Raw genomic sequence first — 230,686 nt, 5'->3', positions numbered from 1 at the left:
CCGCTTCGGGCTGTGCATCCGCCCTGGTGGTCTCGATAGGTGCCGTCATTGCGCTGGAGACCCCTCTCGGCCGGCGGTGGCCGGCCCATGACCGCCGCTGTAGCGGCTTCTTCATAACCTGAATCGTGCGACGGTGCGCGGCCGTACGGACCCTGCTCGTGAGTGGGGCGCGAAGGGCATGGAGCACCTGCTGTGTGGAGTCTTCAGCCACTTCGCGATCACCCGCCAGACCTGACGGGGAATGTTTGCTCAACCGTGATGCGGTCAGTGAGCTTCCGTTATCCGGACAGCTTGATCGAGTGAGCGGACCACTCGGCCGCTAATCCACCAGAACGGACATGACGCCCAACAGCCGCCATTGAGTGGCGATTGGGGTTACCGCGGCGGGCACCTTGTCCGGCGGAGGGCCGTTTGTCCGCCCCTGGGGCCGGGCCCGGGCGGGCCTAGTAGGCGCGCGGGGCGGGGCCGGGCGCCTGCGGGTAGCCGTAACCGGGAGCGACGGCCGCGCCCCGGCCGGCCGGGGCGTGCGGCTCGCGGTCGTAGAACGGACGGGAGTTGACGCGCAGCCACATCGCGACCGGGTCGTACTCGTCGGCCATCGCGACGGTGGACACCGGAAGTCCCTCCGGGACCGTGCCGATGGACTGCTGCATCATCGCCCGCACGGCGTCGACGGACGGGCCGCTCGTGTCGTACAGATCGAGACCGATGGCGAGGTACGCGACGCCGAGTGCGGGCTGCACCCAGGCACGGCGCAGCGAGCGGATCGCGGGGGTGTGGTGGGCGTGCTGCGTGAGCTGCGCGTAGAACTGCGGGATCTCGATGGCGGGCTCGCTGATCCGCAGCGGACCGGCGGGCATCCGGTCCAGGCCGGTGGCGATCCTGCGCAGGTCCAGCCAGGGAATGCCGACTCCGCCGCCCGGAGCGTGCGGATTCAGCCAGATGCCCCAGCGGTCGGGGAACAGGGCGCGGGCGATGTCGCGGCCGCTGACGACCTCGTGGTCGCGGTTCCAGCCGCTGGCGGAGAGCTCCTGGGCCGAAGTGACGCAGGGGGCGTAGCCGAGGCCCTCGATCTCCATGTTGCCGTACTGGGCGTCGGGCGAGCCGGCCCGGCCGTGCCAGAGCAGCATCCAGATCCGGTCGGCCGCCAGTGCCTGGAGGAGTGCCTCGTAAGCGTCGTAGCGCCCGGGCGTCACTTGGCGCAGCATGTGCTCGACCTGCCCGGCCGCCGCGCTGCCTGCCGCACTCACCCTGGGTCCCGCCCCTCTTCGATCCAACGTCTCGGCTGCCGCTCCCGGGCTCTCGGGGACGGCTCGGTGCCGAGGCACCAGCCATCAAACCAGCTTATGCGGCGGCCCTGACACCGACTTGACTCCGCGGGACCGGGCGCTCGTCCCGCGGCGCCGTGGCCCGTGCCGTACCGCTACTCGGCGGCGCGCTGATAGAAGGGCCGCACCCGTGCCCGCATCCAGTCGGCCACCGGGTCCTGAGCGACGTCGAGCAGCACGAGGTTGACCGGCCACGGCACCTCGACGCGCCCCAGGGCCCGTCCCAGGGCGTCCATCGGGGCGTTGCGTCCGGCACCGTCCCAGGTGGAGAACTCGACGCCGACGAAGAGGACGGGGTCACCGCCCTCGATGCTGGCGAGGGCCCGGCGGGCGCTGAGCACGACGCCGCTCTCCTCGAACTCGCCGGCCGCGGCGGAGAGGAAGTCGACGGGCTCCTCCTGCCAGTCCGGCTCGTACAGCCGGACCCGGCCGCCGCTGGCCGGCCCGTCCAGTACGGTGCGCCCGGCCCGGCAGAGCTCGGCGACGGCGGGTGGCGGCAGTGGCATGCCGACCGCGCCGCCCGGGTTCACCGCGATGCCGAGCTGCGGGGGCAGGCCCCGGGCGAACTCGCGTGCGGGGGCCACGGCGAACGACATGTGCGCGCCGACACAGGTGAGGAACTGGTGTTCGGAGCTGAACACGGGGACGTACGGGGCGCCCTCGACGTCCAGCGTCGGCAGATCCAGATCGGTGGCCTCCGGCGAGCCGCCGTTGGGCAGGGGCACCCAGAGGTGGCTGCGGCCGAGCACCTCCACCAGCCGGCCGCCCGCATCCGGGCTGCCGAGCGAGGCGCTCAGTACTTCTTCGAGCTCGTTGGCCGGCCATCCGCCCTGCGGATGGGGCCCGGCCGGTGCCGGAATGTCCACTGCTTCCCTCTCTCACCCCATGTCGTGCAGCAAGAGGTTAACGCCGCAGCCCCGGATACCCGCCAGTCGCACACGGGCTGTCCAGCCATCGGACAGGTCGTTTTCAGGCCTCACCCTGTGCGTCTGCGAATGTGATCCGCGCCAGCAGGCCCGCCGCTTCCCGGTCCAGCAGCACCGCCGAGGCGCAGCCGAGCGGCAGCAGGCCCGACTCGGTGTCCCGCAGCAGCCGCCCCACGGCCTTGCGGTGCCGGGCGAACGCGTACCCGGAGACTCCGCGTCCGCGCTCGCGCTGCCCCTGCCTCGCCGTCCGCGGGGTGACGTCGAGGAGGACGAGGTGCAGGGTGCGGCCGCGGCGCCGGGCGTCGCGGGCCAGCCAGCCGCGCACCCAGGCCTGGGTGCCGCAGTCGTGGACGACGACGGAGGCGCCGGACCGCAGCACCCGCCACAGCCCCCAGTAGTGGGCGACACGTACGAGCGGGCGGTAGAGGGCGTACGGGAGTAAGCGGGGCAGCCGGGCCGCCCAGCGGTCCCTGGTGTTCTGGGAGTCGATGGCGTGCGCCGAGACGGCCCGGGCGATGAGCGTCGACTTGCCGCTGCCCGGCAGCCCGGAGACCACCACCACATCTCCGGCCGCGAAGTGCAGGCCGCGCGGGCTGCGCCCGTCCCGCTGCCGCAGATCCCGTACGACGGGCGCGTGCGGGCCCACGATCTCCCTGGCCGGCGCCCCCGGCTGCGCGGGCAGTGCGCCGTGCGCGACCCCCGCGGTCGTCGCGTACCGCTGCAACGTCATCGCCCTCCCCCTGTCGGCTGACCCACACCTGCCCAAGAAGTGTAAAGAAAAGGTAATGCGGCACAACCGTCCGACCCGCCGGATCCCGCAGGAGACCGGCATCGGTACCGGCCCCCCACTCTCCCGCAATGCGTGCGATGATGACCCCGTCAACTGCATAAAGGCCGCTCGAATCCGCGCGGGAGAGTCCCGGCCCCCGTGCCGGGCGCCGAAGGAGCAAGATCCTCCCTTGAATCTCTCAGGCCCCGTACCGCGTGGATGAGGCAGATCTGAAAAGCGAGTCGCCCAGCGGCTCCACCCAAGGTGCAAGCCGAACCCCTGTGGGGTCTCTCGGCGAACCTCTCAGGTTCCGATGACAGATGGGGAGGGATCGTCCTCGTCGTCATGCCCTGGGAGCCTTTATCCATGAGCACCGCCCCCCGTCTCACCGCCCTCGATGCCCTGCACCGTTCGCTGGGCGCGACCATGACCGACTTCGCGGGCTGGGACATGCCGCTGCGGTACGCCAGTGAGCGCGACGAGCACAACGCCGTCCGCACGAAGGCCGGGCTCTTCGACCTCTCCCACATGGGCGAGATCACCGTCACCGGTCCCGAGGCCGTGGCGCTGCTGAACTTCGCGCTCGTCGGCAACATCGGCACCGTCTCCGTGGGCCGCGCCCGCTACACGATGATCTGCGCCGAGGACGGCGGCATCCTGGACGACCTGATCGTCTACCGGCTCGGTGAGACGGAGTACATGGTCGTCGCCAACGCCGGCAACGCCCAGATCGTGCTGGACGCGCTGACCGCGCGCGCCGAGGGCTTCGACGCCGAGGTCCGCGACGACCGCGACGCGTACGCGCTGCTCGCCGTCCAGGGCCCCGAGTCCCCCGCCATCCTGGCCGCCGTCACCGACGCCGATCTGGACGGTCTGAAGTACTACGCCGGGCTGCCGGGCACGGTCGCCGGGGTTCCCGCGCTCATCGCCCGTACCGGCTACACCGGCGAGGACGGCTTCGAGCTGTTCGTCGCGCCCGGGCACGCCGAGCAGCTGTGGAAGGCGCTCACCGAGGCCGGCGCCTCGCGTGGCCTGATCCCGTGCGGGCTCTCCTGCCGCGACACGCTGCGCCTGGAGGCCGGCATGCCGCTCTACGGACACGAGCTGACCACGGCGCTGACGCCGTTCGACGCCGGTCTGGGCCGGGTCGTGAAGTTCGAGAAGGAGGGCGACTTCGTCGGGCGCAAGGCCCTGGAGGCCGCCGCCCAGCGCGCCGAGACCGCCCCGCCCCGCAAGCTCGTCGGCCTGGTCGCCGAGGGCCGCCGGGTGCCGCGGGCCGGTTTCTCGGTCGTTGCGGACGGCCAGGTCATCGGCGAGGTCACCTCGGGTGCGCCCTCGCCCACGCTCGGCAAGCCGATCGCCATGGCGTACGTCGACGCCGCGCACGCCACGCCCGGCACCGAGGGCGTCGGCGTGGACATCCGGGGCAGCCACGAGCCGTACGAGGTCGTGGCGCTGCCGTTCTACAAGCGCCAGAAGTAGAACCACAGGGCGCGACGGGCGCTGCGTACGTGACGCAGTCCTGTCTCACACCGTAAGACCATCGTTCATCAGCACTCCCCCGCGTACAGGAGAATTCAGGTCATGAGCAACCCCCAGCAGCTGCGGTACAGCAAGGAGCACGAGTGGCTGTCGGCCGTCGAGGACGGTGTGGCCACGATCGGCATCACGGAGTACGCGGCCAACGCGCTCGGTGACGTCGTCTACGCCCAGCTTCCCGAGGTCGGTGACACGGTGACCGCGGGCGAGACCTGCGGCGAGCTGGAGTCGACCAAGTCGGTCAGCGACCTGTACTCGCCGGTGACCGGCGAGGTCACGGCCGCGAACCAGGACGTCGTGGACGACCCGTCCCTGGTGAACTCCGCTCCGTTCGAAGGCGGCTGGCTGTTCAAGGTACGCGTCACGGATGAGCCCGCCGATCTGCTCTCCGCCGACGAGTACACCGCGTTCTCCGGCAACTGAGACCCCAAGGGACCACCTGATGTCGCTTCTGAACTCCTCCCTCCACGAGCTGGACCCGGACGTCGCCGCCGCTGTCGACGCCGAGCTCCACCGTCAGCAGTCCACCCTCGAGATGATCGCCTCGGAGAACTTCGCTCCGGTCGCGGTCATGGAGGCCCAGGGCTCCGTCCTGACCAACAAGTACGCCGAGGGCTACCCCGGCCGCCGCTACTACGGCGGCTGTGAGCACGTCGACGTGGTCGAGCAGATCGCGATCGACCGCATCAAGGCGCTCTTCGGCGCCGAGGCCGCGAACGTGCAGCCGCACTCCGGTGCGCAGGCCAACGCCGCCGCGATGTTCGCGCTGCTGAAGCCGGGCGACACGATCATGGGCCTGAACCTGGCCCACGGCGGTCACCTGACCCACGGCATGAAGATCAACTTCTCCGGCAAGCTCTACAACGTGGTCCCGTACCACGTCGACGACACGGGCGTCGTGGACATGGCCGAGGTCGAGCGCCTCGCCAAGGAGTCCAAGCCGAAGCTGATCGTGGCCGGCTGGTCCGCCTACCCCCGCCAGCTCGACTTCGCCGCCTTCCGCCGCATCGCGGACGAGGTCGGCGCGTACCTGATGGTCGACATGGCGCACTTCGCCGGTCTGGTCGCCGCGGGCCTGCACCCCAACCCGGTGCCGCACGCCCACGTCGTCACCACCACCACGCACAAGACCCTCGGCGGTCCGCGCGGTGGTGTGATCCTCTCCACCCAGGAGCTCGCCAAGAAGATCAACTCGGCGGTCTTCCCGGGCCAGCAGGGCGGTCCGCTGGAGCACGTGATCGCGGCCAAGGCCGTCTCGTTCAAGGTGGCGGCGACCGAGGAGTTCAAGGAGCGCCAGCAGCGCACCCTGGACGGCGCCCGCATCCTGGCCGAGCGCCTGGTGCAGCCGGACGTCACCGAGGTCGGTGTCTCCGTCCTGTCCGGCGGTACGGACGTGCACCTGGTCCTCGTCGACCTGCGCAACTCCGAGCTGGACGGCCAGCAGGCCGAGGACCGGCTCCACGAGCTGGGCATCACGGTCAACCGCAACGCCATCCCCAACGACCCGCGGCCGCCCATGGTCACCTCGGGTCTGCGGATCGGCACGCCGGCGCTCGCCACCCGCGGTTTCCGGACGGAGGACTTCACCGAGGTCGCCGAGATCATCGCCTCGGCGCTGAAGCCGTCCTACGACGCGGACGACCTGAAGGCCCGCGTCGTCGCGCTCGCCGAGAAGTTCCCGCTGTACCCCGGTGTGAAGTAGCCGAACCGGCACATTTGCACTTCGGGGCGGGGCACCGCGCACACTGAACAGTGAGCGCGGTGCCCCATCCCTTGTCCTCGCTCTTCGGGCCCACCCCGCCCGTACCGCACCACCCGGCAGACAACGGCGTCTACCAACCCTTAGGAGTCACCCCGTGGCCATCTCGGTCTTCGACCTGTTCTCGATCGGCATCGGCCCGTCCAGCTCCCATACGGTCGGCCCCATGCGCGCGGCCCGTATGTTCGCACGCCGGCTGAAGAACGAGGGCCTGCTGGCCCACACCGCCTCGATACGCGCCGAACTCTTCGGCTCGCTCGGCGCCACCGGCCACGGCCACGGCACCCCCAAGGCCGTGCTGCTCGGCCTGGAGGGCGAGTCCCCCCGTACCGTCGACGTCGAGACGGCCGACGACCGGGTCGAGGCGATCCGCACCACCGGCCGGATCAACCTCCTCGGCATGCACGAGATCGCCTTCGACGCCGACAAGCAGCTGGTCCTGCACCGCCGCAAGAGGCTTCCGTACCACGCCAACGGCATGACCGTCTTCGCGTACGACCACGAGGGCGCCCCGCTCCTGGAGAAGACGTACTACTCGGTCGGCGGCGGCTTCGTCGTGGACGAGGACGCGGTGGGCGAGGACCGGATCGTCCCCGACGACACGGCGCTCAGGCACCCCTTCCGCACCGGCGACGAGCTGCTGCGCCTCGCCCGGGACACGGGTCTGTCGATCTCCTCCCTGATGCTGGAGAACGAGCGCGCCTGGCGCACCGAGGACGAGATCCGCGCCGGGCTGCTCGACATCTGGCGCGCCATGCAGGCGTGCGTCTCCCGCGGCATGTCCCGCGAGGGCATCCTGCCGGGCGGCCTCAAGGTCCGGCGCCGCGCCGCGAACACCGCCCGCCAGCTGCGCGCCGAGGGCGACCCGCAGACCCACGCGATGGAGTGGATCACCCTCTACGCGATGGCGGTCAACGAGGAGAACGCCGCGGGCGGACGGGTGGTCACCGCCCCGACGAACGGCGCGGCCGGCATCATCCCGGCGGTGCTGCACTACTACATGAACTTCGCGGCCGGCGGCGCCACCGAGGCGGAGAAGGACGACAGCATCGTCCGCTTCCTCCTGGCGGCCGGCGCCATCGGCATGCTGTTCAAGGAGAACGCCTCCATCTCCGGCGCCGAGGTCGGCTGCCAGGGCGAGGTCGGCTCCGCCTGCTCGATGGCCGCGGGCGCCCTCGCCGAGGTCCTGGGCGGCACTCCGGAACAGGTCGAGAACGCCGCGGAGATCGGCATGGAGCACAACCTCGGCCTGACCTGCGACCCGGTCGGCGGCCTCGTCCAGATCCCGTGCATCGAGCGCAACGGCATGGCGGCGGTGAAGGCCGTCACCGCGGCGAAGATGGCGCTGCGCGGCGACGGCAGCCACAAGGTCTCCCTCGACAAGGTCATCAAGACCATGAAGGAGACGGGTGCCGACATGAGCGTCAAGTACAAGGAGACCGCCCGTGGCGGCCTCGCGGTGAACATCATCGAGTGCTAGGAGGATGGGCCCTGACCAGTGCTTTTCCATCTCAGCGCTGGTCGGGGCCATCCCTGTTTACGCGGCGGAAGGCCCCTGGCACCTCCCTGGGACAGGGGTGGAGGTCCATGGTCGGCCAGGCCCGCTTCGACCACGCCGTCTCCGCGTGAACATCATCCCGCCCGGCGAAGCCGTCGCCCGCCACGCGAGCAGGCTCCCGGCCGCGGCCGGACCGCACGGCCACAAGCACGCCCCGGACGCCATCGTGGCCATCAAGGTCTGACGGGGCAGGCGGGGCGGGGGCCGGCACGATGCCCCGGCTCCCGCCCCGTCTGTGTGGACTACGACCAGCGGCGGAGTGCCGCCCGCGCGGGCAGCGTCATCGCGAGCAGGGTCAGGCCGCCGGCGGCTGCGGCAAAGGATCCGTACAGGAGCGGTGGTACGTAGGGTGCCTCACCGGTCATGCCGTGCATCATCGGGATCAGTGTGGCCGCGGCGATCGCCGTGCCGAGGGCGACGCCCACCGTGGAGACCAGCAGGCTCTCCCAGCGGAGCATCTGCAGGACCTGGCGCCGGGTGGAGCCGATGAGGCGCAGGGTGCCCAGTTCGCGGCGGCGGTCCAGGACCGTCATCACGAGCGTGTTGACGGCGGCGACGGCGGCGAAGCCGCCGAGGACCGCGGCCATCATGTAGTTGGACCAGGCGCCCAGCTTCGCGTCGAGACCCTGCTCGGTGGCGTAGCCGGAGGCGTCGGTGACCGCGCCCAGGGCGGTGAGCGACTTCGCCGAGCCGCCGCGTACCAGCAGCGTGCTGTCGAAGGCCGAGGTGACGTGCCCGGCCAGGGACGGCCGGTCCATGGTCACCGTGGCCAGGCCGAGACCGCGGCCGTAGACCGCGACGATCTCGGGGGCGGTCTTCGTGCCGTCCGGGAGGTAGAGCGGGAGCCGGTCGCCGACACCGGCGTCCGCCGAGTCCGCCAGGGTCCTGTCGATGGCGATGCGGCCCTTGCCGAGCCGGTCGAGGCTGCCTTCTCGTACGTCCAGGTCCTGCACCTTCGCGAGCTCGGCGCCGGAACCGGTGACGCCCTGGACCGCCGCGCCCTGCAGCGCCTTGAACTCCCCGGAGCCGACCGGCACCAGCACCTGGGTGTTCAGCAGTCCGACGGCCGTCTCCACACCCGGCGCGCGGGCGGCCAGGGCCGCCGCGTCGACCGGGAGCCCGGCGGGGTCCGTGACCACGTGGTCCGCGGTGATGCCCGCCCGCAACTGCTTGTCGGCGGCGTGGTTCTCGCTCGTGTGCATGAAGACGAGGGTCGAGGAGAAGGCCGTGGCCAGCACGATCGGAGTGATCGCGGAGGCGAGCCGGCGGGCGTTGGTACGGGAGTTGGCGGCCGCGAGTCCGGCGGCCGGGCCGGCGCCGCGCAGCGGGAGGCCGAAGAGGCCCGCGCACACACGCGCCACGAGAGGGCCGAGCAGCCCGACGGAGAGCATGAAGAGCATGACGACGCCGAGCGCGGCGCCGGCCGCGTCGTCCCCCGTGGAGTTGGCGGAGACGCCGGTGAGAATCGCGCCTCCGACGAGGGCGCCGAGACCCAGTACGGTCCGGACCACACCGGGCCGCAGCCGTTCCACGGACGCTTCGGACAACGCCTGTCCCGGCTTGATCTTCGCGGGCCTGCGGCCGGCCGCCCAGCCCGCGCCGAGCGCGGTGAGCAGACCGGTGCCGACGGCGGCGAGGATCGGGAGCCCGGACACGTGCACCTGCACGGCCTGCGGGATCGCACCGCGGTCCTGCAACTGCCCGAACCACCAGTGGGCGAGCCCGATGCCGGGCAGGCAGCCGATGATCCCGGCGAGCGGCGCGACGAGCAGCGCCTCGGCCGCGACCGCGCGGCGGATCTGGCGCGGGGTGGCGCCGATGGCGCGCAGCAGCGCGAACTCACGGGCGCGCTGGGACACGGACAGGGTCACGGTTCCCGCGGCGGTGAAGACGGCGACGATGGTGGCGATGCCGCCGAAGGAGGCGCCGATCCCGACGAGCGTGTCCTTGGCGTAGCCGAGGCCCGGGTCCTCGATGGCGCCGCGGTCGTCGCCGACGTGCACCTGGGCGCCGGATCCGGCCAGGGCCTTGCTCACGGAGCCCGCGAGCGTGTCGGCATCGGTGCCCTGCTGCGCCAGGACGGCGATGGCGTCCGCCTTGCCGGGGTGGCCGGCGAGCGTGGGTGCCTGCGCGTCGGCGAACCAGGCGAGGGCGCCCGCTGTGCCGGTGTTCCGGGCGGTGTCCCCTGGCCCGGCCTCGGCGAGGCCGGCGACGCGGAAGTCCTGCTGCCCGGCGGCGGTCCGCAGGGCGACGGTGTCGCCGACGGCTGCCTTCGCGGCGCGGGCGGCGGCGGTGTCGAGGACGACCTCGCCGGTCCGGGGCGCGGTCCCGGAGGTGAGCGCGGTGCCGGTGAAGGCGTGCGCGCCCCAGCCGTGCGCGGTGAGCGCGCCGCCCCCGGCCCGCACCGGGAAGGTGTGGTCCGCGACGGCCGTGGCCACGCCCGGCGCGGCGGCGGCCCTGTCGGCCAGCGCGGCGTCGACCCGTGCGGTGTCCGGCAGCGGGACCGCTTCTTCCTCGCGGTCCTCGCCGCTGCCCGTCACGACGTACTCGTACTGGTCGGCCGCCGCGACGACCGGCGCCTGCGCGTACCGTTCCGCGGGCACCGACGCGCGCAGGCCGGTCTCGAGGAGGATGCCGCAGGCCGTGACGATCAGCGCGGACATCATCAGCGCGACGAAGGTCCCGGCGAACGACGCGGGCTTGAAGCGGACGGCTGCCCGGGCGAGCCCGTTGGGGACGATCCTCATGCCCATGCCCCCACCGTCGTGTCCGGGCGGGAGGTACGGGCGGTGAGCGCCGTCATCCGGGCCGCGATCCGCTCCGGCGTACCCCGGTCGAGGCGGTCGGCGAAGGAGCCGTCGGCGAGGAACAGTACGCGGTCGGCCCAGGCGGCCGCGGCCGGGTCGTGGGTGACCATGACGACGGTGGCACCGAGGGTGTCCACGGCGTGCCGGAGCAGGCCGAGGACCTCGGTGGCCGTGCCGGTGTCGAGGGCTCCGGTGGGCTCGTCGGCGAAGACCACGTCGGGGCCGGTGATCAGGGCGCGGGCGATGGCCACGCGCTGTTGCTGGCCGCCGGAGAGCTCGCCGGGGCGGCGCTTCGCCTTGTCGGCGAGCCCGACCTGGGTGAGCATCGCGGCCGCTCTGCCGCGGTCCTGGCGCCGACCGGCCAGACGCATGGGCAGCAGCACGTTCTGCTCCACGGTGAGGGAGGGCAGCAGGTTGAATGCCTGGAAGACGAAGCCCAGGCGGCTGCGGCGCAGTTCGGTGAGCTCGTTCTCGCCCATGCCCGTGATCTCCGTACCGCCCAGGCGCACGGAGCCCGCCGACGGCCGGTCCAGGCCCGCGGCGCACTGCAGGAACGTGGACTTGCCGGACCCGGACGGGCCCATGACCGCGGTGAAGGTGCCGCGCGGGAGGGCGAGGTCGACGCCCGCCAGTGCGTGCACGGTGCCCGCGCCGCGGCCGTACTGCCGCCGGACATCGCGCAGTTCGACGGCGAGACCTGGAGTGCCCGGGGCGTCCGGGCGTTCGTCCGTCTGCTGCTGCTTGCCGCTGCGTAGCCTCATGCTCTGCCCTTCGCGATGCTCGTGCTGACGGGATGGAGCGTGCGGGAACGGACGGGCGGCGGGCGTCATACCCGGGAGCCAATGTGTGGGTGCTACCGCGGTAGGGGGCGGAGGAGGACGGGGCGGATCCGATGTGCGCGACCGGCCGAGGAGGGCCCGACCCCCGATGTGTCGAAACATTTCGAATGATTGACCGCAACTATCGGAGGGACTAGCCTGCCGCGTGGTCCGGCGGGCGCATGGATGGGGATGCCGTCCGCGTACATGGACGCTTTGCGCTTGATCGCGCTTCCCCGGCGCAATCCCGTTTCCCCACCGCACAGAGGGAACACATCCATGAACCGAAGATCGTCACTGATCAGCCTGCTCACCGCGGGAGCGCTCTTCGCCTCCCTGACCGCCACCTCGCCGGCGCTCGGGGCCGGCGAGGGCGCAGGGGCGGACCACGCTCCCGGGCCCCGGGAGCGGAACGCGCACTGGGTGGCCGCGTGGACGTCGATGCCGCAACTGACGGAGCCGTCCAACATGCCGCCGGCGCCGTTCACCCAGGACGACGCCGTCCTGACGGACACGACGTTGCGACAGACCGTCCACGTCTCGGCGGGCGGCGACCACATCCGGCTGCGGTTCTCCAACGCGTTCGGCGGCGCGGTGCTGCCGATCACCAAGGTGTCCGTGGCGCTGCCGCTGGACGGCCGGGCGGGCACCGGCGCCATCCGGGAGGGAACCACGCGCAGGGTGACCTTCGGGGGCGGCTCCTCGGTGGCCGTCCCGGCCGGCGCGCAGGCCGTCTCCGATCCGCTGGACTTCCGGCTGGCACCCGGTTCCAACCTGACGGCCACGGTCTACCTGGCCACCGGTCAGGCGTCCACCGCCCTCACCTCGCACCCCGGTTCCCGTACGACCTCCTACCTCCGGTCCGGGGACCACGTCCAGGATCCGGATCTGCCCGGGGCCACCACCACGGACCACTGGTACCTCCTCAGCGGCGTCGAGGTCTGGTCCAGGAGCGACACGTCGGCGACGGCCGTGCTCGGCGACTCGCTGACCGACGGCCGGGGTTCCACCACCAACGGGAACGACCGCTGGCCCGACGTGCTCCAGGAGCGGCTGGCAGCCGGTGCGGGCCCGGTGCGGACCTCGGTCGTCAATCAGGCGGCCGGCGGGAACCGCCTGCTCAACGACGGCCTGGGCCCGAACGGACTGGCCCGGCTGGACCGCGACGTACTGTCCCAGAGCGGCGTCGACCGACTGATCGTCTTCGAGGGCGTCAACGACCTCGGGACGGCGCCCGCCACCCCCGCCGCCCAGAAGCAGGCGGCGGACGACGTCATCGCGGCGTACGACCAGATCATCACCCGGGCCCACGCCCTGGGGATCCGGGTGTACGGGGCGACGCTGACGCCCTTCGGCGGCAACACCGGCTACGACGACGCGGAGGGCTACCGCGAGGGCGCCCGCCAGGCGGTCAACGCCTGGATCCGTACCGGCGGCCGCTTCGACGCGGTCATCGACTTCGACCGTGCCGCGCGCGATCCGCACAACCCCCGTGCGCTGCACCCCTCGTTGGACGTCGGCGACCATCTCCATCTGAACCCCGCGGGCTACCGGGCCCTGGCAGGCGCCGTCCCCGCCCGTCTGTTCCGCCCCTCTCCGCTCCCGGCGGGCTTCGGCTACAACTGACCGGCACACAAAGGCGGCCCGCGCACCCGTGAAGGGTGCGCGGGCCGTCCGTTTCCGGAAACCGGGCGGCATGCTTCCGGCCGAGTGATCAGCCGAAGCCGAGCACCACCCGGTGACGCCGAACGAAACCCCAGAAGTGCGCCAACTTCCCATAAGTGACCAGGTGTTCAGGAAGAACGCACATTTTCGGTCACCAGCGGCTTCCCTCCTCCGCATACTGGGAGTTCACTGGTCGTGACGAGTGGTGACGCGATCGCCGTGCACGTCAGACGGTGCGCGCTGCCCCGGGCCCGCGGGGCCCACTGCTGCGGCCCGGCCCTGCGGAGGAAAGAGGACAGCGATGACAGCCGCCCCTCCCGTGACGCCTCCCCGGCGGGATCCGGCCGTCCGGCCCGGCCATGGCGCACGAAGAGCGCCACGGGTCGACCGTCGCGACCGTCCGCCCCGCCGGACCTGATCGCTCCTGCGGCGACCGCCGCAGCATGCGGATCCCGGCGTAGCGCTCGTTTCCGACGCCGGTGCGGACAGCTGTCCCCCGATGACACGGCTTTGTCGAAGCGCCGATCGACAACCTCGCGTTCACCGTCTGCCGCTCCGGCCTGTGCGTGCGCGGACCTCTCGCGCATCCCCCTTCCCTGTTCGTACCTTTCAGACGAGGTGCACCATGAGAAAATTGGCGCTTCCAGAATTCCACATGCCGTTCGAGAGCGCGGGATGTCATCCGGGAGTCGAGCAGACCCGAAAAGCCGCCTGGGAATGGGCGGAGGCCAGCGATCTCGTCCTGTCGCCGGTCGCCCGTAAGAAGATGATCCGGACCCGCCCCGAACTCTGGATATCCCTGATATTTCCCGAGGCGTCACAGAAGCACCTCGACCTCTTCTGTCAGTGGCTGTTCTGGGCCTTCCTCGTCGACGACGAGTTCGACGACGGCCCGGCCGGCCGCGACCCGCGGGTGTGTGCGCGCGCGATCGCCCGCCTCGTGGACGTGCTCGACGGCGCACGGGCACCGGTCGGCGCCATGGAACACGCCCTGGACGAACTGCTGGTCCGCACCTGCACGGACCGGCCGGTGCACTGGGTCCGGCAGTTCCGCCGCGACACGGCCGCCTGGCTGTGGACGTACTACGCGGAGGCGGTCGACCGGGCCGCCGGGCACGTCCCGAGCACGGCCGACTTCGTCAAGCACCGTCGCGATTCGGTGGCCATGCAGCCCTTTCTCGATCTGCACGAGATCACGGCGGGAATCGACCTGCCGGAATCCGCCCGGAGCCTCCCCGCCTATATCGCGCTGCGCAATGCGGTGGCCGACCATTCGGGGCTCTGCAACGACATCTGCTCCTTCGAGAAGGAGGCCCTGCTCGGATACGAGCACAACACGGTCCGGCTGATTCAACGGGACCGCGGCGGCACGCTCCAGGAGGCCGTCGACGAAGCCGGGATTCTACTGTCCCGCATTGCCGACCGGGTCCAGCGGGCGGAGAAGGAACTGGTCGAGGAGATGGAGGCGGCGGGAATCGAGGGTCTGCCGCGCGTCGCCCTGGAGCGCTGCGTCCGGGACTACCGGGGGCTCGTCCGGGGCGACTTCGACTACCACGCACGGGCGGAGCGCTACACCCGCCCCGACCTCATGGAGATCGACGAACAGGCCTCCATATCCCGGAACTTCGCCGCCTGACGGGACGCACACCACGGACCCACCCGTTCACCACAGCGAGTTCCGGCCAATTGTCGCCGATGCGGCGCGCGGCTTTCCGGCCGCTTCCCAGCGGCCGGAAAGCCGCGCGGCCCGAACCGGCCACCGTGCGCCGGCGCAACCTCCGGAACCGGCCGCCGGGGACACGGTCACCGAGTGCCGATCCAGTGGGGGTCCGGTACGACGATCAGCATCGCCGACACCGGCACGACCGCCCCCAGCGCGGCCGCTTCACCCCGGGCGGAACGGTGGGCGCCCGCCGGATCCGCGTCCCCGGCCAGTCGCCGTCACGCCGGCGGCGCCAGGGCGCTCACCACGGCCACCGGCACCAGCTCGGCCGGCAGGGTGCGCGCCCGTATGCCGAGGTGAGAACGGCGTCCGCCGGAAGCCGGCGCAGTGGCGCTGCACGCGCCGGGCATGCCCAGCTCGCCGGTGCCGTGCCCCATGGCGGTGGCGCCCAGCAGCGCGGCCGCCGCAGCGGCCACGGCCAGGAGGCCGGTCAGCGTCACCGCGAGCACGGCGGACGGCCGCGGGCACACGGGACGGGATCATCACCCCCCTGACTGACAACCACACAAATCGCCTACCGCTGTCCATGTGAACGGCGGCCGTTCACCCGGAAGGAGGTATTGGGGAATGCGCGAACGTTTCTGCGTCGCCACGTGGCGGACCCTCGGGTTAGGTTCACCGACTGTCACCTCACCGACCGTCCCCCACCGACTGTCACGCGGGCCCGGGTACGTCCTCGGGGCCCGGCGCTGCGAGGAGAGGCATCAGATGACCGAGACGCCGGCCCCCACGGCAACCCCCGTGCCGGCCCTGCTGCCCGAGCCGTGCGGCCGGGTGTACCGCCGGGACGGATGCACGGTGGTGGCGCTGCGCGACGAGATCGACATCGCGACCGCCGCACTCATCGCACCGGCCCTGGACGACGCGACGGCGGACGGCTCGCCCCGGCTGGTGGTCGACCTGTCGGAGGTGAGCTTCCTCGACTGCTCGGGGCTGTCGCTGCTGTGCCGGGCCCGTCGGCGTGCGCTGGACCGCGAGGGGCGGTTCTGGCTCGTCTGCGCCTGCCCGCGGATCCTGCGCCTGCTGCGGGCCGGCCGGCTGCACGACGTGTTCGGCCCGGTGGCGACCCCGGACGAGGTCTTCCGTACGGCGGAAACCGTGGCACCGGCCGTTTCCCGAGCGCGCCCGGAGTGCCGTTCCGCGGCCCCCGGCCTGTCGGCCGGGGGTCCTCCGGGCGTCAGTTCTGCGCGGCCCAGAACTCGTCGAACGTGAGGAGCCCGTCCCCGTTCGCGTCGTGCGAGTTGATCACGGCCTGGGCGACCGTCTCGGTGACGTAGGGGTCACCCAGCTGAGCCATGACGCTCTTGTACTCGACCGCCGAGATCAGCCCGTCCCCGTTCAGGTCGTACCGCTCGAACGCCTTGCGCGCCGACTCGATGTCCGCCACTTTTCCGCCCCTTCGTATGACTGTCTGACGGAGGCCAGATTAACGGGCGCGACGGATGGCCCCGGCGGCGGCCGGTCGTCGATCATGGAGGGGCCGCCCACCGCCCGGTGGGCGGTGGCCCAGCGGGGAGTACACGGCGCGATGAGTGAGGCACTGGCACGGATCCTGGACGCCGCGGCGCACGGGCGGTTCCCGCCGCCGGACGGGTCCACGACCGTGGTGCGGCAGCCGAACGCCCGGGATGCCGGGGTGCTGGCCTTCACGGCGCACTCGGTGGTCTTCACCGACGAGGACCCGGCGTGGGTGCGCGAGACGCTCGCCGCCACCGCGGGCGACGCACTCGCCGCGACGATGAATCCGGGTTTCCTGGGTGCCCTGATGGCCCGGACCGGCCGGCACATGAACACGATCGACCTCCTCACGGTCGCACCCGCGCTGCCGGGCACCCCGGACCTGGAGCTGCGGGAGATCCGCGACCCGGAACACCCCCGGGTCGCACGGGCGATGAAGTTCCGCGACGAGGTGCGGGTCTGGGGGACCGAGGGCGGCGTACTGATCCTCGGCCGAGGGGTCGCCGGGCGGTGGGAGACCGCCATCGAGGTGGCCGAGGAAGCACGTGGGCGGCGGCTCGGCGAGCGGCTGGCACGCGCGGCCCGGCAGCTGGTGCCGGACACGGTGGTGTGGGCGCAGCAGTCGCCGGGGAACGCCCGCAGTGTGCGGACGTTCCAGGCGGCGGGCTACCGGCCGGTGGGGTCGGAGGCCCTGCTGGTCGCGGGCCAGGGTCTTTCGCCCGGATCAGGCCGGGCTCGCAGGGTCCGGCCCGATCCGAACGAAGGGCCCTCGGTCACCGGCCGCGGGGAGACGGCCGGACGCCCTCAGCGGAAGACGCCGGTGTGGCCGAGCGAGTAGCGCCCCGGCTGTGGGTAGACGGCGAGGCCGTGCGGTCCGCTGCCCACCGGAATCCGGGCCAGCTGCTTGCCGGTGGTGGTGTCGATCGCGTACACCTCGGCGTCGTAACGCCCGGACAGCCACAGGACCTTGCCGTCCGCCGAGACCCCGCCCATGTCCGGGCTGCCGCCGTTCGGCAGGTGCCACTTCTTGGCCAGCTTCTTCTGTGCGAAGTCGAACACGGAGACCGAGCCTTCGCCGCGGTTGGAGATGTACATCTCCTTCGCGTCGCGGCTGACGTAGAGCCCGTGGCAGCCCTTGCCGGTGGGCAGCAGCTCGGGCGTGGTGAACTTCTTCCCGTCCAGCACCCACATGCCGTTGGCCATCATGTCCGCGATGTAGAAGGTGCTGCCGTCGGGGGACAGTTTGACGTCCTGCGGCATCGCGCCCTTGAACGGCAGTTTCTGCTGGCCCACGATCTCCATCTTCGCCGTGTCGACCTTGAGGAGTTCGCCGGAGAACTCGCAGGAGACGATGAAGTACCGGCCGTCGGCGGAGAAGTCGGCGTGGTTGACGCCCGCGCAGCTCACCGGGACGGTCTTGGCCGTCTTCATGGTGTGCGCGTCGCGGAAGACCAGTTCGCGGTCCATCGAGGCCATCACGATGGAGTACTTGCCGTTCGGCGTGAAGTAGAGGTTGTACGGGTCGGAGACGTCGACCGTCTTCCCCGCCTTCCCGGTCGCCGGGTCGATGGCGGTGAGGCTGTCCCCGACGTCGTTGTTGACCCAGAGGGTCTTGAGGTCCCAGGACGGGACGACGTGCTGAGGCTGGCGGCCGACCGGGATCGTCTCGATGACCTTGTACGTGGCGGGGTCGATGACGGACACGGTGTCGGAGTTGGTGTTGGGCACGTACACCCGGGACGGGAAGTCCTTGACGACCGGCGACAGCTTTCCCGGGGCGTCGGCCGCGTACACGTTCCTGGCGTCGAGCACCGGAGGCATGCCGGGCAGTCCCGGCGGGGCGGGCGGGGTGACGCGCTTCGGCCGGGCGGGCGGGGCGGCGGCCTCGGTGGGGGCGTCGGACGCCCCCTTGTCGGCGGGGGCGGTGCCGCAGCCGGTGAGGACGGCGAGCAGGAGACCGCCGCACAGCGCCGCGGTGCGTGAGATGGAGAGGGACATCAGGTCAGCAGCTCCGTGGTCGTCACCGCACGCAGTCGGCGGCGGTCGAGTTCGGTGAGGAGGAGGGGCAGGGCGGCGACCGTGTCCGCATAGCCGAAGTGCATGCTCACCACCGATCCGTTGCGGATCTCCCCGGCCACCTTGCGGGTGACGGCCGCGGCGCCGGGCGAGGTGAAGTCGAGGGAGTCCACGTCGTACGAGAGGACGTGCGGGTATCCGGCCCGGACGGCGAGCCGCTGGACGAGCGGGGTGGCGTACTGGGTGCGCGAGGGACGGAACCAGGTGCCGATGGAGCCGGTGAGCCGGCGCAGCCGCTGGGCGCAGTCGCTGATCTCCGCGTACGCCTGCGTCTCGTCCATCGAGGAGATGTCGAGGTGGCGCTGGGTGTGGTTGCCGAGGTCGTGGCCGCCGTCGAGGATCCGGCGGGCCATCTCGGGGTGCTCGTCCAGCCAGCTGCCCACGGCGAGGACGGTGACCCTCGCCCCGGCGCGTTCGGCCTCGCCGAGGACGGTGCGGGCGACGGCGGGATCGCCCTGGCCGTGGAAGGTGAGGGCGACGCGGGCCCGGTCGCGGGGACCGTGGTCGATCTGTACGGGCTGCCCCGGGATGCGGTGCGGGGTGGGCGCGGGGGCGTGTGCGCCGGTGGTGGCGGCCCGCCTCTGCGGTTCCGGGCGGGTGGGCGCTGTCGCCGGTGGACCGGCGGAGTCCGGGTCCGCACAGCCGGTGGCGAGGGCGGCCGCGAGGGCGGCGCCGGCTCCGGCGCGCAGGGCGCTGCGGCGGTGCACCGGTCGGTCGGGGGCATTCATGCGCAGAACATTAAGTGTGCTGTGTCAGGAAAATAACAAATGACCCACCAAGGCCGCCGAAGGTCACACGGATGCGCACGACCACGCCCGACCGATCGATGAATCACTCGCGAGATCCCATATGCACGCACTGATTGCCAGGTGAGTGACCCAGAACACCTGCGATTCAGCGACGCAATACCCTACTTTGTCCATTACATCCATAATTACGACTTTGGCGATGGTGTCATCCGTCTGCCATAGTCGGGAACACGACCCTCCATTGACCCGGGCCAGGTCGTCATCAGCGGCCGTGAACACACCCCCCATTTCACGGTCCCCACACAGAAGCCCCCGCAGCGCCGCACCCCGGCCGACCGGGGGCTTCTGTGCGTCAGCGGTCGGAGATGCGCATCTCGAACCAGGTGGTCTTGCCCCGCGGCAGCAGGTCGACGCCCCACCGGTCGGAGAGCTTGTCGACCAGGAAGAGCCCGCGCCCACTGATGTCCATCTCCTGCACGGGCATCAGACACGGCAGTCCGCGCGAGGGGTCACGCACCTCGATCCTGATCCAGCCGCGCCGGCGCATCATCCGTAACCCGAAGACCCTGGCGCCGGTGTGCCGCACGGCGTTCCCGACAAGTTCGGACACCAGCAGAACGGCATGCTCCGCGGTCTGCGGGGAAAGCGACCACTGACGCAGCACCACACAGGAGGTGAGCCTGCGGGCCGTGGCCGCGGACTCCGGGCGGGAGGGCAGCCGGACTTCGTCCTCCGTCGGATTTCCGAACAACTCCAGCGCTTTGAACGCCTGTTCGTCCTCGACGGCCGGCATCCTCCGTGCCGCTGTCGCGCTGCTGCGCTGTCGCGGCTGCTCCACACCCTCCAGGCCCGCCATGGACACCATCATGGCTGCACAGCGGGCGTTCCGTGGCCGTTCCCCGGGAATCCCTGACCCGGAATCAGACATTCCGCAGAGGGCTCCAGGCATATGCCAGTGGCAGAATGCACGGTCGGACGCCCATCCTGACCTGCACGAACACCCCGTCCGAACGGGTTTGCCAGGAGCGATGGGAGGCTGAGCCTTAAGGTTGCCTTAAGGCTCAGCTAATCCGCCCACACGGATGAACGCCTGCTCTCGCGTTCCCAACTGGCGTTCGGTCAGAGGAATTTGGCCTTGCCCGGTCCCTCTTCCACAAAGCTGCGCATTCCGCGCTCCCGGTCCTCGGTGGCGAAGAGGCCGGCGAACCAGGTCCGCTCGATCGTGAGGCCGGTATCGATGTCCGTCTCCAGTCCCGCGTCGACGGCCTCCTTGGCGGCGCGCAGCGCGAGCGCCGGGCCCTTCGCCAGCTTGGCGGCCCAGGCGTGCGCCTGCTCGTACACCTCGGCTGCCGGGACCACACGGTCCACCAGCCCCATGGTCAGGGCCTCCTCCGCCTTCACGTGGCGGCCGGTGAAGATCAGGTCCTTGGCCTTGGCGGGACCCACCAACCGGGCCAGGCGCTGGGTGCCGCCCGCGCCCGGGATGAGCCCGAGCATGATCTCCGGCTGCCCCAGCTTGGCGTTGTCGCCGGCGATCCGGAAGTCCGCGCAGAGGGCCAGTTCGCAGCCGCCGCCCAGTGCGTAGCCGGTGACGGCGGCGACGACGGGCTTGGGGATCCGCGCCACCGCGGTGAAGGAGTCCTGCAGCGCCTTGGACCGTACGACCATCGCCGCGTGGTCCATCGCCTGCATCTCCTTGATGTCCGCGCCGGCCGCGAACACCTTCTCGCCGCCGTAGAGCACCACGGCACGCACGTCGTCGCGCCGGGACGCCTCTTCGGCGAGCTCGCGCAGCCGGTCCTGGGTGGCGACATCCAGGGCGTTCATCGGAGGACGGTCCAGCCGGATCGTGCCGACGCCGCCGCTTACTTCGAGGGTTACGGTCATGCAAGGCAGGTTAACCGGCGCTAACACCGGCCCGGACGGCCCGGGGCCGGTGCGGTTAGTCACAGCCGTGCAGCAGCGCGAAGGCCCGGGACCGTCGTCCCGGGCCATGGCGTGCGACTACCCGTTCAGCCCTCGATCCAGCCGTGGTTCTTGGCGAACTGAAGCATCCCCTGGCGTACCTGGAGGATGTGCGCCGCGGTGAGCCCGGGGGCCGATTCCAGCAGTACTTCCGTGACGTCCCGTACGTACTCCTCCGCGTTGAGCACATCGCACAACACGTCGTCACCGTCCGCGGCCTGCCTGCTCAGAGGCTCGGAGCGCTGCGTGAAGACCGAAGCCGGAACCGGCGCGGCCGCGATGCCGCCGCCCGCGGCCGGACGCACCGAGGACGCCTTCAGGCCCCGGTCGCCCTGCTCGATCTCGAACTCGACCATGAGGCCGGGCCGGAGCACCTCCTCGGCCATGCGAAGGTCGTTCACGTGCAGGAAGACGTCCTCGCCCCCATGGTCGGGAGCGATGAACCCGTAACCCTTCGCGCTGTCGAAACGCACCACGCGACCAATGACCATGGGAAACACCCTCTCAACGAGTCCCGGACCCCTGTCCGGGACACCCCTGTCGCAGCAGGCCGCCCGGACCTCGTACACCCACTCCGGACACACCTTGCGACTACCTGACCGCCGGCGTCCCGGATGTTGTCGCCCTTCAGGCGGCATCCGGGGTGTTCGCCGCAGCGGCACCACTGCCGGTCCTTACTCTATGCGGCCTACGGCCGGTCGGACAGGGCTGAGGGCCCCTGCTGTCCCGTCGGCGGGTCCACCTCGTCGAGGAAGGTCCGCATGACCTGACGGAAGTGCTCCGGTTCCTCGAGATGCGGCAGGTGGCTGGACTCCTCGAACACCTCCCAGCGCGCTCCCGGAATGAGGTCCTGGAACGGCTGGACCGTCGCGGGGGTGGCTTCGTCGTGACGGCCGGAGATCAGCAGGGTGGGCACCTCGACGTCGGGACAGACGTCGATGACCGACCAGTCGCGCAGCGTGCCGTTCACATGGAACTCGCTGGGGCCGTTCATCGCGTAGTAGACGGTCGGGTCGTTGTACACCTCGTAGAACGAGGCCAGGTAGTCACGGGGCCAGGGCTTGAGACGGCAGACGTGGCGCTCGTAGAACGTGCGCATGGCCGCGTGGTACTCGTCCGACTCGGTGGTTCCGGCAGCCTCGTGCCTGAGCAACGTGTCGTTGACACCGGGTGGCAGCTGGTCCCGGAGGACCTTGGCCTCCTGGAGCCAGAGCGGATAGGAGGCCGGCGAGTTGGCGATGACCAGTCCGCGCAGACCGGCCGGACGCGCCGCGGCATGGTGCGTGATGAGCATGCCGCCCCAGGACTGGCCGAACAGTACGTAGTTGTCGGCGATCCCGAGGCCCGTCAGGAGGTTGTCGAGCTCGGCGGCGAACAGGTCCACCGTCCAGAAGTCCGGTCCCCGGTCCGGCAGATGGGTCGAGCCGCCGTTCCCGATCTGGTCGTAGTGCACGACGGACCAGCCGTCGTCGGCCAGGTCGGAAAGGTTCTGCAGATAGTCGTGGGTGGATCCCGGCCCTCCGTGCACGACGACGAGCGTGGGCCGGTCCGAGCGAAGGTCGCCCGTCACCCGGTACCACGTCTCGTGCTCGCCGAACGGCAGGGTTCCCTTGGCGCTGGGTGCCACGGTCACGTCACTTCGCCTCGCTTCGATTCGATGGGGTCCGGTCCGTCTTGCGCCGGTCCGGTCATTCGGCCGCTCCGCCGCCGTCCGCCGTTCCGTGCGATGCCAGCCATTCGTCGATGACCTGCGCGGTCTGTTCGGCACGGTCCTCGACGAGGGTGAAGTGGTTGGCGCGGACGGTACGCAGGGTGTGGGCGTCCTCCCAGGGCTCGGCGCGGCCGTTGAGCAGGTCGGGGGACGCGTCGTCCCCGTCCGGGACGAAGGACTGGGTGCACTGGACGAAGAGCACCGGAGCCTCGACCGGGGTGAGCGGGAGTTGCGGGACCAGTTCCACCCAGCGGCCCATCGCGGAGAGCCTGCTGCTGTCGAACCGGCCGAAAACCGCTTCCTTGTCGAACATGCCGAGTGCCAGGCCGTCGAGGGGGACGCCGTCGCTGCCGCCGTCGTGCACCTTGAACGTGTCCAGCAGGATGACGCCTGCCGGGCGCACCCCGCATTCCCGTTCCAGGTGTCCGGCCGTGGCATAGGCGAGGGTGCCTCCGGACGAGTAGCCGAGCAGCACGAACGGTTTCCCGTCGGCCGTGTCCAGCACACTCCGGGCGAGTGCCTGGACGGCCGCGTCGGAGGACGTGGGCAAGCTCTCACCTGCGAGGAATCCGGGAACAGGCAGTGCGGATATCTTGTGCCTGCCTCCGAAGTGGGACACGAGCCGCGCGTGCTGGTGGACACCGCCGGTGGCCATGGGTGTGCTGAGGCAGATGAGATGCGGCCCCTCGGCGGCGTCCGCGAGACGGACCGCGGCGGGGAGCCGGTCGATCTCGTCCACCGAGCCGAAGCCCGGCCGCACGTCGGCGGCCGCCTGGAGGAGCGCGAAGCCCTTGTCCGCGCGGCCGGAGACGACTGCGGCATGGAACAGGTCGCGGAGCGTCTCGGGCGGCCTGCCGGCCGAAGGAGCCTCGGCCCCACCGGTGACGGACGCGCTCCCCGTTCCGCCGAACTCCTCGGACGACCCCACTGGTTCACGCAGTTCTTCGGTGCCACCGGTCACAAGGGAGCCTGCCGCCAGAAGATCGGTGCGCAGCAGCCGGGCGAGCTCAGCCGGGCTCTTGCTGTCGAAGACCACCATGGGAGGCAGCCTCAGCCCGGTGTCCTTCATCAGAGCGTTTCGGAGTTCCATCGCACTCAGCGAGTCGAACCCTGCCTCCAGGAAGTCACGTTCCGCGTCGAGGGCGTCCGCGCTGCTGTGGCCGAGGAGGGCGGACGCCCGCTCCATGACGAGCGTCCTGAGGAGGGCCTCCTGCCCGGCCTCATCGGCCTGTGCGAATCGCTGCCGCAGAGCCGTCGCGTCGGCCCTGGAGACCGTGCTGCGCCGTCGGGTGGTGGGGACGAGGTCGCGGAGGAGTGCGGGGATGGTGTCGGTACGGGCGCGCAGCGCGTTGACGTCGATCGGCAGCGGGAGCAGCGCGGGCAGCCCCGACGCCAGACCCGCGTCGAACAGCGCCAGACCCTGCTCCGGCTCCAACGCCGGCAGCCCCTGACGCCTCATCCGCTCCAGATCCGCCTCACCCAACCACTCGCCCATCCCCGCACCCGCCCACAACCCGTAGGCGAGGGAGGTGGCCGGCAAACCCTCCGACCGCCGCTGCACCGCCAACGCGTCCAGGAACACATTCGCCGCCGCATAGTTCCCCTGACCCGCAGCCAGCACCGAACCACCCGCCGACGAGAACATCACGAAGAACGCAAGATCCCGCTCACGCGTCAACTCATGCACATACCAAGCACCATCCGCCTTCGCACCCAACACCCGATCCAACCGGGCCCCATCCATCGACCCCACCAAACCGTTGTCACCCGCACCCGCCGCATGCACCACACCCACCAGACCAGCACCCACACCCTCCACCAGACCCACCACCGCAGACCGGTCCGACATATCACACGCCACCACCGACACCTCCGCACCCAACCCACGCAACACACCACACAACTCATCAACCCCAGGAGCCCCCGGACCACGACGCCCCGCCAACACCAAACGACGCACCCCATACACCTCCACCAAATGCCGCGCCACCAACCCACCCAAACCACCCGTACCACCCGTCACCAACACCACACCATCCCCCACATCCACCGGCACCCCACCCCCACCAACAGACACCTCAACCAAACGCGGAACCAGGACCTCACCCCCACGCACCGCGACCTCCGGCTCACCCGACCCCAACACCACACCCGCCACATCCGCGAACGAACCACCCCCCGCATCCACATCCACATCCACCAACACGAACCGACCCGGATTCTCCGCCTCAGCCGCCCGCACCAACCCCCACACCGGCGCCTGACACACATCCACACCCACACCCACACCCGCACCGACAGCCACCGCACCCCGCGTCACCACCACCAACCGACCCGCCTCATCAGCCCTCAACCAGCCCTGAACCGCCTCCAACACCCCACCCAACACCGACCGCACACCCACCACCGGATCCACACCCACCACCGGCACCGGCACCTCAAACACCCTCGACACCGGCACATCACCACCAGCAACCCCAGCCGCCACCAACGGCCGCCACACCACCTCATGCAACCCACCACCCACACCCGACCCAACAGCCAACTGCTCCACCGACACCGGACGAAGCGTCAGCCCAGCGACGGACAGCACCGGTTCTCCGGCTGTGTCGGCCATGGCCAGGGAGACGGTGTCGGCGCCGGATCCTGTGAGGCGTACGCGCAAGGCGGTCGCCCCTGAGGCAAACAGACGAACGCCCTCCCAGAAGAAGGGGAGTGCGGGGCGATCGTCCTCCGTGGCGCCGGATCCGGAATCGGCAGGCTGGAGGCCGAGGGCATGCATGGTGGAGTCGAGAAGCGCCGGATGCAGCCCGAACCGCTTGGCATCCGCATGTACGGACTCGTCGAGTTCAACCTCGGCGAAAATGTGCTCCCCGGCGATCCAGGCAGCCTTGAGACCTTGGAAGACGGGGCCGTAGTCGTAACCACGCTCGGCCAGGGTGTCGTACATGTCGGCCGTCTCCACCGGGGTCGCGCCGGGCGGGGGCCATTCGGTGAGGTCGAAGGCCGGCACGGACTCACCCGCACCCACCACACCATCCGCATGCAACACCCACCCCGCACCCGAACCCGCACCCTCCCGACGCGAATGCACCCGCACCGAACGAGAACCCACCTCGTCCAAACCACCCACCACCACCCGCAACGCCACACCACCACGCTCCGGAACAACCAACGGCGCCCGCAACGTCAACTCCTCCACCACCCCACAACCCACCTCATCCCCAGCCCGCACCACCAACTCCACAAACGCCGCCCCCGGCAACAACACCGACCCCAACACCACATGATCCGCCAACCACCCCATCCCCTCCACCGACAACCGCCCCGTCAACACCACACCACCCGAATCCGGCAACTCCACCGACGCACCCAACACCGGATGATCAACCACCACCTGCCCCAAACCACCCGCATCCCCACCACCCACACACTCCAACCAAAACCGCTCACGCTGAAAGGCATACGTCGGCAGATCAACACGACGAGCACCCGAACCCTCGAAGAACCGCGCCCACTCCACCGAAGTGCCACTCACGTGCAGCTGCCCCAACGCCAACACAGTGGAGGCGACCTCCGGACGCCCCTTGCGCACCAACGGAACGAAGACCGCCGACTCCGCCTCCACGGACTGCTGCGCCATCCCACTCAGCACACCATCAGGACCCACCTCGACGAACGAGGTGACTCCCTCACCCTCCAGGAAGCGGACCGCGTCGGAGAAGCGCACGGCCTCCCGCACATGCCGCACCCAGTACGAGGGCGTCGCGACCTCCTGCGACAGCCCACCTGTCACGTTCGACACCACCGGAATCGACGGGACGCCGAACGACAACCCGGCGACCACCGCCCCGAAGTCGGAAAGCATCGGCTCCATCAGCGGCGAATGGAAGGCATGCGAGACCCGCAGCGTGCTCGTCCTGCGGCCCTGCGCCTCGAACGTGGCGACCAGCTCACGCACGGCAGCTTCCGCACCCGACACGACCACGGAACGCGGACCGTTCACGGCAGCCACGGCTACCCCGTCGTTCAGCAGCGGAAGCACCTCGGCCTCCGTCGCCTCCACCGCCACCATCGACCCACCAGAAGGCAACGCCTGCATCAACCGACCACGGCTCACGACCAGTTCGGCAGCGTCACTCAGCGAGAGGATGCCGGACACATGGGCGGCCGCGATCTCACCCACGGAATGCCCCACCAGGAAGTCCGGACGCACCCCCCACGACTCCACCAACCGGAACAGGGCAGTCTCCACCGCGAACAGGCCAGCCTGAGCGAACATCGTCCCGTTCAGCAGGTCCGCGTCCTCACCCCACACCACCTCACGCAACGACCGCCCCAGCCGGCCATCCAACTCCGCCAGCACCGCGTCGAAGGCCTCCGCGAACACCGGATACGCCTCATACAACTCCCGGCCCATCCCGAGTCGTTGCGCACCCTGCCCCGTGAACAGGAACGCGACCTTGCCCGCCGGCCGCACCACTCCCCGCACCACCGAAGCCGCAACCCCGCCCCCGGCCAACGCGGTCAGACCCCGCACCAGCTCCTCACGGTCAGCGACCGCGACCACCGCACGATGCTCCAGCACCGCACGCGACACCACCGACGAAAAACCCACATCCAACAACGAAGACGAGGACTCCCCCAACTCACCCAACTGCTCCAGCAGCTTCGCCGCCTGGGCGGACAACCCCGCCTCACTCCGCGCCGACAACACCACCGGCACCACCGGCAGTTCAAGGACAGCGACCCGCTCCGGCTCCTCCACCACCGGAGCCTGCTCCACGATCACATGCGCATTCGTCCCACTCAGACCGAACGACGACACACCCACCCGACGCGGACGATCCCGCACCGGCCACACCCGCGACTCCGTCAACAACTCCACCGCACCCGCCGACCAATCCACCTGCGGCGTCGGCACATCCACATGCAACGTCCTCGGCAACACACCATGCCGAATCGCCTGCACCGCCTTGATCACCCCACCCACACCCGCAGCCGCCTGCGCATGACCCAGATTCGACTTCAACGACCCCAACCACAACGGATCACCCTCCGGGCGCCCCTGCCCATACGTCGCCAACAACGCCTGCGCCTCGATCGGATCACCCAACCGGGTCCCCGTCCCATGCGCCTCCACCAGATCGACATCGGAGTAGGAGAGGCCGGCGTTCTCCAGTGCCGCACGAATCACGCGCTGCTGCGACGGACCGTTCGGAGCCGTCATGCCGTTGCTCGCGCCGTCCTGATTCACCGCACTGCCCCGCACCACGGCCAGGACCTCGTGCCCCAGCCGCCGGGCGTCAGACAACCGCTCGACCAGCAGAACACCGACACCCTCCGACCACGCCGCACCATCCGCAGCACCCGCGAACGACTTGCACCGCCCGTCCTTCGCCAACCCGCGCTGCCGGCTGAACTCCACGAACATGTCCGGCGTGGACATGACGGCCACACCGCCCGCCAGCGCCATCGAGCACTCGCCCGAACGCAGCGCCTGAGCCGCCAGGTGCAACGCCACCAGCGACGACGAGCACGCCGTATCGACCGTCAGGGAAGGCCCTTCGAGTCCCAGCGTGTAGGAGATCCGACCTGACACCAGGCTGCCTCCCGTGGTCGCGGCGGCCTCCGTTCCCTGGCCGTAGTCGTGGTACATCAGGCCCGCGAAGACTCCCGTCCTGGTCCCCTTCAGGGACCGGGGATCGATGGCCGCACGTTCGAATACCTCCCACGACGCCTCCAGCAGCAGCCGCTGCTGCGGATCCATGATCAGGGCCTCGTTCGGACTGATGCCGAAGAACGCCGGATCGAAGTCACCGGCCTCGTAGAGGAAGCCGCCCTCATTGGCGTAGGTCTTGCCCGGCACTCCCGGCTCCGGGTCGTACACGCCTTCGATGTCCCAGCCGCGGTCGAGCGGGAACCCGGAAACCGCGTCACGGCCGTCGGCGACCAGATCCCACAGGTCATCGGGGGAGGTCACTCCGCCCGGGTAACGGCACGCCATGCCCACGATGACGATCGGCTCGTCGTCGTCCAGGTCACGCACGGCAGGGCTGCTGCCGGGCAGCTCCGCCTGCCGCGCCCCGCTTCCGTCGAGCTCCCCGTCGATGTGCCCTGCCACGGCACGTGAGGTCGGGTAGTCGAAGACCAGCGTGGCGGGAAGCCGGAGCCCGGTCGTCAGGTTCAGTTCGTTGCGGAGCTCCACTGCGCTGAGCGAATCGAAGCCCAGCTCCTGGAACGGCCGGTCCGCCTCAATGGCCTGCGCCGATGCGTGCCCCAGCACCTTGGCCACGCGACCGCGGACCATCTCCAGCACCTTGCGGGCGCGCTCGTCGGCATCGAGTCCGGCCAGGCTGCGCAGGAGTTCCTGCCCGTCCCCGGCCCCCGCCACTGCGCGTGCAGCAGGTCGTCGGGTGGTGGGGACGAGGTCGCGGAGGAGTGCCGGGATCGTGTCGGTACGGGCGCGCAGCGCGTTGACGTCGATCGGCAGCGGGAGCAGCGCGGGCCGCCCCGACGCCAGACCCGCGTCGAACAGCGCCAGACCCTGCTCCGGCTCCAACGCCGGCAGCCCTTGACGCCTCATCCGCTCCAGATCCGCCTCACCCAACCACTCGCCCATCCCCGCACCCGCCCACAACCCGTAGGCGAGGGAGGTGGCCGGCAAACCCTCCGACCGCCGCTGCACCGCCAACGCGTCCAGGAACACATTCGCCGCCGCATAGTTCGCCTGACCCGCAGCCAGCACCGAACCACCCGCCGACGAAAACATCACGAAGAACGCAAGATCCCGCTCACGCGTCAACTCATGCACATACCAAGCACCATCCGCCTTCGCACCCAACACCCGATCCAACCGGGCCCCATCCATCGACCCCACCAAACCGTTGTCACCCGCACCCGCCGCATGCACCACACCCACCAGACCAGCACCCACACCCTCCACCAGACCCACCACCGCAGACCGGTCCGACATATCACACGCCACCACCGACACCTCCGCACCCAACCCACGCAACACACCACACAACTCATCAACCCCAGGAGCCCCCGGACCACGACGCCCCGCCAACACCAAACGACGCACCCCATACACCTCCACCAAATGCCGCGCCACCAACCCACCCAAACCACCCGTACCACCCGTCACCAACACCACACCGTCCCCCACATCCACCGGCACCCCACCCCCACCAACAGACACCTCAACCAGACGCGGAACCAGAACCTCGCCCCCACGCACCGCGACCTCCGGCTCACCCGACCCCAACACCACACCCGCCACATCCGCGAACGAACCACCCCCCGCATCCACATCCACCAACACGAACCGACCCGGATTCTCCGCCTCAGCCGCCCGCACCAACCCCCACACCGGCGCCTGACACACATCCACACCCACATCCCCCGCAACCGCCACCGCACCCCGCGTCACCACCACCAACCGACCCGCCTCATCAGCCCCCAACCACCCCTGAACCGCCTCCAACACCCCACCCAACACCGACCGCACACCCACCACCGGATCCACACCCACCACCGGAACCGGCACCTCAAACACCCTCGACACCGGCACATCACCACCAGCAACCCCAGCCGCCACCAACGGCCGCCACACCACCTCATGCAACCCACCACCCACACCCGACCCAACAGCCAACTGCTCCACCGACACCGGACGAGAGACGAGTGCGCCGACGCTGAGTACGGGGTGCCCGGACCCGTCGGCCACCAGGACCGACACGCTGTCCTGCCCGGCCGGCGCAATCCGTACGCGGAGGGCCGATGCCCCTGCCGCATGAAGAGCGACGTCGGTCCAGGCGAAGGGCAGAACGGTCGATTCGTCCGTCCGTGAACCGTCATCGAGGAGCGCCACGTGCATGGCGGCATCGAGCAGAGCGGGGTGCAGGCCGAAGCGCTGGGCGTCGTCGTGCGCCGAGTCGGGCAGGGCGACCTCCGCGTACAGCTCCTCCCCTGATGTCCAGGCGGCCTTGAGGCCCTGGAACACCGGCCCGTAGCCGTAGCCGCGGTGCGCAAGGAGCTCGTAGGCCCCCTCCACGCTGATCGCCGTGGCGCCCTTCGGTGGCCACGCGGTCAGGTCCGTGGCCGGGGTCTTGGCACCCGCCGCGAGGATGCCTTCGGCATGGCGCGTCCACGGGCCGTGATCGGCACCGTCGGCTCGTGAGTACACGCCGACCGAACGCCGGCCCGTGCCATCTGCTGCGCCGACCGCCACCTGGATCGCGACGCCACCCTGTTCGGGCAGCACGAGCGGCGCTTGGAGCGTCAGCTCCTCCAAGAGGTCGCAGCCGACCTCGTCACCTGCTCTGACGGCGAGCTCGACGAAGGCTGTGCCGGGCAGGAGAACGCTCCCCAACACTCCGTGATCGGCGATCCAGGTCTGGTTCGCGACGGAGAGCCTTCCGGTGAGCACCACCTCGTCGGCCTCCGCCAGAGCGACTGCCGCACCGAGAAGCGGGTGTCCGGTCGTACCCAAGCCGAAGGAGCCGGGGTCGTTGCCGCCCTGCTCCGTTTCCATCCAGTACCGCTCGCGCTGGAAGGCGTAGGTGGGCAGATCGACGCGGCGGGCACCCGAACCCTCGAAGAACCGCGCCCAGTCCACCGAAGTGCCACTCACGTGCAGCCGGCCCAACGCCATCACAGTGGAGGCGACCTCCGGACGCCCCTTGCGCACCAACGGAACGAAGACCGCCGCCTCCGCCTCCACCGACTGCTGCGCCATCCCACTCAGCACACCATCAGGACCGATCTCGACGAACGACGTCACACCCCGCGACGCAACGAACGACACCGCATCCGCGAACCGGACCGCCTCACGGACGTGCCGCACCCAGTACTCCGCCGAACCCCAACCCGACGCCAGATCCCCCGACACACCCGACACCACAGGAATCGACGGAACACCGAACGACAGCCCGGCGACCACCGCCCCGAAGTCGGAAAGCATCGGCTCCATCAACGGCGAATGGAACGCGTGCGAGACCCGCAGCACGCTCGTCCTGCGGCCCTGCCCTTCGAACGTGGCGACCAGCTCACGCACGGCCGCTTCCGCACCCGAGACCACGACCGAACGCGGACCGTTGACCGCAGCGATCCCCACCTCACCGTTCAACAACGGAAGCACCTCGGTCTCCGTCGCCTCCACCGCCACCATCGACCCACCTGAAGGCAACGCCTGCATCAACCGACCACGCGCCACCACCAACTCAGCCGCATCGGCGAGAGACAGCACACCTGAGACGTGCGCGGCCGCGATCTCACCCACCGAATGCCCCACCAGGAAGTCCGGACGCACCCCCCACGACTCCACCAACCGGAACAACGCGGTCTCCACCGCGAACAGGCCGGCCTGGGCGAACATCGTCCCGTTCAGCAGGTCCGCGTCCTCACCCCACACCACCTCACGCAACGAACGCCCCAGCCGGCCATCCAACTCCCCCACCACCGCGTCAAAGGCTTCAGCGAAGGCTGGGTAGGCCCTATACAACTCCCGGCCCATCCCGCGTCGTTGCGCACCCTGACCCGTGAACAGGAACGCGACCTTGCCCGCCGGCCGCACCACACCCCGCACCACCGAAGACGAGACACCGCCCTCAACCAATGCGGTCAGACCCCGCACCAGCTCCGCACGGTCAGCGACCGCAACCACCGCACGATGCTCCAGCACCGCACGCGACACCACCGACGAAAAACCCACATCCAACAACGCGGAAGAGGACTCCCCCAGCTGCTCCAGCAGCTTCCCGGCCTGCGCCGACAGCCCCGCCTCACTCCGCGCCGACAACACCACCGGCACCACCGGCAGCACCACCGGCAGCTCCACCACAGAGTCCGACCCCGGCTCCTCCACCACCGGAGCCTGCTCCACAATCACATGCGCATTCGTCCCACTCAGACCGAACGACGACACACCCACCCGACGCGGACGATCCCGCACCGGCCACACCCGCGACTCCGTCAACAACTCCACCGCACCCGCCGACCAATCCACCTGCGGCGTCGGCACATCCACATGCAACGTCCGCGGCAACACCCCATGCCGAATCGCCTGCACCGCCTTGATCACCCCACCCACACCCGCAGCCGCCTGCGCATGACCCAGATTCGACTTCAACGACCCCAACCACAACGGATCACCCTCCGCACGACCCTGCCCATACGTCGCCAACAACGCCTGCGCCTCGATCGGATCACCCAACCGCGTCCCGGTCCCATGCGCCTCCACCAGATCCACCTGATCCGACGAAATCTGCGCATCAGCCAACGCCGCACGAATCACCCGCTGCTGCGACGGACCATTCGGAGCCGTCAGCCCATTACTCGCACCATCCTGATTCACCGCACTGCCCCGCAGCACGGCCAGGACCGGATGGCCGTTGCTGCGAGCGTCGGAGAGCTTCTCCAGGAGCAGGACGCCGGCCCCCTCCGACCAGCTGGTGCCGTCGGTGGAGCCTGCGAACGACTTGCAGCGGCCGTCCTTGGACAAGCCACCCTGTCGGCTGAACTCGACGAAGACCTCAGGCGTCGACATGACCGCCACGCCTCCGGCCAGCGCCATCGAGCACTCGCCCGAACGCAGCGCCTGGGCCGCCAGGTGCAACGCCACCAGCGACGACGAACACGCGGTGTCCAGCGTCATCGACGGTCCCTCGAAACCGAAGACGTACGAGACGCGGCCCGACGCGATGGAACCCGTGGCGCTGTTGTGTGCGTAGTCGTGGTACATCATTCCGGCGAATACGCCGGTCTTGCTGCCCTTCAATGTGGAGGGGTCGATTCCCGCTCGCTCGAAAACCTCCCACGAGCATTCCAGCAGCAGCCTCTGCTGCGGATCCATGATCAGGGCCTCGTTCGGGCTGATACCGAAGGGAATCGGGTCGAACGTGTCTGCGGAGTGGAGGAATCCCCCCTTGTTCACGTAACTGGTGTTCGGTCGCTCTCCCTCCGGGTCGTAAAGAGAACCGACATTCCAGCCGCGGTTCTCCGGGAACTCGGATATCGCGTCCACGCCGTCGTTCACCAGCTGCCACAGAGCCTCCGGTGATTCGACACCTCCGGGGAAACGGCAGCTCATGGCAACGATGGCGATGGGCTCGCGGGCCGCGGACGACAGTTTCCTGTTGTGGGCCCGCAGACGGTCGTTCTCCTTGAGCGACGCCCGCAGCGCGGCGACCAGCTTCTCGTCAGAATTACTCATCGGGGCTCTCACATTCCCTGGGTCGCGTCGTCAAGGCCGGCACCGTCGAGTGCCATGCTGATCAGGCTCTCGGCATCCATCGAGTCGATGGATTCGGGCGAGTTCTCGTCGGTTCCCTCGGCCGGATCCACCGGCTCGTCGTGGGCACCGGCGAGCTCGAAAAGGACTTCCATCAGTCCCGCGTCCCTGAGCCTGCTCAGGGGAATTCCCTGCAGAATGCGCCGGACCCGTTCCTCTCCGACGGCCTCGTCGTCCGACTGGGAGTCGGGACGCAGTTCCTCCGCGAGGTACTGGGCGAGCGCAAGGGAGTTCGGGTAATCGAAGACCAGCGTCGCCGGCGGGCGCAGCCCTGTGGCCTGGGCCAGGCCGTTGCGGAACTCCACCGCGGCCAGCGAGTCGAACCCGAGCTCCTTGAACGCCCGGTCCGGCTCGATCGCCGAGGAACCCGCGTATCCGAGGATGGCGGCTGCGTGGGCCCGTACGAGGTCGAGCACCTGATCTGCGCGTTCTTCGTCGGTCAGGGCATCCATTCGCCGGCGGAACGCCGCCGCGCCGGACGCGGTCGCATCGGTGGCTCGTTGACCTCGGGGCCGTACCAGCCCTCGGAACAGGTCGGGCAGGTCGTCCGGCTCCGGTGCGCCCGTTCCGGTGAGATCGACCCGCATGGTGACGAGTGCCGCCCCACCTGCGGTCTCGGCCGCGTCGAAGAGCGCGGTTCCCTCGTCGGCCGACAGGGGTTGAATCCCGGTCCGTCGCATGCGCTGGGAGTCGGCGCTCCGCAGACTGTCCGCCATGCCCCCGTCCGCCCACGGCCCCCAGGCGAGGGACTGGGCGGGGAGTCCTTCCGCTCTGCGGTACGTGGCAAGCGCGTCCAGGAACGCGTTGGCCGCCGCGTAACCGCCCTGGCCCGGATTGCCGATCACCCCGGCAGCCGAGGAGAAGAGGACGAACGCGGCAAGGTCCATGTCACGCGTCAGCTCATGCAGGTTCACCGCCGCGTCCACCTTCGGACGCAACACCGCACCCACCCGCTCCGCCGTCAACGAACCGATCACCCCGTCATCCAGCACACCCGCCAGATGCACCACACCCACCAACGGCCGGTCCACCGGAACCGACCCCAACACCCGGGCCAACGACTCACGATCAGCCACATCGCACGCCTCGACCACCACCTCCGCACCCCAGCCCGCCAACTCCTCGACCAGATCCCCCACACCCTCGACCGCACCACCACGACGGCTCGTCAACACCAACCGCCGCACCCCACGCTCCACCACCAGATGACGCGCGAACACCCGACCCAACGTCCCCGTACCACCCGTCAACAACACCGTCCCCGCCGCATCGAACTCCACGACCGACCTGTCACCGCCGGACGGCACGACGCGTTGCAGCCGGCCCACATGCGCACGGCCCTCGCGCACCGCCACCTGCGACTCGCCCAGCGCCACCACCCGCGTCACTTCGGCAAGTGCGCCCAGCTCACCGTCCAGCAGCACCACACGACCCGGGTTCTCCGACTGCGCCGACCGCACCAAACCCCACACGGCCGCACCCGCTGCATCACTCACGCCTTCACCGGGCAACGCGACAGCACCCGCCGTCCGCACCACCAAGCGCGACCTACCGAACCGCTCGTCACCCAGCCACTCCTGAACCACCCCCAACGCCTCACACACCGCATCCCGCACATCAGCCGCGGAGCCGACCCCCACCCCATCGGCGCGCACCGAATCGAGCACCACCACATCCGGCACCACACCCGACGAACCCACCACCTCACTCCAAGGCCCCACCGTCAGCTCAGCCGCCTCGTCAGCGCCGGGCAACGCCACCTCCGGCCACTCCACCCCGAACAGAGAACCCCACGCGCCGGACTCGGCCGCCGCGCGCCTTTCCCCTTCCACCGAACGCAGCACGAGCGAATCGACCGACGCCACCACCCCGCCACCGGCATCGGCCACCACGACGGCCACCCGGCCCTCACCCACCACCGACACCCGAACCCGCGCCACGGTCGCGCCCACCGCGCCCAGCGACACACCCGACCACGCGAACGGCAGCGCAGCCCTCTCGCCCACCGCACCCGACAACGCCACCCCGTGCAACGCCGCATCGAAAAGCGCGGGGTGCAGGGCATAGGTGCCCGGCTCGATCCCCTCGGGGAGACCCACCTCGGCGAAGACGTGCCCATCGGTCCGCCAGGCCTCCCTCAGCCCGCGGAAGGCCGGCCCGTAGCTCAGACCCGCTTCCGCCATGCCCTCGTAGAACCCGTCCAGATCCACCGGTTCGGCACCGGCCGGCGGCCACTGCCCGGAGGCCCAGGCAACGTCCGTGGCTCCGGGTGCATCAACGGCAGCAATGAGCGAACCCGTGGCATGGCGCACCCAGGGCAGATCCGTCGCCTCGCCTCGCGAGTGCACGGTCACGGTTCGTCGGTCGGAGTCGTCGGAGGGGCCGACGACAACCTGGAGGGCGACGCCTCCATGTTCCGGGAGCACCAGCGGCGCCTCCAGCGTCAGCTCCTCCAGCCCGGCGTACCCGACCTCGTCCGCTGCTCTGAGTGCCAGTTCCACGAAGCCCGTGCCGGGGAAGAGTGCGGCGTCACCGACCGCGTGATCGGCCAGCCAGAGCTGGGTGCCGTTGGACAGGCGACCGGTCAGGATCACGCTGTCGGCGTCGGGCGAGGTGACGACCGCACTCAGCAGGGGGTGGCCGGCCGGCTCCTGCCCGATCGACTCAAGGTCGGCGCCGTGCTGCTCGCCGACGATCCAGTAGTTCTGGTGCTGGAAGGCGTAGGTGGGCAGATCGACGCGGCGGGCACCCGAACCCTCGAAGAACCGCGCCCAGTCCACCGAAGTGCCACTCACGTGCAGCTGCCCCAACGCCATCACGGTGGAGGCGACCTCCGGACGCCCCTTGCGCACCAGCGGAACGAAGACCGCCGACTCCGCCTCCACCGACTGCTGCGCCATCCCACTCAGCACACCATCAGGACCGATCTCGACGAACGACGTCACACCCCGCGACGCAACGAACGACACCGCGTCCGCGAAGCGGACCGCCTCACGCACATGCCGCACCCAGTACTCCGCCGAACCCCAACCCGACGCCAGATCCCCCGACACACCCGACACCACCGGAATCGACGGGGCGCCGAACGACAACTCGGCGACCACCGCACCGAAGTCGGAAAGCATCGGCTCCATCAGCGGCGAGTGGAAGGCGTGCGACACCCGCAGCACACTCGTACGACGCCCCTGACCGGCAAACTTCCCCACCAGATCAGCAACCGCCACCTCCGCACCCGAGACCACCACCGAACGCGGACCGTTGACCGCAGCGATCCCCACCTCACCGTTCAACAACGGAAGCACCTCAGCCTCCATCGCCTCCACCGCCACCATCGACCCACCAGAAGGCAACGCCTGCATCAACCGACCACGCGCCACCACCAACTCAGCCGCATCGGCCAGGGACAACGCCCCGGACACATGCGCGGCCGCAATCTCACCCACCGAATGCCCCACCAGGAAGTCCGGACGCACCCCCCACGACTCCACCAACCGGAACAACGCCGTCTCCACCGCGAACAACCCCGCCTGAGCGAACATCGTCCCGTTCAGCAGATCCGCATCCTCACCCCACACCACCTCACGCAACGACCGCCCCAGCCGGCCATCCAACTCCCCCACCACCGCGTCAAAGGCCTCCGCGAACACCGGATAGGCCTCATACAACTCCCGGCCCATCCCGAGTCGTTGCGCACCCTGCCCCGTGAACAGGAACGCCGTAGCACCCGCCGGCCGCGCAGCCCCCCGTACCACCGAAGGTGACAGCTCACCCCCGGCCAACGCGGTCAGACCCCGCACCAACTCCTCACGGTCAGCGACCGCAACCACCGCACGATGCTCCAGCACCGCACGCGACACCACCGACGAAAAACCCACATCCAACAACGCGGAAGAGGACTCCCCCAACTGCTCCAGCAGCTTCCCGGCCTGCGCCGACAACCCCGCCTCACTCCGCGCCGACAACACCACCGGCACCACCGGAACCTCCACCACAGATTCCGACCCCGGCTCCTCCACCACCGGAGCCTGCTCCACAATCACATGCGCATTCGTCCCACTCAGACCGAACGACGACACACCCACCCGACGCGGACGATCCCGCACCGGCCACACCCGCGACTCCGTCAACAACTCCACCGCACCCGCGTCCCAGTCCACATGCGGCGTCGGCACATCCACATGCAACGTCCTCGGCAACACCCCATGCCGAATCGCCTGCACCGCCTTGATCACCCCACCCACACCCGCAGCCGCCTGGGCGTGGCCCAGGTTCGACTTCAGCGAGCCCAACCACAACGGATCACCCTCCGCACGACCCTGCCCATACGTCGCCAACAACGCCTGCGCCTCGATCGGATCACCCAACCGGGTCCCCGTCCCGTGCGCCTCCACCAGATCCACCTGATCCGACGAAATCTGCGCATCAGCCAACGCCGCACGAATCACCCGCTGCTGCGACGGACCATTCGGAGCCGTCAGCCCATTACTCGCACCATCCTGATTCACCGCACTGCCCCGCACCACGGCCAGGACCTCGTGCCCCAGCCGCCGGGCGTCAGACAACCGCTCGACCAGCAGAACACCGACACCCTCCGACCACGCCGCACCATCCGCAGCACCCGCGAACGACTTGCACCGGCCGTCCTTCGCCAACCCCCGCTGCCGGCTGAACTCCACGAACACCTCGGGCTCCGACATGACGGCCACGCCGCCCGCCAGCGCGAGGGTGCACTCACCGGAGCGCAGCGCCTGGATCGCGAGGTGGAGGCTCACCAGCGACGACGAGCACGCGGTGTCCACTGTCATCGACGGGCCTTCGAGGCCGAGTACGTAGGAGATCCGGCCGGAGGCGATGCCGCCCGTGCTCGCGTTGTGGGCGTAGTCGTGGTACATCATCCCGGCGAACACACCGGTCCGGCTCTCCTTGAGGGAGAGCGGGTCAATGCCGGCTCGCTCGAACACCTCCCAGGATGCCTCCAACAGCAGCCGCTGCTGCGGATCCATGATCAGGGCCTCGTTCGGACTGATGCCGAAGAACGCCGGATCGAATCCAGGAGCGTCGTCGAGGAACCCGCCGCGGGCGACGTAGCTGGTGTCGGGTCGTACGCCCTCCGGGTCGTAGATCTTCCGCAGGTCCCAGCCCCGGTCGGTCGGGAAGTCGGAGATGAGGTCGGCGCCCTCGATCACGGCCTGCCAGAGGTCCTCGGGCGAACCGATGTTCCCCGGGTAGCGGCAAGCCATGCCCACGATGGCGATCGGGTCGTCGGCGTGCGTGGCGGGGTTCGGGCGCACCGTGGTGAGGGCCGCCGTCGCGGGGGCGTCGGCGCCGGACACCTCGCCCAGCAGGTGGCGGGCCAGAGCCAGGGGGGTGGGGTAGTCGAAGACGACGGTCGCGGGGAGACGGAGCGCAGTGGCTTCTGCCAGCGCGTTACGGAACTCCACCGCCCGCAGGGAGTCGAAGCCGAGGTCCTTGAACGCCTTCTCCGGCTCGACGGCCTGGAGCGAGCTGTAGCCGAGGACGGAGGCGACCTGTGCGAGGACGACCTCCAGCACGGCGGATTCGCGCTCGGGCTCGGCGAGGCGAGCGAGTCGCTGCTGAAGGCCGTTCGCCTCGGCCTGGCCGAGGGCCTTGCGCCGCGTGACCACCGGGACCAGGGTGCGGAAGAGCTCACGGCCGGCGGCGCCCTGGGCCCGTACGGCGGCGAGGTCGAGCTGCACCGGGACCACCACGGGGCGGTCCATCCGCAGGGCTGCGTCGAAGAGGGCCACGCCTCGGTCCGAGGCGATCGGGAAGACGCCGCCGACGGACGAGATGCGGGAGCGTTCGGCCCCGGACAGCTTCCCGGTCATCCCGCTGGCCTCGTCCCAGAAGCCCCAGGCGAGTGAGTGGGCGGGGAGTCCTTCCGCTCTGCGGTACGTGGCGAACGCGTCCAGGAACGCGTTGGCCGCCGCGTAACTGCCCTGGCCCGCGTTGCCGAAGGTACCGGCCACGGAGGAGAAGAGGACGAACGCGGCAAGGTCCATGTCACGCGTCAGCTCATGCAGGTTCAGCGCCGCGTCCACCTTCGGACGCAACACCGCACCCACCCGCTCCGCCGTCAACGAACCGATCACCCCGTCATCCAGCACACCCGCCAGATGCACCACACCCACCAACGGCCGGTCCACCGGAACCGACCCCAACACCCGGGCCACAGCAGCCCGGTCAGCTACATCGCACGCCTCGACCACCACCTCCGCACCCCAGCCCGCCAACTCCTCGACCAGATCCCCCACACCCTCGACCGCACCACCACGACGGCTCGTCAGCACCAATCGCCGCACCCCACGCTCCACCACCAGATGACGCGCGAACACCCGGCCCAACGTCCCCGTACCACCCGTCAGCAACACCGTCCCCGCCGCATCGAACTCCACGTGGGCGGTCTCATCGGCCTGCTGTGCCGCACGCATCAGCCGGCCCACGTGGGCACGGTCCTCACGCACGACCACCTGCGACTCGCCCATGGCGGCCACCCGCGCGGCGTGCTCGGTCACGTCATCCGAGTCAACGTCCAGCAGCACCACACGCCCCGGGTTCTCGGACTGCGCCGAGCGCACCAAACCCCACACCGCGGCACCGGCCACGTCCAGCAGGCCTTCGCCCGGCAGCGCGACCGCACCCGCCGTCCGCACCACCAGTCGAGCGTCGGCGAAGCGCTCGTCGCCCAGCCACTCCTGAACCACTTCCAGCGCCTCGCACACCGCGTCCCGCACAGCGTCCGCAGCGCCTGCGTCCACCTCGCCGGCGCGCGGCGACTCGTACACCACCACGTCCGGTACGGCGCCCGAAGTCCCCCTCACATCGGCCCAGCGCCCCACCGAGACACCGTCTACGGCTCCCGCGTCCGGCAGCGCCGCCTCGGGCCACTCCACCCCGAACAGGGACCCCGCCACGCCCGACTCCGCCACCGCGCGCCGTTCCCCGCCCACCGAACGCAGCACGAGCGAATCGACCGATGCCACGACCCCGCCACCGGCATCGGCCAGCACCACCGACACCCGGCCCTCACCCACCACCGACACCCGGACCCGCACCGTCGACGCGCCCACCGCGCCCAGCGACACACCCGACCACGCGAACGGCAGCGCAGCCCCCTCACCCACCGCACCCGACAACGCCACCCCGTGCAGCGCCGCGTCGAGGAGGGCCGGGTGGAGCCGGAAGTCGGTCGCGGGCGTGCCGGTGGGCAGGGCGGCCTCGGCGTAGATGTCGCCGTCGGCGCGCCATGCGGCGTTCAGTCCCCGGAAGACGGGGCCGTACCGCAGTCCCTCCTCCGCCATGTTGGCGTAGAAGCCGTCCAGATCCACGGGCTCCGCTCCTGCCGGCGGCCACTGCGCCGAGGCCCAGGCCGCGTCCTCGGATCCGCTCCCTCCCGGAGTCGGGGGTTCCGGCGCGAGGATGCCGGTCGCGTGCCGTGTCCACGGCTGGTCGCCGTCGTCCGTGCGGGCGTGCACGGTCACCGGGCGCCTGCCGTCGGAGCCGGCTGTGCCGACCGTGACGCGTACCGCCACACCGCCCCGCTCGGGGACGGTCAGAGGGGCCTCCAGCGTCAGTTCGTCGATGACCGGGCAGCCGGCCCGGTCACCGGCACAGCCGACGAGTTCCACGTGTCCGGTGCCGGGGAAGAACACGGAGTCGCCCACGCGGTGGTCGCCGAGCCACGGGTGTGTGCCGAGGGACAGGCGACCCGTCAGGCTGAGCGCGTCCGTGTCGGGAGCCGACACCCGTGCGCCGAGCAGCGGGTGGCCGGCCGGTTCGAGACCGGCGGTGAGCACGTCGCCGGCGCCGGTGGGTGCGGTGACCCAGTAGCGCTCGCGCTGGAAGGCGTACGTCGGGAGCTCCACCCGGGCCGTGGGCGCGGCGTCGTGGAAGAGGCTCCAGTCGACGGGGGCACCGTGTACGTAGGCCTCGGCCAGCGACAGCGCGAACCGGGCGGGGTCTCCGCTGTTTCGGCGCAGCGATCCGACGGCGGTGGCACCGGCCGGTGTCGTGGCGATCGTCTCACCGAGTGCGATGAAGAGGCCCGGGTGCGGGCTCGCCTCCACGAAGAGGGTGAACCCGTCGTCGAGCATGGCCCGGGTGGTGTCCTCGAAGCGCACGGTGCGGCGCAGGTTCTCGTACCAGTAGCCGGCGTCGAGCGCAGTCGTGTCGAGCGGGCCGCCGGTCACCGTGGAGTAGAAGGTCGTGGTGGACGGGCGGGGTTTCACCTCGGCTATCTCCGCGAGGAGGCGGTCGCGGATCTCTTCGACGAACACCGAGTGGGAGGCGTAGTCCACCGGTATCCGGCGGGCCTGCACGCCCTGGGCCTCCAGGTGGGTGTAGAGCTCGTCGAGGGCTTCCTTCTCGCCGCAGACGACGGTGGAGGCGGGGCTGTTGACCACAGCGATCTGGAGCCGGTCGCCCCAGCCGCGCATCACCGACTCGGCCTCCGCGGAGGGCAGTGCGACCGACATCATGCCGCCGCGTCCGGCGAGGTCCTGGCGGATGATCCTGCTGCGGAGTGCGACGACTCGCGCGCCGTCCTCCAGTGAGAGGGCACCGGCGACGCAGGCGGCGGCGATCTCTCCCTGCGAGTGGCCGACGACGGCGGCGGGCTCCACGCCGCACGCGCGCCAGAGGCCGGCGAGGGAGACCATGACGGCCCACAGGACCGGCTGGACGACGTCGACCTCCTCCAAGGTGGGTGCGCCCGGGCGCTGGTGGACCACGTCGAGGAGGTCCCAGTCGGTGAAGGGGGCCAGCGCGTCGGCGCACTCGCGCATCCGGTCGGCGAACACCGGGGAGGACGCGAGGAGTTCCACGGCCATGCCGACCCACTGGGAGCCCTGGCCGGGGAAGACGAACGCGACCTGGGCGGGCCCGGTGGCGGTGCCCCGCACCACGTGGGGTGCCTTGGCGTCGGCCGCGAGGGCGTCCAGGCCGGCGAGGAGGAGGGCGGATTCGCTGCCGTCCGTGCCCGCGGGGTCCCCGGTGTCGAGGACGACGGCGCGGTGTTCGAACGCGGTGCGGGTGGCGATCAGGGCGTGCCCGATGTCCCGGGGACGGGCGGTGGCGCCGGCTTCGTCCCGTACGAAGGCGGCCAGCCGCTCCGCCTGGGCTCGCAGGCCCGAGGCGCTGCGTCCCGAGACGGGGAAGGGGGTGACGGGAGTGTCGAAGGGGAGCGTCCGGCCGTCCGCGGCCGGCTCCGCGCTCTTCGCGTCGGGTGCCTCTGCCGGTTCCGGTTCCGGCTCCGGTGCCTCCTGGAGGATCACGTGGACGTTGGTGCCGCTGAGTCCGAACGCGGAGACGCCTGCGGTGCGCGGGTGGCCGTGACGTGTCCAGGGCTCGGCCTCGGTGAGCAGGCTGACGTGGCCGGCGGTCCAGTCGACGTGGGTGGAGGGCTGCTCGACGTGCAGGGTTCTGGGCAGCAGACCGTTGCGCAGGGCCATGACCATCTTGATGACGCCGCCGACGCCCGCCGCCGCCTGGGCGTGGCCGATGTTGGCCTTGAACGATCCCAGTCTCAGCGGCTGTTCGGCGGTGCGGTCCTGGCCGTACGTGGCGAGCAGGGCCTGCGCCTCGATCGGGTCGCCGAGCGTGGTGCCGGTGCCGTGCGCCTCGACGGCGTCGACGTGGGCGCCGGGTACACGTGCGTTGGCGAGGGCCTGGCGGATGACGCGCTGCTGGGACGGGCCGCTGGGGGCGGTGAGGCCGTTGGAGGCTCCGTCGGAGTTGATGGCCGAGCCGCGGATGACGGCGAGGACGGGGTGCCCGTTGCGGCGGGCGTCGGAGAGACGCTCCAGCAGGACGATGCCGGCGCCCTCGGACCAGCCGGTGCCGTCGGCGCTGTCGGAGAACGCCTTGCACCGCCCGTCGGGTGCGAGGCCGCGCTGCTTGCTGAAGGCGACGAACGGCGCAGCTGTCGACATGACCATGACTCCGCCGGCCAGGGCGAGGCCGCATTCGTCCTGGCGCAGCGCCTGGGCGGCGAGGTGGAGGGCGACGAGCGACGACGAGCAGGCGGTGTCGACAGTGAAGGAGGGTCCTTCGAGGCCGAGGGCGTACGAGATGCGGCCGGAGATGACGGAGGCGGCCCGTGCCGTGGCCATGTAGGCCTCGACCGCCTCCGGTACGCCTTCGGGGAAGTCGCCGTAGTCCTGGATGCCGGAGCCCATGTAGACGCCGACGCGGCCGCCGCGCAGGGACTCCGGGTCGATACCGGCCCGCTCGAAGGCTTCCCAGGCGACTTCGAGGCTGAGGCGCTGCTGCGGGTCGGTGGCCTCCGCCTCCATGGGGCTGATCCCGAAGAACCCGGCGTCGAAGTCGCCCGCGCCTTCGAGGAATCCGCCTTGGTGCACGTAGCTGGTTCCCGGCTGCGAGGCGTCCTCGCCCATGAGCTGGTCGAGGTCCCAGCCGCGGTCGTCCGGCATGCCCGATACGGCGTCGCGGCCCTCTGCCACCAGTTGCCACAGGTCTTCGGGGGTGGTCACCCCGCCGGGGAAGCGGCAGCCCATGCCCACGATCGCGATGGGTTCCTGCGCGGCGGCCTCGGCGTCCTGCAGGCGGCGCCGGGTGCGGTGCAGGTCGGCGGTCACCTTTTTGAGGTAGTCGAGGATCTTCTCGTCGTTGGCCATATCGGTCTCACCGGGTCCTTTGGGGTCAGATGACGGCAGCGTGCCCGTGTCAGGCGAGGCCGAGTTCCTGGTCGATGAAGGCGAGGACGTCGTCGGCGGAGGCCTCGTCGAGCGAGTCCCGCACGGCGGCCACCCCCGTTTCGCCGCTCTGGAGGGTGGTCAGTGTGTCGAGGAGTGCCTGCAGCCGTGAGGTGATGCGGCTGCTGCGGATCTCCTCGATGTCCAGCGCCCCGACCAGTTCCTCGAACCGGTCGACCTCCGCGAGGACCGGCGTGGCGGTGTCGTCGACGTCCGGGAAGAGCCGGGTGTGCAGGTGGTCGGCGAGTGCTGTGGGCGTGGCGTAGTCGAAGATCAGCGTGGCGGGCAGTTGGGCACCCGTGGCGGCGGTCAGGGCCTGGCGGAGCTCCACGGCTGCGACGGAGTCGAAGCCGAGGTCCTCGAACGCGCGTTGCGGGTCGAGTGCGGAGGCGGCGTCGTAGCCCAGCAGGGTCGCGACGCGGGTACGTACGAGGTCGAGCAGTGCGCGGCCGCGCTCGGCGGCGGAGAGGCCGGCGAGCCGTGCCATCAGAGCGTCCGTGTCCGAGGCCGCCGCGTCGGGCTCGGCGGACAGGATCCGGCGTACGTCGTCGAGGGCGTCGAGCAGGGGGCGGGGCCGGGCGAGCGTGAACGTGGGGGCGAAGCGGGACCAGTCGAACTCGGCGACGACGAGGTGGCTCTCGTCGTGCTCCAGGGCCTGCTTCAGGGCGGCCACGGCGAGGCGGGGGTCCATGGCGGGGGCGCCGATGCGTTCCATCACGGCGGCGAGTTCGGCGTCGACCATGCCGCCCTGCCAGGAGCTCCAGGCCACGGAGGTGGCGGTGAGCCCGCGTGCGCGGCGGCGGTGGGCGAGGGCGTCGAGGTGGGCGTTGGCGGCGGCGTAGGCGGCCTGCCCGGCACTGCCCCAGACGGCGGCGCCGGAGGAGAAGAGCACGAAGGCGTCGAGGGGCCGGTCGCCCAGCAGATCGTCGAGGTGCAGGGCCCCGGTGACCTTCGCGTGGCCGACGGCCGCGAACTCGTCCTCGGTCAGGTCGGTGAGCGGTGCCATGCGCTGCATGGCGCCGGCCGCGTGCACGACGGTGGTCAGCGGCAGTTCGTCGGGGACGGCGTCGAGGACCCGGGCCAGCGCGGCGCGGTCGGTGACGTCGCAGGCGGCGAGGGTCACCCGGGAGCCGGACGCCTCCAGTTCGGCTGCCAGTTCGCGCGCACCGTCGGCCGCGTCGCCGTGCCGGCTGAGGAGCAGCAGGTGCGGGACGCCGTCGGCGGCGAGCATCCGGGCCACGTGGGCTCCGAGACCCCCGGTACCGCCGGTGATCAGGGCGGTGCCGTTCGACGGGCGGGCCCGGACCGGGGTGCGGTCGCCCAGCGGGGCGCGGACCAGGCGGCGGGCGAGGATGCCGTCGGTGCGCAGGGCCACCGCGTCCTCGCCGGTCGCGCCCGAGAGCACGTCGCAGAGGCGGTGCAGGTCGGCCGGGCCCGGTTCGGCGGGGAGGTCGGCGATGCCGCCCCAGGTGTCGGGGTGGTCGAGGGCGAGGCCACCGCCGAGGCCCCACAAGGGGGCCTGCTCCGTTGCGGTCAGCTCGGTGGAGCGGGAGGTGGCGACGGCGGACTGCGTGGCGCACCAGAGCCTGGGGGCGTCCGGGATGTCCGCGAGGGCCTGTACGAGGGTGACGGTGGCCGTGAGGCCTCGGGTGAGATGGGGGTGTGCGGGTTCGGGGCGGTCGTCGAGGGCGAGCAGCGACAGGACGCCGGCGGCGGGCTGCGCGGCGAGCCTGGCGGTCAGGTCGGCTCGGCTCCGGCCGGGGACCGATTCGATGACGTGCGGGGAGGCACCGCGGTCGATGAGGGCGGCCAGGACGGCGGTGACCGTGGGGGTGTCGGCCTGTCCTTCGGCGACGGCGACGAGCCAGGGGTCGTCGAGGCCGGTGGCGTGGGCGGGCGGTGCGGTGACGGGCTGCCAGACGACGCGGTAGCGGAGGTCGTCGACCGCGGCCCGCTCCTGGTGGAGGCGCCGCCAGCGGGCCATCGCGGGCAGGACCTCGCCGAGTGCGTTCTCGGTGACCGAGAGCCGGGCGGCGAGGGCCGTGACGTCCTCCCGGTCGACGGCCTCCCAGAAGGCGGCTCCGGCCGGGTCCGCGGTCCGGTCGGTGGCGTCCTGGGGCCCGGGGTGCTCCAGCCAGTGACTGCGGCGCTGGAAGGGGTAGGTGGGAAGGGGGACGCGGTGGGCGCCCCGGCCCTCGAAGAAGGCGTTCCAGTCGACCGCGCTGCCGTGCGCGTGTGCGTGGGACAGGGCGGTGACCAGGGTGTGCTCCTCGTCGCGTGCGCGGCGCAGGACGGGGACGCACAGGGTGCCGTCGGCGGGCGGCAGGCAGTCGGCCGCCATGGGAGTGAGTGCCGCGTCCGGCCCGATCTCGATGAGTACACGGGCCCCTTCCGCGTGCAGGGCGCGTACGCCGTCGTGGAAGCGGACCGCTTCGCGGACGTGGCGGACCCAGTAGTCGGCCGAGGTCAGTTCGTCGGGACCGGCGAGCCGGCCCGTCACGTTGGAGACGACGGGCAGCCGGGGCGCGTGGTACGTCATCCGGGCGGCGACCTCCCGGAAGGCGTCGAGCATGGGTTCCATGAGCGGCGAGTGGAAGGCGTGCGACACACTCAGCCGCTTCGTCCGACGCCCCAGCCCCGCGAAGTGCTCCGCGACCGCCAGCGTCTCCTTCCCCGCACCCGACACCACCACCGCCGACGGACCGTTCACCGCCGCAAGACCCACCTCAGCACCCAGCAACGGAACCACCTCCGCCTCCGAAGCAGCCACCGCCACCATCACCCCACCCACCGGCAGCGCCTGCATCAACCGGCCACGCGCCACCACCAACTCAGCCGCATCCCCCAGCGACAGCACACCCGCCACATACGCGGCCGTCACCTCACCGATCGAGTGCCCCGCCACCACATCCGCCCGCACACCCCACGACTCCACCAACCGGAACAGAGCAGACTCCACCGCGAACAAGCCCGCCTGGGCAAACATCGTCCCGTTCAGCAGCTCCGCGTCCTCACCCCACACCACCTCACGCAGACTCACGCCCAACCGCGCATCCAACTCCCCCACCACCGCGTCGAACGCCTCCGCGAACACCGGAAACGCCCCATACAACTCCCGCCCCATCCCCAGCCGCTGCGCACCCTGACCCGTGAACAGAAACGCCGTCAGCCCCTCGGCCGAGGACGGCCCCGCCGACACCACGACATCCGCACACTCCCGACCCGCCACCACGTCCGACAACGCACGCACCGCACCCCCACGATCCGCGGACAGCACCACCGCACGGTGGTCCAGCACCGCACGCGTCGTGCCCAACGAGAAGCCGATGTCCACCAACGACTCCTCCGGATGCGCCGCCACACGGGCGAGCAGACGCTCCGCCTGTGCCTTGAGGGCGTCGGGGGACTTGGCGGAGAACGGCAGCGGGATCAGCGAGGACGTCACGGTGGGCGGGGCCGGTTGTTCGATGTCCTCGGCCGCCGGCGCCTCCTCGATGATGACGTGGGCGTTGGTCCCGCTGAGCCCGAACGCCGAGACGGCCGCGCGTCGCGGGCGTCCGAGGTCGGGCCAGGCGATGGCGTCGGTGAGCAGGGAGATGTTGCCCGTGGACCAGTCGACGTTCGGCGTCGGGCCGTCCACATGGAGGGTGCGGGGCAGGATGCCGTGGCGCATGGCCATCACCATCTTGATGATTCCGCCGACACCCGCGGCGGCCTGGGCGTGCCCGATGTTCGACTTGATCGAGCCCAGGTACAGCGGCTGGTCCGCGGGGCGGCCCCGGCCGTACGTGGCGAGCAGGGCCTGCGCCTCGATCGGATCGCCCAGGGTGGTCCCGGTCCCGTGGGCCTCCACCGCGTCGACCTGGTCGGCGGTGAGCTGGGCGGCTGCGAGGGCCTGGTGGATGAGCCGTTGCTGTGCCGGGCCGTTGGGCGCGGTGAGCCCGTTGCTGGCCCCGTCGGAGTTGACGGCGCTGCCCCGCACCACGGCGAGCACCCGGTGTCCGTTGCGTCGGGCGTCGCTGAGCCGTTCCACGACGAGCATGCCGACGCCTTCGCCCCAGCCCGTGCCGTCGGCGGCCGCCGCGAAGGATTTGCAGCGGCCGTCGGGTGCGAGTCCGCGCTCCTGGCTGAAGCCCACGAAGGAGGTGGGTGTGGCCATCACCGTGACGCCGCCGGCCAGGGCGAGGTCGCACTCGCCGGTGCGCAGCGACTTGACCGCCCAGTCGAGGGCGACGAGGGAGGAGGAGCAGGCCGTGTCGACGGTGACGGCCGGTCCCTGGAGACCGAGGGTGTAGGAGACGCGGCCGGAGGCGACGCTGGCCAGGCCGCCGGTGCCGCCGTCGGTGGCGTAGTCGTGGTAGACGACGCCGGCGAACACGCCCGTGAGGGAGCCCTTGAGGGAGAGCGGGTCCACTCCGGCGTGTTCCAGGGCCTCCCATGACGTCTCCAGCAGCAGGCGCTGCTGGGGGTCGGTCTCGCGGGCGTCCTTGGGGCTCATCCTGAAGAAGTCGGCGTCGAACAGGTCCGCCTCGTGGAGGAAGCCGCCCTCGCGGGCGTACGTGTGTCCGGGCGTGGCGGGTTCGGGGTCGTACAGTCCCTCCACGTCCCAGCCGCGGTTGACCGGAAAGGCCGTGATGCCGTCCCTGCCCTCGGCCACGAGTTCCCACAGCTGGTCGGGGGAGGTCACGCCGCCGGGGTAGCGGCAGCTCATGCCGACGATCGCCATGGGCTCGTGCTCCCTGGCCTCGGCTTCGCGCAGACGGCGCTTCACCTGCCGCAGGTCGGCCGTGGCCCGCTGGAGGTAGTCGCGAAGCTTGTCCTGGGTTGCCATCTGTACCTCAACCAATCTCGGTGCGGGTGTCGGCCGTGCCGGGCGGGACCGGTGCCGTGACCGGTGGGGTGCGCGAACGGGCGGTGCGTGTCGGTGGCGGGGCCGGGCGGAGCCCGGCCCCGCGGCTTTGTCGGTGGGGGCGCTAGAGGAGTCCGATCTCCTGGTCCAGCACGTCGAACAGTTCGTCGTCGGTGACCGAGTCGAGTGCGTCGTCGTCCTCGTGCCGGGTGCGGCCGGTGTCGTCGCCGTGGGTGTCCTGCCAGCGGCGCAGCAGTGCTTCCAGGCGGGAGGTGATGCGCGGGCGGGCACCTGCGTCGGGCTGTGCGGCGGTGAGGCTCGCGTCGAGTCGGTCGAGCATGCCCAACAGGGCTTCGGAAGCGTCCTGTTCCTCGGATCCGTCGTCGATCAGTCCGTTGAGGTGCGCCGCGACCGCGCGGGAGTCCGGGTGGTCGAAGACGAGGCTGGCGGGGAGGCCGAGGCCGGTGGCGCTGCCGAGGCGGCGGCGGAGTTCGACGGCGGCCAGTGAGTCGAAGCCGAGGTCCTGGAAGGCCCGGTCGGCACCGACCGCGTCGGGGGTGGGGTGGCCGAGCAGCGTGGCGACGTGTGAGCGGACGAGCTCCAGGAGGATGCGCCCCCGCTCCTCCTCGCCCCGGCCGGCGAGGCGCCGGCGCAGCTCGGCGGCGACGGTGAGGCCGGTGCCCGGACGGGTTCCGGGGCTGCCGGGGGTGCGGGCCAGTGTCCCGAGTACGGGGGGCAGATGACCGGCGAGGGTGCGCAGGGCGCCCTGGTCGGGGTGCAGGGCGAACAGGGCGGCGGCCGGTGTGTGCAGCGCGTCGCCGAGGAGTGCCGCGGTGCGCTCGGCGGTCAGTGGCAGGAGGCCGGGGCCGGCCTCCGCGGGGCCGGTGGCGACGGCCGTCGCGGGGAGGCCGAGGCTGTGCCGGTGCCGGGCGACGGCGTCCAGGAAGGTGTGTGCGGCAGCCTGGTGGGCTGCTCCGGCGCCGTGCACCAGGCCGTGGGTCGAGGTGAGCAGGACGAAGGCCGACAGGTCGAGTCCGGTGGTGAGTTCGTGCAGGTTCCAGGCGACGTCGGCGTGGCTGCGCAGCGCTTCGTCGAGGAGGTGCGGTGTGCGTTCGCCGATCGGCGCGCCCTCCCCGGTGGGACCCGTGTGGACGACGGCGGTGAGCGGGAGGCGTTCGGGAAGGCCGGCCAGCAGACCGGCGAGCGCTTCGCGGTCGGCGGGGTCGCAGTCGCTGATGACGAGTGCCGCGTCGGTGCCGTCCGTGAGCGTGTCCGCCGCGCCGGGAGCCACGGGTCCGCCGGCGAGGAGGACGCGGGTGACGCCGTGTTCGGCGACGAGGCGGCGGACCAGTGCGGCGCCCGTCGCGGAGACCGCGCCGGTGACGAGGACGGTGCCGCCGCCGGCCGCGGGGGCGGTCGGGTCGGTGTCCGGTGCCGCCGGGACCAGCTTCGGGACGAGTACGGTGCCGCCCCGGACGGCGAGTTCGTCGGCGCCGGTGGCGAGCGCGTCCGGCAGTGCGGTCGCGGAGGCGTCCAGTCCGTCCACGTCGGCGAGGACGAACCGCCCGGGGTGTTCGCTCTGTGCCGCCCGGACGAGACCCCACACGGCCGCGTGCCGGACGTCGGGCGCCTCGTCCCCCGCCGGGACGGCGTTCCGGGTGACGACCACCAGCCGGGTCGTTCCTCCGTCCTGCGTGTGGTGGAGGAACTCTCGCAGGTGTGCGAGGACCTCGGCGCCGTGCGTGCGGACGGCTTCCGGCACGTCGCCGGACGGGGCGGGCAGGGGCAGCAGGACGAAGTCGGGGGCGTCCCCGTCCCGGGGCCCGCGCGGGTCGAAGGCCGGGAAGGGGAGGCCGGTGCGCGGGTCGTCGAGGGGTCCGGCGGAGGCGAGGACTGCGGTCCTGGATCCGAGGTCGGCGATGTCGACGGGTGCGGGCACCCACTCCAGCCGGTACAGCGCGCCCGTAGGAGTGCCGGCGGTCAGTTCGGCCGGGGTGACCGGCTTCCAGCTGATGTCCGCGGCGGTCAGCACGGGCCGCCCCCGGCCGTCCGCGAGGTCGAACGACGCACGGTCCGGGCCGGTCGGCCGGACCCGTATCCGCAGTTCGGTGGCGCCGCTGCGGTGCACCTGTACGCCGGTCCAGGCCGCGGGGCTCAGCGGCGTGCCCTCGTCCGGCTCCGTGCCGTCGGGCAAGGCGCCGAAGCGGGCCAGCTGGACGGCCGCGTCGAGGAGGGCCGGATGCAGCACGCACTGCTCACGGGCCGTCTGCTCGTCGAGCACGGCGTCGGCGAAGAGTTCGTCCCCGCGCCGCCAGGCGGACCCGATGGTGCGGAAGGCCGGGCCGTGTCCGTGGCCGAGGGCGAACAACCGGTCGTAGAGGGTGGCCGGGTCCACCGGGGTGGCGCCGGGCGGCGGCCAGGCGGTCGTCTCGTCGGCCGGGTCGGCGGCGGGCGGGGCGAGGACACCCCGGGCGTGCCGGACCCAGGCACCTTCGCCGTCCTCCGGTCGCACGCCCTGCGTCCTGGAGTGGATGTCGACCGTACGGCGGCCGTCGTCCGCGGGCGCACCGACGGTGACCCGGAGCGCGGTGCCGGGGCCGGCGGCGAGCGGCAGCTGGGCCGTCACCGTCAGCTCGTCCAGGCGGGGGCAGCCCGTCTCCGTACCGGCGCTCAGGGCAAGGTCGGCGAAGGCCGCGGCGGGCAGGACGGGGGTCCCGAGCAGGTCGTGGTCGTCGAGCCAGGGCAGCTCGGTCCGGTTCAGCCGGCCGGTCAGGAGGGCCCCGCCGTCGGGGAGCGCCACGACCGCGCCGAGCAGCGGGTGTTCCGTCGCGCCGAGTCCGGCCGCGGTGAGGTCGGCCCCGGCCCGTTCGGGCAGCGCCCAGAACGGCTCGCGGCGGAACGCGTACGTCGGCAGGTCGATGCGGTTCGCCCCGCTCCCGGCGAAGAACCGCGTCCAGTCGACCGGGACATGGCGTACGTGGGCGAGCGCGAGGGCTCCCACCAGTTCCGCCGCCTCGTCGCGGTCACGGCGGGACAACGGCAGGAACGCGGCAGTGGTGGTGTCCGGCAGGCAGGCGGGGCCGAGGGCGGACAGTGCCGCGTCCGGGCCGATCTCCACGTAGGTGGTGACACCCGCCTCGTCCAGAGTGTGTACGGCGTCGGCGAACCGCACCGCTTCCCGCACGTGCGCGACCCAGTGCCGGGGGTCGGCGAGGTCCGCGGCCGTCACGATGCGTCCGGTCAGGGTGGAGACGAGCGGAACGGACGGTTCCCGCACCGTCATCCCGGCGGCGGCGCGCGCGAAGTCGGCCAGCATGGGTTCCATCAGCGGCGAGTGGAAGGCGTGCGACACCCGCAGCGGCTTGGCCGAGCGGCCCAGCGCCGCGAAGTGGTCCGTCACGGCCCGTACGGCACTGGCGGTGCCCGACACGACAACGGACTCGGGGCCGTTGACGGCGGCGACGGCGGCGTCCCCGGTGAGGAGCGGAGCCACCTCGTCCTCGCTCGCCCGCAGCGCGGCCATGGCACCGCCCTCCGGCAGCGCCTGCATCAGAAGGCCGCGTGCGGCGACCAGGCGTGCGGCGTCCGGCAGCGACAGGGCCCCACAGACGTGGGCGGCGACCAGTTCGCCGATGGAGTGGCCGGCGAGGAAGTCGGGGCGGACGCCCCAGGACTCCAGGAGCCGGAACTGCGCCACCTCGAAGGCGAACAGTGCGGCCTGCGTGTACCCGGTGCGGTTCAGTGCGGCTTCGTCCTCGCGGATGATGCCGGCGAGCGGCCGGTCGAGGTGGACGTCGAGCGCGGCGACGGCCTCGTCGAAGGCCTGCGCGAAGGCGGGGTGGGTGCGGTGGAGCCGCCCGCCCATGCCGAGGCGCTGGGATCCCTGGCCGGAGAAGAGGAAGGCGGTCGGGCCGCCGCCGGTGCGTCCGGTGTCCTGCCCGGCTACGAGGGAGGCGGTGGTCCCGCCGTCGGCGAGCACGGCCAGATCGCGCACGGCCTGGGCCCGGTCGGTGACCAGGAGCGCGGCGCGCTGTTCCAGGGGGGTGCGGGTGGTGGCCAGGGAGTGGGCGACGTCGAGTGCGTCCGCGTCGGGCCGGGACTCCAGGTGGGCCAGCAGCCGACCGGCCTGGCGGGCCGTGCCCTCGGGGTCGCGGGCCGACAGGAGCCACGGCACGGGGGCGCTCCGCTCAGGGGCGGGGGCGGCCATGTCCGCTGCGGCGTCGGGCGCCGGCGCCTCGATGATCACGTGGGCGTTGGTGCCGCTGATGCCGAACGAGGAGATTCCGGCGCGGCGCGGGCGGTCCAGTTCGGGCCAGGGGCGCGCCGCCGTCAGCAGGGTGACGTCACCCGTCGCCCAGTCGACCTGGGGCGAGGGCTCCTCCAGGTGGAGGGAGCTCGGCAGGACTCCGTGCCGCATCGCTTCGACCATCTTGATCACTCCGGCGATGCCGGCGGCGGCCTGCGCGTGCCCGATGTTCGACTTGATCGAACCCAGGTACAGCGGCTGGTCCGCGGGGCGGCCCCGGCCGTACGTGGCGAGCAGGGCCTGCGCCTCGATCGGGTCGCCCAGGGTGGTCCCGGTCCCGTGGGCCTCGACCGCGTCGACGTCGGCGGTGCCGAGGCCCGCGTTCGCGAGGGCCTGCCGGATGACGCGTTGCTGGGACGGGCCGTTGGGCGCCATGAGCCCGTTGCTGGCACCGTCCTGGTTGACCGCACTGCCGCGCAGGACGGCCAGGACCGGATGCCCGTTCCGGCGGGCGTCGGAGAGCCGTTCGATCACGAGCACGCCCGCGCCCTCGGACCAGGCGGCGCCGTCGGCGGCCGCGGAGAACGAGCGGCACCGGCCGTCGCGGGACAGCCCGCGCTGCCGGGCGAACTCGACGAACGTCTCGGGGGTCGACATGACGGTCACACCGCCGACCAGGGCGAGCCCGCATTCGCCCGACCGCACGGCCTGGGCGGCCAGGTGCAGCGCGACCAAGGACGACGAGCACGCGGTGTCGACGGCCAGCGAGGGCCCCTCGAAACCGAAGGTGTACGAGACGCGGCCGGGGCCGAGCGATCCGGCGGCGCTGTTGCCCGCGTAGTCGTGGTACATCGTGCCGGTGAAGACGCCGGTGGCGGTGCCCTTCAGCGAGAGCGGATCGATCGTCGCCCGCTCCATCGCCTCCCACGCCACCTCCAGCATCAGCCGGTGCTGCGGGTCGGTGGTCAGTGCGTCGTTCGGGCTCATGCCGAAGAAGCCGGGATCGAAGTCGGCGGCGTCGTGCAGGAATCCGCCATGGCGTACGTAACAGGTGCCGGGCCGGGTGGACTCGGGGTCGTAGAGCCGTTCCAGGTCCCAGCCACGGTTGCGGGGGAACTCGGTGATGGCGTCGACGCCGTCGTCGACGAGGCGCCACAGGTCTTCGGGCGAGCGCACGCCGCCGGGATAGCGGCAGGCCATGGAGACGATGACCACGGGGTCGTCGTCGGCGGTCCGAGCGGCAACCGCGGTGGGCGCGGCAGCGGTGCTGTCGCCCGCGAGCAGCGTGTCCAGGTGTCCTGCGACGGCCCGCGCGTTGGGGTGGTCGAAGACCAGGGTGGCGGGCAGCCTCAGTCCGGTGGCGGAAGCGAGCCGGTTGCGCAGCTCCATGGCCGTCAGGGAGTCGAACCCGATCTCGGTGAAGGCCCGGTCGGGTTCCACGTCGGCCGCCGACCCGTGGCCGAGTACGGCGGCCACCCCGTCCCGTACGAGGTCGAGCAGAGCCCGCAGCCGCTCCTTCGGCGCCAGGGCCGCCAGGCCGGACCGGGGCTGCCGAGCGGGTGCGGCGGAGGTGGCACGCGCCTTGCGGCGTACCAGGCCGGACAGGATCGGCGCCGGCTGCTCCGCCTCGCGCAGGGTCCTGAGGTCGAGGCGGACCGGGAGGAGCAGCGCCTCGTCCGACTGCCCGGCCTGGTCCAGCAGTGTCAGGGCGTCGCCCGGCAGGAGGGGTGCCACACCGGACCGGCTCATCCGTCGCAGGTCGGTGTCGTCCAGCCCGCTCGCCATGCCGTCGGCCCACAGACCCCACGCGAGGGACTGCCCCGGCAGGCCGAGGCCCTGCCGCAGGACGGCCAGGGCGTCCAGGAAGGCGTTACCGGCGGCGTAGTTGGCCTGCCCCGGGTTACCGAGGACGCCCGCGACGGACGAGAAGAGAACGAAGGCGGACAGGTCCAGCCCGGCCGTCAGCTCATGCAGGTTCCACGCCGCGTCGATCTTCGGCCGCAGCACGCGGGCCAGTTGGCCGGCGGTGAGCGAGCCGAGGGTGGCGTCGTCCAGCACCCCCGCGCAGTGGACGACCGCTGTCGGCGGGTGCGGGGTCAGCAGGGCGCGGACGGCCTCCCGGTCGGAGAGGTCGCACGCCGTCACGGTGACTTCGGCGCCCAGAGCCGTCAGTTCGGCGCACAGCGCGGTGGCTCCGGGTGCGTCAGGTCCGCGGCGGCCGGTGAGCACCAGACGCCGGACGCCGTGCGCGGTGACGAGATGGCGGGCGACGAGAGCGCCGAGGGTGCCCGTGCCACCGGTGACCAGTACGGTCGCGTCGTCACCACCGAACGGAGCGCGGTCCGCCGTGTCCGGCGCCGACGGGACACGGACCAGCCGGGGTGCCCACGTGCCGCCGGCCCGGACTGCCGACTCGGGTTCGCCGGATGCGGCCAGGGCGGTGATGTCCGGGGTGACGTCGGGGTCGATGTCGGAGAGCAGAATCCGTCCTGGGTTCTCCGTCTGAGCAGACCGCACAAGACCGGAGACGGCCGCAGCCGCCGGACGGGTCAGCTCCTCACCCGGCAGGGCGACCGCTCCCCGGGTGACCATGAGCAGCCTGCTGGACGCGAACCGCTCCTCCGTCAGCCACTCCTGTACGACACCGAGGGCGCGGGCGGTCAGTTCATGCGCGTCGGACACCATGTCACCGACGGGCGGCGGACACTCCCAGACCAGGACGGCGGCCTCCGGCACGGAGCCGTCGTGCCGGTCGTCCCACCGCACGGCGACGGCCTCGGGGGCGACGGGCGCGGGGGCCACCGTGAGCGGCGTCCACCGCACGGCGTACAGGGACCCGTGCGGTGCCGTTCCGGCCGTGGCCGCTACGGCCACCGGCCGGGTGACGAGGGCACCCACGGAGAACACGGGGCGCCCCTCGGCGTCCGCTCCGTCCACGGTGATGCTGTCGGGACCCGCGGGTGCGATCCTCACCCGGAGCCGGGCTGCGCCCACGGCATGGAGACGGACCCCCTTCCACGCGAAGGGAAGCCTCGCCGTTCCCTCGCCGCCGGGCGTCGCGCCCGAGCCGTCGACGAGTGAGGCGTGCAGTGCGGCGTCGAGCAGGGCGGGGTGCAGGCCGTAGTGTTCGGCGTCCGCGACCGCCGCCTCCGGCAGAGCCACCTCCGCGAAGATCTCGCCGCCACGCCGCCACGCCGCTTCGAGGCCCTGGAACACGGGCCCGTAGGCGTACCCCTGCTGGGCCAACTCCTCGTACACGTCGTTCAGTTCAAGTGGCGAGGCGCCGTCCGGGGGCCAGCTGGCGGCGTCGAAACCGGGTACGGCCGCGTCCGGGCGCAGCAAGCCGTCGGCATGCAGGGTCCATGGCGCGTCGCCCGCTGCGCCGTCCTCGTCCCGCGCATGCACGGTGACGCTCCGGGCGCCGGTACCGTCATCGGCCCCGACCAGGACCCGGATCTGAACGCCGCCGCGGGGCGGGAGCACGAGGGGCACCTGAAGGGTCAGCTCGTCCAGTACGTCGCATCCGACCTGGGCACCGGCGCAGAGGGCCAATTCCACCAGGCCCGCACCGGGAAACAGGGTGGACGTGCCCATGCGGTGGTCGGCAAGCCACGGCTGACTGTCGAGGGAAAGCCGGCCCGTCAGTACGGGCCCGTCCGCTCCGGGAAGGGTGACAGCGGCGCCGAGCAGGGGGTGGCCGGCCTGGTCCAGCCCCAGTGATCCCGCATCGGGTGCTCCCAGTTCCGCCTGCATCCAGTACCGCTCGCGCTGGAAGGCGTAGGTGGGCAGATCGACCCGGCGGGCACCCGAACCCTCGAAGAACCGCGCCCAGTCCACCGAAGTGCCACTCACGTGCAGCTGCCCCAACGCCATCACGGTGGAGGCGACCTCCGGACGCCCCTTGCGCACCAGCGGAACGAAGACCGCCGACTCCGTGTCCACGGACTGCTGCGCCATCCCACTCAGCACACCATCAGGACCGATCTCGACGAACGACGTCACACCCCGCGACGCAACGAACGACACCGCGTCCGCGAAGCGGACCGCCTCACGCACATGCCGCACCCAGTACTCCGCCGAACCCCAACCCGACGCCAGATCCCCCGACACACCCGACACCACCGGAATCGACGGAACACCGAACGACAACCCGGCCACCACCGCCCCGAACTCCGCCAACATCGGCTCCATCAACGGCGAATGGAACGCATGCGAAACCCGCAACACACTCGTCCTGCGCCCCTGACCGGCAAACTTCCCCACCAGATCAGCAACCGCCACCTCCGCACCCGAGACCACCACCGAACGCGGACCGTTGACCGCAGCTATCCCCACCTCACCGTTCAACAACGGAAGCACCTCGGTCTCCGTCGCCTCCACCGCCACCATCGACCCACCTGAAGGCAACGCCTGCATCAACCGACCACGAGCGACCACCAACTCAGCCGCATCGGCCAGGGACAACGCCCCGGACACATGCGCGGCCGCGATCTCACCCACCGAATGCCCCACCAGGAAGTCCGGACGCACCCCCCACGACTCCACCAACCGGAACAGGGCAGTCTCCACCGCGAACAGGCCGGCCTGGGCGAACATCGTCCCGTTCAGCAGCTCCGCGTCCTCACCCCACACCACCTCACGCAACGAACGCCCCAGCCGGCCATCCAACTCCCCCAGCACCGCGTCGAAGGCTTCAGCGAAGGCTGGGTAGGCCTCATACAGCTCCCGGCCCATCCCGAGTCGTTGCGCACCCTGACCCGTGAACAGGAACGCGACCTTGCCCGCCGGCCGCACCACTCCCCGCACCACCGAAGACGGGACACCGCCCCCGGCCAACGCGGTCAGACCCCGCACCAGCTCCTCACGGTCAGCGACCGCGACCACCGCACGATGCTCCAGCACCGCACGCGACACCACCGACGAAAAACCCACATCCAACAACGAGGAAGAGGACTCCCCCAGCTGCTCCAGCAGCTTCCCGGCCTGCGCCGACAGCCCCGCCTCACTCCGCGCCGACAACACCACCGGCACCACCGGCAGCTCCACCACGGAGTCCGCCTCCGGCTCCTCCACCACCGGAGCCTGCTCCACGATCACATGCGCGTTCGTCCCACTCAGACCGAACGACGACACACCCGCCCGACGCGGACGATCCCGCACCGGCCACGCCCGCGACTCCGTCAGCAACTCCACCGCTCCCGCCGACCAGTCCACCTGCGGCGTCGGCACATCCACATGCAACGTCCTCGGCAGCACACCGTGCCGAATCGCCTGCACCGCCTTGATCACCCCACCCACACCCGCAGCCGCCTGGGTGTGGCCCAGGTTCGACTTCAGCGAGCCCAACCACAACGGATCACCCTCCGCACGACCCTGCCCATACGTCGCCAACAACGCCTGCGCCTCGATCGGATCACCCAGCCGGGTCCCGGTCCCATGCGCCTCCACCATGTCCACGTCCGTGGCAGTCAGTCCCGCGCCCTCCAACGCCGCGCGGATCACCCGCTGCTGCGACGGACCGTTCGGAGCCGTCATGCTGCTGGAGGCGCCGTCCTGGTTGATCGCGCTTCCCCGGACCACCGCGAGAATCGGGTGACCGTTCCGCTGGGCGTCCGAGAGGCGCTCCAGCATGAGGACGCCGACGCCCTCCGAGCAGCCGGTGCCGTCCGCCTCGGCGGAGAAGGACTTGCAGCGGCCGTCCTTGGCCATACCGCGCTGATGGCTGAAGTAGAGGAACATGTCCGGCGTCGTCATCACCGTCACGCCACCGACCAGCGCCATCGAGCACTCGTCGGACCGCAGGGCCTGGGCGCCCAGGTGCAGGGCCACCAGTGACGACGAGCAGGCGGTGTCCACCGTGACGGACGGCCCTTCGAGGCCCAGGGTGTAGGAGACGCGCCCGGAGACGAGGCTGCCGCCGGTCGTGGCCGCGGCTTCCGTGCCCAGCGCGTAGTCGTGGTACATCAGGCCGGCGAAGACGCCGGTCCGGCTGCCCTTCAGGGAGAGGGGATCGATACCCGCGCTCTCCACCGCCTCCCAGGACGCCTCCAGCAACAACCGCTGCTGCGGATCCATCCCCAACGCCTCACGCGGCGAGATCCCGAACACCCCGGCATCGAAATCAGCCGCCTCGTACAGAAACCCACCCTCACGCGTCACCGTACGATTCGGCTTCCCCGGCTCCGGATCGTAAAGACCCTCCACATCCCACCCACGATCCACCGGAAAACCCGACACACCGTCCCGGCCCTCCACCACCAGATCCCACAACTCGGCCGGAGAACCCACCCCACCCGGATAACGACACGCCATCCCCACGATCGCAATCGGCTCGCCACTGGACTTGCGTTCGGCGGCAGCGAGCCTTTTGCGCATGTCGCGCAAGTCGGCTGTCGCCCGGCGCAGATACTCGAGAAGTTTTTCCTCGTTACTCACCGAGCATGCCCTCCTGTGTCATGACGTTCAGCGGACCGCGGACCCGAGCAAATGACGGAATGAGCGGAATGAAGAGAATGAAGCGTGGGGTCACTCGGAAAATTACGTGGCCCGCGGACCTGTTGCCCACCCCTTAGTCGTGCCCTGGGTCCCCACAATCGGGCCCCTGCTCCACCCCGGTCACCCCAGAGCCGGGGTGGGGTCACCGGACCGTCCCGGCGGGCGGCGCACGGTGGGGCAGGGGTCGGCCTACCGCTCCCACCTGCGAGGGAGGGCGCGGCCGCGGACGGCTCGGCCCGTACCCGCTGCCGGGAACACCCCTCGCACGACGCCTTCATAGGGGCGGGTAGGGGTACTGGTTCGGGCTCGCCGGGACTAGCGTCGGGCCCCGGTATCCCATTCCGGCCGGGCACGTGGGCGGCCGGCTGTCTCGCCTCCGTTCCGGCCCGGCCGGCGGTCAGGCGATCCCGGAACACCATTCACCCCTTCACGCCTGAAACCGGAGTCATCATGTGGGATGAACAGTTCGACATTCTCCTTCGGAAGCAGTTGTCCTTCCTTTCCCCGGACGAGCCGATCACGGGGGACATGAGAATGCGCGAATTCGGTCTCGATTCACTGGGCATGATCGAGCTGCTCGCGGGCCTCGAAGCCGCCTACGACGTACGCTTCCGCGACGAGGCGCTCTCCCTGGAGATATTCGAGACCCCGGACGTCCTCTGGAACGCACTGCAACGTCTGCGCTGAGGGCCGGTGACATGCGTAGCGTCCCGGCATTGCGACTGCACGAGGGCGACCGGGCCCGGTTGGAGGCTCTGACCCGGATGTCGACGGCGCCCGCCGGGCTCGTCCGGCGGGCGCGGATCGTCCTGCTCGCCGCGGGGGGTGCCTCGAACACGGAGGTGGCCGCCCAGTTGCGGGTCTCCCGTCCGACCGTCATCAAGTGGCGTTCGCGGTACGCGGATTCGGGTATCGCGGCGCTGGGTGATCTGCCCCGGCCCGGGCGTCCCGCAACGGTGGACGAGGTGGCGGTGCTCGTCGCCACGCTCGCTGACGGCGCCAGGCCTCCGACCCGGCTGCGGGCCCCGTACTGGTCGTCGCGGCTGCTCGCCGACGAGCTGGGCATCGCCCACTCCACAGTGGCGCGCGTGTGGCGCAAGTGGGGAGTGCGGCCGCATCGCCCGGAGACCTTTCAACTGCCGTCCGTGCCACCCCTGCCGCCGGGTATCCATCGCGGGGTCGTCGGTGTCTTTCGCGCGTCGTCGTGGAACGCCGTGGTCCTGCGGGCGGACGAGCGGACGGGACATCGGGCCGAGGAGCGGTTCCGTCCCCTGCTGGTCGACCGGGCCGGGCCGGGCGCAGACCGCACCTCCGCACCGGCCGCCTTTCTGCACCTCCTGGACGCGGTCGCACAGGCCCACCCCTACCCGAGGCTGCACGTGCTCCTGAACGGAACGGGTGCGGTGCGTTCCAGGGGCGTACGCGAGTGGCTGGCGAGAAATCCCCGGGTCTCCGTGCACCATGCGCCGGCCACCCGTTCCTGGGCCGATCTCACCGAGGTCATCCTGCGGCTCGCGGGTCCCGGGCACCGCTCCCTCTCATCCATTCACCGCCATCCGGGGAACACTCATGGACCAGACGTCGGCCCACGCCCTCTATGACCGATTCCTGCGCGGACTCGCGCGGTCCCCGCAGGGGGTGGCCATCCGTGTCGGCGACGCCTCGCTGACGTACCGGGAGCTGCACGACCGGGCGTTGACCTGGGCGGGCTCGCTGCTGGCCGCGCTCCCGGAGCGCCCGGCCGCGGTGGGCGTGCTCGCGGGCAAGGGCCTCGACGCCTATACGGGCATCCTGGCCTGCCTGTTCACCGGTGTGCCGATGGTTCCGCTCCAGCCTTCCTTCCCGGTGCTCCGTACCCTCCAGATGCTCGAAGCGGCGGAGGTGGGGGCGCTGATCGTCGACGCCGAGGCGGTCACGGCGCTGGAGAAGCTGCGTGCCGAAGGCGTCGCGCTTCCCGCGCTGCTGGACGGGGCCGTGAATGGTACCGACGGGGTGATCGCCCCCGATCCGGCATCACGTCTGTCGCGTCCCCGCCCGGTCGCCCCCGACGACATCGCGTACATGCTCTTCACTTCCGGTTCCACGGGCCGCCCCAAGGGTGTGCCGGTCACGCACGCCAACGGAGCCCACTACTTCGGCCTGCTCGACGCACGGTACGACTTCGGTCCGCACGATGTGTTCTCCCAGAACTTCGATCTGAACTTCGACTGCGCGATGTTCGACCTGTTCTGCGCGTGGGGCGCCGGCGCGACGCTGGTGGCCGTTCCGGCGGCTGCGTACCGGGACCTCCCCGGTTTCGTCGCCGAACGGGGCGTCACCGTCTGGTTCTCCACCCCCAGTGTGATCGGCCTGATCCGTCGCACGGGACAGCTGACGGACGAGGCGCTGCCCTCCCTGCGCTGGAGCTTCTTCGCGGGCGAGGCGGTGACGTGCCAGGACGTCACGGACTGGCAGCGCGCGGCGCCGGGTTCGGCCATCGAGAACCTCTACGGCCCCACCGAACTGACGATCACCATCACCCGGCATCGCTGGTCGCCCGGGAGGTCGCCCGGGATCGCCGTCGCCGGTGTCGTCCCGATCGGGCCGGTGCACGCGGGGCACGCGTGGATGCTCCTCGGCGCGGACGGCGAACCGGACCCGCTGGAAGGGGAGTTGTGTGTCTCCGGCCCGCAACTCACCGCCGGGTATCTGGATCCGGCCGATGATGAGGGCCGGTTCCTCGACCGGGACGGAGCCCGCTACTACCGGACGGGCGACCGGATCCGGCTGGGCGAGGACGGCCAGCTGCTCTACCTCGGCCGGCTGGATCAGCAGGTTCAGGTGCGTGGCGTACGGATCGAACTGGCGGAGATCGACGAGGCGCTGCGCCGATGCCCGGGCGTGGAGGACGCCGTCGCGGTGCCGGTGCCCTCCGAACAGGGCATCACGCTGGCGGCGTTCCACTCCGGCGAGCGCGTGCCGCCCGTCGCCCTGGCCCGCGAGCTGAGCCGCACGCTCCCCCGGGCCGTACTCCCCCAGCACTTCTTCCACATCGCGGAATTCCCGCTCAACTCCAATCGCAAGATCGACCGCCGGGAACTGCTGCACCGCGCGCTGGAACTGCTCGGCCGGCCGCGCTGAAGCCTCGGCGGGACGGGCCCCCGGGGCCCCGGGCGGCCCCTGATGAGTACGCGACACGCCGACGCGTACCTGATACGCTCAGCGTGTTACGTACCCATGGTCATGACGCAGGAAGGCATGGACGTTTGCCATGACAGAAATCAAGCCCCGGGCGGGGCTCAAGGAATGGCTCGGCCTCGTGGTGATCGTCCTGGTCACCCTGCTGATCGCCATTGACATCTCGGTACTGGGCTTCGCGATCACGCCCATCAGCGAGTCACTGAAGCCGAGCGCCACCCAGCTGTTGTGGATCATGGACATCTACAGCTTCGTGCTGGCCGGTGCACTGATCACGATGGGCTGGGTCGGCGACCGCTTCGGACGGCGGAAGCTGCTGATCATCGGCGCCCTGGTCTTCGGCGTCGCGTCCGCACTCGCCGCGACGGCGGACAGCCCCGAGATGCTCATCGCCTCGCGCGCCCTGCTGGGGCTCGGTGCCGCGACGCTGACGCCGACCTCCCTGGCCCTGATCCGCAACATGTTCCACGACTCCAAGCAGCGGAAGTCGGCCATCGCCGCCTGGAGCGGCACCCTCGCCACCGGGGCGGCCCTCGGCCCGGTCGTCGGCGGTCTGCTGCTGAACAACTTCTGGTGGGGTTCGGTCTTCATGATCAACACCCCGGTCATGGTGCTGGTGCTGATCCTGGCCCCGATCCTGCTTCCGGAGCGGCGCGACCCCTCGCGCGGCAAGCTGGACGTCCTCGGTGCGTTCCTGTCGATCGCGGGCATCATGCCGTTCATCTACGGCCTCAAGGAGCTGGCCGTCGACGGCTGGTCCGTCGAGTCCGCCGTCTGGGCCGGCGTCGGCGCCGTCCTGCTCGTCGCCTTCGTGCAGCGCCAGCGCATGACGTCCCACCCGCTCATCGACATCTCGCTGTTCCGCTACGGCGGCTTCACCGGAGCGATCCTGACCAACCTGATGGTGATGTTCTCGTTCATGGGCGTCAGCATCCTCACCAACCAGTTCCTCCAGATGGTGCTGGGCATGACTCCCTTCCGGGCGGCCCTGTGGTCCATGGCGGTGATGCCGGCGATCGGAATCGCGGTCGGCCTCGTCTCGGCCCTGTCCCGCAAGGTCAAGCCGGTCTACCTGGTCGCCAGCGGCATGCTCGTGATGGCCGTCGGATTCGGCGTGCTCAGCCGCCTCACGGTGGATTCGAGCGTCGCCGTCCTGCTGGTCGGCGTGGGGCTGATGGCAGCCGGCATGACAGCCTCGAAGACGCTCACGGCGGAGATCGTCGTCACCTCCGCGCCGAAGGAGCACGCCGGGTCGTCCACCGCCACCTCGGAGACGTTCACCGAGTTCGGCAGCGCGTTCGGCTTCGCCGTCATCGGCAGCATCGGTTCCGCCATCTACCGGCATGACATGGACGCGGTGAACCCGGCCGGTCTCGGCGGCGAGGCGCTGGACGCGGTACGCAACACGATCGGCGGTGCCGCCACCGTCGCCGCCCAGCAGCCTGCCGCGGTCGGCGCCGAACTGCTCGCCACCAGCCGCGAGGCCTTCACCCACGGTCTGCAGGTGGCAGCGCTCTCCGGGGCAGCCGCCATGGTCGTAGTGGCCGCGATCGTCGCCGTGCTGCTGCGCAAGGTACCGATCGAGACGGGCGAGCCGATCGACCCGTACGACATCGACGCACCGGCGACCGTGCCTTCCCCCAAGCGCATGCAGCCCACCGCGGGCTGAGCCGGTCCGGGGCGCCGCACGCGTGGAAGGGGGCTGGTTGCCCACCCGGCCGGGTGGGCAACCAGCCCCCTTCCACGCGTGCGGCCGGAACGCCCGTCAGGTGAGCGGCTCCTCACCGTTGCGAATGCGGATCAGCACTTCGATACCGTCCAGGACCCGCTGGAGGCCGAACGTGAAGTCGTCCTCGGGCTCGTCGAACGCGCCGGCCTCCAGCAGCTCGGCGAGAGCGGGGAACGACGCGGAGTCGGCGTACTTGGCCAGCGCGCGGCCGTAGTTGGCCATCAGGTCCGCCTCGCTGATGTCCTGGGTGACGACACCGAGCGACATCTGCACGTTGTTGCGCACATAGCCGATCATGAGCATCATCACGGAGAGCTTGTCGTCCGGCCGGAGGGTGGTACCTCCCAGGGTGCGCAGGCCGGACTCCAGCCAGCTGAGCTGGCCCGGCTCCAGGGGCGGCCCGCTGACCGAGATCTGCAGCATCCAGGGATGCCGGTGGAAGACCTCCTGGAAGGCTCGGGCCCACTGCTCCAGCCCGTCCCGCCAGTCGCCCTCGGCCGTGTCGATGCGGGGCGGGGTGCCGTAGGCCATGTCCAGCATCAGCTGCCGCAGCTCGTCCTTGCTCGACACGTGGCGGTACAGCGACATGGTGCCGAAGTCGAGGCTCTTGGCGACACGGGACATGGACAGGCCGGCCAGACCGTCGGCGTCCGCCGACTCGATCGCGGCCGTCACGATGCGCTCGACACTCAGACCGGTGCGCGCGGTGCGCTGCTCCCGGTTCCGCAGTTCCCAGAGCACCGCGATGCTGTTCGGCAGGCCGACGCCTTCCGTGCTCGTTCCTTCGCCAGTAGTCATCTCGTGCCTGCCTTCATCAGGAGCCCTTCCATGCGTACCACGCACGCATAGAGCATCGTATACGCCCCGGGTCCGCCGTACGCGGAGCCGGTGTGAGACCGAGGTGGAGAGACGGTACGACACTGAGCGCGGTGCCGTACCGTGCGGTCCGCTCCCACCCCCTGGCAGGGGACGTCAGACGCCCGCCGTCGTGGCGGACAGCTCCGACGACGGCCGGCCGAGCAGCTGCCGGCACTGCCGCAGACCACGCGCACTGTTCCAGCCCAGCCCGCCGACGAGGACCCCGTCGCGGTGGTACGCGGCGACGAACTCGCGGTCCGCGGTGGACCCGCTGATGATCTCCGTCCGTGCATCGGGAGGGCACCAGCCGACGGTCTGGATCTTCTCCCCGAACTGGTGGGTCCAGCCGAAGGGCACGGGAGTGTACGGCCGCGCTCCCCCGTCGCCGGCCAGCAGGTTGGCGACGACCGCCATGGCCTGCTGGGCGGCGTTGGTCCGCTGTTCGAGCCTGACCCGGGCCCCGGCCACCATGGGGTGGGGCCAGTTGGCGACGTCTCCCGCCGCCCACACTCCGGGGGCGGCCCGGCAGTAGGCGTCGCACAGGACCCCGTCGCCCAGGGGCAGTCCGGAATCGGCGAGCCAGTCCACGGCGGGCTCGGAGCCGATCGCGACGACGACCAGGTCGGCGTCGACGGTGGTGCCGTCGGCGAGCAGCACCCCCCTGACACCGGCGCCGTCCCGCGCCATTCCCACCACATCGGCACCGAGAACGAGCCGCACCCCGTGGTCACGATGGAGGCCTGCCACGAGCCCGCCGATCTCGGCGCCGACCTGGCGCGCGAGCGGCTGGGCGTTCGTGTCGATCAGTGTCACGTCGAGCCCGGCCCCACGCGCCGTGGCGGCGATCTCCGCACCGAGAAAGCCGGCTCCGATCACCGCGACCCTGGGACCTGTCGCGAGCGCCTCACGCAGTCGGACCGCGTCGTCCAGTGACCGCAGGACATGGACACCGCGGAGGCCGTCCCCGCAGGGAAGTCGGCGCGGCCGCAGTCCCGTCGCGATGATCGCCGCGTCGTAGGGCAGCCGCTCGCCGGTGGAGAGGGTGACGGTACGGGCGGCGGGGTCGAGGCCGGTGGCCCGGCAACCGAGCCGCAGATCGGCATCGACGGCGGCCAGCACGTCCTCCTTCCGCAACCATGTGCTCGGGGGTTCCCAGCCAGGGTTCAGCAACTCCTTGGAGAGGGGCGGCCGGTCGTAGGGCGGATGGCGCTCGTCGCCGACGAGCGTGAGCTCTCCCTCGTACCCCTTGGCGCGCAGCGTCTCCACCGCGGTCAGTCCTGCGGCCGCCGCGCCCACGACGACTATCCGGTTCAGCACACTCGCTCCTCGTCTCCGGTCCGTACTCACGTCAACAGCTGGTGCCATGACCGACGAGGTCTGCCCGGAGGGCATTACGCTTCGCCGTCGAGAATGTCGAACAGCTCGTCCGCGGTGGCCGCGCTGAGGTCGTCCGCGGGGGTGTCCTCTCCGAAGAGCGCCTGCCGCAGGTGCGTGGCGAGCTCGGCGGCGGACGGGTAGTCGAAGATCAGGGTCGGTGCCAGTCGGCAGCCGGTCACCTCGCCCAGGCGGCTCCTGAGTTCCAGTGCGGTGAGCGAGTCGAATCCGATGTCGAGGAATCCGCGCTCGGCCGGGACCGCTTCGGCGCCCGAGTGCCCCAGAACGGCGGCAGCGTGGCTCCGTACCAGGTCGAGAAGGGCCTGTTCGCGGTCCTCGGTGCTCAGCCCGGCGAGACGGGTGACCAGCGCGGCGGGATCGGCGCTCTTCGTGCGGCTCCGGACCACGGGGCCGGCCTCGGTGAGGACCAGGTCCCGCAGAAGGGAGTGCAGCGCACCGGGCTTCGCCTTCAGGGTCGGTACGTCGACGGCGAGCGGCACCAGCGCCGGCCGTCCGGAACGCAGGCCCGCGTCGAAGAGCCGCAGCGCGTCGGCGGGAGCGAGAGCGGGCAGGCCGCGTGCGGCCATGAGACGGGCATCGTCTTCGATGGCCTCGGTCAGGCCTGTGGCGACGTCCCACAACCCGTAGGCGAGGGAGGTGGCCGGCAAACCCTCCGACCGCCGCTGCACCGCCAACGCGTCCAGGAACACATTCGCCGCCGCATAGTTCCCCTGACCCGCAGCCAGCACCGAACCACCCGCCGACGAGAACATCACGAAGAACGCAAGATCCCGCTCACGCGTCAACTCATGCACATACCAAGCACCATCCGCCTTCGCACCCAACACCCGATCCAACCGGGCCCCATCCATCGACCCCACCAAACCGTTGTCACCCGCACCCGCCGCATGCACCACACCCACCAGACCAGCACCCACACCCTCCACCAGACCCACCACCGCAGACCGGTCCGACATATCACACGCCACCACCGACACCTCCGCACCCAACCCACGCAACACACCACACAACTCATCAACCCCAGGAGCCCCCGGACCACGACGCCCCGCCAACACCAAACGACGCACCCCATACACCTCCACCAAATGCCGCGCCACCAACCCACCCAAACCACCCGTACCACCCGTCACCAACACCACACCGTCCGGCACCCTCTCCACCGTCGCGCCACCGGCAGACACCTCGACCAGACGCGGGACCAGGACCTCACCCCCACGCACCGCAACCTCCGGCTCACCCGACCCCAACACCACACCCGCCACATCCGCGAACGAACCACCCCCCGCATCCACATCCACCAACACAAACCGACCCGGATTCTCCGCCTCAGCCGCCCGCACCAACCCCCACACCGGCGCCTGACACACATCCACACCCACATCCCCCGCAACCGCCACCGCACCCCGCGTCACCACCACCAACCGACCCGCCTCATCAGCCCCCAACCACCCCTGAACCGCCTCCAACACCCCACCCAACACCGACCGCACACCCACCACCGGATCCACACCCACCACCGGAACCGGCACCTCAAACACCCTCGACACCGGCACATCACCACCAGCAACCCCAGCCGCCACCAACGGCCGCCACACCACCTCATGCAACCCACCACCCACACCCGACCCAACAGCCAACTGCTCCACCGACACCGGACGGAACATGAGTCCGCCGATCGTGGCCACAGGGGCGCCGTCCTGGTCCGCCAGGCTCAGCGTGCGACTGCTGACGCCCTGAGGGGAGAGCCTCACCCGCAGCGAGCGGGCCCCGGCAGCGTGCAGGGACACGTTCGTCCAGGTGAAGGGAAGCTCGGTCGGCTCGTCGCCCGTGACGTCCTCACCGACTCCCAGCGCGTGCATGGTCGCGTCGAGCAGGGCGGGGTGGAGACCAAACCGTTCGGCGTCTCCGTGCGCCTGCTCGGGCAGCTCGACCTCGGCGAAGACGTCGTCCCCTCGCCGCCACGCGGCTTTGAGCCCCCGGAAGACGGGGCCGTAGACGTAACCCTGTTTGTGGAGCAGCTCGTAGGCGTCGTCCGTTCGTACGGCGGTCGCGCCGGGCGGGGGCCATTCGGTGAGGTCGAACGCCGGCACGGACTCACCCGCACCCACCACACCATCCGCATGCAACACCCACCCCGCACCCGAACCCGCACCCTCCCGACGCGAATGCACCCGCACCGAACGAGAACCCACCTCGTCCAAACCACCCACCACCACCCGCAACGCCACACCACCACGCTCCGGAACAACCAACGGCGCCCGCAACGTCAACTCCTCCACCACCCCACAACCCACCTCATCCCCAGCCCGCACCACCAACTCCACAAACGCCGCCCCCGGCAACAACACCGACCCCAACACCACATGATCCGCCAACCACCCCATCCCCTCCACCGACAACCGCCCCGTCAACACCACACCACCCGAATCCGGCAACTCCACCGACGCACCCAACACCGGATGATCAACCACCACCTGCCCCAAACCACCCGCATCCCCACCACCCACACACTCCAACCAAAACCGCTCACGCTGAAAGGCATACGTCGGCAGATCAACACGACGAGCACCCGAACCCTCGAAGAACCGCGCCCACTCCACCGAAGTGCCACTCACGTGCAGCTGCCCCAACGCCAACACAGTGGAGGCGACCTCCGGACGCCCCTTGCGCACCAACGGAACGAAGACCGCCGACTCCGCCTCCACCGACTGCTGCGCCATCCCACTCAGCACACCGTCCGGACCGATCTCGACGAACGACGTCACACCCCGCGACGCAACGAACGACACCGCATCCGCGAAGCGGACCGCCTCACGGACGTGCCGCACCCAGTACTCCGCCGAACCCCAACCCGACGCCAGATCCCCCGACACACCCGACACCACAGGAATCGACGGAACACCGAACGACAGCCCGGCGACCACCGCCCCGAAGTCGGAAAGCATCGGCTCCATCAACGGCGAGTGGAAGGCGTGCGACACCCGCAGCACACTCGTCCTGCGCCCCTGACCGGCAAACTTCCCCACCAGATCAGCAACCGCCGCTTCCGTACCCGAGACCACGACCGAACGCGGCCCGTTGACCGCCGCGATCCCCACCTCACCGTTCAACAACGGAAGCACCTCAGCCTCCGTCGCCTCCACCGCCACCATCGACCCACCAGAAGGCAACGCCTGCATCAACCGACCACGCGCCACCACCAACTCAGCCGCATCGGCCAGGGACAACGCCCCGGACACATGCGCAGCCGCAATCTCACCCACCGAATGCCCCACCAGGAAGTCCGGACGCACCCCCCACGACTCCACCAACCGGAACAACGCCGTCTCCACCGCGAACAACCCCGCCTGGGCAAACATCGTCCCGCTCAGCAGCTCCGCATCCTCACCCCACACCACCTCACGCAACGAACGCCCCAGCCGGCCATCCAACTCCCCCACGACCGCGTCGAAGGCCTCCGCGAACACCGGATAGGCCTCATACAACTCCCGGCCCATCCCGAGTCGTTGCGCACCCTGGCCCGTGAACAGGAACGCCGTAGCACCCGCCGGCCGCGCAGCCCCCCGTACCACCGAAGGTGACAGCTCACCCCCGGCCAACGCGGTCAGACCCCGCACCAGCTCCGCACGGTCAGCGACCGCAACCACCGCACGATGCTCCAGCACCGCACGCGACACCACCGACGAAAAACCCACATCCAACAACGCGGAAGAGGACTCCCCCAACTGCTCCAGCAGCTTCGCCGCCTGGGCGGACAACCCCGCCTCACTCCGCGCCGACAACACCACCGGCACCACCGGAACCTCCACCACAGATTCCGACCCCGGCTCCTCCACCACCGGAGCCTGCTCCACAATCACATGCGCATTCGTCCCACTCAGACCGAACGACGACACACCCACCCGACGCGGACGATCCCGCACCGGCCACACCCGCGACTCCGTCAACAACTCCACCGCACCCGCGTCCCAGTCCACATGCGGCGAACGTGTCTCGGAGTGAAGGGACTTGGGCAGCACACCGTGCCGGATCGCCTGCACCGCCTTGATCACCCCGCCCACACCCGCAGCCGCCTGGGTGTGGCCCAGGTTCGACTTCAGCGAGCCCAGCCACAACGGATCACCCTCCGGGCGCCCCTGCCCATACGTCGCCAACAACGCCTGCGCCTCGATCGGATCACCCAGCCGCGTCCCGGTCCCGTGCGCCTCCACCAGATCCACGTCCGTGGTCGTGATCCCGGCGTCCTCCAGCGCCGCGCGGATCACGCGCTGCTGCGACGGACCGTTGGGGGTGGTCATCCCGCTCGACGCGCCGTCCTGGTTGATCGCGCTTCCCCGGACCACCGCGAGAATCGGGTGACCGTTCCGCTGGGCGTCCGAGAGGCGCTCGACCATGAGGACGCCGACGCCCTCCGAGCAGCCGGTGCCGTCCGCCTCGGCGGAGAAGGACTTGCAACGGCCGTCCTTGGCCATACCCCGCTGATGGCTGAAGTAGAGGAACATGTCCGGCGTCGTCATCACCGTCACGCCACCGACCAGCGCCATCGAGCAGTCGCCTCGGCGCAGTGCCTGTCCTGCCCAGTGGAGGGCGACGAGGGACGAAGAGCATGCGGTGTCCACCGTGACGGCGGGGCCTTCGAGGCCGAGCGTGAAGGCCACGCGGCCGGTGACGAGGCTGCCGTCGCTCGTACCCGGTCCGTAGTCGTGGTACATGACACCGGCGAAGACGCCGGTCCGGCTGCCCTTCAGGGAGAGGGGATCGATGCCCGCGCTCTCCACCGCCTCCCAGGACGCCTCCAGCAACAACCGCTGCTGCGGATCCATCCCCAACGCCTCACGCGGCGAGATCCCGAACACCCCGGCATCGAAATCAGCCGCCTCGTACAGAAACCCACCCTCACGCGTCACCGTACGATTCGGCTTCCCCGGCTCCGGATCGTAAAGACCCTCCACATCCCACCCACGATCCACCGGAAAACCCGACACACCGTCCCGGCCCTCCACCACCAGATCCCACAACTCGGCCGGAGAACCCACACCACCCGGAAAACGACACGCCATCCCCACGATCGCAATCGGCTCGGTGGCGTCGCCGGTGAGGCGGTCGTTGGCCGACCGCAGGCGTTCGTTCTCGACCATGGTCGAGCGGAGGGCCGCGACCAGCTGCTCTACAGATGCTTCCATGATGTCCTCAGCCCTCGCTCGGGTTCCGGGTCGGGTCGGCGGACGCGAGCGCGGCACGCACCAGGTCGTCGACGTCCATGGTCCTGATCGCTTCGCCGGCCGGCCCGGCCTCGTCCTGCGAGGCGTGCGTTGCGGTTTCGGTGGCGGGTGCGGGTGCCGCGGGTCGGGCGGCGAGTTTCAGCAGTGCGTCCAGCAGGCCGGCCTCCCGGAGCGCGTCGACCGGGATGTCCGCGAGGGCCTGCCGGACGGAGGCGTCGGTCTCCGCGCTCGCGGGCCCGCCCGGTGAGGGGGCGGAGGCAACGGGTGTCTCCGGTGTGTTCTCGTCGATGCCCGAAGGGAGCTCGTCGAGGAGGAATTCGGCCAGCACCGTCGGACTGGGGTAGTCGAACATGAGTGTCGCCGGAAGTCGGAGGCCGGTGGCCTTCTGGAGCCGGTTACGGAGATCGATCGCGGCGAGCGAGTCGAGGCCGAGCTCGGTGAAGCCCTTGGAGACGTCGATGGTGGCCGGGACGCTGTGGCTCACTCCGGCGACCTGCTCGCGTACGACGTCCAGCACCGCGCGCCTGCGTTCGGCCGCCTTCATGCCGGACAGGCGCTGTTCCAGGGTGAGTTCGGCGACGGGCGCGCTCGCCGCGGTGACGGCGGGTGCCCGCACCTCCTTGCGTGCCGCGGGCCGTTCCGGTGCGCCGAGCACGTCCTTGAGCAGGTACGGCGGTTCGGCCGGGGCCTGGTGGTCGCGCTCCACCCGGATCGGTACGAGCACCGGCCGGTCGAGTTCCAGTGCCTCGTCGAGGAGGGCCAGGCCCTCGGCGGTCGGCAGGGCCGGCATGCCCATGATGCGCATGCGCCGCAGGTCGGCGTGGGTGACGCCGCCCCCGAGTCCGGTCCTGGTCTCCCAGAGGCCGAACGCCAGGGAGGTGGCCGGGAGTCCGGCCTCGCGGCGGTGTGCGGACAGGGCGTCCAGGAAGCGGTTGGCGGCGGCGTAGTTGGCCTGGCCGACTCCCACGACGAGTCCGGCACAGGAGGAGAAGAGGATGAACGCCTTCAGGTCCAGGCCGCGTGTCGCCTCGTGCAGGTTCCAGGCCGCGTCCACCTTGGGGCGCATCACCGTGTCGATCTGTGCGGGGGTCAGGGCGGCGAGCAGCGCGTTGTCCATGACGGCTGCTGCGTGGACCACCGCCGTCAGCGGATGCGCGGCCGGTATCGCGGTCAGCATCTCGTCCACGGCCGCACGGTCGGACGTGTCGCAGGACGCGAGGGTGACGCGGGCGCCGAGTCCGTGCAGTGCGTCGCGGAGTTCGGTGGCGCCGGGTGCGTCCTGGCCGCGTCGTCCGGCGAGCAGGAGATGGCGTACACCGTGCTGTTCCACCAGATGGCGGGCGACGACGGCACCGAGGCCGCTGGTCCCTCCGGTGATCAGTACGGTCCCCTCGGCGTCCCAGGGCAGGGGCGCGGTGGGCGCCGCCGCCGCCACCCGGGCCAGGCGGGGTACCCGTACTTCGGCGCCGCGCAGGATCGCCTCGGGTTCGCCCGATGCGGCCACCGCGGCCAGCGACTCCCGGGCCGTATCGCTGCCGTCGGAGTCGATGAGGACGAAGCGGCCGGGGTACTCCTCCTGGGCGGAGCGCAGCAGCCCCCAGACCGGTGCCTGGACCAGGTCGACACCGGTGGCGTCGCCCTCCTGGAGAGGAAGGGCGTCGCGGGTGACCACCATGAGGCGGGAGCCGGCGTACCGCTCGTCAGCGAGCCAGGACTGCAGCGTGGCGAGGACCTGACCGGTCAAGGAGCGGACGGCCGCCGGGATGTCGTCGTGGTCCGCGGAGCGCGGCAGGGGCAGGAGGACCACGTCGGGCAGCGGGGCGCCGTCGGTCAGGGCGGCCCCGAGAGCGGGAAGGTCCTGGTAGGCCGTGCCGGGCCAGGCCGCGGCCGTGCTTTCGGTGCCGGTCCCGAGCACCGCCCAGCGGTCGGTGGCCGCGGCGACGGCCGCGCCGAGGGGCAGTTGCTGGCTGACCAGTTGGAACACGGCCTCGTGTTCACCGCCGCCTCCCGCGGCGGCGGCCGCGTTGACCTTGGCCGCTGTGACGGGGCGGACCACCAGGGACTCGATGGTGGCGACCGGGGTACCCGTGGGGTCGGTGAGTTCGAGACGTACCGCGTCGGACCCTTGTGACCGGTGGGATTCGACGGCGGTGATGCGCACCCTCAGCCGCGAGGAACCGGCGGCGTGCAGGGTGACGCCGGACCAGGCGAACGGCAGTTGGGTGCCGCCGACGTCCTGGGGGCGGCGGCCGTCCATGAAGTCGGTGGCGCTCAGCGCCGCGTCGAGGATGGAGGGGTGGAGCCGGAAGTCCTTGCCGACGTCCAGGGAGTCCTCCGGCAGGGAAACTTCCGCGAACGTCTCACCGCCCCGGGACCAGATGCCGCGCAGGCCCCGGAACATGGGGCCGTAGCCGTACCCCTGGCCGGTGAGGTAGTCGTACACACCGGAGATGTCGACCTCGGTCGCCCCCGCGGGCGGCCAGTCCCCCGGGGCGGGGGCGAAGGCCCCGGCGGGCGGTGCCTGCCCGCTTCCCGGGGCGAGTACGCCGCTGGCGTGCTTGCTCCAGGGTGCGCCGGCCGGGGCGTCGTCGGCGCGGGAGTAGACGGCGAGTGAGCAGCGCCCGCCCGCGTCGGGGGCGTCGACGACGACCTGGACGGCGAGTCCGCCGTGGGGCGGGATCGGCATCAGTGCCTCGATGGTGAGTTCCTCCACCACCTCGCAGCCGACTTCCTCACCGGCCCGGATGGCCAGTTCGATGTATCCGGTGCCGGGCAGCAGCACGGTCCCGAGGACATCGTGGTCGGCGAGCCAGGAGTGGGTACGGACGGAGAGCCGCCCGGTGAGCACCACACCGCCGGCCTCCGGGGAGGCGACCACGGCACTGAGCAGCGGGTGCGCGGCGGCGGTCTGGCCGAGGCCGGTCACATCGCCGCCGACGGGGTCGGGGGCGTCGAGCCAGTACGTGGTCCGGTCAAAGGCGTACGTGGGCAGGTCGACCTTGTGGCCGCCGCGGCCGTCGAGCACGTCGGCCCAGTTGACGACGGGGCCGGCGACGTGCAGCCGGGCGAGGGCGGCGAGCAGGGTGGGGACCTCGGGCCGGCCCTTGCGCAGGACGGGCACGGTGAGGGTGTCGGGCGAGCCGGGTGCGGTGGCCTCGGTGAGTGCGGTGAGCACCGCGTCGGGTCCGAGTTCCACGAAGCGGGTGACGCCCTGGTCCGAGAGGTGAGCGATGCCGTCGGCGAATCGGACGGCTTCGCGCACATGACGGACCCAGTACTCGGGTGAGGTCAGCTGCTCCGCGGTCGCTTCGGTTCCGGTCACATGGGACACGACGCGCATCGAGGGTGCGGCGTACGTGAGTGTCTCGGCGACCTTCCGGAAGGCGTCGAGCATGGGCTCCATGAGCGGTGAGTGGAAGGCGTGCGACACGTTCAGCCGCTTCGTACGACGTCCCAGCGCGGCGAAGTGCTCCGCGACCGCGAGCGTCTCCTTCTCCGCCCCGGACACCACCACGGCCGACGGACCGTTCACCGCCGCAAGACCCACCTCGCCGCTCAGCAACGGAAGCACCTCCGCCTCGGACGCGGCCACCGCCACCATCACGCCACCGGCGGGCAGCTCCTGCATCAAACGGCCCCGTGCCACGACGAGTTCAGCGGCGTCCGTCAGCGACAGCACACCCGCGACGTGCGCGGCCGTGATCTCACCGATCGAATGCCCCGCGACCACATCGGCCCGCACGCCCCACGACTCGACCAGCCGGAACAGGGCAGTCTCGACCGCGAACAACCCGGCCTGGGCGAACATCGTCCCGTTCAGCAGGTCCGCGTCCTCACCCCACACCACCTCACGCAGTCCCACACCCAGCCGGGCATCCAGCGCGGTGGCCACCGCGTCGAACGACGCCGCGAACACCGGGAACGCCTCATACAACTCCCGGCCCATCCCCAGCCGCTGCGCACCCTGGCCCGTGAAGAGGAACGCCGTCAGGCCATCCGCGGAGGAACCCGCCGACGTGACGACCTCCGCACACTCCCGGCCCGCCGCCAGATCCGACAACGCACGCACCGCCGCCCCACGATCCGCGGACAGCACCACCGCACGGTGATCCAGCACCGCACGCGTCGTGGCCAGGGAGTGGCCGATGTCGGCCGGCGACTCCTCCGGATGCGCCTCCACATGGGCGAGGAGGCGGCCCGCCTGCGCGGTGAGCGCCGTGGCGCTCCGGGCGGAGAGCGGCAGCGGTACGACGGGCAGCGGTCCGGTGGCACCGTCCGGCTCGTCCGGCTCCGCCTGCTCGACCGCCGGCGCCTCCTCGATGATGACGTGCGCGTTGGTACCGCTGAGCCCGAACGAGGAGACGCCCGCCCGCCTGGGCCGGTCCTGCGCCGCCCAGTCGACCGGCTCGGTCAGCAGTCGTACGCCGCCGGCCTCCCAGTCCACCTGCGGCGACGGCTCGTCGACGTGCAGGGTCCGGGGCAGCAGGCCGTTGCGCAGGGCCATCACCATCTTGATGACACCGCTGACACCGGCGGCTGCCTGGGCGTGCCCGATGTTCGACTTGACCGAGCCGAGCCACAGCGGGCGGTCGGCGGGGCGGTCCTGGCCGTACGTGGCGAGCAGGGCCTGCGCCTCGATCGGGTCGCCCAGCCGGGTGCCGGTGCCGTGTCCTTCCACGGCGTCCACGTCGGCGGGGGTCAGCCCGGCGGCCGCCAGGGCCTTGCGGATGACGCGCTGCTGGGAGGGGCCGTTGGGGGCGGTCAGCCCGTTGGAGGCGCCGTCCTGGTTGATGGCGCTGCCCCGGACCACGGCGAGGACGGGGTGCCCCTTGCGGCGTGCGTCGGAAAGGCGCTCCACCAGCAGGAGACCGACTCCCTCGGCCCAGCTCGTGCCGTCGGCCGCGCCCGCGAACGCCTTGGAGCGTCCGTCGGCCGCGAGGCCGCGCTGCCGGCTGAAGTCGACGAAGATCTCCGGGGTCGGCATGACGGTGACACCGCCCGCCAGGGCGAGGTCGATCTCGCCGGTGCGCAGCGCCTGGCAGGCCATGTGGAGGCTGACCAGGGAGGAGGAGCAGGCTGTGTCGACCGTGACGGCGGGCCCTTCGAGGCCCAGTGCGTAGGCGACGCGGCCGGAGGCGATACTGCCCGCGCTGCCGTTGCCGAGGTATCCGGCCAGGTCGTCGGGAACGTCGGTGACCCGGCTGCCGTACTCGTGGTACATCACACCGGCGTACACACCGGTCTGGCTGCCGCGCAGCGTCTCCGGGTCGATGCCGGCGCGCTCGAAGGTCTCCCATGCGGACTGGAGCAGCAGCCGTTGCTGCGGGTCCATCGCCAGGGCCTCGCGCGGCATGATGCCGAAGAACTCGGGGTCGAACTCCGCCGCGTCGTAGAGGAATCCGCCTTCGCGCACGTAGGTGCGGCCGGGGAGTCCCGGTTCGGGGTCGTAGAGGGCGTCGGCGTCCCAGCCCCGGTCGGCGGGGAAGTCGCCGATGGCGTCGACGCCGCCTGCGACGAGGTCCCACAGGTCCTCGGGGGAGCGCACGCCCCCGGGGAAGCGGCAGCTGATCGCCACCACCGCGATCGGGTCGTCGTCCACCGCCGCGTGCGGGGTCGCGGCGCGCTCGGCGATGGCGGCCGTGCCGGTGAGCAGGGTGTCGAGATGTCCGGCCACCGCACGGGAGTTGGGGTAGTCGAAGACCAGCGTCGCGGGCAGTCGCAGCCCGGTGGACCCGACCAGCAGATTGCGCAGTTCCACGGCGGCGAGGGAGTCGAACCCCTGGTCGCGGAAGGCGGTGTCGGGTCCGACCGCCTCGGGGGTCGGCTGGCCGAGGACGGAGGCCACCTGGGTGCGGACCGTGTCCAGCAGGATGCGGGCGCGCTCGTCGGGGGTGGCGCCCGTCAGGCGGCGTTCCAGGGCGGAGCCGGTGGTGGTCGCCCGCACGGTGCGGCGGGCGGGAGCGCGGCCCCTGCCGCGCAGCAGTGCGGGGACCTCGTCGCTGCGGGCGGCCAGCGCCGCGGCGTCGATGGTGAGGGGGACGACGACGGCGTCCTCGACGACGAGGGCGGCGTCGAAGAGCTCCAGGCCCCGTTCGGCGGGGAGTGCCGGAAGGCCGAGGCGGCGCATCCGGTCCAGGTCGGCTTCGGTGAGGTCGCCGCCGAGCCCGGTGCTGACGTCCCACATGCCGAACGCGATCGATGTCGCGGGCAGTCCGGCCGTCGTGCGGTGGGTGGCGAGCGCGTCCAGGAAGACGTTGGCTGCCGCGTAGTCCCCCTGTCCGGCGGCGAGGACGAGGCCGCCCGCCGAGGAGAACATGACGAACGCGGTGAGATCGGTGTCCCTGGTCAGTTCGTGGAGGTGCCAGGCGCCCTCGGCCTTGGGGCGCAGAACGGCGTCGAACCTGTCGGGCGTGAGGCTGCCGACCAGGCCGCCGTCGGCGATCGCGGCGGCGTGCACGACGGCGCGCAGGGGGCGGCCGGCGTCGATCCCGGCGAGCAGTGCGGCCAGGGCGTCGCGGTCGGCCACGTCGCACGCGGCGATCCGGACCTGGGCGCCGAGACCCGTCAGTTCGGCGGCGAGTGCCGCCGCACCGGGTGTGTCCGGGCCGCGCCGGCCCGCCAGCAGGAGGTGCCGCACACCGTGGGCGGTGACGAGGTGGCGCGCGACGAGGGCGCCGAGTCCGCTGGTGCCTCCGGTGATCAGCACCGTTCCGTCGGTGTCCCACGGCGCGAGCCGTGCCGGCTCGGGGGCGGTGGCGCGGCCCAGCCTGGGCACCCACGACTCGCCGCCGCGCAGGGCGGATTCGGGTTCGCCGGACGCGACGGCTGCGGAGAGCGCGGTGTCCGTCGCCTCGGATTCGTCCTCGACGTCGAGCAGGTGGAAGCGGCCCGGGTTCTCGGCCTGCGCTGCACGTACCAGTCCCCAGACGGGGGCCTGGGCCGGGTCCACGTCCTCACCGGACCGGACGGGCACGGCGCGCCGGGTGACCACGACGAGGGGGCCGGTGCCCGCCTCGGGATCGTCGAGCCGGTCGCGTATCTCGCCGAGCACGTGGTGTGTGAGGGCGCGCGCCGCTTCCGGCACGTCCTGGCCCTCGGGCGCTGCCGGGCAGTGCAGGACGGTGTACGCGGGGGTGGCGCCGGCGTTCTCGGTGACCGGCTCCGTCCGCTGCCAGACGATCCGGTGGAGGGAGGCGGACCGGGCTCCGGAGGCTGCCGCGATCTGCTCCGGCGAGACGGGGCGGGAGACGAGCGACTCCACTGTGGCCACCGGTGCGCCGCTCTCGTCGGCGACCAGGATGGCGGACACCTCGTCGCCACGTATCCGCTGGATGTGAACGCGTAGCGAGGGGGTTCCGGCGGCGTGCAGGGTGACGCCGTTCCACGAGAAGGGCAGCAGCGTGGCCGCGTCGGCGGCCGGATCCGTCAGCAGATCGGCGTGCATGGCGGCGTCGAGGAGTGCGGGGTGCAGTCCGAAGACCGCCGCCTCGCTGCGGGCGGGACCGTCGAGGGCGACCTCGGCGAACACGTCGTCGCCGCGCCGCCATGCCGCGCGCAGGCCCTGGAAGGCGGGGCCGTAGTCGTACCCGCGTTCGCGCAGCCGCTCGTAGGCGGAATCGACGTCGACCGGGGTGGCGCCGGCCGGCGGCCACTGGGTGAGGTCGAAGGCCGGTTCGGCCGCCTCGCGGGTCAGGGTGCCGTGGGCGTGCCGGGTCCACGGCACGTCGGGGTCCGATGAGCCGCGGGAGTGGATGCTGACCGTGCGGGCGCCGGAGGGGTCCGGTGCGCCGACGACGACGCGCAGGGCCACTCCGCCGCGGGCCGGCAGTGTCAGCGGTGCTTCGAGGAGCAACTCCTCGATCCGGCCGCAGCCCACGTGGTCGCCCGCCCGGATCGCCAGCTCGACGAAACCGGTGCCCGGCAGCAGCACGCTGCCCAGCACGCCGTGGTCCGCGAGCCATGGCTGGGTGCCGGTCGCGAGCCGCCCGGTGAGGACGACCCCGCCGTCGTCCGGTGTCGCCACGGCGGCGCTGAGCAACGGGTGGTTGACCGCTTCGAGTCCGGCCGCATCGAGGTCTCCGGGGGCGGCGGCCAGGTCGAGCCAGTAGCGCTGGTGCTGGAAGGCGTAGGTGGGCAGGTCCGGGCCCTGACCGAGGCCACGGTGACCGAAGAAGACGTCCCGGTCGACGGTGACACCGCGCGCGTGGGCTCTGCCGACGGCGGCGAGGAGTTCGCGTACCTCGGGCCGGTTCCGTCGCAGTGAGGGGACGAAGGCGAACACCTCGGCGTCCTCGACACAGTCCTGGCCCATTCCGCTGAGCACGGCATCGGGTCCGATCTCGATGTACGAGGTGACGCCGCGGCCTTCGAGGAACCGGACCGCGTCCGCGAAGCGGACCGCCTCACGGACGTGCCGCACCCAGTACTCCGCCGAACCCCAACCCGACGCCAGGTCCCCGGACACACCGGACACCACAGGAATGGACGGGACGCCGAACGACAGCCCGGCCACCACCGCCCCGAACTCCGCCAGCATCGGCTCCATCAACGGCGAATGGAACGCGTGCGAGACCCGCAGCACACTCGTCCTGCGGCCCTGCCCTTCGAACGTGGCGACCAGCTCACGCACAGCCGCTTCCGTACCCGAGACAACGACCGAACGCGGCCCGTTGACCGCCGCGATCCCCACCTCACCGTTCAACAACGGAAGCACCTCAGCCTCCGTCGCCTCCACCGCCACCATCGACCCACCAGAAGGCAACGCCTGCATCAACCGACCACGCGCCACCACCAACTCAGCCGCATCGGCCAGGGACAACGCCCCGGACACATGCGCAGCCGCAATCTCACCCACCGAATGCCCCACCAAGAAGTCCGGACGCACCCCCCACGACTCCACCAACCGGAACAGAGAAGTCTCCACCGCGAACAACCCCGCTTGGGCAAACATCGTCCCGTTCAGCAGATCCGCATCCTCACCCCACACCACCTCACGCAAACTCACACCCAACCGCGCATCCAACTCCCCCACCACCACATCGAACGCCTCCGCGAACACCGGATAGGCCTCATACAACTCCCGGCCCATCCCCAGTCGTTGCGCACCCTGACCGGTGAACAGGAACGCGACCTTGCCCTCACTGACCGCGTCCCGCACCGGCCCGTCGCCGGCTGCCAGCGCCTCCAGCGCGGCTGCGAGTTCCGTACGGTCGGCGCCGAGCGCCACCGCACGGTGGTCCAGGGCGGCGCGGGTCGTCGCGAGGGCGTGGCCCGTGGCGGCGAGGGCGTCGTCGGGGACGGTCGCGAGATGGCCGAGCAGGCGCGTCGCCTGGGCGCTCAGCGCGTCCGGGGTCCTGGCCGAGAGCGGCCAGGTGAGCAGGCCGGAGGTGGGACCGGCCGGCTCCGGCGCGTCCTGCGGCGTGGCGGAGGGCGGCTCCTCGATGATCACGTGGGCGTTGGTGCCGCTGATACCGAACGACGACACCCCGGCGCGACGCGGGCGGCCGTGCGCGGGCCAGGCGGTGGGGCCGGTCAGCAGCGCGACGGCGCCGGACTCCCAGTCCACCTGGGAGGACGGCTCTTCGGCGTGCAGGGTCGCGGGCAGGGTGCCGTGACGCATCGCCTGCACCATTTTGATGATGCCCGCCACACCGGCTGCCGCCTGGGTGTGGCCCATGTTGGACTTGATGGAGCCGAGCCACAGCGGGCTGTCGTCCGACGGGCGTTCCTGGCCGTAGGTCTCCAGCAGCGCCTGGGCCTCGATCGGGTCGCCGAGAACGGTGCCGGTGCCATGGCCCTCGACGGCATCGACGTCGGCCGGGGTGAGGCCGGCGACGCTCAACGCGCGTCGGATGACGCGCTGTTGCGCGGGCCCGTTGGGCGCCGTGAGACCGTTGGAGGCACCGTCGGAGTTGACGGCGGAGCCGCGGACGAGGCCGAGGACCCGGTGACCGTTGCGTTCGGCGTCGGAGAGCCGCTCCAGCAGGAGCATGCCGACACCCTCGCCCCAGCCGGTGCCGTCGGCACCGCTGCCGAACGACTTGCACCGCCCGTCGGCGGCCAGGCCTCGCTGCCGGCTCATGTCGACGAACGTGTCGGGGGTGGACATGACGGTGACGCCGCCCGCGAGGGCGAGGCTGCAGTCGCCGCGGCGCAGCGCCTGGGCGGCCCAGTGCAGGGCGACGAGTGAGGACGAGCAGGCGGTGTCGACGGTGACGGCCGGTCCTTCGATGCCCAGGGTGTAGGCGACCCGCCCGGAGACCACGCTGGCGAGGCTGCCGTTGCCGTGGTAGCCGGCCACCTGCTCGGGCAGCGGGCCCAGCCGCAGCCCCCAGTCGTGGTACATCACACCGGCGAACACACCGGTGTCGCTGCCGCGCAGGGCGTGCGGGTCGATGCCCGCGCGTTCGACGGTCTCCCAGGCGATCTCCAGCAGCAGTCGCTGCTGGGGGTCCATGGCCTGTGCCTCACGGGGGCTGATACCGAAGAACTCGGCGTCGAATCCGGCCGCCTCGTAGAGGAATCCGCCCTGGCCGGTGAGGCTCTTGCCCGGTGTGCCGGGCACGGTGTCGTGGATGTCGGTGGCCCAGCCGCGGTCGGTGGGGAACGCCGATACGACATCGCGCCCTTCCTCGACGAGCTGCCACAGCTCCTCGGGCGAGGTAACGCCGCCGGGGTAGCGGCAGGCCATGGAGACGATGGCGATGGGGTCGTCGTCGGAGGCGGTGACAGCGGCCGGGGCGGGCGGGCCGGCCTGGTGTTCCGTGTCGCCGCCGAGCCGGGAGGCCAGATGGTCGGCGAGGGCTCCGGGCGAGGGGTAGTCGAAGACGAGGGTGGCCGTCAGGGGCAGGCCGGTGGCGGAGCCGAGCCGGTTGCGGAGTTCGACGGCCGCGAGGGAGTCGAAGCCCATCTCGTTGAACGCCCGTGTGGTGACGACGCGTTCGGGTCCGTCGTGGCCGAGGACGGCGGCCACCTGGGTGCGGACCAGGTCGAGGAGGGCCTCGCCACGCTCCGAGCGGGTCAGGCCGGCCAGGCTGCGCGCGAGGGACTGCTCGACCCTGATCCCGCCCCCGCCCACGGCGCGGCGGGGCGGACGGACCAGAGCACGAAGGAGGGCCGGTACGTCACCGGCGCGGGCGTTGAGCGTGCGCAGGTTCAGCCGTACGGGCATGACTGCCGGGTGGTCCGCGGTGGTGATCGCACGGTCCAGGAGGGCGAGGTTCTCCGCGACGGACAGGGGTTGGAGGCCCAGACGTTCGATGCGCCGCAGTGCGGCCTCGTCGAGGGTGCCGCCCATGCCGCCGGTGCCGGTCCACAGCCCCCAGGCGAGCGAGGTCGCGGGGAGTCCGAGGGCGGCACGGTGGGTGGCCAGGGCGTCGAGGAAGACGTTGGCTGCGGCGTAGTTCCCCTGTCCGGCACCGTCCAGCACGGTGGCGGTGGAGGAGAACAGGACGAACGCCGACAGGTCCATGTCGCGCGTGAGTTCGTGCAGGTGCCAGGCACCGTCGGCCTTGGGCCGCAGGACGGTGTCCAGGCGGGCGTCGTCGAGGGAGTCGACCAGTGCGTCGTCGAGCACCCCCGCCGCGTGCACCACGGCGCTCAGCGGCAGCCCCTCCGGTACGGCGGCCAGGGTCTCGGCCATCGCGTCGCGGTCGGCCGCGTCACAGGCGGCGATCACGACCTCCGCGCCGAGTGCGGTCAGCTCGGCCCGCAGCTCCTCGGCGCCGGGCGCATCCGCGCCCCGGCGGCCGGTGAGCAGCAGTCCGCGTACGCCGTGTGCGGTGACCAGGTGCCGGGCGACCGTGGCGCCGACGCCACCGGTGCCGCCGGTGATCAGGACGGTGCCGTCGGTGCGCCAGGGGGCGGAGGCGGCGGTGTCCGGTGCCTGCGTGGTGCGGGTCAGCCGGGGTACGAACAACTGCCCTTCGCGCAGGGCGATTTCGGGTTCGTCCGTGCCGTCGGTGAGGCGGAGCAGTTCGTCCGTGCCGAGGGAGCCGTCGGTGTCGAGCAGCAGGAAGCGGCCGGGGTGCTCGGCCTGGGCCGAGCGCACCAGGCCCCAGACGGGCGCCTGGGCGAGCGCGGCCGGCTCCCCCGCGACGGCGGCGACCGCGCCCCGGGTGAGCACGGTCAGCCGCGCGGTGGCGGAACGCTCGTCGGCGAGCCGGTCCCGTACGGCCGCCAGCGTGTCTCCGAGGACGGCACGGACGTCGGCGGCGACATCGGGGCCGGCCGGTGCGGGGCAGATGTGGACGGCGGTGTCGGGGTCCGGCCGGGTGGCGGCGGGGGCCGGCAGCGGGATCCACCGGACGTGGTGGAGCGCGTCGGGGTGGGCTGTGGCGGCCAGCCCGCCGGCGGCGAGGGGCCGGACGAGGAAGGAGTCGACGGAGGCCACCGGGGCTCCGGCGGCATCGGCCAGTTCGAGGGCGACCTCGTCGGTGCCGGTGGCGGTGACGCGTACCCGCAGCGTGGTCGCGCCCGCCGCGTGCAGGGTGACTCCGGTCCAGGCGAAGGGCAGCAGGATGCGCTCGTCCGGGGTGTCCGTGCCGGCCGCCGTGGCAAAGTCGGTGGCGTGCAGGACCGCGTCGAGGAGCGCGGGGTGGAGCCCGTAGGCCGAGGGCGGGTCGCCGGCCGTCGCGGGCAGTCGCACCTCGGCGAACACCTCGCCCTCCCCGCCCCTCCAGACGGCTCGCAGTCCGTGGAAGGCGGGCCCGTACGCGTAGCCCTGCGTGGCCAGGTCACCGTAGAGGCCGGTGATGTCCAGGGGCTCGGCACCGGGGGGCGGCCAGGTGCCCGCCGCGAAGTCCGCGGTCCGCGGCCCGGCGGGGTTCCGGGGGGCGAGGCTGCCGGTCGCGTGACGGGTCCACGGGGCGTCGGCGGGGGCGTCCTCGTCGCGTGAGTAGAAGGCGAGGGCACGCAGGCCGGTGGGGCCGGGAGCGTCGACGACGATCTGGAGGGCGACGCCGCCCGTGGTGGGCAGGGTCAACGGGGCCGCCATGACGAGTTCGTCGAGGCGTTCGCAGCCGGTCTCCTCACCGGCCCGGACCGCGAGGTCGACGAACGCGGTTCCGGGCAGCAGGACATGGCCGTCGATCACGTGGTCGGCGAGCCAGGGATGCGAGCGCAGCGAGACCCGTCCGGTGAGAACGGCGCCGCCGGTGTCCGCGAGGCCCACCACCGCGCCCAGCAGGGGGTGGTCGGCTGCCATCTGGCCGAGCGCCGTCGCGTCCTGGGCGGCGTCGGGGGCGCTGAGCCAGAATCGTTCGTGCTGGAAGGCATAGGTGGGCAGCTCGACGCGCCGGGCGCCGGAACCGGCGAAGAAGGCGTTCCAGTCGATGCGCGTGCCACGCGTGTGGGCGACGGCCACGGCGGCGAGCAACTGCTGCGGTTCGTCGTGCCCGCGTCGCAGGAGTGGGACGAACTCCGCGGACGAACCGGCGCTCGCGCGGCCCATGGCACAGAGCACCGGGTCGGGTCCGAGCTCGAGGAAGGTGGCGACGCCGCGCTCCGTGAGGGAGGCGACGGCGTCGTGGAAGCGTACGGGCGCGCAGACGTGCCGTACCCAGTACTCGGGATCGGTGAGTTCCCCGGCGGTGGCGAGCCCACCGGTGAGGGCGGAGACGACGGGGATCTTCGGCGCGGTGTAGGTGAGGATCCGGGTGATCTGCCGGAACTCTTCGAGCATGGGTGTCATCAGCGGCGAGTGGAACGCGTGGCTGACCCGGAGCCGCTTGGTGCGGTGGCCGTCGGCCTCCAGCCGGGCGGCGAGGGCGGTGACCGTGTCCTCGTCACCGGACAGGACGACCGCGCGGGGGCCGTTGACGGCGGCGATGCTCACCGTGTCGCGGCAGTGCGCGAGGAGCGGTTCCACCGTCTCCTCGTCGGCCTCCACCGCGATCATGGCGCCGCCCTCCGGCAGCGCCTGCATCAGCCGGCCGCGTGCGGCGACGAGGGTGGCGGCGTCGTCGAGCGAGAGCACACCGGCGACATGGGCGGCGGTCAGCTCGCCGATGGAGTGCCCGGCCACGTAGTCGGGGTGAACGCCCCAGGACTCCAGGAGCCTGAACAGGGCGACCTCGACGGCGAAGAGGGCCGCCTGCGCGTACATGGTGCGGTCCAGCAGAGCCGCCTCGGGGCTGCCCTCGTCGGCGAACAGGACGTCCCACAGGGAGCGGTCGAGCTGGAGATCGAGATAGCCGATGGCGTTGTCGAGGGCTTTGGCATAGACCGGGTAGGCGTCGTACAGCCGACGCCCCATGGCCAGGCGCTGGCTGCCCTGACCGGTGAAGAGGAACGCGGTGCCGCCGCCTTCGGTGACCGAGGCGAGGACGCCCGGGAGTTCGCGGCCGTCGGCCACGGCGCGCAGTCCGTCCAGGAGGCCCGTGAGGTCACCGGCGAGCACCACGGCGCGGTGCGGCAGCGCGGAGCGGGTGGTCGCCAGGGAGTGGGCGAGGTCGAGCGGCCGGGTGCCCGGGGTGCTCTCGACGTGGGTCAGCAGGCGCCGCGCCTGGTCGCGCAGGGCGGCCTCGGTCTTCGCGGAGAGAACCGCCGGCAGCGGCCGGCCCTCGTCGGCCGGGGCGCCGTCACCCTCGGCGTCGCTCTGCGCGCTCTCGGCCGGCGGTTCCTCGACGACGATGTGGGCGTTGGTGCCGCTGACACCGAAGGAGGAGACGGCGGCCCTGCGGGGGCGTTCGCCGGGCTCCCACGGCACGGGTTCGGTCAGCAGCCGGACCTCCCCCGCCGACCAGTCGACGTTGGGCGAGGGGGCGTCCACGTGCAGTGTCGCGGGCAGCAGCCCGTGACGCATCGCCATGATCATCTTAATCAGTCCGGCCGCGCCCGCCGCCGCCTGGGTGTGCCCGATGTTGGACTTCACCGAACCGAGCCAGGCCGGTCCCCCGGTGCGCTCCTGCCCGTAGGTGGCGAGCAGTGCCTGGGCCTCGACGGGGTCGCCGAGCGTGGTGCCGGTGCCGTGCGCCTCGATGGCGTCGACCTCGCCCGCGGTGAGTCCGGCGTCCGCGAGTGCCTGGCGGATGACCTGGCGCTGGGCGCGGCCGCTCGGTGCGGTCAGGCCGTTGGACGCCCCGTCCTGGTTGATGGCCGTGCCGCGTACGACGGCGAGGACCGGGTGGTTGTTGGCCCGGGCGTCGGAGAGGCGTTCCAGGACGAACACGCCGGCGCCCTCCGCGAACGCCGTGCCGTCCGCGGCGGCGGCGAACGCCTTGACGGTGCCGTCGGCCGCCAGACCGCGCTGCCGGCTGAACGCGGTGAACACGCCGGGGCTGCCCATGACGGCGACCCCGCCGGCCAGTGCGAGGGTGCACTCGCCGCGCCGCAGGGACTGGACGGCGAGGTGGAGGCCGACCAGCGAACCCGAGCAGGCGGTGTCGACGGTCAGCGCGGGGCCTTCCAGGCCGAGTGTGTAGGCGACCCGGCCGGAGACCACGCTGGGCGCGTTGCCGCTGAGCAGATAGCCGTCCAGACCGTCAGGTGCTTCGTGCAGGCGCATCGCGTACTCCTGCGGCTCCGCGGCGACGAAGACGCCGGTCCGGCTGGAGCGCAGGGTCTGCGCGTCGATTCCGGCCCGCTCCACGGCCTCCCACACGGTCTCCAGCACGAGACGCTGCTGCGGGTCCATGGCGAGGGCTTCACGAGGGCTGACGGAGAAGAAGTCGGCGTCGAACCCGGCCGCGCCGGAGAGGAATCCGCCGTGGCGGGCGTAGGTGGTGCCGGGGGTCGTGGGGTCGTCGTCGAAGAGACGGTCCAGGTTCCAGCCGCGATCGGTGGGGAAGTCGTCGCGGATGTGGGTTCCGTCGGCGACCAGCCGCCACAGCTCCTCGGGCGACGACACGTCACCGGGGTAACGGCAGCCGATGCCGACGACGGCGATCGGGTCGTCGGTGGCGATGCCCGGCGCGACGACCGGATCGGGCAGGTCCGGCAGGCCCAGGGCCTCGGTGCGCAGATGTGCGGCGAGGGCGGCCGGTGAGGGGTGGTCGAAGGCGACGGTAGGGGGCAGGGGGAGGCCGGTGGCCGCGATCAGCCGGGCGTGCAGGGCCACCAGCGCCACGGAGTCGAGCCCCAGCTCGCGGAAGGCGCGTGCCGGGTCCACGGTCTGTGTGGTGTCCGGCCGGGTCTGCCGCAGGACGGCCGAGGTGTTCTCGCGCACCAGGTCCAGCAGCACCCTGGTCTGCTCCGAGGTGGGGAGGGATTCCAGCTCACGCACGAGTGCGGCCTGCCGCTCCGTACCCCCGTCCGGCACACCGTCGGTGCCAGAGACGAAGTTTTCCGACTCAGTCATCTGCACTCCACACAATTGTCGCCCGTCACCGGACTGAATTCACCAAGGAACCGCACCACTGCGGGTCACGCTATGAAGGCGAAGGGCCGCGCACAGCCCCTAGAGCCCCCCTAAGAGGAACCGGAATCCGCCGGCGCGATATCCGCGCGGTCACGGTCCCGGACACCACCGGATTCCAGCGCCGTCCTGTCGAACGCCCTTTGTACGTAGGAGAGGTCGGCGATCAGTCCCGACGCGGTGACCTCCCGGGTGCGGGCCGGGCCGACGAGCCCGGCCAGCGGCAGCCTCCCGATGCCTGCCCACCGCAGCCGGCCGTCGCCGTCGATGTAGCTGCGGGCCCGGCCGTGGTTGTCCGGGTGCAGGCAGTAGGGGATGTCCAGGGCCCCCTGCCTGAAGGCGAGTTCGAATGCGTGCCCGATGTCGGTGGACAGTTCGAGTACGCCCTCGATCAGCGCTCTGGCCTCCAGGTATGTCTGCGAGTCGGACTCGGCGGGGGCAGGGGCGCCGGCCCGCGCCGCCCTCGCGGTCAGGGCCGCCGCCTCGAGTGCGGCGACGTTCTCCGCGACGGTCGGGATCCGGCGGGACTCCGCCACGGTCTTCACGATGAGCCGCTCCGACCCGGAGGTGACAGCGAGCCGTGCCGCCTCGTCGAGCAGCCGGTAGGCCCCCTCGTCCGTGGTCGGGTACACGCCCATGTAGGCGTAGATGACCACGTGCCAGTTGGGTGTCGGAAGCAATTCGCCGCAGAGCCTCCGCAGAGCCGCGACCGCTTCCCGGTCCTGGCCCGGATGGGTCTGCTGGGCATAACTGAGCGACACACTGCGTATTCCGTGCTGGCAGAAGAACAGCGCTTCGAGCAGACTGATCGCCACCAGCTGACTGGGTGGGCACAATTGGCCCAGCATGCAGCCGCCGAACGTCTCCAGATGGGGTTCCACTCCCGATTCCCGCAGCTGCGCGAAATCCTCGGTGCAGCGGACCCAGTTCCGTACGGACTCGTCCAGCGGAGTCCGTCCGTAGGGGAGGCAGTAGGAGACGGGGCCGCCCTCCGTGGCATTGATCAGCGTCCTGCGCAGCGCGGCGAAGATGTCCCCGGGAACCGCCGATCCGTGCCTGACCTGGACCGGGAACGTCTCGTCCCTGATGCCCGCGAGGACCTGCCCGGTCACGGCCCGGTCGTAGGTGACGATGGGGTATCCGTTGAGCTTCGCACCGGATCTCAGGGCCGAGTCCACGGAGGCGAGTTCACCGACCCTCGTATAGCTGTCGAGGGTGATGGTGCCGACCGTCGTGGCGTCGGCGGCGCGGGTGGCGGCCAGCCCCGCGCGCATGGTGCCGGGGTCGCTGAACCCCATGCGGGGCTGGACCACCAGGTCGCCGGTCCGGCTTCTCGCGCGGACGAAGGCTCCGAAGTCCACCGGGCGCGCGCCCTCGGCCGTCCGCCGGAGCGGGTGCGCGCCCGGTCTCACGCCACGACCTCGGTACGTTCCAGGGGACGGGCGGCCGCGGGCAGCGCGCCGACGAACCGGCTGAACTCCCGCGTGGTGGTGGAGGAGTCGTCGAAGACGGCATCGAATCCGGCGGACATCAGCTCGCCGATCGCCGCGTCGCTCTGCTGCCCCGCGACGCCGAGCTTGCCGCCGATGACCACCGGGGTCGAGGCCAGTTCACCGCAGGCGCGCAGCGCGTCGATGACGCGCAGGCCGTCCTGGTGGCCGTGCCCGTTGACGCTGCTGATCACCACCAGGTCGGGGGCCGTCTCCCGGCAGGCGTCGATGAGGACCTGGTCCGGGACGCACGGGCCGAGGTTGATGACCTCGTAGCCCAGCTCCTCGATGAGCAGCTGGAGGAAGACGAGGTTCCAGGTGTGCGAGTCGGAGGCCACGGTCGTGACGACCACGGTGCCGCGTCGGCCGCCCGCCGGGCTCACGGTGTCCGTGGCGCCGTGCATCAGGCCGGCGCTCACTCCGCCTCTCCCGCAGCGGTGCGCGCGGACGTTCCGTCCACGGCCGCGTAGGAGCGGCTGTGCTCGATCCGGGAGACGGACAGCACCGTGTCGCCCCGCACCACCACCTCCGTGGGGGCCGGGCGGCCCAGGAACATCAGCAGGCTGGCGGTCGGCCCGTAGGCACCGGCGTTGGGGATCGTCACCAGATCGCCCGGGGCGAGGGCCGGCAGGTCTATCTCGCGGCCGAGGATGTCACCGGGGGTGCACAACGGGCCCACCAGACTGGCGGATTCGACGCACTCCCCCGATTCGGTCCCGACGGCGACGGGCAGCAGCCGGCCGAGGCCCGACATGCCGCCGAAGGTGTTGATGCCCGCGTCGAGGATGACGAACTTGCGGCCGCGGCTGACCTTGACGTTGCTGACCGAGGCGACCAGCGTGCCGCTCGCCCCGACGAGGTAGCGGCCCGACTCGCAGGCGAGCTCGGGGCCCTCGGTCCGCCACTGGGGGAAGTGCGTGTCCAGCGCGGCCGCGAGTTCGCCGCGCAGCTTGGGGTACGCGCCCCGGCCACCGGGAACGGCGTAGGGCACGGTGAAGCCTCCGCCGATGTCGAGGAAGCGCAGGGGGAGGTCCAGTTCGTCCTGGAGGCGGGCGGCCAGCTCGATGGTGTGCCGGAACTCGCCGACGAGGCTCTCCTCGTCCTTGGCGTTGCTCAGCGGGAAGAAGTGCATCCCCGTGATGCGGATGCCCGCGATCGTGCGCAGTTCGGGGAGGACACCGGCCAGGGTCTCGCTGTCGAAGCCGAACTGCGAGGGGGTGCCGGTCATCCGGATGCTGCTGGTGGCGCTGGCGGTGGCGCTGTTGACGCGCAGCAGGCAGTCGGCGGTCGCACCGTTCGCCAGGGCCGCGTCGGCCACGTGGCGGACGTCGGAGACCGAGTCGGTGGAGAAGACGCGGACTCCCAGCCGGATCGCCTCGGCCAGCTCGCCCGGGGTCTTGCCGGGGCCGGTGTAGAGGCAGTCCTCGCCGCGGAACCCTGCGGCGAGGGCGGACTCCAGTTCGCCGGTGGAGCTGATCTCGGGCCGGCAGTGGCGGCCTTCGCCCTCGCGCAGGGCCCGGACCAGGTCCGGGTGCGGGTTGGCCTTGAGGGCGTAGAAGAGGGTGAACTCCTCGGGCAGGGCTTCGAGCAGCTGCTGACGTGCCGCGTCGACCTCGTCGAGGTCGTACACGTACAGAGGTGTGCCGAAGCGTTCGGCCAGTGCCTGGTATCGGCTCATCGCCCTTCCCCGTCGATCATCTCGGTCAGTGCCTGCCGGGCGTTCTTCCCGTGCAGGCTCAGCGGCAGTTCGTCCAGGACGCGGCACAGGGCGGGCACCTTGGCCGACTCCAGACGCTCGGCCAGTTCCTTGAGAACGGTGTGGGGAGCCAGATCCGTCTCGGCGAAGATGACCAGGTCGCGGGTGTCGGTGGGCGGCAGCGCCGTGGCGGTGCGCACGCCGGGTATGTCCATGGCGGCGGCCTCGATCTCCACCGTGCTCATCCGGATGCCCTTGCGCTTGAACATGTCGTCGCGGCGGCCCTCGAAGTAGAGGTAGCCGTCCTCGTCGAGCCGGCCGTAGTCGCCGGTGTGCAGCCGCAGCGCCCCGCTGTCCGGGTCGGGGCGGAAGGTGCGCGCCGAGAGTTCGGGGCGACGCCAGTAGCCGGGCATGACGTGCGGTCCCGCGGCGACGATCTCGCCGGTCTCGCCCGCCGGGAGGGGCCGGCCCTCGGCGTCGAGGATCAGGACGGTGGTGCCGGGGAGCGGCAGCCCCACCGACCCGGGGCGCTGGTGTTCCTCGTCCGGCGGCATGATGCTGACGCGCTTGCACTCGGTCTGGCCGAACTGGCGGACCACCTGCACTCCGGGGAACGCCTCGCGCAGGGCGGTGACCGCGTGGTCGGGAAGCGCCGCGCCGGTGTTGGTGAACATCCTCACGGGGGGCGGGTCCTGGGCGTCGCGCGCGGCGAGGGTGCCGATCATCGTGGCCAGCGACGGCACGATGGGGACCACGGTGGCACCGGTCTCGCGCATCCGCCGCAGCAGTACGAGGTCGGACTCGCCGCCGTCCAGGACCAGTTGGGAGCGTCCGAGGCAGGCGAGCAGCACCTTGTACAGGCCGTAGTCCCAGGAGATCGGGAAGCGGCAGAAGACGACGTCGTCGGGGCGGTAGCCCAGCACCTCCTGGATGGCGCGGGAGGCGAAGGTGACCTGCGCGTGCGGGCACACGACCGCCTTGGGGGCGGCGGTGCTGCCGGAGGTGTAGACGAGGAACGCGGTGTCGTCCGCGCTGATGCCGAGGGGCGGGGGCGCCGGGCGTCCCGCGGCCTCCTCGACGTGCGGCCAGATCGCCGTGAGGTCGTGCACGGGGAGAGCGGCGGCCCGGCCGAGGACCTCGGTGGTGGGGCCGTCGCCGATGATCAGGGAGGGTTCGGCGTCCTCGATGACGGACCGGAGGTGGTACTCCTTCATCGCGGGGTTGAGCGGTACCAGGATCACACCGAGGCGCGAGGCCCCGTAGACCATGGCCACGAGCTCGCGCCGGCTGGGGATCTGCACGAGCAGCCGGTCACCGCGTGCCGCGCCCTGCTCGCTGAGCCAGACGGCGAAGCCGTGACTGAGTTCGGCCATCCGCCGGTACGTCACCTCACCGGCGGCGTCGCGCAGACACTGCCCGTCCGGGGTGTCCGCGGCCGCGTCGTCGAGCAGGGAATGGACCGTCCCGCCGTTCCCGTGCGCCGTCGGCGCGCAGGTGGTGTTCGGATTCTCCACGGTTCCAACGTCGCTTTCGGGAGTGGGTGGCGAGCGGGCCACGCCGTCGCGCGACGGGGCCGGGCTCTTCGGGGTGGTGAGACCCCGGTGCGGCCGGGGCACGGGCCCGGAGGGGGTGGGCCCGTGCCCCGGCTTCCGGGGGGGGTGGTCGAATCCCAAACGAGAGGAGCTAGTCGGCGACGCTCAGCGCCGCGACCGGGCACACGTTGACGGACTCCAGGACTTCCTCGCGCAGCTTCTCGTCCGGGGTCTCGATCAGCAGTACGACCTTGCCGTCCTCGTCGTTCTGGTCGAAGACGGCGGGCGAGGTGATCACACAGGAACCGGCCGCGACACAACGCTCTTTGTCGACGATCACACGCATGGAAAACTCCTTTACCAGGTCACCGGCAGCTCGTGGACGCCGTCGATGAGGGCGTTGGCCTTGAAGGGCAGTTCGCCCAGGGCCGCGTCGAGACGCAGTCCGGGGATGCGCCGCAGCAGGGTCGTGAAGACGACCTCCAGCTGCATGCGGACGAGCATCTGGCCCGCGCACTGGTGGCGTCCGAAGCCGAACGCCACGTTGTGGCGTGCCTCGCGGCGGGTCAGGTCCAGGGTGTTGGGGTCCTTGAAGACCGCCGGGTCGTGATTGGAGGCGGAGAGCGAGCAGATGACGCCCTCGCCCTTGCGGATCAGCTGGCCGCCGATCTCGGCGTCCTCCAGCGCGACGCGGACGGTGCCGTGATCGGAGATGCTGGAGTAGCGCGACAGCTCGTCGACGGCCTGGCCCGACAGCTCGGGGTGCTCGCGGAGCCAGTCGGCCTGCTCGGGGTGCTGGAGGAGAACGAGGGCGCCGATGGAGATGCCGTTGACGGTGCTCTCGTGGCCGGCGGCGATCATGGCCCGTACGAGTGCGCTGATGTCGGCCGGTTCCAGCTCGTTCTTCTCCCCGTTGCGCTGGAGCAGACTGCTGATCAGGTCGTCCCCGGGGTTCTTCTGGCGCTCGGCGATGAGCTCGTAGAGGAGCACCTCGACCTCGGCATTGGCCGTGGCGTGCTCCTCGGCGCTGCCCTGGGTGACGAGGAGGGTGACCCAGCGGTGGAACAGGTCGCGCGACTCGTGCGGGACGCCGGTCAGCTCGCACATGCCGATGGACGGCACGGGCATCGACAGCATGGACACCAGGTCGACCGGGCCGCCCCGCTCCAGCATCGCGTCGATGCACTCGTCGACGATCTCCTGGGTGCGCGGCCGCATCGCCTCGACGCGCTTCACACTGAGCTCCGGCATCAGCATCATGCGGTGCGCGGTGTGCTCCGGCGGGTCCATGTGGAGCAGCGCGGGCTTGACCTTGCCGAGCAGTTCCATGGGGAAGTGGAACTGGAGCGGGTAGCCGGGGTCGGCCATGTTGGAGCTGAACCGGGGGTCGACCAGCATCTGCCGGACGTCCTCGTACCGGGTGAGGAGCCAGGCCTCACGGCCGTTGAACCTGAGCTTGACCCGGGAGACCGGCTCGGTCTCCCGCAGCACCGCGTACTCCGGTGCGGGGTCCAGGGGGCAGCCGGTGCGCTCCAGGGGGAAGGGGCGGGGCTGGGCGTGCGGACATGCGTCGACGAGATCGGACATGGTTCCTTCTCCAGAGGTCTCTGCGCTCGGTGGGTGGGGGTGGCGCACTCAGCCACGGGCCTTCTCGAGGGCGGCGCGCACGGCGGCGGCGGTGCGGGCGATGTTCTCGCTGAGCGGCAGGTCGCGCAGGTCGGCGGAGAGGACCTCCACGGACGGGGTGACGTCGACGCCCTTGGCGTCCAGCGTGCGCAGCAGTCCGGTGATGTCGAAATCGCCGTCACCGGGCAGCAGGCGGCCGCTGAGTACCTCGTTCATGACGTCGGGGGACGGGGTGCGCGGGGCGTCGCCGAATTCCACGCCCGCGATCTGCGCGCCCGTGAGCTGATCGACCGAGCCGACGCCCGTCGGGTCACGGAAGAGGTGCCACATGTCGATGAGCAGACCGGCGTTGGGGCGGTCGGCGGCGACGATGACGTCGGAGGCGACCTGGTAGGTGAAGCCGGGCATCACGGCCATCGCTTCGAGGGAGACGTTCAGCCCACGTGCGGCCGCGCGGTCGCACATCGCGCCGAAGCGCTCGGCGAGGACCTCGGTGGGCGGCATCTCCACGCCGGTCGGGTAGACGGCGCAGGACTTGACTGCGGGAATGCCGGCCAGCCCCGCCAGCTCGAAGAGACGGGTTTCCGACTCCAGGGCGGGGCCGCTCTCCTCCGGTCCGGCGTTCCAGCCGAACAGGACCTCCAGCTCGTGCAGCCGGACCCCGTACTCGGAGAGCAGGCCACGCAGCTTGTCCGCCGAGTGGTCGGCGAGGAACGCCTCCAGCTCCTCGACGCTCATTCCCATCGAGACGCAGTTGTTCTCGGCCAGCGCCGCCAGCCGTTCCTCCAGCGTGTACCGCACCGGCTCCTGCCAGACCGACCCGGTCAGGTGCAGATAGGCAAATCCCAGGTCGGTCCTGGTCAGAAGGGTCATGGTGTACCTCTCGCTCGAAAGTCCTCGGCCGGTCCTGATGGAGGCGGCAGGGGCGCGGCGCCGGCCTGGGCGCGTCCCACCGGAGGTGCGTCGGGTCCGGGGTGACCGGGCCTCGCCTCAGGCGGCCAGGCTGCGGCGGACGGGCTGGAGCGCCGTCCTCGGGTCCACGGCGACGACGTCGAAGTTCCCGGTGGTGACGGGAACGCGGCCGAAGAGGCTGTCGGGGCCTGCGACGTACAGCTTGCCGACGCCGTTGCGGCGCAGGGCGTCGACGACGGCGGGCCAACGGACCGGACGGACGAAGCCGTCCAGCAGCATGGTGCGGACCTGGTCGCCCGTGGTCAGCAGGGTGCCGTCCTGGTCGGCGACGACCGGTATCCGGGGATCGTGGAAGGTCAGCGGGGCGAAGAGCTCTTCCTCGGCCCGCCGGCGCAGAGGGGCGAAGACGCTCGCGTGCATGGGCGGCCGCATCGTGTACAGCGGCAGCCCGCCCACCGAACGCAGCCGCTTGCCGAGCCACTCCAGCACGGACTCGCGCAACGACACCATGTAGAAGTCCTCGTCGACGTGGCAGGCGATCTCGTACCACTCACCGCGCTCGTCGAGTTCGGCGAGCACCCGGTCCAGTTCGGAGCCCGGGACGCGCGTGAAGGAGTGGGTGACGACATCGCGGTGGTTCTCGGCGAACCAGGACTCCAGGAGCCTGGCCCAGCCGGCGGTCAGGCGGACCGCGTCGGCGAAGTCCAGGACGCCCGTGTGGGCCGCCGCGGTCTTGCCGCCGAAGCTGGGGCCGACGCAGAGCCCGGGCTGCGGGTCGAACCGGTCCTGCGCCCAGGCGGCGAGGGCCAGGCAGTTGACGAGGAAGGCGACCTGGGCGTATTCGCTGTAGTCACCTTCGGTGTCGCGGTAACGGTCGACGAGCGAGTAGCCGAGCGCGTCGTCGGCCTCGGCGACGAGCCGCCGGGCCACCGGGTTGATCAGCATGAACTTGGCCGAGTCCTGGAAGCGCGTGGGGCTCATGCCGGGAAAGACCAGCGCACCGCCGGTGCGGAAGTCGTGTCTCATGGTGTCCTGCCCTTCAGCACGTCGTTCCCTGAGCGATCAGCCCGTCGGGCGCTTCGTTTCCGAACCGGTCGGGATCCAGGCTGAGGTCTGCCCGCCGCCGCCAAAACCCCTAAGGTTCCCGGGTCCCAATTCCGTTGACAGCAGGCCGCACTGGACACCGGACACCTCGTCGACCAGGCGGTGTAAAGGCACTTCGCCTCCACCCGGCGAGGCCCCGTAGAGCCCCTAAGGGTCCTGGGTCCGGAGCGGCCGGGCCGGCGGGTGGGGGCCGCGAGAGGGCGACGGCTGTCGGGACAGCCCTTAGGGGGGTGCCGGACAACTTAGGGGAGGGCACGGGGATCGCACCGGGTCTTCAATGAGGGACGGTTATCCCGATTCCGGCGCCGGTGCGAGCATCCACCGCGCACCGTCGAGCCTTGGATGGGTGGGACCATGACAGTGATTCAGGACGCCCCGTCGAACAACGGTGGTGACAACGCCCCGGAGTCCCAGCCCGATCTGCGCTCACTGGTGGCGCAGGCGGCGGAGCTGAAGAGGGCGGCGCGCGAGGGGATGGGCCCGCGCTCCACGGAACAGCAGCACGCACGGGGCAAGTTGACCGCCCCCGAACGGCTGGAGCTGCTCTTCGACGCGGGGACGTTCCAGGAGGTGGAGTCGCTGCGGCGGCATCGGTCCACGGGCTTCGGCCTGGAGCACCGGCGGCCGAGCGGGGACGGGGTGATCACCGGATGGGGCCTGGTGCACGGACGTACGGTGTTCGCGTACGCGCATGACTTCAGGGTCTTCGGTGGCTCGCTGGGCGAGGCGCACGCGCAGAAGATCCACAAGGTGATGGACCTGGCGATCTCGTCCGGCGCGCCGTTGGTGGGGCTGAGCGACGGTGCCGGGGCCCGGATCCAGGAGGGCGTGACGGCGCTCGCCGGATACGGCGGGATCTTCCGCCGCAATGTGCGGGCCTCCGGGGTGATCCCCCAGATCAGCGTGATCCTCGGGCCGTGCGCGGGTGGTGCCACCTACTCGCCGGCGCTCACCGATTTCGTCTTCATGGTGCGGGACATCTCGCAGATGTACATCACCGGGCCGGATGTGGTCCAGGCCGTCACGAACGAACGCGTGACGCACGAGCAGCTCGGTGGGGCGGAGGTCCACGGGACGGTCTCCGGCGCGGCCGGCTTCGTGTACGACGACGAGGCGGAGTGCCTGGACGAAGTCAGGCACCTGCTCTCCCTGCTGCCCGCGAACAACCGCGAACTCCCGCCCGAGGCACCGACCGACGACCCCGCGGACCGGCGGTGCGAAGCGCTGTTGAGCCTGGTTCCGCATCATGCCAACCAGTCGTACGACATGCGCGCGGTGATCCGGGAGATCGTCGACGACGAGGACTTCTTCGAGGTCCACGCCCAGTGGGCCACCAACATCATCTGTGCGCTCGCCCGGCTGGACGGCCACACGGTCGGCATCGTGGCGAACCAGCCCGCGTCGCAGGCCGGAGTGCTGGACATCCACGCCTCGGAGAAGGCGGCGCGGTTCGTCCAGACCTGCGACGCGTTCAGCATCCCCCTGATCACCCTCGTCGACGTGCCCGGCTTCCTGCCGGGCACCGACCAGGAGCACCAGGGCATCATTCGGCACGGCGCGAAGCTGCTCTACGCCTACTGCGACGCGACCGTCCCCCGCGTCCAGGTCATCCTGCGCAAGGCGTACGGCGGGGCGTACATCGTGATGGACTCGCGTTCCATCGGAGCCGACCTGTCCTTCGCGTGGCCGACCAACGAGATCGCGGTGATGGGCGCGGAGGGCGCGGCGAACATCGTCTTCCGCCGGGAGATCGCCGCCGCGCCGGATCCCGCGGCGGCTCGCGAGCAGCGGATCAAGGAGTACCAGCAGGAGCTGATGCACCCGTACTACGCGGCCGAGCGCGGCCTGGTCGACGACGTGATCGATCCGGCCGAGACCCGCGCGGTGCTGGTGCGTTCCCTGGCGATGCTGCGGACCAAGGACGCGCCCGTCCCGGCCCGCAAGCACGGCAACCCCCCGACCTGAGTCCTGTGAGGAGTGACCGAACCCATGACCACTGCCCCCTGCTCCCCCGTGTCCGGAGCCGCGGACCCGGACCACGCCGGACCGGTGCTGCGCTTCCTCGGTGGTGCGCCGTCCGCCGAGGAGATCGCCGCGGTGACCGCCGCGCTGCTGAGCCTGCGCCGCGCTCCGGCGGACCGCCCGGAAGCCGGGCGGGGCGTGGCCCCCTGGCAGAACACGCCGCTGCACTACCGGCCCCCCGGAAGCTGGGCGGCGCGATGAGACGAGGGCGCCGGCCCCCGCCGGACCCGACCCGACGACCACAGCCGCAGTCACAGCCGCAGTCACAGCCGCAGTCACAGCCGCAGAAGAAGGATGTAGAGCACTGATGAGGGACGACTCACGGGAGACCGGACCCTGGATCCGGCGTTTCCATCCGGCCCCCGGGGCACGCACCCGCCTGGTCTGCTTCCCGCACGCGGGCGGATCGGCCACCTACTACTTCCCGGTGGCCCGTGCGCTGTCCCCGGCGATCGACGTTCTCGCGATCCAGTACCCGGGCCGCCAGGACCGGAGGCAGGAACCCTGCGTCGAGGACATCGAGGAACTCGCCGATCTGGTCGTGGAGGAGCTGGGCCCCTGGAAGGACCTGCCCCTGACCCTGTTCGGCCACAGCATGGGAGCCACGCTCGCGTTCGAGGTGGCCCGCCGGCTGGAGGCCGCGGGGACCTCACCGGGGACGCTGTTCGCCTCCGGCCGCCGGGCACCCTCCCGGGTGCGCGACGAGCGCGTGCATCTGGCGGACGACGACCGCCTGATCGCCGACATCACCCAGCTGAGCGGCACGGACGCCGCGGTGCTCGGCGATCCCGAGATCCTGCGCATGATCCTTCCGGCGATCCGCAGCGACTACAAGGCCGCGGAGACCTACCGCTACCGGCCGGGGCCGCCGCTCGGTCTGGACGTCGTGGCGCTCGTCGGTGACACCGATCAGCAGGTGACGGTCGACGAGGCGGCTGCGTGGCGCGAGCACACCACGGGCTCGTTCGAGCTGAAGGTGTTCCCCGGCGGCCACTTCTTCCTCGACTCCCAAGTGTCCCCGGTCCTCGACCTGATCCGCGCCCGCACGAGCGCGCTGACGGTCGGAACGTGAACGGCGGGGAGCGGCGCTCCGTCCGCCCTTCCCTCCCGGTCACACCCGGGTGATTCCCGTACGGGACGCCGACGGCCGGCATCCCTCCCCGGAACCGCTCCCGCCTGCCCCGGAATCACCTCCGGGGCAGGCGTACTTCATGTACCGGGCAATGCATTCCGGACAGAGTTGTGCTTCCCTCACCAGAATCTAGACGACCGTACTAGACTAACGTCTATCGCGGCATCGGGCAGTCCGCCCTCAAGAGCCGATGTGCGAGGCAGTCCCGGTCGGAACCCGCAAACACCCCGCCCGGACAGACACCCCCATCCCCGCCCCGTGTATACGGTCACGCCTCCTTCCCATGGTTGGCCGTCACCGACCGGCTATCGACTACGGAGGCCAGAGTGCCGGTACGACCAGAGAACGGCGTCACGTCACGCGTCACCGAGGACGGGTACCTCGAATTCCTCACCGCGGCGGACGGCGCCAGTTACCGGTGCAGCCCCGTCGCCGCAGCCATGTGGATCGCCTTGCGCCAGCACAACGGCCAACTCGGCCCGGCGGCCGAGATGCTGGCCGAACTGTGGTGCACGGACCCGGAGAACACCCGTACCGACATGGACATCTGGGTCAGCGAACTGCGGGACGCCGGCCTGGTCCGCGACGAGCCCTGAGCCGGCGGCGACGCGGGGCCCGCGCCGCCGGGCGCCGGCCCACCGCCCCTTCCCGCCCGTTGCGGCCCGCCCCGTTCAGACAGCCGGGCCCGCACCGGCCGCGGCACCCTGATGGAGTACCAGGATCGCCCTCATCGCCTCGGCCAGGTCACGCCCCGAGGGCGCGGTCTCCGGTGAGAACAGCCACAGCGACATCACACCGTTGAGCAGGGCGGCGTAGAACCGGCCGAGGGTGACCGCCATCTGCTCGTCGACCTCGCTCTCGTCCACGCCATGGAAGAGCGCCACCAGCGCCGACCAGCCGAACGGCTGGGCCCTGGAGAGACCTTCGCGCATCTGCGGCAGGTCCTCCGCATGCACGGCGACCTCCACGCTCAGCGCCCAGAGGGGTTTGCGCTCGGGGAAGATCTCGACGATGCGGTTCCAGACCAGCTCGAAGCGCTCGATCGGCGACGACGCGGATTCGAGATCGGCCCCGATCGCGGTGCCCGGACCGAACTCGTCCGCCCACTCCTGCATCGCCTGCACGTAGGCCTGAACCAGCAGGGCGTCCTTGGAACCGTAGTGGTACCCGATGGACGCCAGGGCGGTTCCGGATGCCGCCACGATGTCCCGGGCGCTCGTTCGGGCGAAGCCCTTCTCCAGCAGACAGCGCTTCGCGCCTTCCAGGAGATCTTCACGGTGACCCACAGCACCACCCTTGCCTCGAAGCCGTCCGGGCATCTTAGACCGACCCAACTGCCTTGGAACGGCTAAGCGTTGACCAGTGGATGCCGAACATGCCGCCGCTTCGCCGAGCGTGCAGCTTGTGGCCACTAGAGGATGCGTCGAGCGTGCGCCACACTCATAGGCGTGTAGCGTACGCACACGCGTTCCATATACGCCACACACGTTCCATCAAAGCGTTTTCCCAATGCGGGACAGGTCGGAGCGCAGCATGGGTTCGGGGGACACTGTGGAATTTGCCGAAAGAGAGCTGGAAGTCAGGGCGTTGCGCACCGCACTCGGTGAGTGCCGGGGCGGCGCGGCCCGCATCGTCGTCATCGAGGGAGCCGCGGGATGCGGCAAGAGTGAACTCATCGACTCCCTCGCCGAATGGGCCGCCGCGGACGACCTGATCCTGCGGGCGTTCGGTTCACCGACCGAACGGGATCTGTCCCTGGGCCTGATGCGACAGCTGACCGGAGACGCACCGCCCGGCGCGCTCCCCGAGGTCTCCGCCACACCGGACGGAGAACCTCAGGTCAGCGCGATGCGCGAGTTCCAGGCGGCGTTGGAGCGGCTGAGCAGTACGACTCCGGTCGTGATCTCCGTCGACGACGTGCAGCACGCGGACAGTGCCTCCCTGCGCTATCTCCAGCACATCGTCCGGCACAGCCGCGCCACCCGGATGCTGCTGGTGCTCACGACGCCCTTGCACCAGGACAGCCAGGACGCCTCGTTCGGTACGGAGCTGCTGCGCAGCCGCAACGTGCGGCGCATCCGGCTGCGGCGGCTCACCCCCGAGGGGTGCCGGCGCGTCGCGGCCAGCTCCCCCGGCCCCACACCGCGCGAGGCGCTCTCGGGCGAGCTGCACGCGATCAGCGGGGGCAACCCGCTGCTGCTGCGCGCCCTCCTGGAGGAGTACCGTTCCGCGCCGGCCACCACCGATGCCTTCCGCCCCGAGCAGGGCGGGCTGTTCGGACAGGCGGTCCTGACGTGCCTGCGGCACAGCGGACCGCGCATGCTCGACCTCGGAGCGGCGCTCGCCGTGCTGGGCGACGCCTACACCCCGGAACGGGCCGGCAGACTCCTGGGCGTCCCGGCGTTCACCGCCGCGCAGTCGGTCGCTTCCCTGTCCGCCTCCGGCATCCTCAGCGGTCACCGATTCCCGCACCCGCACACCCAGAGGGCGGTCCTCGATCAGGTCCCGGCCCATGTGCTGGCCGGCCTGCATCTGCGCACCGGCGAACTCCTGTACGCCGAGGGCGAATCCGTCACCCGGGTTTCCGGACACCTGCTCACCGCAGCCCAGCTGGGCGGATCGCTCACCGCCCTCCCCTGGGCCGTGGACGTGCTGCGGGAGGCCACCGAGGACCTGCTGACGCACGGCAACCCTGCCCGGGCCACCCAAGCACTCGAACTCGCCCATGAACTGAGCCGTGACGAGCAGCAGCGGGCCGACATCAAGACCCGGCTCGCGGCCGTCACCTGGCGGGTCAACCCGGGACGGGCGGAGAAGCACCTGTCCGCTCCGCTCGCAGTGCTCCGCGCCGGCCGCCTGGCCGCGGAACGCCTCGCACCGCTGGCCGAACTCCTCACCTGCCAGGGCCGGGTCGCCGAGGCGGGAGAGGTGATGTCCAGGATCCTCCGGGAGACCGTGGCGAGCAGCACCGGGGGCCAGGACCGCACCGGATTCGGCCCCCGCCCGGACGAGGACGCCGGGGCGCCCGGCTCCCGGGCCGAGATTCCGCGAGTGCCCGGGGAGGGACGGCTCGCGCCCGGCACCGAGAGCGGCACGGAGACCACGGCCGCCGAACGCTTCCTGCGTACGACGGTCCTCACCGACGACACGCTGGAACCGGTCATGCGGGCGCTGCGCTCCCTCGCCTACTTCGGTCACCCGGAGCAGGCCGCCGCCTGTTGCCGCGAGCTGATCGCCGAGGCCGAGCGGCAGAAGGCCCCCGCCTGGCAGGCCCTGTTCTCCTCGGCTCTCGCGGCGGTACTGCTGCGCCTGAGCGATCTGCACGCCGCCGAGGAGTACGCGTGCCGGGCGCTCGACTGCCTGCCGGAGCAGAGCAGCAGCGCGTTCGTCGGGAGCCCGACCGCCACCCTGATCCGTGCGCGCACCCTCATGGGGGACCATGCGGCAGTCGCGCGCCAGCTCCACCAGCCCGTCTCGGACACGCTGTTCAAGAGCACCCACGGCCTCTCCTACCTGCGCGCCCGCGGCCTCTACCTGATGGCGACGCATCAGCTTCACGCCGCCCTGGGCGACTTCCTGGAAGCGGGCCGGCTCGCCAGGAGCTGGGGCGTGGACCGGCCGGCGATGCTGCCCTGGCGCACGGACGCGGCCGACGTACTGTTCCGGCTCGGTGAGACCCAGCGGGCCAGGACGCTCGTGGAGCAGCAGTTCGCCGACCCGGACGCGCGCCGGCCCTGGGTGCGCGGAATCAGCCTGCGTCTACGCGCGGTGACCTCGGATCCGCGCCAGCGGCTCACCCTGCTCAATCAGTCGGTCGACGAGCTCGGCCGGTCCGGCGACCGGGTGGAGCTGGCCCGTTCACTCGCGGAGCTGGGCCGCGCCCTGCGGGCGGTCGCCGAGCCTGCCCGTGCGGACGCGGTGATCCGCAGGGCCTGGAACCTGGCCCGGGAGTGCGGTGCCGAGACGCTGTGCGAGGAGTTCAGCCCGGAGCTCGGCCCGGAGGACCGGATGCGCCGGCGCGGCGCCCCGGAGGAGTTCCGCTCCGATCTCGACACGAAGCTCAGCGACTCCGAGCGCCGGGTGGCCACTCTCGCGGCGAGCGGCTACACCAACCGGGAGATCTCCCTGAAGCTGCACATCACCGTCAGCACCGTCGAGCAGCACCTGACGCGCGTCTACCGCAAGCTCAACATCACGCGTCGGCAGGACCTTCCGGTCGACCTCCACCTTGCGGTCTCCACGGCCGAAGCGGTCTGATGAGCCGAAGCGGTCCGGCCGGCCGGGGCAGCCCGATCGGCCGAACCGGTCCGATCAACCGGCTTCAACGCGATGGAAGGACTGACCTCCGTGACCCCCGGAAAGCTGTTCGCGCTCAGCGACCAGCACGTCACCCATACGGAGAACCGGCGCATCACCGAGTCGATCCGGCCGGAGTCCGACGACGACTGGCTGCTCGTCGCAGGTGACGTCGGCGAGAAGTTCGAGGACATCGCCTGGGCGCTGAAACTCCTCTCGGAGCGATTCCGCCAGGTCGTCTGGGCTCCCGGCAACCACGAGCTGTGGACCCATCCCGCCGACCCGGTCACTCTGCGCGGCGCGGAACGATACGAGTCCCTGGTCGAACTGTGCCGGGAGCTGGGCGTGTTGTCCCCGGAGGACCCTTACCCGGTCTGGCACGGCGGCGAGGAACCCGTCACCGTCGCCCCGTTGTTCGTCCTGTACGACTACTCCTTCCGCGCTCCCGGGACCCACACGAAGGAGGAGTCCCTGCGCGTCGCCCACGCGGCAGGGGTGGTGTGCACCGACGAGTACCTGCTCCACCCCGACCCGTACCCGTCGCGTGACGCCTGGTGCCGGGCTCGGGTCGCCCTCACCGAGGAACGGCTCGCGGCCGTCGACCCGGGGCACCGTACGGTCCTGGTCAACCACTATCCGCTGGTGCGTGACCCCACGCGGATCCTGACGTATCCCGAGTTCGCCCAGTGGTGCGGCACGGAGCTGACCGCGGACTGGCACCTGCGCTTCCGGGCGGCCGCCGTCGTCTACGGCCACCTCCATATCCCACGGGTCACCTGGCACGACGGCGTCCGCTTCGAAGAGGTGTCGATCGGGTACCCGAGGGAGTGGCGTTCCCGGCCTCCCCGCTCGCCGCTGCGTCAGATCCTGCCGGTCCCCGCACCGGAGCACACGGCATGATCGACGCCGTACTGCCCCCGGACGTGGCCGCCGTGAGCGTGTTCGGCGATCTGTCGCCCGCGGACGGCCGCGGGCTCTTCCCGGCGGAGACGGCGGTGATCGCCCGTTCGGTACCGCACCGCCGCGCCGAGTTCACCACCGTCCGGCTGTGCGCCCGCCGCGCCCTGGACAAGCTCGGCATGCCCCCGGTACCCCTGGTGCCGGGGAAGCGGGGCGCGATCGACTGGCCGGCCGGCGTGACCGGCAGCATGACCCACTGCACCGGTTTCCGTGCGGCGGCGGTCGCCCGCACCGGGTTCGCCGCGTCACTGGGCATCGACGCGGAACCGAATCTGCCCCTGCCCGACGGCATCCTGGAGGTCGTCTCCCTGCCGCGCGAGAGGGCCGCGCTCGCCGGACTCTCCCGGCAACGCCCGGACGTGCACTGGGACCGGCTGCTGTTCAGCGCCAAGGAGTCGGTGTTCAAGACCTGGTATCCGCTGACCCGGCGCGAGCTCGACTTCACGGAGGCGGAGCTCGACTTCGACCCCGTCGCGGGCACGTTCTCGGCGCGGCTCCTGGTGCCTGGTCCCGATGTGGCCGGGCACCGTCACGGCACGTTCTCGGGGCGCTGGACCGTGGGACACGGCTTCGTCCTGACCGCGATCGTCCTGCCGGGCTGAAGCGGCCCGTCTGTCCACGGCCGGCCGGGGTGGGCGCGCGCCGGAATTGTTCCCCTGCCCCCTTCCCCTCATGTGGCGTGCCCAAACGGTGTCACGATCTGAACACAAGTAAAGGGAAAGTAAATGAAACACATTCATTGAGTAAATGATACTCGGTGAGCAACCCCCTCAGTTACGCTCATGACCGACCGAGCCCAATCGGAATGACTTAACGGAAATCCTGGACGAGGGGGACAATTTCCTGACCCAGCACTACCGGACCACTTCCCGCCGAACACCCGCGTGTTAATTTCCGCCAACCGTTCCGAAACTTTCCGTATTCCCTCTCTCCACCGCTTGGCCTTACTCTCGGATCACTCGTGAGCGAATTTACGCTCCATTTCTCTTCACGAAATCCGGATATTTTAGAGTTGAAACGCCCGAACGACCTGCGGGCGCAAGGGGGAGCAGCGAATGCCGGCAGCCAGAGGGTCCCACTCGGTCGGGGAACGCACACCACTGGACCGCGGCGCACCGTCGCAACGAATCCACGGCGGCAGGCCGCCGTTGGACCGCGAGGAGAGCCGGTCGGCCCCGGCGGGCCCTCCCTCCACCGCAGGCGGTCCCGCGGGCGTCACGGCCTTTCACACGCTGATCACCGAGATGAGCAGCCAGTGCGGGCACGAACTTCTCCTCGTCCTGCCCAGCGGCGCCCGCCCCTGCCAGGCGTTCCCGGCCGCCCGGACCATCGCCCTGGACCTGCTGGGCCGCGGAGTGCGGGCCCGGTTGATCTACCAGCACGCCATACGCGGTGACCTGGTCACGCGATCCCTGGTCCGGGAGCTGACCCAGCACGGGGCCGAGGTCAGGACCAGCGCCGAACTGATCGATCCGCTCGTCGTCTTCGACCGCGAAGCCCTCGTCCTGCCCCACTCCCCGGGCCCCTCCGGGGAGACCGGCATGACGGCGGCGGTCGCGATACGGGCCCCGGCGATGGTGGCGTTCGCCTGTGCCGCTTTCGAGAACCTGTGGAACACCGCATGCCCGCTCATTCCCGACGCTAAGGACACCCCGCACACGATCGACGCCCTCAAGAAGGCGATAGTGCGCCTTATGGCGATGGGCCACAAGGACGAAATGGTGGCTCGCCGGCTCGGCATATCGGTCCGTACCTGCCGCCGGCATATTGCGGAAATCATGGATGAACAGGGCGCCATCAGCCGCTTCCAAGCCGGTGTTGCCCTGACCCGGGCCGGCCTGATCGACGACCCTTTTCCGGTGTCCTCGACGGTCACGACGGGAAACTTTTCCGCCTCACCGAACAATCCCTGCTCCACGGATGGGCCGACGTCTTCCGCAGAGATGCCCGGAACATCACCCACGTAACGAACCGGACGGTTACGCACCTATCGAGTATCTGCCGGAATACCGCCTTACCGCCCCTTGCACAGAACGGCGTCGGCTCCCAGCACCTCACCGAGGTCCTGGGAGCCGACGCCGCGTTCGTGCCCGGTGGCGGGCCCTACTTGGTCCACTCCGACCAGTTCATGTTCCAGCCGTTGAGACCGTTGTCCGGCTGGATCGTGCTGTCGTGGGAGTTCTTGACGACCACGACGTCCCCGATGAGGGAGTTGTCGAAGAACCAGGCAGCCGGAGTGCTCGGGTCACCGGCACCGCGCGCGTCCTGCAGACCGACACAGCCGTGGCTGGTGTTGGTCGTGCCGAAGATGCCCGATCCGCCCCAGTAGTTGCCGTGGATGAACGTGCCCGACGTGGACAGGCGCATCGCGTGCGGCACGTCCTTGATGTCGTACTCGCCGCCGAAGCCGACGGTGTCACCGTTCATCCGGGTCACCCGGAGCTTCTCGCTGATGACCATCTGGCCGTTGTACGTGGTGGTGGCCGGGGCACCCGCCGAGATCGGGATGTCCTTGATCTGCTTGCCGTCGCGGACGACCTTCATCCGGTGCGACTCCGCGTCGACCGTGCTGACCTGCCGGCGTCCGACGGTGAACGAGACCGTCTTGGCCTGCTTGCCGTAGACCCCCGGACGTCCCTCGACACCGTCGAGGTTGAGCTTCACGGTCACCTTGGTGCCCGCGGCCCAGTAGTTCTCGGGACGGAAGTCCAGACGGTCGTTGCCGAACCAGTGGCCCTCGATCTCGACGGCGGGTTCGGCCGTCACCTCGATGGCCTTCTCGACCGACTCCGGGTCCGTGATGCCCCGGGTGAAGTGGATCGAGACCGGCATGCCGACGCCGACCGTGGAACCGTCCTCCGGGGTGTACTGCCCGATGAAGGTGTTCTGCGGAACCAGCGTGGTGAAGGTGGTGTCCTTCGCCGACTCACGGCCCTTCGCGTCCTTGGCGACCGCGTGGACCTGGTACTTCGTCGCCGATGCCAGGTGCCGGTCCGGCTCCCAGCTCGTACCGTCGGCCGCGATCTTCCCCGCGACCTCGGCCCCCTTCGGGTCGGAGACCTTGACCGTGGCCAGCTTCCCCTGCTCGGCCGAGATCTTCAGCGCCCCGCTCGTGGCGACGGAGTCGGCCCCGTCCTTCGGCACGATGTTCACCACGGCCTGCGAGGCCGTGGTGTCCCCGGTCCCCGCCCCGACCGCCTTGCCGCCCTTGCTCCCGCCGTCGGTGTCTCCCCCGCCGCATGCCGTCACCAGCAACAGCAGCGCACCCAGTACCAGAGCCAGCAGACCTGTGGACCCACGCCCCCGCCGCCTGCTGTCCGCCCCGGCCGATGCCCCCGATATCGGCTGCCCGTTCAATGTGGTCGTCTCCCCTCACACGGCCTGGTCCCGCCAAGGCCCCAGGGAGCCCGCAGGCTCCCACCCCCGCACGCTGCACATGCGCGCTCAGCGAAAGATAATCACACCGACTGCGGGCAGATCTCCTCCGGAATGTCACCGTTCAGTCCCAACTCGTCCCGGGACTTCGCCTGGTCGGGCGTGGTACCGCCGCCGAGGGGCCGGCACGCCGGACGGCGCGGCCGTAGCGGCCGCGCCGTCGGTGAGGGACCGGAAGGGGTACCCCCGGGTGTCAGCGGAGTGCGGAACCCGCCTTCCACCGCTTCCAGTCCATGTTCCAGCCGCCCAGACCGTTGTCCGGAGCGACCTTCTTGTCCTTGGAGTTGACGACCTCGACGACGTCCCCGATCAGCGTCCGGTCGAAGAACCAGCCGGCCGGGGTGGAGCCGCTGCCGCCCTGCACGTCACGCAGCCCGATGCAGCCGTGGCTGACGTTCGTCGAGCCGAAGATGTCGTCGTCGGACCAGTAGTTGCCGTGCAGGAAGGTGCCGGACTCGGTGAGCCGGATGGCGTGCGGGACGTCCTTGATGTCGTACTCGCCGCCGAAGCCGACGGTCCGCCCGTCCATCCGCGTCACCTCGTGCATCTCGCTGACCACCATCTTCCCGTTGTACGTGGTCGTCGTCGGGGAGCCCGCGGTGATCGGGACGGTGGAGACGAGCTGCCCGTCCCGGCGCACCTCCATCGTGTGCGCGGCCGAGTCCACCCGGGACACCTGCTCCCGGCCGATGGTGAACCGGACCGTCTTGCGCTGGCTGCCGTACACCCCCGGCGCCCCCTCCACATCGCGCAGCCCCACCTCGACGGTGACCTCGGTGCCCGGCTGCCAGTAGTCGGCCGGGCGGAAGTCCAGACGCTTGTCGCCGAACCAGTGCCCCGCGATCTCGACCGCCGGATCGGCCGTCACCCGGATGGCCCGCTGCACGGCCGCGCGACGGGTGACGGGACGGTTGAACGCGAAGGAGACGATCATGCCGGTGCCGACCGTCGACCGGTTCTCCGGTTTGAAGTACCCGATGAAGCGGTGCTCGGGGACCTGTGTGGTGAACGTGGTGTGGCGGGCCGCGCGGTGCCCCGCACCGTCCACGGCCACCACGTCGACGCTGTACTTGGCGGCGAGCCCGAGCCGGGCGGAGACGCCCTGCGGGGACCAGGAGAGCCCGTCCTCGGCGATCAGGCCCCGCACCTCCTGCTGCTGCGCGTCCTCGATCCGGGTCACCTCGACGCTCTCCAGCCGCCCGTCGGGCACCTTCACCTCGACCCGGGTGTCGGGTGCGACGTCCTCGGCCCCGTCCTGCGGGGTGATCCGGATGGCTTCCTGCGGCGAGCGGGACTTCCCGCCGATGATCGAATCCGTACCCGAGCAGCCCGTCAGGACAGCCAGTACGACCAGTACGGCGAGCAGTCCCGACCGGGCCTTCACGGTCGCCGGGCTCGCCCCTGCCTTCTTCGCTACGTGATTCACGTCCCCCCAACGACGGGGGCGGCCCGGGGGAAACGTGAGTGCGGGCCCCCTCGTGGGCAGAACAGAGGGGACGACCACACTCGGGGAGCCGCGGCCGGGACGCCGCACACCCCCGTTTCCGGTGCCGGTCCCATGAGCCGCGGGAGGCGAGCAGGTGTCGAGCGCAGCCGAGCAAGAGGCAGTGCCGAGGACGGTTACGGGGCCGTCCGGGACGGCGGCGGTGGAGCGTACGCCCGCCACCGGATCCGGCCGGGCCACCGGCCCCGCACTGCGGACACCCGCGGTGTGGCCGGGGGCGCCGACCCCCCTGGGAGCCCGCTTCAGAGTGGGCCCCGACGGGGTGGCGGGCACCAACTTCGCCCTCTGGGCCGGCGGGGCGGAGGCCGTCGAGCTCTGCCTCTTCGACGAGGACGGCACCGAGACCCGCCTCGCCCTGACCGAGCTGACCCACGAGATCTGGCACGGCTTCGTGCCCGGTGTACGCCCCGGCCGGCGCTACGGCTACCGGGTGCACGGCCGCTGGGACCCGTGGACGGGCGCCCGGTGGAACGCGGCGAAGCTGCTCCTCGATCCCTACGCACGGGCCGTCGACGGCGATTTCACCCTTCCGGCCGAGGTGTACGGCCATGTGAGGGACTGGCCCCAGCAGCATGTCGCCGACACCGTGCGCGACGAACGGGACTCCGCTCCGTACGTCCCCAAGGGAGTGGTCGTCCATGACGACGACGACTGGGCCGAGGACCGCCGCCCCAAGACGCCCTGGGCCGACTCCGTCATCTACGAACTGCACGTCCGCGGCTTCACCGCCCGCCACCCCGGCATCCCCGAAGAGCTGCGCGGCACCTACGCGGGTCTCGCGCACCCGGCGGCCATCGGCCATCTGCAGCGCCTCGGGGTGACGGCCGTGGAGCTGCTGCCGGTGCACCAGTTCGCCCACGAGGACCATCTGCTGCGGCGCGGGCTGCGCAACTACTGGGGCTACAACTCGATCGGCTACTTCGCCCCGCACGCCGCGTACTCCGCGAGCGGCACGGCGGGCGAGCAGGTCGGCGAGTTCAAACGGATGGTGCGAGCCCTGCACGACGCGGGGATCGAGGTGATCCTCGACGTCGTCTACAACCACACGGCCGAGGCGGGCGAGCTGGGCCCGATGCTGTCGCTGCGCGGCATCGACAACCGCGGCTACTACCGGCTCCAGGCCGACGCCCGCAGATACGCCGACTACACGGGCTGCGGCAACACCCTGCACGTGGTGCAGCCGAACGTGCTGCGGCTGATCACCGACTCGCTGCGGTACTGGGTCACCGAGATGGGCGTCGACGGATTCCGCTTCGACCTGGCCGCGGCGCTGGCCCGGTCGATGCACGACGTCGACATGCTGTCCCCCTTCCTCGCGGTGATCGCCCAGGACCCGGTGCTGCGCCGGGTGAAGCTGATCGCCGAACCGTGGGACGTCGGCAACGGCGGGTACCAGGTGGGGGCCTTCCCCCCGCTGTGGACCGAGTGGAACGACCGGTACCGGGACGCCGTACGGGACTTCTGGCGCGGCGCCCTCCCCGACGTACGCGATCTCGGCTACCGGCTGACCGGGTCGAGCGACCTCTACGCCTGGGGCGGCCGGCGGCCGTACGCCTCCGTCAACTTCGTCACCGCGCACGACGGGTTCACCCTGCGCGACCTGGTGAGCTACGAGCACAAGCACAACGAGGCCAACGGCGAGGGCAACCGGGACGGCACCTCGGACAACCGGTCCTGGAACTGCGGCGCCGAGGGCGAGAGCGACGACGCGGGCGTCAACGCGCTGCGCCGCCGCCAACTGCGCAACCTCCTCACCACACTGCTGCTGTCGACCGGGGTGCCGATGCTGGTCGCGGGCGACGAGATGGGCCGCACCCAGGGCGGCAACAACAACGCCTACTGCCAGGACAACGAGATCGGCTGGGTGGACTGGTCGCTGCTGGAGCAGCCGCAGTGGCGCGAGCTGACCGAGCTGACGGCCCGGGTCCTGGAGCTGCGCCACACCCATCCGGTGCTGCGGCGCCGGGCGTTCTTCTCCGGCCGGGCCCAGGCACCCGACGGGCTGCGGGACCTGGCGTGGTTCACCCGGCAGGGCGCGGAGATGACGGAGGAGGACTGGTACGCCCCCGCCGCCACGGTCGGGCTGTACCTCTCCGGCCGCGACATCCCGGGCCGTGACGCCCGGGGCGAGCAGGTGACCGACGACAGCTTCCTCGCGGTCCTGCACGCCGGGGACCGCCCCGCGGACTTCGTGCTGCCGGGACCGCCGTGGGCCGACGCGTACGAACTGGTCCTGGACACCTCGCGGGAGGACCAGTCCGCCGCACCGGGCACGGTCCACGAGGGCGGCGAGGTCTTCCGGGTGCCGGCGCGGTCGGTACTGCTGCTGCGGGTGCGGTCGTGAGGGAAGGCCTCTTCAGCCGAGGATGCCGCGTTCGTAGGCCACCGCGACCGCGGCCGCCCGGTCCTTGGCACCCAGTTTGGCGAAGACATGGGTGAGATGGGTCTTCACGGTCGCCTCGCTGATGAACAGTTCGGCGGCGATCTCGCGGTTGGACGTCCCCCTGGCGACGAGTCCGATCACCTCGCGCTCGCGCGCGGACAGCGCCTCGTGGCCGGGCGCGGCCGGGGTGCGCACCCGTGAGATCAGCCGGGAGGCGACGGCGGGCGAGAGGACGGTGCGGCCGTCGGCGGCGGCGCGGACGGCGGTGAAGAGCTCGTCGCGGGGCGCGTCCTTGAGCAGATAGCCGGTGGCGCCCGCCTCGATCGCGGGCAGGGTGTCGGAGTCGGTGTCGTACGTGGTGAGGACCAGGACCTTGGAACGGGCGCCGCGCCGGGTCAGTTCGGTGATCGCCGCGACTCCGCCGCCGCCCGGCATCCGCAGGTCCATGAGCACGACGTCGGGGTCGAGCCGGACGGCCATGTCGACGCCCTCGACACCGTCGGCCGCCTCGCCCAGCACCCGGAACTCCGCCGCCGACGCGAACATGCCGCGCAGTCCGTCCCGTACGACGGGGTGGTCGTCGACGACGATCAACGTGATGACGCGTGCGGGTTCCCGGTCCATGGGGGCCCACCGTACTGTGCCGATGGATCCTGGGACTGACGGACCATGGGGACCCGGGCACAGACCGCGGTGCCGAGGCCGGGGCCGGTCTCCACCTCGACCGTGCCCGCGATGCGTTCGGCGCGCGCCCGCATGCCGCCCAGCCCGAATCCGCCGGCGCCCCGGTACGGCGGCAGCGCGGCCGGGTCGAAGCCGCGGCCGTCGTCCCGCACGTCCAGCGATATCTCGTCGCCCATGTAGGACAGGGTGACGCCGGCCCGGGACGCCCCGGCGTGCCGGGCCGCGTTGGCCAGGGCCTCCTCCGCGATGCGCAGCAGGGTGGCGCCCACCTCGTCGTGCAGCGGCTCGGCGGTGCCGGTGACGGTGAACTCGGCCCGGACCCCGGTCCGTTCCGACCAGGTGGTCACGGTCTTCTTCAGGGCGCCGGGCAGGTCGTCGTGCTCCAGCGCGGACGGGAGGAGGTTGTGCACGGAGCGGCGCGCCTCGCCGAGGCTGTGCCGGGCCAGTGCGGCGGCCCGGGCGAGGTGCTCACCGGCGAGCGCGGGGTCGGTCCCGGCCGTGGAGGTCACGGCCTGGAGCTGGGCGATGATGCCGGTGAGTCCTTGGGCGATGGTGTCGTGGATCTCGGCGGCCAGCCGGCTCCGCTCGTCGGCCACCCCTGCCTCACGCGCCTGGACGAGGAGTTGGGCGTGCAGCCCGGCGTTCTCCGCCAGGGCCTGTTCGAGCCGGGCGTTGGCCGACTCCAGGGCGGTGATGGTGTCGGTCCGGGTACGCGCCTGCTCGGCCTCCCGGTTGCCGATCTGGGCGAAGACCATGGTGAGGCTCACGTGCACGGCCAGCACGATGGCGAAGACGACCCAGTTCATGAGGGTGACGGGCGGCAGCCCGCTGCCGGACTGCGACCCCGCCATGATGACGGCGATGGCCAGCAGCCCGGCCCGCATGCCCCGTGGCGGCAGCAGCCGGCCGGCGTCGAAGTAGCCGAGCACGGCGTAGATCGAGAAGAACGGGTTGCACCAGGTCAGCCCGAGGGCCAGCAGGGTGCGGACGACGAAGTAGGCCCGGGCCGCGCGTGATCCCTGCTCGGCCGGGCCCCGGCTCCACAGGAACTGCAGGGCGAGCGCGGCCGGGAGCAGCAGCGCGGCGGCGTACACGTCCGTGCGGGACATGAGGAGCCCGCTGGTGACGGCCGAGACCACGGTGGCCAGAGCGAGCAGCGCGTACGGTCCCTGCCGGAAGAACCGCTCCCACCACTGTTCGGCCGTGGCCTGCCTCGGATTCATGGGTGAAGTCTGCCCTGCGCCGGCTACTCCCATCGGAACGTACGGATCGCGGCCGCCGCTGCCAGGACGGTCCACAGCGCCAGCACCCCCAGGAACACCCAGCTCGGCCAGGCACCGGCGGCCGCGCGGTCCAGCACCTGGGACGCCGCGCCGAACGGGGTGGCCTCGACGATCCGGCGGAGCGTGCCGGGCATGGACTGCACCGGCACCCAGACACCTGCGGTGAACATCATCACGAAGAAGACGACCGAGCCGACGGCGGCCGCCATCTTGGTGGTGCGCGAGACGGCGCAGACCAGCGCGCCCAGCGCCAGCACGCAGGCGACGGCCATCAACAGCCCGAGCAGATAGCCGAACGGCTGTCCGGGCAGCCGAACTCCGAAGGCGATCCGGCCGACTGCCGTCACGAGCAGGGTGGAGCCGAGCGCGGCGGCGCCGTGCAGGACGATCTGCGCGCCGAGCACCGCGGAGGGCCGCACGGGGGTGGTGGACATGCGCCGCAGGATCCCGCGTTCGCGGTAGCCGGTGAGCACGGGCGGCATCGCCTGCAGACCGGCCATGATCATGGCGAGCAGTACGGCCACGGGGACGTACAGGTCGATGACGCGGCGCCCGCCGAGCGCGTCGTCGTGCTCCCGGAAGGACGGGATCAGACCGAGGATCGTCAGGAGTACGGCCGGGAAGGCGAGGATCCAGAACAGACTTCCCGGTTCGCGGAGGAAGAGCCGGGCCTCGGACCTCAGGACCGCGAGCGAGGCGCGCGAGGGGGCGGTGCGGGGCGCGGGGACGGTGTTCGCCGTGGCCATCTCAGGCTGCCTGTTCTGTCAGTCCGCGCTCGTCCGCGGGGCTCGGGTGCTCGGTCAGGTCGAGGAACGCGTCGTCGAGCGTGGCTTCGGCGACCCGGAGGCGGTGCGCGGTGATCCGGAGCCGGGCCAGCAGCGAGATGACGGCGTTGACGGTCTCGTCGGTGCCGTTGAGGGAGATCCGTCCGTTCCTGTTCTCGTACGAGGTCGCACCGGGCAGTCCGGACAGTTCGGCGTCGGGGAGCGGCTCGGAGGGCGTGAAGGAGATGGCGGTGGAGCTGCCGGCCCTGGAGATCAGTCCGGACGGGGTGTCGAGGGCGGCGAGCCTGCCCCGGTCGATCACGGCGATGCGGTCGCAGAGGCGCTGGGCCTCCTCCATGAAGTGGGTGACCAGCACCACCGTGACCCCGCTGTCCCGTACCTCTTCGATCAGCTGCCAGGTGTCACGCCGTGCACGCGGGTCCAGTCCGGTGGTCAGCTCGTCGAGGACCACCACCCGGGGGTTGCCGACGAGTGCCAGTGCGATGGACAGGCGCTGTTTCTGCCCGCCGGAGAGCTTGCCGAACCGGGTGGTGAGCGTGGTGTGCAGCCCGAGCCGTTCGGCGAGCGGGCGCCAGTCGGCGGGGTGCGGGTAGAACGCGCTGTACAGCTCCAGCGCCTCGCCCACCGTGATCTTCGGCTGGAGTTCGCTCTCCTGGAGCTGCGCGCCCAGCAGGAGGGTCACGGCGTCGTGGTCGGCGACGGGGTCGAGACCGGCGACCCGGACCGTACCGGCGTCGGGAACCCGTAGCCCCTCGACGCATTCGACGGTGGTGGTCTTGCCCGCGCCGTTGGGGCCGAGGATCCCGAAGATCTCCCCCTCGTCCACGGAGAAGCTCACTCCGTCGACCACGGGGCGGCCGGCGTAGGTCTTGCGCACCCCGTTCACTTCGATGATTGCCATGCCCATGAGCTTCGCGGGCGCGGGTCATCGGCGGCATCCGCCATCGCGCTCGAAACGGCATCCGCCGATCGGCTGATGCCGCGCTACGACCCTCCTCCGTCATGGTCCGTCGAACCTCGGCCGAGCAAGGAAAACCACATGAGCGACGTCAGTGGTGAAACGTAGGCTCGCCCCTGATGCCCAAAGAACATGCAGAGCCCAAGGACCGGTCCGCCGCGCAGTCCCTGCTGCGGCTGTGGCCGTACGTGAAGCCGGTACGGACCCGTCTGTTCGGTGCCGCCCTGATCGCGATCGTCGCCTCGTGTCTCGGCCTGGTGATCCCGCTCGTACTGAAGTGGATCGTCGACGGCCCGGTCGCCGACCGGGACCCGGGCGGTGTCTGGCTCGGTGCGCTGTTCCTGCTGGTGCTGGGGATCACCGAGGCGGTCCTGTTCGGGGTACGGCGGTGGATGGTGGCGCGTCCGCTGGCCGGTGTCGAGGCGTCGATGCGGGCCGACCTCTACCGGCATCTGCAGCGGCTGCCGGTGGCGTTCCACGACCGGTGGTCCTCGGGTCAGCTGCTGTCACGCGGCACCACGGACCTGATGCTGCTGCGGATGTTCCTGGTCTTTCCGCTGACCTTTCTGCTGGTCAACACCACCACGATCCTGATCGGTTTCGTGATCCTGCTGTTCCAGGAGTGGACGCTCGGACTGGTGCTGCTCGCCCCGGTCGTGCCGCTGGTGATCATCTGCTCCGTCTTCGAGACCACGTACTCGGTGGTGGCGCGCAGGGCCCAGGACCAGGTGGGCGATCTGACCACCGTGGTCGAGGAGAGCGTGCTCGGCATCCGCATCATCAAGGGCTTCGGGCGGCACCGAAGCCAGGCGCTCGCCTTCCGGGCGCTCTCCCAGCGGCTGCGCACCACGGAACTCGGCAAGGCGCGGCTGCTCGCGGGTATCTGGGCGCTCATCACGACGATCCCCGAACTCGCGATCGGGGCCGCGCTGGTGCTCGGCACGATCCAGGTCGCGGACGGGGGCCTGTCGGCGGGCACCCTGGTCGCCTTCCTCTCCACGGCGCTGGCGCTGCGGTGGCCGGTGGAGTCGATCGGCTTCCTGCTCGCGATGAGCCAGGAGTCGGCGACGGCCACGGAGCGGTTCTTCGAGGTCATGGACGTGGCCGAAGAGGAGGACACCTCGGTGTCCGGGAACGCTGCTCGCGATGACCGCCCCGAGGCCGGCGGCATGGTCTTCGAGGGGGTCGGGTTCCGCTACCCGGACGCGGAGGAGGATTCCGCCCCCGTCCTGAAGCGGATCGATCTGCGGATCCGGCCGGGCGAGACGATGGCCCTGGTCGGGGCCACCGGATCCGGCAAGACCACGCTCACCGCGCTCGTTCCCCGGCTGCACGACGCCACGTCGGGGCGGATCACGCTGGACGGCGAGGACATCACCGCCATGCCGCGTGAGCGGCTGCGCGAGCTGGTGTCGGTGGCGTTCGAGGAGCCGACGCTCTTCTCCGCGAGCGTCGGGGAGAACGTGCTGATGGGCGCCGTCGGCGGGGGCGAGGAGGAGTTGCGGCGGGCCCTGTCGGTCGCGCAGGCCGACTTCGTCCACGATCTGCCGCACGGCATCGACACGCAGGTCGGCGAGCAGGGCCTCAGCCTCTCGGGCGGCCAGCGCCAGCGTCTCGCGCTGGCGAGGGCCGTCGTCGGCCGGCCGCGGTTCCTGGTGCTGGACGATCCGCTCTCCGCGCTGGACGTGCACACGGAGACGCTGGTCGAGGCGGCGCTGCGGCGCGTGCTGGAGGAGACCACGGCGATCGTGGTCGCGCACCGGCCGTCCACCGTGATGCTCGCCGACCGGGTGGCGCTCCTGACGGAGGGCCGGATCAGCGCGGTCGGCACCCATCAGGAACTGCTGCGCAGCAACGCCGAGTACGCCTGGCTGATGTCCGGCGCGGGCGTCACGGGCGGCGGGGAACCCGCTGCCGTGTCCCCTTCGGGACCGATGGCCGATGACCTTCCGGGCACCCACGCCCCTGCCGAGAAGAGCAGCACGCAATGACGAGCACCACGACCGGACGTCCCACGGAGCCGGGCGACGGCGAGGAGAGCGGGGCCCCGGAATCCGTGGCCGTCGCACCCGCCGAACGCGCCGGGGACCCCTTCGACCGCGACGACCTGCCCACCCCGCGCGGCGCCACCCGCGCACTGCTCGTGTCGCTGCTGCGGCCGCTGCGGGGCCGGGTCGTGGTCGCCGCGCTGTTCCTGCTCATCCAGCAGGCCGCAGTGCAGGCGGGGCCGTTGCTGGTGGCGTACGCCATCGACAGCGGGGTGCCCGCGTTCCGGGACGAGGACTACGGGCCGCTGATCGCGGTGGCCCTCGGCTACGCGCTCTGCTCGGCCGGTGCGGGCGCGATGCAGTACGCCTTCATCAAGGCCTCCGCCCGGGTCAACCAGGACGTGCTGCTCGATCTGCGGGGCCGGATCTTCCGCCATGCGCAGGCGCTGAGCGTGGACTTCCACGAGCGGTACACCTCGGGGCGGCTGATCTCCCGTTCCACCACCGATGTGGAGTCGTTGCGGGAGCTGCTCAGCGAGGGTCTCCAGGAACTGATCGGTGTCATCCTCTCCTTCGTCTCCATCTCCCTCATGCTGCTCTGGCTCGACTTCGGCACGGGCGCCGTCGCCGTGCTGTCCTTCGTGCCGCTGTATCTGCTGGTGCGGCTCTATCAGCGCCGGGCCGCGGTGATCTTCGCGGCGCGGTCGACGGCGATCGCGGCGGTGATCGTGAAGTTCGCGGAGACGATGAACGGGATCCGGCCCGTCCAGGCGTTCCGCCGCGAGCCCGTGAACGACGAGGTCTTCCGGAGGCTGAACCACGAACACCGGCGCACGAACGGCGACGCGATGCTGGAGAACGCGCGCTATGTCGTCGGCTCCCGGCTGGTGGCCAACACCGCTGTGGCCGGAATCGTACTGTGGGGTGCCTATCGCGTGGCCTCCGGAAGCCTCGCCCTCGGCGTGCTGGCCGCCATGGTCCTGTATCTGCGACGGCTCTACGACCCGATCGACCGGCTCAGCATGTTCCTCAACTCCTACCAGTCGGCGGCGGCTTCGCTGGAGAAGATCGCGGGGCTGCTGGCCCAGACGCCCACCGTCCCCGAGGCCCTGGAGCCTCGGGAGCTGCCGGCTTCGGTGGACGAACACCCGGGCCGCGAGGTGGTCTTCGACGGGGTGCGGTTCGCCTACCGCACGGGTGGTGAGGTGCTGCCGCGCTTCGATCTGACCGTTCCGGCGGGCCAGACGGTCGCCGTGGTCGGCTCGACGGGCGCGGGCAAGTCGACGCTGGCCAAGCTGCTGGCCCGCTTCTACGACCCGACCGAGGGACGGGTCCTGCTGGACGGTACCGATCTGCGGGACCTCGCCACCCCCGAGCTGCGGCGCGGGGTGGTCATGGTGACCCAGGAGGCCTTCCTGTTCTCCGGCACGGTCGCCGAGAACATCGCGATCGGCAGCCCGGACGCGACCCGTGCGGAGATCGAGCAGGCCGCCAAGGCGATCGGCGCCCATGACTTCATCGCCGGTCTGCCCGACGGGTACGACACGGACGTACGCAAGCGGGGCGGCCGGATCTCGGCAGGTCAGCGCCAGTTGGTCGCCTTCGCCCGCGCCCTGCTCGCCAATCCGGCGGTCCTGATCCTCGACGAGGCGACGAGTTCCCTGGACATCCCGGGTGAGCGGGCGGTGCAGCGGGCGATGGACACCGTGCTGCACGGCCGCACCGCGGTGGTCATCGCCCACCGGCTCTCGACCGTGGAGATCGCGGACCGGGTCCTGGTGATGGAGCACGGCCGCATCGTGGAGGACGGCGCCCCGGCCGAACTGATCGGCGGCACCGGCCGGTTCGCCGGTCTGCACCGGGCGTGGCGGGAGAGCCTGGCCTGAGGGCGGCGCTGGGCTTGGCGGGAGAGCCTGGCCCGAGGGCGGCACGGGGCTTGGCGGGAGAGCCTGGCCCGAGGGCGGCACGGGGCGCGGAACGCGCCACAGTGCGCAGCCGTCTCGCCAGGTGGGACCTTCTCACTTGTCCATGTTTCTTTCGAACACGTCATGTTCGGGCGCAACCTCAACTCCCTCTGCGCATTCGGGCTTCCGGGCCCCTGGATGACATCGCGGCGATGATCGGCGAAACGTCCGCTTAACGAACATGACCATTCCGGCAACGGACGAATTCCGGCCAACTTGTTGACGCGGTCCTGACAGACAACGCCATCTGCTGACACTCTTCACCCCGTTCTGCGCACTGCCTGCTCTGCCCGGACGGCTCACCCAGCCGCCGGTACCCCCCTCGCAGAAGGAGTCCGCGTGAGATCCACGCTCAGCCGTCGTACCACCGCGACCGGCGCTCTGATAGCCGCAGCAGCCCTCCTCGCCGTAGGAGTCCAGACCGGCACCGCCACCGCCACACCGGGCGGCGGAGCACAGGCCGCCCCCTCGGCCTCACAGCCCAATCCCGGCGCACTGGCCAAGCAGCTCTCGCCCTCGCAGCGGGCGGAGCTGATCCGTGAAGCGAGCGCCGGCACCTCGGCCGCGGCCAAGAAGCTCGGGCTCGGCTCGCAGGAGAAGCTCGTCGTCAAGGACGTCATCCAGGACAACGACGGCACCACGCACACCCGGTACGAGCGCACCTTCGGCGGACTCCCCGTCCTCGGCGGCGACCTCGTCGTCCAGGAGTCGAAGTCCGGCGCGACGAAGAGCGTCACCAAGGCGTCCAGGACCACCTCGGCGCAGCTCAAGGCCGTCGACCTGACCGCGGACGTGGCCCCGGCCACCGCCGAGAAGCAGGCCGTCGGCCTGGCCAAGGCGGACGGTTCGTCGAAGACCGCGGCCGACAAGGCGCCCCGCAAGGTCATCTGGATGGCGTCGGGCACACCGCAGCTCGCCTACGAGACCGTCGTCGGCGGACTGCAGGAGGACGGCACCCCGAACGCCCTCCACGTCATCACCGATGCCACCTCCGGAGCGAAGCTCTACGAGTGGCAGGCCATCGAGAACGGCGTCGGCAACACGGAGTACAGCGGGCAGGTCACACTCGGCACCGCCCCGTCGTACACGCTGACCGACACCACCCGCGGCAACCACAAGACGTACAACCTGAACCACGGTACGTCCGGCACCGGCACCCTCTTCTCCGGCTCCGACGACGTCTGGGGCAACGGCCTCGCCTCGAACGCGGAGACCGCGGCGGCGGACGCGCACTACGGCGCGGCCGAGACGTGGGACTACTACAAGAACGTCCACGGCCGCAACGGCATCAAGGGCGACGGCGTCGGCGCGTACTCCCGCGTCCACTACGGCAACAACTACGTCAACGCCTTCTGGGACGACAGCTGCTTCTGCATGACGTACGGCGACGGCAGCGGCAACGCCTCCCCGCTGACCGCGCTGGACGTGGCCGCGCACGAGATGACGCACGGCGTCACCTCCAACACCGCGGACCTGAACTACAGCGGTGAGTCCGGCGGCCTCAACGAGGCGACCAGCGACATCTTCGCCACCGCCGTCGAGTTCTACGCGAACAACACCACCGACAAGGGCGACTACCTCATCGGTGAGAAGATCGACATCAACGGCGACGGCACCCCGCTGCGCTACCAGGACAAGCCGAGCAAGGACGGCGCGTCCAAGGACGCCTGGTACTCGGGCATCGGGAACGTCGACGTGCACTACTCGTCGGGCCCGGCCAACCACTTCTTCTACCTCCTCTCGGAGGGAAGCGGCGCCAAGACCATCAACGGCGTCTCCTACGACTCCCCGACCTCCGACGGTCTGCCGGTGACCGGCATCGGCCGCGACAAGGCCGCGCTGATCTGGTTCAAGGCGCTCACCACCAAGTTCACCTCCACGACCAACTACGCGGCCGCCCGCACGGGCACGCTCGCCGCGGCCGGTGAGCTCTACGGCACGACCAGCGCCGAGTACACCGCAGTCGCCAACGCCTGGGCCGGCATCAACGTCGGTACCCGTCCCGGCGGCGGCACCGACCCGGGCGGCACGGTCTTCGAGAACACCACCGCCGTCTCCATCCCGGACCGCGGTTCGGCCGTCACCAGCTCGGTCAACGTCACCGGCCGCACCGGCAACGCCCCCAGCACCCTCAAGGTCGGCGTGGACATCACCCACACCTACCGCGGTGACCTGGTCATCGACCTGGTCGCCCCGGACGGCACCGCCTACCGCCTGAAGAACTCCTCGTCGAGCGACTCGGCGGACAACGTCCAGACCACGTACACCGTCAACGCCTCCTCGGAGGCGGCGAACGGCACCTGGAAGCTGAAGGTCCAGGACGTCTACTCGGGCGACACCGGCAAGATCAACAGCTTCAAGCTGACCTTCTGAACCGGAACCGCCGCATGACCCGCGTCTGACGCACCGCCCCGCCCGGGAGGAGATCACTCCTCCCGGGCGGCTGTGCGTGCGGTCAGTTCGGGTTGTTCGCGTGGGTCAGGGTCTCCCAGGCGACGAACAGATTGTTGGACCCGGCGGGCCGCTGCTGTTCGGTGAGGGTCTGGGTGTTGGTCATCGCGATGCCCATCCGGTGGTGCAGCGCGTTGAAGCCGACCTCGGTGACCGGCCCGAGGCTGTCCTTGAGCGACCCCCCGCAGAGCGACGACGGAACGGCCGCCCCCAGCTGGTACTTGGCGTGCAGGCCGAGGGCGTGGCGCAGCCGGTCGGCGATCTCCGGGTAGAGGTCCTGTCCCTGGATCCGGCTGGTCTCGGCAATGTGCGAGATCGCGGACAGGCCGTATCCGGTGTGGGTCAGATCGCGGCAGGTCTCCTGCGAGAGACCGTCCATGAAGGTCGACTGGCCCTGCCAGTAGCGGATGATCTCGTCACGGGTGTCCAGACCGCTGCCGGGTGCGGCCTTCGGCAGCGAACCGTCCGCGGTCACATAGATGTACGCGGGGACACGTCCGCGGAACTTGCTCACGGCCTTGTCGTACGAGGTCCGGTCCTCCAGGAAGACGGAGATGCCGATCGCGGCCTCGGTCATGCTCAGTTCCCAGTTGCCGTTGCTGTTCGACCCGTTGATGACCTTCGGGAGGTAGACGGTGCGCAGCATGGTGGCGAAGCGGCCCGCGTTCGGCCAGCCGCTGTAGGTGTACTTGATGATCTCGGCCGCCCGCGGCCAGGAGGATCCTGCCCAGCCGGTCTGCAGGGGGGCGTTGCTGTTGGTGTGGTCCTTGATCACGGCCGACCAGGCGTCCATGATCTCGATCGCCTTCACCGCGTAGCGGCTGTCCTGGGTGACGTACCAGGCCAGCGAGAGCGTGTACGCGGCTATCGCGTCCTCGCGCTCGTCGGTGCAGCCGTAGTTGGGATTGGAGTACGAGCCGCACTCCACGACGGCGCGAGGTCTGGCCGTCCGGCTCAGCGAGGCGTACTTGCTCCCCATCATCTGGTCGTACGCGCCCTTCCAGGGCTGTGCGCCGGCCTGCACCCTGGCGCGCACGAAGTCGAGCTGGGGGCGGCTGACGAGCACGCCGGGATGGGTGAAGGCCGCGGGGGCGGCGGCCCGTGGCGCTGCGGGTGCCCGGTCCGGGGCGGCGCGGCCGGCCGAGGCCGGTGCCATGAAGATGCCGGTGAGCAGGGCCGCGAGGGCGGTGGCGAGGCCGAGGCCGCGCCCGATGGTTCCGGTGCGCATGTGGGGGTGCCTTCCGGTACGGAGGAGGTCGGCAACTCGACCCGGAACAAGGGGAGTTCACATTCATGAACAATGAGTCGAGTTGTGAACGCTGCAATGAGTGAGGAACCTAAAGGCTTCCCATGAGCACGTCAAGGTTTGTGTTCAGGAGGCGAAGGGCCGGTACCCCGCAGCACAAGGGCCCGGCCCCCTGGAAACCTCCCAGGGGTGCCGGGCCCTCAACAAGGCGGAACGTCAGCGCAACAGCACGCCCGCGCCCTCGCCCGTCGCCTCCGTCGGCTGGGCGACCAGACCGAGTTCGGCACCGGTGGCGAGCAGCCGGTGGGCCGGCAGCACCCGCACGGTGTAGCCGTACGGACCCGTGCGGTCGAGGGCGAGCGGGCCGTCGTACAGCCAGCGGCCCTCCAGGTCCTGGCCGCCCGCCGGTTTCAGCGGGAAGACCTGGGCGTCCGAGATCGCGTCGGCGGAGTCGACGCGGCCGGCCACCGCCTGCACCTCCACGTCGTCCGGCTCCAGCACCCCGAGGCTGATCCGGACCCGCAGCGCCAGCGTGGCACCCAGTTCGGCCGAGCCGCCGGCCGCGGTGGGCGTCACCGCCTCGACATGGTCGACGGCCACCCGCGGCCAGGCCGCCCGCACCCTGGCCTTCCAGCCGGCGAGCTCCCGTGCCGCGACGGGATCCAGCGTGCGCCGGGCCTGCGCCGCGGGGGCGTACAGCCGCTCCACGTACTCACGGACCATCCGGTCGGCCAGCACCTTGGGGCCCAGCGTGCCCAGGGTGCTGCGGACCATCTCGATCCAGCGCCCGGGGAGCCCTTCCTCCCCCTGGTCGTAGAAGCGCGGTGCGACCCGGTCCTCGATCAGCTCGTAGAGGGCGTTCGCCTCCAGGTCGTCGCGCCGGTCCTCGTCCAGCGCGGATCCGTCGGCCGTGGGGATCGCCCAGCCGAAGTCCGGCTCGAACCACTCGTCCCACCAGCCGTCGAGGACCGACAGGTTGAGGCAGCCGTTCAGCGCCGCCTTCATCCCGCTCGTACCGCAGGCCTCCAGCGGGCGCAGCGGGTTGTTCAGCCAGACGTCGCAGCCCGGATAGAGCTTCTGGGCCATCGCCATCCCGTAGTCGGGCAGGAAGACGATGCGGTGGCGCACCCTGGGGTCGTCGGCGAACCGGACCAGCTCCTGGACCAGGCGCTTCCCGCTGTCGTCGGCCGGGTGCGCCTTGCCCGCCACGACGATCTGGACCGGGCGCTCGGGGTGCAGGAGCAGCGCCCGCAGCCGGTCCCGGTCGCGCAGCATCAGGGTGAGGCGTTTGTACGAGGGCACCCGGCGGGCGAAGCCGATGGTCAGCACGCCCGGGTCCAGCACCCCGTCGATCCAGCCGAGTTCGGCGGCCTGTGCGCCACGGGTCAGCCAGGAGGCGTGCAGCCGCTTGCGCACCTCGGTGACCAGTTGTTCGCGCAGGGTGCGGCGCAGGTCCCAGAGCTGCCGGTCGGGGATCTGTGCGACGGAGTCCCAGCGGCCGGGGGTGCCCCCGGACTCGGTGCGCAGCCGGTAGACCTCGGGGGCGACCCAGGTGGGTGCGTGGACGCCGTTGGTCACCGAGGTGATGGGCACCTCGGGCGGGTCGAAGCCGGGCCAGAGTCCGGCGAACATCTCGCGGCTGACGGCGCCGTGCAGGGTGGAGACCCCGTTGGCGCGCTGGGCGAGCCGGAGCCCCATGACCGCCATGTTGAAGACGCCGGGATCGCCGCCGTCGTACGTCTCCGTGCCCAGGTGCAGGATGCGGTCGGCCGCGACGCCGGGCAGTTCGCCGTCGTCGCCGAAGTGGCGGGCGACCAGGTCGCGGTCGAAGCGGTCGATGCCGGCCGGGACCGGGGTGTGGGTGGTGAAGACGGTGCCGGCCCGGACCGACTCCACCGCGGAGTCGAAGTCGAGGCCGGTTCCGGAGAGCTCGCGGATGCGTTCGAGGCCGAGGAAGCCGGCGTGGCCCTCGTTGGTGTGGAAGACCTCGGGGTCGGGGTGGCCGGTGAGCCGGCAGTAGGTGCGCACCGCGCGTACGCCGCCGATGCCCAGCAGCATCTCCTGGAGCAGCCGGTGTTCGCTGCCGCCGCCGTAGAGGCGGTCGGTGACCTCGCGTTCGAGCGGGGCGTTGTCCTCGACGTCGGAGTCGAGCATGAGCAGGGGTACCCGGCCCACCTGGGCCTGCCAGATCTGGGCGTGCAGGGAGCGGCCGCCGGGGAGGGACAGGACGACCTGGCTGGGCCTCCCGTCGGTCTCGCGCACGAGGGTGAGCGGTAGTTCGTTCGGGTCGAGGACGGGATAGCGCTCCTGCTGCCAGCCGTCGCGCGACAGGCTCTGGCGGAAGTAGCCGTGGCGGTAGAGCAGGCCGACGCCGACGAGGGGAACGCCCAGGTCGCTGGCGGCCTTCAGATGGTCTCCGGCGAGGATGCCGAGTCCGCCGGAGTACTGCGGCAGGGCCGCCGTCACTCCGAACTCGGGTGAGAAGTAGGCGATCGCGGCGGGGAGTCCGTCGCCCCGGTCGCGTTGCTCCTGGTACCACCGGGGGCCCTCCAGGTACTCCCGGAGGTCGGCGGACACCTCGCTGAGCCGGTGCAGGAACTGCTCGTCCCGGGCCAGCTCGGCGAGGCGTCCGGCGGACACGGCGCCGAGCAGACGCACGGGGTCGCACTCCGCCGTCCGGCCGGCCACCGGGTCGACGGCCTGGAAGAGCTCTCGGGTCTCGGTGTGCCAGGACCAGCGCAGGTTGCGCGCGAGGTCGCTGAGCGGTTGAAGGGGGTCGGGGAGGACGGGACGCACGGTGAATCGACGAATGGCCTTCACGTATTCCACCTTTACAGGGGACGTACGAATCCGAGGGGACGCACCGCTGTGTGCGCCGCTCCGTCACCCTCGACGGTAGCGGTGCGCGGTGGGCGGCAGCCACGGCGCACGGCCGGGGCGGGTGGTGCGACCCCGGGTGGTCCGACCGCCCCCGCCGCCGGTCCTCCCGCGTCCGTCCCGCACCATCCGCAGATCCAGACACATCCGTCACAGGCGTTATGGCCGATTCCCTCCCCTCGTGTGGCCTTGTGGGGCTTCGCGCCACAGGGAAGGCTGCCCTGTGGCACCGGTACCGCCCCGCGTACGCCGGTTCCCCGCAATCCCGCGCACGCGCGGTCGAGCCCGGCGCATTCGGACCTTCACAGATACGCCCGAGTAGTTAACACACCACCGGATTGGCCCACCGAGATCCGTGGGAAGGCTTCTCCGGTACCGGAACGACTGCATTCGGATGAGAGCAGAAGGCGATCCGTAACCGTCCTCCGCACGACTCATCCACTGTCCACCGGCGATCCGCTCCCGGTTCGTATGCAATCGGTACGGACGACGCACGCATTCGGTCCACACCCGTGCACCGGACCGTCTACCTCATCCATTCGAGTGCCATTCGAGTGAACGCGGACAGGAGCGGCCATGCCCACACCCCATCAGTCGTCGACGGAGCAGCTAGAAAGGACCGAACCCCACCATCGCGGCGTACGTGTTCAGCCTTCCGCGCCCGGTTCGCGCCCTGTCGAGTCCGAGCTCCAGTCCCCAGGTGATTTCATGATCGGTCGCATTCCCGTCCTCGACGTCCGTCCGCTCGTCGACTGCGGCAGAAGGCCCGCCAAGGCGGTCGCCGGTGAAACCTTCCAGGTCACCGCGACCGTCTTCCGCGAGGGCCATGACGCGGTCGCGGCCGATGTCGTGCTGCGCGATCCGAGCGGGCGCCCCGGGCCGTACACGCCGATGCGCGAGCTCGCTCCGGGCACCGACCGCTGGGGCGCCGAGGTGACTCCGGACGCGGAGGGCCGCTGGACGTACACGGTCGAGGCCTGGAGCGACCCGGTGTCCACCTGGCTGCACGCGGCGAAGATCAAGATCCCGGCGGGGATCGACACCGCGCTGGTCCTGGCGGAGGGCGCCGAGCTGTACGAGCGGGCCGCCGAGGGCGTGCCCAAGCGCGACGGGCGCGAGGCGGTGCTGGCCGCGGTCGACGCCCTGCGCGACGAGTCCCGGCCTGCCGCCGCCCGGCTGGCCGCCGCACTCACCCCCGAGGCGCGCGACGCGCTGGCCGGGCACCCCCTGCGCGAGCTGGTCACCGCGTCCCGTCCGCACCCGCTCCTCGTCGAGCGCAGGCGCGCGCTGTACGGCTCCTGGTACGAGCTGTTCCCCCGCTCCGAGGGCGCCAGGGTGGAGCCGGCGAAGGCGCCCCGCAAGGGCCGTACGGCCAAGACCGCCGCGGCCCCGAAGCCGCCCCGGATCATCAGCGGCACCTTCCGCACGGCGGCCGAACGGCTTCCCGCGGTCGCCGCCATGGGGTTCGACGTGGTCTACCTCCCGCCCATCCATCCCATCGGCACCACCCACCGCAAGGGCCCCAACAACTCCCTCTCCCCCGCCCCGCACGACGTGGGTGTGCCGTGGGCGATCGGTTCCGCTGAGGGCGGTCACGACGCGGTCCATCCGGACCTCGGCACGCTGGAGGACTTCGACCACTTCGTCGAGGCGGCCCGCACCCTGCGCATGGAGATCGCGCTGGACTTCGCCCTCCAGTGCTCGCCCGACCACCCGTGGGTGGAGAAGCATCCCGAGTGGTTCCATCACCGGGCGGACGGCACCATCGCCTATGCGGAGAATCCGCCGAAGAAATACCAGGACATCTATCCGATCGCCTTCGACAAGGATCTGCGGGGCCTCGTCACGGAGACCGTACGCATCCTGCGCTTCTGGATGGATCACGGCGTACGCATCTTCCGGGTCGACAATCCGCACACCAAGCCGGTGATCTTCTGGGAAAAGGTGATCGCCGACATCAACCGCACCGACCCCGACGTGATCTTCCTGGCCGAGGCATTCACCCGCCCCGCGATGATGCACACCCTTGCCACCGTCGGATTCCAGCAGTCGTACACCTATTTCACCTGGCGCAACACCCGGCAGGAAATCACGGACTACGTGACCGAGCTGTCCGGCGAATCGGCCTCCTTCATGAGGCCCAATTTCTTCGTGAACACCCCCGACATCCTTCCCGGTTATCTCCAGGAAGGCGGCAGGCCGGCCTTCGAGGCACGGGCGGTGCTCGCGGCGACCCTCTCCCCGTCCTGGGGGGTGTACGCGGGGTACGAGCTGTGCGAGAACACCCCGGTCCGCGACGGCAGTGAGGAGTACCTCGACTCGGAGAAGTACGAGATCCGGCCCAGGGACTGGGAAGCCGCCGAGCGCGAGGGCCGGTCACTGGCCCCGCTCATCACCACACTCAACCGGATCCGGCGCCGCAACCCGGCGCTGCAGCAGCTGCGTGACGTGCACTTCCACTCGTCCGACAACGACGCCCTGATCGTGTACAGCAAGCGCTCCGGTTCGAACATCGTTCTGACGGTCGTCAACCTCGACCCGCACCACACCCAGGAGGCGACCGTCTCGTTGGACATGCCGCAACTCGGCCTAGACCGGCACGAGAGCGTGCCGGTGCGCGACGAGCTCACCGGCCATTCCTATCACTGGGGCAGGACCTTCTATGTGCGCCTTGAGCCGGGCGTCACGCCCGCGCACATCGCGGTCCTGCGACCGTCCCCGCCGACCGGAGGGTCACCCACACCATGATCGTCAACGAGCCCGTCCACGACACCTTCGAGGACACCCCGGCCAAGGACCGCGATCCCGACTGGTTCAAGCGTGCCGTCTTCTACGAAGTCCTCGTCCGGTCCTTCCAGGACTCCAACGGCGACGGCATCGGAGACCTCAAGGGCATCACCGCCAAGCTGGACTATCTGCAGTGGCTGGGCGTCGACTGCCTCTGGCTGCCGCCGTTCTTCAAGTCGCCACTGCGCGACGGCGGTTACGACGTGTCCGACTACACCGCCGTGCTGCCGGAGTTCGGTGACCTCGCCGACTTCGTCGAGTTCGTCGACGCCGCGCACCAGCGCGGCATGCGCGTGATCATCGACTTCGTCATGAATCACACCAGCGACCAGCACGACTGGTTCCAGCAGTCCCGTACCGACCCCGACGGGCCGTACGGCGACTACTACGTCTGGGCCGACGACGACAAGCAGTTCCAGGACGCCCGGATCATCTTCGTCGACACGGAGACGTCCAACTGGACCTTCGACCCGGTCCGCAAGCAGTACTACTGGCACCGGTTCTTCTCGCACCAGCCCGACCTCAACTACGAGAACCCGGCGGTGCAGGAGGAGATCATCTCCGCGCTGCGCTTCTGGCTGGACCTCGGCATCGACGGCTTCCGCGTCGACGCCGTGCCCTACCTGTACCAGCGCGAGGGCACCAACTGCGAGAACCTCCCGGAGACCCACGGCTTCCTCAAGCGGGTCCGCAAGGAGATCGACGCCAACTACCCCGACACCGTGCTGCTGGCCGAGGCCAACCAGTGGCCGGAGGACGTCGTCGACTACTTCGGCGACTACCGGGCGGGCGGCGACGAGTGCCACATGGCGTTCCACTTCCCCGTGATGCCGCGGATCTTCATGGCCGTACGGCGCGAGAGCCGCTACCCGGTCTCGGAAATCCTGGCCAAGACCCCGGAGATCCCCTCGGGCTGCCAGTGGGGCATCTTCCTGCGCAACCACGACGAGCTGACGCTCGAAATGGTCACGGACGAAGAGCGCGACTACATGTACGCGGAGTACGCCAAGGACCCGCGGATGCGGGCCAACATCGGCATCCGCCGCCGGCTGGCGCCTCTCCTGGACAACGACCGCAACCAGATCGAGCTGTTCACCGCCCTGCTGCTGTCCCTGCCGGGCTCCCCGATCCTCTACTACGGGGACGAGATCGGGATGGGCGACAACATCTGGCTGGGCGACCGGGACGCGGTCCGCACCCCGATGCAGTGGACGCCCGACCGGAACGCCGGCTTCTCCTCCAGCGATCCGGGACGGCTCTACCTCCCCACGATCATGGATCCGGTCTACGGCTACCAGGTCACGAACGTCGAGGCCTCGATGGCCTCGCCGTCCTCGCTGCTGCACTGGACGCGGCGGATGATCGAGATCCGCAAGCAGAACCCGGCGTTCGGGCTCGGCTCGTACAACGAACTGCCCTCCTCCAACCCCGCCGTGCTCGCCTTCACCCGTGAGCACGGGGACGATCTCGTGCTGTGCGTGCACAACTTCTCACGGTTCGCGCAGCCGACGGAGCTCGATCTGAGGTCCTTCAACGGGCGTCATCCGGTGGAGCTGATCGGCGGGGTGCGCTTCCCCGCCATCGGTCAGTGGCCCTACCTGCTGACTCTCGCGGGACACGGCTTCTACTGGTTCCGGCTGCGCAAGGACGCACCGCCGGCCTGAGCGGCTGCCGGGCCATCCGGCAGCCGGCCTCTGCGAACGAACGGCACCTGCGGGGCGGTTTCCGCCGCCCCGCACGGGGCACTCTTCCCCGCATATCGAGCACTTCCGTAGTGTTCTTGGATCTTCCTGGCGTTTCGATCACCCCGAGTCGAGTCCGTACGGACCATCCTGACCCGACACGTCCCGCACAGCCGGACAGCCAAAGCCGCAATCCGGGACACTCTTCGCATCCTGTGGTGTGCCCGGGGAAAGGACGCGATGCCATGTCGGAGGCTGCATCCGCTCAGGTCACCCTGGCGAACAGCACAGCCCTGCTCCCGTCTCTCGGACCGCTGCTGCACGAATGGCTGCCCCGGCAGCGGTGGTTCGCGGGCAAGGGGCGGCCCATCACCGCCTTCTCGCTCGTCTCGGCGACCGAGATACTGCCGGTCGACTCCGCCGCCGTCGATACGGGTCCTGGGCTCCTGCACCTGCTGGTGCGGGCCCATCAGCCCACGATGCCGGACCAGCCCCCGGCGGACTGCTACCAGCTGCTGCTCGGCGTACGGTCCGCGCTGCCCCCGCGCCTCGCACCCGCGCTCATCGGCCATGTGACGGACGGACCGCTGGCCGGCCGCACCGTCTACGAGGGGCTGCACGACCGGCGCCTGGCCGCGCTGCTGCTGGAGCGGCTGCGCACACCCGGCAGCCTCGGCGCGCTGCGCTTCGGCCGGGGGGCGGAGCCGATCCCCGCCGCCCTGACCCCCCGGCTGCTGGACACCGAGCAGTCCAACTCCTCGCTCGTGTACGGCGACTCCTACATCCTCAAGATCTTCCGCCGGGTCTTCCCGGGCACCAACCCCGACCTGGAGCTGCCGCTCGCGCTCTCCCGCCAGGGGTGCGGGCGCGTCCCGGCACCGGTCGCGTGGTTCGAGGCCGCCGCACCGGAACGCCTCACACTCGGCGTGCTCCAGCCGTTCCTGCGGGGCGCCGAGGACGGCTGGCAGCTCGCACTGCGCGCGCTGGCGGCGGGCGACGACTTCACGCACGAGGCCCAGGCCCTGGGCCGGGCCACCGCCGAGGTGCACACCGCGCTGGCCGCCGCGCTGCCCACACCGTCACTGCGCCGCTCCCAGACCGACGAGCTGGCCGCCGCGATGGTGCAGCGCCTGGAGGCGGCCGCCCACGCGGTGCCCGCACTGGTGCCGTACGTCCCCGGACTGCGTGCCGCCTTCGACGCCGTGACGGCCCTGGGGCAACGGGGTCACGGGTGGCCCGCCCAGCGGGTGCACGGCGATCTCCACCTCGGCCAGACGCTGCGCGGCACCGACGGATTCTGGTCACTGATCGACTTCGAGGGCGAACCGGCCCGCCCGCTCCCGGAGCGCCGCAGCCCGCAGCCACCGGTGCGCGACATCGCCGGAATGCTCCGCTCCTTCGACTACGCGGCCCGCTCGCACCGCCCGTGGAACGCCGCATGGGCGGCGCGCTGCCGGACCGCCTACTGCGACGGCTACGCCAAGGCCGCGGGCGTCGACCCGCGCGACGAGCCGGAGCTGCTGCGCGCCCACGAGACCGACAAGGCGGTGTACGAGGTGCTGTACGAGGCCCGGCACCGGCCCGACTGGCTCCCCGTCCCGATGGCCGCGATCCACCGTCTGGCGGCCGACGCCGACTGAAGCGGCACGACCGCCCGCTGCCCGCCCCACCCCACCCACACCCTCCGAGGAGGCTGTCCCTGTGACCGCCCGCAAGCCGTCCCGCAAAGCGTCCGATCCCGCTCCGACCCCCCTCGACGCCCCTCTCTCCGCGGCCCCCGCCGAGCATGCGGACGCCGCCGCCGGCCCGGCCACCGGGACCCTGGCACCGGTGGAGGCGGCCGCACCGGCCGCCGCGGCTCCCCCGGCCAAGCGGGCGAGGAAGGCTGCGGCACCGCCGCGGCCCCGCCGCGCGGGCGGGCAGGGCGTCCGCCCCGCCGGTGCGCTCGACGACGGCGACCGGGCACGCCTCCTGTCGGGCGAGCACCACGCCCCGCACGAGCTGCTCGGCGTCCACCAGGTCCGCGGCGGGGTCACCTTCCGGGTGCTGCGCCCCTTCGCCCGCTCGGTCACCGTCCTCGCCAAGGGGCTGCGGGCCCAACTGCTCGACGACGGCGACGGGTTCTTCTCCGGCCTCCTGCCGATGTCCACGGTCCCCGAGTACCGGCTCCTGGTGGCCTACGACGACAACGAGATCGAGATCCACGATCCGTACCGCTTCCTGCCCGCGCTCGGTGATCTCGATCTGCACCTGATCGGCGAGGGCCGGCACGAGGAGCTGTGGACGGCGCTCGGCGCCCGGGTGATGGAGCACCAGGGCGTCACCGGCACCCGGTTCACGCTCTGGGCGCCCAACGCCCGCGGGGTCCGGGTGTCCGGGGACTTCAACTACTGGGACGGCACCGGGTTCCCGATGCGTTCGCTCGGCTCCACCGGAGTGTGGGAACTGTTCCTGCCGGCGATCGGCGAGGGCGCGCTGTACAAGTTCGACATCTGCCGCCCGGACGGCTCGCACACGCTGCGCGCCGACCCGATGGCCCGGCACGCCGAGGTCCCGCCGTCCAACGCCTCGGTCGTCACGGCCGCGCACCACGTCTGGCAGGACCAGGAGTGGATGGCCCACCGCGGGGACGTACCCGTGCACGAGGCGCCGCTCTCGGTCTACGAGGTGCATCTGCCGTCCTGGCGCCCCGGCCTCACCTACCGTCAGCTCGCCGAGCAACTCCCCGCGTACGTACGCGATCTGGGCTTCACCCATGTCGAGCTGATGCCCGTATCCGAGCACCCCTTCGGCGGCTCCTGGGGCTATCAGGTCACCGGCTTCTACGCCCCGACGTCCCGGATGGGGTCGCCCGACGACTTCCGCTTCCTCGTCGACGCCCTGCACGGCGCCGGGATCGGCGTGATCGTCGACTGGGTGCCCGCGCACTTCCCGCGCGACGAGTGGGCGCTCGCCGAGTTCGACGGCCGGCCACTGTACGAGCACTCGGACCCGCAGCGGGCCGCGCACCCGGACTGGGGCACGCTCGAGTTCGACTACGGCCGCACCGAGGTGCGCAACTTCCTGGTATCCAACGCCACTTACTGGTGCGAGGAGTTCCACATCGACGGGCTGCGGGTCGACGCGGTCGCCTCGATGCTCTACCTCGACTACTCGCGCGAGGACGGCCAGTGGTCCCCCAACGAGCACGGCGGCCGGGAGAACCCGGACGCCGTGGCCTTCCTCCAGGAGATGAACGCGACGGTCTACCGCCGCAACCCCGGTGTCGTGACGATCGCCGAGGAGTCCACCGCCTGGGACGGCGTCACCCGTGCCACCCACCACGTGGGCCCCGGCGGCTTCGGCGGTCTCGGCTTCGGGCTGAAGTGGAACATGGGCTGGATGCACGACTCGCTGGAGTACGTGTCGAAGGAGCCGGTGCACCGCAAGTACCACCACAACGAGATGACCTTCTCGATGGTGTACGCGTACAGCGAGAACTACGTCCTGCCGATCTCGCACGACGAGGTGGTGCACGGCAAGCGGTCGCTGGTCAGCAAGATGCCCGGCGACTGGTGGCAGCAACGCGCCAACCACCGCGCCTACCTCGGCTTCATGTGGGCCCACCCCGGCAAGCAGCTCCTCTTCATGGGCCAGGAGTTCGCCCAGGGCGCGGAGTGGTCGGAGGGCCACGGCCCCGACTGGTGGCTGCTCGACCCGTCGTACGCGGCGGAGAGCGACCACCGCGGCGTACGGACCCTGGTGAGCGACCTGAACACGGTGTACGGGGCGACACCCGCGCTCTGGCAGCGCGACACCGTACCGGAGGGCTTCAGCTGGATCGAGGGCGGCGCAGCGGAGGACAACGCCTTCGCGTTCGTCCGGTACGACGCGGCCGGATCACCACTGATCGCCGTCTCCCACTTCTCCCCGGTGGTGCGGCACGACTACCGCATCGGGGTGCCGGACGGGCCGGAGGCCTGGGTGGAGGTCCTGAACACGGACGAGCTGCGGTACGGCGGCAGCGACGTACGCAACGAGGAGCCCCTGAAGCCGGAGGCGGTGGCGGCGCACGGCCGCGACACCAGCATCACGCTGACGCTGCCGCCGCTGGCGACGGTGTGGCTGCGGCCGGCCTGACGGCGGTACGGGGGCCCGCGCCACGCACCGGTGGTACGGGCCCCCGTGCGACCGGCCCGACCGCGGTACGGGCCCGCGCCGCGCACCGGTGGTACGGGGCCCGCGCCGCGCACCGGTGGTACGGGGCCCCGTGCGACCGGCGCGGTCAGACCGCCGCCGGCAGTACCTCCTCCAGCTCCTGGAGCAGGCGCCGCTTGGGGCGGGCGCCCACCATCGACTTCACCGGTTCACCGTCCTGGAAGACCATCAGGGTCGGCATGGAGAGCACCGCGTAGCGGCTCGTGATCCCCGGGTTGTGGTCCACGTCGATCTGTACCACCTTGAGCCGGCCGGCCTCCTCCGCGGCGATCGCGCTGAGCACCGGGGCCAGCTGGCGGCACGGACCGCACCAGTCGGCGGTGAACTCGACCAGGACCGGCAGACCGCCGGCCAGCACCTCGGCGTCGAACGTCGTGTCGGTGACCTCGGCGACACCTTCTGCATGGATCATCTGTCGTCCTCCCAGTTCGGTTCAGTGCAGTTCACAGCGCGGTTCGGGACCACCGGGCACACCGGCGGAGGCCTCGATCTCGGCGCGGGCCAGCTGGGCGCCCACCTCCGTGCGGACCGACTGGAGCTGACCGATGAGGGCGTCCAGCTCGCCGAGCTTGCGCCGGTAGACGGCCAGCGAGGCCGGGCAGGAGTCGCCCGCCGGATGGCCGGCGCGCAGGCAGTCGACGAAGGGGCGGGTCTCCTCCAGGTCGAACCCGAAGTCCTGAAGGGTCCGGATCTGCTGGATCAGCCGCAGGTCGCCCTCGTCGTAGGTGCGGTAGCCGTTCTCCGCGCGGCGTGCCGGCAGCAGGCCACGTGACTCGTAGTACCGCAGCGTCCGTGTCGTCGTACCGGCGCGTTCGGCCAGTTCCCCGATTCGCATGCCCCGACGGTAATCCTTGACGTCGGCGTCAAGGCAAGGACCGTCCGGCCGTGTTCGGAAAGTGGAGCGGCCATAGCCATTGACGGCCGCCCCGGGTGCAACTAAATAACTCTGAGAGCGCTCTCAACGACAACCTTCCCGGCACCGTCCCCACCGGAGGTTCCTTTGCGTACGAGCCGCACCACCCCCCACAGACGCACCACCGTCCTCGCCGCCCTCACGGCCCTGGCCCTCACCCTCGCCGGAGCGATCACCGTCGCAGGATCCGGGCCCGCCCGCGGCGACGTGCCCGCCACCCCCGGCTGGAACCTTCAGTGGAGCGACGACTTCAACGGCGCGAACCGCGCCCTGCCGTCCTCCGCGAACTGGCAGATCGACACGGGTCACGGCTACCCGGGCGGCCCCGGCAACTGGGGCACCGGGGAGATCCAGAACTACACGGCCAGCCCCGACAACGTCAGCCTCGACGGCAGCGGCAACCTCCGCATCACGCCGCTGCGCGACGGCGCGGGCAACTGGACCTCGGGCCGCATCGAGACCAAGCGGGCGGACTTCAAGGCCCCGGCCGGCGGCACCCTGCGCATCGAGGGCCGCGTACAGATGCCGAACGTCACCGGCAACGCGGCCCTCGGCTACTGGCCGGCCTTCTGGGCCCTCGGCTCCCCGTACCGGGGCAACTACTGGAACTGGCCGGGCATCGGCGAGTTCGACATCATGGAGAACGTCAACGGGATCAACTCCGTCTGGGGCGTCCTGCACTGCGGGGTCAACCCGGGCGGCCCCTGCAACGAGACCACCGGCCTCGGCAACAGCCGCACCTGCCCGGGCGCGAGCTGCCAGTCCGCGTTCCACACCTACCGCTTCGAGTGGGACCGCGCCGTCACCCCGAACGCCCTGCGCTGGTACGTCGACGACCAGCTCTTCCACAGCGTCACCCAGAACCAGCTGGACGCCACGACGTGGGCGAACATGACGGACCACGCCGGGTACTTCCTCCTGCTGAACCTCGCGATCGGCGGCGCCTTCCCGAACGCGCTCGGCGGCTCCACCCCGACCGCCGAGACCGTGCCGGGCCGGCCGATGCTGGTCGACTACGTGGGCGTCTGGACCAAGGGCGGCGGGGGCACCACCGAGCCGCCGACCGACCCGCCCACGGATCCGCCGTCCGGCTCCTCCACCCTCGCCCTGCGCAGCGCCGGAGGTCTCGGCGCCACCCAGTCCACCGCCTCGTCGGTGACGGTCGCCTCGGCCGGGGGCGCCAACTACGACGGCACCCCGCACAGCCCGCAGACCTTCACCGCCACCGGCATCACCCGGGCGTACGACGGCGGCTCGACCCAGTTCGACGTCTTCGCCGACTCGGGCACCACCATCGCGAACGGCCAGCAGGTGCGGGTGAGTTACGACCGCACGGGCGACGGGACCTGGGACCGGACGGAGACGTACCAGTACTTCGCCACCGACCCGGTCAACGGGTACGAGCACTACACCCAGGCCAAGGGACTCAAGTCGTCCACCGGGAGCCACGGCAACCTGGTCAACGGAAAGGTGCGGGTCGAGATCTGGAACGCGATCGGCAACGGCACGAGCACGGTGGGCGTCGGCAACCAGTCCGTCGTGCACATCCCGTACGGCTGAGAGCCGCCCGGACAGACGGGTGCGGCCGGTACGGGATTCCCGTACCGGCCGCACCCGCCGTGTGTCAGACCTTGGTGAGCGAGGGCTTCTCCTCGTCACCGTCCCTGGCTTCGGGGACATGCGGCTCGGTGGGGCCCTCGTCCGTGAACATGCTCTCGTCGAACGGAAGCGCTCCGGAGAGAACCCGGTCCACCCGCTCGCGGTCGATCTCCTTGGTCCAGGTGCCGACGAGCACCGTGGCCACCGCGTTGCCCGCGAAGTTCGTCAGGGCACGGGCCTCGCTCATGAAACGGTCGATGCCGACGATCAGGCCGACGCCGTCCACCAGCTCGGGGCGGTGCGACTGGAGGCCGCCCGCGAGGGTGGCCAGTCCGGCGCCGGTGACGCCGGCCGCACCCTTGGAGGCGATCACCATGAAGACCAGCAGCGAGATCTGCTCGCTGATGCTCAGCGGGTCGCCCGTCGCGTTGGCGATGAACAGCGAGGACATCGTGAGGTAGATCGCGGTGCCGTCGAGGTTGAAGGAGTAGCCGGTCGGCACGGTGATGCCGACGACGGGCTTGCTGACGCCCATGTGCTCCATCTTCGCGATGAGCCGCGGCAGGGCCGACTCGGACGAGGAGGTGGAGAGGATGAGCAGGAACTCCCGGCCCAGGTACTTCAGCAGGGAGAAGATGTTGAGCCCGGCCACCAGGCGAAGGATCGCGCCCAGGATCAGGAACACGAAGAGCGCGCAGGTGATGTAGAAGCCGATCATGATGACCGCGAGGGACTTCAGCGCGTCCACGCCGGTCTCGCCGACCACCGCGGCCATGGCGCCGAACGCACCGACCGGGGCCATCCACATGATCATGGCGAGGATGCGGAAGACCAGGCGCTGGATGTGGCCGATGCCGCGCAGGACCGGCTCGCCCGCCGAGCCCATGGCCTGGAGCGCGAAGCCCGCGAGCAGGGCGATGAGCAGGGTCTGGAGGACCTCGCCCGCGGTGAAGGCCGACACCATGGTGTCCGGGATGATGCCGAGCAGGAAGTCCGCGGTGGACTCGCTGGCGCCCGAGGCCTGCTTCTCGCCCGCGGCTCGGGCCGCCTCGGTGAGGTGGAGGCTGGAGCCGGGCTCCAGGATGTTGCCGACGACCAGGCCGATGGCAAGGGCGACGGTCGACATCACCAGGAAGTAGCCGAGGGCCAGACCGCCGACGGCGCCGACCTTGGCGGCCTTGCGTACGGAGCCGACGCCCAGCACGATCGTGCAGAAGATGATCGGCGAGATCATCATCTTGATGAGGTTGACGAAGCCGGTTCCGATCGGCTTGAGCTCGACGGCGGTGTCCGGAGCGACGAGGCCGACCAGAATGCCGAGCCCCACCGCCGCGATCACGGCGAGATACAGATATTTCGTACGGTCCCGCTTGGCGGCGGCCACTCCCACGGGGGTCTCCTCGGCTCGTCCTTGTCACTCCCCCGTCCCTGGGGGCCCCGGTGACTATCCCGCCCCTTGTGACGCCGGTCACCCTTACGTGCGTTTCGTTCATAGGTTTTCGGCCAGGCAGACTGGGGAGATGCGTTTCCCCCGTACCCGCCCGCGCAGCCTCGCGGGCCAGCTCTTCGCCATGCAGGTGGTGCTGGTCGCGGCCGTGGTGGCGGGGTGCGCCTTCTTCGCCTACGTCTCCGGCAGCTCCCAGGCCAAGGAGACCGCGACCCGGCAGGTGCGGACGGCCGCGCTGGCGATCGCGGGTGCGCCGTCGGTACGGGAGGCGATCCGCACCCCGGACCCGTCGGCGGTGCTGCAGCCGTACGCGGAGCAGGTCCGCAAGGACACCGGGATCGCGTTCGTCACCATCATGGATCCGCACAGGGTCCGCTGGACGCACCCGCACACCGAGCGGATCGGCGAGAGCTTCCTCGGCCACACCGCACGGGCCCTGCGCGGCGAGACGTTCTCGGAGACGTACACCGGCACGCTCGGCCCCTCGATACGGGTCGTCACACCGATCCGGGACGGTGACAGGATCGTCGGCCTCGTCAGTGCGGGCATCACGGTGGAGCGGGTCTCCTCGCAGGTGCGGGCCCAGCTGGGTGCGCTGGGGCTGGCGGCGGGTGCGGCACTGGCGCTCGGCGGCCTCGGCACGTACGTGATCAACGCCCGGCTGCGGCGGCACACCCACGGGATGAACGCCGCCGAACTGAGCCGGATGCACGACTACCACGAGGCCACGCTGCACGCGGTGCGCGAGGGACTGCTGATGCTCGACGGGCAGCGCAGGATCGCCCTGATCAACGACGCGGGCCGCGAACTGCTCGGCCTGGCGCCCGGCACGGTCGGCCGCCGGGTCGCCGAGCTCGATCTGCCCGCGCCGCTGACCGGGGCGCTGCTCGCCTCCGAGGAGCGGGTCGACGAGGTGCATCTGACGGCGGACCGGGTGATCGTGGTCAACACCCGTCCGGTGGTGGGCGGGGAGCGTCGCGGCACCGTCATCACCCTGCGCGATCACACCGAACTCCAGGCGCTGTCCGGCGAGCTGGACTCCGAGCGCGGGTTCACCCAGGCCCTGCGCTCGCAGGCGCACGAGGCGGCGAACCGGCTGCACACGGTGGTCTCGCTGATCGAGCTGGGCCGCGAGGAGGAGGCGGTCGGCTTCGCCACGGCGGAACTGGAGCTGGCCCAGGTGCTCACCGATCGCGTCGTCGGCGCGGTCGGCGAACCGGTGCTGGCGGCGCTGCTGCTCGGCAAGGCGGCGCAGGCGAACGAGCGCGGGGTGGAGCTGGTGCTGGCGGACGACAGTCTGATCGACGACGGGGCGCTGCCCGCGACGCTGCCGCAGCGCGATCTGGTGACCATCCTCGGCAATCTGATCGACAACGCGGTGGACGCGGCGTCGGAGGCGGTGACGGGCCCCGACACCGGTGGCGGTGTGCCCGCCCAGCGCACCGGCCCACGGCCGGCCCGCGCCCGCGTCACGGTCACCGCGCTCGCCGGCGACGGGGAGCTCCTGCTGCGGGTCGCCGACAACGGGGCGGGCGTCGGACCGGACGACGCCGCGGAGGTGTTCCGCCGCGGCTGGTCGACACACGGCGCGGGCCGCGGGCTCGGCCTGGCTCTCGTCCGGCAGGCCGCGCACCGCAACGGCGGGGCGGTGGTGCTGGAGCAGGGGCCGGACGGCGGCGCGGAGTTCACGGTACGGCTGCCGCTGGCTGCGTGCGGCAGTGCGCGGAAGGAGAGGACCCCGTGATCCAGGTACTGGTCGTCGAGGACGACCCCGTCGCCGCCGACGCCCATCAGCTGTACGTGGACCGCGTCCCGGGGTTCACGGTGGCGGCCGTGGCGCACTCCCGGGCCGAGGCGGTGCGGGCCCTGGACCGTGTCCCGGTCGACCTCCTGCTCCTGGACCTCTACCTGCCGGACGGGCACGGGCTGCAACTGCTGCGTTCGCTGCGTGCGGCCGGGCACGGGGCCGATGTGATCGCGGTGACCTCGGCCCGCGATCTGGCCGTGGTCCGCGAGGGGGTCTCGCTCGGCGTCGTGCAGTACGTACTGAAGCCCTTCACCTTCGCCACGTTGCGCGACCGGCTCGTGCGGTACGCCGAGTTCCGCGCGGCGGCCGGTGAGGCGAGCGGCCAGGACGAGGTGGACCGCGCGCTGGCCACCCTGCGCAGCCCGCAGCCCGCCCGCCTGCCCAAGGGCCTCAGCAGCCCGACCCTGGAGGCCGTGACCCGCGTGCTCCGGGCGGCCCCGGACGGGGTGACGGCGGCGGCGGCCGGGGTGGAGCTCGGGATCTCGCGCATCACCGCGCGCCGCTACCTGGAACACCTGGTGACGGCCGGGCGGGCGGTACGCAGTCCACAGTACGGACAGATCGGACGCCCGGAACTGCACTACCGGTGGCTCGCGGAGGGGCGCTGAGCGGGTACTCAGCGGCTCGGAACGGACCGCCCGGCCGTCTGGAGGTTCCTATGAGCTGTGGTCATCGTGTGAACACACCGTGGTCATACCGCCTCTGACCTCCTACGGTGGGGCCGTGCACCCCACCCCGCCTTTCAACGCCCCCGCCGCGCGCAGACTGCGCGAGGCCCTGGGGATGGCTCCCGGCCATGTCGCCTACGGCCTCGGCGCCCAGTACGGCCTCCGGATCAGTGCCGAGACGGTCGCGGCCTGGGAGCGCGGACTCGCCTGGCCCACCGAGTACGAACTCACGGCCCTGGCAGGTGTGTTGTGGTGTGCGCCGGGCGAACTCCTCACCGCCGCCCGCACGCTGCGTGAGCACCGGGTCGCCCGGGAGATGACCGCGGAGGAGCTGGCTGGGCAGCTGGGGATCTCCGCGTCCGCGTATCTCCGGATGGAGGAGGCGGGCCGGTGGCGGGGCAACGAGCGCCAGTCCGCCGCCCTCAGCGAGGCGCTGGGGCTCGGCCCCGCCGCGTTCGTGACGGTCTCCGGACGCGACGAGGAACTGGCGGAGCTGCTGCGCAGCGCGGTGAAGACCCGCTGGCAGGCGTACGTCAAACCGGTGGCGAAGCTCGCGCCCCTGGACCGTTCACAGGTCCAGGGCTCGCTGGAGCGGCTGCACGCGGACTACCAGGCGCTGATGGTGTCCACGCTCAGCTGGAGCAGTACGGGTACGGAGTCGTCGGGCGCCACCGGGGACGCCGGCCGGGCGTACCTGGTGGGGATCGTGGACCGGTTCTGGGAGACGGCTCAGGCGTAGCGCCTTCGGGCGGTGGCGGCCGCCGGGGGCCCGGCGGTCACCACGCGCCCTCCGTACCGGCTCAGAAGACCGACTCGGCCTCGTGCATGCGGGACACGGGCACGGTCTTGAGCTGGGTGACCGCGTCGGCGAGCGGCACCATCTCGATGTCGTTGCCGCGCAGGGCCGTCATCCGCCCGAAGTCACCCCGGTGCGCCGCCTCCACCGCGTGCCAGCCGAAGCGGGTGGCGAGCACCCTGTCGTACGCGGTCGGCGTGCCGCCGCGCTGGACGTGGCCGAGGATGACCGGGCGGGCCTCCTTGCCGAGCCGGGTCTCCAGCTCGACGGCCAGGCGGTTGCCGATGCCCTGGAAGCGCTCGTGGCCGTACTGGTCGATCGCGCCCTTGGCGTACGGCATGGAGCCCTCGGCCGGGTGCGCACCCTCGGCGACGCAGATGACCGCGAACTTCTTGCCGCGTGCGAAGCGTTCCTCGACCATCTTGACCAGGTCCTCGACCTGGAACTGCCGCTCGGGCAGACAGATGCCGTGCGCGCCGCCGGCCATGCCGGACTCCAGCGCGATCCAGCCCGCGTGGCGGCCCATCACCTCGACGACCATGACGCGCTGGTGGGACTCGGCCGTGGTCTTCAGCCGGTCTATGGCCTCGGTCGCGACGCCCACCGCGGTGTCGAAGCCGAAGGTGCGGTCGGTGGCCGAGATGTCGTTGTCGATGGTCTTCGGGACGCCGACGACGGGCATGCCCGCGTCGGACAGCATCCGGGCGGCCGTGAGGGTGCCCTCGCCGCCGATCGGAATCAGTGCGTCCATGCCGTAACGGCGGCTCAGCTCGGCACAGTTCTCCGCGGCTTCGCGCAGCCGGTCGCGCTCCAGGCGGGCGGAGCCGAGGATGGTGCCGCCGCGGGCGAGGATGCCGCTCACCGCGTTGAGGTCGAGGGGGCGGAAGTGCCCGTCGAGGAGGCCCTTGAAGCCGTCCTCGAAGCCGATGACCTCATCGCCGTGACCCACCACGGCACGGTGCACGACCGAGCGGATCACTGCGTTCAGGCCTGGGCAGTCGCCGCCTGCGGTGAGAACTCCGATGCGCATCGTGCTGTATCTCCTGCTCGCTGGGGCCCGTCGTATGCCGTACGGGCCGGGGGCAACGGCATGATCCCCCGTACCGTGAGTCACGACGATTGTCCCACGTGACGTCCGTACCCCGCGCTTTCGGCTGCTCCATGGGCGGCCGGACCGGCTCCGGCGGTGGTTACGACGGCTGCGACCAGGGACTTTCGCCCGGCGGGCGGCCTCTCGGCCCTCGCAGGTATCGTCAAACAGGCGATACCACTCGAACCGGACAACATACCGGACAAGAGATGACGGGAGAGCACGCGTGACGCGCAGCGTGTACGTGACCGGGATCGACCGGGGAGACGGCCGCCAGGTCGTCGATCTGGGAGTCATGGAGCTCCTGACGCGTCAGGTGGACCGGGTCGGGGTGTTCCGGCCCCTGGTCCACGACGACCCCGACCGGCTCTTCGAACTCCTGCGGGCCCGCTACCGGCTCTCCCAGGACCCGGGGACCGTCTACGGCCTCGACTACCACGAGGCCTCCGCGATCCAGGCGGAGCAGGGGACCGACGAGCTGGTCTCCCGGCTCGTCGAGCGCTTCCACCGGGTGGCGGCGGACTACGAGGTGGTCCTCGTCCTCGGCACCGACTTCGCCGCCACCCAGCTCCCCGACGAGCTGGCCCTGAACGCCCGCCTCGCCAACGAGTTCGGCGCCTCGGTGATCGCGGTGGTCGGCGGCCAGGACCAGGACGCGGAGTCCGTGCGGGCCGAGACGCGCAACGCGTACCGCGCGTACGCCGGTCTCGGCTGCGACGTGCTGGCGATGATCGTGAACCGGGTGGCCTCCGCGGACCGCGAGGTGATCGCGGAGCGGCTCTCGGCCACGCTGCCGGTGCCCTGCTCGGTGCTGCCCGACGACCCGGCCCTCTCGGCGCCGACGGTCGCGCAGATCACCGCGGCGCTGGACGGCACGGTGCTGCTCGGCGACGACGCGGGTCTTGCGCGGGACGCGCTGGACTTCGTGTTCGGCGGTGCGATGCTGCCGAACCTGCTGAAGGCACTGACGCCGGGCTGCATGGTGGTGACGCCCGGGGACCGCTCCGACCTGGTGGTCGGCTCGCTCGCCGCGCACAGCGCCGGTACGCCGCCCATCGCGGGCGTGCTGCTGACGCTGAACGAGCGGCCGGGCGAGGAGATACTCAAGCTGGCCGCGCGCCTCGCGCCCGGCACCCCGGTCGTCTCGGTGGCCGGCGGCTCCTTCCCCACGGCCGGGGAACTCTTCGCCCTGGAGGGCAAGCTGAACGCGGCGACGCCGCGCAAGGCCGAGACGGCCCTGGGACTCTTCGAGCGACATGTCGACACGGCCGCACTCCTCGACCGGATCTCGGTCGCCCGCAGCGGCCGGGTCACGCCGATGATGTTCGAGCACGAACTGCTGGAGCAGGCCCGCGCGGACCGGCGCCGGGTGGTGCTGCCCGAGGGCACCGAGGAACGGGTGCTGCGCGCCGCCGACGTACTGATGCGGCGCGACGTCTGCGACCTCACCCTGCTGGGCGATCCCGACGTGATCCGCAAGAAGGCCGCCGACCTCGGCATCGACCTGGCGAGCACCCAGCTGATCGACCCGCAGACCTCCGAGCTGCGCCAGACCTTCGCGGAGCGGTACGCGCAGCTGCGCGCCCACCGCGGGGTGACGGTCGAGCTCGCGTACGACGTCGTCTCGGACGTCAACTACTTCGGCACCCTGATGGTCCAGGAAGGGCTCGCGGACGGCATGGTCTCCGGGGCCGTGCACTCGACGGCGGCGACGATCCGCCCGGCGTTCGAGATCATCAAGACCAAACCGGACGCCTCGATCGTCTCCTCCGTCTTCTTCATGTGCCTCGCCGACAAGGTCCTGGTGTACGGCGACTGCGCGGTCAACCCGGACCCGAACGCGGAGCAGCTCGCGGACATCGCCGTGCAGTCCGCGGTCACCGCCGCCCGCTTCGGCGTGGAACCCCGGATCGCGATGCTCTCGTACTCGACGGGCACGTCGGGGTCGGGCGCCGACGTCGACAAGGTCCGCGAGGCGACGGACCGGGTGCGCGCGAGCCGGCCCGACCTGATGATCGAGGGCCCGATCCAGTACGACGCCGCGGTGGAGCCGAGCGTCGCCGCGACGAAACTGCCCGGCTCCGAGGTGGCGGGCCAGGCGACGGTCCTGATCTTCCCGGACCTGAACACCGGCAACAACACCTACAAGGCCGTGCAGCGCTCGGCGGGCGCCGTGGCCGTCGGCCCGGTCCTCCAGGGGCTGCGCAAACCCGTCAACGACCTGTCCCGGGGCGCGCTCGTCCAGGACATCGTCAATACCGTGGCCATTACGGCGATCCAGGCACAGGGCGAGGAGTGACCCGCACCATGACCACCACCGAAGGCGCCGCAGCAGGTACGGGCCCGAGCCGGGTGCTCGTCCTCAACTCCGGCTCCTCCTCCGTGAAGTACCAGCTCCTCGACATGCGCGACCACACCCGGCTCGCGTCCGGGCTGGTCGAGCGGATCGGCGAGGAGACCTCCCGGCTGGTCCACACCCCGCTGGCCGGAGGCGGCGAGCCCCGGGAGCGCACCGGCCGGATCGCCGACCACGACGCGGCGCTCAAGGCGGCCGCCGAGGAACTGTCCGCCGACGGGCTCGGGCTGGATTCCCCCGAACTGGCGGCGATCGGCCACCGGGTGGTGCACGGCGGGCTTCGGTTCACCGAGCCGACCGTGATCACGGACGAGGTGCTGAAGGAGATCGAGCGCCTGGTGCCGGTGGCGCCGCTGCACAACCCGGCGAACATCACCGGCATCCGCACGGCCCAGGCGCTGCGCCCCGACCTGCCGCAGGTGGCGGTCTTCGACACCGCGTTCCACACGACGATGCCGGAGTACGCGGCGCGGTACGCGATCGACGTGGAGACGGCGGACGCCCACCGGATCCGCCGCTACGGCTTCCACGGCACCTCGCACGCGTACGTCTCCCGCAAGGCGGCCGAGCTGCTGGGCAGCGCCCCCGAGGACGTCAACGTCATCGTGCTGCACCTGGGCAACGGCGCCTCCGCCTCAGCGGTGGCGGGCGGCCGGTGCGTGGAGACCTCGATGGGACTGACCCCCTTGGAGGGGCTGGTCATGGGTACGCGTTCCGGGGACATCGATCCGGCGGTCACCTTCCACCTCAAGCGGGTGGCGGGCATGTCGGCCGACGAGATCGATGTGCTTCTCAACAAGAAGAGCGGTCTGGTCGGCCTCTGCGGCGACAACGACATGCGGGAAATCAGGCGCCGGGTCGACGAGGGCGACGAGCGGGCGGCGCTCGCCTTCGACATCTACGTGCACCGGCTGAAGAAGTACATCGGCGCCTATTCGGCGGTGCTCGGCCGGGTGGACGCCGTGGTGTTCACGGCGGGGGTGGGTGAGAACTCGGCTCCCGTACGCGAGGCTGCCATCGCCGGCCTGGAGGAACTGGGCCTGGCGGTGGACGCGGATCTCAACGCCGTACGGTCCGGCGAACCCCGGCTGATCTCGCCGAACTACGCACGGGTCGCGGTCGCCGTGGTGCCGACGGACGAGGAGCTGGAGATCGCCGGCCAGACCTTCGCACTGGTCGACAACTGAGCACCCCCGCGCCCCTTTGTATCTTCCACCAGACGGAATATTCCGCAGCGAAACAAACCGATAGGATCCGCCTCATGCGCCGTTCCAAAATCGTCTGCACCCTCGGTCCCGCCGTCGACTCCCATGAGCAGCTCGTCGCTCTGATCGAGGCCGGCATGAGCGTGGCCCGATTCAACTTCAGTCACGGTTCCCACGCGGAGCACCAGGGTCGTTACGACCGGGTCCGCAAGGCCGCCGCCGAGACCGGGCGGGCGGTCGGCGTGCTCGCCGACCTCCAGGGCCCGAAGATCCGCCTCGCCAAGTTCGCCGAGGGCCCGGTCGAGCTGGTCCGCGGGGACGAGTTCGTCATCACCGCCGAGGACGTCCCCGGGGACAAGTCGATCTGCGGCACGACCTACAAGGGTCTGCCCGGCGACGTCGCCAAGGGCGACCCGATCCTGATCAACGACGGCAACGTCGAGCTGAAGGTCGTCTCCGTGGACGGCCCCCGCGTCCACACCATCGTCATCGAGGGCGGGGTGATCTCCGACCACAAGGGCATCAACCTGCCGGGTGCGGCGGTCAACGTCCCGGCCCTGTCCGAGAAGGACATCGACGACCTGCGCTTCGCCCTGAAGATGGGCTGCGACCTGGTCGCGCTCTCCTTCGTGCGGGACGCGAGCGACGTCAAGGACGTCCACAAGATCATGGACGAGGAGGGCCGCCGGGTCCCCGTCATCGCCAAGGTCGAGAAGCCGCAGGCCGTCGAGAACATGGAGGGCGTCGTCGCGGCGTTCGACGGTGTGATGGTCGCCCGTGGCGACCTCGCGGTCGAGTACCCGCTGGAGAAGGTCCCGATGGTGCAGAAGCGCCTGGTGGAGCTGTGCCGGCGCAACGCCAAGCCGGTGATCGTGGCGACCCAGATGATGGAGTCGATGATCACCAACTCGCGCCCGACCCGCGCCGAGGCGTCCGACGTCGCCAACGCGATCCTGGACGGCGCGGACGCGGTCATGCTCTCCGCCGAGTCCTCGGTGGGCGCGTACCCGATCGAGACGGTCAAGACGATGTCGAAGATCGTCGTCGCCGCCGAGGAGGAGCTGCTCTCCAAGGGCCTCCAGCCGCTGGTGCCGGGCAAGAAGCCCCGCACCCAGGGCGGTTCGGTGGCCCGCGCGGCCTGCGAGATCGCGGACTTCCTGAACGGTGAGGCCCTGGTCGCCTTCACCAAGTCCGGCGACACCGCCCGCCGCCTCTCCCGCTACCGCGCGGCCCAGCCCATCCTCGCCTTCACCACGGACGAGTCGACCCGCAACCAGCTGGCCCTCAGCTGGGGCGTCGAGGCCTACGTGGTCCCGCACGTGGACAACACGGACGCGATGGTGGACCTGGTCGACGCGGAGCTGCTGAAGCTGAACCGCTACAGCAACGGCGACACGATGGTCATCACGGCCGGCTCGCCTCCCGGCATCCCCGGCACGACCAACATGGTGCGCGTGCACCACGTGGGCGGCCAGGTCCGCGACTGACGGCACCCGCCCGGCACATGACTGTGGGCCGCACCCCCTCGAAGGGGGGCGCGGCCCACAGCCGTTGTGCGGCTCCCGAATGGGTCAGGGGGCGCGTCAGGTGCCGTCCTCGGTGAAGTAGTTCTGCAGCCCCGGCACCGTCAGCGTCCCGCCGAACTGGCCCGCCTGCTTCAGCTTCACGTTGGTGAAGAACGCGAACGGCACGTTCAGCGGCGGAGGGGTCTCCGGGCTGAAGGTGATCGGGATGAGGCCGAAGAGATTGCCCTTCAGCTCGTCCGTGTACATCGTCACCTCGCCGTCGCGGATGGTGGACGTGGAGCCCTTCCGCGCCTTCACGTGGCCCGTCACGCCCGGCATCGGGCCGACGGTCAGCTGGTGGAGGTCCTTGATGTCGATGGAGGAGGCGGTGAACTTCAGCACCTTCTTCGTGCTGCCGTCGCCCTTCTCCACCTCGACGATGCCCTTGTAGTCGAGCCCGGCCAGCGTCAGCAGCGAGCTCTCCAGAACCCACGGATCGTTCGGGAGGCGGGGGATGCCCTGCTCCAGATCGGCCGCGGCCAGGGCCTCGGGGTCGGCGGTCGGACACGGGAAGGAGGGCTTGGCGCCGTCCGGTATGTCCTCGTCCGCCTTCGGGTCGAGACCCTTGACGTCCTCTTCGAGCTCCTCGACCGGCTTGCCGGCCTTGTCCGCCGCGTCACGGATGGCGTCGGCGGTCTTGTCGACCGTGTCCTTCGCCGCGTCCGTAGCCTTCTCGACGGGCTTGTCGGCGTCCTTCTCGGTGGGCTCCGCGGTGGCGGACTTCGAGGGCTCCGGGGTCGCCGTGGTGGCGCTCGGGGACGGGCTCGCCGTCTCCTTGTCCGGTCCGTCGAAGAGGTCCTTGAGCGCGTCGCCGACACCCAGCGGGTCGAGCGGGTTCGTCGACTTCGTGGGGGTGGGGCTCGGACTCGCCGTCGCGGCCGGGGCGTCGGCGCTCGTCTTGGCCGTGCCCGCCGTCGCGTCGTCCGTGGCGCTCGCCGACGCCGACGGGGTGGCCGTGGGCTCCGGGGTCGCCCCGTCGCTCGTCTCCGGAGCGGGCTTGCTGCTCTCGGAGGCCGACGGGGACGGCGTCTTCGACGCCGAGGGCGACGGCTCCGCCGACTCGCTCGGCTCGTCGGAGCGGGTCACACAGGGGCCGGGGGCGAACGGGATGTCCGTGCTGTCGTCGGCCATCGCGAGCTTGGGGGTGAGCCCCATCCCGACGAAGACGGCCGTCGGCATCGCGGCGAGCGCGAACGCCTTCTTGCCGGAGGGCATGTGCAGCTTCGTCAGCAGCGACTTCCTGGGGGCGGCGTGACGCGGCCCTCTTCGCTCGTCGAGCCCGCCCTCGCCCAGGGCGTTCACCTGCCTGTCGTCACCCCGCACGATGCCTCCCGCCGTCGACCTCGACTGTCGTGTCGTACTGAGCCGGCTGCTGCTCCGGGACACCCATCCCGTGGAGTGCGCCCTCGGGGTGGGCCGGGGCGTGCGTGTCCTTCGCGAACGAGAAGGCGTCCGGCGCTTCCGCACCGAGCAGCTCCGGCTCCTCGGCCTCGCCGAGGAGGCCCTGGGCCGGTTCGGCTTCGTCCGTCTTCGGCTCGCCCGGAACCCAGGACACGGAGAGCGCGCCACCGAGCAGGGCGAACAGGAAGCCGATGAGGAAGCCGCCGATGTTGGCGACGGGTATGGAGATCAGTGCCAGCAGGATCGCCGCGACTCCGGCGAACACGCGGACGATGCTGTGGAACCACATCGTCAGGCCCAGCGTGACGAGCAGGACTCCGATGATGAGCGACCCGGCGCCCGCGGTGGTGGACATGGCCAGTGTCATGTTGCCGAGGTGCATGTTCGCGTACGGGAAGTACGCGATGGGTACACCGCCCAGCATGGTGAACAGGCCCGCCCAGAACGGCCGGTTACCCCGCCAGGTGCGGAAGTCCCGCCGGACGACGCTGAGGTAGTGCTCGTTCTGCCCTTGGGATTCGGGGCTCATGGAAAACAGCTCCCTGGAACCGGTACTGCTGTGAGAAAGAGAAGGGTGGGTGGCCGGGGTCCGCTGCGACGCGCACCCCGGCCACCCGGGCGAGTGCTTAGTAGCACTCCTTGACGCCCTTGTGGAGCTTCAGCGACAGGTCGGGAAGCTTGAACGTTCCTGCCGTGGTGGCCCACGCCTGCTGGCGGACGTCCGACAGCTTGGCCTCGTCGGCACGCTGCGAGAACCCGTACGGGTTGGCCTGGGTGCCGGGCTGGATGCCGATGCTCCCGGGCCGGTCCTTCTTCAGCGAACCGGCAGCCACACCGATGTCGATGTTCTTGAACTCGGCGTCCGCTTCGAGCTGCGACACGTCGAGGTACAGGTCCTTGGCGTAGACCTTGTCCTTGCCAGTGCCGGCGTTCAGCTGCAGCGTGATGCTGCCGAGGCCGAACGGCAGGTCGGGCGTGACGACCGACTGGCACATGTTCGTGATGGTCGCCTCGCTGAACCCGGACACTGCGACGGGAGCCGCCTGGTCCTTGCCCTTGAGGTCCTTGCCCGTCGCGACACTGCCGTACTGGACGAAGTTCTGGCCGACCAGCTCATCCGCGCTGACCTTGAACTCCTGGCCGGACACGCTGAACGACGCGGCGAGCGCGCCCTGTGCCAGACCGACACCCACCGCGGCGGTGGCTATGACGCTCGGCACCATGACGACAGCGAAACGCTTCCATCTCGTGCCACCGCGAACCTGGGAACTCATACTTTTCCTCCTTCTCGGACGTACATCTCCGGCCTGGCATCCTGCCCGACCTGGGATGGGAGAAGTGCTACGTCCTCGGGAAGGAGAGCGCCTGCGGACGGGGCTTGAACCGCGCCCGAATCACTGGCGATCACCCCCGAGCGACAACCACTGGCCACGCGTTCGCGCAACCTGTTTCGGACAGGCCCTGCCGGTCAGCAGGAACCCCCCTGTCCGGAATCGGCGCCACTGCCGCCGATCCACTCGGTGGGGACCCAACAGAGCCGCCGCACCGACTGGCAGCCGGACTGGCGTTATTGGACCGAGCGTGGCCGATCGTGGTCCATTCGCGGCCGTGACACAAGGGGGTTCGTTACTCACTAGTAACGGCCCGATAACCGACCCACGACCGGGCGGCACCGAGCGGCCACACAGGGTTGCCCCGACCTGGGCGACGAAAGCAACCATTGGTGAGCGAAGTCGGACAGACCACAAAGATCGATTTACTGCGAGTAACAGGACGTGCTTTTATCAAGATTTGGTAAAGCGGAGGGCTCTCTTATCGCCGGAACGCGAAAACGGCCGTGACCCCCACCGGGGGCCACGGCCGTGTTGTCAGATCAGAACAAGACGCGCGCGAGCGCGGTGCGCGCGGCACCGACGCGCGGATCGTCGGGGCCGATCACCTCGAAGAGCTCCAGGAGACGGACCCGCACCCGGTCCCGGTCGTCACCGAAATTGCGGCGGACCGTCTCGACGAGACGCCCGAACGCGTCCTCGACATGACCGCCGACCAGATCGAGGTCGGCCGCCGCGATCTGCGCGTCCGCGTCCCCCGGGTTCTCGGCGGCGTCCTTGCGGACCTGGTTCGGGTCCATCTTCTGGACCCGGCCGAGGAGTTCCGCCTGCGCGAGGCCCAACTTGGCCTCACTGTTGGCAGGGTCATCGGACAGGACGTTCTTGTACGCCTGGACGGCGCCGGCGAAGTCATTGGCGTCCAGCGCCTGCGCGGCCGCCTCCAGCAGCGCGTCGTACGGTCCTGCGGGCGCCTCGGGAGCCTGCGCCGCCTCCGGGCCCGCGGCGTCCCGGTCGACCGCGATGCCGGTGAGGCCGAACCGCTCCTCGCCGACCTGGATCAGCTGGTCCAGGGTCTCCCGGATCTGGGACTCGGGGGCCGCGCCCTGGAAGAGGGGCAGCGCCTGTCCGGCGACGACGGCGAAGACCGCCGGGATGCCCTGGATCCCGAACTGCTGCATCAGCATCTGGTTGGCGTCGACATCGACCTTGGCCAGGACGAACCGGCCGTTGTACTCGTGGGCCAGGCGCTCCAGGAGCGGGCCCAGCTGCTTGCACGGCTCGCACCACTCGGCCCAGAAGTCGATGACGACCGGGACCTCGGCGGAGCGCTGGAGGACGTCGCTCTCGAAGCCCGCCTCATCGACATCGATCACGAGGGAGGACGGGGGCACGGCTGCGGGGCCACCCTGCCGGGCGGACTCGGCACGGGCCTGCTCCGCCTTCACCTTGGCCTCACCGGCCGCCTTCACCGCGGCGAGGTCGACGACGCCGCTCATGGACATGTTCCTAGGCTGCATGAGTACATCCTCCCCCCTCGGCACACCGTTCCGGAAAGCGATACGGGAACCGCGTCCGCCCGCTGCCCCCGCCGGTGTGCGAGGTGCACGGACAGACACGGTCCGAGGACCCCTGAAAGGCCCGGTTCGGCACCCGGTCCCCACCCGGCGCCTGTGGCTGTAGCTCGTTCACAGCGCCACGACGGCAGGACCGTCGTTCTTACGCTACGACCCGTAGCGTAACTGGCCCCCACCCTCGATGCACAAGAGTGTTCGGTGATCTGTCTCACGGGGCACGGGGTCGGCCGGATCTAGCTACTGGCGGGTATGGTCGCGGGATGCTGAGCCGCAGCCACCCCAAACCCTCACGAACGGGACGCCCGCGCAGTGCCGCGGCCGACGAGGCGATCCTCGAAGCCACCAGAGCCTCGCTGGTCGACCTCGGCTGGTCGAAGCTGACGATGGGCGATGTGGCGACGCGCGCGGGGGTCGCCAAGACGACTCTGTACCGGCGCTGGGCGGGCAAGAACGAGCTGGTCGTGGACGCCGTCGCGGTGCTCTTCGACGAGCTGGAGCTGCCGGACCTGGGCAGTCTGTCCGCCGATGTGCAGGCGGTGGTGCTGCAGTTCGCCGCGCTGCTGGAGCGGCCGGAGACCCAGACCGCGCTGATGGCGGTGGTCGCGGAGTCGACGCGCGACGAGGCGCTGCGGACCCGGATCCGCGACTCGATCGTGAACCGGCAGAAGCGCCTCGTCCTCCAGGGCCGGCAACGGGCGCAGGAGCGCGGCGAACTGCCTGTCGAGCAGGACGAGGCCACGGCAGCGCTGACCGCCGACCTGATCTTCGACGTGATCGCCGGTGCGGTGGTCCACCGGGCACTGGTGAGCGCCGAGCCCGTCGACGAGGACTGGGCCCGGCGCTTCACGCTGCTGCTGCTCGCGGGGCTGGGCGCGGCCGCGGCGGGTTAGCCGCGGCCTGCGGGGCTGTCAGAAGCCCGGCGGCTCCGTGTACGTGCCCCACTCCTCTCGCAGCACCCCGCAGATCTCGCCCAGCGTCGCCTCCGCGCGGACCGCGTCGAGCATCGGCGCGATCATGTTGGAGCCGTCGCGGGCGGCGGCCAGCATCGCGTCCAGCGCCTTGGTCACCCGGGCGTCGTCGCGGCCCTCCTTGCGGCCGGCGAGCTCGCGGACCTGTTCGCGTTCGACCTCGTGGCTGACCCGGAGGATCTCCAGGTCGCCGGTGACCGAGCCGTGGGCGACGTTGACGCCGACGACGCGCTTGTCGCCCTTCTCCAGGGACTGCTGGTACTGGAAGGCGGACTCGGCGATCTCGCCGGTGAACCAGCCGTCCTCGATGCCGCGCAGGATGCCGGAGGTCATCGGGCCGATGGGGTGCTGCCCGTCGGGGTGGGCGCGGGTGCCGCGTTCCCGGATCTGGTCGAAGATCTTCTCGGCTTCCGCCTCGATCCGGTCGGTGAGCTGTTCCACGTACCAGGAACCGCCCAGCGGGTCGGCCACGTTGGCGACGCCGGTCTCCTCCATCAGCACCTGCTGGGTGCGCAGCGCGATCTCGGCGGCCTGCTCGGAGGGGAGCGCGAGGGTCTCGTCGAGGGCGTTGGTGTGCAGGGAGTTGGTGCCGCCGAGGACGGCGGACAGGGCCTCGACCGCGGTCCGTACGACGTTGTTGTACGGCTGCTGGGCGGTGAGCGAGACGCCGGCCGTCTGGGTGTGGAAGCGGAGCCACTGCGCCTTGTCGGTCTTCGCGCCGTACGTCTCCTTCATCCAGCGGGCCCAGATGCGGCGGGCGGCGCGGAACTTGGCGATCTCCTCGAAGAAGTCGAGGTGCGCGTCGAAGAAGAAGGAGAGTCCGGGGGCGAAGGTGTCGACGTCGAGGCCGCGGGACAGGCCCAGCTCCACGTAACCGAAGCCGTCGGCGAGGGTGTAGGCGAGCTCCTGAGCGGCCGTGGCCCCGGCCTCGCGGATGTGGTAGCCGGAGACGGAGAGCGGCTTGTAGGCGGGGATGTCGCGGGCGCAGTGCTCCATCAGGTCGCCGATGAGGCGCAGATGGGGCTCGGGCTGGAAGAGCCACTCCTTCTGCGCGATGTACTCCTTGAAGATGTCCGTCTGGAGCGTGCCGTTGAGTACGGCCGGGTCGATGCCCTGGCGCTCGGCGGCGACCAGGTACATGCAGAAGACGGGCACGGCGGGGCCGCTGATCGTCATCGACGTCGTGACGTCGCCGAGCGGGATGTCCTTGAAGAGGACCTCCATGTCGGCGGCGGAGTCGATGGCCACCCCGCAGTGCCCGACCTCGCCGAGCGCGCGCGGGTCGTCCGAGTCACGACCCATGAGCGTCGGCATGTCGAAGGCGACGCTCAGTCCGCCGCCGCCCGCGGCGAGGATCATCTTGTAGCGCTCGTTGGTCTGCTCGGCGTTGCCGAAGCCGGCGAACTGGCGGATGGTCCAGGTGCGGCCGCGGTAGCCCGTCGGGTGCAGGCCCCGGGTGAACGGGTACTCGCCGGGCCAGCCGATCCGCTCGAAGCCCTCGTACGCGTCCCCGGGGCGGGGGCCGTACACCGGGTCGACCGGATCACCGGAGAGCGTGGTGAAGTCCGCGTCACGCTTGCGGGCCTTGTCGTAACGGGCCTGCCAGCGTTGGCGGCCTTCCTCGATCGCGTCAGCGTCCATACACATCAATTTACTAGGACGTCCTAGTAAATGTCGATGACAAACCGCCCGGTGCTTCGCACGGGGCGGTTCGGGTGGGACGGTCAGGCGTTCGCGGGGGCCGCGGGAGCCGCGTCCGCGAGCAGCGGCTCGACCTCGCGGACGACCTTGCGCTCGACGAAGAACGCGGCCGTCGGGATCGTGCCGGAGAGCAGCACCCAGGCCAGCTTGCCCATCGGCCACTTCGCCTTGGAGCCCAGGTCGAAGGCGAAGATCAGGTAGATGATGTACAGCACGCCGTGGACCTGGGAGACGACGAGGGTCAGGCCCTCACCCTTGTCGAAGCCGTATTTGAAGATCATGCAGACGCAGAGGATCAACAACATGACGGCGGTGACGTAAGCCATCACCCGATAGCGGGTCAGCACACTGCGTTTCATGCCATCGAGACTAACCGGCCGCCCGGGGCGATCTTGCAGCGGGCCGGGGCCCCTGCTACATCTCCTCGAAGTCCTGGGCCGCGATGCGCAGCGGACGCAGCAGGGCGAAGATCTCCGCGCACTCCTCGGCGTCGTACACGCCGAGTCCGAACTCCATCGCGACCAGGTCCCGGGTCGCGGACTCGACGACCTCGCGGCCCTTGTCGGTGATGGAGGCGAGCGTTCCGCGGCCGTCGTTCGGGTTGGGGCGCTTGTCGACGAGACCGGAGCGCACCAGCCGGTCCACGGTGTTCGTGACCGAGGTCGGGTGGACCATCAGGCGCTCGCCGATCTTGGACATCGGCAGCTCGCCGGCCTTGGAGAAGGTGAGCAGCACCAGCGCCTCGTACCGCGCGAAGGTCAGTCCGTACGGTTTGACGACCGCGTCGACCTCGGCGAGCAGGATCTGCTGCGCCCGCATGATCGAGGTGATCGCTCCCATGGAGGGCACCGGGCCCCAGCGCTGCTGCCAGAGCTCGTCGGCGCGGGCGATGGGATCGAAGGGGAGACTGAGGGGCTTCGGCACGGCCACGACCTTACCCATGAGGAACTTTCCGCTGCTCCCCGTCTCGAACTTCGGTCCGAATCCCGAATGAGGTGGGCATGCGAGAAGCCCCCGGCCGGTTTTTCAGCAGGGGGCTTCTGACGTGCGAGCGCGGACCGGATCAGTCCGCGAGGTACCGCTCGACCGTCTCGACCTTGGAGGTCAGACCGTCGGTGACACCCGGGCGGATGTCGGCCTTGAGTACGAGGGAGACCCGTCCGGCGCGCGCCTCTACGGCCGCGACGGCGCGCTTGACGACGTCCATGACCTCGTCCCACTCCCCCGATAGCGGGTAGCTTCGAGTACATGACATCACCATCACAGATCCTGGTCATTCTCTACGCGTACCTGCGACTCAGCAGAGACAGCGACGGGTCGGCAAGCATCGACACACAGCGCTCCGCCTACGAGTCGTGGATGGACGGATCCGAGTTCCAGCGGTGGCTAGCCGAACTTGGCGTGACGAGAGACCAAGTCGAAGTGCGCGAGTACGTGGATGCCGGAGTTTCCGGAGCCCGCCCTCTGGAGCTGCGCAAGGACATGCGGCGCCTCATGCACGATGTAGAGCAATCCCGCCGCCTGGACCGCGCGGGAGTCATCAGGCGGATGATGATCGGTTGGAAGCTGGATCGCTATGCCCGCAGCGTCTCCGAGTTCCTCCGCCTGACGGCTTGGGGTGAGGCTCACGCCGTTCGCGTCGCCACCACGGACAACACGATCAACACGAGCACCCCGACAGGGCGCATGGTCGCTGTCGTACTCGCAGCGCTGGCGGAGTGGGAGCGGGACCTCATCAAGGACCGCATCTCAGACGGCCACGCCACCCGACGCGCACAGGGCCGTTGGGGAGCGGGCCGCGCTCCCTTTGGCTACCGCATCGTTCGTCGCGATGGAGCCGCCTACCTGGAGGTAGACCCCGAGCAGGCACAGAAGGTCTGCGCAGGAGTCAGCGAACTGATCGCGGGCGGCACCGTCGCCAGCACCGCGCGGACCGTCGGACTGAGCGAGCCCCAGTGGCGCCGCCTACTGAAGGCCCCAACACTGCGTGGACAGCGCAACCACAAGGGCTCGCTTGTCCTGGCGGCCGACGGCGTCACGCCAGTTCAGTTCGCGGAGCCCGTCATCAGCGCTGCCGAACTGCTCGCAGTGCGTCAACGGATGCTAAACCTGGCGACGGGCGTCGATCGTGCTCCACGCCAGGAAACGCCCCGGTGTGCCGAGATGTCGACGTGCTACCGGTGCGCGGGACGGCTGAACGGCGGGACCAGCGACAAAGGTGTCCCCCTCTACCGCTGCAAGGCCGGCCACGTCACCATCTATCAGGAGACCTTGAACGGCAGGGTGGAAGAGGAGTTCCTCAAGGTCTACGGACGCTTCGCAGAAGTTGACATACACCTTGAGGGCGGCAACGACCTCTCCGCGGAGATGGTGGAGGCGCAGGAACAAGCCGCGCGCATCGGCGCACAGATGGCCACGGCAGGGCCCCTGATGCTGACGACGTACGAAGAGATGTCCGCCAATCTCGAAGCCGCCTACGCCGCCCTCCTTGCTGCTCATGACCCGGAAGTGCGGGAGGTAGAGACGCCTACCGGGCGGACCATGGGCGACGCATGGGCGGCGTCGGATGAGGCAGGCAAGACGCGCCTGCTCCGCTCGATGGGGCTGCGTGTCGTGCTTCACCCGAAGGCGTGTACCGACCGCCTGGACATCGACTGGGTGCGAGAGGACCCGGAGGCGGATGCCGCGGAGGAGGCGGCAGAGCAGGCCGTGTAGCCGCCTCACAGCACACGGAAGCCCCCGTCGGGCGAACCGGCGGGGGCTTTCCGCTGCACTACTCGGCCGGCGGACGTTCGGGAAGCGTCGCTCCCTCTCGCCTGACGTACCACTCCATGTAGGCCTTGAGCGTTGACGAGCGGTCCGCCCCTACCGTCGACGTTGCGGTGTCGAAGTCGGTCCATAGAGCGTCATCGATGCCGCGCAGACCGCGGACAGGGTGCTTATGCATGTTGGCCATGACGACACTCTGACAGGGTGGTTGACCACCCCGCAAGCGTGTGTCACTCTTCAGGGGTGGTCAACCACCCGGGAACAGCCCGGGGGCACGCCACAGGCCCGCGCATCTTGCCGGAGAGCGGGCCTGTGAACTCCCCTGAAGGAGCACGCCATGTTCGCATACGCCCCCGCCTCCACCGCCCTCGTTGTCGGCCCGACGTCGACGGCCGCCCAGCGCAACCGGCTCCGCGCCTTCGCGATCGACGTCGCCGCTCAGGTGGGAGCGCAGACGACGTACGCACTCCACACGGACTACAGCGTCACGGACTTTGAAGCCGTCTACGTGCTCGGCACGGCGACGAAGCTGCGTGATGCTGACTGCCTCGTCCTCGTCGCGGAGGCACTGGCAGCCAGTATGGAGGTCGTCGACGCCCCCGACCCGAAGGACTGCGGTACCTGCGACTGTGGCCGCTCCGTCACGGTGCACCCGCGACAGACCCCGTGGGGTGAGCTGGCGTGCGTCGAGTGCGCCGGCTGGGCGCCGCTCTGCGTGCACTGCGGGGAGGACCACGAGGACTTCAAGCCGCTGACCATCGTCGAGATGGGCGAGACGTTCCACCTCGTGCACCCGGACTGCCTCACGGAGGCGCGCGGTATGTACCCCGGGAACGCCTTCGCGACCGTCTGACGCTCACTATCCGTAACGACGACTGCCCCGCTCCGGCTCACCCGGGGACGGGGCAGAGTCATGTCCGGGCGCCTCGTCGACGTCCGCCCATTCGCCGTCGACGCCCTCCGCGGCGCTGCTGGACAAACTTCTGTCCATTCCGAGAGTGAAGCGCACAGGGTGCTCCTCTCCTGAAACAGGGTCGTAGTTTGACCTGCGCCCCCTATGTCCGGTTTGCGGGCCCGTTTCGGGGGCCAGTTTGGCCAGAATGACAAACTAACCCCTTACTTTCAGTTCTCCTTAACGCGTCTAAGAGAGAAGTGAAAATGGAGGTTAGTTTGTCATTTTGGCCTCCAGTCTGTCCGGGGGCGGAAGAGGCCCCCGCTCGACGTCGGCAACCCCACGCGCGGGCGCGAGGGAGGCGGAGGAGCAGCAAGGGGCCGTGCGCGCCCCTGCATGCCCCCCTGAGCGCCTGGCACACCTTTCCGGCATCCGGTTACCGTGAAGCGCTGCGGGAGCCTCTGAGGGGCCTTCCAGGGCTTTGAGCTCCATCGCCCCGCCGTTCGACGTCTCGCGGGAGGTGGGCCGCGGAGTGGGTGGAGGGTCGCATCTCAGTTTTCGGACACTTAGCAGTCCATATACTGACCCAACGGTGTGATGCGCGCCACAAATAGGGCCATTCTTGTAACGGTCTGATCTCGGAGTGAAACAATTCGGGGTTTTTCCCACATAACTAATGTGGAAGGTGGTTTCATCGCGCACGCGCGCGAGCCGCCGCACTGGTTACACACCGTAGCCTCCATGAACCGCGGGAGTCCTGGCCTCAGCCTCTGGGGCGAGCCGGACTCCCGTGCGCACTGCGCCGCCCCGCGACTCCTCTCGCGTGGGACGTGGCGCACGATCCCGCTTCCGCTGTTGAGCACGTCGACGCTGCCCACATCCTCCGGGCCGGCTCCGTCGCTCCAGCGGGGGCGGGATCCCATACTCCGGCGCGTCCGTTCCGCCACGACGTAGGCGCCGGGATCACGTGGTCCGGCTGTGTTGAGCACCGACGACGAGCGACTCTCCCGCTCAGTTGTCGACGTGCTCCACGGCCGGACCACGATCTTTTTGCCCGAACCAGCGAGATATCTGACTAGCGAGAAGGACGGAGAACCGCGATGAGCGACGTACCGGACCGACCGAAAGGCGCCTGCCGTACCTGCGGGACGGTGCTCCCACTGACTACCGAGCACTGGCACAAGGACGCCGCCAACGCGTCCGGCCTGAAGAAGCAGTGCCGTACGTGTGCCTGTGACGAGGCGAAGAGGCGGTACGAGGCGAACTCCGTGGATGTCCTTGCGCGCCTGCGTGAGAGGCGCGCGGTACGGGCCGCGCACTTCGAGTACATCGGCCTGTACGACGCCGCCTGACGGCCGCACAGCCCCGCACAGACAGGCCCTTGCCGGCGTGGTGAGGGCCTGAGTCATACCCGAGAGGAAACCAAGTGAACACACAGCTCGAAGCGGCTCACGCAGCCGTGCCAGAGATTGCGGAGCACTTCGAACGCAAGGCGCGCGTGGAGGAACTCCTCCGCCGGGTCCCGGAGACATCCACACCGGACGAGGCGGCGCAGCACGTGGCCGACGAGGCGATTGCGGGCTATCTCGACACGGGCGTCTGGCCCGACGACGTCGAACAGCGCGCGCAGACTGCCTATGTGGCGGCCAGTGGTGCTCAGGCAGTACGCAACCGCCTGGCGGCCCTTCACCGGGACTACATCGGCAATACCGGCCTGAAGCTCCTCCGTGAGGCACACCGTTCGGAGATTCTGGCAGCGCTGGAGGTGCAGCTCCGCGACGTTCTGGCGGAGGCCAGGAAGCACGTCACGGCCCTCGGTGACGTCCGTACCGCCGACGAGGCGCTGACGGCCGGCGGGGAGGCTGCGGAGGCGTACACGGCTATCCGTGCCCTTGTGCCGGCGTTGAAGAACATTCGGGCCGCACAGTGGGAGGCGCTGTCTCAGGGCGAACTTACCGGCCTGACGAGTTTGTATCAGCGGGCGAAAGACAGCGGCTTCGGGGACGTCCAGGACGTGTCTGACGCGACGCCCGCGGAACAGTTCGAAGCGATGAAGTCACGACGCTACACGCTCTCTCACCTCGTGTGGCTTGCGCAGATGAACGGCGTTGCCTACGTCCCGGAGGACGTGGAGACCGTCGTTGCGGCGCAGGAGGCGTACGAGAACCGCGGGGCCGTTGCTGACGCCCCGAAGGCGATTCTCGAAACGTGGGAAACGCCGATCGTCCCCACGCCGCAGCCCGCCGAACCGCGCCCCACATATGAGCGTGAGCGCGTGCTCCGTGCCCGCTCCGGCCGCTCCTTCTGACCAGAAGAGGAACCATGACCGACCAACAGCAGACCCCGCCAACTCCCCTTGTGGGTACGGAACTTGAGCTTGCTCGGCTCCGCGCCGGCCTGACGGCTGGCCTGACCGTGGAGCAGTCCGCACGGCTCCAGGGCGCGGACGAGGCAGCGCTCACGGCCGACGCAACGGCGTTCGCCGCGGAGCTGTCCGCAGCCAACCCCGCGCCACAGGGCCCACGCTCCGGCGGGGACCGTGGTGGCGACGTCCAGGGCACTGCGGGAACCGTCAGCGCCGGCGTAGCCGAGTACCGGCGGAAGCACGGCCTGGACGAGGACGGCAACCGGCCGCCCGTCCCGCAGCGCGTCAACACATCCCGGACCGCCAACCCCTATGCCGAGCGCGGCTACACGACGGAGCACCGATGAGCAACTACACCCGCGACATCATCGCCCGCGTGCTGGAACTGGAAGGCGAAGGCGTCACAGTCCGGCTGCCTGGCGGTGACCTGTCCGGGACCATCACGAGCGTGTCCGACTCCTCGCACCTGTACGACGGAGGGCGGCTCTCGTTCGTGCTCACCGACGGCGAGTTGGTGCCCTGGCTGGTTCCGGTGAACGCCGTGTGCGCCATCGCTGCCACGTCGGCCTGATGCCCCGCCGGCTGAACAAGCTTGCCCCCGCGGCTCGTTGTCGCGGGGGCGGGTACTACTTCCGGCGCCAGAACGGGAACGACTTCACTGCGTCGCCAATGGCCTGAATTGCCGCAGCCTTGTCGGCGCCCTTGACGCTTCGGACACCGCTGATGTGAAGCGCCAGGAGGAACGTCCCGCAGAGGGCGAACACGACGAGCACAACGGCAGCCATGACGAGGGCAAACGCCTGCGGGGACATGGCAAGGAAATCAATAAGAGGTACAGACATGGGTGGACCCTTCGCCTACACGACGGAGGCCCGGAAAAGGGCGCACTCCGTTGCGGTCGAATGACTGCAAGCTTGGCGTCGGTCGCAATGCGCGACGCGTCCACGTGGGTCCGCCCGTGGTGGCGTTCCGGATCAAAGCCCCGGTGCGCAAGCACCTTCCCACGGAACGCCCTGTACGTCAAGGGATGTTGCCGTGTCAACTATGGAAAGGAGGGGGCGCGATGGTTGCCCCTGGACCGCGACGAGATCTCAACAACCCGGGCAGCAGGGAGTACCGCGGGAAGGGATCGCGCAGGGTGACAGGCCCTGTCGTGCTTCCTCTCGACGGATGCGATCTGCCGGCGCCGGACATGCCGTCAGGGCGTGACTGGACGGAGCCCGAGAAGGCCACGTGGACGGAGCTGTGGGCATCGGCACAGGCAACGATGTGGGACGACTCCTTCGTTCTCATGGTCGCCACGTACGTTCGCATCACGCATGACATCTTCTCTGGTCAGTGCCGCGCAGGTCTGGCAGCAGAAGCGCGCTACTACGCAGACCACCTTGGTCTCTCTCCCGCAGGGCTGAAGACACTGGGCTGGGAGCTGGAGCGTGCAGGTACAGGCATGGGTGAGCTGCACGCCGTGCCCACCACGCAGAGCCTGAGCGTCGCGTGAGCAGCGCACGCAAGCAGGCACAGCTAGCGCGCAGGGCGCAGGCATCGGCAGGGCAGGGCTCAGGCGGCGCCTCGTCCGCAGTGCCTGCGGTGCTCATGCAGTGCTACGTAGACGAGTGGCTGACGTCCGAGGATCACGCGCTGGCCGACGGACAACGTGACGTCGTCGCCTGGAACCGCTGGCGACGAGCACGACAGACGTTCGCTGACGAGCGTGGGTTGACGCTCATGCAGGCGTTCGGCTGCGTGGCCCGTGGCGTCGCAGGTGAGAGCCGGCCAACGTGCAGTGCGCGCACTGGCTGTGCAACGCGATCAAGGGCGACCGCGAGTGGCGTCCGGAGATGGCGCCGGCGCTCGCCGCGTGATCACGTGGCCCCGGAGGGCAGGGGATAGTCCCCTCCGGGGCACCTTCCGTGCCGTAAGAGTGCTAGTAGGCGCGAAACGGCAACCGGTTAGCCCTAAAGGCCCTCCGGGGCCATTTTGGGCATCCTGAGGCCCTGAGCGGCTTTCTGGCGGACTTTTGGCGACTCCGCGCGATCGATCGAGAGCCTAAAAATCGGGCCCCGGAGGCTCAAAAAGCCCCGAAAGTGTGACGCCAAGGGCAGGTAAAGCCGCTGGTCAGAGCGCTATTACCGTTTCAAAGATCATCTAGCCACCTCCGTCCCCATTGAAGACGTGGAGACGTTAGCCATGCCCTGGAGGCACCGTGTCCGACGAACCCAACCCCGATACCGAGACCTGTCGGCGTCCCGGCTGCACCTGGCCGCGCGCATACCGCAAGGGGCGGGGTCCAGGCCGGCACATCCGCCGAAGCGCAACGTGTTCGTTCGCATGTGGGGCGTGGATGGAGCGCGCACAGCTTGCCATGGAGTTCGGGGACGAGGCGGAAGCCAGGCGACTTCTGCACTTTGCGCGGCTGTTGGATCAGCGCAAGAGCACTCAGCGCCCCATCCCAGGCATCTTCGACTTCCCTCGGAAGGCCGCCTGACGGCCTACGACGCGTACCACCACCCACGGCCCCTGAGGACGCTCAGGGGCCTTTCCTATGCCCTCCGGAGGGCCAATGAGAACCACTGAAGAGAACGTCTGCGCCCGTGACGGGTGCGGCTGGACCACGGAACACGTCTGGGTGGCTGATATGGCGCTGCCAACGTCGTATTGCAGCGACGCTTGTGCGGATTTCGACTGGCTCCGTCGTTGCCTGGACGCCCTGGAACTGACGGCCGACGTCATCGCTCTGTACGGCAACCTGCGCGGCGTCGCTGACGTCCTGGACGCCCGCACCGACCCGACTCAGATCGGGGCGTTGATCGATGACTGACCTGGACATCGTCGGCGGTGCTGCCGTCGACGTAGTGCCCGTAATCCCTCAGTTCCACACCAAGCTGAAGGCCCTCGTCCTCCCCATCGCCGACAAGGTTGGGGAAGAGGCCGGACGTCGCATGGGGGAGGCGATCAGCCGGAACATCGTCATCGCCATCCCGGACGCGATCCGGACCGGTGGACGAGCCGGCGTAGCAGCCGCGGGGCGCTCCGGTGACGACGCGGGAGGCGCGTTCGCACGCAGCCTGAAGCGCAAGCTGGAGGTCGCTTTCAAGGCGATGCCGAAGCTTGACATCCGCCTCGGAGACACTGGCGCTGACGCCGAACTAGCGCGCCTGCGAAGCAAGTTGGAGCAGCTGAGCGGCAAGCGCATCGGTATCGACGTCGACGCCATGGCCGCTCGCGCCGAAGTTGTGCGCCTGGAGGAGCAGCTCCGACGGCTGGGAGCCGAACACCCCAACGTCGCCGTACGGGCTGACACAGCAGCCGCACGCGCGGCGCTTATCGCCATCCGGGAGGAAATCGACGCTGTCGACCGGAAGCGGATCAACGTCCCCGTTCGCGTCGACACAAGCCAGGCCAGTTCCGCCCTGCTCAGCCTCGGGATCCAGGCTGCGGCCCTGACTGCGATTCCTTTGGGTCCGGTGCTGGCCGCCGGTCTGGGAGCTGTCGCCTCCATGGCAGTAGCAGCCGGCGCCGGTATCGCTGGCGTCGTCCTCGTCGCGATCCCTGCCATCAAGAGCGTCACAAGCGCACTTCAGCTGAAGACAGCCGCGGAGGACGAGGCCAAGAACGCCACCGACAGGGGCGCTCAGGCGACGTCGCAGGCGGCATCCAAGGCGCTCCAAATGGCTGGCGCTCAGGCGTCGCTAGCCTCCGCTCACCGCAATGCCGCACGCTCCATCGAGAGCGCAGAGAGGGCCGTCGCGCAGGCACGGCGGGCCGTGGGCGACGCCACTCAGCGGGCCGCGGAGCAGCGCCAGACAGCCGCTGACGGAGTGCGCAGGGCCGAACAGAGCCTTGCCGACGCTCAGCGCACCGCACGCCAGGCGGAGCAGGACCTCACACAGGCCCGTGCTGACGCCGCTCAGCAGCTCCAGGAGCTGTCAGACCGGCTCATCGATGGGCACCTGGACCAGCGGGAGGCAACTCTCCGCGTCCAGGAGGCGGAACGGGATCTGCAAGCCACGTTGGCGGACACCACGTCCACGGACCTCCAGAAGGAGGCCGCACAGCTGGCGTACGACCGCGCGGTTGCCAACGCCAAGAAGCAGAAGGTCGACTTCGCCGACCTCCAGAAGGCTGCCAAGAAGCAGCGTCAGGCCGGCGTAGAGGGCTCCGACGCAGTCAAGGCAGCGACGGAGCGCGTATCCGACGCTCAGCGGGGCGTAGTGGATCAGACGGAGGCGCTGGGCAAGGCGCAGGCTGCCGTCACGAAGGCGCAGAAGGACGGCGCGCGGGACGTCGCCGACGCGCAGGCGAAGGTAGCTGACGCTGTGAAGTCCGCGGCCGACGCGCAGGTCTCCGCGTCGGAGTCCATCGCCAACGCTCAAAGAGGTTTGGCGACTGCCCAGCTCTCGTCGGCATCGGCAGCGGGTACCGCTCGCACGAAGGCGGACGAGTATCGCGAAGCACTGGCGAAGATGACCCCCGCCGGCCGGGACCTCTTCGACGCCATCGCCGGCAGTCGGGGACTCTCCGCGGGATTCAAGGCGTGGTCGACGAGCCTGCAACCGGCGGTGCTTCCGCTTTTCACCCAGGCAGTCAACGGACTGAAGAACTCACTGCCGGGTCTGACGCCGATCGTAAAGGGCGCAGCTCTCGGAATTGACGACCTCCAGGATTCCGCATCGCGTGAGCTGAAGTCGCCTTTCTGGCAGGGGTTCAAGCGAGACATCGCGACGAGCGTGCGCCCTGCCATCGTCGGACTGGGCAAGGCTCTCGGGAACACCGTTAAGGGCATGGCAGGCGTCATTGACGCTTTCCTCATCCACATGGACGGAATTGCGAAGAAGTCTGACGGCATCACGTCCCGGTTCGCGAAGTGGGGAACGTCGCTCAAGGGCAGTCCCAAGTTCGAGAAGTTCCTGAAGTACGTCAAGGACACCAGCCCCGGGCTCGGTAAGTTCTTGGGCGATCTCCTGACGGCTGCTCTTGACGTCGCAAAGGCGGCATCGCCGCTCTCAACGACGATGATGGCGATCGTTGGGCCTGTTTTCCAGGCGATTAGCAAGGTTGCCACGGAAAACCCCGGCGTTGTGCAAGCGTTGTGGGGGTTGTGGGCCGCTCAAAAGGCGGTCGCACTTGGAATGGTGGCGTTCAGCGCTGCGATGTACCTATACGAGAGCGTCATGCTGCTCGCATCCATCGCAACGGCAGGGTTTGGCACCGTTCTCAGCGCGACGGGAATCCTCCCGATCATCCGCGCCGTACTGATCGTCGTAGGTCTCCTCGTCGCCGCATTTGTGCTGGCGTACAAGAATTGCGACGGTTTCAGAGCTGCCGTCGACGGCGCTTGGGCTGGCATCAAGGCCGGAACGATATTCGTCTGGAACAACATCCTGAAGCCGACCTTCGCGGCCATCTGGACCGCAATCAAGGCGGTCGGCGACGTGGCGAAGTGGCTGTGGACCAACGCGATCAAGCCGTCCTTCGACCTCATCGCAGCAGCCGCGGAACCCCTGTTCAGGATCCTGGTAACCCTGCTCCTCCTCCCCGCGTACGTGGCCTTCAAGGCCCTGGGCGCGATCGGGATATGGCTGTGGGAGAAGGCGCTCAGGCCGGCATTCAAGTGGATCGGCGACGGCGCAATGTGGCTCTGGGATAAAGCCATCGGGCCCGCGTTCGGCTGGATAGGCGACAAGGCCAAGTGGCTGTACGAGAAGGCCATCAAGCCTGCCATGACGGAGGCTAAGAGGCAGTTCGACGCCCTGGGCACCGTTGCCAAGTGGTTGTGGGATAAAGTCATCAAGCCCGTCTTCGGATGGATCGGAGACAAGGCCAAGTGGCTGTACGAGAAGGCTATCAAGCCGCCGTTCGACAGCATCAAGGATGCCGTCGATCTCGTCGCGAAGGCTTTCAAGCTCTCGAAGGACGAGATCAAGAAGCAGTGGGATCAGCTCCAGGGAATCGCTAAGAAGCCCATCAAGTTCATCATCGATCACGTCTACAACAAGGGCATCGTCCCGTTGTGGAACGGGGTGGCTGGGGTCACTGGAGCCGGCAAGCTGAATAAGCTGCCTCTGGACGGGTTCCACACTGGCGGCATCATGTCCGGCTATTCTCCGGGCCGTGACGATCGAGTTATCGCCGTAGGCGGTGGCGAGGCCATCATGCGCCCGGAGTGGACGCGAGCAGTCGGCGCAGACAAGATCAACTCTTGGAATGCGGCTGCCCGTTCAGGCGGCGTCAGCGGTGTCCAAAAGGCCATCTCCAATGGCATGCCCGCGTTCAAGGACGGTGGCGTCGTCGGATGGGTCAAGGATAAGGCGGGTGACGTCGGTGATTTCCTCTCCGGCGCCATCGACTACCTGAACCCGAAGAAGCTCTTCGACAAGGCGACGAAGGCCATCACGGGCCAGATGAGTCACCTCCTGACGAACCCGTGGGCGAAGTCCGTTGCGCAGCTCCCCATCAAGGCCCTTTCCAGCATGAAGGACAAGGCCTTGGACCTTCTCGGTTTCGGCGGAGGAGGTGGCGCAGGAAACTCTACTGGCGCGTGGGCCAAGCCCGTGAATGTCCCGTACGGCACTCGATTCGGCGTTGCCGGCTCCATGTGGTCGTCCGGGCATCACACCGGCCTGGACTTCCCGGCAGCCACCGGGACGGCGATCAGGGCCGTGGCCGACGGTAACGTCTCGCAGGCGACGTCAGGCGGACCCTACGGGAACCACGCCATGATCAACCACGGTGGCGGACTCGCCTCCCTGTACGCGCACATGAGCAAGATGCTGACCTCCGTGGGCGCTGCTGTGAAGCAGGGCCAGGTGATCGGCAAGGTGGGCGCCACTGGCAACGTCACCGGGCCTCACCTCCACCTGGAGGCGCGGCTCGCTGGCAAGGCCATCGACCCGATGCGCTACCTGGAGGACAACGCAGGGAGCGGCGGGAAGGGCGTCCAGCGCTGGCGTGGCGTCGTCCAGCAGGCATTGCGCCTGACGGGCAACCCCCAGAGCTACACGGACCTGACTCTCCGGCGCATGAACCAGGAGTCGGGCGGTAACCCGCGGGCGGTCAACAACTGGGACTCCAACGCGCGTGCCGGCTACCCGTCGACGGGCCTCATGCAGCTCATCCGTCCGACGTGGGAGTCCTTCGCGGGGCGGTTCTCCAAGACGGGCCCGTTCATGAACGGCGTCTCTGTCGACCCGCTGGCCAACGTGTTCGCCTCCATGACGTACGCCAAGCGTGCCTATGGGTCGATCGCGACGGCCTACAACCGTCCGGGCGGCTACGACTCCGGCGGCTACCTGATGCCGGGCTGGACCCCAGTGTTCAACGGCACTGGCAAGCCCGAGCCCGTTTTCACCTCCGGCCAGTGGGACACCATCCGGTCCCACGCGAATCAGGGCGGAGGCCCGACAACGATTCAGGCTGACGTCCGGGTCTTCGTAGGTGACCGCGAGATCACGGACATTGTGCGGACGGAGGTCGTCGCGCACGAGGAATCCACGGCAGCAGCTATCGAGACAGGACGGTGGATCAGATGAGTGAGGCCGCCTGACGCACACAGGGCCGCTCTCCCGGCATGGGAGGGCGGCCCACTCGCACGCCTACAACTCGCCCTGGAGCGGCCCGACATGGGCCCTCCAGGGCTTCCCCGAGCATCATCGAGAGGACACCCCATGGACTTCACCAAGCCCGCCAAGCCACAGTGCGCCATCACGTGCGGCCACTGCAACGCCGACGTACCGCAGAAGGAGGGACGGGGCCGGCTGCGGCTGTTGCGCCCTTGACCGCGCGCCTACTCCGCGTCATCGTCGTAGAACCTTGCGCAACCCCGACGACATGGAGGAATCATGACGTTACATTTCATCGCGAAGGACCCTGATTCAGAAGAGGATCACTGCCCGTCGGTATGGTTCGACGACGTGGCACAGGAGTTCGTCGTCCAAGGATGGAAGGCGGACGAGATGCTTCAGCTGAAGTGCCTGGAGTCGGGCCCCATTCCGGACAGTGAAGCGGTGGTTCGCCTCCCTGCCCGAATGATCGATGTGCTGAGGAAGGTCGTTGATGTCGCAGACCGTTCCGCCGTTCGCTGAGCTACTGGCGAACTGCCGTCGGTCAGCTGTCCACCTGGAGACCCGTGACACCTACGGGATCCCCAAGGAGAACAGCGACTTCACTGCGTGGCGTGCCGGTCGCCGTTACGACAACGGCGACCGCTCGTCGTGGTGGAGCAGCTTTCACGACGCCATCGCAGAGGCGACATCACGCGGGGTCGTCATCCGACGTGCCCGAATCGTGTCTGAGCCGTTGAGTGAGTACGTCCGGTTCGAGCACGCACGTACGCCACGGAACATCGAAGCCGGCGAGGAGGTCAGATGGCTTCCACGCCGACTCGCGGTAGACCTCCTCGTGCCAGTCAACGACTTCTGGTTGTTCGACGACGAGCGGATCCGTGTGCATCACTTCGCAGCTACGGGAGCGCACGTGCGCGATGAACTGGAGGAGCGGGCCGACGTCGTGGAGCGGCACGCCGAAGCGTTCCGCGCAGTCTGGGAACGTGCCATCCCGCACGAGGACTACCGGGTCTGATCACAGGTGTCCGAACCGTCTCCATCCCCGTCAGCCCGGGTCGCAGAAGCCCGCGAGCGGGTAGCCGCGCGCCTTCGTGAGCTGCGGCTAGACGCTGGGCTGACGGGGCGAGACGTGGCCTATCGGACCGGATGGCACGGGTCCAAGGTAAGCCGCATGCAGGGCGGCGTCAGTCAGCCGTCTGACGCCGACATCCGCGCTTGGTGCCGCGCTTGTGACGCAGACTCCCAGGCCCCTGACATCATCGCCATCGCGCGTACGGCCAGCTCGATGTACACGGAGTGGAAGCGCAAGGAGCGCGCAGGGCTGAAGCGCATGCAGGACGGTCGTGTCCCGCTGTACGAGAGCACCACGGCAATGCGCGTCTATAGCTCCAGCGTCGTCCCCGGACTACTCCAGACGCGTGAGTACGCCCGTGCCCTTCTCCGCACGATCGGCCGCTTCAAGGACCTGCCCGACGACTCCGAGGCCGCCGCGGAAGCACGGGTTGCACGGTCGCAGATCATCACCCGCGCCGGCCGGACGTTCTCCATTGTGGTGGAGGAGGCCGCTCTCCGACGTCGGGTCGGGGACATGGAGACCATGGCCGCGCAGTTGGGATCGCTGTTCACCGTCGCGACCTTGCCCGCCGTGTCGCTGGGCGTGATCCCTGCGGGTGCTCCGGCGCTGTGGCCACTGGAGACGTTCACCATCTACGACGAAGATCGCGTCTCCGTGGAGCTGTTGACGGCCGGCCTCACCATTACGGCACCGTCGGAGGTGGCTCAGTATCTTGCCGCACACCGCCAGATGTCGAAGGCGGCACTCGTCGGTCCGGCCGCCTATCGGATCATCGCTGACGCCATCGCGGCACTCGGGTAACTGGGATAGAAACCCGTAGAACTTCCTGGGAACTCCGCCTTCCGGACCCGTAGCGTCATCGGCTAGAAGCCCACGGCGGAGGAGCGGACATGCCGACAGTCATGCGTCAGCCCAGCGAAGTGCATCTGACGGAACCAATCGCCCCGCGCCCCTATCCGGGCTGCAAGGTGTGCGCGGCCCTCGTGAAGGAGTGGGTCGCCGTGACGGAACCGGCCTCCCCGCAGTACAGCTTGAAAGAGGCATTCCGCCTCGTCGACGAGATCAAGAGCCATCGTGCGGACGACGAGGCCAGCGCGCCCGCCCTCTGACGTCCGACAGACCGCACACCGGAGTTCGCGCCCCGGTGTGCAGGAGCGGCAGGGGCTGAGGTCGACATACCCGCCCCTGCCGCTCCACTGAGGCCCCGTCTTCCGAACCCCCGGGAAGGCGGGGCTTCTGCGTAGCGCCCTATGTACTCAAGGCTTTGCTACCGAGCCCTCGATGGAGGTGAACATGGCGTCCGTGCGGTTGGGCAGCCCCGACTCACGGACCACCCGGACGGCGTCGGCGACGTACTCGCCGACGTCCTCACCGACACCCAGCGGGCTGACGGAGAAGGCGACGATCATGCGCTGACCGTGCCTTCACGGCGGGCCCGGGCGGCGATGACGCCGTCGGCCTCGTAGCGCTTCAGCACCTTGTCGCCGTACAGGCCGCCGAAGGGCAGTACGCAGAGCAGGAAGAAGAACGCGACGCGCTTGAACGGCCACTTGGTCTTCCCCCAGACGTCCAGGAGGAGCACAACGTAGATCACGAAGAGCACGCCGTGCAGCATGCCCAGCGGCATCATCAGGAAGTCGATGTCGGAGATCCGGCTCAGCACCGAGCCGAAGAGGATCAGCGCCGGGAAGGAGAGCGCCTCGGGAATCGAGATGAGGCGCAGCCGGTGCAGGGCGGTAGCGGTCTTGATGTCCACGGGGGCACCTTCGGTGGGAGGACGGTGACAGCTTGTGAACGCAGGCACAAGCGGCCCCCATTGTGGCATCGCCGCCCGCGGCGCCCGGCAGCGGGGGCGTGGCCGCGGCGCTTGCTCCGCAAGAGATACGTCCCGATTGCGTCCGCATCCGGTACCGGATGCGTATCAGGGGCGGTTCAGGGGGCCGGATCGGGTGACACGCCCTGTTCCGGCGGCGGCCCCTGCCGTTACCTTCGCCGGGTGGCGATGTTCCGACTCCAAGGCAGCAAGACGCTCGCCGTCGACCTGACCGGCGACGCAGTCAAGGCGAAGAACGGTTCGATGGTCGCGTACGACGGCCGGATGACGTTCAAGAAGATGACCGGCGGGGGTGAGGGTCTGCGCGGCATGGTGACCCGCCGGCTGACCGGTGAGCAGATGGCCGTGATGGAGGTGACCGGGCAGGGCACCTGCTTCTTCGCCGACCGCGCGAGCGAGATCAGTCTCGTCTCGCTGCACGGCGACAAGCTGTACGTCGAAGCGAGCAATCTGCTCTGCACCGACGCCGGGCTGCGCACCGGCACCACCTTCACGGGGATGCGCGGCAGCGCGGCGGGCAACGGCCTGTTCACCACCACCGTCGAGGGGACCGGCCAGGCGGCGATCATGTCGGACGGCTCGGCCGTGGCCCTGCGGGTCTCCGCCCAGTACCCGCTCTTCGTCGACCCGGGCGCCTACATCGCCCACCAGGGCAACCTCCAGCAGCACTTCCAGTCCGGGGTGAACTTCCGGACGCTCATGGGCGAGGGGTCGGGCGAGTCCTTCCAGATCCGGTTCGAGGGCGAGGGGCTCGTCTACGTCCAGCCCAGCGAGCGGAACACGATCGGGGGCAACGTCTGATGCCGTTCCGTGAGATCAACTCGAAGATGGTCGAGGCGACGGTGATCCCCGGCCAGAAGATGTTCAGCCAGCGTGGCGCGATGCTCGCCTACCGGGGCGAGGTGTCGTTCACGCCGAACATCCAGGGCGGCCAGGGCGGTGTGATGTCGATGATCGGCCGCCGGATGGCGAACGAGGCGACGCCGCTCATGACGGTCGAGGGAAACGGCACGGTGATGTTCGGCCACGGCGGCCATCACATCCAGGTGATCAACCTGACCGGCGACACCCTCTATGTGGAGGCCGACCGGCTGCTCGCCTTCGACGGGACGCTGCAGCAGGGGACCATGTTCATGGGCTCGCAGGGCGGCGTGATGGGCATGGTGCGCGGCCAGGTGAGCGGGCAGGGCCTGTTCACCACGACGCTGAAGGGACACGGCGCGGTGGCGGTGATGGCGCACGGCGGGGTCATCGAGCTGCCGATCACGCCGGGCCGCGAGGTGCATGTGGACCCGCAGGCGTACGTCGCGCACCACGGCGACGTGACCAACAAGCTCTCCACCGCGCTGGGCTGGCGCGAGATGGTGGGGCGCGGTTCCGGCGAGGGGTTCCAGCTGGAGCTCAGCGGCAGTGGTGCGGTGTACGTCCAGGCGTCGGAGGAGAAGCTGTGAGCGGGCCCGTGGTCTTCGACCCGATGACGCTGCCGTCGGACGACAACGTCAACGCGTACACCTTCTGCGTGGAGCTCAAGGGGAGCCAGTGGTTCCTCCAGAAGGGCAAGATGATCGCCTACTACGGGCGGATCGACTTCAACGGCATCGGGCACGGCCGCTTCCAGGGCCTGGTCCGTACGAGCTTCCACTCGCCGCTGCACGCGGCCGACTGGGTGGTGGCCGAGGGCAGCGGGAAGATGCTGCTCGCGGACCGGGCCTTCGATGTGAACTCGTACGACCTGGACGACGGGAACCTGACGATCCGGTCCGGCAACCTGCTCGCCTACCAGCCGTCGCTGGCGCTGAAGCAGTCGATCGTCCCGGGATTCCTGACGCTGATCGGTACGGGCAAGTTCGTCGCCGCGTCCAACGGTCCGGTGGTCTTCATGGAGCCGCCGTTGCGCGTCGACCCACAGGCGCTGGTGGGGTGGGCGGACTGCCCCTCCCCGTGCCACCACTACGACCACGGCTACATGACGGGCGTGCTGGGCGGGCTGCGGGCGATCACCGGGATCGGGGGCGCCTCGGGCGAGGAGCACCAGTTCGAGTTCGTGGGCGCCGGTACGGTACTGCTCCAGTCCAGCGAGACGCTGATGGCCGAACAGCCGACGGGGGCCGTGCCGCACCAGGCGGGGGTTCCGGGCGGGGGTCAACCTGGATCCGGACCCCGCAGGCCCGGTCAGCGGGGGGACTTCCCCCATCCCTTCAGTTTGTGAGCGGTAGTCTGCGGAGTGTGACGTCGAACGTCTGCGCCCTGACTGTGAGCGGGTGCCGGGCATCACACCCCCCAACTTCGTCCGGCTTTCAACTTCTTAGGTAGAATCGATACATGGAGACCGAGACGGCCACCCGCTGGCTGAGCGACGCGGAGCAGTGCGCCTGGCGCACCCACCTGGACGTCGGCAGACTGCTGACACACCAACTGGAGAAGGACCTCCAGCCGTTCGGCCTGACCATGAACGACTACGAGATCCTCGTCAATCTCTCCGAGTCGGACGACCAGCGCATGCGGATGAGTGACCTCGCCGGTGCCACGCTGCAGTCCAAGAGCAGGCTCTCGCACCAGATCACCCGCATGGAGAGCGCGGGCCTGGTCCGCCGGGAGAACTGCGAGTCCGACCGGAGGGGGCTGTACGCGGTCCTCACCGAGACGGGCGGCGAGACGATGCGCAAGGTCGCGCCGCACCACGTGGCGTCGGTCCGCAGGCACTTCATGGACCTGCTGACGCCGGAGGCCCTGGAGCAGCTGCACGCTGCCCTGACCCCGGTCGCCGACCACCTGCGCGGGCGGCGCGGCAAGCTCTGACCCACTGGGGCCTGTCGTCGACCTGCCGTCGTCGCCCGAAGGGCGGCCGCGACGACAGGCCCTGGGGGTTCAGCGGGTGCCCGGCAGCCACAGCACGAACCGGGCGCCCCGCTCCCCCGCATCCGTCACGGTCAGCCGGCCCCCGTGCCGCACGGCCACATCCCGGGCGAGGGCCAGGCCCAGTCCCGCCCCGCCCTCGTCACGGGTGCGGGCGTCGTCGAGGCGTACGAAGCGTTCGAAGATCCGCTCACGTTCCGCCTCGGGCACCCCGTCCCCGTCGTCGGTGACCTCGACGACCACACCACCGCCCTCCGCGCGCACGGCGACCGCCACCGCATGACGGGCGTGCCGCTCGGCGTTGTCCAGCAGATTGCCGACCACCCGGGCCAGCTGCGTACGGGAACCGGTCACCTCCAGGCCCCCGGTCTCCTCCGCGACGGACACCGTCACCGGGATCCGGTCACCGGTGCGCTGCGAGACCTCCTCGCGCACCAGCGCGCCGAGCTCCAGCAGGGCCGTGCCCGGCCGCTCCCCCGCGTCCAGCCGGGCCAGCAGCAGCAGATCGGCGGCCAGCGCCTGGAGCCGTACGGTGTCGGCGACCGCGCCCGTCACGTCCAGCAGTTCCGGGTGCGCGGCGCCCACCTCCAGCTGGGTGCGGAGCGACGCGATCGGGCTGCGCAGTTCGTGCGAGGCGTCGGCGACGAAGCGCCGCTGCCGCTCGACGGAGGCCTCCAGGGCGGTGAGCGTCTCGTTCGTCGTACGGGCCAGGCGGGCGATCTCGTCGTGCGAACCGGGCTCCGGCACCCGCCTGCTCAGATCCTCGGACGCGGTGATCGCGGCCATCTCGCGCCGGATGCCCTCGACCGGGCGCAGCGCCCGCCGCGTCACCAGCCAGGTCACACCGGCGACGACGAGGAGCACGACGGGCAGTCCGGTCAGCATCGCGCCGCGCACACTGCCGACGGCCCGCTGCTCGGCGGCGAGCGGGGCGCCCGCGTGCACGGTCAGGGTCAGCCCGGCCGCGTTCGTGGCCTCGACGGAGGCGAAGCGGTAGTCGGCGCGGTCACCGTCGACCGTTGCGGTGCCGTTGGTGAAGTCCGGGTCGTCGGTGGAGACCTCACCGCGGGCGGGGTCGGGGCTGTCCGTCCCGTCGTCATCGTCGCCGTCCTCTTCGCCGTCCTTGGCGGAGGCGGAGGGCGAGGGCGAGGACGGGAGCGTGGGCGTGATCCGGTCCGTGCCGGTGCCGGAGATCGCCTCCAGGTCCTTCGAGACGGCGACCACCCGGCCGTCCTCGTCGGTCACCTGGACGGGGTGGTCCTCCTCGTCGCCCGTCTCCAGCCGGTCGTACGGCACGCCCAGGGCCAGCTGCCCCGCTACCTCCCGGGCCGCGACCTCGGCCTGGAGCCCGGCCTGGTCGGTGAGGTTGGCGCGCAGGACCAGGAGGACGGAGAGCCCGGCGACGGCCAGCGCGACGGCGACCACCACGGTGGCGCCGAGCGCCGCCCTGGCCCGTACGGACCTCACAGCGCCTCCAGCCGGTAGCCGGCGCCGCGCATCGTGCGGATGGACGCCGTGCCGAGCTTGCGGCGCAGGGTGCTGACGTACACCTCGACGATGTTCGGGTCGCCGTCGTAGGCGAAGTCCCAGACGTGCTCAAGGATCTCCGCCTTGCTCACCACCTGCCCGGCCCGCAGCACGAGCTGTTCCAGCACGGCGAACTCCTTCGCGGTGAGGGCGATCTCCTCCTCGTCGCGGTGGACCCGGCGGGCCGCGGTGTCCATGCGCAGGGAGCCGACCGTGACCACCGGGGACGTGGTCCCCGCCCGGCGGCGCAGCAGCGCCCGGACCCGGGCGACCAGCACCACGTAGCTGAACGGCTTGGTCAGGTAGTCGTCGGCGCCTGTGTCGAGACCCTCCGCCTCGTCGTACTCCCCGTCCTTCGCGGTCAGCATGAGGATGGGCACCTCGTGGCCCGCGGCACGCAGGGCGGCGCAGACCCGGTAGCCGTTCATCCCCGGCAGCATGATGTCGAGGACGACGAGGTCGTAGGCGCCGTCGGAGGCCCGGTGCAGCCCTTCCAGGCCGTCGTGGACCACGTCCACGGCGAACCCTTCGGCGGTGAGCCCCCGGGCCAGGGAGATCGCCAGCCGCTTCTCGTCCTCCACGATCAACAGGCGCATGTGCACAGCGTCGCAAACGGAGGCTGAAGAAGCCTTCAGGTGGCTTCAGGCTGCGTTCAGCATCGCCCCGGCAGTGTGGGCCGCATCGCAACGGACCCATCCGATCGGGGAGGAACCCTCATGAAGCGAAAGATCGTCATCGCCGCCGTCACCGCGGCCGTACTCGTCGGCGGCGGGACCGCGACGGCCGTGGCCCTCGCGGACGACCACGACAGCCGTGACGCCGGCAGTGGCGTCGCCGCCCGTGTCACCGCCGGCGACGCGGCCTCGTCCGCCGTCCGGGCCGTCCCGGGCACGGTGACCGAGGCGGAGCTCGACGACGAGGACGGCGCCCTGGTCTGGGAGCTGGACGTGTACGGCTCCGACCGGGTCTGGCACGACGTGACAGTGGACGCGGGCAACGGCAAGGTGCTCGGGAAGCACACGGACGACGACAACGACGACCGCGACCGGCACGCGCCGCGGTCGGCCCCCGTCACGCTCGACGCGGCGGTCGCCGCCGCGCTCAAGGCGTCCCCGGGCACGGTGACCTCGGTCGAGCTGGACGGTCACGGCGGCAAGGCGGTGCGCTGGGAGGTCGATGTCCGGGGCAAGGACGGCAGGGCGCACGAGCTGAACGTGGACGCGAAGTCGGGTGCGGTCACGGTGGACCGGTCCGACGGCGACCACGGGGACGACCGGGGCGACGACGACTGAGGCCGCGTCCCGGGGACGATTGGGGCGACGACGACCGGGGCCGGTCCGCCGGCGCCGTTCCGCCGGGTCCCGGTGCGGCCGCACGCCGCACCGGGACCCGGGAACGGGTCCGGTCAGGCCTCCCCGGTGAGTCCCGCCACCAGTTCGTCCGCCGCCGCGTACGGATCGAGGCGGCCTGCCACGATGCGTGCGGCGAGGGCGTCCAGGCGGCGGTCGCCGTGCAGGTCCCCGATGCGCTCGCGGAGCCGGGTGACGGCGATCGTCTCGACCTCGCGGGCGGCCCGGGCGGTGCGCCGCTCGGCCAGGACCCCGTGCTCCTCCATCCACGCCCGGTGCTTCTCCAGTGCCTCGACGACCTCGTCGATGCCCTCGCCCCGGGCGGCGACCGTCTTCACGATCGGCGGGCGCCAGTCGCCGGGACCGCGGGACTCCCCGAGACCCAGCATGTGGTTGAGCTCGCGGGCCGTGGCGTCGGCGCCGTCCCGGTCGGCCTTGTTCACCACGTACACGTCGCCGATCTCCAGGATCCCGGCCTTCGCCGCCTGGATGCCGTCGCCCATGCCCGGGGCGAGGAGGACGACGGAGGTGTCGGCCTGGGAGGCGATCTCCACCTCCGACTGGCCGACGCCGACCGTCTCCACCAGGATCATGTCGAAGCCCGCCGCGTCCAGCACCCGGATGGCCTGCGGGGCCGACCAGGCGAGACCGCCCAGGTGACCGCGCGTGGCCATGGAACGGATGTAGACGCCCGGGTCCGAGGCGTGGTCCGCCATCCGGATCCGGTCCCCGAGGAGCGCGCCGCCGGAGAACGGGGACGACGGGTCGACGGCGAGCACGGCGACCCGCTTGCCCTGCCGCCGGTAGGCGGAGACGAGCGCCGATGTCGATGTCGACTTGCCGACACCCGGGGATCCGGTCAGGCCGACGACGCAGGCGTTCCCTGCCAGGGGTGCCAGCGCCGCCATCACCTCGCGCAGTTGCGGCGACGCCCCCTCCACCAGGGAGATGAGCCGGGCCACGGCCCGTGGCCTGCCCTCACGGGCCTGCTCGACCAGGGTGGGGACGTCCACCTTCACGCTCGGCCTCCTCGCTCGCTCGTACCGACTACTTGCCCGGTACGCGGATGATCAACGCGTCGCCCTGGCCGCCGCCGCCGCACAGCGCCGCCGCACCGGTGCCGCCGCCTCGTCGCTTGAGCTCCAGCGCCAGGTGCAGCACCACACGGGCGCCGGACATCCCGATGGGGTGGCCGAGCGCGATGGCGCCGCCGTTGACGTTGACCTTGTCCGAGGTGACGCCGAGGTCCTTCATGGACTGGACGGCGACGGCCGCGAACGCCTCGTTGATCTCGATCAGGTCGAGGTCCTCGACGCCGATGCCCTCCTTCTTGAGGGCGTGGCGGATGGCGTTGGACGGCTGCGACTGGAGCGAGTTGTCCGGACCGGCCACGTTGCCGTGGGCGCCGATCTCGGCGATCCAGTCGAGGCCCAGCGCCTCGGCCTTGGCCTTGCTCATGACGACGACGGCGGCGGCACCGTCGGAGATCTGCGAGGAGGTGCCGGCCGTGATCGTGCCGTCCTTCGCGAAGGCGGGACGCAGCTTACCGAGGGACTCGACGGTCGTCTCGGCGCGGATGCCCTCGTCCTTGGAGAAGAGGACCGGGTCGCCCTTGCGCTGCGGGATCTCGACCGGGGTGATCTCGGCCTCGAAGAGACCGTTCTTCTGCGCCGCGGCGGCGCGCTGGTGGGACAGGGCGCCGATCTCGTCCTGGGCCGCACGCGTCAGGCCGAGACGGGTGTTGTGCTTCTCGGTGGACTCGCCCATCGGAATGTTCTCGTAGGCGTCGGTCAGGCCGTCGTAGGCCATCGAGTCGAGCATCTCGATGGCACCGTACTTGTGGCCCTCGCGGGACTTCGGGAGGAGGTGCGGGGCGTTCGTCATGGACTCCTGGCCGCCGGCCACGACCACGTCGAACTCACCGGCGCGGATCAGCTGGTCGGCCAGGGCGATGGCGTCGAGGCCGGAGAGGCACACCTTGTTGACGGTGAGCGCCGGGACGTTCATCGGAATGCCGGCCTTGACCGCCGCCTGGCGTGCCGGGATCTGCCCTGCCCCGGCCTGCAGCACCTGGCCCATGATCACGTACTCGACCTGGTCGCCGCCGATGCCGGCCCGGTCCAGCGCCGCCTTGATGGCGAAGCCGCCGAGGTCGGCTCCGGAGAAGCTCTTGAGGGAGCCGAGGAGGCGGCCCATGGGCGTACGGGCGCCCGCGACGATCACTGAGGTGGTTCCGGTCGTTCCTGACATGAGGCGCAGCCCCTTGGGATCGATTGTGAACGAGGGTTTACATGAATGTACTGAGCGGTACCCCGCCCGTCATCCGGCAACGGGTGTGATCGCGCGCACGTTGCGTAACCATCCGCCGGGCGCTGCACTGGTTCCATGCTGACGCGAATCGACCACATCGGGATCGCCTGTTTCGACCTCGACAAGACCGTCGAGTTCTACCGCTCGACCTACGGGTTCGAGGTGTTCCACTCCGAGATCAACGAGGAGCAGGGCGTGAGGGAGGCCATGCTCAAGATCAACGAGACGTCCGACGGCGGCGCCTCGTACCTCCAGCTGCTGGAACCGACCCGCGAGGACTCCGCCGTGGGCAAATGGCTGGCCAAGAATGGCGAGGGCGTGCACCACATCGCCTTCGGCACGGCGGACGTGGACGCGGACGCCGCGGACATCCGGGAGAAGGGGGTCAGGGTGCTGTACGACGAGCCCAGGACGGGTTCGATGGGGTCCCGGATCACCTTCCTGCACCCCAAGGACTGCCACGGTGTGCTGACCGAACTGGTCACGTCCCGGACGGAGCACTGACCCCGGCCGATCGGGCGGGAGCCGGACAACAGCTTCTCAGGGATACCCGGCCCGGTAGAGTGGGCTGTTCCGGGCCGGGGCCGGGTCGGGGCCGCGCCGCGTCCCCAGCCGTTGATCTGTCACCATTCCCCGGGGGACCGTTCGCCGGCGAACGGTACTCGTTTGGAGTTTGCGACCAGGGGACGGATGGGACCGCGCAGTGCGGGGCTACGAACGCCAGGAGAGCCACCGAGCTGAAGACGACCATCTCTCGCGGTTCGAAGCCGAGATGGACCGGCTGAAGACCGACCGGGAGAAGGCCGTCCAGCACGCCGAGGACCTCGGTTACCAGGTCGAGGTCTTGCGTGCCAAGCTGCACGAGGCCCGACGCAGTCTGGCGACCCGTCCCGCCTACGACAGCGCGGACATCGGTTACCAGGCGGAGCAGTTGCTCCGTAATGCCCAGATCCAGGCCGACCAGCTGCGCAACGACGCCGAGCGCGAGCTGCGCGACGCCCGTGCGCAGACGCAGCGGATCCTTCAGGAGCACGCCGAGCACCAGGCCCGGCTCCAGGCCGAACTGCACAACGAGGCCGTGCAGCGCCGCCAGCAGCTCGACCAGGAGCTGGCGGAGCGCCGCCAGACCGTCGAGTCCCATGTCAACGAGAACGTGGCCTGGGCCGAGCAGTTGCGCGCCCGGACCGAGGCCCAGGCCCGCCGGCTGCTGGAGGAGTCGCGTGCCGAGGCCGAGCAGGCGCTGGGCGCCGCCCGTGCCGAGGCCGCCCGGCTGGCCGACGAGACGCGTCAGCGTCTGGGCTCCGAGGCCGAGTCCGCCCGTTCCGAGGCCGAGTCGATCCTGCTGCGCGCCCGCAAGGACGCCGAGCGGCTGCTGGGCGCCGCCTCCAGCCAGGCGCAGGAGGCCACCGCCCACGCCGAGCAGCTGCGTACGTCGACGACGGCGGAGACCGAGCAGACGCGGCAGCAGACCACCGAGCTGAACCGGGCCGCCGAGCAGCGCATGCAGGAGGCCGAGACGCAGCTGCGCGAGGCGCGTGTCGAGGCCGAGAAGGTGCTGTCCGAGGCGAAGGAGGCCGCGGTCAAGCGGCTGGCCGGCGCCGAGTCGCAGAACGAGCAGCGCACCCGTACCGCCAAGTCGGAGATCGCCCGGCTGGTCGGCGAGGCCACCAAGGACGCCGAGTCCCTCAAGGCGGAGGCCGAGCAGGCGCTCGCCGATGCCCGGGCCGAGGCGGACCGGCTCCGTTCCGAGGCGGCAGACGCCGCGCGCACCGCCGCGGCCGAGGACGCCGCGGCCCAGCTCGCCAAGGCGGCCCGTGCCGCCGAGGAGGTGCTGACCAAGGCGTCCGACGACGCGAAGTCGACCACCAGGGCGGCGAGCGAGGAGGCCGACCGGATCCGCCGTGAGGCGGAGGCCGAGGCGGACCGGCTGCGCGGCGAGGCCGCCGAGCAGGCCGACCAGCTCAAGGGCGCGGCCAAGGACGACACCAAGGAGTACCGGGCCAAGACGGTCGAGCTCCAGGAGGAGGCGCGCCGGCTGCGCGGCGAGGCCGAGCAGCTGCGTGCCGAAGCGGTCGCCGAGGGCGAGCGGATCCGTGGCGAGGCCCGTCGCGAGGCGCTCCAGCAGATCGAGGAGGGCGCGAAGACCGCCGAGGAGCTGCTGGCCAAGGCGAAGGCGGACGCGGAGGAGCTGCGCGGCGCCGCGGGCGCCGAGAGCGAGCGGGTCCGCACCGAGGCCACCGAGCGGGCGGCGGCGCTGCGCAAGCAGGCGGAGGAGGCCCTGGAACGGGCCCGCGCCGAGGCCGAGCAGCTGCGCACCGAGGCCGAGGAGCAGGCGGAGTCGACGACGGCCGCGGCCGAGCAGGCGGCGGCCGAGCTGCGCGGGGAGACCGAGCGCGCGGTCGCGGCCCGTCAGGCGGAGGCGGCCGACGAGCTGACCCGGCTGCACAGCGAGGCCGAGACCCGGGTCACCACCGCCGAGCAGACGCTGAGCGAGGCGCGTGCCGACGCGGAGCGGATCCGGCGCGAGACGAACGAGGAGTCCGAGCGGCTGCGCGCGGAGGCCGCCGAGCGGCTGCGCACGCTGCAGGAGCAGTCCGAGACCGAGGCGCAGCGGCTGCGCGACGAGGCGGCGGCCGATGCCGCGCAGTCCCGTGCGGAGGGCGAGTCGGTCGCCGTACGGCTGCGCGGCGAGGCGGCCGCCGAGGCCGAGCGGCTGAAGACAGAGGCGCAGGAGAGTGCCGACCGGGTGCGGTCCGAGGCCGCGGCCGCCGCCGAGCGTGTGGGCACGGAGGCCGCCGAGGCGCTGGCCGCCGCCCAGGAGGAGGCGAACCGGCGCCGCCGCGAGGCCGAGGAGACCCTCGACGCGGCACGGACCGAGGCCAACCAGGAGCGCGAGCGGGCCCGCGAGCAGAGCGAGGAGCTTCTGGCTTCGGCCCGCAAGCGGGTCGAGGAGGCGCAGGCCGAGGCCCAGCGCCTGGTCGAGGAGGCGGACGCGCGGGCGACCGAGATGGTCGCCGCGGCCGAGCAGACCGCCCAGCAGGTACGGGATTCGGTCAACGGGCTCCAGGAGCAGGCCGAGGCGGAGATCGCCGGGCTGCGCTCCGCCGCCGAGCACGTCGCGGAGCGGACGAAGTCCGAGGCGCAGGAGGAGGCGGACCGGGTCCGTTCCGACGCGTACGCGGAGCGGGAGCGGGCCGGTGAGGACGCGGCCCGGGTGCGCCGGGTGGCGCAGGAGGAGACCGACGCCGCGAAGGCGATGGCCGAGCGGACCGTGTCCGAGGCGATCACGGAGTCGGAGAAGCTGCGGGCCGACGCCGCGGAGTACAGCCAGCGGATGCGTACCGAGGCGTCCGACGCCCTGGCCTCGGCCGAGCAGGACGCGGCGCGCAGCCGGGCCGAGGCCCGCGAGGACGCCAACCGGATGCGGTCCCAGGCCGCGGAGCAGGCCGACAGCCTGGTCTCCGAGGCCACGGCCGAGGCCGAGCGGCTTCGTGCGGAGTCGACGCAGCAGGCCGACAGCCTGGTCTCCGGCGCCACGGCCGAGGCCGAGCGGCTCCGCGCCGAGGCGACGCAGCAGGCGGCCCGGCTCGGTGACGAGGCGGCGGGCGAGGCGGAGCGGATGCGGGCGGAGGCGGCGGCGACCGTCGGTTCCGCGCAGGAGCACGCGGCCCGTACCCGCGAGGAGTCGGAGCGGCTGCGGGGCGAAGCCGAGGCGGCGGCCGAGCAGATGCGTGCGGAGGCGCGGCAGGAGGCGGACCGGCTGCTGGACGAGGCGCGCGAATCGGCCTCGAAGCGGCGTGCGGACGCGGCCGAGCAGGCGGACCAGCTGATCAACAAGGCCCAGGAGGAGGCGCTGCGCGCTGCCACCGAGGCCGAGGAGCAGGCCGACACGATGGTCGGGGTGGCCCGCAAGGAGGCCGTACGGATCACCTCCGAGGCGACGGTCGAGGGCAACTCCCTGGTGGAGCGGGCCCGGACGGACGCGGACGAGCTGCTGGTCGGCGCGCGGCGGGACGCCACGCAGATCCGGGAGCGGGCCGAGGAGCTCAGGAACCGGGCGGAGGCCGAGGTCCAGGAGCTCCACGACCGTGCGCGTCGGGAGACGGCCGAGCAGGTCAAGACGGTCGGCGAGCGCGTCGACAACCTGATGAAGGCCGCGACCGAGCAGCGCGAGGAAGCAGCCGCGAAGGCCAAGGAACTGCTGTCCGACGCCAACTCCGAGGCGAGCAAGGTCCGGATCGCCGCCGTGAAGCGGGCCGAGTCGCTGCTCAAGGAGGCCGAGCAGAAGAAGGCCAGCCTGGTGCGCGAGGCCGAGAAGCTGCGGGCCGACGCCGAGGCCGAGGCCAAGCGGACGGTGGACGAGGGCCGGCGCGAGCTCGATGTCCTGGTGCGCCGGCGTGCGGACATCAACACGGAGATCTCCCGTGTCCAGGACGTCTTGGAGGCGTTGGAGTCTTTCGAGACCCCCGGGGCGGGCGGTAAGGGCGCGGGCGCCGGTCCGCCGGGCGGCGTCAAGGCCACGGCGGCGGCGGGCACGCGTGCGGGTGGCAAGCAGTCGGATGGGTAGCCACCCGGTGCTCTTCCGTGGTTCGGCAAGAACGTTCAGCCCCCCGAGTGGCAAGGGTTACGGGGGTCAGCCACTCAAAAGGGGTGTCATTCTCCAGATCAAAAGGGCATCTGCTCGGTGACACGCCGTTCTGGCCCCTAGGATTCCCTCTATCACCTCACCGGTCTCACTTCGACAGGAACCCCATGAGTGACCCTTCCTCCCCCTTCGGCTTCGAGCTCGTGCGGCGTGGTTACGACCGCGGTCAGGTGGATGACCGCATTACCAAGCTCGTCGCCGACCGTGATAGTGCTCTCGCCCGCATCACGTCTCTGGAAAAGCGCATCGAGGAGCTCCACCTCGAAACGCAGAACGCCCAGGCCCAGGTGAACGACGCCGAGCCGTCGTACGCGGGTCTCGGCGCGCGTGTGGAGAAGATTCTCCGCCTTGCCGAGGAGGAGGCCAAGGACCTGCGTGAGGAGGCCCGTCGCGCCGCCGAGCAGCACCGTGAGCTCGCCGAGTCCGCCGCCCAGCAGGTGCGCAACGACGCCGAGACCTTCGCCGCCGAGCGCAAGGCCAAGGCCGAGGACGACGGCGTCCGCATCGTCGAGAAGGCCCAGGGTGAGGCCACCACGCTGCGCTCGGACGCGCAGAAGGACGCGGCCCAGAAGCGCGAGGAGGCCGACGCCCTCTTCGAGGAGACCCGCGCCAAGGCCGCCCAGGCCGCCGCGGACTTCGAGACCAACCTGGCCAAGCGCCGCGACCAGTCGGAGCGCGACCTCGCGTCCCGTCAGGCCAAGGCCGAGAAGCGTCTGGCCGAGATCGAGCACCGCGCCGAGCAGCTCCGTCTGGAGGCCGAGAAGCTCCGCACGGACGCCGAGCGCCGCGCCCGTCAGACGGTGGAGACCGCTCAGCGCCAGGCCGAGGACATCGTGGCCGACGCCAACGCGAAGGCCGACCGGATCCGCAGCGAGTCGGAGCGCGAGCTGGCGGCGCTCACCAACCGCCGCGACTCGATCAACGCGCAGCTGACCAACGTCCGCGAGATGCTGGCGACGCTGACGGGTGCCGCGGTGGCCGCCGCCGGCTCGCCCGCCGACGAGGAGCCCGCCACCCGCGGCGTCCCGGCGCAGCAGACCCGCTGATCACCTGCTCGGTCCAGCCCTTGCGCGCCCGGTTCCGCCTTTGTGGTGGCGCCGGGCGCGCGGCCGTTCTAGCGTGAACGCATGATCGAGCTTGATGGCCTCACCAAGCGCTTCGGCAACAAGGTTGCCGTCGACCAGTTGTCGTGCCGGATCAAACCGGGGATGGTGACGGGTTTTCTGGGACCCAACGGGGCGGGCAAGTCCACCACGATGCGGATGATGCTCGATCTCGACAACCCCACCAGCGGATCGGTGCGCATCGACGGCAAGCACTACCGCGATCTGTCGGAGCCGCTGAAGTACATCGGCGCGCTCCTGGACGCCAAATCGATGCACGGCGGCCGCAGCGCGTACAACAACCTTCTCTGTCTCGCCCAGAGCAACCGGATCCCGGAGAGCCGGGTGGCGGAGGTCCTGGACACCGTCGGCCTGACCGCGGTGGCGAAGAAGAAGTCCAAAGGGTTCTCCCTCGGTATGGGCCAGCGGCTGGGAATCGCGTCGGCGCTGCTCGGTGATCCCGAGATCCTGATGTTCGACGAGCCCGTCAATGGTCTGGACCCCGAGGGAATTCACTGGATCCGCAATCTGATGAAGGCGCTCGCCGCGGAAGGCCGGACGATCTTCGTCTCCTCCCATCTGATGAGCGAAATGGCACTGACCGCGGACCATCTGATCGTGATCGGTCAGGGCCGGCTGCTCGCCGACACCTCGATGGCCGACTTCATTCATGAGAACTCCCGTAGTTATGTGCGGCTGCGCTCCCCGCAGCAGGAGCGGCTGCGGGACGTCCTGCACGCGGAGGGAATCGTCGCGGTCGAGTCGGGCAACGGCACGCTGGAGGTCGACGGGGCCACCACCGAGGCGCTGGGCGAGCTCGCGGCCCGGCACACGATCGTGCTGCACGAGCTGAGCTCCCAGCGGGCCTCTCTGGAGGAGGCGTTCATGCAGATGACGGCGGACTCGGTGGAGTACCACGCGCATTCGGAGCGCGGGGCCGCGCCACCGCCGGTGGGGCCGCACTGGGGCGATCAGTGGAACCAGCCGCCCGGCTCCGCCCCGGGGGCGCCCGGCGGTTCCGGCACCGGAACGGGGGTGTGACGGCGATGGCATCGGTACCCGCGGTCCTGACCTCCGAATGGACCAAGATCCGTACGGTTTCCTCGACGACCTGGACGCTGATCTGCGCGTTCGCCGTCACCGTCGCGATGAGCGCCGCGCTCTGCGCGGTGATGAACTCCCAGTTCGACGACCTCTCCGACGCCGAGCGGGCCACGTTCGACCCCACGTTCATCAGCTTCTCCGGGATGATCCTCGGCCAGCTGGCGATGGTCGTCTTCGGTGTCCTGGTGGTCGGTACGGAGTACAGCTCCGGCATGATCCGCACCTCGCTCGCGGCCGTGCCGCAGCGTGCCACCTTCCTCTTCAGCAAGATGCTGGTCGCCGGTGTGCTGGCCCTGGTGGTCGGGATGGTGACCAGCTTCGTCTCGTTCTTCCTCGGCCAGGCACTGCTCGGTGACCACAGCATCGGCATCGGCGAGGACAACGTGCTGCGGGCGGTCTTCGGTGCCGGTCTCTACATGGGCCTGATCGCGATCTTCTCGATGGGCGTGGCGGCGATGCTGCGCAGTTCCATGCTGTCGCTCGGCATCCTGATGCCGTTCTTCTTCCTTGTCTCGCAGATCCTGTCGGCCGTCCCGGGCGCCAAGAGCGTCGCCCAGTACTTCCCCGACCAGGCCGGTTCCAAGATCATGCAGGTGGTGCCCGACGCGATGAACAGCGATCCGGCACCGTACGGGCCGTGGGCCGGGCTGCTGATCATGGTGGCGTGGGTGGCGGCCGCGGTGATCGGCGGCTTCCTCGTACTGAAGAAGCGCGACGCCTGACCCGGTGCCGTGGGCCCCGGTCCACGGCACCCGGCAGCGACTCGCCCCGGTTTCGACTTGGCCGGAACCGTCAGGGCCTGGATATCCTCCTCACTCATACGGGGGGCGTACGGCCGACGGCCTGTGCCCCGACGACAGATAAGTCGATGGGCTGGAGCATGATCGAGGCAGTCGGCCTGACCAAGCGCTATGGCGCGAAGACGGCCGTGTACAACCTTTCCTTCCAGGTGCGGCCCGGCGCCGTCACCGGGTTCCTCGGCCCCAACGGGTCGGGGAAGTCGACCACGATGCGGATGATTCTCGGCCTGGACCGGCCGACGGAGGGCCGGGCGACCATCGGCGGCCACGATTTCCGCGATCTGCCGAACGCCCCGCGTCAGGTGGGCGCCCTGCTCGACGCCAAGGCCGTGCACGGCGGGCGCAGCGCCCGCAGCCACCTGCTCTCGCTCGCCCAGCTCGCCGGCATCCCGGCCGCCCGGGTCGACGAGGTGCTGGGTGTGGTCGGCCTCCAGCAGGTGGCGTCGAAGCGGTCCAAGGGCTTCTCGCTGGGCATGGGGCAGCGCCTGGGCATCGCGGCGGCGCTGCTGGGCGACCCGCAGGTGCTGCTCTTCGACGAGCCGGTCAACGGTCTCGACCCGGAGGGCATCCTCTGGGTCCGGAACCTGATGAAGATGCTGGCGTCCGAGGGCCGCACGGTCTTCGTCTCCAGCCATCTGATGAGCGAGATGGCCCTCACCGCCGACCATCTGATCGTGATCGGCCGCGGTCAGCTCATGGCCGACATGAGCATCACGGACTTCATTTCGACCAACTCGGCCGACTTCGCCCGGGTCCGGGTCCCGGACGACGGGCCCGAGCAGCGCGAGAAGCTCACCGCCACGCTCACCGAGGCGGGCGGCCAGGTCATGTCGGAGCCGGACGGCGCCCTGCGGATCACCGGGCTCCGGCTGCCGCGGATCAGCGATCTGGCCCATCGGGCGGACGTCCGGCTGTGGGAGCTCTCGCCGCACCAGGCCTCGCTGGAGGAGGCGTACATGCGGATGACGCAGGGCGCCGTGGACTACCGCTCGACGGCCGACCAGGTGGCCCACCTCCAGGCACCGCCGCCGCCCGCCGGCTACGGCCCGCAGCAGGCGTACGCCCCGCCGCCGCAGAGCGCCCCCGAGGTGCCGCAGCAGGGTTGGTACGCCCCGCCGCCGCCCGGCCAGAACCCGTACGGGAGCGCCCCGGCCCCCGCGGCCCCGGCGGCCGCTCCGGCCGCTCCTGCGTCCCCTGCCGCCCCTCCCGCCCAGGCAGCGCCCGCGGGGCCCTCCGCAGACCTGACCAAGAGCGACCTCAGCGAGGACTCCCGATGACGACGCCGCCCACGCCGCCGACGCCGCAGGCCCCGTATCAGCAGCAGGCGTACCAGCAGCCCTTCGCCCCCCAGCAGCACGGCCAGGGCCCGCAGGCCGGCTTCTACACCTCCCCGATCCCGGTGCGCCCGGCCACCCTCGGTGACGCGGTCGCTTCGGAATGGACCAAGATCCGGTCCGTACGCTCCACGATGTGGACGCTCGGCATCATGATCGTGCTGCTGTTCGGCATCGGGGTGCTCTCGGCGATCGCCGTCAGCTTCTCCGACTCCGAGTCCGACATGGGCTCCACCCCGGTGCTCAGCCTCGGCTTCTTCGGCGTGCTCCTGGGGTCGATCTGCGTGATCACGCTCGGCGTCATGACCATCGCGTCGGAGTACGGCACCGGCATGATCCGTACGACGCTGACGGCCTGCCCGAGCCGCGCCCGGGTGCTCAGCGCGAAGGCGATCGTCTTCTTCCTGCTCACCTTCGTGCTGACGACCGTGATGACGACGATCGTCGCCCTGATCCAGACAGCCATGCTGGACGCGGCGGCGCCCAGCGGGAAGGAATGGCTGAGCGCGACCGTCGGCGTCGGTCTCTACATGGCGACGCTGGGGCTGCTCTCGCTGGCGGTCGGCGCGCTGATCCGGCACTCGGCCGGGGCGATCACGATCATGATCGGCCTGGTGCTGCTGCCGCTCGTGCTGGCGATCTTCATGCTCGCCGACTCCCTCACGTCGATCCGTGAGTGGCTCCTGGAGTACTCGATCCCCAACCAGCTCAGCATCTTCTACGACAACTCGGTCGCGACGTCCGGGCCGTCCGGCTGGGAGCCCCTGTGGCTCATGCTCGGTGTGACCGCCGTGGCCCTGGGCGGCGCCTACCTGGCGATGAACAACCGCGACGTCTGACGCCGGCGGCCGGTTGTCAGTACCGAGGCGCGTTCCTGGACCGCTGCACCCGCGTGGTGCGGCGGTCCTTCGCGTTCCAGCACGCCTTGTGCCAGTGTCTGCGGTCGTCGATCCCGCCGTACTCGGACCAGGCCACCAGGTGCGGGATGCCCGAGGGGATCTCCTGGTCGCAGCCGGGGCACCGGTAGCGCTTGCCCGCCGCGCTCGCACCGCTCACCGGGCGGACCGACCACTCCTCCCCCTGCCACTCCTCCGAGCGCCCTCCGCCGCCGTACCGGTCCCCCTCCACGCTCGCGCTGTCGGTGGGACTCTCGCCGCCTCGGGGGCGGTTGCGGCGCGGGGACACGTGACACCTCACGGGGCAGGGCTGGGCAGTTCCCGTCCAGCGTAGGGCCATTCGGCGGGGGCATACGTCTCGCACCGCCCGGGACGGGACGGGTTACCGGAAAATCGCAACAACTTCCCGTTGGACCGTGCCTTTGGCACGTGTCAGACGTTGTTGCCAGTAGGGGAGAGCCGCGTCGGCCGCAAGGAGGTATCTGGCGATGCGTGTGGGAACGTTCGTACTGGCAGCCCAGTTTCCGGGGCAGGGGCCGGGGGAAGCGCTGCACCGCGCGATCCGGTCCGCCGAGGTCGCGGAGGAGTCCGGCCTCGACTCGGTCTGGCTGGCCGAACATCATTTCGTGCCGTACGGGGTGTGCCCGTCCGCCGTGACACTGGCCGCGCTGCTGCTCGGCCGCACGCGCAGAATCCGCGTCGGTACGGCGGTGAGCGTGCTGCCGACCCAGCATCCGGTCGCGCTCGGCGAGCAGGCGGCGCTGCTGCACCTCACCAGTGGCGGCCGGTTCACCCTCGGCGTGGGCCGGGGCGGGCCGTGGATCGACCTGGAGGTGTTCGGCGGCGGTCTGGAGGCCTACGAGAACGGCTTTCCCGAGTCCCTGGGCCTGCTGCTCGACTGGCTTCGCGAGGCTCGGGTGGCAGGACGCGGGGAGCGCTACGGCTTCCGCGAGGTGGCAGTGGTCCCCCGGGCCGACGAGCTGCTCGACGCGGAGAGCGGGGAGAGCCCCGGGGGCCCGGAGGTGATCGTCGCGTGCACCTCGCCCAAGAGCGTGAGACTCGCCGCCGAGAACGGCCTGCCGATGCTGCTCGGGATGCACTGCGGCGATGAGGAGAAGGCCGAGATGGTCGCCCTCTGGCGCTCCTGCGCGCTCGCCGCGGGCCGTTCGCCGGAGAGCGTACGGCAGGCGGGGCACGTGTCCGCGGGCGTGGCCCAGATCGCGGACCGCGCCGACGACGCCCGGGAGACGCTCGTGAAGGCGATGCCCGGCTGGCTGCGGCAAGGGCTGGACGCCCATGTGACGGTGGACGGCCGGCACCGGGTGATGCGCGACCCGGTCGGCTACACGGAGCTGCTGTGCGGGCTTCATCCGGTGGGCCCGCCCCGGCTCGCGGCCGACCGCCTCGCGGCCACGGCGGAGCGCACGGGCATCACCCGCTTCGCGCTCCTGGTGGAGGGGTCCGGAGATCTCGTGGCCACGGAGGAGAACGTAGCGCGGCTGGGCACCGAGGTACTGCCACTCCTCGAATGACCCACACCCAGGGGTCTCACGGTGTACGTACGGGAGCTGCCGCCCCGGACCAGTTGCACCTCCCGCGGCCCGGGGCGGCAGCAGAAGCGTTCAGCAGTCCCGTAGTTCGGGCGACTGGTTGAGCAACTGACCCCTCACCGAGGTGAACTTGGCCAGTCGGTCGTCGACCGAGGCGTCCAGCGGGAACACCGCGACGCGGTGGCAGTTCTGGAATGCCAGGCGCACCCCGAAGTGCCGCTGCAGCGCACCGCGTATCGCATCACTCGCGAGCGCACGCAGCAGCTGACCACGTGCCTGCTCGTTGGGCGGCGGCGTCTGGTTGTCGGCGAACTGCCCACCGTCGACCTTCAGCTGAGCCACCAACGAGCTGATCATCTCCCATGCGTAGGGCAGGGAGGTCCGGACGCAGTCGACGAAGTCGGCTTCGTCGACCTCGCCTCGCTCGGCCTGTTCCAACAGCGCCGGTGAGACGTCGAGCGACATGGGTTCTCCTCTCGCGACCCCGACGGAGGGCCGGGGCCTTACGGGCAGGGAAGAAGGACGGCGACGCAGCGTGCACGCACGGCGACCTCCTGCATCCACGGTAAGGGCGCAGTCCGGGCCGCACCAGGAGATTGGGAACACAACCGGCCAATAACGAAGGGGTTCAAAGAGGGGCAAGCCAGAAAGTGTCACTCCGGGGCGGGAAGGGAGTGACGGGTGGGTGAATCGCGTCGAGCACCTGTCGTCGAGTAGCGTTGCCGACCATGCGTCTCGTCATCGCCCGCTGTTCCGTGGACTACGCGGGCCGGCTCACGGCCCACCTGCCCTCCGCTCCCCGTCTGATCCTGGTGAAGGCGGACGGGAGCGTGTCGATTCACGCCGACGACAGGGCGTACAAACCGCTCAACTGGATGTCGCCGCCCTGCACCCTGAAGGAGGGCAGCGACGACACCGCGGGCGTCTGGACCGTGGTGAACAAGGCGGGCGAAAAACTGATCATCACGATGGAGGAAATCCTCCATGACTCGTCCCACGAGCTGGGCGTCGACCCCGGCCTGATCAAGGACGGCGTGGAAGCGCACCTCCAGGAGCTGCTCGCCGACCGGATCGAGACGCTGGGCGAGGGCTACACGCTCATCCGCCGCGAGTACTTCACCGCGATCGGCCCGGTCGACATCCTGTGCCGTGACGCCGACGGGCAGACCGTGGCGGTCGAGCTGAAGCGGCGCGGCGACATCGACGGCGTGGAGCAGCTGACCCGCTACCTGGAGCTCCTCAACCGCGATCCCCATCTGGCGCCGGTGAAGGGCATCTTCGCCGCCCAGGAGATCAAGCCCCAGGCCCGCGTCCTGGCGACGGACCGCGGTATCGGCTGCGTGGTCCTCGACTACGACGCGATGCGCGGCATCGAGGACGACAAGCTCAGGCTCTTCTGACCCGCCTCCCGGACCCCTCCGGGCCTTCCCTTCCCAGCCCGTCCGGCGTGTGAGGACGGAACCCTGCGCAGGGAGACCGGCGGCCCAGCCGGACGGGCATCCGCACCTGCCAAGCCCGTCCGGCCTTTCGAGCCCGTCCGGCGATTGAGGACGGGACGCCACCGGGCGCCCCGGCTCAGGTCAGCGACGGACTCGCAGTCGTCCCCGAGGGCCCGCTCGCCGAGTCCGACGAATCGGGCACGGTCGGCGTCGTCTCGGTGTCCGTCGGTGTCGGATCCGTGGGCGGATCCGTCGGCGGCTCCGACGTCTCCGTGTCGCTCGGCGAAGGGCTGGTGGGCGTCACGGTCGGCTTCGTCGTCGTCGTACGCGTGGGCGAAGGCTTGCTCGACGACGACCCCCCGGGCGACGACGGAGCGGACTCCGAAACCGTCGCGCCCGGCGAGGACGCTCCGCTCCCACCCGCCGGCGCGGACCCGCTCCCGGACGGCCCCGGCGTCACCGACGACGACGCGGAACCCGACGTCCGGGCGGACGGAGTCGCGCCGTCCGTGGTCTCCTCGGCCGGCAGTTCCTCCTCCTGGTCACCGCTCTCGGTCACCGACTGCTCGGTCGAGGCCCCGGGGTCACCCTGCGGGTCACTGTTCGAGGTGAGCCCGAGGGTCACCACCGTGCCGAGCACCCCGGCCAGCAGCACCCCCGCACCGGCCGCGACCAGATTGCGCCGGGCCCCGCCCAGCATCGCGAAGCGGCCGCCCTCCTCGTCGGCGGTCTTCGGAGCGACCTGCCGGGACACGACGGCAGGCTCCTCCGGGTACGTCCGCGGCATCGACACGGGGATGACCGTCGGCAGACCGCGGGGCGGCGACACCTCGAAGCGGTCGACCGGCAGCTCGTCCATCACCGGGGCACCGACCGCGGCCGGTCCGCCGGAACGGTCCTCGACCAGGGCCAGCGCCCTCCGTCCGGCCACCGCACCGGACTTGTCGGCGAGCGCCCCGCGCATGCTGATGGAGGTCTCCAGCTCGGCCCTGGCCCGGTCGAGGTTGCCGGTGCACAGGGCGAGCACGCCCAACTCGTGGTGGAAGTAAGCCTCTTCGGCGACCTCACCGGCGATCCGGCCGGCCTCCTGACCGATCCGCAGGGACCTCTCCCAGGCGCTCCAGTGCAGCCCTGCGGCGAACGCGGGCGAGGCACTGCGGGCCAGCAGCACGGCGACGCTGGTCTGCCCGGCCCCGTCCCCCGGCACCAGCTGCGCCATCGCCGCGAGCATCGCATCGGACTCGGCCACCACCCGTGCGGGGGTGACGGAGGGGTGCCCGGCCCACCAGGCGTAGTGCTGGGCCACCGTCCGGGCCCGGTCCGTGGCCCCGTCGCCGTATCCGGCGGCCTCCAACTGGGCGAGGACGCCGGCGGCCAGCCGGTAACGGGAACCGGCCGGGGACAGCAGTCCGCAGCCGGCGAGCTCACCGAGTGCCGCGTCCGCGTGGGTGTCCCCCACGAGCGCCGGCAGATGCGCCTGGTGCGGCACCTCGCCGCCGAGCGCGACCGAGAAGCGCAGGGTGTCGCGCGCGGCCTCGCTCAGCCGTGAGGCGAGCAGCGCGGCGGGCGCGGCGCCCTCGCCAAGGCTGGGCAGCGCCACCTCCGGGGCCGATGTCCCGTCGGCCGCCTCGGCCGCCGGCGGCTCCCCGGCGGGGCGGTTCTCCAGGTATCCGTACTCGTCGTACGCGGTCGGGTCGGTGCTCAGCAGGTCGAGCTGGCGCAGCAGGGCGCCCGCCTGCACGAAACGCAGCGGAAGGCCCTCGGACTCGAACCAGAGGTCACCCGCCCAGTTGGCCTCCTCCTCGGTGAGCTTCCGCTCGACCACCCGCTCCATCAGGTCGACCGAGGCGGCGCGGTCGAGACCGGCGAGGAAGACCTCATCGAGGTGGGAGTCGGGGCCGGGGGCCGCCACATCGGGTGTCGCAGCCAGCAGGAAGGCGCACTCGGGCGTCGCGGCGAGGAGCTCGTCCAGTGCGGCGCCACCGAACTCCAGGTCGTCGAGGACGACGACGGCGCCGGTCGACCGCAGCTTCTCCAGCAGCAGTTCCCGGTCCGGGCGGTGCAACGGCGCGTCGTGGACGGCCTCGAAGAGTCCGTGGAGGAGGTCGGCGACGGTGCGCTTGTGGCCGCTCAGCCGGACGACTCCGTCAGGGGCGAGTTCCGCGCAGTCGGCGGCGACGGCGTCCAGCAGCGCAGTACGGCCGGAACCGGCCGGTCCCGTGAGCCGTACGGAGCGGCCGCGGGCCAGCAGGCGCACCAGGCGTTCGCGTTCGTCGGCCCGCTGCAGCAGCGGCAGCTGGAGGACGGGCGGGCCGGGCGGGACGGGAGGTGCGGCGGCCCGCTCACGGTCGGCCCGTTCCGCGGGGGTGCGCCGGACGGGTGCGGCGGGCTGCTCCCCGGGCGGGCACGGTTCCACCTCGCTGCCGTCGACGGGGTTGACGGTGAGCAGGAGGTCGCCGGATATGAGCGGGACGATGCGCGCCTGTTGCGGTGTTTGCTGACTGAAATCCGGCGTCAGCGGATCCCGGGAGGGACGGCGCCGGCCGGCTTCCTCGGACGAGCCGTTGCCGTCGTGGCCGAATTCTTCCGGCCCCCGGTGTATCGGGTCCATCGCCAAAGCCCCCAAGACGCGTCGAGCACGGTTGTCCCTCCCGGCCTCGCACGCCCAGCTGTCGCTTCCGGTCCGGTGTCCGCCAGGTGGGTCCGTCAATCGGCAGACGGCCGAACCCTAAACCTTCGCACAGTATCTACGAACATCCGGGGTGGCGCGCCGCCCCACAGATCACGGTCTCGTGAGGATTGTGTGGCTTCGGCCGGGGCCCCGGGACGGGTGTCCGCCGCCGGGCGCCCTCAGACGCGCGGCAGGGATTCTGCGGCGATTCCGCCCTCGATGGCCAGGATGCGGTGCAGTCTGGTGGCCACCAGCAGGCGTTGCATCTGCGGCGGTACGCCGCGGAGCACCAGCCGCCGCCCGGCACGCCCGGCCCTGCGGTGCGCGCCCATGATGACGCCCAGTCCGGTGGCGTCCCACGAATCCAGCTCGGTCAGGTCGAGCACCAGGTCGCCGACTCCGTCGTCGAGGGCCGAGTGCAGGACCGTACGGGCGTCCGCCGCGCTTCGGACATCGAGGCGGCCCCCGACGACCAGCTCGGCGTGGTCGCCCCTGATGTGCATATGCGCTCCCTGGAAGGCTCCGTGGCGTGTTCGGTCTGTCTGAAACTGTCTCTGCCCCAACTGACTGTGGCAGCGACAGGGAAGTTGCCGTCTGTAAGCGAACCGATACCGAATTCACTCCGTGGAGTGACCGAAGTCCGCCGCGGGCCCCTGCGGATCCATTGCGGATCCGCTGGTTCCGAAAGACGACCCCCCGGAACCCCCGGGCCTGATCGACGGCGGATCAGGCGGCGGGGGGCCGGAAACGATCAGTAGGTGTAGAAGCCCTGCCCGCTCTTGCGGCCGATGTCACCTGCATCGACCATTCGGCGCATCAGCTCCGGGGCGGCGAACTTCTCGTCCTGGGACTCGGTGTAGATGTTGCCGGTGGCGTGCAGCAGGATGTCGACGCCGGTCAGGTCCGCGGTGGCGAGCGGGCCCATGGCGTGACCGAAGCCGAGCTTGCAGGCGATGTCGATGTCCTCGGCCGAGGCGACGCCCGACTCGTACAGCTTGGCGGCCTCGACGACGAGGGCCGAGATCAGCCGGGTGGTGACGAAGCCGGCCACGTCGCGGTTGACCACGATGCAGGTCTTGCCGACCGACTCCGCGAACTCGCGTGCGGCGGCGAGGGTTTCGTCGCTGGTCTTGTAGCCGCGGACGAGTTCGCAGAGCTGCATCATCGGAACCGGCGAGAAGAAGTGCACGCCGACGACGCGCTCCGGGCGCTCCGTCACGGCCGCGATCTTGGTGATCGGGATGGCGGAGGTGTTGGAGGCGAGCACGGCGTCGTCCCGGACGATCTTGTCGAGGGTCCGGAAGATCTCGTGCTTCACCTCCAGCTTCTCGAAGACGGCCTCGACGACGACGTCCGCGTCGGCGACCGCGTCGAGATCGGTGGTCGTGGTGATGCGGGCGAGCGCGGCCTCGGCGTCGGCCTCCGCGAGCTTGCCCTTGGAGACGAACCTGTCGTAGGAGGCCTTGATGCCGTCACGGCCACGAGTCAGGGCCGCGTCGGTGACATCACGCAGCACGACGTCCCAGCCCGCCTGGGCGGAGACCTGCGCGATACCGGACCCCATGAGTCCGGCGCCGATGACGGCGAGCTTCCTGGCCACGTTGGCACCCCTATGCATCTCAGCGGTTCTTGTTCCGTGCTCTCCGGCGGAGGTTAGTACCCGTGAGGGGCGCTGGGGCGGTGAAGAGATGCGCGTCACGTCTCAAATGACGGACATCACACCGGGATGCGTCATTCGGCGGCGCGCCGGGCGTAGTTGAGCACTGTTTCGCCCAGCAGGTCCTCGATGTCGTCGAGCAGGACCAGGGCGTCGCGAGACACCTCGGCCGCCTTTCTGCCCGCCATCATCTCCCCGCCGATGTACGCCATGAGCGTGCCGTGCACCCAGGAGAGCTGGCCGGCCACCAGGCTCGCGGTCCGGTCCCCCGTCCCGCACTCCTCCCGCAGCGTCCCCTCCAGATGCTGGAGGGCTTCCTGCTGGATGTGCCAGAGGCGGGCCTTGAGGCTGTCGGCGCCCTCGATGACCCGCATGAAGCGCTCGTAGCCCTCCATCAGACCGACGGTGGGTGATACGCCCTCCACCTGGATCCGCAGTTCGCGCAGGACGGCGTCGGCCGCGGACTCCCCCTCGTCCCGGCCCCGGACGTACCGCGAGAGCCGGTCGACGACGCCTCGGCTGCGGTCGAGGAAGAGGTCCTCCTTGGTCGGGAAGTAGTTGTAGACCGTGTTCACCGAGACGTCTGCGGCCCGGGCGATCTCGGCGATCGTGACGGCGTCGAATCCCCGCTCCAGGAAGAAGCCGGTGGCCACGTCGGAGATGTACTGCCTGGTCTGGCGCTTCTTGCGCTCCCTGAGTCCCTCAGCCATGGCCCCATCGTAGGGCGCTCTGGAGTCCATGAATATTTGGTGCCGTTGCAATTTTTAAGCGACTCTGTTTTTGTGGTCGCTATGCCCATCATCAGCACATCCGGTCTCGCCCGGACCTTCGCCTCGAAGACCGGCCCCGTGGAGGCCGTCCGCTCCCTCGACATGACCGTCGCTGCCGGCGAGATCGTCGGCCTCCTCGGCCCCAACGGAGCGGGCAAGACCACCACCCTGCGCATGCTCACCACGCTGCTCTCCCCCACCGGCGGCGCTGCCACCGTGGCGGGCCGCGATCTGGTCGAGGACCCGGTGGGCGTACGGGAGAAGTGCGGGTACGTGGCCCAGTCGGGCGGTGTCGACCCCCACATCAGCGTCCGGGAGGAGCTGGTCACCCAGGGCCGCCTGTACCGGCTCGGCAAGGCCGCGGCCGTGGCCCGGGCCGCGGAGCTCGCCGCCGAACTGGGCCTCACCGAGCTGCTCGACCGCAGGACGCTCACGCTCTCCGGGGGCCAGCGGCGGCGGCTCGACATCGCGATGGGGCTCACCCACCGCCCGGCCGTGCTCTTCCTCGACGAGCCGACCACGGGACTGGACCCGGGCAGCCGCACCGATCTGTGGGACCTGGTGCGCCGGCTGCGCGACACGCACGGCACGACCGTCGTGCTCACCACGCACTACCTCGACGAGGCCGACGCGCTGGCGGACCGGCTCGTCGTCATCGACGGCGGCCGGCTCGTGGCCGAGGGCACACCGGCCGCCCTGAAGAACCGCTACGTGGGCTCGCCCGACGCCTCGCTCCAGGACGCCTTCCTGGCAATCACCGGGCGCACCCGAGCACCCGCGGACGCCGCTCCTGTCGCCGTATAGCCCCCACCGCTCAGAGGAATCCGATGCTTCTCCACGACACCGCGATCATCTTCGGGCGGTACGCCCGGCAGACCCTGCGTTCCAGGTTCCAGATCTTCTTCGGCATCCTCATGCCACTGCTGTACCTGCTCTTCTTCGGGCCGCTGCTCACCGGCCTGCCGCTCGGCCCCGCCGGTGACTCCTGGCAGATCCTGGTCCCCGGACTGCTGCTCCAGCTGGGCCTGTTCGGTGCCTCGTTCGCCGGATTCGCCATCATCATCGACAAGTCGACCGGAGTCATGGAGCGGCTGCGGGTCACCCCGGTCAGCCGGACGGCGCTGCTCCTGGGCCGGGCCCTGCGCGATGCGCTGCTCTTCATGTTCCAGGCGGTGCTGCTGGTGCTCGTCGCCGTACTCATGGGGCTGCGCGCGCCGCTGCCCGGCGTGCTGATCGGCTTCGCCTTCGTCGGACTGCTGACGGTCTCGCTGGCCTCGCTCTCGTACGCACTGGCCATGAAGGTGGGCACGCCGCAGGAGTTCGGACCGGTGATCAACGCGGTCACGATGCCGGCCATGCTGCTCTCCGGCCTGATGCTGCCCATGACGCTGGGCCCCCGGTGGCTCGACGTGCTGTCGCACTTCACGCCGTTCCGCTACCTCGTGGACGCGGTGCGGGACGCCTACGTGGGCTCGTACGCCACCGCGCACATGCTGTACGGGGTCCTGGTCTCCCTCGGCTTCGCAGCAATCGCCGTGACAGTGGGCACACGCGTCTTCAGGAAGGCGGGCGCCTCACTAGGCTGACCGCATGGTCAACCTGACACGTATCTACACCCGCACCGGCGACCAGGGCACCACCGCCCTCGGCGACATGAGCCGGACCGCCAAGACCGATCTGCGCATCTCCGCGTACGCCGACGCGAATGAGGCCAACGCGGTCATCGGTACGGCGATCGCACTCGGGCAGCTGACCGAGGACGTCGTGAAGGTCCTCGTCCGGGTGCAGAACGACCTGTTCGACGTGGGCGCGGACCTGTCGACGCCGGTCGTCGAGGAGCCGAAGTACCCGCCGCTGCGCGTCGAGCAGTCCTACGTCGACAAGCTGGAGGCGGACTGCGACCACTTCCTGGAGCAGACGGAGAAGCTCCGCAGCTTCATCCTGCCGGGCGGCACACCGGGCGCCGCACTGCTGCACCAGGCGTGCACGGTGGTCCGGCGCGCGGAGCGGTCCACCTGGGCCGCGCTGGAGGTGCACGGCGAGGCGATGAACGCGCTGACGGCGACGTACCTCAACCGGCTCTCGGACCTGCTGTTCATCCTCGCCCGGGTGGCCAACAAGGAGGTCGGCGACGTGCTGTGGGTGCCGGGCGGCGAACGCTGACCGGGCAGCCGGCCGCCGCCCGCGGGGCTCACCCCGCGGGCGGGCCCGGCACGTGCTTCACGTCGCCCCGCGGATCCCGCTTCGGGAAGAGCGTGTAGCTCCCGGCGATCACCAGGTTGAGCCCGATCACGAAGAGCATCTTCTGCTGCCACGCCCGCAGCGATGCCGTGTCCCCGTCTCCCCCCACGTACCAGACCGCCGCCTGGAGCAGCGCCAGCGCCGTCACCGCGGCCACCGTCCAGCGCCCCGCCGTCCGCCACTCGTGCGCGGCTCGTGCCATCCCGTACTTGGGCGGCTTCACCGGCGGCGGACCACCGGCGAATCGGTGGGCGACCCGGGCGTCGATCCACTTGATGGTGGAGTGACCGAGCCCCAGCGTGAAGCCGATGTAGACAGCGGCCAGCCCGTGCTTCCAGTCCGGATCGGCGCCGTTCTTCAGGTCGATGGCCGTCACCACCAGCAGGACGACCTCCAGCAGTGGCTCGCACAGCAGCACGGCGGCGCCCAGTCGCGGCATCTTCGCCGCGTAACGCAGTGCGAGCCCTGCGGCCAGCAGCACCCAGAAGGCGATCTCGCAGAGAACGATCAGTGTGACGATCACGGTCCGGCTCCTTTCCCTCCCCTCCAGCGTCTCCGCCACCGCGCTCCCGATCGTCGGCCGGAGTGACGAACCGGCGCTGCATCCTTCGATGTACTCGCGGCTCACTCCCCGTACCGACGTGCCGAGATGTCCCGCCGTGTTGGATGGGAGGGTGTTCTCCCCTCCCCGCCCCCACCGCAGCGACGTCCTCATCGCGGTCGTCGGGCTGCTCGGCGGAACGGTCCTGTCACTGCTCGGTCTGCACATGCAGACCGGCCGCCTCCTCGACTCGCCGTGGCTCGCGCTCATCCCGCTCACCGTGATGTCGGCGCTGGAGCTGCTGCGCCGGAGCGCGCCGCAGACGGCGCTGGTCATCGGCACGCTCGCCCTGGTCGCGGACCAGTTCACCCGCGGGAACCTGGCGACCCTGCTGATGTACACCGACCTCATGTACGCGGCCGTGCTGTACGGGACCCCGGCGGCCGCCCGCCGGATCCCCGTGATCACCTTCCTGATCACCGTCGCGGGCACGATCGGCTTCCTGGCCTGGTTCCGCGATGCGCAGGCGCTGCTCGTCGGCATCGTCATCGGTCTCGTCTCGTTCGCGCCCGCGCTCACCGGGGTCAGCGTGCGCAACCACCGCGACGCCGCGGAGACCGCCCGGCTGCGCGCCGATCAGACCGCGCTGCTGGCAGAGATGGACCGCACCCAGGCGGTGACCGCCGAACGCGCCCGGATGGCACGCGAACTGCACGACATGGTCGCCAACCACCTCTCCGCCATCGCCATCCACTCCACCGCCGCGCTCTCCATCGACGACCCGGCGACCTCCCGCGACGCGCTCGGAGTCATCCGCGAGAACAGCGTCGACGGTCTGGCCGAAATGCGCCGTCTGATCGGGCTGTTGCGCACCGGATCCGCAGATCTGGAGCCGAGCAGCTCGCCGACCCTCGGCTCGCTGGACGCCCTCGTCGAGCAGCACCGTACGAACGCCGCCTCCAGCGGACTGGTCTGCACCCTGGACGACAACCGAACCGACCCCGGCCGGCTGCCCGCTCCGGTCGAACTCGCCGCGTACCGCATCGTCCAGGAGTCCCTCACCAACGCCCTCAAGCACGCCGCGCCCGGCCCGGTCACGGTACGGCTGGAGCAGACGGGAGAGCAGCTGACGGTGGAGGTGGGCAGTGTCCTCGGGGACCGGCCCGGGTCGCGCGCGCCGGGATCGGGGGCCGGGCTGATCGGGATGCGGGAGCGCGTGGCGCTGCTCGGCGGGGAGTTCGAGGCAGGGCCCGTGCCCACCGGGGACGGGTCGAGGATCTGGCAGGTACGGGCGCGACTGCCCGTGGGCGAAGGAGCGTGAGTCGATATGACCATCAGGGTTCTGGTCGCCGAGGACCAGTCGGCCGTACGGGCGGGGCTGGTCCTCATCCTGGGCAGCGCGCCGGACATCAAGGTGGTCGGAGAGGCCGGTGACGGCGAGGAGGCCGTCCGGCTGGCCCGCGAACTGCGCCCGGATCTGGTGCTGATGGACGTCCAGATGCCCCGGCTGGACGGGGTGTCCGCGACGAGGCAGGTGGTGGCGGAGCGGCTGGCGGACGTGCTGGTGCTGACGACGTTCGACCTGGACGAGTACGTGTTCGGGGCGCTGCGGGCCGGGGCGTCGGGCTTTCTGCTGAAGGACACCGAGGCGCGCGGGCTGCTCGACGCGGTCCGCACGGTGGCGCGCGGCGAGGGCCTGATCGCCCCGTCGGTGACGCGCCGGCTGATCGCGGAGTTCGCGGGAACCACGCCGCACGGGTCGCCGGAGGGCCCCGACCGGGCGGTCCTGGACACGCTCACCCGTCGCGAGCGCGAGGTGCTCGGCTGCCTCGGGGAGGGGATGTCGAACGCGGAGATCGCGGTGCGTCTTTCGATGGCCGAGGCAACGGTGAAGACGCACGTCAGCCGGTTGCTGGGGAAGCTGGAGCTGCGCAGCAGGGTTCAGGCGGCAGTGCTGGCACAGGAGTTGGGCGTCTGAGGTTTATCCGCGCCCGACTCCGAACTTTGGTCTGGACCTCTTGACGATTGGTCCAGACCTTCCTAATCTCACCGAGCACACTGCGGTGAGCCCGCCATGACAAGGCGGGCTCAGGGCGGCGCAGGGTTTGCAGTCCACGAACCATCCCCGTTCGGCCGGACCCCACCCGAGGAGCACCGTTGAGCACTGAGACCCCCCGCCGGACCCGATTCAGATTCGGGGCCGGAAAAGCCACCAGATCCCGAGCAGTCGCGGGCCTCACCGCACTGCTCCTTCCGCTCGCCGCGATGGTCGGCCTGGCCTCCCCCGCCGAGGCCGCCACCTCCGCCACCGCCACGTACGTCAAGAAGTCCGACTGGGGCAGCGGCTTCGAGGGCCAGTGGACGGTGAAGAACACCGGAACCACCTCCCTGTCCTCCTGGACCATCGAGTGGGACTTCCCCTCCGGCACCGCGGTCGGCTCCGCCTGGGACGCCACCGTCACCAGTTCCGGAACCCACTGGACCGCCAAGAACGTCGGCTGGAACGGCACGGTCGCCCCCGGAGCCAGCGTCAGCTTCGGCTTCAACGGCACCGGCTCCGGCGCCCCCGCCGGCTGCAAGCTGAACGGCGCCTCCTGCGACGGCGGCAGCGTCCCGGGTGACAACGCACCGTCGGCACCCGGCACCCCCACCGCGAGCGCCGTCACCGACACCTCGGCGAAGCTCACCTGGAGCGCCGCCACCGACGACAACGGCGTCAAGAACTACGACGTCCTGCGGGACGGCGCCGTCGTCGCCACGGTCACCGGCACCACGTACACGAACACCGGCCTCACCGCCGGCACCGACTACTCGTACACCGTCCAGGCCCGCGACACCGCGAACCAGACCGGACCGGTCAGCGGCGCGGTCAAGGTGCACACCACCGGCGGCGGGGGCACCGACCCCGGTCCGGGCGGCGACAAGGTCAACCTCGGGTACTTCACCGAGTGGGGCGTCTACGGGCGCAACTACCACGTCAAGAACCTGGTGACGTCCGGTTCCGCGGCCAAGATCACGCACATCAACTACGCCTTCGGCAACGTCCAGGGCGGCAAGTGCACGATCGGTGACGCCTACGCCGACTACGACAAGGCCTACACCGCCGACCAGGCGGTCGACGGGGTCGCCGACACCTGGGACCAGCCGCTGCGCGGCAACTTCAACCAGCTGCGCAAGCTCAAGGCGAAGTACCCGCACATCAAGGTCATCTGGTCGTTCGGCGGCTGGACCTGGTCCGGCGGATTCGGTGCGGCGGCCCAGAACCCGGCCGCGTTCGCCCAGTCCTGCTACGACCTGGTCGAGGACCCCCGCTGGGCCGATGTCTTCGACGGCATCGACATCGACTGGGAGTACCCGAACGCCTGCGGTCTGACCTGTGACACCAGCGGCCCCGCCGCGCTGAAGAACCTCTCCTCGGCGCTGCGCACCAAGTTCGGCACGAACAACCTGGTCACTGCCGCGATCACCGCCGACGGCTCGGAGGGCGGCAAGATCGACGCCGCGGACTACGCCGGCGCCGCCGCGTACTTCGACTGGTACAACGTGATGACGTACGACTTCTTCGGCGCCTGGGCGGCCAAGGGCCCGACGGCCCCGCACTCCCCGCTGACCTCGTACAGCGGCATCCCGCAGGCCGGCTTCAACTCCGCCGACGCCATCGCCAAGCTCAAGGCCAAGGGCGTCCCCGCCAAGAAGCTGCTGCTCGGCATCGGCTTCTACGGCCGCGGCTGGACCGGCGTCACCCAGGCGGCACCGGGCGGCACGGCCACCGGCGCGGCACCGGGCACGTACGAGGCGGGCATCGAGGACTACAAGGTCCTGAAGAACAGCTGCCCCGCCACCGGCACGATCGCCGGCACGGCGTACGCGCACTGCGGCACCAACTGGTGGAGCTACGACACCCCGGCGACGATCCAGTCGAAGATGGCCTGGGCCAACGGCCAGGGCCTGGGCGGGGCGTTCTTCTGGGAGTTCAGCGGTGACACCGCGAACGGTGAACTCGTGAGTGCGATGGACAGCGGCCTCAACTAACCCCCACGAGGCAGTCGCACCCCGAAAAAGCGCCGGGGAGACAGGTCCGCCCCCTGTCTCCCCGGTTTTCGTGTGCTCTTGCGGTACAGGCCCGCGGCCTCAGGCCACGTTCACCCTCTGGCCGGGCGGTGCCGCCTCCAGCCAGGCGAGGAATCCGGTGAGGGCGTCCTCGCTCATCGCCAGCTCCAGGCGGGTCTCCCGGTGGAGACAGCCGAGCACGACGGCGTCGGAGAGGAGCGCGAGCTCCTCCTCACCCTCGGGCAGCCGGCGGGCGACCACCTCGATCGAGGAACGCTCCAGCACCCGGCGCGGGCGCGGGGAGTAGCTGAAGACCCGGAACCAGTTCACCTTGTCGCCGCTGTACCGGGCGACTCCGTACACCCAGCCCTTGCCCGAGAGATCGGGCTCCTCCGGGATGTTCCATCGCAGGCTGCAGTCGAAGGTCCCGCCGGAACGCTGAATCAGCCGCCGGCGCAGACCGAAGACGAAGAGCCCCAACAGGACCAGTGCGACGACGAGTCCGCCCACCCACAGCGCGAGGACCATCTCCACCGACCTCCTCGCGTCATCGAGTAAACGGATACCGCACGAACTTCACCTGCACCTGCATCGCCTCAGCCGCGACACGGTCTGGAGGGGTCTCCAGCACGGGCCGCGGCTGAGGGTAAAGCCGTTTCGCGGGGTGACTAGTGCACCGCCACCGCACGCAGTCGCACATCGGCGCGGCGCTCGGCAGCGCTGTCCGTGTCCGACTTCGCACGCTCGAACGCACGCTCCGCGCGCTCGACATCGATCTCGTCCGCCAGCTCGGCGATCTCCGCCAGCAGCGAGAGCTTGTCGTCGGCGAAGGAGATGAATCCACCGTGCACAGCGGCGACGACAGTGCCGCCCTCGCTCGTACGGATCGTCACCGGGCCCGATTCCAGCACACCCAGGAGCGGCTGGTGACCGGGCATGACGCCGATGTCGCCGGACGTGGTACGTGCGACAACGAGGGTGGCCTCGCCGGACCAGACACTGCGGTCCGCGGCGACCAGCTCGACATGCAGCTCAGCAGCCAAGGGTGGCTCCTCGGGTCACCACCCGGCGGTGATGCCGGGTGTTGGGTCAATTCTACGGGGCGTGGTGAGGGGGGCGGGACACACCCACCCCCCTCGGTGAGCCGGAGGCTCAGGAGACGCCGAGCTCCTTGGCGTTGGCCTTCAGGTCCTCGATGCCACCGCACATGAAGAACGCCTGCTCGGGGAAGTGGTCGTACTCCCCGTCACAGATCGCGTTGAACGCGGCGATCGACTCGTCGAGCGGAACGTCCGAACCGTCCAGGCCGGTGAACTGCTTGGCGGCGTGGGTGTTCTGCGACAGGAAGCGCTCGACGCGACGGGCACGGTGGACAACGAGCTTGTCCTCCTCGCCCAGCTCGTCGATACCGAGGATCGCGATGATGTCCTGGAGGTCCTTGTACTTCTGCAGGATCCCCTTGACGCGGCTGGCCGTGTCGTAGTGGTCCTGCGCGATGTAGCGCGGGTCCAGGATGCGGGACGTGGAGTCCAGCGGGTCCACGGCCGGGTAGATGCCCTTCTCGGAGATCGGACGGGAGAGAACCGTCGTCGCGTCGAGGTGGGCGAACGTGGTGGCCGGGGCCGGGTCGGTCAGGTCGTCCGCGGGGACGTAGATCGCCTGCATCGAGGTGATCGAGTGACCACGCGTCGAGGTGATGCGCTCCTGGAGCACACCCATCTCGTCGGCCAGGGTCGGCTGGTAACCCACTGCGGACGGCATACGGCCGAGCAGCGTGGAGACCTCGGAACCGGCCTGCGTGAAGCGGAAGATGTTGTCGATGAAGAGCAGCACGTCCTGCTTCTGCACATCGCGGAAGTACTCCGCCATGGTCAGGGCGGACAGGGCCACGCGAAGACGCGTGCCCGGCGGCTCGTCCATCTGGCCGAAGACCAGTGCGGTCTTCTCCAGAACGCCCGAGTCCGTCATCTCGTCGATGAGGTCGTTGCCCTCACGGGTGCGCTCACCGACGCCGGCGAACACCGACACACCGTCGTGCAGCTTCGCCACACGCATGATCATTTCCTGGATGAGGACCGTCTTGCCGACGCCCGCACCACCGAACAGACCGATCTTGCCGCCCTTGACGTACGGGGTCAGCAGGTCGACGACCTTCAGGCCGGTCTCGAACATCTCGGTCTTCGACTCAAGCTGGTCGAAGGCCGGGGCCTTGCGGTGGATCGGCCAGCGCTCGGTGATCTGAGCTTCGGCCTCCGGCTCGTTCAGGATCTGACCGAGGGTGTTGAACACCTTGCCCTTGGTGATGTCACCGACGGGAACGGTGATGCCCGCGCCCGTGTCGGTCACCGGGGCCTGGCGGACCAGACCGTCGGTGGGCTGCATCGAGATCGCGCGGACCACGCCGTCACCCAGGTGCTGGGCGACTTCGAGGGTCAGCAGCTTACGAGCGCCGGCCTCGGCCGGGTCGTCGACCTCGACGTGCAGGGCGTTGTAGATCTCCGGCATCGCGTCGACGGGGAACTCCACGTCGACGACCGGGCCGATGACCCGGGCGACGCGGCCCGTGGCAGCGGCCGTCTCAACTGTCGTCGTCATTACTTGTCACTCCCCGCGGACGCGTCGGCCAGCGCACCTGCACCGCCGACGATCTCGCTGATTTCCTGGGTGATTTCGGCCTGGCGGGCCGCGTTGGCAAGCCGGGAGAGGCTCTTGATCAGATCCCCGGCATTGTCGGTCGCCGACTTCATCGCGCGGCGGCGGGCAGCGTGCTCGGAAGCGGCAGCCTGCAGCAGTGCGTTGTAGATGCGGCTCTCGACGTAGCGCGGCAGGAGGGCGTCCAGGACGTCCTCCGCCGACGGCTCGAAGTCGAACAGGGGAAGGATCTCGTCCTTCTCCGTGCTCTCCTTCGCGACCTCGTCGATCGAGAGCGGCAGCATCCGGCCGTCGACCGCGTTCTGCGTCATCATCGACACGAACTCGGTGAAGACGATGTGCAGCTCGTCGACGCCGCCCTCGGCCGTGTCCTTGGTGATGGACTCGATCAGGGGCGCCGCGATCTTCTTGGCGTCCGCGTACTCCGGGCTGTCGGTGAAGCCGGTCCACGACTCCACGACCTTGCGCTCGCGGAAGCCGTAGTAGGCGACACCCTTACGGCCGACGATGTACGTGTCGACCTCCTTGCCCTCGGCCGCCAGCCGCTCCCGCAGCTTCTCCGCCGCCTTGATGGCGTTGGAGGAGTAGCCGCCGGCCAGACCGCGGTCGCTCGTGAGGAGCAGGACCGCGGCCCGGGCCGGGGACTCGGCCTCGGTGGTGAGCGGGTGCTTGGTGTTGGAGCCGGTCGCCACCGCGGTCACCGCACGGGTGAGCTCGGTCGCGTACGGCATCGACGCCGTCACCTTGCGCTGCGCCTTGACGATGCGCGAGGCGGCGATCATCTCCATCGCCTTGGTGATCTTCTTGGTCGCGGTGACGGCTTGGATGCGGCGCTTGTAAACGCGAAGCTGAGCGCCCATCGATCAGCCCTCGCCCAGGAGCTTGCCGTCCGAGGTCTCGAACTGCTGCTTGAAGGCGGCGATCGCGTCGGCGATCGACTGCAGCGTGTCGTCGGACATCTTGCCGCCCTCGGCGATGCTGGTCAGGAGGTCCTTGCGCTCGCGGCGCAGGTACTCCAGCAGCTCGCTCTCGAAGCGGCGGATGTCCTCGACCGGGACGTCGTCCATCTTGCCCGTGGTGCCGGCCCAGACGGAGACGACCTGCTCCTCCATCGGGAACGGGGCGTACTGCGGCTGCTTCAGCAGCTCGACCATGCGCTTACCGCGCTCCAGCGACGCCTTGGAGGCCGCGTCCAGGTCGGAACCGAAGGCGGCGAACGCCTCCAGCTCACGGAACTGGGCGAGGTCCACGCGCAGACGGCCGGAGACCTGCTTCATGGCCTTGTGCTGGGCGGAGCCACCGACTCGGGAGACCGAGATACCGACGTTGAGCGCCGGACGCTGACCCGCGTTGAACAGGTCGGACTCCAGGAAGCACTGGCCGTCGGTGATGGAGATGACGTTGGTCGGGATGAACGCCGACACGTCGTTCGCCTTGGTCTCGACGATCGGGAGGCCCGTCATCGAACCGGCGCCCATGTCGTCGGAGAGCTTGGCGCAACGCTCCAGCAGACGCGAGTGCAGGTAGAAGACGTCGCCCGGGTAGGCCTCGCGGCCCGGCGGACGGCGCAGCAGAAGCGACACGGCGCGGTAGGCGTCGGCCTGCTTCGAGAGGTCGTCGAAGATGATGAGGACGTGCTTGCCGTCGTACATCCAGTGCTGGCCGATGGCCGAGCCGGTGTACGGCGCCAGGTACTTGAAGCCGGCCGGGTCGGACGCCGGGGCGGCGACGATGGTCGTGTACTCGAGCGCGCCGGCCTCTTCCAGGGCACCTCGCACGGAGGCGATGGTGGAGCCCTTCTGACCGATGGCGACGTAGATGCAGCGCACCTGCTTGTTCACGTCGCCCGAGCGCCAGTTGTCGCGCTGGTTGATGATCGTGTCGACGGCCAGCGCGGTCTTACCCGTCTGACGGTCGCCGATGATCAGCTGACGCTGGCCGCGGCCGATCGGCACCATGGCGTCGACGGCCTTGTAGCCGGTCTGCATCGGCTCGTGCACCGACTTGCGGACCATGACGCCAGGGGCCTGCAGTTCGAGGGCGCGACGGCCTTCGGTCGCGATCTCGCCGAGGCCGTCGATCGGGTTGCCGAGCGGGTCGACGACGCGGCCGAGGTAACCCTCGCCGACGCCGACGGAGAGCACCTCACCGGTGCGCTGCACCGGCTGGCCCTCCTCGATTCCGCTGAACTCGCCGAGGACGATCGCACCGATCTCGCGCTCTTCGAGGTTGAGGGCGAGACCGAGGGTTCCGTCCTCGAACTTCAGCAGTTCGTTCGCCATGGCGGAGGGCAGGCCCTCCACCTTCGCGATGCCGTCGCCGGCAACGCTGACCGTTCCGACCTCCTCGCGCGAGGCCGCGTCCGGCTGGTACGACTGGACAAAGTTCTCCAGTGCGTCCCGGATCTCCTCCGGCCGGATCGTGAGCTCCGCCATCTGGGTTCCCTGCTCTCCTTGTTGGGCCCGAAGTTTCTTAAGGGGGTCTGGGGGCCGACCCCCAGGAATCTTCTGCAATTTCTGCACGGCCCAACCGGGCCGCTGGTCTTGCTCTGTTCTGTTTGGTACGTCGCGCTGCGTCAGCCGGCCATGCGACGGGTCGCCTCTTCGAGGCGCTCCGCGATGGAGCCGTTGATGACCTCGTCGCCGACCCGCACCACGATCCCGCCGAGGACCTCGGGGTCCACGTCCAGGCTCAGGTGCATCTGCCGGCCGTAGATCTTCGCCAGGGCGGCGCCGAGACGCTGCTTCTGCCGGTCACTGAGCGGCACGGCGGAGGTGACGACCGCCACCACGCGGTCCCGGCGGTCCGCGGCGAGCTTGGACAGGGACTCGAGTCCCGCTTCCAGGCTACGTCCACGGGGCTGGGTGACGAGCCGCACGACGATGCGCTCGGTGGTGGGCCGCGCCTTGCCGCCGAGCAGGCTGCGCAGCAGCTCGCCCTTGGCGGCGGGGGTCGCGGTCCGGCTGGTCAGCGCGGAGCGCAGCCCGGTGTCCGAGGCCACGATCCGGCCGAACCGGAACAGCTCGTCCTCGACGTCGTCGAGGTCTCCGCTGCGCTGGGCGGCGGTGAGGTCGGCGGTGTTCGCCAGTTCCTCGATCGAGTCGACCAGGTCACGCGACTGCGACCAGCGCGAGCGGACCATGCCGGAGACCAGGTCGAGGGCTTCGCCGCCCACCTGTCCGCCCAGCAGCCGTCCGGCCAGCTCGGCCCTGGCCTCGCCTGCCTGCGCCGGGTCGGTCAGGACCCGGCGCAGCGACACCTCGCGGTGCAGCAGCGCCGTGACGCCGGCCAGGTCCTCGGCGAGCTTCGCCGCGTCGACCGACGTGTTGTCGGTCAGCGCGTCGAGACGCTCGCGTGCGGCAGCCAGTGCCTCGCGGCTCGCGCTGTTCATCGGACTGCCTCGGCCTTCGCCTCGAGCTCGTCGAGGAAACGGTCGACGGTGCCGCTCTGCCGGGCGTGGTCCTCGAGGGACTCCCCGACGAGCTTGCCGGCCAGGGCGGTGGCGAGCGTGCCCACGTCCTGACGCAGCGCCGAAGCGGCGGCCTTGCGGTCGGCCTCGATCTGGGCGTGGCCGGCAGCGACGATCTCCTCGCGCTGCCGCTGGCCTTCCGCCCTCATTTCCTGCAGGATCACGGCGCCCTGCTCCTGCGCCTCCTGGCGCAGACGAGCGGCTTCGTGGCGGGCCTCGGCGAGCTGAGCCTTGTACTGCTCAAGAACGCTCTGGGCCTCGGTCTGGGCCGCATCGGCCTTTTCGATACCGCCTTCGATGGCCTCGCGGCGCTCTTCCAGAACCTTGTTGATGTTCGGGAGGAGCTTCTTGGCGAGGAAGCCGAAGACGATGACGAAAGCGATGAGGCCAATGACGAGCTCAGGGATCGGCGGAATGAGCGGGTTTTCCGCTTCCTCCGCCGCGAGCTGAACCAGGGGGTTCACGTCAGTGCCTTCCGTCGAATGGGCTGTTCGCGACCGGTCAGGAGGTCGGGTAGACGAACGGCATGACCAGACCGATCAGGGCGAGCGCCTCACAGAAGGCGAAGCCGAGAATCTGGTTGGCGCGGATGAGACCGGCAGCCTCGGGCTGACGGGCGAGCGCCTGGGTGCCGTTACCGAAGATGATGCCGATGCCGACGCCGGGGCCGATCGCGGCGAGGCCGTAACCGATCGAGCCGAGGTTGCCCTTGATTTCGACGCCGGCGGCGAGGGTCTGGAGAGCGGACATGCCGGTTCTTCCTTCTCTTTCAATGTCCGGTGGGGGTTGGCCACCGGGTGCTTCAGGAGGTGGGTGCTCAGTGGCCCTTGGCGAGAGCGCCCTGGATGTAGCTGCAGGCCAGCAGCACGAACACATAGGCCTGGACAGCCTGGATGAAGAGCTCGAAGGCCGTCATCACGAGGACCATCACGAACGACACGCCTGCGTACGCGAAACCGATGCCGTTGAGCAGGTACCAGCTGGCGATCGTGAAGAGCAGCAGGAGCGTGTGGCCCGCGAACATGTTGGCGAAGAGTCGGACCGCGTGCGTGAACGGCCGGACCAGCAGGTTCGAGAAGAACTCGATGGTCATCGAGAGCGGCAGGACCCCGCCGAGGGTCTTGTCGTAGCCCGTGAAGTTCTTGAAGGCTCCGACGAAACCGTGCTTCTTGAAGGTCAGGGCGACCCACAGGACGTAGACGATCCCGGCGAGAGCCGCCGGATACGCGATGATCGCCGTTACGGGGAACTGGGCAACCGGGATGATGGACCAGAGGTTCATCATCCAGATGACGAAGAACAGGGAGACCATCAGCGGGACGTACTTCTCGCCGTCGCGCTTGCCGATCGTCTCGTAGACGATGCCGCGGCGGATGAAGTCGTATCCGGCCTCGGCCACCATCTGAAGCTTGCCGGGCACCAACTTCGGCTTACGGAAGGCGGCCCAGAAGAAGCCAACGATGATGACCGAGCCGAGCAGGGCCAGCAGCATCGTCTTGTTGAAGTACAAGTTGCTGTCCGCGTCGCCCCAGAGGGGCTCGAACAGGAACGAGTGCAGGCCGGGTGCCGGGAAACCACAACCGTCGAAGATGTGGCAATCGGTCTCGAAGGCGAGCACCTGTGTCGGGTCAGCACTCACCGCGGGCTCCTTCAGCGTGGCGCATAGGTACGGCAACCTCGTTGTGTCGGCGCGGCGCGCAGCCGCGGTTCGGCACTGGACTGGTGTTTCGGATGTGTGAGCGGCAGTCAGGCATTTGAGCCTCGCGATCGAGCAGGCGTCAGCTCACATGCCCGCGCCCGCAGTGCCGCAGTTGGAACCGGACGATAGCAGGGTCGCGACCCTGCACTTATTCCGCCCCTACCCTTCACGCTGCGGACCCCGGCTTTTTGGGCTTTTCGTCCTTGTCGGACTCGGGTTCCACGTAAAGGATCTTGGCCTTCATGTGCGCACGCGCCTGTGCGCCGATCCACACGAGTGTCGTCACGACCAGAGTGATCGCGAAGGCCTTCGGGTTGAACAGCGAGGTGTTCTTGAATACGGCGACGAAGATGAACAGCAGCAGGAGTTGCGCCGTGTACAGCGCGAGACCCATCGCCTGGAAAAGGTGGGGCATGGACCGGGCGGTCCGTTGCAGGACCACCAGTCCGATCCCCATGAAGAGGATGACCACGATCGTCGCAACGATCGCGCCCAGGGCTCCCTTGCCACCGGCGACGCCAGCGCTGATCGCGGCGGCGACTGCGCCGGCGACAGCGGTGGGTACGGCGGTCTGGAGGAGAGTCCGGACGTCGTTGGACGGCATGGCGGCAGCTCCGCTTGCTGGGGGTGGGCAGTGTGTCGTCATGGACGAGCGTAGGCCCGGTCCGAGTCGAAGCCTCGGGGCCAAGGGACCGTGCTACTCAGGTCCTTCGGCTCTGTCACCGGGTTCGTGAACGGTATCACAAACTATTTGATGAGGTCTTTACCTAGAAAGTGTGCTTGCTGTCACACGTGAGAGCTAATTAACGCGTGTGAGCAAGACAACGCAACGACTTGTCTGGTATTGCCCCTTGGCGTCCGAATCAACGACGCGTCGAATCGGCCCTGCCCCGGTCCGCGAAGCGCGAACGGTGGCCGATCGCCGTCGCTCCGTTGACGCCGGACACTCCTGCGGCGATCGGGGCCCGCGGAGCGGCCTCGTGCCCATTCTGCCCCATCTGATCGTCCAGGGGCCCCTGTTGGCTCTCCGGCTCCTGTGAGGACCCCGCCCCGGGTTCCGCCTCGCGCCGGCGCCGGCGGTACCGCGGCGGCACGAAGCGCTCCGCCCATCGCGGGGCGCGCGGGGTGAACCGGGGCATCAGCAGGAGGATCAGGCCGAGCGCGCTCAGCCCCACGATCAGGAGCACGATCCACATCGACGTCGAGTGCACCGAGTAGCCGACCGCGCCGAAGGCGATCAGGGCCGACCAGAAGTACATGATCAGCACCGACCGGCTGTGCGAATGGCCGATCTCCAGCAGCCGGTGGTGCAGATGGCCGCGGTCCGCGGCGAACGGCGACTGGCCGTTCCACGTACGCCGCACGATCGCCAGGACCAGGTCCGCCGCGGGGATGGCGATGATCGTCAGCGGCAGGAGCAGCGGGATGAAGACCGGCAGCATCGCATGGGTCGCCTGCCGTTCGCTTCCCGCGAAGAGCTTCATCGCGTCCGGGTCGACCTGTCCCGTGACGGAGATCGCACCGGCGGCGAGGACCAGACCGATCAGCATCGATCCGGAGTCCCCCATGAAGATCCGCGCGGGATGCATGTTGTGCGGCAGGAAGCCGAGGCACATGCCCATCAGGATCGCCGTGAAGAGCGTCGCGGGGGCCGCGGCCTCGATCCCGTACCCGTACCAGAGCCGGTAGGTGTAGAGGAAGAGCGCGGCCGAGGCGATGCACACCATGCCGGCCGCCAGACCGTCCAGGCCGTCGACGAAGTTGACCGCGTTGATGGTGATGACGACGAGCGCGACCGTCAGCAGCGTGCCCTGCCACTGGGTGAGCGGGACCGTGCCGACACCCGGGATCGGCAGCCACAGAATCGTGAGGCCCTGGAGCACCATGACCGCCGCGGCGATCATCTGCCCGCCCAGTTTGATCAGGGCGTCGATCTCGAACTTGTCGTCCAGGACGCCGATCAGCCAGATCAGGGCCGCTCCGGAGAGCAGTGCGCGCGGTTCGTTGGAGAGCTCGAAGACACCGTCGAGGTTGGCCAGATGATCGGCGACGATGAGACCGGCACACAGCCCGCCGAACATGGCGATGCCACCGAGCCTCGGTGTCGGTTCCCGGTGGACGTCGCGCGCACGGATCGCGGGCATCGCCCCGACCGCGATGGCGAACTTACGCACCGGGCCGGTGAGCAGATACGTCACCGCGGCCGTGACACAGAGCGTCAGCAAGTAATCACGCACGGGCTGCCCCATAAATGTCGCCGGCCATCTCAGCCCACACTTTAACTACGTCGGCCTCGTGGTTGAGGACACGGAGGTCCCCGCGATGGTTGCACAGGCAGGCACCATTGCAGCTATATGGGCTATTTCACCCAGGGTAGGGCGGGTGAGCCGCCGCCATCTCCCGCACCTCCGCGAGAACATCGCCCTCCCCGCGCACCGCGGACCCCATGAGCACCGCGAGACGCGCCATGTCGGTGTCGTCCATGCCCTGGGTGGTGACGGCCGCGGTGCCGAGCCTGATGCCGCGGGCGTCCCCGTACGGCAGCGCGCAGGTGTCCAGCACCAGGCCGGCCGCGGCCAGCCGGGTCCGGGCGGTGGGGCCGTCGACGCCGAGCGGTGCCGGGTCGGCGACGATCAAGTGGGTGTCGGTGCCCCCGGTGGTGACGTCGAAGCCCTCGGCCTCCAGGCCGGCCGCCAGGACCCGGGCGTGGTTGACGACGTGGTGGGCGTACGCGGCGAAGGCGGGCGCTGCCGCCTCGCCGAACGCGACGGCCTTCGCCGCCACCGTGTGCATCTGGGCGCCGCCCTGGGTGAACGGGAAGACGGCCCGGTCGATGCGCTCCGCCAGCTCCGCGCCGCACAGGATCATGCCGCCGCGCGGCCCCCGCAGCACCTTGTGCGTGGTGGCGCAGACCACGTCCGCGTACGGCACGGGGTTCGGCGCCGCTCCCCCGGCGATCAGTCCCATCGGGTGCGCGGAGTCGGCGATGAGGTACGCGCCCACCTCGTCGCAGATCTCCCGGAACAGCTCGTGGTCGGGGTGGCGGGGATAGGAGATCGAGCCGCAGACGATCGCCTTGGGCCGGTGCGTACGGGCCAGGGTGCGGACCTGGTGGTAGTCGATCAGCCCGCTCTCGGAGTCCACTCCGTAGCCGATGAACTCGAACCAGCGGCCGGAGAAGTTGGCGGGCGAGCCGTGCGTGAGGTGGCCGCCGTACGGGAGTCCCATGGCGAGCACCGTGTCGCCGGGCCGCAGCAGCGCGGCGTACGCCGCGAGGACGGCCGAGGACCCGGAGTGGGGCTGCACGTTGGCGTGCTCGGCGCCGAAGAGCGCGGTGGCGCGGCGGATCGCGATGCGCTCGGCGGCGTCCGCCTGCTCGCAGCCGCCGTGGTGGCGGGCGCCGGGGTACCCCTCGGCGTACTTGTTGGCGAGCGGGGAGCCGAGAGCGGCCAGGACGGCGGGTGAGGTGAAGTTCTCCGCCGCGGTCAGCTGGAGGGTCTCGGACTGCCGGCGCAGCTCCCCCACCAGGACGTCGGCGATCTCCGGATCCTCCCGGAGCAGGGCGTCGAAGTCCTGCGGCAGGGCGGCGACGGCGGAGGGTGCGGCAGCAGCAGTGGTGACCGGCATCGGGGGCTCCGGGCCTGGGGACGGGTGACGCCCGGCGGTGACGTCAGCTCCAATGTAGGCCTGCCCCGGAGCCGCTGCCTGCTGTCGTGAGCCGTGGCGCACCCGCCCGGCCTATCGGAGGCCCGGCCCTCGGTCCACGGCCCTCAGAGCGGCGCGGACGGCCTTGCGGCCGTCGTTTCAGCGCGGCGCCGAGACGCCCGTCAGCGCGGTGACGACCGGGTCCAGGGCCTGGTTGATCTCGTCGCCGATCGAACGGAAGAAGGTGATGGGAGCGCCGTACGGGTCGTACACCTCGTCGGCCTCCGCGGTCGGGGCCAGCAGCCAGCCGCGCAGCGCGGCGGCCGCGCGGACCAGGGCGCGGGCGCGCTCGACGACGCCCTCGTCGCTCGCGTCGGGCAGCGTCGCGGGATCTATCGCCCGGACCAGCCGGGTGAATTCCTTGAGCGTGAAGGTGCGCAGTCCGGCGGAGTGGCCCATCGAGATGACCTGGGCCCGGTGGTCTCGGGTGGCGGTGAGCACCAGGTCGGCGCGGATCACGTGCTCGTCGAGCAGTTCGCGGCCGACGAACCCGGTGGCGTCGGCGCCGAAGTCGGCGAGGACCACCTCCGCGTTCGCCTCCATCGGGGCGCCCTCGTGCCCCCAGGTGCCCGCGCTCTCCACGATCAATCCGCCCAGGAGCGGGTCGCCCAGGCGGTCCACGAGGGCATGCCGGGTCAGCCGCTCGGTGATCGGTGAGCGGCAGACGTTGCCGGTGCTGACGTGGAGGATGCGGAAGGTGTCGGTCTGCCCCGCTATGCCACGCCCCTCAGGGGCGGTCAATTGGCCACCTCAAGGTCGGGTACCACCTTGCGCAGCTCCTCCGCGGAGAGCGCACCCGCGCGCAGCAGGACCGGCACCTTGCCGGTGACGTCGACGATCGAGGACGGGACGATGCCCGGCGTCGGGCCGCCGTCGAGGTACACGGACACGGAGTCGCCGAGCATCTCCTGGGCGGCGTCGCAGTCCTCGGGCGAGGGGTGTCCGGTGAGGTTGGCGCTGGAGACGGCCATCGGGCCGACCTCCGTGAGCAGCTCGATGGCGACCGGGTGCAGCGGCATCCGGATGGCGACGGTGCCGCGGGTGTCGCCGAGGTCCCACTGGAGCGACGGCTGGTGCTTGGCGACGAGCGTCAGCGCGCCCGGCCAGAACGCGTCCACCAGCTCCCACGCCTGCTCCGAGAAGTCGGTGACCAGGCCGTGCAGGGTGTTCGGCGAGCCGATGAGGACGGGCGAGGGCATGTTGCGGCCGCGCCCCTTGGCCTCCAGGAGGTCGCCGACGGCCTCCGAGGCGAATGCGTCCGCACCGATCCCGTACACGGTGTCGGTGGGCAGCACGACCAGTTCGCCGCGGCGGACGGCGGACGCGGCCTCGCGCAGACCCGTCGTACGGTCCGTGGCGTCGTTGCAGTCGTATCGCCGTGCCATCAGCCGGCCTCCTCAAGCATGTACGGGTAGGGGTGGTTTCCTCCGGTCACGGCATGGCCTTGCGGGCCGTGGCGAACCGGGGACGCCTGTTGAGGTCGGGGTGGTCGGCCGCGTCCGCCCAGCCCCGCTCCTCGGTGAAGATCCACGGCACCTGGCCGCCCTGGGTGTCGGCGTGCTCGATGACGACGAGGCCACCGGGACGCAGCAGACGGTGGGCGGTGCGCTCGATGCCGCGGATGGTGTCGAGGCCGTCCTCGCCGGAGAAGAGGGCCATCTCCGGGTCGTGGTCACGGGCCTCGGGGGCCACGTACTCCCATTCGGTGAGCGGGATGTACGGCGGGTTGGAGATGACCAGGTCGACCTGGCCGTCGAGCTCGGGAAGGGCCGTCAGAGCGTCTCCGCGGTGCACGGTGACCCTGGACTCCTCGGCGTTCTTCCTGGTCCATTTGAGGGCGTCCTCGGACAGCTCCACGGCGTGCACGCGCGAGCGCGGCACCTCCTGGGCCATGGCGAGGGCGATGGCACCCGATCCGGTGCACAGATCGACGATCAGCGGCTCGACGACGTCCATCGCACGGACGGCGTCTATCGCCCAGCCGACGACCGACTCGGTCTCCGGCCGGGGCACGAAGACGCCGGGTCCGACCTGGAGCTCCAGGTAGCGGAAGAAGGCGCGGCCGGTGATGTGCTGGAGCGGTTCGCGGGCCTCGCGCCGGGCGATGGTCTCCCAGTAGCGGGCGTCGAAGTCGGCGTCCGGCACGTTGTGCAGCTCGCCCCGCTTGACGCCGTGCACGAACGCGGCAAGTTCCTCCGCGTCGAATCGCGGTGAAGGGACACCGGCGTCGGCCAGCCGCTGGGTGGCCTGGGCCACCTCGGCGAGCAGCAGGTTCATCGCGGTTCTCCGTACGGGTTACGAGCGGGGCGGTGGGGCTCGGGACTCAGGGCGACCGTTACGCGGCGGCGAGCTTGGCTGCGGAGTCGGCGTCGACACAGGCCTGGATCACGGCGTCCAGGTCCCCGTCGAGCACCTGGTCCAAGTTGTACGCCTTGAAGCCGACGCGGTGGTCCGAGATGCGGTTTTCCGGGAAGTTGTAGGTACGGATCTTCTCGGACCGGTCGACGGTACGCACCTGGCTGCGGCGTACGTCGGACGCTTCCTGCTCGGCGGCTTCCTGGGCCGCGGCGAGAAGCCTCGACCGCAGGATACGCATGGCCTGCTCCTTGTTCTGGAGCTGGCTCTTCTCGTTCTGGCAGGAGGCGACGACACCGGTGGGCAGGTGCGTGATGCGGACCGCGGAGTCCGTGGTGTTGACGGACTGGCCGCCGGGGCCGGAGGAGCGGTACACGTCGATACGGAGATCGTTGGCGTGGATCTCGACGTCGACCTCCTCGGCCTCGGGCGTGACGAGCACACCGGCCGCGGAGGTGTGGATGCGGCCCTGGGACTCGGTGGAGGGCACGCGCTGCACACGGTGCACGCCGCCCTCGTACTTCATCCGGGCCCAGACGCCCTGGCCCGGCTCGGTGGCCCCGTTGCCGCCCTTGGTCTTCACGGCGACCTGGACGTCCTTGTAGCCGCCGAGCTCGGACTCGGTGGAGTCGATGATCTCGGTCTTCCAGCCCACGCGCTCGGCGTAGCGCAGGTACATGCGCAGCAGGTCGCCGGCGAACAGAGCGGACTCGTCGCCGCCCGCGCCCGCCTTGATCTCCAGGAGCACGTCCTTGTCGTCACTGGGGTCACGGGGTACGAGCAGGAGGCGGAGCTTCTCGGTGAGCTCCTCGCGCTCCTTCTCGAGGTCCTTGACCTCGGCGGCGAAGTCGGGGTCGTCGGCGGCGAACTCGCGGGCCGTCACGATGTCGTCACCGGTCTGCTTCCAGGAGCGGTACGTGGCGACGATCGGGGTCAGCTCGGCGTAGCGCTTGTTGAGCTTGCGCGCGTTGGCCTGGTCGGCGTGGACCGACGGGTCCGCGAGCTTCTTCTCGAGATCGGACTGTTCGCCGATCAGTTCCTCGACCGCCTCGAACATCTTCGGGCTCCTGGTTTCTACGATCGTCGTGCCTGCCGGCCGGCGGTTGCCTGCCGGGCGGGATACGGACTCGCCGTCGTCCCGGCCGGAAAAAAACGCCGGTCCCGACGCCCCCGGGAAGAGGGCGCCAAGGACCGGCGCAGTGGCTCGCTACTTGCTGGCGGAGCCGGCGGCCTTGCCGAAGCGGGCCTCGAAGCGGGCCACGCGGCCACCGGTGTCGAGGATCTTCTGCTTGCCCGTGTAGAACGGGTGGCACTCGGAGCAGACGTCGGCACGGATGGCGCCGTTGTCCAGGGTCGACCGGGTGGTGAACGACGCGCCACAGGTGCAGCTGACCTGCGTCTCGACGTACTGGGGGTGAATGTCGCGCTTCAAGGGTTTCTCCTAGGTTCGGGAGGGCGCCGGGTCGTACGCGCGGATTGCGCGTCCGTGAACCGGGGCCGACGTACCAGTCTGCCAGGACTGGCCGTATCTCCCAAAACGAGGGTCGGCCGCGTGCTATTCCCGTTGCCGGTCGCGGGTGGGTTCGTCACTGCACGATCTGCCCCGCGTCGCCCTTGTCGCCCGCCGACTTCTCGGTGGCGGAGGCGGGGATCGGCCGGTCGTTGAGGAGCGCCTGCCACACCTGCTTGCCGGCCTCCTCCTGCGGGATGACGCGGTTCGGGTCGGCCGGGTCGTACTCGACGGGCAGGGTCACCATGTGGACGTCGTCCGAGCCGAGCCCCTTGAGGCCGCTCGCGAAGGACGCGAGTTCCTTGACCGAGCCGAGGTCGGAGTCGGTGGTGATGGCCTTGGTCGCGGTGTCCGCGATGCCGTACAGCTTGGTGCCGTTGAGGATGCCCACGCTCTTGGCCTGTTTCATCAGCGCCTTGATGAACGCCTGCTGGAGCTGGATGCGGCCGAGGTCGCTGCCGTCGCCGACGCTCTTGCGGGTGCGGACGAGGCCGAGCGACTGTTCGCCGTCGAGCGTGTGGGTGCCGGGTTCGAGGTTCAGATGGCTCTTGGAGTCGTTGATCGCCTGCTTGGTGGTGATCTCGACGCCGCCGAGCTTGTCGATCAGGTGCTTGAAGCCGGTGAAGTCCACCTCGATGTAGTGGTCCATGCGGATCCCGGACATCGACTCGACGGTTTTGACCGCGCAGGCCGGTCCGCCGACCTCGTACGCCGTGTTGAACATCGCCCGCTGCTCCCCGGCGACGGCCTGTCCGCTCTCGTCGCCGGTGCACTCGGGCCGGGTGACGAGGGTGTCGCGCGGGATGGAGACGACGCTCGCCGTCCTGTGGCCCTTGTTGACGTGCACGACCATCGCGGTGTCCGAGCGGGCGCCGCCCTGGTCCTCGCCGTACTGCGCGTTGGCGCCGGAACGGGAGTCCGAACCGAGCACGAGGATGTCCTCGGAGCCGTTGTCGACGTTGTCGGGGCGGTCCTTGCCCAGCGCGTTGTTGATGTCGACGGCCTTGAGATTGCCGTTGAGGTGGAAGTAGGCGTAGCCGAGACCGGATCCGCCGACGACGACGAGGCCGGCCAGGCTCCACGCGGCTATGACGGTCGCCCTGCGGCGGCGGGACGGCTTCCTCCGGCGCTTGCCGGTGGCCCGTATTCGGCTGCTGCTCCCGCTCTGGTCGCTCATCCGTCTCCTCGTTGCTCGGCCGGCTCCCGGCTACCCCCTGCGATGGTGTGCGGGTCTGTATGCCGCTTTGTCGCCCAGGGCGTCACACGTGGTGTCGCTCTTGGTCACGACGCGGCGGCGACAAGAAGGGTTGCACAGGCTTCTGTGACCTCCGGGCGGGCCCGGGGCCGGCTCACGGAGTGCGGGAACAGCCGGTCACCCGGCGCTCACCTGCGGTTTCTTGCCTGCTACAGGCAACGGGACGTGGCCGTGGGGCCCACCGGCCGTGTGGCGAAGGTCTCGGGGCGGCAACGGCACAGGGCCGCCCCCGGCACCGAAGTGGCGGGGGCGGCCCTGTGCACTGCCGACGGGCTACGACTAGTCGTTGTTGCCCGGGGCCGGCGTCGTCTTCTGGATCTGGAGCAGGAACTCCGCGTTGGACTGGGTCTTCTTCATCCGGTCCAGGAGGAGCTCGATCGCCTGCTGCTGGTCCAGCGCGTGGAGCACCCGGCGCAGCTTCCAGACAATCGCCAACTCGTCACTGCCGAGCAGGATTTCTTCCTTACGGGTGCTGGACGCGTCGACGTCCACCGCCGGGAAGATGCGCTTGTCGGAGAGCTTGCGGTCGAGCTTGAGCTCCATGTTGCCGGTGCCCTTGAACTCCTCGAAGATCACCTCGTCCATGCGCGAGCCGGTCTCGACGAGCGCGGTGGCCAGGATGGTCAGCGAGCCGCCGTCCTCGATGTTGCGCGCCGCACCGAAGAAGCGCTTCGGCGGGTAGAGCGCGGTCGAGTCGACACCACCGGACAGGATGCGTCCGGAGGCCGGGGCGGCGAGGTTGTACGCGCGTCCCAGACGGGTGATCGAGTCCAGCAGGACGACCACGTCGTGGCCCAGCTCGACGAGACGCTTGGCGCGCTCGATGGCCAGCTCGGCGACGGTGGTGTGGTCCTCGGCCGGACGGTCGAAGGTCGAGGAGATGACCTCGCCCTTCACCGACCGCTGCATGTCGGTGACCTCTTCCGGACGCTCGTCGACCAGGACGACCATCAGGTGGCACTCGGGGCTGTTGACCGTGATCGCGTTGGCGATCGCCTGGAGGATCATGGTCTTACCGGTCTTCGGCGGGGCCACGATCAGGCCTCGCTGGCCCTTGCCGATGGGCGCGACCAGGTCGATGATCCGCGTCGTCAGGATGTTGGAGTCGGTCTCCAGACGGAGCCGGTCCTGCGGGTAGAGCGGCGTCAGCTTCTGGAACTCCGGGCGGCCGCGGCCGGTTTCGGGCGCCATGCCGTTGACCGAGTCGAGGCGGACCAGCGCGTTGAACTTCTCGCGGCGCTCGCCGTCCTTGGGCTGGCGCACGGCACCGGTGACGTGGTCACCCTTGCGCAGGCCGTTCTTGCGGACCTGGGCGAGCGAGACGTACACGTCGTTCGGGCCCGGCAGGTAGCCGGAGGTCCGGATGAACGCGTAGTTGTCGAGGATGTCCAGGATGCCCGCGACGGGGATCAGGACGTCGTCGTCGGTGACCGGCGGTGCGTCGCTCGCGAAGTCGTCGCGGCCACGACGGCCGCGGCGGTCGCGGTAGCGGCCCCGGCGGCCACGACGGCCGCCCTCGTCGTCGAAGTCGTCCTGCGGTCCGCCGCCGCCCTGCTGGCCCTGGTTCTGGCCCTGGCCGCCGCCCTGACCGCCCTGGCCGCCCTGACGCTGACGCTGGCCGCCCTGGCCGCCGCCCTGTTCGTCGCCCTTGCCGCGACGGTCGCGCTGACGCTCACGGCGCTCGCCGCGTTCGCCCCGCTCACCGCGCTGGCCGCGGTCCTGGCGGTCGCCACGACGGCCTTCGGCGTTGTCCGCGGCGGCTTCGGCCTTGGACTCGGAACGGTCCTCGGCAGGGGCCTCGTGCTTCGGCTCGTCCTGCGTGCGGTCCTTGGCCTGCGCCTTGGTGTCCGGGCTGCCCGCCTGCGCGGTCGCACGCCGCCGACGACGCTCGCCCGTGGGCTGGTCGTCACTGGCCGGCTGACCGGGGATGTCGATCTGCTGCTGGGCGGTGGCCTTCTCGGCGGGTGCGGCGGCCGGGGTCTCGTCCCCGGCGCCGGTGCGCGCCTTGGAGGTGGCCCGGCGCTTCGGCTTGGTCTCCGCCTCTTCGGCGGGGGCCGCGGCGGCCTTGGCCTTGGGCGCGGAGGAGCCGCCGGCCTGGGTCTCCTTGATGACCTCGATCAGCTGGCTCTTGCGCATCCGCGCAGTGCCCTTGATCCCGAGGCCGGACGCGACCTGCTGCAGCTCGGCCAGGACCATGCCGTCAAGGCCGGTGCCGGAGCGGCGGCGCCGTGCGGTGGTGCCAGTGGCAGCACCTTCGGCAGGCGCGGCACTGTCGACGCTCTTGTCGGCAGTCACGCCCATCAGATCGGTGGTGTCGCTCACGAAGGGTCCTTCCCTGGAGCGGACGTCGGCCTTCTGGCTCGGCGACCGGTTGTGCTGTCCGACTGCGGTCTTCGGTGCGGACCGTGCCGGGGCGGTGGTCCGCCGGATAGGTACGGCGGAGAGATGAAGGTGTGCAATGGGCCCGGCGCGAGCATCCCCCTGCTCGGCCCACTCCTGGACAAGCGAGGGGTGTCGTGCCGGTTCCGGAGCGTGCTCGAAACTGCTCAGGCAGGCTGCTCAGGCAGTTGGGGAGGCTCCCGGAAGAAAAGGTGGTCCCGGAAAGGGACACGAAGCAACGCGCCACATAGACGTCGATTGCAGACTTGAGGTTAACACTACCGGCTCCAACAAACATTCCCCCTCTCACTCACCGGCAATCACTTCTCGCTAAGGCGCGAGCGGCAGCACGCTCGCACCCTGGGCGTCGAGAGCGAGCCGGTTGGCCGCCCATCCCTCGCCCGCCAGCCGTGCGACCTTGTCGGCCGCACCGTCCTCGGCCAGCGCCAGCACGGTCGGCCCGGCACCGGAGATCACCGCGGGTACGCCGTCGGCGCGCAGCCGGTTGACGAGTTCCACGCTCTGCGGCATCGCCGGTGCGCGGTACTCCTGGTGCAGCCGGTCCTCGGTGGCCGTGAGCAGCAGCTCGGGGCGCCTGGTCAGGGCCTCGACGAGCAGCGCGGCGCGGCCGGCGTTGAAGGCGGCGTCGACGTGCGGGACGGTACGCGGCAGCAGTCCGCGGGCGGTCTCGGTGAGCACCGGCTTGCCGGGAACGAAAACCACCGGAACGATGGAATCTGCGGGATCCATCCTGATGGCGCGGGCCGATCCGCCGTCCATCCACGCGAGCGTGAATCCGCCCAGCAGGCAGGCCGCGACGTTGTCGGGGTGACCCTCGATCTCGGTGGCGAGCTCCAGCAGGGCCGCGTCGTCGAGCCGGGCGTCACCGCCGGTCGTCACGGCGCGGGCGGCGACGATGCCGGCGCAGATGGCGGCGGAGGAGGAGCCGAGGCCGCGGCCGTGCGGAATGCGGTTGGCGCAGACGATCTCCAGCCCGCGGGGCTGTCCGCCGAGCAGGTCGAAGGCCGTGCGCAGGGAGCGTACGAGCAGGTGCTTCTCGTCGCGGGGCAGCGTGTCCGCGCCCTCTCCGGCGATGTCGATGTGCAGCCCGGAGTCGGCGACCCGGACGACCACGTCGTCGTAGAGGCCCAGCGACAGGCCGAGGGCGTCGAAACCCGGGCCCAGGTTGGCGCTGGTCGCGGGGACGCGCACCCGGACGGCGGCGGCTCGGAAGGCGGGACCGGCCATCGCTCTGACGACTCTCCTTGTGAGGCGGCGGGGAATGCGAGGAGCTGCGGGGTCTTTCGGGGCTCTCGCGGCTCTTCGGGTTCTGCTTCTGTGCGGCTCTTCGTTCTGCTTCTGTGCTGCTCTTCGGGATTCTGCGGGGTTCGGGGATTTCCGGGGTGGGGATTCTTCCGGACGCTTGCGGCGGGTACGGCCCTGATCCCGGGAGTGAACCGACGGCCGCAACGGCCCGAGCACCCCGGCTCATACGGCGGGGCGGGTTGGGTACAGCTTATCGAAGGAAGGTTCTGTCGCGACATAGGGCGCACAGGAGGCGCACGATGCGTGTCGCACCCCTTCGATGCGCTCTCTGCCCCTAAAAGAGGCGTTTGAGCTGGCTTTCTGATGAGCCGTTGCCACGGCCGCACCCGGGGTCCGTCGTCCGGTCCGGGGGTGCGGCCGCCCTGTGGCGGGGTACGGCTACGCGAGGCCCAGCTTCTCGGCGGCGGTGACCGCGTCGACCGGGACGGTGACCGGCTGGGGGGCGCCGGCGACGGCCCAGTCCGGGTCCTTCAGACCGTTGCCGGTGACGGTGCAGACGATCTTCTGGCCGGGGTCGACCTTGCCCTCTTCGGCGGCCTTGAGCAGACCGGCGACGGACGCGGCCGACGCGGGCTCCACGAAGACGCCCTCCTGCGAGGCCAACAGTCGGTAGGCCGACAGGATCTGGCGGTCCGTCACCTCGTCGATGAAGCCGCCCGACTCGTCCCGCGCGTTGAGCGCGAACTGCCAGGAGGCCGGGTTGCCGATCCGGATCGCGGTGGCGATCGTCGAGGGGTCCTTGACGATCTCGCCGCGCACGATGGGAGCGGAGCCGGAGGCCTGGAAGCCCCACATCCGCGGCTTGTGCGTGGACAGGCCGTCCCCGGCGTACTCCGTGTATCCCTTCCAGTACGCGGTGATGTTGCCCGCGTTGCCGACCGGGAGGACATGGATGTCCGGGGCGTCGCCGAGCGCGTCGACGATCTCGAAGGCGGCGGTCTTCTGGCCCTCGATACGCACCGGGTTGACCGAATTGACCAGCGCCACGGGGTAGTTGTCCGAGAGCTGGCGGGCCAGCGTCAGGCAGTCGTCGAAGTTTCCGTCGACCTGGAGGATCTTGGCGCCGTGGACGAGCGCCTGGCCCATCTTGCCGAGTGCGATCTTGCCCTGGGGCACGAGGACGGCGCAGACCATTCCGGCCCGTACCGCGTACGCGGCGGCGGAGGCGGAGGTGTTGCCGGTGGAGGCGCAGATGACGGCCTGCGCACCCTCCTCCTTGGCCCGGGTGATGGCCATCGTCATACCGCGGTCCTTGAAGGACCCGGTGGGGTTGGCGCCCTCGACCTTGAGGTGCACCTCGCAGCCCGTGCGCTCGGAGAGGACCTGAGCGGGAACGAGCGGCGTACTGCCCTCACGGAGCGTGACGACGGGCGTCGTGCTCGTGACCGGAAGACGGTCCCGGTACTCCTCGATGATGCCGCGCCACTGGTGGGTGCCCTTGGTGGTCATGGGTCCTTACTCCCCTTCAACACGCATGATGCTGGCGACACCGCGCACGGTGTCGAGCTTGCGCAGCGCCTCGACGGTCCCGGAAAGGGCGGCGTCGGGCGCGCGGTGGGTGACGACGACGAGGGAGGCCTCGCCGCCGCCCTGTTCGATGCCGGCCTCGTCGCCGCTGCTCGAATTCCGGCTTTTCTGGCGGACCGTATCGATCGATACGCCCTGCTCGGCGAAGACCGTCGCGACCTGGGCGAGTACGCCAGGCTTGTCGGCCACGTCGAGGCTGATGTGGTACCGCGTGACGACGTCGCCCATGGGGCTCACCGGCAGACGCGTGTACGCGGACTCTCCGGGCCCGGGGGCCTCGTTGAGTTTGTTGCGGCAGACCGCGACGAGGTCGCCGAGGACCGCGGAGGCGGTCGGTGCGCCACCGGCGCCGGGGCCGTAGAACATCAACTGCCCGGCGGCCTCGGCCTCGACGAACACCGCGTTGTACGCCTCGCGGACGGAGGCCAGGGGGTGGCTGAGCGGGATCATCGCGGGGTGCACGCGGGCCGTGACCGACTGCCCGTCGGCGGCCCGCTCGCAGATGGCGAGGAGCTTGACGGTGCAGCCCATGCGGCGGGCGGAGGCGATGTCCGCGGCGGTGACCTCGGTGATGCCCTCGCGGTGCACGTCGCCGATCCTCACCCGGGTGTGGAAGGCGATTCCGGCGAGGATCGCGGCCTTGGCGGCGGCGTCGAAGCCCTCGACGTCGGCGGTCGGGTCCGCCTCGGCGTAACCGAGGGCGGTGGCCTCGTCGAGCGCCTCGGAGTATCCGGCGCCACTCGTGTCCATCTTGTCGAGGATGAAGTTCGTGGTGCCGTTGACGATGCCGAGGACCCGGTTGACCTTGTCGCCGGCGAGGGACTCGCGCAGCGGTCGTACGAGCGGAATGGCGCCGGCCACGGCGGCCTCGTAGTAGAGGTCCCGGCCGTGCTGCTCGGCGGCGGCGTGCAGGGCGGCGCCGTCCTCGGCGAGCAGTGCCTTGTTGGCGGAGACGACGCTCGCGCCGTGCTCGAAGGCGGTGGTGATGAGCGTGCGGGCCGGCTCGATGCCCCCGATGACCTCGATGACGACGTCGATGTCGCCCCGTTTGACCAGGGCCGTCGCGTCGGTCGTGATCAGCGCGGGGTCGATGCCCTCGCGGACCTTGGAGGGCCGGCGCACGGCGACACCGGCGAGCTCCACCGGTGCGCCGATGCGCGCGGCGAGGTCGTCGGCGTGCGTCGTCATGATGCGGGCCACCTCTGAGCCGACCACTCCACAGCCCAGCAGCGCCACCTTCAGCGGACGCGTACGCATCATCCGACCTCGTTTCCTTTACATCTGGTGTGTGAACCAGTCTCACTCACCGGACGGGGGTTTCCGCCACCCGTCCGGATCCTGAGATGTTTGGTGAGATCCCGGGGTGTTCCCCAGGAATAAAGCATCAGCCCACGTCGAGACGCAGAAGATCTTCCTCCGTTTCGCGCCGGACGATGACTCGTGCCTGTCCGTCGCGCACGGCGACGACGGGCGGGCGCAGGGCGTGGTTGTAGTTGCTCGCCATGGAGCGGCAGTACGCGCCGGTCGCGGGGACCGCGATCAGGTCGCCGGGAGCCAGGTCGGACGGCAGGAACGCGTCCTTGACCACGATGTCACCGCTCTCGCAGTGCTTGCCGACGACCCGCACGAGCATCGGCTCGGCGTCCGAGGTGCGCGAGACGAGGGAGACGCTGTACTCGGCGTCGTACAGCGCGGTGCGGATGTTGTCCGACATCCCGCCGTCGACGCTGACGTACGTACGCAGACCCTCCAGGGGCTTGATGGTGCCGACCTCGTACAGCGTGAAGGCCGTGGGCCCGACGATGGCGCGGCCGGGCTCGACGGAGATCCGCGGGGTGGCGAGACCGTTGGCCTCGCACTCGCGGGTCACGATGTCGCCGAGCGCCTTGGCGATCTCGTGCGGTTCGCGCGGGTCGTCGTCGGAGGTGTACGCGATGCCGAGGCCGCCGCCGAGGTCGATCTCGGGCAGTTCGATGCCGTGCTCGTCGCGCACCTCGGCCAGCAGCTGCACCACGCGGCGGGCGGAGACCTCGAAGCCGGCCATGTCGAAGATCTGCGAGCCGATGTGGGAGTGGATGCCGATGAGTTCGAGCCCGTCGAGGGTGAGGGCCCTGCGGACGGCCTCGGCGGCCTGCCCGTCGGCCAGCGCGATGCCGAACTTCTGGTCCTCGTGCGCGGTGGCGATGAACTCGTGGGTGTGCGCCTCGACGCCGACGGTCACGCGGATCTGCACGGGCTGGCGCCTGCCGAGGCGCTGCGCGATGTGGGCGACGCGGACGATCTCCTGGAAGGAGTCGAGCACGATCCGGCCGACACCGGCCGAGACGGCCCGCTCGATCTCGTCGACGGTCTTGTTGTTGCCGTGGAAGGCGATGCGCGCGGCGGGCATGCCGGCGTCCAGCGCGGTGGTCAGCTCGCCGCCCGAGCAGACGTCGAGGTTGAGCCCCTCCTCCTGGAGCCAGCGCACGACGGCGCGGGAGAGGAAGGCCTTGCCGGCGTAGAAGACGTCGGCGCCGGGTCCGAACGCGTCGGACCACGCGCGGCAGCGGGCCCGGAAGTCGGACTCGTCGAGGAAGTACGCAGGGGTGCCGAACTCCTCGGCCAGCCGGGCGACTTCGATCCCGCCGACGGTCAGGGCGCCGTGCTCGTCCCGGGTGACCGTGCGGGCCCAGACCTTCTCGTCCAGGACGTTGAGGTCCTCGGCGGGGGCGCTGTAGTGGCCCTCCGTCATGACGTCGGCGTGACGGGGCCCGGCGGGGTGTGCGGATCGGCTCATGGTGATGCTCTCTCGGGTCTCTCAGAGGTGTCGGGGTGCGCTGATACCGAGCAGGGACAGGCCACCGGCCAGC

At 70.4% G+C, this 230,686-nt stretch carries 155 protein-coding genes, 4 pseudogenes and 1 riboswitch (2 of these 160 only partly in view); of the genes and pseudogenes, 69 read left to right on the top strand and 90 right to left on the bottom strand.

The window, feature by feature from the left end; genetic code table 11:
- From OG446_RS27195 to OG446_RS27180, 4 genes are all read right to left on the bottom strand, one after another.
- Positions 1 to 49 carry the 5' portion of an ABC transporter permease gene (locus OG446_RS27195; protein WP_328896487.1) on the bottom strand. Its footprint begins 944 nt before the window's first position, so 49 of the gene's 993 nt are visible here — the first part of the coding sequence; the start codon lies at positions 47 to 49; its stop codon lies off the left edge, out of view.
- Positions 50 to 443: 394 nt separating this feature from the next.
- The gene (locus OG446_RS27190) at positions 444 to 1,250 is read right to left on the bottom strand and encodes an enhanced serine sensitivity protein SseB C-terminal domain-containing protein (RefSeq protein WP_328896486.1); all 807 of its coding nucleotides are present in this window, start codon (positions 1,248 to 1,250) and stop codon (positions 444 to 446) included.
- 173 nt (positions 1,251 to 1,423) lie between these two features.
- Entirely contained in the window at positions 1,424 to 2,194 is a 771-nt protein-coding gene (locus tag OG446_RS27185; RefSeq protein WP_328896485.1) for an enhanced serine sensitivity protein SseB, read from the bottom strand.
- A gap of 103 nt (positions 2,195 to 2,297) precedes the next feature.
- Complete coding sequence (locus OG446_RS27180; protein WP_328896484.1) at positions 2,298 to 2,984, bottom strand: AAA family ATPase; 687 nt, start codon at positions 2,982 to 2,984, stop codon at positions 2,298 to 2,300.
- 169 nt (positions 2,985 to 3,153) lie between these two features.
- Positions 3,154 to 3,247, top strand: a riboswitch (glycine riboswitch).
- 142 nt (positions 3,248 to 3,389) lie between these two features.
- Between OG446_RS27180 and gcvT the strand changes: the two genes are divergently transcribed.
- The 4 genes from gcvT to OG446_RS27160 all read left to right on the top strand — a co-directional run bounded on the left by gcvT (position 3,390) and on the right by OG446_RS27160 (position 7,801).
- Positions 3,390 to 4,505 (top strand): glycine cleavage system aminomethyltransferase GcvT, encoded by a 1,116-nt coding sequence (gene gcvT, locus OG446_RS27175; RefSeq protein WP_328896483.1) that lies wholly within the window; start codon positions 3,390 to 3,392, stop codon positions 4,503 to 4,505.
- A gap of 102 nt (positions 4,506 to 4,607) precedes the next feature.
- Entirely contained in the window at positions 4,608 to 4,985 is a 378-nt protein-coding gene (gene gcvH, locus OG446_RS27170) for a glycine cleavage system protein GcvH (protein WP_148020931.1), read from the top strand.
- A gap of 19 nt (positions 4,986 to 5,004) precedes the next feature.
- Complete coding sequence (glyA, locus tag OG446_RS27165; RefSeq protein WP_328896482.1) at positions 5,005 to 6,264, top strand: serine hydroxymethyltransferase; 1,260 nt, start codon at positions 5,005 to 5,007, stop codon at positions 6,262 to 6,264.
- A 154-nt stretch (positions 6,265 to 6,418) separates the two neighbouring features.
- Complete coding sequence (locus tag OG446_RS27160) at positions 6,419 to 7,801, top strand: L-serine ammonia-lyase (RefSeq protein WP_328896481.1); 1,383 nt, start codon at positions 6,419 to 6,421, stop codon at positions 7,799 to 7,801.
- 320 nt (positions 7,802 to 8,121) lie between these two features.
- On the opposite strand, the gene OG446_RS27150 is transcribed toward OG446_RS27160, so the two are convergent.
- Both OG446_RS27150 and OG446_RS27145 read right to left on the bottom strand, forming a co-directional pair.
- Positions 8,122 to 10,626 (bottom strand): FtsX-like permease family protein, encoded by a 2,505-nt coding sequence (locus OG446_RS27150; RefSeq protein ID WP_328898427.1) that lies wholly within the window; start codon positions 10,624 to 10,626, stop codon positions 8,122 to 8,124.
- Positions 10,623 to 11,447, bottom strand: a complete 825-nt coding sequence (locus tag OG446_RS27145) for an ABC transporter ATP-binding protein (protein ID WP_328896480.1) — start codon at positions 11,445 to 11,447, stop codon at positions 10,623 to 10,625. Before OG446_RS27145 ends, OG446_RS27150 begins: the two co-directional genes overlap by 4 nt.
- Before the next feature lie 336 nt (positions 11,448 to 11,783).
- Between OG446_RS27145 and OG446_RS27140 the strand changes: the two genes are divergently transcribed.
- Together OG446_RS27140 and OG446_RS27135 are read left to right on the top strand one after the other, a co-directional pair.
- Complete coding sequence (locus tag OG446_RS27140; RefSeq protein ID WP_328896479.1) at positions 11,784 to 13,130, top strand: SGNH/GDSL hydrolase family protein; 1,347 nt, start codon at positions 11,784 to 11,786, stop codon at positions 13,128 to 13,130.
- A 664-nt stretch (positions 13,131 to 13,794) separates the two neighbouring features.
- Entirely contained in the window at positions 13,795 to 14,805 is a 1,011-nt protein-coding gene (locus OG446_RS27135) for a terpene synthase family protein (protein WP_443050236.1), read from the top strand.
- Positions 14,806 to 15,110: 305 nt separating this feature from the next.
- Here the strand turns inward: OG446_RS27135 and OG446_RS27130 are convergent, their stop codons facing one another.
- On the bottom strand, positions 15,111 to 15,362 hold the full coding sequence (locus tag OG446_RS27130; RefSeq protein ID WP_328896478.1) for a hypothetical protein: 252 nt from the start codon (positions 15,360 to 15,362) through the stop codon (positions 15,111 to 15,113).
- Positions 15,363 to 15,600: 238 nt separating this feature from the next.
- Between OG446_RS27130 and OG446_RS27125 the strand changes: the two genes are divergently transcribed.
- The gene (locus OG446_RS27125) at positions 15,601 to 16,104 is read left to right on the top strand and encodes an STAS domain-containing protein (protein ID WP_328896477.1); all 504 of its coding nucleotides are present in this window, start codon (positions 15,601 to 15,603) and stop codon (positions 16,102 to 16,104) included.
- On the opposite strand, the gene OG446_RS27120 is transcribed toward OG446_RS27125, so the two are convergent.
- Positions 16,070 to 16,279: an EF-hand domain-containing protein gene (locus OG446_RS27120; protein WP_219574369.1), complete on the bottom strand. Its 210-nt coding sequence runs from the start codon at positions 16,277 to 16,279 to the stop codon at positions 16,070 to 16,072. The two genes, OG446_RS27125 and OG446_RS27120, sit on opposite strands and share 35 nt — an antisense overlap.
- A gap of 141 nt (positions 16,280 to 16,420) precedes the next feature.
- On the opposite strand from OG446_RS27120, the pseudogene OG446_RS27115 reads away from it, so the two are divergent.
- Positions 16,421 to 17,053, top strand: a pseudogene (locus OG446_RS27115) (GNAT family N-acetyltransferase); the annotation flags it as partial.
- Positions 17,054 to 17,154: 101 nt separating this feature from the next.
- Here the strand turns inward: OG446_RS27115 and OG446_RS27110 are convergent.
- From OG446_RS27110 to OG446_RS27065, 10 genes are all read right to left on the bottom strand, one after another.
- Positions 17,155 to 18,348, bottom strand: a complete 1,194-nt coding sequence (locus OG446_RS27110) for a YVTN family beta-propeller repeat protein (protein ID WP_328896475.1) — start codon at positions 18,346 to 18,348, stop codon at positions 17,155 to 17,157.
- Positions 18,348 to 19,154: a polysaccharide deacetylase family protein gene (locus OG446_RS27105; protein ID WP_328896474.1), complete on the bottom strand. Its 807-nt coding sequence runs from the start codon at positions 19,152 to 19,154 to the stop codon at positions 18,348 to 18,350. The genes OG446_RS27110 and OG446_RS27105 overlap by 1 nt, the downstream gene beginning before the upstream one ends.
- 373 nt (positions 19,155 to 19,527) lie before the next feature.
- Positions 19,528 to 20,043, bottom strand: a complete 516-nt coding sequence (locus tag OG446_RS27100; RefSeq protein ID WP_328896473.1) for an ATP-binding protein — start codon at positions 20,041 to 20,043, stop codon at positions 19,528 to 19,530.
- 251 nt (positions 20,044 to 20,294) lie between these two features.
- Positions 20,295 to 21,062, bottom strand: coding sequence for an enoyl-CoA hydratase/isomerase family protein (locus OG446_RS27095; protein WP_328896472.1), 768 nt, complete (start codon positions 21,060 to 21,062; stop codon positions 20,295 to 20,297).
- 125 nt (positions 21,063 to 21,187) lie between these two features.
- Complete coding sequence (locus OG446_RS27090; RefSeq protein ID WP_328896471.1) at positions 21,188 to 21,631, bottom strand: cold-shock protein; 444 nt, start codon at positions 21,629 to 21,631, stop codon at positions 21,188 to 21,190.
- Between the two features lie 197 nt (positions 21,632 to 21,828).
- Complete coding sequence (locus OG446_RS27085) at positions 21,829 to 22,773, bottom strand: proline iminopeptidase-family hydrolase (protein WP_328896470.1); 945 nt, start codon at positions 22,771 to 22,773, stop codon at positions 21,829 to 21,831.
- A gap of 55 nt (positions 22,774 to 22,828) precedes the next feature.
- Positions 22,829 to 34,081, bottom strand: a complete 11,253-nt coding sequence (locus OG446_RS27080) for an SDR family NAD(P)-dependent oxidoreductase (protein ID WP_443050235.1) — start codon at positions 34,079 to 34,081, stop codon at positions 22,829 to 22,831.
- Entirely contained in the window at positions 34,078 to 44,763 is a 10,686-nt protein-coding gene (locus OG446_RS27075; protein ID WP_443050286.1) for an SDR family NAD(P)-dependent oxidoreductase, read from the bottom strand. The genes OG446_RS27080 and OG446_RS27075 overlap by 4 nt, the downstream gene beginning before the upstream one ends.
- Before the next feature lie 88 nt (positions 44,764 to 44,851).
- The gene (locus tag OG446_RS27070; protein ID WP_443050234.1) at positions 44,852 to 49,726 is read right to left on the bottom strand and encodes a type I polyketide synthase; all 4,875 of its coding nucleotides are present in this window, start codon (positions 49,724 to 49,726) and stop codon (positions 44,852 to 44,854) included.
- 127 nt (positions 49,727 to 49,853) lie between these two features.
- Positions 49,854 to 60,410, bottom strand: a complete 10,557-nt coding sequence (locus tag OG446_RS27065) for a type I polyketide synthase (protein ID WP_328896466.1) — start codon at positions 60,408 to 60,410, stop codon at positions 49,854 to 49,856.
- A 510-nt stretch (positions 60,411 to 60,920) separates the two neighbouring features.
- Between OG446_RS27065 and OG446_RS27060 the strand changes: the two genes are divergently transcribed.
- The 4 genes from OG446_RS27060 (at position 60,921) to OG446_RS27045 (ending at position 65,316) form a co-directional block, all read left to right on the top strand.
- Positions 60,921 to 61,157: an acyl carrier protein gene (locus OG446_RS27060; protein ID WP_326657842.1), complete on the top strand. Its 237-nt coding sequence runs from the start codon at positions 60,921 to 60,923 to the stop codon at positions 61,155 to 61,157.
- A 29-nt stretch (positions 61,158 to 61,186) separates the two neighbouring features.
- The gene (locus OG446_RS27055; RefSeq protein WP_328896465.1) at positions 61,187 to 62,071 is read left to right on the top strand and encodes a helix-turn-helix domain-containing protein; all 885 of its coding nucleotides are present in this window, start codon (positions 61,187 to 61,189) and stop codon (positions 62,069 to 62,071) included.
- The gene (locus OG446_RS27050) at positions 62,040 to 63,590 is read left to right on the top strand and encodes an AMP-binding protein (protein ID WP_328896464.1); all 1,551 of its coding nucleotides are present in this window, start codon (positions 62,040 to 62,042) and stop codon (positions 63,588 to 63,590) included. Before OG446_RS27055 ends, OG446_RS27050 begins: the two co-directional genes overlap by 32 nt.
- A gap of 130 nt (positions 63,591 to 63,720) precedes the next feature.
- A complete protein-coding gene (locus OG446_RS27045) occupies positions 63,721 to 65,316 on the top strand; it encodes an MFS transporter (protein WP_328896463.1) in 1,596 nt (531 codons plus the stop codon).
- Between the two features lie 96 nt (positions 65,317 to 65,412).
- Here OG446_RS27045 and OG446_RS27040 read toward each other — a convergent pair whose 3' ends face one another.
- From OG446_RS27040 to OG446_RS26985, 12 genes and pseudogenes are all read right to left on the bottom strand, one after another.
- Positions 65,413 to 66,174 carry a TetR/AcrR family transcriptional regulator gene (locus OG446_RS27040; protein WP_328896462.1) on the bottom strand — a complete coding sequence of 254 codons (762 nt, stop codon included), beginning with the start codon at positions 66,172 to 66,174 and terminating at the stop codon, positions 65,413 to 65,415.
- 174 nt (positions 66,175 to 66,348) lie between these two features.
- The gene (locus OG446_RS27035) at positions 66,349 to 67,551 is read right to left on the bottom strand and encodes an NAD(P)/FAD-dependent oxidoreductase (RefSeq protein WP_328896461.1); all 1,203 of its coding nucleotides are present in this window, start codon (positions 67,549 to 67,551) and stop codon (positions 66,349 to 66,351) included.
- A 74-nt stretch (positions 67,552 to 67,625) separates the two neighbouring features.
- Positions 67,626 to 72,719, bottom strand: a pseudogene (locus tag OG446_RS27030) (type I polyketide synthase); the annotation flags it as partial.
- A 100-nt stretch (positions 72,720 to 72,819) separates the two neighbouring features.
- Entirely contained in the window at positions 72,820 to 89,154 is a 16,335-nt protein-coding gene (locus tag OG446_RS27025) for an SDR family NAD(P)-dependent oxidoreductase (RefSeq protein WP_443050233.1), read from the bottom strand.
- 104 nt (positions 89,155 to 89,258) lie between these two features.
- Positions 89,259 to 90,617 carry a methylaspartate mutase gene (locus tag OG446_RS27020; RefSeq protein ID WP_328896458.1) on the bottom strand — a complete coding sequence of 453 codons (1,359 nt, stop codon included), beginning with the start codon at positions 90,615 to 90,617 and terminating at the stop codon, positions 89,259 to 89,261.
- Positions 90,614 to 91,114 (bottom strand): cobalamin B12-binding domain-containing protein, encoded by a 501-nt coding sequence (locus tag OG446_RS27015; RefSeq protein WP_328896457.1) that lies wholly within the window; start codon positions 91,112 to 91,114, stop codon positions 90,614 to 90,616. Before OG446_RS27015 ends, OG446_RS27020 begins: the two co-directional genes overlap by 4 nt.
- Positions 91,111 to 92,373 (bottom strand): type III PLP-dependent enzyme, encoded by a 1,263-nt coding sequence (locus OG446_RS27010; RefSeq protein WP_328896456.1) that lies wholly within the window; start codon positions 92,371 to 92,373, stop codon positions 91,111 to 91,113. Before OG446_RS27010 ends, OG446_RS27015 begins: the two co-directional genes overlap by 4 nt.
- A complete protein-coding gene (locus tag OG446_RS27005) occupies positions 92,370 to 93,905 on the bottom strand; it encodes an AMP-binding protein (RefSeq protein WP_328896455.1) in 1,536 nt (511 codons plus the stop codon). Before OG446_RS27005 ends, OG446_RS27010 begins: the two co-directional genes overlap by 4 nt.
- Before the next feature lie 169 nt (positions 93,906 to 94,074).
- Complete coding sequence (locus OG446_RS27000) at positions 94,075 to 94,269, bottom strand: ferredoxin (protein WP_219568384.1); 195 nt, start codon at positions 94,267 to 94,269, stop codon at positions 94,075 to 94,077.
- 11 nt (positions 94,270 to 94,280) lie between these two features.
- Positions 94,281 to 95,510, bottom strand: coding sequence for a cytochrome P450 (locus OG446_RS26995; protein ID WP_328896454.1), 1,230 nt, complete (start codon positions 95,508 to 95,510; stop codon positions 94,281 to 94,283).
- 48 nt (positions 95,511 to 95,558) lie between these two features.
- Positions 95,559 to 96,422 carry a sugar phosphate isomerase/epimerase family protein gene (locus OG446_RS26990; protein WP_328896453.1) on the bottom strand — a complete coding sequence of 288 codons (864 nt, stop codon included), beginning with the start codon at positions 96,420 to 96,422 and terminating at the stop codon, positions 95,559 to 95,561.
- A 117-nt stretch (positions 96,423 to 96,539) separates the two neighbouring features.
- Positions 96,540 to 97,406 (bottom strand): ACP S-malonyltransferase, encoded by an 867-nt coding sequence (locus tag OG446_RS26985; RefSeq protein ID WP_328898425.1) that lies wholly within the window; start codon positions 97,404 to 97,406, stop codon positions 96,540 to 96,542.
- Positions 97,407 to 97,919: 513 nt separating this feature from the next.
- On the opposite strand from OG446_RS26985, the gene OG446_RS26980 reads away from it, so the two are divergent.
- The 4 genes from OG446_RS26980 (at position 97,920) to OG446_RS26965 (ending at position 101,315) form a co-directional block, all read left to right on the top strand.
- Positions 97,920 to 99,530: an acyl-CoA carboxylase subunit beta gene (locus tag OG446_RS26980; protein WP_328896452.1), complete on the top strand. Its 1,611-nt coding sequence runs from the start codon at positions 97,920 to 97,922 to the stop codon at positions 99,528 to 99,530.
- A 24-nt stretch (positions 99,531 to 99,554) separates the two neighbouring features.
- Positions 99,555 to 99,788: an acyl-CoA carboxylase subunit epsilon gene (locus OG446_RS26975; RefSeq protein WP_328896451.1), complete on the top strand. Its 234-nt coding sequence runs from the start codon at positions 99,555 to 99,557 to the stop codon at positions 99,786 to 99,788.
- A 106-nt stretch (positions 99,789 to 99,894) separates the two neighbouring features.
- Positions 99,895 to 100,659: a thioesterase II family protein gene (locus tag OG446_RS26970; RefSeq protein ID WP_328896450.1), complete on the top strand. Its 765-nt coding sequence runs from the start codon at positions 99,895 to 99,897 to the stop codon at positions 100,657 to 100,659.
- Between the two features lie 386 nt (positions 100,660 to 101,045).
- Complete coding sequence (locus tag OG446_RS26965) at positions 101,046 to 101,315, top strand: PqqD family protein (protein ID WP_328896449.1); 270 nt, start codon at positions 101,046 to 101,048, stop codon at positions 101,313 to 101,315.
- 75 nt (positions 101,316 to 101,390) lie between these two features.
- On the opposite strand, the gene OG446_RS26960 is transcribed toward OG446_RS26965, so the two are convergent.
- On the bottom strand, positions 101,391 to 102,005 hold the full coding sequence (locus tag OG446_RS26960; RefSeq protein ID WP_328896448.1) for a TetR/AcrR family transcriptional regulator: 615 nt from the start codon (positions 102,003 to 102,005) through the stop codon (positions 101,391 to 101,393).
- Between the two features lie 265 nt (positions 102,006 to 102,270).
- On the opposite strand from OG446_RS26960, the gene OG446_RS26955 reads away from it, so the two are divergent.
- The 4 genes from OG446_RS26955 (at position 102,271) to OG446_RS26940 (ending at position 107,942) form a co-directional block, all read left to right on the top strand.
- The gene (locus OG446_RS26955) at positions 102,271 to 104,976 is read left to right on the top strand and encodes an AAA family ATPase (RefSeq protein WP_328896447.1); all 2,706 of its coding nucleotides are present in this window, start codon (positions 102,271 to 102,273) and stop codon (positions 104,974 to 104,976) included.
- 90 nt (positions 104,977 to 105,066) lie between these two features.
- A complete protein-coding gene (locus OG446_RS26950) occupies positions 105,067 to 105,915 on the top strand; it encodes a metallophosphoesterase family protein (protein WP_328896446.1) in 849 nt (282 codons plus the stop codon).
- Positions 105,912 to 106,577 (top strand): 4'-phosphopantetheinyl transferase family protein, encoded by a 666-nt coding sequence (locus OG446_RS26945; protein WP_328896445.1) that lies wholly within the window; start codon positions 105,912 to 105,914, stop codon positions 106,575 to 106,577. Before OG446_RS26950 ends, OG446_RS26945 begins: the two co-directional genes overlap by 4 nt.
- A 765-nt stretch (positions 106,578 to 107,342) precedes the next feature.
- Complete coding sequence (locus OG446_RS26940) at positions 107,343 to 107,942, top strand: helix-turn-helix transcriptional regulator (protein ID WP_328896444.1); 600 nt, start codon at positions 107,343 to 107,345, stop codon at positions 107,940 to 107,942.
- A gap of 136 nt (positions 107,943 to 108,078) precedes the next feature.
- On the opposite strand, the gene OG446_RS26935 is transcribed toward OG446_RS26940, so the two are convergent.
- Together OG446_RS26935 and OG446_RS26930 are read right to left on the bottom strand one after the other, a co-directional pair.
- A complete protein-coding gene (locus tag OG446_RS26935; RefSeq protein ID WP_328896443.1) occupies positions 108,079 to 109,332 on the bottom strand; it encodes a L,D-transpeptidase in 1,254 nt (417 codons plus the stop codon).
- 271 nt (positions 109,333 to 109,603) lie between these two features.
- Complete coding sequence (locus OG446_RS26930) at positions 109,604 to 110,836, bottom strand: L,D-transpeptidase (protein WP_328896442.1); 1,233 nt, start codon at positions 110,834 to 110,836, stop codon at positions 109,604 to 109,606.
- A gap of 154 nt (positions 110,837 to 110,990) precedes the next feature.
- Here OG446_RS26930 and glgX point away from each other — a divergent pair, with 154 nt between their 5' ends.
- A complete protein-coding gene (gene glgX, locus OG446_RS26925) occupies positions 110,991 to 113,258 on the top strand; it encodes a glycogen debranching protein GlgX (protein ID WP_443050232.1) in 2,268 nt (755 codons plus the stop codon).
- 12 nt (positions 113,259 to 113,270) lie between these two features.
- Here the strand turns inward: glgX and OG446_RS26920 are convergent, their stop codons facing one another.
- Genes OG446_RS26920 through OG446_RS26905 form a run of 4 tightly spaced genes read right to left on the bottom strand, consistent with a single transcriptional unit; the run spans position 113,271 to position 116,950 of the window.
- Positions 113,271 to 113,921, bottom strand: a complete 651-nt coding sequence (locus OG446_RS26920; RefSeq protein ID WP_328896440.1) for a response regulator transcription factor — start codon at positions 113,919 to 113,921, stop codon at positions 113,271 to 113,273.
- On the bottom strand, positions 113,888 to 115,204 hold the full coding sequence (locus OG446_RS26915; RefSeq protein ID WP_328896439.1) for a sensor histidine kinase: 1,317 nt from the start codon (positions 115,202 to 115,204) through the stop codon (positions 113,888 to 113,890). Before OG446_RS26915 ends, OG446_RS26920 begins: the two co-directional genes overlap by 34 nt.
- A 23-nt stretch (positions 115,205 to 115,227) precedes the next feature.
- Positions 115,228 to 116,010 (bottom strand): ABC transporter permease, encoded by a 783-nt coding sequence (locus OG446_RS26910; RefSeq protein WP_328896438.1) that lies wholly within the window; start codon positions 116,008 to 116,010, stop codon positions 115,228 to 115,230.
- A 1-nt stretch (position 116,011) separates the two neighbouring features.
- Positions 116,012 to 116,950 carry an ABC transporter ATP-binding protein gene (locus OG446_RS26905; protein ID WP_328896437.1) on the bottom strand — a complete coding sequence of 313 codons (939 nt, stop codon included), beginning with the start codon at positions 116,948 to 116,950 and terminating at the stop codon, positions 116,012 to 116,014.
- Between the two features lie 176 nt (positions 116,951 to 117,126).
- Between OG446_RS26905 and OG446_RS26900 the strand changes: the two genes are divergently transcribed.
- The 3 genes from OG446_RS26900 to OG446_RS26890 all read left to right on the top strand — a co-directional run bounded on the left by OG446_RS26900 (position 117,127) and on the right by OG446_RS26890 (position 123,332).
- A complete protein-coding gene (locus OG446_RS26900; RefSeq protein WP_328896436.1) occupies positions 117,127 to 118,998 on the top strand; it encodes an ABC transporter ATP-binding protein in 1,872 nt (623 codons plus the stop codon).
- The gene (locus OG446_RS26895) at positions 118,995 to 120,881 is read left to right on the top strand and encodes an ABC transporter ATP-binding protein (RefSeq protein ID WP_328896435.1); all 1,887 of its coding nucleotides are present in this window, start codon (positions 118,995 to 118,997) and stop codon (positions 120,879 to 120,881) included. The genes OG446_RS26900 and OG446_RS26895 overlap by 4 nt, the downstream gene beginning before the upstream one ends.
- Before the next feature lie 417 nt (positions 120,882 to 121,298).
- The gene (locus OG446_RS26890) at positions 121,299 to 123,332 is read left to right on the top strand and encodes a M4 family metallopeptidase (protein ID WP_328896434.1); all 2,034 of its coding nucleotides are present in this window, start codon (positions 121,299 to 121,301) and stop codon (positions 123,330 to 123,332) included.
- An 82-nt stretch (positions 123,333 to 123,414) separates the two neighbouring features.
- Here OG446_RS26890 and OG446_RS26885 read toward each other — a convergent pair whose 3' ends face one another.
- Both OG446_RS26885 and glgP read right to left on the bottom strand, forming a co-directional pair.
- Entirely contained in the window at positions 123,415 to 124,638 is a 1,224-nt protein-coding gene (locus OG446_RS26885; protein WP_328896433.1) for an alginate lyase family protein, read from the bottom strand.
- Between the two features lie 234 nt (positions 124,639 to 124,872).
- Entirely contained in the window at positions 124,873 to 127,476 is a 2,604-nt protein-coding gene (gene glgP / locus OG446_RS26880) for an alpha-glucan family phosphorylase (RefSeq protein WP_328896432.1), read from the bottom strand.
- A 765-nt stretch (positions 127,477 to 128,241) separates the two neighbouring features.
- On the opposite strand from glgP, the gene OG446_RS26875 reads away from it, so the two are divergent.
- The 4 genes from OG446_RS26875 to glgB all read left to right on the top strand — a co-directional run bounded on the left by OG446_RS26875 (position 128,242) and on the right by glgB (position 136,121).
- The gene (locus tag OG446_RS26875; RefSeq protein ID WP_328896431.1) at positions 128,242 to 130,281 is read left to right on the top strand and encodes an alpha-1,4-glucan--maltose-1-phosphate maltosyltransferase; all 2,040 of its coding nucleotides are present in this window, start codon (positions 128,242 to 128,244) and stop codon (positions 130,279 to 130,281) included.
- Positions 130,278 to 131,984 carry a maltose alpha-D-glucosyltransferase gene (gene treS, locus OG446_RS26870; RefSeq protein WP_326657879.1) on the top strand — a complete coding sequence of 569 codons (1,707 nt, stop codon included), beginning with the start codon at positions 130,278 to 130,280 and terminating at the stop codon, positions 131,982 to 131,984. The genes OG446_RS26875 and treS overlap by 4 nt, the downstream gene beginning before the upstream one ends.
- A gap of 263 nt (positions 131,985 to 132,247) precedes the next feature.
- A complete protein-coding gene (locus tag OG446_RS26865; RefSeq protein WP_328896430.1) occupies positions 132,248 to 133,642 on the top strand; it encodes a maltokinase N-terminal cap-like domain-containing protein in 1,395 nt (464 codons plus the stop codon).
- Between the two features lie 61 nt (positions 133,643 to 133,703).
- Positions 133,704 to 136,121, top strand: coding sequence for a 1,4-alpha-glucan branching enzyme (gene glgB, locus OG446_RS26860; RefSeq protein WP_328896429.1), 2,418 nt, complete (start codon positions 133,704 to 133,706; stop codon positions 136,119 to 136,121).
- 145 nt (positions 136,122 to 136,266) lie between these two features.
- On the opposite strand, the gene trxA is transcribed toward glgB, so the two are convergent.
- Together trxA and OG446_RS26850 are read right to left on the bottom strand one after the other, a co-directional pair.
- A complete protein-coding gene (gene trxA / locus OG446_RS26855; RefSeq protein WP_326657882.1) occupies positions 136,267 to 136,611 on the bottom strand; it encodes a thioredoxin in 345 nt (114 codons plus the stop codon).
- A 21-nt stretch (positions 136,612 to 136,632) separates the two neighbouring features.
- Complete coding sequence (locus OG446_RS26850; protein WP_328896428.1) at positions 136,633 to 137,034, bottom strand: MerR family transcriptional regulator; 402 nt, start codon at positions 137,032 to 137,034, stop codon at positions 136,633 to 136,635.
- A 165-nt stretch (positions 137,035 to 137,199) separates the two neighbouring features.
- Between OG446_RS26850 and OG446_RS26845 the strand changes: the two genes are divergently transcribed.
- Positions 137,200 to 138,672, top strand: coding sequence for a glycoside hydrolase family 16 protein (locus OG446_RS26845; protein ID WP_328896427.1), 1,473 nt, complete (start codon positions 137,200 to 137,202; stop codon positions 138,670 to 138,672).
- 64 nt (positions 138,673 to 138,736) lie between these two features.
- On the opposite strand, the gene OG446_RS26840 is transcribed toward OG446_RS26845, so the two are convergent.
- On the bottom strand, positions 138,737 to 140,101 hold the full coding sequence (locus OG446_RS26840; protein WP_328896426.1) for a cation:dicarboxylate symporter family transporter: 1,365 nt from the start codon (positions 140,099 to 140,101) through the stop codon (positions 138,737 to 138,739).
- A gap of 130 nt (positions 140,102 to 140,231) precedes the next feature.
- On the opposite strand from OG446_RS26840, the gene OG446_RS26835 reads away from it, so the two are divergent.
- From OG446_RS26835 to OG446_RS26825, 3 genes are all read left to right on the top strand, one after another.
- The gene (locus OG446_RS26835) at positions 140,232 to 141,902 is read left to right on the top strand and encodes a sensor histidine kinase (protein WP_328896425.1); all 1,671 of its coding nucleotides are present in this window, start codon (positions 140,232 to 140,234) and stop codon (positions 141,900 to 141,902) included.
- Entirely contained in the window at positions 141,899 to 142,573 is a 675-nt protein-coding gene (locus tag OG446_RS26830; protein WP_328896424.1) for a response regulator, read from the top strand. Before OG446_RS26835 ends, OG446_RS26830 begins: the two co-directional genes overlap by 4 nt.
- A 175-nt stretch (positions 142,574 to 142,748) precedes the next feature.
- Positions 142,749 to 143,372 (top strand): helix-turn-helix domain-containing protein, encoded by a 624-nt coding sequence (locus OG446_RS26825; protein ID WP_328898424.1) that lies wholly within the window; start codon positions 142,749 to 142,751, stop codon positions 143,370 to 143,372.
- Between the two features lie 61 nt (positions 143,373 to 143,433).
- Here OG446_RS26825 and OG446_RS26820 read toward each other — a convergent pair whose 3' ends face one another.
- On the bottom strand, positions 143,434 to 144,459 hold the full coding sequence (locus OG446_RS26820) for an ATP-dependent 6-phosphofructokinase (protein WP_328896423.1): 1,026 nt from the start codon (positions 144,457 to 144,459) through the stop codon (positions 143,434 to 143,436).
- A 286-nt stretch (positions 144,460 to 144,745) separates the two neighbouring features.
- Between OG446_RS26820 and pta the strand changes: the two genes are divergently transcribed.
- From pta to pyk, 3 genes are all read left to right on the top strand, one after another.
- Positions 144,746 to 146,818 carry a phosphate acetyltransferase gene (pta, locus tag OG446_RS26815; protein ID WP_328896422.1) on the top strand — a complete coding sequence of 691 codons (2,073 nt, stop codon included), beginning with the start codon at positions 144,746 to 144,748 and terminating at the stop codon, positions 146,816 to 146,818.
- Positions 146,819 to 146,826: 8 nt separating this feature from the next.
- The gene (locus OG446_RS26810; RefSeq protein WP_328896421.1) at positions 146,827 to 148,062 is read left to right on the top strand and encodes an acetate kinase; all 1,236 of its coding nucleotides are present in this window, start codon (positions 146,827 to 146,829) and stop codon (positions 148,060 to 148,062) included.
- 74 nt (positions 148,063 to 148,136) lie between these two features.
- Positions 148,137 to 149,567 carry a pyruvate kinase gene (gene pyk / locus OG446_RS26805; protein ID WP_328896420.1) on the top strand — a complete coding sequence of 477 codons (1,431 nt, stop codon included), beginning with the start codon at positions 148,137 to 148,139 and terminating at the stop codon, positions 149,565 to 149,567.
- A 96-nt stretch (positions 149,568 to 149,663) separates the two neighbouring features.
- Here pyk and OG446_RS26800 read toward each other — a convergent pair whose 3' ends face one another.
- The 4 genes from OG446_RS26800 to OG446_RS26785 form a co-directional block, all read right to left on the bottom strand.
- Positions 149,664 to 150,968: a hypothetical protein gene (locus tag OG446_RS26800; protein ID WP_328896419.1), complete on the bottom strand. Its 1,305-nt coding sequence runs from the start codon at positions 150,966 to 150,968 to the stop codon at positions 149,664 to 149,666.
- Positions 150,958 to 151,575: a DUF6114 domain-containing protein gene (locus tag OG446_RS26795; RefSeq protein ID WP_328896418.1), complete on the bottom strand. Its 618-nt coding sequence runs from the start codon at positions 151,573 to 151,575 to the stop codon at positions 150,958 to 150,960. The genes OG446_RS26800 and OG446_RS26795 overlap by 11 nt, the downstream gene beginning before the upstream one ends.
- A 97-nt stretch (positions 151,576 to 151,672) precedes the next feature.
- Positions 151,673 to 152,320, bottom strand: coding sequence for a DUF6230 family protein (locus OG446_RS26790; protein ID WP_328896417.1), 648 nt, complete (start codon positions 152,318 to 152,320; stop codon positions 151,673 to 151,675).
- Positions 152,321 to 152,919: 599 nt separating this feature from the next.
- Positions 152,920 to 153,879 carry a tetratricopeptide repeat protein gene (locus OG446_RS26785; protein ID WP_328898423.1) on the bottom strand — a complete coding sequence of 320 codons (960 nt, stop codon included), beginning with the start codon at positions 153,877 to 153,879 and terminating at the stop codon, positions 152,920 to 152,922.
- A gap of 332 nt (positions 153,880 to 154,211) precedes the next feature.
- Between OG446_RS26785 and OG446_RS26780 the strand changes: the two genes are divergently transcribed.
- Positions 154,212 to 154,841 (top strand): TetR/AcrR family transcriptional regulator, encoded by a 630-nt coding sequence (locus OG446_RS26780; RefSeq protein ID WP_328896416.1) that lies wholly within the window; start codon positions 154,212 to 154,214, stop codon positions 154,839 to 154,841.
- An 18-nt stretch (positions 154,842 to 154,859) separates the two neighbouring features.
- Here the strand turns inward: OG446_RS26780 and OG446_RS26775 are convergent, their stop codons facing one another.
- The 4 genes and pseudogenes from OG446_RS26775 to OG446_RS26760 all read right to left on the bottom strand — a co-directional run.
- Positions 154,860 to 156,560, bottom strand: a complete 1,701-nt coding sequence (locus tag OG446_RS26775; RefSeq protein ID WP_328896415.1) for an acyl-CoA mutase large subunit family protein — start codon at positions 156,558 to 156,560, stop codon at positions 154,860 to 154,862.
- Positions 156,561 to 156,643: 83 nt separating this feature from the next.
- Positions 156,644 to 156,979, bottom strand: a complete 336-nt coding sequence (locus OG446_RS26770; RefSeq protein ID WP_328896414.1) for a DUF3817 domain-containing protein — start codon at positions 156,977 to 156,979, stop codon at positions 156,644 to 156,646.
- A 55-nt stretch (positions 156,980 to 157,034) separates the two neighbouring features.
- The gene (locus tag OG446_RS26765) at positions 157,035 to 157,544 is read right to left on the bottom strand and encodes a MarR family winged helix-turn-helix transcriptional regulator (RefSeq protein ID WP_026249319.1); all 510 of its coding nucleotides are present in this window, start codon (positions 157,542 to 157,544) and stop codon (positions 157,035 to 157,037) included.
- A gap of 139 nt (positions 157,545 to 157,683) precedes the next feature.
- A pseudogene (locus OG446_RS26760) lies at positions 157,684 to 157,851 on the bottom strand (thiamine-binding protein); the annotation flags it as partial.
- A 17-nt stretch (positions 157,852 to 157,868) separates the two neighbouring features.
- On the opposite strand from OG446_RS26760, the gene OG446_RS26755 reads away from it, so the two are divergent.
- Entirely contained in the window at positions 157,869 to 159,335 is a 1,467-nt protein-coding gene (locus OG446_RS26755) for a recombinase family protein (RefSeq protein ID WP_328896413.1), read from the top strand.
- Positions 159,336 to 159,393: 58 nt separating this feature from the next.
- On the opposite strand, the gene OG446_RS26750 is transcribed toward OG446_RS26755, so the two are convergent.
- Complete coding sequence (locus OG446_RS26750) at positions 159,394 to 159,576, bottom strand: hypothetical protein (protein WP_328896412.1); 183 nt, start codon at positions 159,574 to 159,576, stop codon at positions 159,394 to 159,396.
- Positions 159,577 to 159,726: 150 nt separating this feature from the next.
- On the opposite strand from OG446_RS26750, the gene OG446_RS26745 reads away from it, so the two are divergent.
- From OG446_RS26745 to OG446_RS26725, 5 genes are all read left to right on the top strand, one after another.
- Entirely contained in the window at positions 159,727 to 160,242 is a 516-nt protein-coding gene (locus tag OG446_RS26745; RefSeq protein WP_328896411.1) for a hypothetical protein, read from the top strand.
- A gap of 1,139 nt (positions 160,243 to 161,381) precedes the next feature.
- Positions 161,382 to 161,633 carry a hypothetical protein gene (locus OG446_RS26740; RefSeq protein WP_328896410.1) on the top strand — a complete coding sequence of 84 codons (252 nt, stop codon included), beginning with the start codon at positions 161,382 to 161,384 and terminating at the stop codon, positions 161,631 to 161,633.
- Between the two features lie 74 nt (positions 161,634 to 161,707).
- A complete protein-coding gene (locus OG446_RS26735) occupies positions 161,708 to 162,589 on the top strand; it encodes a hypothetical protein (RefSeq protein ID WP_328896409.1) in 882 nt (293 codons plus the stop codon).
- A gap of 14 nt (positions 162,590 to 162,603) precedes the next feature.
- Positions 162,604 to 162,993, top strand: coding sequence for a hypothetical protein (locus OG446_RS26730; protein WP_328896408.1), 390 nt, complete (start codon positions 162,604 to 162,606; stop codon positions 162,991 to 162,993).
- Entirely contained in the window at positions 162,990 to 163,217 is a 228-nt protein-coding gene (locus OG446_RS26725; protein WP_328896407.1) for a hypothetical protein, read from the top strand. The genes OG446_RS26730 and OG446_RS26725 overlap by 4 nt, the downstream gene beginning before the upstream one ends.
- 55 nt (positions 163,218 to 163,272) lie before the next feature.
- Here OG446_RS26725 and OG446_RS26720 read toward each other — a convergent pair whose 3' ends face one another.
- Positions 163,273 to 163,488, bottom strand: coding sequence for a hypothetical protein (locus tag OG446_RS26720; RefSeq protein WP_328896406.1), 216 nt, complete (start codon positions 163,486 to 163,488; stop codon positions 163,273 to 163,275).
- A 311-nt stretch (positions 163,489 to 163,799) separates the two neighbouring features.
- Between OG446_RS26720 and OG446_RS26715 the strand changes: the two genes are divergently transcribed.
- The 7 genes from OG446_RS26715 to OG446_RS26685 all read left to right on the top strand — a co-directional run bounded on the left by OG446_RS26715 (position 163,800) and on the right by OG446_RS26685 (position 172,392).
- A complete protein-coding gene (locus tag OG446_RS26715; protein WP_328896405.1) occupies positions 163,800 to 164,144 on the top strand; it encodes a hypothetical protein in 345 nt (114 codons plus the stop codon).
- Between the two features lie 1,062 nt (positions 164,145 to 165,206).
- A complete protein-coding gene (locus OG446_RS26710; protein WP_328896404.1) occupies positions 165,207 to 165,464 on the top strand; it encodes a hypothetical protein in 258 nt (85 codons plus the stop codon).
- Positions 165,457 to 170,175 (top strand): peptidoglycan DD-metalloendopeptidase family protein, encoded by a 4,719-nt coding sequence (locus tag OG446_RS26705; protein ID WP_328896403.1) that lies wholly within the window; start codon positions 165,457 to 165,459, stop codon positions 170,173 to 170,175. The genes OG446_RS26710 and OG446_RS26705 overlap by 8 nt, the downstream gene beginning before the upstream one ends.
- A gap of 309 nt (positions 170,176 to 170,484) precedes the next feature.
- On the top strand, positions 170,485 to 170,727 hold the full coding sequence (locus tag OG446_RS26700) for a hypothetical protein (RefSeq protein WP_328896402.1): 243 nt from the start codon (positions 170,485 to 170,487) through the stop codon (positions 170,725 to 170,727).
- Complete coding sequence (locus tag OG446_RS26695; RefSeq protein ID WP_328896401.1) at positions 170,699 to 171,223, top strand: DUF6879 family protein; 525 nt, start codon at positions 170,699 to 170,701, stop codon at positions 171,221 to 171,223. The genes OG446_RS26700 and OG446_RS26695 overlap by 29 nt, the downstream gene beginning before the upstream one ends.
- Positions 171,224 to 171,229: 6 nt before the next feature.
- Positions 171,230 to 172,084, top strand: coding sequence for a helix-turn-helix domain-containing protein (locus OG446_RS26690; RefSeq protein WP_328896400.1), 855 nt, complete (start codon positions 171,230 to 171,232; stop codon positions 172,082 to 172,084).
- Between the two features lie 89 nt (positions 172,085 to 172,173).
- A complete protein-coding gene (locus tag OG446_RS26685) occupies positions 172,174 to 172,392 on the top strand; it encodes a hypothetical protein (RefSeq protein WP_328896399.1) in 219 nt (72 codons plus the stop codon).
- Between the two features lie 165 nt (positions 172,393 to 172,557).
- On the opposite strand, the pseudogene OG446_RS26680 reads toward OG446_RS26685, so the two are convergent.
- Positions 172,558 to 172,692: pseudogene (locus OG446_RS26680) on the bottom strand (thiamine-binding protein); the annotation flags it as partial.
- On the bottom strand, positions 172,689 to 173,039 hold the full coding sequence (locus OG446_RS26675) for a DUF3817 domain-containing protein (protein WP_328896398.1): 351 nt from the start codon (positions 173,037 to 173,039) through the stop codon (positions 172,689 to 172,691). The gene OG446_RS26675 and the pseudogene OG446_RS26680, both read right to left, overlap by 4 nt.
- A 246-nt stretch (positions 173,040 to 173,285) precedes the next feature.
- Between OG446_RS26675 and OG446_RS26670 the strand changes: the two genes are divergently transcribed.
- The 4 genes from OG446_RS26670 to OG446_RS26655 all read left to right on the top strand — a co-directional run bounded on the left by OG446_RS26670 (position 173,286) and on the right by OG446_RS26655 (position 175,916).
- The gene (locus OG446_RS26670) at positions 173,286 to 173,918 is read left to right on the top strand and encodes an AIM24 family protein (protein WP_326666317.1); all 633 of its coding nucleotides are present in this window, start codon (positions 173,286 to 173,288) and stop codon (positions 173,916 to 173,918) included.
- Positions 173,918 to 174,568, top strand: a complete 651-nt coding sequence (locus OG446_RS26665) for an AIM24 family protein (RefSeq protein WP_326657909.1) — start codon at positions 173,918 to 173,920, stop codon at positions 174,566 to 174,568. The genes OG446_RS26670 and OG446_RS26665 overlap by 1 nt, the downstream gene beginning before the upstream one ends.
- A complete protein-coding gene (locus tag OG446_RS26660) occupies positions 174,565 to 175,326 on the top strand; it encodes an AIM24 family protein (RefSeq protein ID WP_328896397.1) in 762 nt (253 codons plus the stop codon). Before OG446_RS26665 ends, OG446_RS26660 begins: the two co-directional genes overlap by 4 nt.
- Before the next feature lie 113 nt (positions 175,327 to 175,439).
- Positions 175,440 to 175,916 (top strand): MarR family winged helix-turn-helix transcriptional regulator, encoded by a 477-nt coding sequence (locus OG446_RS26655; protein WP_328896396.1) that lies wholly within the window; start codon positions 175,440 to 175,442, stop codon positions 175,914 to 175,916.
- A gap of 69 nt (positions 175,917 to 175,985) precedes the next feature.
- Here the strand turns inward: OG446_RS26655 and OG446_RS26650 are convergent, their stop codons facing one another.
- Together OG446_RS26650 and OG446_RS26645 are read right to left on the bottom strand one after the other, a co-directional pair.
- Positions 175,986 to 177,440, bottom strand: a complete 1,455-nt coding sequence (locus OG446_RS26650; protein WP_328896395.1) for a sensor histidine kinase — start codon at positions 177,438 to 177,440, stop codon at positions 175,986 to 175,988.
- Positions 177,437 to 178,096, bottom strand: coding sequence for a response regulator transcription factor (locus OG446_RS26645; RefSeq protein ID WP_328896394.1), 660 nt, complete (start codon positions 178,094 to 178,096; stop codon positions 177,437 to 177,439). Before OG446_RS26645 ends, OG446_RS26650 begins: the two co-directional genes overlap by 4 nt.
- Before the next feature lie 120 nt (positions 178,097 to 178,216).
- Here OG446_RS26645 and OG446_RS26640 point away from each other — a divergent pair, with 120 nt between their 5' ends.
- Positions 178,217 to 178,792, top strand: a complete 576-nt coding sequence (locus tag OG446_RS26640; RefSeq protein WP_328896393.1) for a PepSY domain-containing protein — start codon at positions 178,217 to 178,219, stop codon at positions 178,790 to 178,792.
- 113 nt (positions 178,793 to 178,905) lie between these two features.
- Here OG446_RS26640 and meaB read toward each other — a convergent pair whose 3' ends face one another.
- Both meaB and OG446_RS26630 read right to left on the bottom strand, forming a co-directional pair.
- On the bottom strand, positions 178,906 to 179,868 hold the full coding sequence (gene meaB, locus OG446_RS26635) for a methylmalonyl Co-A mutase-associated GTPase MeaB (protein WP_328896392.1): 963 nt from the start codon (positions 179,866 to 179,868) through the stop codon (positions 178,906 to 178,908).
- 28 nt (positions 179,869 to 179,896) lie between these two features.
- Entirely contained in the window at positions 179,897 to 181,099 is a 1,203-nt protein-coding gene (locus tag OG446_RS26630; protein ID WP_328896391.1) for an acetyl-CoA C-acetyltransferase, read from the bottom strand.
- Between the two features lie 135 nt (positions 181,100 to 181,234).
- Here OG446_RS26630 and mce point away from each other — a divergent pair, with 135 nt between their 5' ends.
- The 7 genes from mce (at position 181,235) to OG446_RS26595 (ending at position 190,984) form a co-directional block, all read left to right on the top strand.
- Complete coding sequence (gene mce / locus OG446_RS26625) at positions 181,235 to 181,663, top strand: methylmalonyl-CoA epimerase (RefSeq protein ID WP_136328730.1); 429 nt, start codon at positions 181,235 to 181,237, stop codon at positions 181,661 to 181,663.
- 199 nt (positions 181,664 to 181,862) lie between these two features.
- Positions 181,863 to 185,726 (top strand): polarized growth protein Scy, encoded by a 3,864-nt coding sequence (scy, locus tag OG446_RS26620; RefSeq protein WP_328896390.1) that lies wholly within the window; start codon positions 181,863 to 181,865, stop codon positions 185,724 to 185,726.
- A gap of 185 nt (positions 185,727 to 185,911) precedes the next feature.
- Complete coding sequence (locus OG446_RS26615) at positions 185,912 to 186,850, top strand: cellulose-binding protein (RefSeq protein ID WP_326657919.1); 939 nt, start codon at positions 185,912 to 185,914, stop codon at positions 186,848 to 186,850.
- 81 nt (positions 186,851 to 186,931) lie between these two features.
- Positions 186,932 to 187,948: an ABC transporter ATP-binding protein gene (locus OG446_RS26610; RefSeq protein WP_328896389.1), complete on the top strand. Its 1,017-nt coding sequence runs from the start codon at positions 186,932 to 186,934 to the stop codon at positions 187,946 to 187,948.
- 5 nt (positions 187,949 to 187,953) lie between these two features.
- Positions 187,954 to 188,733 carry an ABC transporter permease subunit gene (locus tag OG446_RS26605; protein ID WP_328896388.1) on the top strand — a complete coding sequence of 260 codons (780 nt, stop codon included), beginning with the start codon at positions 187,954 to 187,956 and terminating at the stop codon, positions 188,731 to 188,733.
- Between the two features lie 158 nt (positions 188,734 to 188,891).
- Positions 188,892 to 190,088 (top strand): ATP-binding cassette domain-containing protein, encoded by a 1,197-nt coding sequence (locus tag OG446_RS26600; protein ID WP_328896387.1) that lies wholly within the window; start codon positions 188,892 to 188,894, stop codon positions 190,086 to 190,088.
- Positions 190,085 to 190,984: an ABC transporter permease gene (locus OG446_RS26595; protein ID WP_328896386.1), complete on the top strand. Its 900-nt coding sequence runs from the start codon at positions 190,085 to 190,087 to the stop codon at positions 190,982 to 190,984. Before OG446_RS26600 ends, OG446_RS26595 begins: the two co-directional genes overlap by 4 nt.
- A 16-nt stretch (positions 190,985 to 191,000) precedes the next feature.
- On the opposite strand, the gene OG446_RS26590 is transcribed toward OG446_RS26595, so the two are convergent.
- A complete protein-coding gene (locus tag OG446_RS26590; protein WP_328896385.1) occupies positions 191,001 to 191,330 on the bottom strand; it encodes an ATP/GTP-binding protein in 330 nt (109 codons plus the stop codon).
- A gap of 199 nt (positions 191,331 to 191,529) precedes the next feature.
- On the opposite strand from OG446_RS26590, the gene OG446_RS26585 reads away from it, so the two are divergent.
- The gene (locus OG446_RS26585) at positions 191,530 to 192,573 is read left to right on the top strand and encodes an LLM class flavin-dependent oxidoreductase (RefSeq protein WP_148020755.1); all 1,044 of its coding nucleotides are present in this window, start codon (positions 191,530 to 191,532) and stop codon (positions 192,571 to 192,573) included.
- Positions 192,574 to 192,663: 90 nt separating this feature from the next.
- On the opposite strand, the gene OG446_RS26580 is transcribed toward OG446_RS26585, so the two are convergent.
- Positions 192,664 to 193,056 (bottom strand): SCO5389 family protein, encoded by a 393-nt coding sequence (locus tag OG446_RS26580; protein ID WP_148020754.1) that lies wholly within the window; start codon positions 193,054 to 193,056, stop codon positions 192,664 to 192,666.
- A gap of 263 nt (positions 193,057 to 193,319) precedes the next feature.
- On the opposite strand from OG446_RS26580, the gene nucS reads away from it, so the two are divergent.
- Positions 193,320 to 193,991: an endonuclease NucS gene (gene nucS, locus OG446_RS26575; protein WP_328896384.1), complete on the top strand. Its 672-nt coding sequence runs from the start codon at positions 193,320 to 193,322 to the stop codon at positions 193,989 to 193,991.
- A 175-nt stretch (positions 193,992 to 194,166) separates the two neighbouring features.
- Here nucS and OG446_RS26570 read toward each other — a convergent pair whose 3' ends face one another.
- The 4 genes from OG446_RS26570 to OG446_RS26555 all read right to left on the bottom strand — a co-directional run bounded on the left by OG446_RS26570 (position 194,167) and on the right by OG446_RS26555 (position 199,068).
- A complete protein-coding gene (locus OG446_RS26570) occupies positions 194,167 to 196,641 on the bottom strand; it encodes an ATP-binding protein (RefSeq protein ID WP_328896383.1) in 2,475 nt (824 codons plus the stop codon).
- Positions 196,642 to 196,880: 239 nt separating this feature from the next.
- Positions 196,881 to 197,204 (bottom strand): STAS domain-containing protein, encoded by a 324-nt coding sequence (locus OG446_RS26565; RefSeq protein ID WP_018102617.1) that lies wholly within the window; start codon positions 197,202 to 197,204, stop codon positions 196,881 to 196,883.
- 248 nt (positions 197,205 to 197,452) lie between these two features.
- Positions 197,453 to 198,301, bottom strand: coding sequence for a 3-hydroxyacyl-CoA dehydrogenase family protein (locus tag OG446_RS26560; protein ID WP_306071688.1), 849 nt, complete (start codon positions 198,299 to 198,301; stop codon positions 197,453 to 197,455).
- A gap of 131 nt (positions 198,302 to 198,432) precedes the next feature.
- Positions 198,433 to 199,068 carry a TetR/AcrR family transcriptional regulator gene (locus OG446_RS26555; RefSeq protein ID WP_328896382.1) on the bottom strand — a complete coding sequence of 212 codons (636 nt, stop codon included), beginning with the start codon at positions 199,066 to 199,068 and terminating at the stop codon, positions 198,433 to 198,435.
- Between the two features lie 81 nt (positions 199,069 to 199,149).
- Between OG446_RS26555 and OG446_RS26550 the strand changes: the two genes are divergently transcribed.
- Genes OG446_RS26550 through OG446_RS26540 form a run of 3 tightly spaced genes read left to right on the top strand, consistent with a single transcriptional unit; the run spans position 199,150 to position 201,291 of the window.
- A complete protein-coding gene (locus tag OG446_RS26550; RefSeq protein ID WP_328896381.1) occupies positions 199,150 to 199,932 on the top strand; it encodes an ABC transporter ATP-binding protein in 783 nt (260 codons plus the stop codon).
- 23 nt (positions 199,933 to 199,955) lie between these two features.
- Complete coding sequence (locus OG446_RS26545) at positions 199,956 to 200,714, top strand: ABC transporter permease (protein ID WP_328896380.1); 759 nt, start codon at positions 199,956 to 199,958, stop codon at positions 200,712 to 200,714.
- Between the two features lie 4 nt (positions 200,715 to 200,718).
- A complete protein-coding gene (locus OG446_RS26540) occupies positions 200,719 to 201,291 on the top strand; it encodes a cob(I)yrinic acid a,c-diamide adenosyltransferase (protein WP_328896379.1) in 573 nt (190 codons plus the stop codon).
- Between the two features lie 28 nt (positions 201,292 to 201,319).
- On the opposite strand, the gene OG446_RS26535 is transcribed toward OG446_RS26540, so the two are convergent.
- The gene (locus OG446_RS26535) at positions 201,320 to 201,892 is read right to left on the bottom strand and encodes a hypothetical protein (RefSeq protein WP_328896378.1); all 573 of its coding nucleotides are present in this window, start codon (positions 201,890 to 201,892) and stop codon (positions 201,320 to 201,322) included.
- A 151-nt stretch (positions 201,893 to 202,043) separates the two neighbouring features.
- Between OG446_RS26535 and OG446_RS26530 the strand changes: the two genes are divergently transcribed.
- From OG446_RS26530 to OG446_RS26520, 3 genes are all read left to right on the top strand, one after another.
- Positions 202,044 to 203,231 carry a sensor histidine kinase gene (locus tag OG446_RS26530; protein WP_328896377.1) on the top strand — a complete coding sequence of 396 codons (1,188 nt, stop codon included), beginning with the start codon at positions 202,044 to 202,046 and terminating at the stop codon, positions 203,229 to 203,231.
- 6 nt (positions 203,232 to 203,237) lie between these two features.
- Complete coding sequence (locus OG446_RS26525) at positions 203,238 to 203,888, top strand: response regulator transcription factor (RefSeq protein ID WP_328896376.1); 651 nt, start codon at positions 203,238 to 203,240, stop codon at positions 203,886 to 203,888.
- Between the two features lie 179 nt (positions 203,889 to 204,067).
- Positions 204,068 to 205,942 (top strand): glycoside hydrolase family 18 chitinase, encoded by a 1,875-nt coding sequence (locus tag OG446_RS26520; protein ID WP_328896375.1) that lies wholly within the window; start codon positions 204,068 to 204,070, stop codon positions 205,940 to 205,942.
- Positions 205,943 to 206,041: 99 nt separating this feature from the next.
- Here the strand turns inward: OG446_RS26520 and OG446_RS26515 are convergent, their stop codons facing one another.
- From OG446_RS26515 to nrtL, 24 genes are all read right to left on the bottom strand, one after another.
- Entirely contained in the window at positions 206,042 to 206,488 is a 447-nt protein-coding gene (locus OG446_RS26515) for a DUF2550 domain-containing protein (RefSeq protein WP_328898422.1), read from the bottom strand.
- 140 nt (positions 206,489 to 206,628) lie between these two features.
- Complete coding sequence (locus OG446_RS26510; RefSeq protein WP_148020742.1) at positions 206,629 to 207,003, bottom strand: F0F1 ATP synthase subunit epsilon; 375 nt, start codon at positions 207,001 to 207,003, stop codon at positions 206,629 to 206,631.
- A gap of 109 nt (positions 207,004 to 207,112) precedes the next feature.
- The gene (gene atpD / locus OG446_RS26505; RefSeq protein ID WP_328896374.1) at positions 207,113 to 208,555 is read right to left on the bottom strand and encodes a F0F1 ATP synthase subunit beta; all 1,443 of its coding nucleotides are present in this window, start codon (positions 208,553 to 208,555) and stop codon (positions 207,113 to 207,115) included.
- Entirely contained in the window at positions 208,555 to 209,472 is a 918-nt protein-coding gene (locus tag OG446_RS26500; protein ID WP_328896373.1) for a F0F1 ATP synthase subunit gamma, read from the bottom strand. The genes atpD and OG446_RS26500 overlap by 1 nt, the downstream gene beginning before the upstream one ends.
- A gap of 3 nt (positions 209,473 to 209,475) precedes the next feature.
- The gene (gene atpA / locus OG446_RS26495) at positions 209,476 to 211,047 is read right to left on the bottom strand and encodes a F0F1 ATP synthase subunit alpha (protein ID WP_136328755.1); all 1,572 of its coding nucleotides are present in this window, start codon (positions 211,045 to 211,047) and stop codon (positions 209,476 to 209,478) included.
- 140 nt (positions 211,048 to 211,187) lie between these two features.
- Positions 211,188 to 212,003 carry a F0F1 ATP synthase subunit delta gene (locus OG446_RS26490; protein ID WP_328896372.1) on the bottom strand — a complete coding sequence of 272 codons (816 nt, stop codon included), beginning with the start codon at positions 212,001 to 212,003 and terminating at the stop codon, positions 211,188 to 211,190.
- Positions 212,000 to 212,545: a F0F1 ATP synthase subunit B gene (locus OG446_RS26485; RefSeq protein WP_148020739.1), complete on the bottom strand. Its 546-nt coding sequence runs from the start codon at positions 212,543 to 212,545 to the stop codon at positions 212,000 to 212,002. The genes OG446_RS26490 and OG446_RS26485 overlap by 4 nt, the downstream gene beginning before the upstream one ends.
- A 37-nt stretch (positions 212,546 to 212,582) precedes the next feature.
- Positions 212,583 to 212,831 carry an ATP synthase F0 subunit C gene (gene atpE / locus OG446_RS26480; RefSeq protein ID WP_018102636.1) on the bottom strand — a complete coding sequence of 83 codons (249 nt, stop codon included), beginning with the start codon at positions 212,829 to 212,831 and terminating at the stop codon, positions 212,583 to 212,585.
- 67 nt (positions 212,832 to 212,898) lie between these two features.
- On the bottom strand, positions 212,899 to 213,720 hold the full coding sequence (gene atpB, locus OG446_RS26475) for a F0F1 ATP synthase subunit A (RefSeq protein WP_328896371.1): 822 nt from the start codon (positions 213,718 to 213,720) through the stop codon (positions 212,899 to 212,901).
- 226 nt (positions 213,721 to 213,946) lie between these two features.
- Positions 213,947 to 214,384, bottom strand: a complete 438-nt coding sequence (locus OG446_RS26470; RefSeq protein WP_327708806.1) for a hypothetical protein — start codon at positions 214,382 to 214,384, stop codon at positions 213,947 to 213,949.
- Positions 214,385 to 214,643: 259 nt separating this feature from the next.
- The gene (locus OG446_RS26465) at positions 214,644 to 216,029 is read right to left on the bottom strand and encodes an MraY family glycosyltransferase (protein WP_328896370.1); all 1,386 of its coding nucleotides are present in this window, start codon (positions 216,027 to 216,029) and stop codon (positions 214,644 to 214,646) included.
- Positions 216,030 to 216,144: 115 nt separating this feature from the next.
- Positions 216,145 to 217,407 (bottom strand): serine hydroxymethyltransferase, encoded by a 1,263-nt coding sequence (glyA, locus tag OG446_RS26460; protein ID WP_328896369.1) that lies wholly within the window; start codon positions 217,405 to 217,407, stop codon positions 216,145 to 216,147.
- A gap of 177 nt (positions 217,408 to 217,584) precedes the next feature.
- Positions 217,585 to 218,226, bottom strand: coding sequence for an arsenate reductase/protein-tyrosine-phosphatase family protein (locus tag OG446_RS26455; protein ID WP_328896368.1), 642 nt, complete (start codon positions 218,224 to 218,226; stop codon positions 217,585 to 217,587).
- Complete coding sequence (locus tag OG446_RS26450; RefSeq protein ID WP_328896367.1) at positions 218,223 to 218,870, bottom strand: L-threonylcarbamoyladenylate synthase; 648 nt, start codon at positions 218,868 to 218,870, stop codon at positions 218,223 to 218,225. Before OG446_RS26450 ends, OG446_RS26455 begins: the two co-directional genes overlap by 4 nt.
- A gap of 46 nt (positions 218,871 to 218,916) precedes the next feature.
- On the bottom strand, positions 218,917 to 219,762 hold the full coding sequence (gene prmC / locus OG446_RS26445) for a peptide chain release factor N(5)-glutamine methyltransferase (RefSeq protein WP_148020732.1): 846 nt from the start codon (positions 219,760 to 219,762) through the stop codon (positions 218,917 to 218,919).
- Positions 219,763 to 219,820: 58 nt separating this feature from the next.
- Positions 219,821 to 220,897, bottom strand: a complete 1,077-nt coding sequence (prfA, locus tag OG446_RS26440; protein WP_219570455.1) for a peptide chain release factor 1 — start codon at positions 220,895 to 220,897, stop codon at positions 219,821 to 219,823.
- A 150-nt stretch (positions 220,898 to 221,047) separates the two neighbouring features.
- On the bottom strand, positions 221,048 to 221,272 hold the full coding sequence (gene rpmE, locus OG446_RS26435; protein ID WP_326657941.1) for a 50S ribosomal protein L31: 225 nt from the start codon (positions 221,270 to 221,272) through the stop codon (positions 221,048 to 221,050).
- Positions 221,273 to 221,426: 154 nt separating this feature from the next.
- Positions 221,427 to 222,527 (bottom strand): LCP family protein, encoded by a 1,101-nt coding sequence (locus tag OG446_RS26430; RefSeq protein ID WP_328896366.1) that lies wholly within the window; start codon positions 222,525 to 222,527, stop codon positions 221,427 to 221,429.
- A gap of 357 nt (positions 222,528 to 222,884) precedes the next feature.
- The gene (gene rho / locus OG446_RS26425) at positions 222,885 to 224,927 is read right to left on the bottom strand and encodes a transcription termination factor Rho (protein ID WP_328896365.1); all 2,043 of its coding nucleotides are present in this window, start codon (positions 224,925 to 224,927) and stop codon (positions 222,885 to 222,887) included.
- Positions 224,928 to 225,314: 387 nt separating this feature from the next.
- On the bottom strand, positions 225,315 to 226,232 hold the full coding sequence (gene thrB / locus OG446_RS26420; protein ID WP_326657944.1) for a homoserine kinase: 918 nt from the start codon (positions 226,230 to 226,232) through the stop codon (positions 225,315 to 225,317).
- 456 nt (positions 226,233 to 226,688) lie between these two features.
- A complete protein-coding gene (gene thrC, locus OG446_RS26415; RefSeq protein ID WP_328896364.1) occupies positions 226,689 to 227,759 on the bottom strand; it encodes a threonine synthase in 1,071 nt (356 codons plus the stop codon).
- A gap of 6 nt (positions 227,760 to 227,765) precedes the next feature.
- Complete coding sequence (locus OG446_RS26410; RefSeq protein ID WP_328896363.1) at positions 227,766 to 229,097, bottom strand: homoserine dehydrogenase; 1,332 nt, start codon at positions 229,095 to 229,097, stop codon at positions 227,766 to 227,768.
- A 124-nt stretch (positions 229,098 to 229,221) separates the two neighbouring features.
- The gene (gene lysA / locus OG446_RS26405) at positions 229,222 to 230,613 is read right to left on the bottom strand and encodes a diaminopimelate decarboxylase (RefSeq protein WP_328896362.1); all 1,392 of its coding nucleotides are present in this window, start codon (positions 230,611 to 230,613) and stop codon (positions 229,222 to 229,224) included.
- Positions 230,614 to 230,634: 21 nt separating this feature from the next.
- Positions 230,635 to 230,686 carry the final stretch of an ArgS-related anticodon-binding protein NrtL gene (nrtL, locus tag OG446_RS26400; RefSeq protein ID WP_328896361.1) on the bottom strand. 1,007 nt of this gene lie beyond the right edge of the window, so the window shows 52 of its 1,059 coding nt (coding positions 1,008-1,059); its start codon lies off the right edge, out of view — the gene reads right to left on this strand; the stop codon is at positions 230,635 to 230,637.

The organism is Streptomyces sp. NBC_00236, assembly GCF_036195045.1.
Lineage (GTDB): Bacteria > Actinomycetota > Actinomycetes > Streptomycetales > Streptomycetaceae > Streptomyces.
The sequence above is the reverse complement of the archived record's forward strand: the minus strand, read 5'-3'. Positions and strand labels throughout refer to the sequence as shown.

Bases quoted from the DNA above. Each gene is read 5' to 3' on its own strand.
- OG446_RS27180 (WP_328896484.1), bottom strand. From the start codon at position 2,984: ATGACGTTGCAGCGGTACGCGACGACCGCGGGGGTCGCGCACGGCGCA.
- gcvT (WP_328896483.1), top strand. From the start codon at position 3,390: ATGAGCACCGCCCCCCGTCTCACCGCCCTCGATGCCCTGCACCGTTCG.
- gcvH (WP_148020931.1), top strand. From the start codon at position 4,608: ATGAGCAACCCCCAGCAGCTGCGGTACAGCAAGGAGCACGAGTGGCTG.
- glyA (WP_328896482.1), top strand. From the start codon at position 5,005: ATGTCGCTTCTGAACTCCTCCCTCCACGAGCTGGACCCGGACGTCGCC.
- OG446_RS27150 (WP_328898427.1), bottom strand. From the start codon at position 10,626: ATGAGGATCGTCCCCAACGGGCTCGCCCGGGCAGCCGTCCGCTTCAAG.
- OG446_RS27145 (WP_328896480.1), bottom strand. From the start codon at position 11,447: ATGAGGCTACGCAGCGGCAAGCAGCAGCAGACGGACGAACGCCCGGAC.
- OG446_RS27140 (WP_328896479.1), top strand. From the start codon at position 11,784: ATGAACCGAAGATCGTCACTGATCAGCCTGCTCACCGCGGGAGCGCTC.
- OG446_RS27135 (WP_443050236.1), top strand. From the start codon at position 13,795: ATGAGAAAATTGGCGCTTCCAGAATTCCACATGCCGTTCGAGAGCGCG.
- OG446_RS27125 (WP_328896477.1), top strand. From the start codon at position 15,601: ATGACCGAGACGCCGGCCCCCACGGCAACCCCCGTGCCGGCCCTGCTG.
- OG446_RS27110 (WP_328896475.1), bottom strand. From the start codon at position 18,348: ATGTCCCTCTCCATCTCACGCACCGCGGCGCTGTGCGGCGGTCTCCTG.
- OG446_RS27105 (WP_328896474.1), bottom strand. From the start codon at position 19,154: ATGAATGCCCCCGACCGACCGGTGCACCGCCGCAGCGCCCTGCGCGCC.
- OG446_RS27100 (WP_328896473.1), bottom strand. From the start codon at position 20,043: ATGATGGTGTCCATGGCGGGCCTGGAGGGTGTGGAGCAGCCGCGACAG.
- OG446_RS27095 (WP_328896472.1), bottom strand. From the start codon at position 21,062: ATGACCGTAACCCTCGAAGTAAGCGGCGGCGTCGGCACGATCCGGCTG.
- OG446_RS27090 (WP_328896471.1), bottom strand. From the start codon at position 21,631: ATGGTCATTGGTCGCGTGGTGCGTTTCGACAGCGCGAAGGGTTACGGG.
- OG446_RS27060 (WP_326657842.1), top strand. From the start codon at position 60,921: ATGTGGGATGAACAGTTCGACATTCTCCTTCGGAAGCAGTTGTCCTTC.
- OG446_RS27050 (WP_328896464.1), top strand. From the start codon at position 62,040: ATGGACCAGACGTCGGCCCACGCCCTCTATGACCGATTCCTGCGCGGA.
- OG446_RS27045 (WP_328896463.1), top strand. From the start codon at position 63,721: ATGACAGAAATCAAGCCCCGGGCGGGGCTCAAGGAATGGCTCGGCCTC.
- OG446_RS27040 (WP_328896462.1), bottom strand. From the start codon at position 66,174: ATGACTACTGGCGAAGGAACGAGCACGGAAGGCGTCGGCCTGCCGAAC.
- OG446_RS27010 (WP_328896456.1), bottom strand. From the start codon at position 92,373: ATGAGCCGATACCAGGCACTGGCCGAACGCTTCGGCACACCTCTGTAC.
- OG446_RS27000 (WP_219568384.1), bottom strand. From the start codon at position 94,269: ATGCGTGTGATCGTCGACAAAGAGCGTTGTGTCGCGGCCGGTTCCTGT.
- OG446_RS26995 (WP_328896454.1), bottom strand. From the start codon at position 95,510: ATGTCCGATCTCGTCGACGCATGTCCGCACGCCCAGCCCCGCCCCTTC.
- OG446_RS26990 (WP_328896453.1), bottom strand. From the start codon at position 96,422: ATGACCCTTCTGACCAGGACCGACCTGGGATTTGCCTATCTGCACCTG.
- OG446_RS26985 (WP_328898425.1), bottom strand. From the start codon at position 97,406: ATGCTGATCAACCCGGTGGCCCGGCGGCTCGTCGCCGAGGCCGACGAC.
- OG446_RS26980 (WP_328896452.1), top strand. From the start codon at position 97,920: ATGACAGTGATTCAGGACGCCCCGTCGAACAACGGTGGTGACAACGCC.
- OG446_RS26975 (WP_328896451.1), top strand. From the start codon at position 99,555: ATGACCACTGCCCCCTGCTCCCCCGTGTCCGGAGCCGCGGACCCGGAC.
- OG446_RS26970 (WP_328896450.1), top strand. From the start codon at position 99,895: ATGAGGGACGACTCACGGGAGACCGGACCCTGGATCCGGCGTTTCCAT.
- OG446_RS26945 (WP_328896445.1), top strand. From the start codon at position 105,912: ATGATCGACGCCGTACTGCCCCCGGACGTGGCCGCCGTGAGCGTGTTC.
- OG446_RS26920 (WP_328896440.1), bottom strand. From the start codon at position 113,921: ATGGACCGGGAACCCGCACGCGTCATCACGTTGATCGTCGTCGACGAC.
- OG446_RS26915 (WP_328896439.1), bottom strand. From the start codon at position 115,204: ATGAATCCGAGGCAGGCCACGGCCGAACAGTGGTGGGAGCGGTTCTTC.
- OG446_RS26910 (WP_328896438.1), bottom strand. From the start codon at position 116,010: ATGGCCACGGCGAACACCGTCCCCGCGCCCCGCACCGCCCCCTCGCGC.
- OG446_RS26905 (WP_328896437.1), bottom strand. From the start codon at position 116,950: ATGGCAATCATCGAAGTGAACGGGGTGCGCAAGACCTACGCCGGCCGC.
- OG446_RS26900 (WP_328896436.1), top strand. From the start codon at position 117,127: ATGCCCAAAGAACATGCAGAGCCCAAGGACCGGTCCGCCGCGCAGTCC.
- OG446_RS26895 (WP_328896435.1), top strand. From the start codon at position 118,995: ATGACGAGCACCACGACCGGACGTCCCACGGAGCCGGGCGACGGCGAG.
- OG446_RS26885 (WP_328896433.1), bottom strand. From the start codon at position 124,638: ATGCGCACCGGAACCATCGGGCGCGGCCTCGGCCTCGCCACCGCCCTC.
- OG446_RS26875 (WP_328896431.1), top strand. From the start codon at position 128,242: ATGATCGGTCGCATTCCCGTCCTCGACGTCCGTCCGCTCGTCGACTGC.
- treS (WP_326657879.1), top strand. From the start codon at position 130,278: ATGATCGTCAACGAGCCCGTCCACGACACCTTCGAGGACACCCCGGCC.
- OG446_RS26865 (WP_328896430.1), top strand. From the start codon at position 132,248: ATGTCGGAGGCTGCATCCGCTCAGGTCACCCTGGCGAACAGCACAGCC.
- trxA (WP_326657882.1), bottom strand. From the start codon at position 136,611: ATGATCCATGCAGAAGGTGTCGCCGAGGTCACCGACACGACGTTCGAC.
- OG446_RS26850 (WP_328896428.1), bottom strand. From the start codon at position 137,034: ATGCGAATCGGGGAACTGGCCGAACGCGCCGGTACGACGACACGGACG.
- OG446_RS26835 (WP_328896425.1), top strand. From the start codon at position 140,232: ATGCGTTTCCCCCGTACCCGCCCGCGCAGCCTCGCGGGCCAGCTCTTC.
- OG446_RS26825 (WP_328898424.1), top strand. From the start codon at position 142,749: ATGGCTCCCGGCCATGTCGCCTACGGCCTCGGCGCCCAGTACGGCCTC.
- OG446_RS26820 (WP_328896423.1), bottom strand. From the start codon at position 144,459: ATGCGCATCGGAGTTCTCACCGCAGGCGGCGACTGCCCAGGCCTGAAC.
- OG446_RS26810 (WP_328896421.1), top strand. From the start codon at position 146,827: ATGACCACCACCGAAGGCGCCGCAGCAGGTACGGGCCCGAGCCGGGTG.
- pyk (WP_328896420.1), top strand. From the start codon at position 148,137: ATGCGCCGTTCCAAAATCGTCTGCACCCTCGGTCCCGCCGTCGACTCC.
- OG446_RS26795 (WP_328896418.1), bottom strand. From the start codon at position 151,575: ATGAGCCCCGAATCCCAAGGGCAGAACGAGCACTACCTCAGCGTCGTC.
- OG446_RS26790 (WP_328896417.1), bottom strand. From the start codon at position 152,320: ATGAGTTCCCAGGTTCGCGGTGGCACGAGATGGAAGCGTTTCGCTGTC.
- OG446_RS26785 (WP_328898423.1), bottom strand. From the start codon at position 153,879: ATGTCCATGAGCGGCGTCGTCGACCTCGCCGCGGTGAAGGCGGCCGGT.
- OG446_RS26780 (WP_328896416.1), top strand. From the start codon at position 154,212: ATGCTGAGCCGCAGCCACCCCAAACCCTCACGAACGGGACGCCCGCGC.
- OG446_RS26775 (WP_328896415.1), bottom strand. From the start codon at position 156,560: ATGGACGCTGACGCGATCGAGGAAGGCCGCCAACGCTGGCAGGCCCGT.
- OG446_RS26770 (WP_328896414.1), bottom strand. From the start codon at position 156,979: ATGAAACGCAGTGTGCTGACCCGCTATCGGGTGATGGCTTACGTCACC.
- OG446_RS26755 (WP_328896413.1), top strand. From the start codon at position 157,869: ATGACATCACCATCACAGATCCTGGTCATTCTCTACGCGTACCTGCGA.
- OG446_RS26750 (WP_328896412.1), bottom strand. From the start codon at position 159,576: ATGGCCAACATGCATAAGCACCCTGTCCGCGGTCTGCGCGGCATCGAT.
- OG446_RS26745 (WP_328896411.1), top strand. From the start codon at position 159,727: ATGTTCGCATACGCCCCCGCCTCCACCGCCCTCGTTGTCGGCCCGACG.
- OG446_RS26740 (WP_328896410.1), top strand. From the start codon at position 161,382: ATGAGCGACGTACCGGACCGACCGAAAGGCGCCTGCCGTACCTGCGGG.
- OG446_RS26730 (WP_328896408.1), top strand. From the start codon at position 162,604: ATGACCGACCAACAGCAGACCCCGCCAACTCCCCTTGTGGGTACGGAA.
- OG446_RS26725 (WP_328896407.1), top strand. From the start codon at position 162,990: ATGAGCAACTACACCCGCGACATCATCGCCCGCGTGCTGGAACTGGAA.
- OG446_RS26720 (WP_328896406.1), bottom strand. From the start codon at position 163,488: ATGTCTGTACCTCTTATTGATTTCCTTGCCATGTCCCCGCAGGCGTTT.
- OG446_RS26710 (WP_328896404.1), top strand. From the start codon at position 165,207: ATGAGAACCACTGAAGAGAACGTCTGCGCCCGTGACGGGTGCGGCTGG.
- OG446_RS26705 (WP_328896403.1), top strand. From the start codon at position 165,457: ATGACTGACCTGGACATCGTCGGCGGTGCTGCCGTCGACGTAGTGCCC.
- OG446_RS26700 (WP_328896402.1), top strand. From the start codon at position 170,485: ATGACGTTACATTTCATCGCGAAGGACCCTGATTCAGAAGAGGATCAC.
- OG446_RS26695 (WP_328896401.1), top strand. From the start codon at position 170,699: ATGTCGCAGACCGTTCCGCCGTTCGCTGAGCTACTGGCGAACTGCCGT.
- OG446_RS26685 (WP_328896399.1), top strand. From the start codon at position 172,174: ATGCCGACAGTCATGCGTCAGCCCAGCGAAGTGCATCTGACGGAACCA.
- OG446_RS26670 (WP_326666317.1), top strand. From the start codon at position 173,286: ATGTTCCGACTCCAAGGCAGCAAGACGCTCGCCGTCGACCTGACCGGC.
- OG446_RS26665 (WP_326657909.1), top strand. From the start codon at position 173,918: ATGCCGTTCCGTGAGATCAACTCGAAGATGGTCGAGGCGACGGTGATC.
- OG446_RS26655 (WP_328896396.1), top strand. From the start codon at position 175,440: ATGGAGACCGAGACGGCCACCCGCTGGCTGAGCGACGCGGAGCAGTGC.
- OG446_RS26645 (WP_328896394.1), bottom strand. From the start codon at position 178,096: ATGCGCCTGTTGATCGTGGAGGACGAGAAGCGGCTGGCGATCTCCCTG.
- OG446_RS26640 (WP_328896393.1), top strand. From the start codon at position 178,217: ATGAAGCGAAAGATCGTCATCGCCGCCGTCACCGCGGCCGTACTCGTC.
- OG446_RS26630 (WP_328896391.1), bottom strand. From the start codon at position 181,099: ATGTCAGGAACGACCGGAACCACCTCAGTGATCGTCGCGGGCGCCCGT.
- mce (WP_136328730.1), top strand. From the start codon at position 181,235: ATGCTGACGCGAATCGACCACATCGGGATCGCCTGTTTCGACCTCGAC.
- OG446_RS26615 (WP_326657919.1), top strand. From the start codon at position 185,912: ATGAGTGACCCTTCCTCCCCCTTCGGCTTCGAGCTCGTGCGGCGTGGT.
- OG446_RS26610 (WP_328896389.1), top strand. From the start codon at position 186,932: ATGATCGAGCTTGATGGCCTCACCAAGCGCTTCGGCAACAAGGTTGCC.
- OG446_RS26605 (WP_328896388.1), top strand. From the start codon at position 187,954: ATGGCATCGGTACCCGCGGTCCTGACCTCCGAATGGACCAAGATCCGT.
- OG446_RS26600 (WP_328896387.1), top strand. From the start codon at position 188,892: ATGATCGAGGCAGTCGGCCTGACCAAGCGCTATGGCGCGAAGACGGCC.
- OG446_RS26595 (WP_328896386.1), top strand. From the start codon at position 190,085: ATGACGACGCCGCCCACGCCGCCGACGCCGCAGGCCCCGTATCAGCAG.
- OG446_RS26585 (WP_148020755.1), top strand. From the start codon at position 191,530: ATGCGTGTGGGAACGTTCGTACTGGCAGCCCAGTTTCCGGGGCAGGGG.
- OG446_RS26580 (WP_148020754.1), bottom strand. From the start codon at position 193,056: ATGTCGCTCGACGTCTCACCGGCGCTGTTGGAACAGGCCGAGCGAGGC.
- nucS (WP_328896384.1), top strand. From the start codon at position 193,320: ATGCGTCTCGTCATCGCCCGCTGTTCCGTGGACTACGCGGGCCGGCTC.
- OG446_RS26570 (WP_328896383.1), bottom strand. From the start codon at position 196,641: ATGGACCCGATACACCGGGGGCCGGAAGAATTCGGCCACGACGGCAAC.
- OG446_RS26565 (WP_018102617.1), bottom strand. From the start codon at position 197,204: ATGCACATCAGGGGCGACCACGCCGAGCTGGTCGTCGGGGGCCGCCTC.
- OG446_RS26555 (WP_328896382.1), bottom strand. From the start codon at position 199,068: ATGGCTGAGGGACTCAGGGAGCGCAAGAAGCGCCAGACCAGGCAGTAC.
- OG446_RS26550 (WP_328896381.1), top strand. From the start codon at position 199,150: ATGCCCATCATCAGCACATCCGGTCTCGCCCGGACCTTCGCCTCGAAG.
- OG446_RS26545 (WP_328896380.1), top strand. From the start codon at position 199,956: ATGCTTCTCCACGACACCGCGATCATCTTCGGGCGGTACGCCCGGCAG.
- OG446_RS26540 (WP_328896379.1), top strand. From the start codon at position 200,719: ATGGTCAACCTGACACGTATCTACACCCGCACCGGCGACCAGGGCACC.
- OG446_RS26525 (WP_328896376.1), top strand. From the start codon at position 203,238: ATGACCATCAGGGTTCTGGTCGCCGAGGACCAGTCGGCCGTACGGGCG.
- OG446_RS26515 (WP_328898422.1), bottom strand. From the start codon at position 206,488: ATGGTCCTCGCGCTGTGGGTGGGCGGACTCGTCGTCGCACTGGTCCTG.
- atpD (WP_328896374.1), bottom strand. From the start codon at position 208,555: ATGACGACGACAGTTGAGACGGCCGCTGCCACGGGCCGCGTCGCCCGG.
- OG446_RS26500 (WP_328896373.1), bottom strand. From the start codon at position 209,472: ATGGGCGCTCAGCTTCGCGTTTACAAGCGCCGCATCCAAGCCGTCACC.
- atpA (WP_136328755.1), bottom strand. From the start codon at position 211,047: ATGGCGGAGCTCACGATCCGGCCGGAGGAGATCCGGGACGCACTGGAG.
- OG446_RS26490 (WP_328896372.1), bottom strand. From the start codon at position 212,003: ATGAACAGCGCGAGCCGCGAGGCACTGGCTGCCGCACGCGAGCGTCTC.
- atpE (WP_018102636.1), bottom strand. From the start codon at position 212,831: ATGTCCGCTCTCCAGACCCTCGCCGCCGGCGTCGAAATCAAGGGCAAC.
- OG446_RS26470 (WP_327708806.1), bottom strand. From the start codon at position 214,384: ATGCCGTCCAACGACGTCCGGACTCTCCTCCAGACCGCCGTACCCACC.
- OG446_RS26465 (WP_328896370.1), bottom strand. From the start codon at position 216,029: ATGGGGCAGCCCGTGCGTGATTACTTGCTGACGCTCTGTGTCACGGCC.
- glyA (WP_328896369.1), bottom strand. From the start codon at position 217,407: ATGCCGGTCACCACTGCTGCTGCCGCACCCTCCGCCGTCGCCGCCCTG.
- OG446_RS26450 (WP_328896367.1), bottom strand. From the start codon at position 218,870: ATGGCACGGCGATACGACTGCAACGACGCCACGGACCGTACGACGGGT.
- prmC (WP_148020732.1), bottom strand. From the start codon at position 219,762: ATGAACCTGCTGCTCGCCGAGGTGGCCCAGGCCACCCAGCGGCTGGCC.
- prfA (WP_219570455.1), bottom strand. From the start codon at position 220,897: ATGTTCGAGGCGGTCGAGGAACTGATCGGCGAACAGTCCGATCTCGAG.
- OG446_RS26430 (WP_328896366.1), bottom strand. From the start codon at position 222,527: ATGAGCGACCAGAGCGGGAGCAGCAGCCGAATACGGGCCACCGGCAAG.
- thrB (WP_326657944.1), bottom strand. From the start codon at position 226,232: ATGGCCGGTCCCGCCTTCCGAGCCGCCGCCGTCCGGGTGCGCGTCCCC.
- thrC (WP_328896364.1), bottom strand. From the start codon at position 227,759: ATGACCACCAAGGGCACCCACCAGTGGCGCGGCATCATCGAGGAGTAC.
- OG446_RS26410 (WP_328896363.1), bottom strand. From the start codon at position 229,097: ATGATGCGTACGCGTCCGCTGAAGGTGGCGCTGCTGGGCTGTGGAGTG.
- lysA (WP_328896362.1), bottom strand. From the start codon at position 230,613: ATGAGCCGATCCGCACACCCCGCCGGGCCCCGTCACGCCGACGTCATG.